We start from the raw sequence: 194830 nt of genomic DNA, 5'->3' as shown, positions 1-194830 counted from the left end.
TAAGATAGTGACTGTCCTTCAGACAGACGGGTTGTCCCATTCGGAAATCCTCGGATTAAGGGTTATTTGCACCTACCCGAGGCTTATCGCAGCTTATCACGTCCTTCATCGCCTCCGTGAGCCAAGGCATCCACCTTGCGCCCTTTTCTACTTTCTTCGAATCTTCCAAACAATTGCTTGCTTGGAAAACCGTAGCTCATACTTTCAGCTGTTGTTATTTTTTAACTTACAGTTTTGCTTGTATCAATATGTCAAAGATCGTTGTAAAGTAAAAAAGTAAAAGAGTAAAAAGAATTGGATTCTTCACTTTTAGTTCTTCACTTTTCACTTACTGTGTGGAGAATATCGGGGTCGAACCGATGACCTCTTGCATGCCATGCAAGCGCTCTAGCCAACTGAGCTAATCCCCCAGGGATTGAGTGGATAAAGCTTAGCTTCATCATTCTCTATTTATTAAGACAGTGCGCCAAGAAGCGTGGGAGAAGTCAACCAAACCATTTGAATGACAATCTTTTATTTGTTGTCCTGTGATTAGTAAAGCAATCGGATTTTTCACTTTTCACTTTTACCTTTTCACTTTCACGACTTGCTCGTACTCCAGAAAGGAGGTGTTCCAGCCGCACCTTCCGGTACGGCTACCTTGTTACGACTTAGCCCCAATCACCGGTTTCACCCTAGGCCGATCCTTGCGGTTACGGACTTCAGGCGCCCCCGGCTTTCATGGCTTGACGGGCGGTGTGTACAAGGCCCGGGAACGTATTCACCGCGCCATGGCTGATGCGCGATTACTAGCGAATCCAGCTTCGTGGGGTCGGGTTGCAGACCCCAGTCCGAACTGAGACATGTTTTAGGGATTAGACCGTATTTGCATACGGCCAGCTTTCTGTACATGCCATTGTAACACGTGTGTAGCCCCGGACGTAAGGGCCGTGCTGATTTGACGTCATCCCCACCTTCCTCACTCCTTGCGGAGGCAGTCCTCACAGAGTGCCCGGCTTTAACCGATGGCAACTGAGAGCAAGGGTTGCGCTCGTTATGGCACTTAAGCCGACACCTCACGGCACGAGCTGACGACAACCATGCAGCACCTCCACAGGCGCCCCGAAGGGCCTCATCATCTCTGAATCGTTCGCCTGCAGTTCAAGCCCGGGTAAGGTTCCTCGCGTATCATCGAATTAAACCACATGTTCCTCCGCTTGTGCGGGCCCCCGTCAATTCCTTTGAGTTTCACCGTTGCCGGCGTACTCCCCAGGTGGGATGCTTAACGCTTTCGCTTGGCCGCTTACGTCAGACGCAAACAGCGAGCATCCATCGTTTACCGCGTGGACTACCAGGGTATCTAATCCTGTTCGATACCCACGCTTTCGAGCTTCAGCGTCAGTTACGCTACAGCAGGCTGCCTTCGCAATCGGAGTTCTTCGTCATATCTAAGCATTTCACCGCTACACGACGAATTCCGCCTACTTCCCGCGCACTCAAGTCTGCCAGTTCGCGCTGCAATGCCCAGGTTGAGCCCCGACATTTCACAACACGCTTAACAAACGGCCTACGCTCCCTTTAAACCCAATAAATCCGGATAACGCCCGGACCTTCCGTATTACCGCGGCTGCTGGCACGGAATTAGCCGGTCCTTATTCATACGGTACCTGCAATAAGCCACACGTGGCTCACTTTATCCCCGTATAAAAGCAGTTTACAACCCATAGGGCCGTCTTCCTGCACGCTACTTGGCTGGTTCAGACTTCCGTCCATTGACCAATATTCCTCACTGCTGCCTCCCGTAGGAGTTTGGACCGTGTCTCAGTTCCAATGTGGGGGACCTTCCTCTCAGAACCCCTACTGATCGTCGCCTTGGTGGGCCGTTACCCCGCCAACAAGCTAATCAGACGCATCCCCATCCTTCTCCTTCACATTTCGTCCACGTTAGATGTCTGCTGTGGACTGCATACCGTGTTAGTCCGCCTTTCGACGGGTTATCCGATGGACAAGGGCAGGTTGGATACGCGTTACTCACCCGTGCGCCGGTCGCCATCAACAATAGCAAGCTATCGTCATGCTGCCCCTCGACTTGCATGTGTTAAGCCTGTAGCTAGCGTTCATCCTGAGCCAGGATCAAACTCTACATTGTAAAATATCTTTTACCAACTCTTGCCGAAGCAAGCGTTGCTTGTTTGTATCTGTTTCAGAACGAGCTTCCAAATTAGAGTCTAAAGTCAAACAAACTTGACGGTTCGTTTTTCTTCTACCCAAGAATGAGTGTTTCATCATTCTCGCTTCTTGTACTACTTTATCTGTCTTATGTAAATCTTTTCAAAGAACTCTTTCTATAAACTTGGCTGCGTCTCGGCAATTGAAGCAAGCTTCATTGCGCTCAACTTGCACAAGCTTTCTTTATCGCTTTCTCGAACACTTCTCTATCTCGTTTTGCTTGAGGTTTCGTTAGTTCTCGAAAGCGGATGCAAAGGTATGACTTTTTCTCGAGCCACCAAAACTTTCAACGGAAAATTGTAAGTAAATGTTTATATTTTAACAGATATTTACAACTTACATCGTGTTTTGTGAGCGTACACATTATAATATTATAAATAAACAGCCATTTATTACTATCGTTAACCTCTCGTCAAGTGTTATATCATCCTTCGTTGTTCCTCCACAGTCGCTCCCTACTACCACCACTCAATTATCGTTAATTCTTCGATTGTTCTTCGTTCGGCAAACGAAGGATGAACGAAGGATGAACGAAGCTCAATCGAAGAAACATCGAGAAGCGAACGAAGAACGAACGAGAAGCGAACAAGAACCTATCGAAGAAATTTATAGTATATTGCCTTACTTACACAAAAAAAAGCCCCAGCCACATACACCAAGTATGCAACTGAGGCCTCGTTATGAGAATTCAAATTTTTGCCGTTTTATTCTGCGCTCAAAATTACTCAGCGTTAACAAGCTTAATGCTCTTCATAACTGGAACAACTGCAGTACGCTTCTCGTTAGAATTGATGCGAGTAGCAACACCACCCTTGTTAGCCTTAACCTTTGCAGGAGCAACACCTGCAGGAGCTTCTACCTTAAAGAGTTCCTTTACCATAGGACCATACTCACCATTAGCGTTCTTAGCGATGGCAATACCATAGTACTCTTCACCTGCATTAACCTCGAATGTATATTTATCTACACCATACTGGTTGTAGTTAGGATCCTGAGGATCGCCATTAAGCAAATAATTCTTCCAGGTCTCTTCGCCTTTCTTATCAAATGCTTCCTTAGAAACAACTAAATCGTGATAAACTGCAGTCTGGTCATTAGGAGTGAAGATGATTGTGTATGTCAACTTATCTTCATATACATTAGCACCACCTGATGTGATAGCAACCTGAGCTACGCCTTCGCCACCCTGCTGCTTTGTTGTTACAGGAATTGTTACCATGTCAGCGAATGTACCAGCCTCGTCAACAGGAACTACACAAACCTCATAGTCTGTAGCAGGAGCCAAATCCTTCCAAGTGTTAGTGCTTACTCCATCGTATTCTCTGCCACTGAACTGAGCAATCATAGACTCAATATTCGGGAAGCCGAACATTGGTCCCCACTGCTCAAACTGAGCCTGTGCCTGACCCTTTTCAAACATACACCAATAGTAGCCTAAGCAATCCTTGTTTGCAGTCACAGTAAGAGTGAAGCTTGAACTTGTAGTCTCATCAATTGTATAAGAGATTGCTGGATTGCCAATCAAAGGAGCCTTCGGAGTAGTGAAATCTGCGCGCGAAGCCTCACAAGCTACACCGTACTCATCGTATGCTACAGTGAAAACTGTATATTTTGTATTTGGCTCAAGCTCCTGCTTAAAGCCTGTAAGTTCGGCATCAGTAAAGTCCTGATTGAACTTAGTAGTCTTCTGCTGATCGAAATACTGAGCGAGAACGTCATCCGAATATCTCTTGGCTGTATTTGCTGGCAATATGTCGATGCAATATGAGCTGTTAGGATCGGTACGTGTAACAGCTACGTGAAGAACATCACCCTTCTTGTCATCCTTTACATACTTAAGGAACTTAACATCAGCACGAACCTCACCCTCTTTCTTAGCGAAATAGATAGAGTCCACCTTGTCAAGAGCATAAGCCTTGTTTCCTGCCTGCGACATCACGATGAGTCGGTTAGGATTTTCTGTCTGTGCGTTTACGCCCATAGCCATAGCGAGGCCGAGCATTATAGAGAATATTTTTTTCATTTCTTGATAAATTTAAATGATTTGTTGTTTACTTTAAGGATATACACGCCGTTGGAAAGTGAGCCAACGTTTACTGGGCTTCCATTCCAAGACTTTAGGTCAACAACCTTCTCGCCACCAATGCTGTAGATAGCGGCATTTTCAGCCTTGGCAAGTCCAGCTACAGAGATAGTGTTTCCATCGTAAGCTACCTGCAGCTTAGAGGCATTGTTAGTAACACCAGCAATAGCTGTGGTTACATCCTCGAACTTAAGCACGAGATTGGTGTTGAGCGCAACCTCCTTAGTGGTCTTGTCAGAGAGTGTGACCATCATCTTGCCATCAGCAAAGCTGAGCTTGCTGATGTCGCTCAAGCTAAAGCTTGCAATAGTTGTCGCAGAGGGCGAGTCAACAGCCACAAGCTTACTGTCGGCATGAGCATTGCCTACTGCGAGCAGCGACAACAGAGCAAATGTCAGAGTAAATTTTTTATTCATAATAAATGTTTTAAGTTCTAAAACGTTTCAATATACATTCAAACGCTATTAAGGTTGCAAAATTAAACAAATAAATTTATTCTCCAAACTTTTTGCTATAAAATAATAATTTTAACACATCATTTTTCTATAATGCAGAAATAGGAGACTACAACAAGAAAGCCATAGTCTCCTACCAATATGTGTGCTCAGCGTTAGGTTCAATCCTCCAGGGAAGAACATCTGCGCCTTGGCAGAATAATTGATGCTGTTGGTCCAATAGTCCTTCTGGTTGGTGAGTCCCGATCCATTGGTTACTTTTGCAGATTATAACCAAATAACAATATACAATGAGCCTTTTTGTGGTTAATGAGGTTTTATAATGCTGTTATTAAGACTTTGTTGCAAGATAAATATAGAATAAATTTCCAGTAAATGCCATTTGTATTAGAAAAAATATGTAAGTTTGTAAACTAAAACATACTATTTGTAAATGTACATTCAATTAAGAACTAACAAACACAAGCAATAATATATGGAAACAAAAGGTTATAACAGCAAACAATACGCGCAACCTACAAAGCGGTATGTACAGACAATGGACCTCAACGACAATACAGAACTAATACGACGTTATCGCGAGGCTCACAACAAGGATCACTTTTGGAAGGATATTGGCAAAGGCATCAAACAGGTGGGCATACTCGAGATGGAGATATACATCCAGAACAACCGACTTGTGATGATTGTCGATACACCTGCCGACTTCGATTGGGATAAGGCGATGGCTAAACTTGCTACCCTACCCCGCCAGGCGGAATGGGAACAGTATGTATCTACCTTTCAGCAATGTGCAGCCAATGCTACAAGCGACGAGAAGTGGAATATGATGGAGAGAATGTTCTACCTGTACGAATAAACAAAACAATAACACAACATAAACACTCATCCTATAACATTCAACAAACACATATGAAGAAGCTATTATCCCTGCCCCCAAACCTTGTTGGCTGTTTTCACGACATAACAGGTCTTGATAAAGACAATTGGTTTTGCACCAACGACCCAGCAGAACACAAACTGGGCTCGGGCGGCGGAACCACTTGGCTCCTACAGTCAGCCTACGCTAACAGACATACAAAAGGCGAATCGTTTAACGAATGGCTTGCTAGCAACAAACGACTTATTCTGCATGCCGGCGGACAGAGCAGACGTCTGCCCTCGTACGCCCCGTCTGGAAAAATCCTTACACCACTGCCAGTGTTTCGTTGGGAACGTGGACAGAAGATCAACCAAGACCTGCTGTCGTTACAGATTCCTCTATACGAGCGCATCATGAACATTGCCCCGAAGGGCCTTAACACAATGATTGTAAGCGGCGACGTATATATTCGCGCCACTGAACAGCTGCAACCGATACCAAAAGACGCTGACATCGTGTGCTACGGATTATGGCTCGGTCCCGAGATAGCCAAAGACCACGGTGTATTTGTATCATCAACACAAACCCCCACCCAGCTAAAGTGCATGCTGCAAAAACCGTCAACCGATACCCTTGCATCTTTGTCAGCCAACCACTTCTACCTGACAGATATAGGTGTATGGATATTGTCCGATCGTGCCGTGCGCACATTAATGCAACGCTCAGTAACCGACGGCGACATCGAAAAAGGCCAAATTGACTATTATGACCTCTATGGAACATTTGGCTGTGCACTTGGCACCGATCCTGGTGTTAAAGACGAAGAGATTAGTAAACTTAAAGTGGCTATACTACCCTTGCCTGGTGGAGAATTCTACCATTTCGGAACATCGCACGAATTACTATCGTCAATGGTTGACATACAGAATATCGTGAACGACCAAAGAGATATAATGCACCATGACCGCAAGCCTCACCCATCGATCTTCGTACAAAATACGAAGTTAAACATAAAGTGGAACACAGAAAATAGAAATATATGGGTTGAGAACTCGTACATCGGAAAGAATTGGACCTTCAGCCAAAACAACATTGTAACAGGTGTGCCAGAAAACGAATGGATCATTAATCTCAAGCCTAACCAATGTGTCGACATTGTTCCTATCGGTGAGAAGGAATGGGCTGTAAGACCATACGGATTCTACGACAAATTTGCAGGCGACCAACAATTCGAGCCTATCTTTCCTGTTGTAGACAACATTGACGACATGGGGCGTGTGTTGCAATGGATGATTGACAATAATACCGACAACGGAGGGCGTGCCATATATGATAAAGCATATCGCCTAAGCGCCGACCAGATAAGTGCCCAAGCAAATCTTAAGCGACTTGTAGAGCAGCGCAGTTCACTGCGTGCAGAAAATCTACAAATGCTTGCAGACAATTGGCAGCATAGCGTGTTCTATCAGCTCGACCTTGAACATGCCGCCAGCGAATATGCCCACTTTAATATTCCTATGCCTAAGACATTACCTGAATCGGCTCCACTACTTACCCAGGCACATGACGCTATGTTCCGCTCTGAAGTTGCAAGATGCTCAAACACCATCGCCACACATGAGGAACGTGCATTCGAGCTACTGCGACAAGGTATAACAGAAAGTGTCAATATTCACAGACAAACACCCCACATGGCTGTATATAAGGACCAGATTGTATGGGGACGCTCACCTGTGCGCATCGACCTTGCTGGTGGATGGACCGACACTCCTCCATTCTGCCTAATGGAAGGCGGCAATGTTCTGAATATTGCCATCGAACTTAACGGTCAACCTCCATTACAAACTTACATTAAGCCATGCGCCGAACCACACATAGTAATGCGAAGCATTGACCTCGGAGCATCCGAAACTATAACAACGTTCGAGGAATTAGCACTATATAATAAGGTGGGATCGCCATTCTCTATACCAAAGGCTGCATTGGCTCTCGCTGGATTCTTGCCTCAATTCTGCAACGAACAGTTTGACACACTTACCGACCAGCTCCGTGCCTTTGGTTGTGGCATAGAGGTTACTCTACTTTCTGCTATACCTGCTGGTTCGGGATTAGGTACAAGTTCACTACTTGCATCCACTGTGCTCGGAGCACTGAACGACTTCTGCGGACTAGGATGGGACAAGACAGAGATTGGCCTACGCACACTCGTACTAGAACAATTACTTACCACAGGTGGCGGATGGCAAGATCAGTTTGGCGGATTATTACCTGGTGTTAAGTTATTACAAACCAATAAGGGATTCGCACAAAGCCCGGAGGTTCGTTATCTTCCTTCCGAGCTGTTCACATCGGCAGACTATCGTGCTTGCCATCTGCTCTACTACACCGGAATAACGCGCACAGCAAAGACAATATTGTCTGAAATAGTGCGTCGAATGTTCCTAAACCAGAACAATGAGGTACAACAACTGCGAGAGATGAAAGCCCATGCCCTCGATATGTTTGATGCCATACAACATATGGACTTCGACAGAATGGGCCGACTTGTACGCAAGACATGGACACAAAACCAGCTTATCGATTCCGGAACAAACCCAGCCTCGGTACTAGCTATAACTTCACTTATAGACGACTTATGCCTTGGCTACAAACTGCCTGGAGCTGGCGGAGGTGGTTATCTGTATATGATAGCCAAGGACGTTGATGCAGCCACACGCATACGTCACATCCTGTCGTGCCACCGCCCTAACGACAAAGCAAGATTTGTTGAAATGAATCTATGTACAAAAGGCTTGCAAATAAGTCGAAGCTAATAAACAGGAAACAAAAGCTAATGCGTCGAAAGCACAATATAAAAGCGCCTTAGCTAATGGCAAACATAGCAAAAAGCCAATTGGTGGATTCCAGCACTTATTTCAAGTGCTGGAATTCGCCATTTGTTATTATTGCAAGAGTATAGCTGTCAAACACCATGTCGTAGCCACCTTTTTGTTCTGATTCCTCATAGAATAAGGCTATGTTACCGTTAGCCATTTGCTCCATTGTTGAGTAAGCCGAATCGGTATTACTTACACGGTAAACCTTCCATCCCGACTTAAAGCATTCAGGCGAAGAATAATCATCTGCCGATGCCAACTCCTTGTAATAAATTCCCACATTCTCTCTCTTTCCACTCATCGGTACCGAGTAGAGCAACACGTGTGTACGCTTGCCGTCAGACATGCGACGGGCCTTAACAAGCAACACTTCACCATTACATCTTGCCGACGGATAGGTTTTATTGTCGAGATATACCGGCTTATCCCATTTGCCCTCGGCTTTTTTTGCATTAGTATAAGTATAAATATTGAAGATACGACCATTGCCCTTCTGTGAACGACTGCTCAACAATACACTTCCATTTGGTAGTTCCACAATCTTAGCCTCATCACCATCAAGTGTAGGACGAGCATCTGCACCTCCCAATGGTAGCCATGTTCTTCCAAAGTTGTCCGAATAGAGCACAACATTTCCAATATTTGTACACAACGCTGAATATATACGGTAGTGGCTACCTGCCTTTATCTTAGAACTTTGACAAATTCGGCCTGAAGAGAAAAATAGCTTATTTACGGCACCATTCATCAATTTGTAAATATCTGATGTTATCTCGCTACCAGTCCAGTTTTTTCCATCCTTACTATAATAGCGACCTACACGATTAGGATTTTCCAGTGTTGAACGCCAATACCAAACATTGCCCGATGCGCACATCATAAGCATCTCGCCTGTCTTACGGTCACACACTACAGCAGCGTCGCCATGGGCTATATCGAACGGCTTATTAGGACCGTCTCCTTTCACCAATGTCTTCTCTTCTCCCCAAGTTGCGCCATTATCGTCACTTGTCTTCGCCACAACATCAATAACACCACCACCTACATCTGTACGACATGGACGAAAATCACTAATAGCAATAATCTTGCCGTCATTGGTCTTAAGCAGAGCCGGAATGCGGTAACAGTTAGAAACGGTGTCACTCTTAAACACTACAGTCTGAGCACCAGCTGTGCTTGCCATAAAGGCTGTCGCCATAAACGCCGATATAACACAAAGAAATTTTTTCATACTTTATAATTCAGGTTTTAGTTAGTTTATCTTTAAGTTGTTTGACAATTACTTATATATTATGTTTATGCATGTAATACAACTTGTGTTGTACCACAATTTCGTTTTTAATCCCACTCTACAATAATGGCGACAGCAATCTTATCAACGATTCTGACAATCGCCTTACAAACGGTCGTTGTTGCAATTCGTCAACATAGTTAATGTCAACACTCTGAGCCTCATCCTCAATATAGATGTCCTTCATTCTCAATGCCAACTGTCTATCATAAAAGAATACATTTGCCTCAAAGTTATTCTCAAAACTACGGAAGTCGATGTTTGTCGAACCACAAGTACATAGTTCATCATCGCATACCAGTATCTTGCTATGATTAAACCCAGCCTTGTACAGGCGTATCTTTACACCCGACTGCACCGTCTGCATTACATACGACACACTTGCCCACTCTAACATGTGGGCATCGCTATGCCTTGGTATCATCAACCTAACGTCCACTCCTGCAAGTGCAGCTGTACGCATGGCAAATAGTATAGGTTCAGTAGGCAAGAAGTAAGGTGTTTCCATATATACATACTTTTTTGCCTCAAGCAGTATGCGCACATATCCTTGCATGATGTCGGGCCATGGAGCCACCGGACTGCTTGTAACCAGCTGTGCAATACAGTTGTTGTCTATACGCCATGGCATTGGTGGATAATAGCAGCGATTGGTTACAAGCGTGCGGTCTACAAAATACCAGTCTACCAAGAATGCACGCTGCAATGCATACACTATGCTACCACGCAGATGCATATGGGTGTCACGCCAAGGCAAGGAGCCACCTCGTATTCCTTTGACATAACGCATTGCTATGTTCATTCCACCCGTAAATCCCTCTACTCCATCAATGATACACAACTTGCGATGGTTGCGATAGTTTACCTTACTGGTGAATGCTGGAAACTTTACTGGCATAAACACACACACATCTATACCTGCACTTCGCATTCGCTCAAAAAACTTATGCGGCACACGCCAACAGCCTACATCATCGTATATGACGCGCACCTCAATTCCCTCACGTGCCTTCTGTATCAAAGCATCAGAGACAAGTCTACCCAAAGGGTCGTCTGCAAAGATATAAACATCTAGATGGATATGTTGCCGTGCCCTACCTATAGCCTGTAGCAAAGCAGGAAAGAACTGGTAACCATCAGTATAAAACTCCACCTCATTATCTTTGAAAGGCAATGCCAGGCTCTGGTTAGTAAACAGTTGTATAAGCGATCGATACCTTTCTGGCAGCCTCAGCTCACGCTGTTCTACAAATTCAAGCATCTGTCTCTTGGACAATTGGTCGAGCGAGCGCTGCGACATAAGTCGCATCTTGCGTGTGTTCTGTCCAAAGAAGATATAAATCACAATACCAAATACGGGCACAAACATAAGTACCATCACCCATGCCATAGTCTTGGCAGGCTGACGGTTGTCCAAAAGCACAGTGACAATGATGCTTATTATCACTATGGCATAGACCACTATGAATATCCAGTGAACGTATATCATACGAAGCCCTACTTATGTTTCTCCCGAATAGGCGGAAGTGCCGTATCATTTCTTATTTGAATCCCACCAACTTGTGTGTCTGCAACGAGAGTCTCCATTCCGGATGCTCCAGTATATAGTCGAAGCAGCGCTTAACTATTTGCGCATTGCGTTCTGCGTCCTGCACATCACATGGTTGCAGATACTTATAGTCGGCCTCTATGCCATGATCGTTTGGGGTCGTTGTCGATTCCTCGAAGATGCACTTCAGTTCGTTGCACTTCTTTATAACAGTCTGTCCCTTTGGCGAACATGTTATCCAGTCGATACCCTCAGCAATAGGATGCGTGCCGTTGGTTTCCATAGCCAGTTCGTATCCATTTGCATGAAGAAGGTCTATAAAGGCACTGTCTACCTGAAGCGAAGGTTCACCTCCTGTCAATACCACAAAGCGTGAGGGATACTTACTTATGCGGCGCAGAATTTTCTCGTCATCAAGCTGTTCGTAGCTTGCAAAGTCGGTATCGCAGAACGGGCACTTAAGGTTGCAACCCGAAAAGCGTACGAATATTGCCGCACGTCCCATGTTGCGCCCTTCGCCTTGCAACGAGTAGAATATCTCATTTATTCGTTTCATTCCCTTAGTCCTCCTCGTATATAGCTCTGTTGCCCTCGCTCTCCTGTACCATGCACTTATAGCACTGTGGTATCTGTTCGGTTATCCAACGTGCTATGTTCTCTGCTGTAGGGTTAAATGGCAGCACCTCGTTAAGGTTGGCATGGTCCAAACGTCCTTGCACCAACAGCTTTATATGTGTAAAGTCTACTACCATACCGTCCCTGTTCAGTTCCTTCGACTTGCAGTATACGGTTATTATCCAGTTGTGTCCATGCAGGTTCTGGCACTTGCTCTCGTAAGAGAGATTTAGGCTATGACATGCCGAAACCTCAAGAGTTTTTTCTATGTAATACATATATATGTAGTTTTTTTATTTCACGCTATTATATTATTTCCTAATAGTCGGGCCAACTTCGAACGCAATTCATGCGCTGTTTTATATTCTTCCATCAGCACCTTAAGCCTTTCGATGTCATTTGCCGACTGCGATATCTGCAGCTGCAAGTCCTTCAGATGCATCTCAAGATAGTCTATGCGGAAGTCGTTTAGCAGATGTTCCGTCTGTTGGCGCAACGCCTCTATGCGGTTAGCCTCTTCAGCCCTTATCTCATCCGCATTCTTTTGGGTGTTGTCTGTTGCCGTCTTCTGCTCGTCAAGCAATCGATATTTGTCAACGCACAGCTCTGTTGCCACATTGGCTATGTTGATATCTTCATGATGAATAAAGAACTGTTCGGCACAGAATTCCTCGTCGCCACTATGTGCCACAGCCTCGGCAAGGATTTTGGCAAATAGCGGATTGGCAAACTTCAGTCCGTCCACACCCAGATTATAGTCAATGTACTGCGCTATGTTTAGATTCATCGTCTCACCATCTTCTGTTTCCACATTATTATATATAATAGTGTCACCGTGGCGTATTATGAGTTCGGCAAGCATACGCTCCACCTTTGACGCCTGTTGCAATGGTGTAACTGGCTGCTGTACGGGATACTGTACATGCTTTGCCTGATGCTCTGCGCGTGTTTCCTCTGACGTGCGCTCCTCACGGTTATTCCGTATAAATCCGTTAAGGGTATTGATGAGCGTTGCCTCATTTATACCCATTCTTACCGAACAGTCGTGCAGATACGTATCGCGCAATATCGGGTTGTTTACAAACGATATGCTGCGTATTATTGAGTTGATAGCTTCCGAGCGTTTTAGCGGGTCGCGTTCGTTGCGCAACAGCAGGTCGGTCTTGAATTGTATGAAGTCGGTCTGATGTTCTTCTATATATTTGCGGAAGTCTGCTGCCGAGTGTTTTCTTGAGAAAGAGTCTGGATCGTCTCCATCAGGCAGCAACAATACCTTCAGATTCATTCCTTCCGACAGCAACATGTCTGTTCCTCGCATTGCCGCATGTATACCTGCAGCATCGCCATCATACAGCAATGTGATGTTCGAAGTGAATCGATGCAGTATATGTATCTGGTGTATACTTAATGCCGTTCCCGAGTTTGCCACCACATTCTCAATACCGCATTGGTGCATTGCCAGCACATCGGTATATCCCTCTACCATAAACACGCGGTCTTCCTTGGCTATAGCTTTCTTTGCCTGGTATATTCCGTACAGTTCGCGGTCTTTGTGGTATATCTCCGAGTCGGGCGAGTTCACATACTTTTGGTTTACTCCCTTTGTGCGCGAGTCAAGCAGTCGCCCACCAAATCCTACAACCTTTCCGCTAATGCCTATCCATGGAAATATCACGCGTCCAGCATATCTGTCTATCAGTTCGCCTCTGTCGTTCTTGTAGCAGATGCCTGTCTTCAGTATGAATTCTTCCTTGTATCCCTTTCGCAATGCCTCGGTTGCCAATGCGCGGCGGTCCATAAGGTCGTAGCCAAGTTGGAACTTCTTGATTATATCATCACGAAATCCACGACTACGGAAGTATTGCATACCTATGGCTATACCGTCAGGGTCGTTCTGCATCTTGTCCTGAAAGTATTTCATTGCCCACTCATTGACGATGAACATACTCTCGCGCTCGCTCTGCTCACGCTTCTCATTATCCGTCAACTCGCGTTCCTGTATCTCTATATGATACTTCTTGGCAAGCCAGCGCAGCGCTTCGGGATATGTCATCTGCTCGTGCTCCATGATGAATCCTACAGGATTGCCTCCCTTGCCACATCCAAAGCAGTGGCACATGCCACGACCTGGCGATACGTAGAAAGACGGTGTCTTCTCATCATGGAAAGGACACAGACCCTTATAGTTTGCACCACTGCGACGCAGCGTTACAAACTCCGACACTACCTCCACAATATTGGCGGCATCCTTTATCCTTTCTACAGTAGCGCTATCTATCATTGCTTATTCTTTAAGTATTCGGCAAAGATGCGTGCCGCACTTTCTACCTTTGCAGCGCATGGGCGCTTTTTATAGTATTCGGCCGTTCTTGCCGAAGCCACATACGACGACTGTGCCTTGTCGTGTCCCTTTAGTCCAAGTATCTCGGCACATATGAGCGAGCCGTTCTGCTCCTTCGACTTTGCAAGCAATTCCTGTACAACCTTATAACATGCCGACTTGCCCTCGCGGTCGCTTCCCTCTGTCTGTCCACAGTCAAGTCCTACAAGTGTTACAATGCCTGATACTGCGCCGCACATCATACGCATACGGCCTACACCTCCACCAAAGCCTGCACCAATACGCTTTGCAAGATTATCGTCCAAGCCATACAGGTCGGCAAAAGCAGCTACAACAGACTGGCAACAGCCGTAGCCTTGCATGAAGTTGTCGACGGCTCGCTGTACACGGGCTTCGAGAGAGGGGGGAAGGTTTGTATTTGTTGTTTCCATAAATTATATTTTCTTTATCACTTTTGCAGGCACACCACCTACTACAGTATGTGGTTCTACATCTTTAGTAACAACAGCACCTGCTGCCACAACAGCACCATTACCAATGGTAACACCACCAAGAATAGTTGCGTTAGCTCCTATCCAACAACCATCACCTATGATGATCGGACGGGCAAACGTACGCCAACGGTATTCGCCTGATGTAGGGTTCCAGTCTTTTGTAAGACGCTCTTCAAGATGTGTAGGGTGAGAGGCAGTATTTATCTGCACACCTGGTGCAATAAGCACATCATTGCCTATCACAATTGAATTGCAGTCTGTAAGTATGCAACGATAGTTTATGCTCACATTATTGCCTATATGAATATTGTCGCCAAATCCAATGATGATTCCATCACCTACAGACACATTAGTACCCACACTACCAAACTGCTCACAGATCATGGCATAGCGTTGTGAACGTTTTGCATAAGACAGAGAGTTATATTGCTGCATCCAGTCAGTAGCCTGTGATTTGCGGTTGATGAATATAGGACTGTGACAGTCATAAACTTCACCAGCCATACACTTGTCTTGTTCGGTCTTTACGTATGAGGCATCGTGACATCCTCCCTCTTGGGCTATTATCTCACGCAACTCGCGCTCGTATTGCACGGCATCATTAAACCAGATGCCATACATTCCGTATGCCCGGGCAGCCTCGATATTCTCTATCTTGTCGTCGGCAAAGACACACTCTTCTGGCTTCAAGCCGAGTTTGCGGCACGTCAGCTCGTATATCTCGCGCTCGGGCTTTACCACATGCTCCTCTGAAGACACTATTCTACCATCGAGCAACTGAAAGATGGGATATTGCTTCATGGTCTCATGCACACGGCTACACCAGTTGGTCAGACCGTAGAGCTTATATCCCTCTGCCTTCAACTTCACGAGCAAGGCACGCATTCCGGGTATCTCGCCAAGCACAAACTCAGTGTAGTGTTCGCCAAACTGTCTTATCTCTTCCTTCCATTGCGGCATTGCCTGCTGCATGTCGGATATTATCTGCTCAAAAGTGCGGTCTTCACGGTCAAGTCGCTCGTTCCACTTGTCGTCCATCAGATGATGATAGAAGTCTTCTGACACTTCATGACTCTCAAAGAATCTATCAACCACAACGAAGTAGTCGTAGTCGACCAACACCTTGCCAAAATCAAAAATAAGGTTCTTTATCATTTGTTTTTTACTACTGTGTTATACCCTCCTTGCGCACAAGCTCGTCAAACGTGCGGTCCATTTCGGATGTCATCACCGTGAAGTTGTGCTCGTTAATACATACCTTAAGGAACATTGCCGCGAGCTCGTCGTCATCGTCAAACTTCATTGCCTCGTCAAGAAGTAACACATTCATTGCGTCTATAAGCAAACGGAATAGCGAAGCCTGTCTTACCGACTTGCGTCCTTCTGTTCCTCGACGCAGTCCACGTGCGTACGCATACATCACAACTCGCACAGTCAACTCTATGGCACGATCGGTGTCAATGTCTTCAGCGCCCTCTCCCTTTGTATAGCTAAGTAGATGGTCGGCCGTACTTGCATAACGTCCTGCAAGTAGATTGGAGAAATTGCGCTTATACTCCGTCACCATTGCCTCGTACATTGCGTCCGATGCACATGCTGTCTTCACAAGCGCCATCATATCGTCACCCTTCTGTTGTGCCTCACGCACCACACGCTCAATGTCGGCATATTCAAAGTTCATTGCTGCCAACGGGAAGAACAATGTGTCTAAGAATACGGGGGCAATATGTTCGTAATGCTCAAGCATCAGTTTCTTCACGGTCTGCGCACTGTTGCGGTCTTCTGCCTTCTCCATATGGCTGTTGTCTATAATGCCCAACGAGAACGACTCGAAGAACGAGCGCACCAAGGCAGCAAGAAGCTTGTATTTATCTGTCTTCATAAGTGTCTGTATACTACTATTTGTTTGTTGCTACAAAATTACACAAAAAACAAACATCATCAAAGTTTAAGACATAAAAAAAAGGACAAGACCCATTTACAAGTCCTGTCCTTTACTATTTCTTTGAAGAGCCTCTTGTCGGATTCGAACCAACGACCCCGAGATTACAAATCACGTGCTCTGGCCAACTGAGCTAAAGAGGCGGGTGGGCAAGCTACTCATATCGCGCCGCTACAACCAACTACCTTTGCTACGTTCCCGTCCTGGAGGATTCGAAGGGAGCTGGCCGTATGAGACTTACCCATATCTTTTCAAAAGCGAGTGCAAAGGTAGCGTTTATTTTCTACACTACCAAATTTTCAACAAAGAATTATTTCTGTTTTAACATTTGTTTTAAAACTCCTAATAATCCTATACATTAATGTAGTTTATTGATATTTTAACATCAACATAACATATTATCTACATAAATACACTATCTTTGCAGCCAATTAACAACATAACTATAATATTAATGTATATGAACTTGAACAATATCAAGAAGATTGCGGCATGCATGTTTGCAGCAATCGCAACGTCAACTGCATCGGCACAAATCCCCGAGGGCTATTACGATAGCCTGAAAGGAAAGAAGGGTGCTGAGCTGAAGAACGCTGTACACGACATCATCAAGAAAGCCGAAGTGCTTGATTATGGTTCTGGCAATGGCTGCACATGGTATGGCTTCTGGATTACCGACCGTACATCTGACGGCAGATTTATCGACCGCTACTCGCCTGAAAGCAAATGGGTGATGAGCACTACTCAAGGTGCTGTTGGTACCGGCATGAATATCGAGCACTCGTTTCCTAAAAGCTGGTGGGGCGGAGCAAAGATACAAGCCTACATGGACCTGTATAACCTTATGCCATGTGAGTCGAAAATAAACAGCACAAAGAGCAACTACCCTATGGGCGTAGTTGTCGACGGCGACAAGGGTAATGGATGTACTAAGGTAGGTAAGGGAACAGACGGTCAATGGTACTGGGAACCTTCTAACGAATGGAAGGGCGACTTTGCACGTGGCTATATGTATATGGCTACAACATACCAGAACCTTTCATGGACAGGAACACAAGCTGCCCAAATATTGGAAAAAGGCGACTACCCCACCCTTAAGCGATGGGCCTACGAGCTATACATCAAATGGGCCAAGCAAGACCCTGTTACCCCACTTGAGGTTAAGCGCAACAATGATGTATACAAGATACAAGGCAACCGCAACCCATTTGTCGATTTCCCCAACCTTATGGAATATGTTTGGGGCGACAGCATCAACTATGCCTTCGACCCTGCAAAGACTATAACATCCGAGAAGTACATTGGCGGTGGCGGCAACCCTGTTAACCCCGACAATCCCGACAATCCTAATCCTGGTGTAAGCGAGGAGATTATATATACCGCCAACTTTAAGGCCACTGACGGCGACTGCACTTTCGACGTTACAACCAACCCTAAAGATGGCGTCAATCTATGGAACCGCAGCAAGGCATACGGATGGATGGCTACAGGCGCCGTTAAGGAAGGCACAAACAAGTATCCTACCAAGTTTGCCGCAGACGGATCTCTCCTACTTCCAGTGTTCGACCTCACAGACTTCGAGTCAATAGAGCTTAACTTCAACCATGCCGTAAACTACGACAAGTCTCCTAAGACACGTCTCTGTGTTGAGGTACGTTGCGATGGCGCTACTACAAAAATCAACAACATCAACTGGCCTGCAGGTGGCGATTGGGTATTTATCAACTCTGGCAATATCGACCTCAGCCAGTACGCTGGCAAGAAGATACAGCTTGCCTTCCATTACACCAGCAACACGTCTATTGCCGGAACATGGGAAATACGCGACATTGCCGTCAAGGGCAAGAAGAGTTCTACACCTACTGGTATCGGCTGCATCAGCAATCCAAGCCTCAACTCTTCTCTCGACATCAACAAACCCTACACCGCCTACGATCTGTCTGGCCGCAGCATCAGCAATATCAACAGCGCCAAGGGTGTTGTCATTGTCAAGCAGAATGGCATGACATTCAAGCTGATCAAGAAGTAATACAATGGTTTATTAAGAAGTTATAAAAGCATTATTAAGGAGGTGCGGCATCATGCCGTGCCTCCTTAATCGTTGAAAAAACCTAATAATTACACCATACCTATACGTATACCAGAAAAAAGTTGTAAGTTTGCATTCGTTTTATAAAACTTATACATTATTTAATGATTAGAATTGAGAATTTCATTCAGCTCAAGGCATTTGCCCGCCAAGACGCGCTCATACTCTCATTGCTTTGGATAGCAAGCTTTGCGTGTGTCGTTATGATTCCGGCAGGAGCATTGGGCAATTTGCTTGCGCTCACCACTCCATTTATTGTGGCATGGCGCCTCTCTAAGTTTCGCGACCAAGCTCTCAACGGCATCATCTCCTTCAGACGTGCCTTTGCCTATGGCATCTACATCTTCTTTTATGCCTCACTTGTGTTCGCACTTGCCCAGTTTGCTTACTTCCGCTTTCTTGACCATGGTTCGTTTGCACAGACTCTCACCGACAGCATGAACCTACTTATGCCTATGTACGAGCAAAACGGACTGTCAAAAGCCGACGTTACGCAAACTATCTCACAGATGACAATGCTCACCCCTATACAATGGTCGTTCATCTTTATGATGCAGAACATTATTGTTGGCTTTATCATTAGCCTGCCCATAGCTGCTATCTGCGCAAGACGACTGAAAAAACAGAACAATCAGAACTTTTAAACTATTCGATAATATGGATATAACAGTCATCGTACCATTATACAACGAGGAAGAATCGTTGCCCGAACTCTACGCTTGGATTGAGCGTGTTATGAAGAAAAACAACTTCTCTTTCGAAGTGATTTTCGTTAACGACGGTTCTACCGACCATTCTTGGGATGTTATCGAGGAGCTGTCTAAGAAGTCGCCATGTGTCAAGGGCATCAAGTTCCGCCGCAACTACGGCAAGAGTCCTGCTCTCTACTGCGGCTTCAAGGAGGCTCAAGGCGATGTTGTGATAACTATGGACGCCGACCTTCAGGACTCTCCCGACGAGATACCCGCTCTATATCACATGATTGTTGACGATGGCTACGACCTCGTTAGTGGCTACAAGCAGAACCGCAAGCAGGGCGACCCACTATCTAAGACAATTCCTACAAAGCTCTTCAATGCCACAGCACGCAAGGTTAGTGGCATTCACAACCTGCACGACTTCAACTGCGGCTTAAAGTCATATCGCCGCGATGTGGTTAAGAATATCGAGGTGTACGGCGAGATGCACCGATACATACCCTACCTTGCCAAGAATGCCGGCTTCGACAAGATTGGCGAGAAGCCTGTTCATCATCAGGCTCGCAAGTATGGTTCGTCTAAGTTCATGGGCTGGAACCGTTTCTTCAACGGCTATCTCGACCTCATCACATTGTGGTTTCTCTCAAGCTTTGGCAAGAAACCTATGCACGTGTTTGGTTTCCTTGGCACACTGATGTTCTTCATTGGCTTTGTTTCGGCTTTCGCTTTGGGTGTCGACAAGCTCTGGTGCTTGTCACAAGGCATACCACAGCGCCTTGTTACCGACTCGCCCTATTTCTACATCTCGCTTACAATGATGATGATTGGCACACAGTTCTTCCTCGCCGGATTCATTGGCGACCTTGTTAGTCGCTCGTCTCAAAACCGCAACGACTACCAAATTGAGAAGACTCTGAAGTGCGAAAATAATCTTGCCCACAACTAAATCATTACGCCTGTGATTACACATAAAGCAAAAACATTGGTTGTGGCAATGGTTGCGGTACTTGGTTTGTCGGCATGTTCGTCTATCGACTGTCCGCTCAACAACCGTGTATACGCCTCATTCCGACTTGCAGGTGATGTCAGTACGCTTACTGATACACTTACTGTCTCTACCCCACGCACTATAGACAATGCCGAGGAAGACACGGTGCTGATTAACCGTCTTACCCAAACCGACAGCCTGTCGCTGCCTATGAGCTATCAGCGTACCGAAGATATCTACTACTTTACGCTGGTACAAAAGGACACACAGCTTAAGACTATCGACACTCTGTGGGTTAGCAAGGAGAACTTGCCTCATTTTGAATCGGTTGACTGCAACCCTGTGATGTTCCACACCATTAACGGCGTGCGTTTTACACAGCATGCCATAGACGACATTCAAGTAAATAATAATAAGGTAACATACAATGACGCCAAAGCGCATTTCCTCATTTATCTCAAGAATCGCGACAATTAGTCTTTTCTTGCTCTTGCCTGCCACACACGTTGCGGCACAGAACAAACCCAAGACTCCTAACAAGCCTAAGACACAGACTGCCGTTGCCGAGAAGGATACCATTGCCTTCTTCCGTGGTATTGCTGTATCAGCCGACCTTGTTGGTGCTGCCGAAAGGGCTTTAAGCGACTATGGACAGTTCGAGGCTGCCCTGCGTATCAATCTGCGCGACAAATACTTCCCTGTCATTGAACTTGGTTATGGCTCTGCCGATGCCAACGATCCCTCTACCCATCTGGCTTACAAAACGTCGGCACCATATGGACGTATTGGCTTGGACATTAATATTGCCAAGAACAAGCACGACGACTATCGCATCTACGCTGGTGCACGTTATGCTCTTACTTATTATAAGTTCGACGTAATTGGCGAAGGCATAAAGGATCCTGTATGGGGCGACGACGTGCGCTTTGAGGCTCACGATGTCGAAGCTAATTGTCATTGGTTAGAAGCTGTATTCGGTGTAGATGCCAAGATTGCCGGACCTTTCCGCCTTGGATGGAGCGTGCGCTATCGCAGACGTCTATTCAGCGACAACGGCACTGTGGGCAATTCTTGGTACATACCAGGATTTGGCAAACAAGGCAACTCAAGATTTGGCGGTACGTTTAACGTTATATTCGAACTGTAAACCATCCGTAAATAGCAATTACTCCATATCTAACACCCCATTTAACTCCTTATTATATATATGAAAAAGAAACTCTACTGGCAGTTGCCCTTCCTCATCTTCCTTATAGTGGGAACCGTGTTCATAGTACGCCAACAACGTAGCACTCCCTATCAGCACGACGAGGGTCAGATATTCGGCACTTTCTATCACATCACCTATCAGAACGACTCATCTCTTAACAACGACATCCTTGCCGAACTTGATAAGGTAGACAATGCCTTGTCCATGTTCAACGACAAGTCTATTATCTCGCGCGTCAACCGTGGCGAGAATGTCGAAACCAACGATATGTTCAACGCCGTGTTCAATCTTGCCGAGCAGATTGCCGACAACACCAACGGTTCGTTTGATATTACCGTTGCTCCGCTTGTCAATACTTGGGGCTTTGGGTTCAAAACCGGCAATCCGCCATCAAAGATGACCATCGACTCATTGCGCTCTATTGTGGGATATAAAAAGGTATCGCTACACAACAATCGTATTACCAAGACCGACCCTCGTGTTATGCTCGACTGTTCTGCCATTGCTAAAGGATATGGTTGCGATGTGGTAGCTCGCTTGCTCCAACGACATGGCATAGAGAACTATATGGTTGAGATTGGTGGCGAGGTGGTTACTCACGGCATATCCGAGAAACGCCTGCCTTGGAAGATTGGTGTTACAAAGCCTACCGACGACTCGCTTGCCGTTGACAAGGAGTTACAAACCGTACTCAACGTCAAGAATATGGCTATGGCTACAAGTGGCAACTACCGCAACTTCTACTATAAGAATGGTAAAAAGTATGCCCATACCATCGACCCTAAAACTGGCTATCCCGTTCAGCATAATATCTTGTCTGCCACTGTACTTGCCAAGCATTGCGCTGAGGCCGACGCTTATGCCACATCGTTTATGGTTATGGGACTGGATGGGGCTAAGAAGGTGCTCAAAGAACATCCCGAGCTTATGGCATACCTAATATATGCCGACCACAAAGGCAATATGCAGGTGTGGTACTCGCCAAGTATGAAGGACAAAATACTGAAATAAGTATGAATTTTTACAACAAGCTCGCTGCCACGCCTTTGTTTCAAGGCTTAACCAACAGCGACCTGACACAAATTATAGGACAAACCAAGTTCTCGTTCTATAAGTTTGCATCAGACAAGACTATACGCAATGAGGGGGAGCCATGCAGAAGCATGGCTTTTCTTTTATCCGGCACGGCACGTGTCATTACCTATTCCGACGACCACGGTTTCTCGGTCGAGGAAACTATCGCGGCGCCTTATATCCTACAGCCCGAACGCCTCTTTGGACTAAACCAACGCTACACTCACAACTTCATTGCCAGCTCCGAATGCGACATTATGGAGATTGACAAGAACGACATTCTACGCCTTACCGACGAGTTTGTTATCCTTCGCATCAATCTGCTAAACATCATATCCACTCTATCCCAAAAAGCAACACGCCCTTTATGGCAACCTTCTCCCGATAACGACGAGGGGCGCATTATACGATTCCTGAAGAGCAGATGCTCATCGCCTGTTGGCAAAAAAACAATAAGGATTAAGATGACACGGCTGGCTCAAGAAACTGGCTTAGGACGATTGGCTGTGTCAAAGGAGCTAAACAGGCTGCAAGAACGCGGACTCCTGGTGTTTAGCCGTGGTATCATTACAATAACGAATATGGAAAAACTATAACGCTCCTAAGCTATACTAATAAAAGAATTAACGCTCATTACCCAACCAAAGCAGTGTCAAGTAATGAGCGTTAATGTTATTTTTACTTTTCATCAAACTCCGACAAGTCAACAAACTTGCCACGAGCCTTGCGGTCTGCAATAGCCTTAGCCAGACGCTTGCGACGTGTAGGAGCAATCCACTGACGTGCAAACACGTTAGGTATTGCCACACCAAGCGAGATACACATAATGGTGATAGCCGAAGCCATGCCAAACTTAACGGCATTTGTTAGCTCGCCTACAACACCATTCATCTCTATCAATGCCACAAGCGCGCGATACATCAACACACCTGGTACCATAGGAATGACACTTGGAATAGAGAGTACATGGTGAGGTACATGGAACTTGTGTACTGCCTTTACGCAAATAAGCGAGATAAGCGCACTGCCCGCAAGCGAACCTATTGCAAGACCCATATCCAGACCTATGTTGTTGTTCGACGGACCAAGGTTCACAAAGTTACGTGTACATACTGCAATAATACCACCTATAGCTACCACCCACAACAGTCTACGCTGTATGTTGAATATCATCGAGAAGCCCATAGCCGAGATGGCAGCTGCAGCAGCATACGACAGGTAGTTGTTGTGCGGAATCATTGGTATGGTGTAGAACTGTGTCAGGTCAAAATGCGATATCTTCAAGAAGAAGGCTATACCGAACGACATTGCCACAATCATAAGGAATGTGTTAATGGCTCGCGTTAGTCCCACCTGTATATAGTTGTCAAGCATATCGTCAACAAAGTTTATCAATGGCACACCCGGCACAATAAACAGTGCACATGCCAACAGCGGATGCAATGGAGTGCTGGTCCACGAAGAAGGCAACCACATTGTGAGGAAGGCAAGCAATGTAGATACGAAGGCGGCTACAGCTATGCCCATATAGTTGTTGAAGCCTTTGCGCAACAACCAGCCGCGAAGATACATACCAACGGCTGCGGCAAACGATGCATAGAAGAAAGCTGTCCAGTCGCAACCGAACTGAATACAGAATCCACCACAGGCAAAACCAGTACCTATAGCTACCTGCAACGGGGTATAGTTGCGCTTGCGTGTGGCTATACTCTCAAGTTCCTCGGCATACTGCTCTATGCTATAGTCTTCGGTAATGGCTTTCCACGAAAGCTTTGAGATGAGCGAGATACGTGTCATGTCGATACCATGCTTGGTGCAACGCTGAAACTTGGTAAACGAGTGTTCGCCGTCACTAAGATTTACCATCAGCATATTGAACTGTACATACACGTGCAGATGCTCTTCGGGCAAACCGAGGAAGGCTGCCACACGATTCATGTTGCTAATAATGCGGTTTGTGTCGGCGGCACTCTCTACAAGGAGTTGTCCAGTCTTCAATAGCAAGTCAAGTTTTCTTCTCAATAACTTTTCGTACTCGATTTTTTGGATCTGATCCATACTTTCTCTATTAATTGTAATTTGATTGAATAAAAAATAGATATATTATCCTTTAAAACGTGTGCAAAGGTACTGCTTTTTTGCGACATATAGAATAATATCAATAATTTATTGTATCTTTGCATACAACTAAAACACACTTTGTATGAAAGAATTCTTCAAGTACGTTGCCGCTACCGTTGTCGGCATCATTATTTTTCTGATTGTTGCCGGCATATTCGGTATGATGAGTATTGTTGGCATGATAGCTTCGGGACAGGCTACACAAACCGTTGAGGATGGGTCGGTGCTTGTGCTCAATCTTTCTGGCTCGATAAGCGAGCAAGGACAGGACGATATCTTTGGCAAGCTTACAGGCAACTACACCCCTACTGTTGGCATGAACGACATCATTGCCTCTATCAAGAAGGCTAAGACCAACAAGAATGTAAAGGGTATATACATGGAGGCTGGTGCCTTGAGCGCTGGCATGGCTACATTGCAGGAGATACGAAATACGCTTGAAGACTTCCGCAAGAGTGGCAAGTGGATTGTAGCTTATGGCGATACTTACTCGCAGGGTGCCTACTATCTTGCATCTGTTGCAAACAAGGTATACATCAACCCTAAGGGTATGCTCGACTGGCACGGTCTGGGAGCACAACCTATGTACTATAAGGACGTAATGGCTAAGTTTGGCGTTAAATACCAGGTGGTTAAGGTTGGCACATTCAAGAGTGCTACCGAAAACTATACCGAAGACCATATGAGCGATGCCAACCGCCTGCAAACCAAGCTCTACATAGATGGTGCTTGGAGCAATATCTGCCAGGCTGTTTCCAAGAGCCGTGGTATAAGCGTCGACTCGCTCAATGCATATGCCGACGAGTTTATGCTATTCTCGCCTACCGAGTCGCTTGTAAAGCGCAAGATGGTAGACGGCATGATGTACGCCGACAAAGTTAAGGACACTGTCAAGAAGATGCTTAAGCTCGACGACGATGATATGATTCCTCAAATCAGTGTTAGCGATATGCTCAACACCAAAGACGAGGATGTGGACGGCGACCAGATTGCTGTTTACTATGCTTTTGGCGATGTTGTGCAGAACGAGGTACAGTCTATAGCCATGGGTGCAAACCATTCTATTGCCTCGTCTACCGTGTGCAAGGACCTTGAGAGTCTTATGAACGACGACGATGTTAAGGCTGTTGTAATACGTGTCAACTCTGGTGGTGGCGACGCTTATGCTTCTGAGCAGATATGGCATTACGTAAGTATGCTCAAGGCCAAAAAGCCGGTAGTGGTGTCTATGGGCGATTATGCAGCATCGGGTGCCTACTATCTCTCGGCTCCTGCTTCTTGGATTGTGGCACAACCCAATACTCTTACAGGCAGCATTGGCATATTTGCCATGATTCCAGACCTTAGTGGTCTTGTTACACAAAAGCTTGGTGTCAAATTCGACGAGGTTAAGACCAACCGCAATTCCAACTTTGGCAACATCATGGCTCGTCCATTCAATGCCGACGAGACAGCTATGTTGCAGGCTTATGTCAACCGTGGCTATGCCCTCTTCCGCAAGCGTGTGGCTGATGGACGTCATTTGCCGGTGGAGAGTGTAGAAAAGATTGCTCAAGGTCGTGTATGGGTTGGCAACGACGCTCTTAAGATTAAACTTGTCGACCAGCTTGGCGGTCTTGACGATGCCATTAAGAAGGCTGCTCAACTTGCCAAGATTAAGGAGTACTATACAGCCGAGTATCCTGCCCCTGCATCATGGACCGACCAGCTCTTTAGATCTATGTCGGGTGGCAACTATCTCGACGATCAGTTGCGCGCTACACTTGGCGACCTTTACGAGCCTATTAGTCTGCTACGCAATATAGACAAGCATCAGGCTGTACAGGCACGATTGCCATACATACTGAATGTAAAGTAACTCAAGGTTTGCATAATTCTGAACTTGCGAAAGTTCAGCTAAATATTAAACGTAATATAAAGATGAGAACTGAAGGTGATTTTATAAAAATCAACGAGTGGCTGCTGCCACTCAGCTGGCTCTACGGCATCGGGGTGCGCCTGCGCAACTGGATGTTCGACATCGGTGTGCTTAAAAGCCAAAGCTACGACATTCCTATTATTGCTGTGGGGAATATTACGGTGGGTGGCTCGGGCAAAACTCCACATGTGGAATATCTTGTCAACCTGCTGCACAATAAACTTAAAGTGGGTGTTCTATCGCGTGGCTACAAGCGCAAAAGCCACGGATATCAGCTTGCCAATGCCGATACACCTATGCGCCTTATTGGCGACGAGCCTTATCAGATGCGCCATAAGTTCAACGACATTTATGTTGCCGTAGACAAGAACCGGCGCAACGGCATACACCGACTTACATCCGACGATGCCACAAAGGATGTTGACGTCATTTTGCTGGACGATGCCTACCAGCACAGATACGTTAAACCGGGCATTAACATCCTGCTTGTCGACTACCACCGACTCATTATCTACGACAAGCTGTTGCCTGCCGGACGTATGCGAGAACCGCAAGAGGGCAAGTCGAGAGCTGATATAGTTATCGTGACCAAATGTCCTAAGGACCTCAAGCCTATGGAATTTCGAGTGCTTAAGCGTGCCATGGATCTGTATCCATATCAGGAGCTATTCTTCACCACGCTGCAATACGAAAACCTCAAACCGGTATTCGGAGGCGACAGACGTGCCGTTAACGACTTGCCTAAAGGCATTAACATTCTGCTGTTGACGGGCATTGCCTCGCCACAGCAAATGATTATGGACCTCCAACCAGTGTCGAGCAACATCACACCACTAACGTTTGGCGACCATCATCAGTTTACTGCCGACGATATAGAACGTGTTAATTCCACATTTGCAGCGATGAAGGCTCCTAAGATTATCATAACAACAGAAAAAGACTCTACCCGTCTGACCAATGTAGAGGGTCTCTCGCAAGAAGCCAAAAACAGTATTTACGCCTTGCCGATACGAATTAAGTTTATGTTGGAAGGCGAAGAAGAATTTAATAATAAAATAACAAGCTATGTACGAAAAAATTCAAGAAACAGCATCCTGGTTAAAAGAAAGGATGACAACAAATCCTGAAACTGCTATCATTCTCGGTACTGGCCTCGGTCAGCTTGCCACTGAAATCACCGACTGCTATGAATTTGCATACACAGACATCCCCAACTTCCCTGTATCTACAGTAGAGGGCCACTCTGGCAAGCTTATCTTCGGCAAGCTCGGCGGTAAGGATATCATGGCTATGCAGGGCCGTTTCCATTACTATGAGGGTTATTCTATGAAGGAAGTTACCTTCCCTATCCGCGTAATGTACGAACTGGGCATCAAGACTCTATTCGTTAGCAACGCATCGGGTGGTATGAACCCTGAGTTCAAGATTGGCGACCTCATGATTATTAAAGACCATATCAACTTCTTCCCAGAGCATCCTTTGCGCGGCAAGAATTTCCCTACCGGTCCACGTTTCCCCGATATGCACGAGACATACGATCACGCGCTTATCAACCAGGCTAACGAGATTGCCAAGGAAAAGGGTATTCGTGTTGTTCATGGTGTATACGTAGGTGTGCAAGGTCCTACCTTCGAGACTCCTGCAGAATATAAGATGTACCACCGCTTGGGTGGCGATGCTGTTGGCATGAGTACCGTGCCAGAGGTTATCGTGGCTCACCACTGCGGCATACGCACATTCGGTATCTCTATCATCACCGACCTTGGCTTGGAAGACAATCCTGTTGAGGTTTCGCACGAGGAGGTTCAGGTTGCAGCCAACAATGCACAACCTCTGATGACCGAGATTATGCGCGAGATGATTCGCCGTGCTTAATATAATAATGTATGACAGACATATCTAAACTCGGTGAGTTTGGCCTTATACGCCATCTCACCGACAATATCAAAATCAAGAACGAGTCGACTATCAAGGGTGTAGGCGACGATTGTGCCGTGCTACACTACCCCGACTCTGAGGTGCTGGTTACTACCGACATGCTTATGGAGGGCGTTCACTTCGACCTTACATACATCGATATGCAGCATCTTGGCTATAAGTCGGCTATGGTAAACATTAGCGACATCTTTGCCATGAACGGCACACCACGCCAACTTACCGTTAGTCTTGCACTTAGCAAGCGCTTTAAGGTGGAAGATCTTAAGCAGTTCTATAGCGGTTTGCGCCTTGCATGCGACAAGTGGGGCGTAGATATTGTTGGTGGCGACACCACTTCTTCTTACACTGGTCTTGCCATAAGCATTACATGTATTGGCGAAGCACGTAAGGAGGACATTGTATATCGCAATGGTGCCAAGGATACCGACCTTATATGTGTCACTGGCGATCTTGGTGCTGCCTATATGGGCTTACAGCTTCTCGAACGCGAAAAGAGTGTTTATTATCAGCAGGTGGACGAGGCTCGCAAGAAGAATGACAAGCGTGCATTGGAGTCGTTAAAGGACTTCCAACCCGACTTTGCCGGTAAGGAATATCTATTGCAGCGACAGTTGCAGGCTGAAGCTCGTGGTGATATTATTGCACGATTCCGCGAACTCAACATCCATCCTACTGCTATGATGGATATCAGCGACGGCCTGTCAAGCGAACTGATGCATATATGCAAAGAGTCTAATTGCGGTTGCCGCGTATACGAAAAGAATATTCCTATCGACTACCAGACGGCTGTTATGGCCGAGGAGCTTAACATGAATGTAACAACATGTGCTCTTAACGGTGGCGAGGATTATGAGCTGCTATTTACTGTACCTATCGGCGATCACGAGAAGATTGAACAGATGGATGGCGTTAAGCTTATCGGTCATATCACTCGTCCTGAACTGGGACAGATGTTGGTTACACGCGACAACCAGGAGTTTGAGCTTAAGGCTCAAGGTTGGAACCCATTGGCAGATAAGTAATATCAGCATTGTCTCCAATTATCCAGACTTATCTATACGTTGTTTACAAGTACAGATATTGACGTCAATTATACGAGCCATACATAAATGGGCGTATAATTGACGTTTTTTGCAAAAAACTTTCGGAAATATTTGGCAGTACAAAATATTATTCGTACCTTTGCACCCGCAATTAAGCGATACAATGTTGGTGCCATAGCTCAGTTGGTAGAGCAAAGGACTGAAAATCCTTGTGTCCCCGGTTCGATTCCTGGTGGCACCACAAGAAAAAGGAGTTACTCATACAAGAGTGACTCTTTTTTTTGTATTTTACCGACATAGCTCAGTTCGTAGAGCAAAGGACTGACATTATTTATAAATTGGCCTTGTGTCCCCGGTTCGATTCCTGGTGGCACCACAAGAAAAAGGAGTTACTTATACAAGAGTGACTCCTTTTTTGTATTAATACCGCCATGACTCAGTTGATAGAAAAGTAGCGGAGGTCTCCGGCCTCCGCAGCACCAAGTCGAACACAAATCATCATTACTAAGTAACAGTTCAGAATAATCTTTACATATAGTAGGAGGGTATGGCATCCTTGCCATACCCACTAAATTGGCTGTACAATCATGGCAGAGTGGGTATGGCAGGGATGCCATACNACTAAATTGGCTGTACAATCATGGCAGAGTGGGTATGGCAGGGATGCCATACCCTCCTACTGATTGCCGCTCATATATAAAGATAAATATGAACACATACTTAATAATAGAGTTTGTATCATTGATTACTGCGGAGGCCGGAGACCTCCGCTACGATAAAAATATGTAATTTATTCCTTATTATTTTTGTCATTTTGTAATTATTTACTACCTTTGTCCGCCAGATAGTAATCTATATTAATAATCAACCATTACGTGACAGAAATAATAAAACCATTACACATGAGAAAGAATAACAGATTTGGGGCAATACTCATGGCAGTATTGCTGTTCGGTTTTGTAGCCAATGCGTTTGCCGATTCCAACGAACGCCTTATCTACTCGCTCGACCGTGGCTTCGGTATCACCGGAAACCGTGGCAACATAGGCACTCCACTCAAGCAAGACTACGATGTGGCTATACGTATCAACGACAAGCATTTTGTTGGTATGACCATTGCTGCCGTGCGTGTGCCTATCGACACCATGAAGAATCTTTCTGGACTTAAGGTATGGCTGTCGAAAGAACTTAAGCTCGAAGTGGTGGACGGCAAGAAGATTAACAAGCCTGATATCATGTCGCAGGACGTAGACATAGCGCAAGGATGGGTGGAAGTGCCATTGGCTAAGCCTTACACCATAACCGACGAGGGCGTGTATGTGGGATACTCGTTCAAGATGGACGAGATGGACAACTCCAACAAGCGCCCTGTGCGCATAACAACAGAGTTGCACGATGGCGGTCTATTCCTTCATACATCACGTAGCTACCGTAGTTGGACCGACGTTAGCGACCAGTGCAGCTCTACCATGCAGGTTCTGCTCGACGGAGCACCTAAGTATGCGGCCTCGGTACTCGCCGGCTCTACATCCTATTTCGGAGCTACCGGCATCACTAACCCTTTGACTTTCTATGTTGAAAACCACGGTGCCACTGGAGTGAAGTCGATTGACTATACCTACGAATACAATGGCAACACATACACTGGACAAGAGACTTTCAGCGATGAGCTGTCTTCGGTGTATGGCGTGCAGACATCATTCGAGATAGAACTGCCCGTTGTCGACAAGAAAGACTATTATCCCGTGCAACTTAAGATTACTAAGGTGAACGACAACACAAATGAGGATGCCGATAACCAACTGACACAACAGGTGTGCATATTCGACAAACTGCCTAAGCACCGTGCCCTGCTTGAGGAGTATACTGGCACATGGTGTGGATATTGTCCACGTGGATACGTGGGACTTGCTGCCATGAACCGACTCTATCCCGACGATTTCATTGCCCTATCCTATCACAACTCAGAGTCGGAGAAGAAACCCGACCCTATGGAAGTGATGCCCGGATCGGATTATCCCAGCAATATCACCGGTTTCCCGTCGGCTTGGCTCGACCGCACTTATCAGGTGGATGCCTATGGAGGATTTGATGCCTCGTCAAACCAATTGGGTATAGACAAGGCATGGAAGGCAGTAAGCGGTCTACTTGCCGAGGCTAACATCGATGTTAAGGCTGAGCTTAACGCCGACAAAACTGCTGTAGAGGCTAAGGCTTACGTCAACTTCCCACTCGAAATAAACAATGCACGCTATGGTGTGGAATTTGTTCTTGTGGCCGACGGACTTAAAGGAACCGCCGATGGTTGGACTCAGAAGAACTATTATGCTAAGGGCAAGAACGGTACCGACTTCTCTGAACCTGAGTTTGAGCAGTTTATCAAGGCCGATGGCAATATTAGTGGTCTGGTTTTCGACGATGTGGCTATTGCCACAACACGTCTTACGGGCGAAAACCAATATATGCCTGAGACTATTGAGGAAGACAAAGTGTACGAGTTGCCTGCTACTTTCAAGCTTGCAAAGGTTAAAAATACATCGGGCGAGAATATTGTGCAGAATGCCGACAACCTGCGTGTTGTAGCTGTGCTTATCGACTATAACGACGGCACTGTGGTTAACGCAGCCAAGACATTGCGTATGGGCGAGGCTACTGGCATAAAAGGTTTGGATGCCGATGAGGACAGCACGCCTGTTGCAATATACGATCTCTCGGGCCGCCGCCTAAACTCTTTGCAGCAAGGTCTGAACATCGTTAAGACTGCCAACGGACGTACATCAAAGATTATTGTAAAGTAACGAACATTCATCATTTAAAACATACCGCTTATGAAGACACTTTTACTAGCAGCTGCCACGTTAGTATCGGCAGCGTCATTCGCGCAAACCACAGCCTCTTCCCTAAAACAGCCTAAGAAGACGCAGCTTGTAATAGGCAAGACAACCGTTCCCGCCTCGTTGCTTAAGGCGGCAAGCAAGGCTCCAGAGATGATTACCAAGCAGCCTGAAGGAAAGCTATACAAGGACATGTATGGCTATTCGGAAGGTTTCGTATCACAATGGGGTGCTATCTATGAAGATGTAAGAGACGGTGTTGCACGCGACTTTGTTGTGGGCAACGACGGAAGCTACTACATGAAGAGTCCTATCAGTGCACAACCTACCGACTCGTGGATTAAGGGCGACAAGGCTGAGGGCGACACTATCGTGTTTAAATTGCCGCAGCAAATCTATACGCTCGACAATGGCGACGGCAATCCCATTAAGTATTATGCAAGCCGACTTGTATATCAGCAGGTTGACGGCGAGAACCAATATGTGCTCGACGAGAAGTCGCAGGATATTAAGTTTGTATGGCGTAACGACTCACTCATCAAATGCGACAAGGATGCCCTGCTGGGTATGACAAGCGAGGCTGGCGATTGGAACGGATTGGGCGACCTTGTAAGCGAGACTACTATCTGCCCGTTCAGCAACGAGGCTCCAAAAGACTTGTCTAAGGCCACAAAGTATATCTTTACATTCCACCCAAGCGAGCGCACTACTACACAGCGCATATCGCAGGTGGTGATAGAGGGAGACGACTTCTATGCCAACAATATTGACGCCAACATACCTGATGCATGGATTCATGGCAAGATAAATAATGGAAAAGTGGTGTTCAGCGGTGCGCAGTTCCTTGGACTCGACAAGAATGCGTCGCAGTTCCGATTCAACTTCCCAGCTAATGTATACTATGATGATGAGACCTACATGACCGAATACAAGACTATGGATGAGGTATCATTCGACTATGATGCTGCTACCGGCAACCTCTCCAACTGTCAGTATGGCTTTATGTCGAACTATGGCTATCGCCTTATAGCACTTGAGATGCAGGTTATGATGCAACCAACATTCGAGGCATGGGATGGTGTAATAGCTCGTCCGCAGAACCCTAATATATTGCAGTATTATCCAGCAGAGACAGCAAGTGGATGGGTTGTCTTCGACTTGCCACGCAATAATGTAGAGAATAGTTTTATGGATCAGAGCAATGTATACTACAACATCTACTTCGACGACGAGCTTGCAACATTCTATCCTGACCAGTATCTCGGTATAGAGAAGGAGATGACAGATGTACCTATTGACTTCAACGATACCCAGCGTTATGACTTCCAGACATATGGATCGCAGCATCGCGTTGTAATCTACGACTCTGGCATTAGCCGTGTAGGTGTAAGAGCTGTGTATGTAAATGGCGATGAACGTCTATATAGCGACATTGTATACAGCGATGGAACCGTAATATCTGGCATCAAGAACGCTTCTGCCGATGCCAAGACAAAGAGCATTAGCTACTACGACCTTAGCGGACGCATGATACAGAATCCTAAGCACGGTCTGTTTATTAAGAAGACTGTCATGAGCGACGGTTCTGTTAAGACAAGCAAGACAGTGGTAGAATAAAAGAAAGTCACTTCGCTACCCTATCGCTTTAGTGACATAACATAGCAATGCGCCATGTAAGGCATGGATCTTGAACAATCCACCTTACAGGGCGCATTTTATTTGGCTCATCCTACATTTGGAGCGATTTTTCAAAAAAGTATTTAGAGCCTTATAACTAATCATAACTTACTATGACCAACCAAACATAAAGTTTTGATTTTCAATACTCTTTAATTTTTAACACTTTCTGAGTAGTTTTTGTCAGTTCCCGATTTCCCACATATTTTTGCAGCGTATTTCTACCGTGGAGAATTTGCGGAGCTTTTATTTTGTCATATCGTGAACGTAGTTGACAAGGGTTTACGAGTGACTACAATGGATGACATATTTGAAGTTGATAAGCAAAAAGCGTTATATCGTGGACTGGGTTGACAAAGGTTGTCCTCAGCAGCCAACTACTGGTCACCCGACGACAAACCGAGCGCAATCAAACTTGTTTGAATTGCCGAGGTGCGAAGGAGAAAACCGAAAGGTAACTTTTCGTGCTTCAATCCCCACAGCCTATCGTGATCGGAAGATAAAGGAGAATCCAAATGGTTTCTTGGAGTACATAATAAACATACGACATGAGGCTGCTTTTATGGGCAACCTCATTATTTATGAGATTATAGTTTGATTGATTCAAGAATCATCTTAGCTTTGTTTTCGTCTATATAGATATAATTTCCTCCTATTGGAAATATATCAAAGAAATGTTTCGCAATATATGAATACACAACTTTGTTATCTTTGATAATTCCAACAGTCCACTCAAAATCTATAGAGCGAATGATAGGTTTCTTATCTCTTAGAAAGTTTTATGACCAACTATAAAATGGTTTTGTGTTAGTGTCGGCATAACAATCGCTCCAAACAACAAACCTAATTTTTGCATTACTATTTTGTTTACGCGTATCAACCAATATTTTGACCATGGAAACTTCATCAGATTTATTTTTTTCTCTCTTTTGTATAAACCCCATGGATATTCCTAACTTATATGATTCTCTACACACATTCCACAATTCAGCAACTAAACAGCCTCGTTTCTGATAGTGTTTAATTGCACTTTTGTGTAAGTATGTTGCTAATCCCAATCTCAAAAAGTTAGGATTAACGCAAACAGCACGAAAAGTTATTTTTATTCCATCTTTTGGTGGAGAAAATGTTAAAAATGCAACAGTTTTTTCTTTATGCCTAATTACAAATACAGTATGCTCTACAAAAGCATCATGTATGAAGCTATTTAGATTATGGTAAAGGGCATAACCTTTAAGTTCTTTATGGTTGTTATAAGCATCAGTCAACCACTCTGAAATATATTCAAAGTCATTCATTGTCGGCTTCTTTATTGAATGGAAGTGACTTAGTGGTATCTTTTTTATGTTCTTACTCATGTTTATATCAATATATAAATGTTAAAAATATATTTAGATTGGATGTTTTACTACAATTTCGTTGTTATTCAAATATATTACTGTAATTTTGTTCGCAAAATTATCAAATATTATTGGTGTGTCAAAGAAATAATGGAATAATCATCATAATAATAAAATAATGAGTCATAATTTTTGCTACAACTACAGTTTTCTATCTGATTGGATGAAAGCCAACCCACATATTAAACGCATGGATTTATTAAACACATTAGAAATGTGCGATTATGGGACATTGGCGAAATGGCTTAATGGTGTCACTATGATGCCATTGACTCAGATTATGAAATTTTGTAACCGATACAATGTGCCCATTACTGCATTTTTCTATGATGAACTCGCGGATGATAATTCTGTTTTTTCACCTCTACATATTGATGCTATGATAGAACCTGCAAATGGGTGGCCTGATTCAAATCGTAAAGCGGGTATAAAAGTGTGTGATCCACGCTCAACAGAACACATTGTTTCCAATTTGCCTAAATATGTACGATTAGCAGCCAACATACAATCAAAAAAAGAAGATACTACACAACAACATCCTGTGAATACAACAGCCTTTTGTCCTCTTTGTGGATCAAAAGTGAGAGTTGGAGTTGTGCTTATGGCAGAATAAAATGGTTTATACAATAAGTAAATAAAATATGGAATTACAAGATATTATCAACAAGATTGATATTTGGCAAGAGTGGCATGATAATTATTGCTACTTTGTGCCAAAATTCATAGAGAGTGCCAAGTCTTGCGAAAATTGGAAAGACTGGAACAAAGATTTGTTTCATGAGTTTTTTGAACGAGGAGGTGACCAATGTGTATCTTCCTTACAACAAGGTTATTTTACAAAAGAAGAACAGTTTAAGATAAAAGAAGATTGGAACGAATTGGCTCCAATGCTGAAAAATATAGCCGAAAGTCAAGATGAACCACTATGGGATATCTACGATAAGATAAAATCGTTTCTTAGAGAACGAACCAATCAGGATAGAAAAGCTGCGACCAACCGTCTGATTGCTTCATTACAACCAAACTTGCTTTGTACAATAGTACAAGAGAGCTGTTTAAAGGAAACCTTTAATCGTATGCGAGATGCGGGGTTAAAAGATGTTCCAGAATTTGATTCTTATAGTTGGTTCAAAAGCAGTTATCTTCTTTTGGCTTACTTCAAAGACAAATTAAAAAGCTATTCAGCCTATGACATTTGCACTTACCCATGGCAGGTTCGTGAATATCTTATATATTTATCAAAAAAACAAATACATTGTATGGAAAATATCCAATCATACATAAATCTTCTTAAGGCGAATAAAAACCTTGTTCTTACCGGTGCTCCAGGTACTGGCAAGACGTATCTCGCTAAAGAAATAGCAAAAGCTATGGATGCAGAAGTAGAATTCGTTCAATTTCATCCGTCTTATGACTATACTGATTTTGTGGAAGGATTGCGTCCAATAAAAGGCTCCAATAATCAAATATTTTTCGAACGTAAGGATGGTGAATTCAAAAAATTCTGCAAGGAAGCAATCATAAACAAACCAGTTGATAATGATGAATTTCAAAGCTATTGGATAGAATACTTATTAACTATACCATCACAAATTACGATTTCAGGTATCTTTAACATATATTTGAGCAGAAATAAAGAATTGACAAGGTTGGATATTAACGACATAAGGTATTTTGAATCAGAACACATCCATTCAAACTCATATACTTATAGTTGTGACGATTTAAAGAGAATTTACGATAAGAGTTATTCACCTGAAGATTTTGGTGGAAATGCTTACTTTATAAGATATGGTGAAATAATAATTTCCGACATGGAAAAAACTATTGGGCTTCCCTCAAAACACTCATGTTCAGGAGGGGCTTATGTGTTCATCATTGATGAAATCAATCGTGGCGAGCTGTCCAAGATATTTGGTGAACTTTTCTATGCTATCGACCCTGGCTACAGGGGCGAGAAAGGTAAAGTAAAGACACAATATCAAAATCTCATTAATAAGGATGATGTCTTTGTTGATGGATTCTTTGTACCAGAGAATGTATATATTCTTGCAACAATGAACGATATCGACAGAAGCGTAGAAAGTATGGACTTTGCCTTGCGCAGACGTTTCGCATGGAAGGAGATAAAGTCAGAAGACCGTTTAGAGATGCTCTCAGAAAAACTCGATCATGAAATTTGCGAAAAAGCAAAAAGAGTGATGAAAGCCTTGAATGAAGAAATATCAAAAACTCGTGGTCTTGGTTCCGCATATCAAATAGGACCAGCTTATTTCTTGAAGTTGGATAAAGAACACTATAATGGCGATTTTACCGCATTATGGGATATGCATATTGAAATTCTCCTCAAAGAATATCTTCGTGGTTATAGCAATACAGATGCAAAGGTAGAAGAATTTAAGAACGTATATTTCGAATCGCTGAACGGAATAACTGTAGATGTTGCTGACTAATGATAACAATTCCAGATAATAACTATAAAGGAAAGGTCTGCCCTCTTCATGAAGCAGCAGACCTACTTCCTATTGCCAACAAACCCATCAGACAACTATGTGAGGAAAATGAGCATCTGCTTATTTTCCCATTGAGCATAGACGATACTGATGACAGAATTGGCGATAGCACGATTGTTGACATCTATGCAGAAGACGAAAACTCTATCAGAATAAAGTCTGGAAATATAATGGGGTTTGTAGGACGCAAGAACCAGCAAATGAAGATATATTCACGTTTCGACAATCAGGAACACGATTACTTTCTTCACTATATGCTGCAGAAAGTCTTTTCATACAACATCTTTAATTTGGATTTTACATCATCAGAAGATAATGTTTTCGAATTCCTTGTGTACATGTTCCCAGCTATGTTGAAAAAAGCTATGCGTCAAGGTATATACAAAGAATACAGAAGATTCAGACACAACGACGCAAACGTACGTGGCACGATAGACATAAGTCGTCATATTAGGGAGAATATTCCTTTTCGAGGAACTGTTGCATACAACACAAGAGAATTCAGTTTTGACAATTCGGTAACAGAACTTATTCGTCATACAATAGAATACATAAAGACAATACCTTCTGGTGATATAATCTTATCGTCTGACAAGACTGTTGAAGACTGCATGAAGAAGATAGTTTCATATACTCATTCTTACAATCATTCAGAAAGAATAAAGATTATACAGGACAACCTACGCCCTCGCATTCATCCTTTTTATAAGGAATACACAGCTTTACAAAAACTATGTGTTCAGATCCTTCGTCAGGAAGAAATCAAGTACGGAACTGACGATGACAGGATTTACGGAATCTTATTTGATGGGGCATGGCTGTGGGAAGAATATCTAAACACTCTCTTGTGTGAAAAAGGATTTATACATCCCGAAAATAAGTTAGGAACAGGAGCTATCTATCTCTTTGAACATGGAGGACAAAGATTCCCAGATTTTTGGAAACAAGATATTGTCCTGGATGCAAAATACAAAAAACTTGCCATTAATGGGAACCGTCTTGATATTGAACGCGATGATGTCCATCAGATTATGGCATATATGTACAGATTAAAAGCATCTAAAGGCGGCATTGTATGTCCTTATGATGGTGAGAAGAATAAGATAATTTCTCAAAATATGCATAAGGATAGTTACTTAGGTTCTTTGTCGTTGTACGCTTTGGCAATACCAAAGAATTGTAGTTCGTATGAAGATTTTACAAAATGTATTATTGAGAATGAAAGGACCTTATTGGAAGAATTGTCATAATCATTCTCCATATATAATACGAAAACTCGGGGCTTGTCAGAAAACATCAGCCAATATGTCAAAACCATAGTGCATGATACAAGAAACCATGTCAACGATGGCATGAAATGTGTCGGTAAGGGATAGTGGTATGAAGATTGCATAATTCATTATCAGAAGACGGCAGAAACAGCGTGCACGGCTGATTCCATGAGAATTTTTATCGGAAACAACGTAGAGATGGCATAAACAATCTATTTAACGCAACAGAAAATGGAGTTTCCACAGTATTCATCTTAAAACTTTTATCAAACTACGAGCGAAATTTGAACTCTTAGCTTGGAGCGTCTAAACAACGGCGCACATTTTCTGTTCATTTCAAACGTGTAGACTCGTGCTGAGGCCGAGGCGAATGTAAAGAGTAAGCTCAGCGTACTGATTGTCTCGCTAAAGGCTGTTCATGGCTTCAGGAATCTGCCTGTGGAGAATATGGCAAAAGCAGCAAAGGTACTGACGCAACACATCAAGGACTATGCCATCGACCCAAAGATGCAACTTGACAAGGAAACGAGACACTAGTGATTATTAAATATGAATATGTCAAAGAAATCCACTTTACGTGGTGCATGGGTGAACCATCTTCTCTGCATGGCAAAGATGGGCAACACCAAGTATATGACTACTAATTGTTGCGCAGTTCTTCTTCTGTTGGCATATAAGTCATATACTTGGCTGCAAACAGCTGATTGTTGTCGTGAAGAACAGAATAACGCGCTATCGTATTGTCGGTATCAGTGCAGAGCAGCACTCCAATAGTAGGAGCGTCATCAGAACCTTTGATAAGGTCATCGTACATTCGTACATACATATCAAGCTGACCAATATCTTGGTGTGTGAGTTTATGTGTCTTAAGCCTGGCATTGGGGTCTGAAACAGAAAGTATGCGGCGTATATGCGACCAACTAAGATTGTGAACACACGTGTTCACAATCTGTATGTCAGGAAAAAGGAGATAGAAACGCTTGTAGTAGTCTAAATTGCGTTTATTATAGCTCGCACCATATTTACAGCAGACTTTCCTGCCGCAACATAGGCTTCCTTTCTGCCTGTTTCAATGATATTGCAAACATCATTTACAAGTGAAGCCATATCATTGTTCTGTGAATTTTTCTTTACTTTATAGTCCAGATTGTTTGTTTTCCTAATTGTTCCTCTTTTCCTCACTAACCGCCTTAATCTCGTCAGCAAGGACTTTCTGTAATTTCTCTTTCGGTACTATCAGCTGATAAATAGCAGATTGTGCGACCACGGCAAAAGTGCTACGCTCCGCAGCACTTTCTCATCATGCCCAGCGTAACGCTCATAAAATTTTTTCATGTTCCAAAGTTGACGTGGTGAAACGCCCATCTTTGGATAGCGTTCTTTCAGGTCTTCCGACAATCTTCTTACTACGCTGTCGCCGTATCCACTTTCAATCTTGCGTTCATGAAGCATTTAACCAATCTCCCAATAGGCAGTAGAGACATAGCCATTGACATGTCGGGCTATCTCCGTCCGTGCGTGCTCAATTACTGCGACAGCGCGTCGCAGTATCTCTGCATAATCACCACTCCCTATTAAGAGCTTGTTGTCTTTATTGTCTGTTGCCATTTTATCAGTCTATATTATCTTGTCTGAGAAGGTCTGTCACTTCCACTTCAAGCAGTTTGGCTATCTTCATAAGATTGCCCAAATCTGGCTGACAAGTATTAGTACACCATTTTGATATGGTTGTTTTATCCTTTCCCAGTTGTTCACCAAGCCATTTGTTCGTTTTCTTTTTTTCAGCAAGAACAACTTTTAGCCTGTTTAATTCTTTATTTGCCATATTCAGATGCAAATTTGAATACAAAGATAATTATAATACTTCACAATTCCTCATAAACGCAGTAATATTTACGCTTATTTAGCAACTTGATGAAAAATACTCACCACAAGTTAAGTCGAATACAAATAGTCACCAAAAGTATAACAAATAGTTACCAAAAGTAATATATATTACTTTGCCATTTAATATATATTACTTTGCCATTTAATATAATATACTTGGGCATTTAATATNTAGTTACCAAAAGTAATATATATTACTTTGCCATTTAATATATATTACTTTGCCATTTAATATAATATACTTGGGCATTTAATATAATATACTTTGCCATTTAATATAATATACCTTATAAGCGAGACAGAATTAATGGTATCCAATGATAGCTCCTTCATCACAGCACATTAAAAGTTAAAGGCTCTTCGACAGTGCGTGCCTTATAATCTTCGTATAGCATTTTGCGCATTTTCTCCACCAACTCCTTCTTTTGCGCCTTGGCTGAGCTCCAACGTCTTAATGCTTCTTCTCTTGTAATCTTTTCCATATTATATAGGTAATGATTTGACATGCGTTATCGCTGCAAACTTATTATAATCCATAAAAACAAATAAACGGTGCAGATTTTGTGTAAACATATTTAACGGCTGAACATTAGCTATCAAAGCATATAGCTCCACTCCCTATGGCGAAGGGGTTGGGGGTGGGGCTAAGTGGAACTAAAAAAAAGGCTTGCACCCTATTGAGCGCAAGCCTAATATATAATAATGTATAAGGGGAGTAGCATTAATAGTCAATGTTTGTCCTTGTGTAGTTGGTTGATTATTCTCCACTACATCGTCCGATGAGCACGCAGCCAACAGCGCGAGTGCTAATGGCGCATACATCAAACTTGAAAGTTTGTTTTTAATGTTCATGTTAGTAAAATGTTTTTAGTTTGGTTATTTATTTGTATTTAATTAGTAATCGGTAGTTTTGAAACAAATCTTTATATTTTTTTAGATTTTGCTTGTAAGATATAGGTTTATTTTGTATATTTGCGTAATACTTAGAAACAATCCATGTAAACGCACCGTTTATTCGGTTGCAAATTTAAAAAGACATTACCATAAAACAACAATAAATGCGTACAATTATATTCAAATTACGTACAAAGAATGAAGAAACATGCAGAAAACCGCTAAAAATGTTGACTATGTACACAATATGAACAATTATGTACATACATACACACGCACGAGGCAAAACATGTTTAATTTTGCAAGCACAATTGCCTATGCAAGCAGTTTGACATGAAAACAAATGATTAATTCATTAAAGAACAACAATAAAAATCTTTAAACCTATCAAGAAATGAAAATTAGATTCAAGACCGAAACAGTCAAGTCATGGGCTATTTTGCTTCTGATGTTGATTTCCGTGTCCGTAGCTAATGCGCAAGACAAGGTATCGGGAGTTGTTAAAGACGACACTGGCGAAACTATGCCTGGTGTTAGCGTCACAGTGAAAGGCAGCAAGAGCGTTGGTGCCGTTACCGATATTGACGGTAACTTTACCATCAGCGTAAGCCGCGGTGCTGTGCTTACTTTCTCTTTCCTTGGCTATAACCCACAAGAGGTTAAGGCTACTCCAGGAAAGCAGATGATTATCACCATGCAGGAAGACAATAAGACCCTTAACGAGGTTGTCGTTGTGGGTTATCAGCCAGTTCGCCAGCGCGACCTCACCGGTGCTGTATCTAAAGCCGACGTTAAAGGCTTGACCAGCACTCCAGTATCATCATTCGACCAGACTCTTGGTGGACGCCTTGCTGGTGTAAACGTATCTTCTAACGAAGGTATGCCTGGTGGTAAAATGAATATGGTGATTCGTGGTAACAACTCGCTTACTCAAGAGAACTCTCCTCTGTACGTTGTAGACGGTTTCCCAGTGGAAGACGCTTCTGTTGCATCAAGCATCAACCCGCTTGACATCCAGTCGGTAAACGTATTGAAGGATGCCTCGGCTACCGCTATTTATGGTGCACGTGGCGCTAATGGTGTTGTTATCATCACTACAAAGAGTGGCCAGGAAGGCAAGCCTAAGGTTACATACGATGGCAGCTACGGATGGCAGAAAATCTCTAACAACATCGATATGATGAATGCTTACCAGTTTGTTGAGCTTCAGAACGAGATGTATCCTAAGGAGATGCAGACAAAGTATCTTGCCAACTATGAGGGCAAGCAGTGGACATTGGACGATTACAAGAACATCGCTCAGTACAACTGGCAAGACATGATTTTCCAGACAGCTCCTATCCAGAACCACAGCATCGGCCTTACCGGTGGTAGCAAGGAGGTACGCTACAACGCTTCTATCTCTTACTTCGATCAGGACGGTATCGTTATCAACTCTAACTACAACCGTTTGCAGGGTCGTATGGGTAGCACATACAAGAAGGACAAGTTGAAGATTAACCTCAACGTTAACTACTCTCGTACAAACCAGGATGGCGCTTCGCCTTCGCAGCAGTCGTACACTGGTATGAACAACCTCTTCTATAGTGTATGGGGTTATCGTCCGGTAACACAGCCAGGTTTGCCTCTTACTTCATTGCTCGAGAATGCAACTGACGACGACGTAAATGGTACAAACGACTATCGTTTCAACCCATACATGGACCTCAACAACGCTTACAACCACACATTGAACCAGTACACACAGTTCAACGGATACTTGGAGTATGAGTTTATGAAGGGATTGAAGCTTAAGGTTTCGGGTGGTTTCACCGACAGCCGTTACAACAACGACAACTTCAACAACTCGAAGACTCGTTACGGTAGCCGCCTCTCTAATGATAAGGTAAACGCGCGCGTGGTACGCTCGTCTCGTGCTACATGGCTTAACGAGAACACCCTTACTTATCAGACAAACATCAAGAAGAAGCACTTCTTCAATACTCTCCTCGGATTCTCTTTGCAGAACTCTGACTACGACTACTATTCGTTCAAGACTATCCACATTCCTAACGAGAGCTTAGGTATGGCAGGTATGAGCCAGGGTACTCCTACTACAACAGTATCAACCAAGAGCTCATGGTCTATGATTTCGTACTTCGGACGTTTCAACTACAACTACTACTCAAAGTATTACGCAACATTTACAATGCGTGCCGATGGTTCTTCTAAGTTCCGCAAGGGCAACCGCTTCGGTTACTTCCCTTCAGGTTCTTTGGCATGGAATGTGGCTGAGGAGAACTTTATGAAGCCTCTTCGCATGTATATTGACAATGCCAAGATTCGTCTCTCTTGGGGTCTCACCGGTAACAACCGTGTAAGCGAGTATGCATCTTATGGTCTTATGGATGTACAGAAGTCTTGGAATGGTCAGGTAACTCTTGGCAGCATCCCAAGTGGTGTATATCCTTTGAACGGCAACCAGAGCAACGTAGGTATGGTACCTACTACAGTTCCTAACAAGGACCTTAAGTGGGAGACAACAGAGCAGTGGAACCTTGGTTTCGACCTTAGCTTCCTCCAGGAGCGTATTGGTTTGACAGTTGACCTCTATCGCAAGAACACCCGCGACCTATTGCTTAACTCTAACTTGCCATTGTCTTCGGGCTTCGTAAGCGCAATGAAGAACATCGGTAAGGTGCGCAACCAGGGTATCGAGCTTACACTTAACACTACAAACATCAAGACTAAGAAGTTTGAGTGGACCAGCAACTTCAACATCGCATTCAACCAGAACCGCGTAACCGAGCTTGCTGAGGGACAGAACGCATTGCTTACTGCAGCACAGTTCGACCAGAACTTCAACCAGCAGTCAAGCTATATCGCTATCAAGGGCAAGTCGATGGGTACTATGTACGGCTACATATACGACGGCACATACAAGCTGGACGACTTTGACAAGAGCGGCAATACATACACACTTAAGGCAAATGTGCCTCACTTCTCAGGCGAGAACAACACACAGCCAGGTATGCCTAAGTATCGTGACATCAACGGCGACGGTGTAGTTGACAGCAACGACTGCACAGTAATAGGTAACGGTCTGCCTACACATACAGGCGGTTTCACCAACAACTTTGCATATGCAGGCTTCGACTTGAGCATCTTCTTCCAGTGGTCGTATGGCAACGATATTCTCAACGCCAACCGCCTCTTCTTCGAGAGCTCATGGAACACATCACGCGACTTGAACCAGTTTGCAAGCTATGCCAACCGTTGGACATTCGAAAACCCAACAAGCGACATCCCACGTGCAATCAACTCAGCATCTAATAAGGTGTTCTCTTCACGTATCATCGAGGATGGCTCATTCTTGCGTCTCAAGACCTTGACATTGGGTTACACATTGCCTAAGGCAGTAGTTACACGTCTGCACATCGATAACCTCCGCGTTTACTTTGCAGCACAGAACCTCTTCACAATCACCGATTACAGTGGCTACGATCCTGAGGTTTCTATCCGTAACAACGCCCTTACACCGGGTCTCGACTTCTCTGCTTACCCACGTGCTCGCCAGTTCAGCTTCGGTTTGCACATAGGATTCTAATCTGAATAAAAACTGGTTAAGACAGAAGAAAGAATACTGAATACATATATATATAATGTATATACTAAACAAATTATGAAAGCATTAAAAACATCTATAATAGCTTGCGCAGCACTTCTCTCTCTCGGCAGCTGCGACTTCCTCGACAAGGAGCCAACCATCACCACGTCCGGAAGTTACTTTAACAACGAGTCAGAGGCTGAGTCGTTCCTCAGCGGCATCTATGCCACTTTAACACAGCCTACATTCTATGGCAACCAGTACTTCTACCTTGCAGGTGGCGACGATCTTGAAGCATATGGCGGTTCGGGTCGTGCTCCATCAAATGCAGGTATGATTTGTAACAACGCTACAACCAGTGACCCTTACGTAGCTGGCTTGTGGTACACACTCTACAACGGTATCGACCGCGCCAACACTATGTTGGAGAATCTGCCTAAGGTACCAGGTTTGAGCGAGGCAAAGAACAAGTTGTTTACTGCACAGACACGCTTCTTGCGCGCATTCTACTACTTCAACCTTGTACAGTGCTGGGGTGATGTGCCTTTCAAGACCACGTCTACACAGACAGTAGAAGGATTGCAGATAGCACGCACACCAAGAGCAGAGATATACGACTTTATCTGCAAGGAGATGGACGAGGCAGCTAACGACCTTCCAACAGCAGCAGAATTGAGCTATCTGCCAGGTAGCGTGTCGAAGTCGGCAGCATGGGGTATCCTTGCACGTGTATATATGTTCCGTGCAGGCGAGCACTTCCGCGAGAACAAGACAGCTAACGATGCCGAGATAAAGGGCTACTTTACAAAGGCCGACGAGTATGCCAAGAAGGTTATGGGCGAAGGTCATGGTCTTGCACCTAAATATTGGGACTTCTTTATCGACCAGTGCTCTGACAAGTATAATACTACTGGTAAGGAGAGCATTTGGGAAGCTGAGTTTGCAGGTAACTATACTACCGACATCATCAGCGAGGGTCGTACTGGCAACATCATCGGAATCCAGGCTCCAGACCTTTCTAAGGACGAGTCGCTTGTAGGCAAATCAGACCCAGGTTATGGATATGCCTTCTTCTGGAGCACACCTAAGCTCTACGAGTTGTACGAGGCAAACGGCGACATCGACCGTATGAACTGGAACATTGCTCCATTTACATACACTCAGTCGGTTAGCGGTAAGGGTGTTGATGGCCGTATGTTTGAGTTTGGCAAGCTTGCTGAGGTAAAGGGTCAGTATTGGGACAAGTCGTACCAGTATGGCGAAGGTGTTATTCTTGATGCAAAGAAAAACGTAACAAAGGGCGACTGCGAGAAGACAACAGCATCAGAGAATTACGACCGCTCATGTGCCAAGTGGCGTCGCGAGTACGAGTCGGAAGGCTTGAAGAAGAACAAGAACTTCACCTCAATCAACTTCCCTATCTTGCGCTACTCTGACGTATTGCTTATGGTAGCCGAGTGTGAGAACGAGATTAACGGTGCTCCAACACAGCTGGCTTACGACTGCATCAACGAGGTTCGCAAGCGTGCCAACATCACAACAATCCCTGACATGTCAATGAATACAGAGACATTCCGCAAGGCAGTTAAGGACGAGCGCGCTATGGAGCTTTGCTTCGAGATGACACGTCGTTGGGACCTTATACGTTGGGGCGAGTTTGTTCCTACAATGAACGCACTTGTATCACGTGCCAAGGCAGGTACCAACTGGAAGTTCGGTCCAAGCAACGTATTCAACTACTTCAATGTATCTGACGCTTACCTCTACTTCCCAATTCCTTCGAGCGAGATGGCTGTTAACAAGCTTATCACATCTAACAACCCAGGTTGGTAATAAACTTAAGCGGGCTACGGTATAAAAAGCCGTAGCCTGCGAAAGCAAAAATCATAATATCTAAACAATTTTAAAACAATGAAACGAATTAAATATTATATATTCCTCCTCTTGGGCATGGCGTCGCTGGCAAGCTGCAGCGACGAGCTTAAGGAAAACGTATCGATGAATGTCGGCGTTCAGACTGAGGAAGGCGTAACCGTTCAGGGCAATGAGGTTACTGTAAAGGCAGGTACACCAGTTGTATTCAACATCTCTGGCGATCCTGACAACATCTCATTCTGGAGTGGTGAGGAAGGTAGCGCATATGCCAACAAAGACCGTATTGTAGTAGACGCAAACGAAGTAGAGTCGTCAACACTCCACTTCAAGATATGGGCACGTTATGGAAATGGCGATTGCACAAAGGATGTTCTACATATGTATATGTCGGAAAACTTCCCTGGTATTGCAGGCAACGACTTTGAGGCAGATGCTAAGCTTATGAACGAATTCCAATGGACCGACTTTGCATCAAGACTTACCGACAAGGACGGAAAGAACATCACACTACCACAGGCTCCTGTAGGCAACATCAAACAGGCTCCAGAATACTCGGTAAACATCACCGACTTGCTTGGCAAGCGAATTGCTTTTGCATTCCACTACCAAGGCTTGAAGAATACAGCAGCACAGCCACGCTTTGAGTTCAGCCAGTTCTATATCGAGAACAAGATGAAGAACGGTACAACATCTAAGCTCTACGCTGGCGACTTAGGCTTTACTCCTATCAACATGCAGTGCAAGGAAAACCTTGAGGACCAGAGAGCAATGACAACAAACCGTGAGTATGGCTCGGTTACCAACAACGTGAGCGGTATATGGAACCTAACAGACATCAAGAATGGTAACTTCGCTATCCACAGCTCAGCTGCCAACAAGGCTTTGAAGAACTCATGGCTTGTATCTAACCTCTTTGTAGCCAACGCTTGCTCACCAGACAAGGGCTTGACAGTAAAGAACATGAGCCAGAGCACAGATTCGTACAAATATACTTACACAAAGCCGGGTAAGTATACTGCAACCTTCATCGGTACAAACAGCAACTACAAGCATGAGTCGCGTGTTATACGCGAATTGACTATCAATGTGTTGCCTAAAGAATAGGCAGATATAAACAATACGCCCCGAAGGGGCAGAAGCACATAGGAGGATGTGTCAAAATGGAAGTAAAAGGAAGTTGGGTACAGCCCGAAGTTATCAGAAGTTATCGGACATAAGCATAAATTGCTGAAAACAAAGCATTTGTCAGTTAACTTCCATCCATCGTAGATGGATTAACTTCTTCTTAACTTCCGATAACTCCTTTTTGACACACTCTCGATAGATATATCTCAGAGCGCAGCGCCCTGTAAGGGCAGAAGCGTTAAAGTATATAATGCTTTTGCCCTTACAGGGCGTTATGTTTAGTAAATGCTTTAACCAAGAGTGTTGCCCTGGGCTAAGCGCAGATTGGGTTTTCAGCCCGTTGTGCCGTCATTGACGGTACAGATATTAAATGTTATCTAAAAACCAATAATACTAATATGAATCAAAAAACTAAAAGTAGAATCTTAGCCGCTTTTGTTGGTATGGCAGGTCTATCTGTTTGCCAGAATGCAGCAGCTCAGATGTACGACGACCCTCGTATGTTCTCTTTTGAGAAACAAACAGAGTTGCAGTTCATCTCTGCTGAAAAGTCGGCTGTAGAGCTTAGCGGCACCCACTTTAAGAACGGCAACAAGTCGCTTCAGTGGACATTCCAGCCGGGAGCATCGCTCCATATAAAAAAGGACCTTCAATTTGAGCCAAAGATTCAAGGCGGTCGCGATAACTATCTCGCTGCTTTCATTGTTTGGATATACAACGAGACACCAGCACCTGGCAAGCAGATTCAGGTAAACTTCCTTAAAGACGGCAAGCAGTGTACTACATTCCCTATAAACATCAACTTCAAGGGTTGGCGTGGTGTTTGGGTGTGCTACGAGCGCGATATGAAGGGCAAACCACAGGTTGGCATGAACGAGATTCGTATCGATGCGCCCGACGTAAAGGGTAAGCTCTACTTCGACCACCTTATAACAGCAATCAAGGTTGACCCACGTCAGCAGACAGCCGACGAGCAAGTTCCTTTCGTAAACGTACGCTCAACCAACCACTGGTTGCAGGTTAGAAAGTTCTACAACATACAGCCTGATATCGAACTGATACCTCTTACCGACCAACATCGTGCAGAGATAAAGGTTATCGAACAGCGTTTCCGCGATATTATCTACACACCTGCCAAGCTTTATCCTAAGCAGATGAACGAGATTCGCGCAAAGTTTGCCAAGTATGGCATCAGCAAGAAGAAAGGCATTATCACCGGTAAGGCAATATGGTTTGTGCGTCATGCCGAGGCATACGAGCGTATGATATCACCTTGGGACAAGCACATCCTGACACGTACCGGATATGAGATGACCGACTACTTCACCCTTATGCAGCGTATAGCCATAGCTTATAACAACGCTGTAGAGGATGCCGACAAGGACGAGCTTAAGAAGATGTTCCTCCTTATGTACGAGCACATCACCGATCAGGGTGTTTGCTGGGGAAGCTGCTGGGGAAACATCCACCACTATGGCTACTCAGTGCGCAACATGTATGCTGCCTACTTCCTTATGAAGAATGTATTGAAAGAGGCAGGCAAGCTGGACGAGGCTGTACAGACAATGCTTTGGTACTCGCAGACCAACGAGCTATATACAAAGCCTGTTGAGAACGGTATCGACATGGATACATTCAATACTGCATCTATCGGTTGTATGAGTTCTATCCTTCTGATGGACGACTCGCCAGAGAAGGTACGCTACTTGCGCTCTTGCGGTCGTTGGCTTGATTGGGGTTGCCGTCCTGCAAAGGGATTGGACGACTCATTTAAGATTGACGGCTCTGGCTATCATCACTGTAATAACTATCCTGGCTACTCGGTAGGTGGTTTGAACGGTGCAACTCAGATGATATACATCCTCAGCGGAACAGAGTTTGGTGTAGGACAGCTTGCTCATCAAACTGTTAAGAACGCTCTTATGGCAATGCGCTTCTTTTGCAACAAGATTCACTTCCCATTAGCTCTATCTGGCCGTCACCCTAACGGCACTGGTAAGCTTACACCTATCCATTATGCTTTCATGACATTGGCAGGTACACCTGACGGTACACAGCAGTATGACAAGGAGATGGGTAATATGTACATGCGTTTGGCAGATGGAGCCAACTCAACTCTCGACAAGAAGATGAAGCTCAAGATACAGATGCTTGGCTGTGCACCAGAAGACGATCCTCAAGGAAATCTTGCACTAAGCTATGGATGTACATCAGTACAACGTCGCGACAACTGGTCGGCTGTTGTACGTGGAACAAGCCGTTATCTGTGGGGAGCAGAGCACTATGTAGGCGAGAACCTATATGGTCGTTACCTTGGTTACGGCAGTATGCAGATACTCACCGCTCCTAAGGGCGAGAATGTAACACCAAAGTCAAGCGGTTGGGTACAGAATGGTTTCGACTGGAACCACATTTCTGGCACAACAGCAATCGTATTGCCTTTGGAAGACTTGAAGGCAAAGATTCGCAACGTGGACATTTCATCAGGTGTTGAGGAGATGCTCTACTCGGACGAGGCTTTTGCTGGTGGTTTGTCACAGCGCGGTGTTAACGGCAACTTCGGTATGAAGCTGCACGAGCACGACAAATATAACGGTTCGATGCGCGCACGCAAGTCGTACCACTTCTTCGACAATACTATCGTTTGTCTTGGTACTGGCATTGAGAACATCGTTGACCAGCATCCTACAGAGACTACAGTATTCCAGGTTGCTGCTACCGACTCTAAGGCAGAGAACTACTGGAAGGATTATAAGGTAGGTGATGGAAAGTCATGGCTTGACAACCTTGGCACTGGCTACTATACACCACAGCCAGTAAAGTTCTCAGGTTTGGTTAAGCAGGAATCGCGTACAGAAGATACCGACAAGCCAACTGAGGGAATGTGGGCATCGCTCGTATTCGACCATGGCAAGGCACCTAAGAACGCTTCGTACGAGTATGCTGTTATACCTAACACAACTCGCGAGCAGATTGATGCCTTTGCAGCAGCACCTACGTATAAGGTATTGCGTGCCGACAACCAGGCTCACATCGTAAGCTCGGACGCTACTCACACTGTATCGTACGTTCTCTTCGAAACTCCTAAGGATATGCTTCCTGGAGGTCCGCTGTTGAAGACAGACACTACATGTTTGGCAATGGTACGTATGGTTAGCGCAAAGAAGATGCTTCTGACAGTAGCACAGCCAGACCTTGCATTGTATCGCGGTCCAAGCGACGACGTATACAAGGATGGCAAGCGTGTTGAGCGCAGTGTATACAGCCGCCCATGGCGTCATAACCCAAGCTTGGAGATTCCGGTTCGCGTAACATTGTTGGGCAAGTGGAACTTCGAAGGCAACGAGGCTATAAAGCTCGTTGAGCAGACAAACAAGACAACAACAATAGAGTTTGTATGTAAGGACGGACTTAGCTTCAATGTTGAGCTTGAGAAATAATAAATAATGTAGGAGGTACATCTTTTAGGCATACAGCTATATAAAGAAAACTTACGTGGAGGAGTGTCAGATAACTCCTATTCTGACACTCCCCCATCTATAAATAGAAATTTAATAAAAACTAATAACAAAACAAATGAATAACATTAACAAGACAATCGCTGCCCTATTCATGGCAGCAACATTCCTCCCGATGTCTGCACAGACAACAGCCAAGAAAGAGTGCTGCAAGCAGAAGACAGAATGCAGCAAGAAAAAATGCTGCAAGACTGGCTGCGAGAAGATGAAAGAGCGTATGGACAAGTTGGCAAGCGACGATGTAAACTTTGCCACTCGTCAGTATACATTGATGCTCGACCAGGTAGGTCGCAAGGGTAAGGTAAACAACCCACGTACTATCGACAAGATGGGTCGTTTGGTATGTGTTCCTATCGACGACTGGTGTTCAGGCTTCTTTGCAGGCGACCTCTGGGAAATGTACAAGCTTACAAACGACAAGCAGTGGGCAGAGCAGGCAAAACGCTTTACCGAGAACCTCGACTCTATACAGTACCTTACATGGCACCACGACGTAGGCTTCATGATTGGCAGCAGCTACCTTAACGGTTATCGCATCAACCCAACAAAGGCTTACAAGAAGGTTATCGTTCAGACAGCTAAGTCGCTCAGCACACGTTTCCGCAAGGGAGCTGGCGTTATTCAGTCATGGAACGTAGACCGCGGATGGCAGTCGAAGCGTGGATGGACATGTCCTGTTATCATCGACAACATGATGAACCTTGAGCTTTTGTTCGAGGCTACAAAGCTTAGCGGTGACTCTACATATTGGAAGGTTGCTACAAGCCATGCAGACGCAACCTTGAAGAATCACTTCCGTGAGGATGGCAGTTGCTACCACGTAATCGACTACAATCCAAATACTGGTGAGGTTTTACACAAGCACACAGCCCAGGGTTATGCTCATGAGAGTGTATGGGCACGCGGTCAGGCATGGGCTATCTATGGCTTCACAGTATGCTACCGCTATACCAAGGACAAGAAGTATCTCGACCAGGCTGTACGTACACTCAACATGATGTTGCGTCATCCGAACATGCCAAACGACCTTGTTCCTTACTGGGATCTCAACGCTCCTAATATTCCTAACGAGCCACGCGACGTTTCTACAGCAGCTTGTATCGCTTCAGCTCTGTACGAGATGGACAAGTACTTGCCAGAGAATGGCTATCATGCTCTTGCCGACCGCATCATGACATCTCTCTCATCACCAGCTTACCTTGCTGAGCTTGGAAAGAACGGTTGCTGGTTGCTTATGCACTCAGTAGGAAGTATTCCTCACGGTGCCGAGATTGACGTTCCTCTGAACTATGCTGACTACTACTTCTTGGAGGCATTGAACAGAAGATAATATCAAAACAAAGAGGGTGTGTCAAAATAGGAGTTAACGGAAGTTTGGGCTTCGCCCGAAGTTAACGGAAGTTAGCGGACATATGTATAAATTGCTAAAAATAAAGCATTTGTCTGTTCGCTCGGCTTTGCCGCTTGCCTTAGCAAGAACTACCATCCTTCGTAGATGGATTAACTTCTTCTTAACTTCCTCTAACTCCTATTTTGACACACCCTCTTTTCTCATTACTACTAATTATGAAAAGAATCTTTCCATTAATCATTGCGGCTCTATCCGCCACAACTTCTCTTAATGCACAGAACACTCCGGCATGGGACAAGTTTGTGAACAATGCTGATGACAATGTTTTGCTCGACTTCTCGTATGCAGGATACGACCACGGCAAGACATTGCCAGACTATGAAAGCGATGTGAATGTACTTGCCAATAAGCTTGGCTATAAAATATATAATGTAAAAGACTACGGTGCTATACCTGACGACGGCAAGTCGGACCGTGCTGCTGTAGAAGCTATCATTAATAAAATAGGTAGAGGTAAACCTAATGCCAAAGCCATTATCTACTTCCCAGAGGGCGAATATATCCTACATACAGAAGAGGATGATGTAAAGGATAGTAAGACAGGCAATATGAAGTCGGAGACTATCAACCTTGTTATGGGGCATGTAATCATAAAAGGTGCAGGACGCGACAAGACCTTCCTTACAATGGGAGCTCCAATGAAAACCCCAACTCCTAAAACTTTGTACAGTTCGCAGGTGATGCTATCCATCCGTCACAATGGTGGAGGCGACAAGACTTTTCTTGCCAATGTAAAGAGTTCGGCAAAGAAGGGCGATATGTCTATAGAGGTAGACGACGCATCGAAGCTTAAGGTAGGCGACTGGATAAAGCTGTATATGAAGAATGCAGACAATAAGGTTATCAATGAAGAACTTTGTGGCAAGAAACTTCAGGCTTCAATGTCAAACCTGAAATCGGGTGTTGAGGTGATAGACCGTCATCAGATAAAGTCGATCGATGACAATCGCATTACATTCGAGGAACCAATGCACCATGCAGTTAATCCGGATTATGGATGGACCATAATATCATACTCGCACTATGAGGAATCGGGTGTAGAAGACCTAACATTCAGAGGTAACTGCAAACCAAACTTTGTACACCATGGTTCATGGGAGGACGACGGTGGATATAAGCCTCTTAACTTTATGCGAATGGTAAACTCATGGGTTCGCCGTGTAGACTTTGAAAGTGTTAGCGAGGGTATGACGTTTGCCGAATGTTCCAACTGCTTTATGCTTGATTCTGAATTCAGCGGCAACCGCGGTCATTCATCTGTACGTATGCAGAACTCGGCACATGGATTAATTGGCATGGTTAGCGACCACACCGACGGATACCTTACATCAGACACTAAGTTTGAGAACTATATGGAGAATCTTGGACAGTTCCATGCCTGTGGTATCTCAAAACAAAGTATCGGCAATGTTATATGGCGCTGCACATGGGGTGACGATGGCTGCTTTGAAGCTCATGCCACTCAGCCACGTGCTTCACTAATAGACTATTGCACTGGCGGATTTATGCAGAACCGTATGGGTGGCGACATATCACAGTTGCCTAACCATCTTGACGACCTTATAGTATGGAACTTCAATTGTCTTGCCACAAGCCCTACAGATCCTAACCCGTACAACTGGTGGTCTACAAATGTATGGAATGGTTGGAACAAGATATTGCCTCCTACATTTGTTGGTTTCCATGGCAAGAGCATCAACTTCAAGGAAAGCGAGATGAAGCTTAACGAGAATCAGGGCAAGGAAGTGTTGCCAGGCTCACTCTATGAGGCTCAGTTGGCAAAACGTCTTGGTTATACTCCACAGTGGATTACCGATGCCAAGAATATTGCAAACGGTATCAACAACATCCTTATTGTAAAGGACAAAAAGACTTCGAAGACTTACGGCCTTGATGGTGTAGAAGTGGGAGAAGGATATAAGGGAGTTGTTGTGAAAAACGGAAAGAAGATTGTAAAATAATATAAGTTTCGCAAGCGAAAGTAGTTATTGGAAGTTATATGAAGATAACTCGCTTCGCTTGTGAATTTAACGGACAAATATTATGAAGAAATTAGTCTCTTTACTATTTGCGGCACTATCAGCTACCGCAACCATCCATGCCCAGGACACACCGGCATGGCAGAAGTTTGTAAACAAGGCAGACGACAATGTGCTGCTCGATTTCTCGTATGCAGGTTACAATCACGGATTGTCGTTGCCTGCTGACGGTGACGTGGAGACACTTGCCAAGAAGCTTGGATATAAAATATATAATGTGTGCGACTATGGAGCTGTGCCTGATGATGGTAAGTCGGATCGTGACGCTCTGTTGAAGGTTATAAAGGCTATAGGCAACTCTAATCCAAATGCCAATGCTATAATCTACTTCCCTGAAGGCGAATTTATACTACACTCGATAGACGACGATACCTATGAGGTACAGGAAAATGGTAGCAAGAAGCAGGTATCTAACCGTATAGACATCAGCATGGGACACCTCATTATCAAGGGAGCAGGACGCGACAAGACAACACTGACAATGACTGCAGAAATGCAGCCTACAGACCCTAAGGTAATGTACAGTTCGCCACACATGATGCAGATACGTCATAATGGTGGTGGCGATAATGTGATACTTGCCAAGGTTACTGGTTCGGCAAAGAAGAACGACATGTCAATTAAGGTGGACGATGCTTCGAAGTTGCACGTAGGCGATTGGGTAAAACTGCACATGCTTAATGCCGACCAGAAAGTGATTGACGAAGAACTGCTTGGACATAAGGCGCAAGAGTCGATGACCAACCTTTTGGCTGGTGTTGAGGTGATAGACCGCCATCAGATAAAGTCGATTGAGGGTAACGTGGTAACCTTTGAAGAACCTATAATGCACGCTGTAAATGCCGACTATGGTTGGACCATCAAGACATACTCACATTATGAGGAAGTGGGCATAGAAGACCTAAAGTTCCAAGGTTACAGCACAGAATTTTTCCATCATCATGCCTCATGGAGAGACGATGGTGCCTACAAACCACTGCAGTTTACACGTTGCGTAAACTCATGGATGCGCCGTGTAGACTTTGAGAGTATAAGCGAGTGTATGACATTTCAGGACTGCGCCAACTCTCTTTGTATAGACGTTGAGATAAGCGGCAACCGCGGTCACTCGTCAGTACGTATGGCAAACTCATCACGAGGACTTATCGCCTACGTGTACGACCATAGCGACGGTTACCTTAATGCCGACACAAAATTCTTGAAACCAAGAGAAAACCTCGGTCAATATCATGCATGCGGTATATCAAAGCATAGTATAGGCAATGTGATATGGCGCTGCAAGTGGGGCGATGACGCTTGCTTTGAGAGTCATGCCACACAACCACGTGCATCACTCTTTGACCAATGTTCAGGAGGATTTATGAGATTCCGTATGGGTGGTGACAAGGCACAGATACCAAACCACTTGGACGACCTTACAATATGGAACTTCAACTGTCTTGCCACAAGTGTTCAAGACAATCCATTCAACTGGTGGGTAGAGAACACAAACAATGGTTGGTATAAGGTACTGCCTCCAACAATGGTTGGTTTCCACGGCAAGGAAGTTAAATTCCTGGAAGACCAGATGAAGCTAAACGAGAATCAAGGCGAGGAGGTAACACCAGGCTCGCTATATGTGGCTCAGATGGAACATCGCCTTGGATATATACCAGAGTGGATTACAAATGTAATAAACAATAATGGTACAGGCATAGAGACAATAACCACCACTCGCCCTGAGAACAACAAGACATACAACCTACAGGGTATTGAAGTTGGCGACAACTACAAGGGTGTGGTGATAAAGAACGGAAAGAAAATTGTGAGATAATAAACAATATCCACTTTAATATCGTGAGATATTAATAAAATAAGGATAACTAATAGAAACCGTAATTGTTATAAAACGAGTGCGGCAGGAAACAAACAATGTTCTCCTGCCGCACCTTTTTATATATATAACAATATAAGCTTAAAAAGAAACCTTCAGTCCAGTAACCTTGCTCTTAAACTCGCCTGCCTTCTGAAGCGGGAATACAAGCGTGCGCTGATAGTACATCTTGGCAGAGGGATTATACATCACAGGTTGCCAAGCTGTAGGGTCGGTGCTTTGGAAAGAGGTTAGATCTTTCTGCTGCATAGCATAGATGGCAAGTGGACCAAGCTCCTCACGCAGTTTGCCGTCAACATACAGGCAGGTCTTCTTGTTGTCGCCAGTTATGGCGATAGACACCTTCTTGCCCTTTGCTATCTTATACTTAAACTTATTAAGATATCCCTCTCGCTCAAATGCGAGACATCCGTCTTGAGGGTCGGCAAGGTAGAATGTGGCATTATCAGATGTAAATAGAGGTGTGCCCTTAGCCTCATCAGCTCCATCAATAGTAAATTCAACACGATATCCATAGCCAACTTCCTTCTCACCAGTAGTCTGACCAGGACACAGATTATCTATTACAAGCATCTTGCCTTTAGGCCAACGAGCAGCCTCGTTTACAGCAGGAGCCTCGCTAAGATTTAAACGAAGGCTATCGAACTTATCGTAAGGCAGAGATGTTGCTGCTCCAGTCCAGCACTTGGTAGATAGAGTCTGCAAGGCAGGGAACAGACGGTCGTGTATATCCTTTACGGTAATGCCATTGCCTGCATGGTCGTTCCATACGGCAAACATTCCACCAAGAATAGAAGGGTCGCGCTCGTCAAACTTCTCGTCACCTATTTGAGCAGGAGTCCATGTATTGTATAACTCACGACAATTGAGGTAATCATAATAATAGCCTGCCGCAGGGACGATGTATACAAGACCGTCGGGCACACTCACCAACTTATATCCCAGACGCTTCATCTCCTTAGGATCGGCATATCCATTGTACCAGCAATGCATCATCACGTTCTGCGACTTAACCTTAGTATCGCCTTTGGCATGAGTAAGTGCTCCCCAAACAGCAGCCTGCTTGCCAAACGACTCTACATATTTAATATAGTGGTCGGTGAAGTAGCGGAACTTCTCAACCACATCCTTCTTTGCGTTAGAATATTCGTCGGTACCAATGTGAACCACCTTACCACGGAACACTGGATTCTTACCCTCAAGATACTCTTTGAACAAGCCATCAACAAACTTATAGGTCTCAGGATTGAAAAGGTCGAGGTGATCCATTCCATATTCCTTAGAGCCTATTTCTGGCTTGTAATGAGTAAAGGCAAGCGAGTGGGCAGGCACGTCAATTTCGGGAATAATATTGACGCCATACTGCTCGGCAAGCTTCTGGAGTTCAATAAACTCGGCCTTAGTATAATGTCCGTCCTTGGCTGTAAGTCCAGGATAAGTATCACATTCAAGACGGAAAGCAGCTTGCGTCTTATTCCAATCGCCATTAAAGAACTGGCGGAAACCATTATCGTTGAGATGAATCTGCAGAGTGTTCATTTTATAATAAGACATCATCTTGACAAGCGAGCGCAGATACGACATCGGGATAAACTTTCTGCCACAATCCATCATAAAGCCACGCAAGCCATATTCGGGCACATCAACAGCAACGCCTTTAGGTAAGGCTGCCGAATGGTTCTGCTCGCTAAGTTGAAGCACGGTGCGAGTTCCCCATACAAGTCCTTCTACCGTAGAAGCTGTTATGGTTGTAACATCGCTGATATCAAGACGATAGCCTTCAGTGCCCAATAGTTTGTCGGCCTTTAGCACTAAGACGATGTCGCCAGTAGATGGTTTTCCTGTCTTAGGCGTAAGAGAGTTGCCAACAAGACTGTGATAGTCGGCAGCAAAGACTTGTGCAACCTTCTCGGCTTGCTTGCCACCTTTGACAATATACTTGCCAGATGGTGCAAACATACCATCTGCCCCACTCCACTGCTTAAGTTCGGGCACGACAAAGGGTTTCTCGTTTATAGCTGCCCAACCAAGAGAGAGAGCAAAGCTGCAACAAGCAGTCAAGAACAGGCGCTTGACATTAATTAGATTTTTGATCATAGATAAAGTGTTTGTTAATAAATTGTTGTGGTGCAAAGGTACATGAAATATCGTGGTCAACACCACACCTCGTCATTAAATATCATTAATTAGGTGTATATCTGAAAACTTTTCCGTAACTTTGCACGGATATAGCTATATTTGATATGAACAAGAGATCCAATACATCGATTCAAATGATTGCCGACTATGAGGGTGACGTAACGAACATGTTAAACGTACACGTAGATGGCGAAATACCAATACTTGCTACCCGCAACATGGCTTTGTTCCCGGGAGTGATAGCGCCTGTTATCATAGGCAGAAAGCAGAGCCTTAGCTTGCTCCGCAAAATTCGCAAAAACCAAGATACCGCATTTGCCGTATTCTGTCAGAAAGACCAAGAAGTTGAACACCCTGGCGAGAACGACCTTTTCAGCTATGGCGTTTATGCCAAACTGGTGAAGGTGCTTGAGATGCCTGGACCTAGCAACAACCATACTGCTATAATACAGGCACTTGGACGCTGCAAACTTAAGCGCGTCACACGCACATCACCATTTATGTTGGCCGAGGTTACACAGGCAATGGAGGAAATGCCAAGCGCTAAGGATACTGAGTTTAAGACGGCCATGGAAGACCTTCGCTCTATAACACTCAACTACATACGTCAGAATGAGGACTTGCCTGACGAGTCGCAGTTTGCACTCAACAATATCTCTAACGACATTATTGCCGTTGACTTTGTGTGCACCAACCTGCCATTCGACATTAAAGACAAGGAGGAACTTATTGCCACAAATAGCTTTAAGGACCGTGTTATAGGCACACTGCGTGTACTGCACAAGGAACTACAGCTGCTTGAACTTAAACAGAACATCCGCTCGAAAACCAGAGAGGATCTCGACGAACAACAGCGTGAATACTTCCTACAACAACAAATAAAGAACATTAAAGAGGAACTTGGCAATGGCGATGGATCACCAGAGCGCAAGGAACTTGAGGAGAAAGCAAAGAACAAAAAATGGCCTGAGGAGATAGGCAAGGTATTTAAGAAGGAGCTTGACAAGCTGGATATGTTTAACCCACAGAGTCCGGAGTACAGCATCCAGTTTAACTATCTCCAGACAATGACCAATCTGCCTTGGGGCGAATATACAACTGACAACCTTGACCTAAAGCGTGCACAGCGCATACTGAACAACGACCACTACGGTATGGAGAAGGTCAAGGAACGTATCCTTGAATATATGGCTGTGCTTAAGCTTAGAGGCGACCTAAAATCGCCAATCATTTGTCTCTATGGTCCTCCGGGAGTTGGTAAGACTTCACTCGGCAAGAGCATAGCATCGGCAATGAAACGCAAGTATGTACGCATGTCATTAGGTGGTCTGCACGATGAGAGTGAGATTAGAGGTCATCGCCGCACATACGTAGGAGCTATGCCTGGACGTATAATAAAGAATATACAAAAGGCAGGTTCGTCTAACCCCGTGTTTATACTTGACGAGATAGACAAGGTAACACAGAACACCGTAAACGGCGACCCATCATCGGCTTTGCTCGAAGTGCTCGACCCAGAGCAGAACAACGCCTTCCACGACAACTATCTTGACGTAGACTATGACCTCTCTAAGGTGCTGTTCATAGCTACAGCCAACGACCTCGGTTCTATTCCACGTCCGTTGCTCGACCGTATGGAGCTGATTGAGGTTAGCGGATACATAACAGAGGAGAAAATAGAGATTGCCAAGCGTCACCTTATACCGCGCGAGATAGACAACTGCGGTTTGGACGAGAAGGGTGCAAAGCCTACATTCAACAAGGCCGCTATTGAAAAGATAGTTGAACAGTACACACGCGAGAGTGGTGTGCGCCAACTTGAGAAGCAGGTGAACAAAGCTCTACGCAAACTTGCCTATAAGAAGGCATTAGACAGAACATTGCCATATGAGAAGATAACACCTAACGAAATAGAGGACCTTCTTGGAAAGCCACCTTTCTATCGCGATATCTATCAGGGCAACGATTATGCAGGAGTGGTTACTGGCTTGGCATGGACAAGCGTTGGCGGAGAGATTCTATTTATAGAGACATCTCTGAGCAAGGGCAAGGCAGGCAAGCTTACACTGACAGGAAACCTTGGCGACGTAATGAAGGAGTCGGCTGTTATAGCCTTGGAATATGTTAAGGCTCACATTGATACGCTTGGTGTAGACTATCGCATCTTCGACAACTGGAACATCCATATCCACGTGCCCGAAGGAGCTACACCAAAGGATGGTCCATCGGCTGGCATTACAATAGCTACATCTATTGCCTCGGCAATAACACAACGCAAGGTGCGCAAGAACACAGCCATGACTGGCGAGATTACTCTGCGTGGAAAAGTTCTGCCTGTTGGAGGCATTAAGGAGAAGATTCTGGCTGCCAAGCGAGCCGGCATTACTGATATCGTAATGTGTCGCGACAATCGTAAGGACATTGAGGAAATTCCAGAGATCTACCGCAAAGGTGTAGAATTCCACTACGTTGAGAACGTACAGGACGTATGGCGCTTTGCCCTGACCGATGAGATTGTAGACAACCCCATTAGTTTTAAAATTGAAGAAGAAAAGAAATGACATTTGAACTGCAACACACCGACCCGTACAGCGACGCACGTACCGGACTGATAACCACTGACCATGGACAGATAAAGACACCTATCTTTATGCCCGTAGGCACAGTAGGTTCGGTCAAGGGTGTACACTTTCAGGAACTGCGCGAGCAAGTGAAGGCACAGATAATATTAGGCAACACCTATCACCTTTACTTACGTCCGGGTCTTGACACCCTACGCAAGGCTGGAGGTCTGCACAAGTTTAATACATGGGACCGTCCTATTCTTACCGACTCGGGTGGTTTCCAGGTATTCTCGCTTACTGGTATACGCAAACTTCGTGAAGAAGGTTGCGAGTTTCGTTCGCATATAGATGGCTCTAAGCACATCTTTACACCAGAGAACGTGATGGATACCGAGCGCATCATAGGTGCCGACATAATGATGGCATTCGACGAGTGTCCTCCAGGTGAGAGCGATTACGAATATGCCAAGAAGAGCCTTGGCATGACACAACGCTGGCTTGATCGTTGCATAAAACGCTTTAACGAGACAGAACCTCTATATGGACACAAGCAAAGCCTCTTCCCTATCGTACAGGGATGCAAGTATAAAGACCTACGCCGTGAGGCTGCAAAATATGTAGCTGACAAGGGAGCCGACGGCAATGCTATCGGCGGTCTTGCTGTAGGCGAGCCTACAGAGGTGATGTACGAGATGATTGAAGTAGTTAACGAGATTCTGCCTAAAGACAAACCACGCTATCTTATGGGTGTAGGTACACCACAGAACATCCTTGAAGCCATTGAGCGAGGAGTAGACATGTTCGACTGCGTTATGCCTACCCGCAACGGACGCAATGCTATGCTCTTTACCTACAACGGCACTATGAACATGCGCAACAAGAAGTGGGAGGACGACTTCTCGCCTATCGACCCAGACGGATGCGATGTAGACCGCATACATACTAAGGCATATCTGCACCACCTGTTTAAGGCACAAGAGCTACTCGCTATGCAGATAGCAAGCATACACAACCTTGCCTTCTACCTGCGACTGGTGACTGATGCCAGAAAGCACATCGAGCAAGGCGACTTTGTACAGTGGAAACGTAGCGTTATAGACAATCTCGGAAGGAGAATATAACAAATGAAAAGAAAGAACATAAGGCGACTGCGCCACCTTCTGCATATCTTGCGTTGGTGGCGCGAGCACACAATAGTATTGCGCCGCGCTATGGCTTGGATAGCTAAGAAACTGGGATTTCTCAGATTCCTTGGCTATATCAACCCGCTACGCTATATCAAAGTGCTCGACTGGTACATCATACGCAAATTTATCGGCACGTACATCTACTCAATCGCGCTGATTATTTCCATATCAATAGTGTTTGACGTAAACGAGAACCTTGCCAAGTTCTCGCAGTACCATGCCCCACTCAAGGCTGTGGTGTTCGACTACTATGCCAATTTCGTGCCCTACTTCGCCAACCTGTTCAGCCCGTTGTTCGTGTTTATCGCCGTGATATTCTTCACGTCCAAACTGGCTTCTAATTCGGAGATTATCTCCATGCTTGCAGCCGGCGTGTCGTTCAAGCGACTGATGCGTCCTTATATGATTTCGTGTGTGCTCATCTCCACACTATCGTTCTTCCTCAGTGCCTACATCATACCGCATGGTACTGTCATCCGACAGAACTTCGAAACAATGTACAAGAACAAGAAGAAGAACACATCTGCCGATAATGTTATGCTTCAGGTGGATCGTGGTGTAATAGCCTACATACAGCACTACGACAACAACATGAAGAAGGGTTATGGATTCTCGCTCGACAAGTTCGAGAACAAGAAACTCGTGAGCCACATGACGGCTATGGAGGCACAATACGACACCATAAGTGACTCGAAGTATCACTGGACTCTTGCCAACTGGAAGGTACGCGAACTACGCGGTCTGAAAGAACACATAACAAGTGGAGCCCAACGCGACACGGTTATAATGATGGAACCAACCGACCTTGTCTATTCTAAAGGTCAGCAAGAAACATTCACAAGTCCTGAGCTAAAAGAGTATATCTCCAAGCAAATGAACCGTGGTAGCAGCAATGTGGTGCAGTATCAAGTGGAATACCACAAGCGTATAGCCTCATCGTTTGCCTCGTTCATACTTACTACTATCGGCCTGTCGCTATCTTCGCGCAAGCGCAAGGGCGGTATGGGTATGTATCTAGGTATAGGCTTGGCACTAAGCTTTGGATATATAATGCTTCAGACGGTGTCGTCGACGTTTGCCATCAATGCAAACACGCCACCTATAATAGCAGCATGGATTCCTAACATCATTTTTGCCATTGTAGCTTATTTCTGCTACAAGAAGGCACCAAATTGACGCCTATGCGTCAATTTGGAATTTTTAAATTCAAAAATCGATAATGTATTTCGACGAAACACAACTCAACGACCACGTGCTCGACGCATTGTATGACATGCGTTTTGACAAATGCACGCCTATTCAGGAAAAATGTATACCGCCAATCCTCGAAGGTCGCGACCTTCTTGGTGTTGCACAAACAGGTACTGGCAAGACCGCTGCCTATCTACTCCCTATACTCTCTAAATTAGACGACGGTGGATATCCGTCTGACGCTATCAACTGCGTTATCATGAGTCCGACACGCGAGCTGGCACAACAGATAGACCAGGCAATGCAGGGCTTTGGCTATTACCTCTCTGGAGTGAGTAGTGTAGCTGTATATGGTGGCAATGATGGCAACCGATACGACCAAGAACTAAAGAGTTTTCAGATGGGTGCCGATGTGGTGATAGCCACACCAGGACGTCTGATAAGTCACATATCACTTGGTTCGGCCGACCTTAGCAAGGTATCATTCTTTGTACTCGACGAGGCCGACCGTATGCTTGATATGGGATTTGCCGAGGATATAAAGATGATAGCAAGCAAGCTGCCATCAACATGCCAAACCATTATGTTCTCGGCTACAATGCCAGACAAGATAGAAGAGTTGGCTAAAACTCTGCTTAAGAACCCTGTAGAGGTAAAGATTGCCGTAAGCAAGCCTGCCGAAAAAATAAAGCAAAGCGCATATGTGTGCTACGAGACACAAAAGATTGGCATCATCAAGGACCTATTCCGTAAGGGCGACCTCAACCGTGTGATTGTATTCTCTGGCAAAAAGCAGAAGGTAAAGGCTATCAACCGCACACTACAACAGATGAAGATTAACTCGGGAGAGATGCACTCGGACTTGGAACAGGCAGAGCGCGACGAGATACTGTACAAGTTTAAGTCGGGCCAAATTGACGTTCTCGTAGCTACCGATATCGTAGCCCGCGGTATCGACATCGACGACATTGCTATGGTTATCAACTTTGATGTGCCACACGACCCTGAGGATTATGTTCACCGCATAGGTCGTACTGCACGTGCTCAGCGCGATGGCATAGCCATCACATTCGTTGCAGAAGACGAGATATACAGTTTCAAGCAGATAGAGAAATTCCTTGGACGTGAGGTTGAGAAAGTTGCCCTACCCGATGGAATAGGCGAAGCCCCCGACTACAATGCAGCTCCAAGCAAGTCGAAGAATGGTCGTGCAAGACGTGGACGCGGCAACAATACCAAAGAGGGCAATGCCAAGACTAATGGACGTGGACGCGGTAGAGGTCGTAGCGATAAGAATAACGTGCCGACAACAGATACTGCTACTGTAGATACAACTGTCGACAACACCCAAACAACAGACGCTCCTAACAAGACTCGCAAGCGCAAGCCTCGCCGTAAGCCTGAGAATAGCGACAATACAGGCAATGAGCGTACAGAGAACAAGCCAAAACGCAGCGAAAACGCTAACAAGAAATATGAGAACGCTAACAAGCGTAGTGAAAACGCAAGCGAAAATGGCGAAAAACCTAAGCGCAACAACCAGCAGCGTCGTCGTCAGCAGCAACGTAAACCTGGCGAAGAGCATAAACAGGGCAATCGTCAGCGAACAGATCGCAAGGAGCAACAGAACAACAAGCCGATAGCATCGGTACCAGCTGTAAAGCAGTCGAGTGCTCTGACCAAAATACTCAAGAAACCATTGACCTGGCTAAAGTCGTTGGGAAAGAAAAAATAACAATAATATTATCATTTAAATACAAATGATGGTATTATTACGATTATAAGCAATTAAAAATTGTAAATATCAAATAAACAATTAACGTCAATTACACGGACCTAACGTATAAAGTTCGTATAATTGACGTTATTTTTGGTGGCTCATTTAGATTCTGTGGCTACATAAATCCATATACGTTATCATTTTTCTTCTTAAGTCAAGGACCAAATATTTACTTTAATTCAGTTATAAAGAAATTGGCTACCTGACGCAGCAAGTGGTTGCGAGTATTGGCACCATAGATACTGTGATTGCGGTTGGTATACAATAACTCGCGGAAGTCCTTATCGGCCTGAACAAGAGCCTCAGCATACTCGTATACGTTCTGCGGATGCACATTGTCATCGGCTGTGCCATGGCAAAGGAGCAACGCACCATGCAACTTGGCTACACGTTCTATAGGATTAGTGGCATAACCGTCAGGATTCTCCTTCGGAGTGCGCATATAGCGTTCGGTATATATAGTATCGTAGAACTTCCAGTTGGTAGGAGCGGCTATAGCCACACCGGCACGGAACACTGGACGGCCCTCACTCATACTCATAAGAGTGTTGAATCCTCCAAAGCTCCATCCCCAGATGCCAATGCGATCCTTGTCAACAAATGGCAGTGAGCCAAGATACAAGGCAGTCTCAACCTGGTCTTTCGACTCAAGATCGCCAATCTTCAAGTAAGTGCACTTCTCAAACTCGGCACCACGTCCGCCTGTACCACGTCCGTCAACACAAACAAGTATAAAGCCATGCTGAGCTAGATACGAGTCGAAGGCACCACCCTGCCCCATTGAACCTGCGCTCCAAGCGTTTGTAACCTGCTGGCTGCCTGGTCCGCTATATTGGTGCATAATGACAGGATACTTCTTTGAAGCGTCAAAGTTCTGTGGCTTCATCATCCATCCGTTAAGTGTAACACCCTCTGATGTTGTGAACGAGAAAGCCTCGCGCTTACAGAAACCATACTCGGCAATAGTCTTGCGTAGGTCGCTGTTGTCCTCAAGAGTCGACACTACCTTGCCGTCGCGAGTGCGTGTAGTAAATATATAAGGTGTATTGTAGTCGCTCCATGTATTGACAAAATACTGGTAATCGCCCGAGAAGACAGCCGTGTTCCATCCCTCCTTATCTGTTAGGCGAACAGTTTTACCATTCTTGTGCGACACATATATCTGTCTGTCTGTAGCTCCCAGAGCGGCAGCCTGATAATAAACATCACCCGTCTTAGCATCATAACCATATACAGCTGTAATGTCGAAGTTGCCACCGATAGTACGCTGAAGCTGACCGTTCATATTATATACATAAAGGTTCATATAGCCCGAACGATCGCTTGGCAAAAGAATATTGTTGCCAATAAAACGTATGTTCTCCATAGCCTCTTCCTTGACATACTTAGGCACCTCTTCCTTTATAATAAGTTGGGCTACCGTAGTGCGTGGATTGACAGAATAGAGACACAACTGGTCCTGATGACGATTCATTGTATAGATAATGATGCGTGTGGGATCATCGGTCATCTTGATGCGGGGCATATAACCATCTGCATCCATAGGCACCTGAAGGCGATTTATCTTGTGCGACTTTATGTCGTAGCTCCAAGCCGAAACCACACTGTTATCATGTCCTGCCTTAGGATACTTGTAAGAGTATTCACCAGGATAGTCGGCATACTCCTCATTCTCAGGAGCCAAACCTTTGTACATCTGCAGCGAGTAGGTCTTTACCTTCGACTCGTCGTAGCGCAACCAACACAACATAGTGCCGTCGGCATTGAAGGTAAGAGCCTTATTGAAGCCAAGTTCCTCCTCGTTAACCCAGTCGGGCAATCCGTTGATAACCTCGTTGAACTTGCCATCCTTTGTTACCTGAATTTCGGCATTGTCGTACAACAGTTTAACAAGGAATATGTTGTTGTCGCGAACGAAAGCCACCTGCTGTCCATCCTCCGACCATGTAGGAATCTGCTGCGGACCACCATCGCTCAGAGGGTCGAGACGGCGCGAAGCTATATTATAAATGTAGAATACAGCCTTGTAAGAGCGGCGGTATATGCGCTCTGTCTTGGTCTGTATAAGCATGCGCTTACCGTCAGGCGAAAACGAGTAACTGTCAAAACTGTCGATCTTCTTGCCAAGTGTGTTGTCGGCATCGAATAGCACGCCAACCTGCTTGCCAGTCTTGAACGAATAACTCACAATCTTTTTGCCCTCAATACGAGCATAGGTATCGGTTCCTGCAATAGGATTCATACCTTGCACCATTTTCGCTGAGAACTTAGAGCCGGTAATGTCGCGTACAGTGAGCTTGCCGCCAGCCGACATTGTTGTAGCAAACATAAGTAATGCTGTGAAAAAAACTAATAAGCGTTTCATTGTTATTATTTAATTAATTTGTTGTTCTGATTTCTCATATCATCCCTCGGCAGCCGACATCGTAACGTCAGTAAACTCTCTTAGGTATTCGATAATTCGATTATTGCTCGCCTCATCACGCTTCATCTTTAGCTGTATGTTGGCATCTATAAATTCGCCCTTTGATGTACGGCGATCGCGCAGCTCATACGACTGCACCTCTCCCCCATCATGCTTTATACGGTTAATGAAAATCCACACACTCTCCTTGGTAGGCGCCGAGAACGACAACTCCACAGTGGTTATACCGTGCTGTGGAATAAGAGCGTGCAACACCTCAAGTCCAAGCATCACCATGGCTGTAGCCACAGCTGCAGCAACATACATGCCTGTGCCACAAGCCAAACCTATGGCAGCCGTAACCCATAATCCGGCAGCTGTGGTAAGTCCACGCACCACATTCTTCTGGAAGATAATGGTGCCAGCTCCAAGGAATCCTATACCCGAGACCACCTGAGCCGCCACACGCGACGAGTCTTTAAGATCGATACCAAAACCATACTGTGACACGATGCAGAACAATGCACTGCCCAAAGCTACGAGGAAATGCGTGCGAAATCCAGCCTCCTTGGCTCTGTACTCACGCTCTATGCCTATAGCCCCTCCAAGAATGAGGGCAAGCGACAGACGAACTGTCAGTTCAAAATATGTTGCTTCCATAATATTATTATTAAAGTTGTAAATGTACGAAAAAAAAACAAATGCCACAATTATTTATATTAAAATTTTGCTGCATTTGCATTTATATGTATATTTTTTCGGCATAATATTTTGACGTTTTATCATTTTATATTACTTTTGCATGTCATAAAGACACAAAATTAATCTGAAAAGCACAGAAACAGATAGTTATTTTTTAAAGATTGTTGAATTTTAATGAGTTAGATTTATGTGTGGAATCGTTGGATACATTGGCGAAAAGCAAGCTTTTCCCATTCTTATCGAAGGTTTAAAAAAACTGGAGTATCGCGGCTACGATAGTGCCGGCGTGGCTTTAGTTAAAGATCAAGGCGAACTGAATGTATACAAGACAACTGGCAAAGTGGCCAACCTTGAAACCCTTGTCGATGGCAAGGATATAGAAGGTCATGTGGGTATAGCGCATACACGCTGGGCTACACACGGAGAGCCCTCAGTAAAAAACGCGCATCCCCATGTGTCAATGGACGGCAATATAGCCATAGTTCATAACGGCATTATCGAGAACTATCAGGTATTGAAGCAGCAACTAGTAGATCGTGGCTATATGTTTAACAGCACCACAGATACCGAGGTGCTGTGCCAGCTCATCGACTACTATTACAATAACAATGGCTCAAATCTTCTTAGTGCCGTTTGCTCAGCCCTTAACGACGTGATAGGTGCTTACGCCATTGTTGTGACAGAGAAGAAGAATCCGCATCATTTGGTAGCTGCACGCCAGTCTAGCCCACTTGTTGTAGGCGTAGGCAAGGACAAGAAAGAGTTTTTCATAGCAAGTGATGCCACACCTATAGTTGAGCATACCGACAAGGTGGTATATCTAGACGACGGACAGATAGCCGACATCAGCATCAACAACGGCTTACACATAGTTAATCATAGCAACAAGCAATGCCAGTTTGACATCAAGACAGTTGATATGGACATATCAAAACTGAGCAAAGGCGGATTCGACCACTTTATGCTTAAGGAAATATACGAACAGCCCAACTGCTTACGCGACGCTATGAGCGGTCGACTTATAGCCAACGCTGAGCATCCTGAGAACAATAGAATTGTGCTGTCAGCTTTACGCGACTATCGTGATCGACTTGTAAACGCACGCAACATCATAATCCTGGGATGCGGTACAAGCTGGCATGCCGGACTCATAGGCAAGCAACTCATCGAAAGCATGTGCCGCAAGAGAGTAAGTGTAGAGTATGCAAGCGAATTCAGATACAACAACCCTGTAGTAGACAAGGACGATGTAGTGATAGCTATATCACAAAGTGGCGAGACAGCAGACACTCTAGCCGCAATACAACTTGCCAAGCAGCACGGCGCCTTGATATTTGGTATTGTCAATGCAGTAGGCTCATCCATAGCTCGCGAAACTGATACTGGTATCTATCTGCACGTTGGCCCCGAGATTGGAGTAGCAAGTACCAAGGCGTTTACAGGTCAGGTTGCCATGCTCACACTATTTGCATTGGCATTGGGACACGAGACAGGCACACTTTCCGACAGCGAATACCACAAGATTATAGGCGAATTGGCACTTATTCCTACAAAGATGGAGAAAGAGCTTGAGGTAACGGAGAAAATAGCCAACCTTGCCAAAATGTTCACTTACGCACACAACTTCCTGTACCTTGGACGTGGCTTCAACTATCCTGTAGCTCTTGAGGGTGCTCTTAAACTTAAAGAGATAAGCTACATACATGCCGAGGGGTATCCAGCTGCCGAGATGAAACACGGCCCTATCGCTCTTGTCGACCAGGACATGCCTATCGTCTTTATTGCCACTCACCACAAGCTATACGAGAAGATTATATCGAATATGCAGGAGGTGAAGTCGCGCAAAGGCCGCATCTTGGCTATCGTGACAGAAGGCGATGAGCATGTTCGCGAGATTGCCGATAACGTTATCGAAATACCTAAAACCGAGAATTGCCTTGTACCGCTTCTCAGCGTTGTGCCGCTACAGATACTGGCCTACTACGTGGCAGTAGACAAAGGACTTAACGTAGATATGCCACGAAACTTGGCAAAGAGCGTTACTGTTGAATAAGTGGCAATAACTAAAAAAACACAAAAAGTTGGTTGTTTCGAGTTTTTAATGTAGCTTTGCAGTTATCCCCCAAAAAGTGACATTAAAAATCAATACAACTATGAAGAAAAATACATTAATGATACTATTGGCCTTGGCTTGTATGCTGATTTTTAGCACTACAGCCAAGGCTCAATACGACTTTCTTAGACCAGTAAAAGGTGAGATACCTGGCGGCTACGACTTTTGGGTATACACTCCAACCGACTATTATTACTCGCTTGAGTCAACACCCGTTGTAATGTTTCTGCATGGAGCAAGCCTATGTTCCAAGGATATGAATCGCTCACGCCGATATGGCCCGCTCGATGCAATTGTACGCGGACGTCAGATAGATGCACTTGTTATTGTGCCACAAAACCCAGGCGGAGCTTGGAATCCCGACAAACTTAATGACATCCTTGAATGGACCAAAAAGAACTATGCCATGGACTCTACACGTGTGTATGTGCTAGGAATGTCGCTTGGCGGTTATGGCACCATGGACTTTGCGGCAGCCTATCCTGACAAGATAGCGGCAGCAATGGCACTGTGCGGAGGATGCTCTGCCAAGGACAAAAGTGGACTGGGACGTCTGCCTCTATGGATAATACATGGAACAGGCGATAGGGCTGTATCGGTAAAGCAGTCGCAAGTTGTTGTAAAAGAATTACAAGATACCAACAACGACAAACGCTTACGTTTCGACTGGCTGCGTGGTGCATCCCACGGAGCCTTGGCTCGCATATTATACATGCGAAAAACATACGAATGGCTCTTCTCGCACTCAACCACCAACCCTGGACGACCAGTAAGACCAGACATTACAATAGACAACTCAGACCTGACAAAGGCGTATAAAGATATGAAGAGAGGGGTGCCAAGCCCAGAAATAATCTTCGAGAAGTCAATAAAAGACGATGACGAGTATTAGATAAAATTTATTTTTAGTACCTTTGCACTGAGTTATCTACTAATATTTTTATTTTTACAATGACAGACATCGAAATTGCTCGCAGCACCAAGCTCGAGGAAATTGAAACAGTAGCAACTAAGTATGGCATTCCGGCTAAGGAGCTAGAACATTACGGCCACTACATGGCAAAAGTCCCAACACGTCTTATAGATGAGGACAAAGTGAGGAAAAGCAACCTTATTCTCGTAACAGCAATCACCCCAACTAAAGCAGGAATAGGCAAGACAACCGTAACCATTGGTTTGGCACTCGGCTTGAACCGTATCGGAAAGAAAGCTATATGCGCACTACGCGAACCTTCTCTTGGTCCGGTATTCGGACTGAAGGGTGGCGCATGCGGAGGCGGCAGAACACAGGTGCTACCTATGGACAAGATAAACCTACACTTCACAGGCGACTTCCACGCCATAACTTCCGCACACAACACAATAACCGCACTTCTTGACAACTATATGTATCAGAATCGCGACAATGGATTCGCCTTGCGTGAAGTGTTATGGAACCGAGTGCTCGACGTTAACGACCGCGGTCTACGCGACATTGTAACTGGTATGGGAGGCAAAGCCAATGGCATCGTTCGCGAGTCTGGATTCGACATTACACCAGCTTCAGAGATTATGGCTATCCTATGTTTGTCAAAAGACGAGGACGATTTGCGTCGCCGCATAGAGAATATACTTCTTGGATATACCGTTGACGGCAAGCCATTCACCGTTAAAGACCTTGGCGTGGCAGGGGCAATAACTGTATTGTTGCGTGACGCTCTTTCGCCTAACTTAGTACAGACAACAGAGAATACAGCTGCCTTTGTACACGGAGGTCCGTTTGCCAACATTGCACACGGATGCAACTCAGTACTTGCTACAAAGATGGCCATGACCTACGGCGATTATGTTATAACAGAGGCTGGATTCGGTGCCGATTTGGGTGCAGAGAAGTTCTACGACATCAAGTGTCGTAAGAGTGGATTGCAGCCTAAGCTCACCATTATCGTGGCAACAGCACAGGGATTGAAGATGCATGGCGGTGTGGCTGTAGAGGATATCAAGAAGCCTAACCGCGAGGGACTGGTTAAGGGTCTTGCCAACCTCGACAAGCACATAAAGAATCTGCAGTCGTATGGTCAGACTGTACTAGTAGCATTCAACCGCTATGCTGGCGACGTATCAGAAGAGATACAAGCTGTTAAGGACTATTGTGCCGAAATAGGTGTTGGTTTTGCAGAAAACGACGCTTATGCAGAAGGCAGCGCAGGAGCTGTAGATCTTGCCAATCTCGTGGTAAACACCATAGAAAACAATCCTTCGAAGCCGTTGCAGTTTGTTTACGACGACGAGGACGCTACCGAGGAAAAGATAGAGAAGGTGGCAAAGAACATATACGGTGCTGCTTCTGTATCGTTTGCAGCCCCAGCAAAGAAGAAACTTCAGATGATTAAGGAGTTGGGCTACGACAAGTTTCCGATCTGCATAGCCAAGACACAGTATTCATTCTCTACCGACGCCAAGCAATACTGCGTGGCATCAGGATTCGATGTCAACGTGCGCGACATCGTTATCAACGCTGGTGCAGAGATGATTGTTGTAGTTGCCGGAAACATAATGCGTATGCCTGGATTGCCAAAGGTACCAGCAGCGATGCACATCGACATCGTGAACGGAGAGATAGAAGGACTCTCCTAAATACAAAAAACCAATAATAAATAATGTTTGGATACAGAATAAAAAAACAATATCGCACAAAGGTGAGGCTCTCATGCATGGGGTGCCTCACCTTTGTTGTACTTATAATAATGTGTATCTGTCGATGTACATGCGCGTCGTGCTCAAGCAAGGACAGTAAGGAGAACGACTCCATTAAGGAGGTTTCACACCGTGTGCATCTAAACGACACCCTTACCAATGCTATGTCGGCACAACCAGAGTTGCATCCTATGGACTCTATTATGCGCCGATACCTTAAAAGATGGGAGATTAATGGTGCACAGCTTGCCATAATGCGGCACGACTCGCTGATATATGCACGCGGATTTGGTTTTGCCGACAAGGACAAACAGATACCTATGGAACCATCCAACATACTGCGCATGGCATCTTGCTCAAAGCTGATAACGGCAGTGGGCATTATGAAGTTGCGCGATATGGGTAAGGTTAAGTTGTCTGACAAGGTGTTTGGACCGCAAGGCATTCTGAACGACACTTTCTACGTAAACTCTATCAGAGACAAACGCTACTTCGACATAACCGTTGAGCAATTGTTACGACACAAGGCAGGATTTACAAATTATGCCGGTGATGCAATATTCTCTACACGATACATAATGCAGCAGAATCATCTTACTACCCCACCCGACCACCGTACACTGCTGCGTATTGTTCTTAAAAGACACCTTGGCTACACACCTGGAACCGCACAACGCTACTGCAACATTGGCTACACACTGCTGTCGCTCATCATACAGAAGCGAACTGGCATGTCGTACGAACGATTTATGCAGAAGTTTGTACTAGAACCTGCTGGCTGTTACGACTTCCATATAGCTGGCAATTATCTTAAGGACCGCCGACATAACGAGTCGATATACTATATGCACTCAAGTTCGGAGCCTGCAGCTGAGTTTAACAACTCTGGTCGTATGGTGGTGAGATGCTACGGCGAGAACGACATCACAACGTCGCTTGGAGCTGGCGCATGGGTTGCTTCGGCTGCAGAGGTGTGCCGACTTGTAGCTGCCATAGATGGCGACCCTACTGTGCCAGACGTGCTTAGCCGACAGGCTGTGAGCATGATGACACAAGAAATGCCCAACCATCAGTTCTCATTGGGATGGAACTTCACACCTAAACGTGGTCCGTGGATTCGCACCGGCTCATTGGTTGGAACGGCTGCACTTATCCTTAAATATGCCGATGGCGAGTGCTGGGTATTCATTACAAACACAAGCACATGGAAAGGACACGAATTCTCTAAGGACACTATGGCGCTGTTTGAGAAGCTGCGCAAGAAGTTTGGCAGCAAAATGCCCAAGCGCAATATGTTTGTGAAATAAGAGGTAGGGCCTGATGCCTACCCCTTCTCCCTCATTTCCATAGGCGACATACCCGTATGCCGCTTGAAGAAACGACAGAAGAAAGACACATCAGAGAAATTAAACTCCCATGCTATCTGCTTTATACTAAACTCGCTATTGCGCAAGCGAAGACGCAACTGCAACACCGTGTAGTGGTCGATAATGCGCTTGGGTGTCTGCCCCGTTATCTGACGCACTATAACTGTGAGATACTTAGGAGTGATATTAAGTAGCGCGGCGTAATAGTTTACGTCGCGCGATTTTTTATAATCTCGTTCAACAAGCATCATAAACCTATTGAACAATTGTCGCACACGTGGCGAACAATTGTCTTGACGATGTACCGAAGGGGTTCGTTGCAAATACTCATGAAATCCGATGAAGAACGCCTTGAGCTGCAACAACACAAGCTGGGCAATGCAGACACAGCCCACCTGGTCGAAGTAGACGTGTAAAAGACGAAACATGGAGTTGATAATATCGGTAACAACGAGCGAATCCTGTCGGCAACGATCTTCCCGCAACTGCTCGTATACGGTTTGCTCAAGCTGCAAGCTCGCCTCACGCAACATAACAGCATCGTATTGAAGCATCTCTACCTCAAACTCGCAATGTTGCACTAAGCTTACAACGTCGCCTGGAAATAACGTCAACACAGCACCTTCGTACAGCTGCCACTCGTCAAAATTGACACGCACACATGCCTTGCCATGGCGACATATCATAATGGCACCAAAGTTTACAACCTGCGGGTCTAATACATACGATGCAAGGTCAGAAGTAAAGAGCCTTGGCTCTGTTGTTTTTGAAAAGTTTATATCTATTGGCATAATCGTCTGCAAATATCGCTATTTTATGTGAAATAAACGAACATATATTCCCTAATAGTCCATATACATGGAAAAATCTAAAACGCACAGATAACCGAAAAGTAATACCTTTGCACCCGAAAAAATAACAATTAAATATATTTCAGGTGACAAAGAACATTATTTTCCCTACCTTATTATTGCTTGCTGCCACACCAAATGTCTGCGCACAGACAGCAATGCCGATGACGCTAGAGCAACTGTTTGAACGTGTTGAGCAAGGCTCATGCACACTTGCCGCAGCCAAAACAAACGTCGATGCAGCTCAACACGGCATAGACGCAGCATTGTCACAACGCTTACCCGATTTGTCGGCAAATCTATCAGTAAGCTATATTGGCAATGCATTGCTAACCGACCGTGATTTCTCTAACGCTCACGGATTGCATTCCCCTCATTTAGGCAACTCGTTTGCACTCGAAGCACAGCAGGCGGTGTACACTGGAGGTGCGCTAAGCGCTGGCATAAAGCTTGCAGAATTAGGCAAAAAACAAGCCGAAACTGGCGTTGTACTTACACGTCAACAAGCACGCTTCTTAGCTCTCGGACAGTATCTCGACTTATATAAGGTGGACAACCGCATGCGCGTGTATCGTGAAAACATGAGTTTGACTCGACAACTGATAGCCGACATCAAGCAACGACAGCAGCAAGGTATGGCTCTAAAAAACGACATAACGCGTTACGAGCTACAGATGGAGCAACTTAGTCTTGGTCTTGAACAGCTGCAGAACACACGAAAGATACTGAACCATCAACTGTGCAACACACTTGCCTTGCCACAGCAAACAAACGTTCTGCCCGACACTACATTGGTATCGACATCTCTGCCACGCGACCCTGAGGCTGCATGGCAAAGCCGTTCGACCAATACATCGCCGCTGCTCGAACAGAGCCGACTGAACATTGGCATTGCACAACAGAAAGAACGCATAGCTAAGAGCGAGCTTCTGCCAAAGGTGGCAATAGTAGCTGCCAACAATTTTGACGGCCCGATAACCTTCGAGCTACCACCCATAGACAAGAATCTCAATATTTGGTACGTAGGCGTTGGCGTGAAATACAACATCGGAGCACTTTACAAAAAGAACAAACAGGTGCGACAAGCTGCTGCCCAAACACAGATAGCACAGCAACAATACAACGTGCAACGCGAAGCTATAGATAACCGCACTAACGCTGCATACATTAAATATATGCAGACATATACCGAGCTTGACACACAACGCAAGAGCGTGGAACTGGCAAGACAAAACTATAACGTGGTGAACGCACGCTACCTGGGACAGCTGGCACTGATAACCGATATGGTGGACGCATCAAACATAAGGCTCAACGCTGAGCTACAAGAGGTAGACGCAAGAATAAACATACTATACGCATACTATCAACTGAAGTATGCTGCCGGCGAAATTTAACAACAACGACATAAACAAACACATATAAACAGCAATGAACAAGAAACAGATAAAAAGAATTTACAACGTAGTAGTGGTGTGTATTGTAGCTGCATGCGCAGTTTGGGCGTTCAGCCATTTCTGGCATCCTATGGGTATGGAATATACAGACGATGCACAAGTGTGCCGCCACATTACTCCTATCAACACACGTGTACCCGGATTTATAAAGGAGATACGTTTCAACGACTTTCAGCATGTAAAGAAAGGCGATACACTCGTGATAATAGAAGATGCTGAATTCAGACTTGCCCTAGCACAGGCTGAGGCAGGACTAAAAGGACGTAAGTCGGGTTCATCGGCTGTATCGGCAAGCATGACCACAACAGCAAGCAACGTGTCGACAGCTTCGGCTGGCATAGAAGAGGCACGTGTGGATATGATAAATGCAAAAGCCGACTTCGACCGCTTTACTGTTTTGATAGCCAAAGATGCCGTAACACGCCAACAGTACGACAATGCTCACACGCGATATCTTGCAGCCAAAGCACGATACGAACAGGCAAAAGGCCGAAGAGAGTCGGCTGCTTCTGTAAAGAATGTGCAAAACCACGAACTAGACGGACAACATGCTGGTGAGAGTGTGGCAGAAGCACAAGTACACTTGGCACGACTCAACTTGTCGTATACAATAATAGTGGCTACTTGCGATGGTGTTATGAGTCGCAAGGACATACACGAGGGTCAGCTTGTGCAGCCCGGACAGATGCTTGCACGCATCGTGAGCGACAAAGAGGTATGGATAACAGCCAACTACCGCGAATCGCAAATGGATGGCATAAAGATAGGAAACAAGGTTGAGTTTACAACAGACGCATTGCCCGGTGCCAAGTTCAATGGCGTGGTTGAGTCGATATCGGCAGCTGCTGGCAGTGCCTACTCTATGATTCCGGTTGACAATGCCACTGGCAATTTTGTAAAGGTAGAACAGCGTGTGCCTGTACGTATAAAGATAACAACCAACAACGACCCCAAGTTGGTAACTATGTTGCGTGCCGGAGAGAACGCAGACGTTAACATAGAAAAATAGAAACAAACGTTAGGACAAACGTTGATATACGCTGAACCTAACAACAAAAAGACAACTCAAATGGCAGGACCTCCAACACTTCAGGGACCGTTTCGTGTTCCCTCATTCAATCCATATATACCACGACGCCTACAGCCGTGGATATACCTTGCATTTGCATTCATCTTTCTAATGTCGAGTGGCATATACGGTGGAGCCATGAGTCAGGTTATGGGCGAATACAGTCTTAAGCGCGAAGATGTGCTAATGATTGTGATGTGCAACGTGGTGGGTGTAAACATGCCCTTCCCTATGCTCTTCCGAATGAAGTTTCGCTTTACAAACAGACAATTGCTTATCAATGCAGCATTGATGATAGCCGTGTGCAACATTCTTATAATGTACACCCAGTCAGTGGTACTTATGTGCGTGCTTGCATATATTGCGGGATTCTTCAAGCTTTGTGGATGCTTTGAGTGCATGTCTACAATACAGTTGTGGATGACACCAAAGCGCGACTTCGCCATATTCTTCCCCTTGCTATACTGCTTGGTGCTCGGCAACATGTTCCTCTCGCCGTGGATTACCGAACACCTTATATATATATACCAAGACTGGCGCATCATTAACTGGCTTATGATTGGGCTGCTACTGACTGTTGCGCTGACGGTGATGATTACCACACACAACTTTCGCTTTATGAAGCCACTGCCCTTTGTTAGTATCGACTATTTGGGCTGTGTGCTGTGGTCGCTGGTAATGATTGAATTTATATGGTTTTTCAACTACGGCGAATACTACAACTGGCTCAATGCTCCCGAGATGCAGGCAGCAGCTATTATGTTTATATTGACACTATGCCTGTGCATCGGACGTATGCTCAACATACGCCATGCCTATATAGCCCCAGAGGCATGGAAGTATAAAAGGCTATGGCAGTTGCTTGTGCTCTTTGCCTTTGTAGAGTTTATGGGTTCTACACCTAAGGTTCTGCAGACTGCATTTACGAGCGGAGTATTACACTTTGGCACATTTACCACAAATGTCCTAAACTTTGTGGAATGGACAGCGGCACTGGCAGGATGTCTGTTCTGCTTGGTATGGATTAAGGTTTTTAAGCTTAAATACACGCAGTTACTGACAGTTGGCGTGGCATCACTCGCAGCCTATCCAGTGCTGATGTACTTGCTTATAATGCCTGGACTAAACATCGAAGCGTTGTATTTGCCAGTGTTTATGCGCTCGTTCGGCAATGCCATATTCTTTACAACACTTACCATATACCTTGAGGAAGCAATGCCATTTGCACATTTCTTTATGGGACTGACTATGGCAGGTATTATCCGAAACGGTCCGATAGCCACACTGTGCTCTGGACTTTACAGTTTTGCACTGCGTCATCAAATAGCCGACAACCTAGGACGAGGTCTGCCTTATGACATGACTGGCATTATGTCTATCAGCATAAGACAACTATATGGCTACACTTGCTTTGTGGCAATAGGCGTGTTGATTGTCTTCCTGCTATGGGATGTACAGCCTGTGCGCAGCACTCTAAAGAAAATGCCTACATGGAACTTTGTGGGACGTATGATGAAAAAGAAAGAAAAGAAGGTCGCCAACAGTTAATTGCTGTTGGCGTTCTTTTTTATTGTTACTTTGCTGCATTTTTATCCTAATTACAATAAAAACCAATCATTTCGTTATTTTTAATCAATAAATAGTTGCAAAATAAAATATAATTAGTACTTTTGTATCCGAAAAAGAAATAGAGAGATTTTTTAAGGATAAAACGGTAGCATTTATGAACAAGGAATATTTGATATACAAATTATCTGACGAGGTAAAAAACTCATGCAAGATAGACAACGCTTTGTTTCAAAAATACGGTGTCAAGCGTGGATTACGCAATGAAGACGGCAGCGGTGTACTTGTTGGACTTACCAATATAGGTAATGTTGTAGGCTACGAACGGGCCGAAGACGGACATCTTGAGCCTACAGAAGGAAAACTCTTCTATCGTGGCTACGAACTTGATGACCTTGTAACTCCTATCATAAATGAGCGCCGTTTCGGATTTGAGGAAATTGCCTACCTTCTACTCTCAGGCAATCTGCCCGACAAAGAGGACCTTGAAGCCTTTAAGGAACTTATCAACGACAATATGTCGCTCGATCATAAGACCATTGTGCATATCATCGACCTCGAAGGTTCGAACATCATGAACATACTTGCACGTAGTGTGTTGGAGATGTATACGTTCGACCCAAACCCAGACGACCTCTCAAGAGACAACCTTATGCGTCAGGCGGTGGAGCTTATAGCACGCTTTCCTACTATTATCGCATACGCGTACAATATCTACAGACACAGTGTACAGGGCAGATCGCTGCACATACGTCACCCAAGAGAGAATATGTCGATTGCCGAGAACTTCCTGTATATGCTCAAGCACGAGGACTTCACCGAGCTTGATGCACGTATGCTCGACCTCTTGCTTATAATTCAGGCAGAACACGGTGGCGGTAACAACTCTACATTCACGGTACGTGTAACGTCATCAAGCCGTACCGACACCTACTCAAGCATTGCTGCTGGCATCGGTTCGCTTAAGGGTCCGCTGCACGGAGGAGCCAATATCAAGGTGATAAATATGATTCATCACCTTAAGGAACAGATACAAGACTGGACCTCTGTAGACGAGATTGACACATATCTCAACCGTATTCTCAACAAAGAGGTGTACGACAAGACCGGACTTATATATGGCATCGGTCATGCAGTATACACACTAAGCGACCCACGAGCCAAGGAGCTTAAGCGTCTTGCAGGCGAACTGGCAAAGGAAAAAGGCCGCGAGAAAGAGTACGAGTTTCTGCGTCTGCTCGAGCAAGAAGGCATCAAGTGTGTAAAGGCTCATCGCAACACGAAGAAACCAATATGCGCCAACGTCGATTTCTATTCGGGATTCATATACGAGATGATTGGTTTGCCACAGGAAATATACACCCCAATATTCGCCATGGCACGTATCGTAGGCTGGATGGCACACCGTATAGAAGAGCTTAATATGGAGGGCAGACGAATCATACGCCCGGCTTACAAGAATGTGCTCGACGTTAAAGAATACTCATCACTTTTGGATAGGTAAAAAGATTTAAATAAAAACAACATTAAACACTAATAAAAGAATGAACGCATTAGAAACTGTAGAGCGCCTAAAGCAGCGCTTCCCTAACGAGCCTGAATATATACAGGCCGTTAGTCAGGTCCTCGGAACTATCGAGGAGGAGTACAACCGTCACCCTGAATTCGACCGCGCCAACCTTATTGAGCGCCTTTGCATTCCAGATCGTATTATATCGTTCCGTGTAACATGGGTAGACGACAAGGGCAATGTTCAGACCAACATGGGCTATCGTATTCAGCATAACAATGCCATTGGCCCGTACAAAGGCGGCATTCGTTTCCACGCTTCAGTAAACCCATCTATCTTGAAGTTCCTTGCCTTCGAGCAAACATTCAAGAATGCCCTTACAACATTGCCTATGGGTGGTGGCAAGGGTGGTTCCGACTTCTCGCCACGTGGCAAGAGCAATGCTGAGGTTATGCGTTTCTGCCAGGCGTTCATGAACGAACTTTACCGTCATATTGGTCCTGACGAGGACGTTCCTGCTGGCGATATCGGTGTAGGCGGACGTGAGGTTGGCTATATGTTCGGTCAGTACAAGAAGCTAACACACACATTTGTTGGTGTTCTTACCGGTAAGGGTCAGGAGTTTGGTGGCTCTCTCATTCGTCCTGAGGCTACTGGTTATGGCAATGTCTACTTCCTTGACAACATGCTCAAGACACGTGGCATTGACATCAAGGGCAAGCGCGTATTGGTTAGTGGTTCGGGCAATGTAGCACAGTATACAGTAGAGAAGCTTATACAGCTTGGTGCTATTCCAGTTACACTTTCCGATTCGGATGGCTATATCTACGATCCAGATGGCATCGACGCAGAGAAGCTTGCTTATGTAAAGGAGCTTAAGAATGTTGAGCGCGGACGTATTCGCGAGTATGCCGAAGAATATGGCGTTAAGTATGTTGCCGGTGCACGTCCTTGGGGCGAGAAGGCAGACATTGCTCTTCCTTCTGCTACACAGAATGAGATTGACGGTGATGATGCACGCACTCTTGTTGCCAACGGCATTATAGCCGTAAGCGAGGGCGCTAACATGCCTTCTACTCCTGAGGCTATCAAGGTATTCCAGGATGCTAAATTGCTTTATGCTCCAGGTAAGGCTGCCAATGCTGGCGGTGTTGCTGTATCAGGTCTTGAGATGACTCAGAACTCTGAACGTTTGCGTTGGAGCAGCGAAGAGGTCGACACTAAGTTGCACAATATCATGAACGAGATTCATGCCAACTGTGTCAAGTATGGCACACAGGCTGATGGCTACGTAAACTATGTACGCGGTGCTAACGTTACTGGCTTCCTTAAGGTTGCCAAGGCTATGATGGCACAGGGTATAGTATAATAAATATGTATTAAATCGAGTAGGAGGAAAACGAAGCAGTTTTCTTCCTACTTTCGTTTTCCGACCTCTCACACCACCGTACGTGCGGTTCCGCATACGGCGGTTCCTATTTTGGATACCATTCGAGATACGCCTCCATTAAAGTAGCATACCCTGCGGAGCGTAGTTTATTGTTATCTATCGCCCTTTTTAGAACAGGGCTGTCAGCTATTCGCCAATAGCCCTTGCGAGTGTTACCCCATTCGTATGCTTGGTATTTATTGATACCGCATCTAATGAGGTTTGCCACTTTTGTCTTGACTTTCTTCCAAGCTTTCCATATACACATGCGTATTCTACGTCTTAACCATTCGTCTGTTACAAGCAAGAGACGCTTCATATTGGCAAAGTGATAATAGCCGACCCAACCTCGTATGTATTCTTTCAGCTTCTGCTTTCTCTTGGCATATCCCCATCCATTGCTGCGGTTTGTCAGTTCTTTCAACCTTGACTTCATCTTGGCTTTGGACTTTGGGTGCACCGTGAGTTGGCATTCGCCTTTCATCACATAAAAGGAGTAGCCGAGGTATTTCACTCCGCGCACATACGACACTACGGTCTTTTCCTTGTTGACTTTGAGATATAGAGTATTCTCTATAAATCGGGTTATAGACTCCTTCACTCGCATTGCAGCCCTTTTGGACTTGCAGAATATCATCGAGTCATCGGCATAGCGCACAAAGGGGAGTTCTCTGCGTTCAAGTTCCTTGTCCAATTCGTTGAGCATTATGTTACTCAACAATGGACTTAGCGGACCGCCTTGGGGAGTTCCTTCCTCGCTCGCTTCAAACAAACCTTTGTTCATTACACCACTTCGGAGATATTTGTGTATAAGACTGACCACTCTGCCGTCTTTTATCGTACGGCTGAGGATTTCTATGAGTTTGCTATGGCTCACCGTGTCGAAGAAGCGTTCAAGGTCAAGGTCGACTACATATATGTAGCCTTCGTTGACTATCCTTCGCGCTCCTCGTAGTGCGTCATGGCATCCTCTTCTCGGACGGAAGCCGTAGCTCGTCTTGGAGAATTGGTTCTCATAGATGGGAGTCAATACTTGGTTGATGGCTTGTTGCACCAGACGGTCTACTACTGTAGGTATTCCCAACAGGCGCATCTTGCCATTGTCCTTGGGTATTTCTACCCTTTTTACTGGGTTCGGACGGTAAGAACCGTCCATCAAGGAACGGGTGAGTTCATCCTTATTGGTCAGGAGCCATGGGAACAATTGCTCGCACGACATCTTGTCGATACCACCACAGCCCTTGTTTCTCATAACTGCTTTGTATGCTCGATTGAGATTTGTGGGACTAAGAATTTGCTCGAAAAGGTGTTCCTTGTCGAATGGTACTTCCACGATGTTGTCTTCACACATCCACATGAAGGTCTGCACTCCCCCATACCATTCGGTTTCCGACCTATTTCTTTGGGGGCAGCCATTAACTTGGGATAATGTTTTCTGCATTCTTTCCTTCATAAGGTATGTTTCAATTACTATCGTTTAATTGTTAGGTTCAGCCCTTCGTGCAACGTTATCGATTGTTGCACTACTATGACGTCTGCTGACTTCTCACGGCAAGCTTTACTCCACTTCTTTCGTAAAAACAACTATTTGAAGCGTCCGTGAGACCTCCTCGGATAAGGGCGTTGTCTTTCCATCTTATACCTACTTCATTTACACCGACCGTTCCGAATAGCTATTGGGCTTTGGTTTGAATAGCAACCTCACCCACGGTCACATGCCTTATATGAAGTTTCTGTCCGTTAGGTCAGATGTTTGTCTTGGGCTTCCTTCAGATTTCATCTCGCGATGAACACCCTTGCCTTTGACTATGCAATTCCCGCTATTAGGGCTTGCTCGGGACTTTCACCCGTTAGACAATGCTCATGCCGAGCGTACTAATAAAAGGAGATACGGCTTTGTAGCTGTATCTCCTTTTATTTTTGCCTACTTCTGTTTCTTGCTTTAAGGCTATTGGCACAACAGAATGGCTATGCCTTAAGGCTATCGCGATACCATTCAAACAATCGCTCCACACCTTCTTCTATCTCTACCTTATGAGTCCAGCCAAGACTGTGAAGTTTCTCCACATCAATAAGCTTGCGTGGTGTTCCGTCTGGCTTGCTGGCATCAAACTCTATCTCACCCTCAAATCCAACGGTACGAGCCACAAGCTCAGAGAGTCGACGTATAGTGAGCTCCTTGCCTGTACCAACATTGATATGACAGTTGCGTATCTCGCCAAGCGAAGGAATAGCACCACCACGTCCCTCGCTGTTGTTGCGGTCTACAGCACCGCTTGCATCCACTCCATACATCACCGACGAATACTTCTCTATGCCGATAACGTCCTTAAAGTCTACATTAAGCAGCACATGCACACTGGCATCTGCCATATCCTCACTCCATAAGAACTCGCGCAGCGGACTGCCTGTACCCCACAACACTACCTTGTTATCAGTAATGCCATAATAGGCAAGTGCGGCAAGAATACGGTCGTGCGATGACGAACCGTCAACATTGCCCTCGCCTATTTTCTCGCGCAGATGTGCGTCGGGATTAATAGGACGCTTGTTCATATCCACCTCTATAGCCTTCCAATCGCCCTCATGTATCAGTCGAGCAAGATACACCTTGCGCATCATAGCTGGCATAACGTGCGAATTCTCCAAGTGGAAGTTGTCGTTAGGACCATACAGATTGGTTGGCATCACAGCTATATAGTTGGTGCCATACTGCAAATTGTAGCTCTCGCACATCTTCAGTCCGGCAATCTTGGCAATAGCATACTCTTCATTGGTATATTCAAGCGGCGATGTAAGCAGAGCATCCTCCTTCATAGGCTGCGGTGCATTCTTGGGATATATACATGTAGATCCAAGGAACAGCAGCTTCTTTACCCCATGACTATAAGCATTGCTTATAACATTGCACTGCATCTTCATGTTCTGCATGATAAAATCGGCACGATATAGCGAGTTTGCCATAATGCCACCCACAAAAGCGGCTGCAAGCACAACGGCATCAGGACGCTCCTCGTCGAAGAATCGTTCAACGGCATACTGGTCGGTAAGGTCGAGTTCGGCATGAGTTCGGCCTATAAGATTGGTATAGCCACGTGATTTTAGATTATTCCAAATAGCCGAACCCACAAGTCCACGGTGTCCGGCTATATATATTTTACTGTCTTTTGCTAACATTTCTTATTGTCTTTAGCAAACAATGCTTTAAATGTTTGACGTTTAATACTAATCGATTATATAAGGTTGATACTATTTCACAACACCCTTCTCAAGATACTCGGCCAAGTTGCAGCGCACCTTTATGCCAGCATCGTCGGCAGCCACCTTTGCCATGTCGCTCTCTACCATAATGCGAACAAGCTCCTCGAACGATGTCTTTTCTGGATTCCATCCAAGTTCGGCACGTGCCTTTGTTGGGTCGCCCCACAGATTTACAACGTCAGTAGGACGGAAGAAGTCGGGCGAAACCTCAACAAGCACCTTTCCAGTAGCCTTGTCAATGCCCTTCTCGTTGATGCCCTCGCCTGTAAATTCCAACTCAATACCGACATGCTTGAAGGCATAGTAGCAGAACTCACGCACCGTATGCTGTACGCCAGTAGCAATAACAAAGTCCTCTGGCTGTTTGTGTTGCAATATAAGCCACATGCACTCCACATAATCCTTGGCATATCCCCAGTCTCTCTTCGAGTCGAGATTGCCAAGATACAATCGCTCCTGCTTGCCTTGCTTGATACGGGCTGCAGCAAGAGTTATCTTGCGTGTAACGAATGTCTCGCCACGACGCTCACTCTCATGGTTAAAGAGAATGCCCGAACAGCAGAACATGCCATATGCCTCGCGATACTCGCGTATAATCCAATAGCCATAAAGCTTGGCTACAGCATATGGCGAATAAGGGTGGAACGGTGTGTTCTCGTTCTGCGGAACCTCCTCAACCTTGCCATAAAGCTCGGATGTAGAAGCCTGATATACACGGCATGTATTGGTAAGACCACACTGGCGTATAGCCTCCAGAATGCGCAACACACCTGTGGCATCAACATTTGCTGTATATTCTGGAGAGTCGAAGCTCACCTGAACATGGCTCTGGGCAGCAAGATTGTACACCTCAGTTGGGCGCACCTTATTCATTACCTGAATTATACTCATTGAATCGCCAAGGTCGGCATAATGCAAATGAAAATGATCGCGACCTTCAAGATGAGCTATACGCTCACGATAGTCAACCGACGAGCGGCGTATTGTTCCATGCACATCATAACCTTTCTCAAGCAAAAACTCGGCAAGATACGAACCGTCCTGTCCAGTTATACCCGTGATAAGGGCAACTTTTCTATTTTCCATATTCTTGATTGTTATATATATCTTAATAATATGTTATTTTTTACACACTTCAATTTTTTACATTTATATATATAACTAAACTTTCAACTTTTTATTGTCTTAACCTATAATAGATTATAACCACCAAACGACAATATGATTGCACAAACAATCCATAATCATGAAAAACATAGAGACAACTTACACAAATTGCAGTATGTGTGGGAACACGGAACTTTTTTTCAAAAATAATTGCCAAAAAAGTTTGGCATATATAAAAAATGTAATATCTTTGCATCAGTTATCCTGAAAACAATCTTTTTACCTTAAAGAAGAGACTAATACCTATTGAAGATTTGAAGCGGTTGCCTGGGAAGGTTATCGCTTTTTTTTGTACCTTTACACCCAAAAATTATTATATGCAAACAGAATTAAAACAACAAATAGCGCGTCTTGCCGCTAAATACGAAACAACCCAATTTCTTCCAGCCGATCCAAGCTCATTTATGCATCGTGTACATGGCGCTGCCAACCAAGAGTGTATGGCCTTTCTTGCATCATGTCTTAGCTACGGATCGCGCAAACAGTTTTTTCCTAAGATTGAGTTCCTGCTCAACTCATCACACAACGAAATACACAAATGGGTACGTTCGGGCGAATGGCGAAACTATATCCCCGACACTACAGCATGCTACTACCGTCTATACACATGCCACGATATGCACTGCCTTCTTGAAGCCTACGAAGATATGTTGGCTCAATATGGCAGTATGAAAGAATATATACGCCTCAACTCTAAAACGGGCATCGAGGCTGTAGCTGCCATATGCCAGTTCTTCGCCGAACGAGGAGCAAGCAAGATTATACCCAAGAACACCACCTCGGCATGCAAGCGTGTGTGCATGTTTCTTAGATGGATGGTGCGAGGAGAATCGGTTGTCGACCTTGGATTATGGTCAGATATCATCGACCGCCGTACATTGATTATGCCTCTCGACACACATGTTGTGCAAGAAGCATGCCGTATGGGATTGCTAAATAGTCGTACTGCCTCAATGTCTACAGCCCGTAGACTGACCAATGCCATGCTTGAGATTTTTCCAGACGACCCGCTTAAAGGCGACTTTGCACTCTTCGGACTTGGTGTAGACGACAACGCAAAGCCCTAACATTGTTCGTTTTATCTTGAATAATATTCCATTTTAGGAAACATTATTCATTTACAACAAACGTTATTTTGTGCTTTACGAATAATAAAGTAACTTTGCATCAGTTTAAACTAATTTTAAATAATTGATATATCAATAAAAACAACTATGGAAAAGAAAAAGCTCATTACTGGGATAGTAGCGGGTATAGTAGGTATTGCCCTTGTTGGGACAATAGCATACCTCTACGTTAATTTGGACAACCAAAAGAAGGAAAACAAGGCAATGCAAGAACTCGCCGACCTCGACAAAAAGGAAATGGAGAACGAGTATCAGCAGTTTGCACAGCAATACAGCGAGATGAAAACCCAAATAACCAACGACTCTATTGTGGCACAGCTTACTGCAGAGCAGGAAAAGACCGAGCGACTGCTTAAGGAGTTGAAGGAAACAAAAAGCAACGACGCTCGCGAGATTGCCCGACTTAAGAAGGAACTTGCAACCGTGCGTGCCGTATTGCGCAGCTATGTTATCGAGATTGACTCGCTTAACCGTCTCAACCAAAACCTTACAGCAGAGAACACACGCATAAAGGGACAATACAGCGAGGCCACACGACAAATTGAGGGTCTTAACACCGAACGTGCTTCTTTGTCTGAAAAGGTGGCTATTGCCGCTCAGCTCGATGCCACGGGTATCTCTATGCAGCTTAAGAACAAGAGAGGAAAGAACACCGACAAGACATCTAAGACAAAGACTGTTCAGGTGAACTTCACTATTGCCAAGAACGTTACAGCCCAAAATGGTCACAAGACATTCTATGTACGCATCACTTCGCCATCGGGAACAACTCTTGGTGGAGGCGGTTCTTTCAACTATCAGAACCGTACACTTTAGGCTACAATGAAGAAGACTGTTGAGTACGACGGCCAGGAAACAAGCATCAGCACTTTCTGGAATGTGTCGCAATCGTTGCTTGAAGGCACATATCATGTCAGCATCTTTGCCGACGGCAATATGATTGGCTCACGCAGCTTCACATTCAAGTAATCGATTATTCATAAAGATGAAACATAAGCTTTTAATATTGGCCTTGGCTTCATTAGCCATCGAGAGCCATGCTCAGCAAGTGTTGCCTCTTGACAGTTGTCGTGCAATGGCATTGCGCAACAACAAGACGCTATCGTCGTCAAGACTACAACTCGACATGGCTCGCTATACAACCAAGGCTGCAAAAACAAAGTATCTGCCGCATGTCAGTGCGGTAGGCGGCTACGAACTAACAAGTCGCCAAATATCATTGCTAAGCAAAGACCAGAAGTCGGCTCTATCACAGGCCGGAACCAATGCAACGGGAGCTTTGCATAACGATATAACCAATGCCCTATCCAACCTTGCCCAACAAGGAGTGCTTACACCTGAGCAGGCTACATCATTTGGCAACCTGTTTGGCCAGGTAGGAGGCAAGATTGGCGAAGCCGTAAACCACGTTGGACAAAAGTTTGTGGATGCTCTTAATACTGACACCCGACAGATGTATGCCATATCTGTGATGGTGACACAACCTATATATATGGGTGGAGCTATTACGGCAGCCAACAAAATGGCACAAATTGGCGAAGAACTTGCACAAAACAACATCGAGATGTCTACCCAGAAAACTCTGCACGACATCGACCAAGCCTATTGGACTGTTGTGTCTGTAAAGCATAAGAAACGTCTTGCCGAGAGCTATCTTGAGGTGGTTAAGAAGCTCGACGAAGATGTTAAGAAGATGATTAAGGAGGGTGTGGCCACCCGCGCAGACGGATTGAAGGTTGACGTAAAGGTGAATGAGGCAGAGATGGCTCTTACCCAAGCCGAGAACGGATTGGTATTATCAAAGATGCTTCTTTGCCAATTGTGCGGATTGAATGTCGACTCAGACATTACACTTGCCGATGAGGATGCCGAAAATCTTGCAGCTATGGGAAGCGACGAACCAGCCGACCGCCAGGTAGCTATGGAGAATCGTCCCGAACTGAAGATGCTTCAAAACTCATTAGACCTTAGTCGACAGTCTACAAAGGTTGTACGTGCCGCCTTTATGCCACAAGTATTAATGACGGGAGGCTACCTTGCAAGCAACCCTAATGTATACAACGGTTTTGAACGCAAATTGTCTGGCGTATGGAATGTAGGCGTTATGGTACGCGTGCCACTGTGGAACTGGATGGAAGGCACCTACAAGGTGCGTGCAAGCAAGATAGCATCGGCTATGATTGAGCTTGAGAAAGACGACATTGCCGAAAAGATTGAACTGCAAGTTAGCCAGAGCCAATTCAAGGTTAAGGAAGCCAACCGACGTCTTGCAATGGCAACAAAGAATGTTGAAAATGCGGATGAGAATCTGCGTTGTGCCAACCTTGGATTCAAGGAAGGCGTAATACAAACCACAGATGTCATGGCTGCGCAGACAGCATGGTTGCAGGCGCAGTCGCAGAAGATTGATGCCGAAATAGACGTCAAACTAAGTCAGGTAAACTTACGCAAGGCACTTGGTGTATTGCAATAACAACACACATTATATATATATTATGTCAGAAAAATCACAACATAAGAATATACTCATTACTGTCGCATGTTCAACGGCAGTAATAGCGGCAGTGGCTGCAATAGGAGCTTTATCGCTAAAGCAAGAACCCGAGACTATTCAGGGCCAGGTAGAAGTGTCAGAGTACCGAGTATCAAGCAAGGTACCCGGACGTATTCTTGAATTGCGTGTAAAAGAAGGCGACTATGTTAACGTAGGCGACACACTTGCTATCCTCGATGCTCCTGAGGTTCGTGCCAAGATGGCACAAGCTCAATCGGCCGAGAATGCTGCAAGCGCAATGGACGAAATGGCTAATAACGGAGCACGCAAAGAGCAGGTACGTGCCGCTTTTGCTGTACTTCAGCAGGCTAAGGCTGGCCTTGATATAGCACAGAAGTCGTACAATCGTGTACAACGTCTATTCGATGAGGGTGTGATGACAGCTCAGAAACGCGATGAGGCATTTGCCAATTACAAGGCTTTTGAGGCACAAGTAAAGGCTGCGCAAAGCCAGTACGACATGGCTGTAAACGGTGCACGCATGGAGGAGAAAAAGGCTGCCGCTGCACAGGTAGGCCGTGCCAAGGGTGCTGTAGCCGAGGTTAACAGCTATATCAACGAAACTATGCAGATAGCTCAGATGGCTGGCGAGGTGAGCGATGTTTATCCTAAGGTAGGCGAACTCGTGGGTACTGGCTCGCCTATCATGTCTGTATCGGTTATGAATGATATGTGGGGCACATTCAATGTACGCGAAGACCAGTTGGATGGAATGAAGATTGGCAGCATTATCACAGCCTTTGTTCCTGCATATAAGCGCGACATACGCATGAAGGTCTACTACATCAAGGACCAGGGATCATATGCCGTATGGAAGGCCACTAAGTCGAACGGACAATACGACTTGAAGACTTTTGAGGTAAAGGCTCGTCCTATAGACAAAATAGAAGGCTTGCGTCCGGGCATGTCGCTTGTACTTAAGAAGTAAAGACACGCCATCGGATGAGCTGACAAGTAAAACTAAGAAATGAACATCATCAAACGAATACAACAAATAGCCATACGTGAGTGTCACCGATTGAAGGCAAACCGCATATATCTTTTCTCCATGGTGGTTTTCCCGATATTTGTGACACTCTTCTTCACGTCGCTCATGGCAGAGGGACAGCCTCAAGACATGCCTGTTGGCGTTGTAGACCTCGACAATTCTACAACAACACGTAAGCTAACCCGTATGCTCGACTCGTTTCAATCGTCAAAGGTTGTTGCCCACTACCCTAACTTCGAGTCGGCAAGACTTGCCATGCAGCACAACGAGATTTATGGCTTTCTGTATTTTCCTAAAGGAACAACAGCCAACCTCCTTGCCTCACGCCAACCTACCGTTAGCTTCTACTACAGCTATGCGTCGCTTACGGCAGGCTCGCTTGTGTTCAAGGACCTAAAGACTGCTGCCACATTAGCCTCGGCAGGTGTAGGCAAGTCGGTTATGTCGGCAAAAGGCTATACCGACAAGCAGATAATGACATTCCTTCAACCCATAGCCATCGACCTGCACACCGTAGGCAATCCATGGGTTAACTACAACATATATCTGTCTACCATGCTTGTGCCTACGTGCCTGCTGTTGTTCATATTCCTCGTTACAGCCTACTCAATGGGCTCCGAACTTAAGCAAGACACCGCACGCGAGCTATATGCCAAGGCAGGCGGCAACCCATTCGTTGCCATTACAGGCAAGATGTTGCCACAAACCATATTATGGCTCGTCATAATGTTTGCCTACCTGTACTACACATTCGGCATTCTTCAGTTTCCACATCCAGGCGGTTGGTGGTCTATCATATGCCTTGGTACTCTAAGTGTTATTGCAGCTCAGGGATTCGGCGTGTTTATGTTCGGACTGTTCCCATCAATGCGTATGGCCATGAGTATGTGCTCACTATGGGGAGTATTGAGCTTCTCTATGGTTGGTACAGCCTATCCTACATTGGCTATGGACCCAGCATTGCAGACTCTTGCAGCGCTCTTCCCCATGCGCCACTTCTTTATAATTTACGAGATTGTGGTATTTGGCGGCAACCATTGGACAGATGTTGCCATTAACGTGGCAGCACTCACGTTCTTTGCATGCGCACCTGTGTTTGTAATGCTGCGTATAAGCAAGGCTCTGAAAGAATATGTATATTTGGAATAAACTATTATGAACAAGATAAGAACATTCTGGGAAGACACAGCCAAGGTATGGCTGCACGAGATGCGCGACATGTTCAAGGACGAGGGAGCATTGCTCTTCGTAATACTATTGCCGCTTGCCTACCCTCTGTTATACTCGTGGATTTACAATAACGAGGTGGTAAGAGAGGTGCCTGTGGCTGTTGTCGACAACTCGCATAGCCAAACAAGCCGCGAGTTTGTACGGCATGTCGATGCCTCATCAGATGTGCGCGTGGCTGCCATATGCAACAATCTTGAGCAGGCAAGCCGACTTGTTGGACAACAAGAGGTGTATGGCATCATATTGCTGCCCGAAGACTTTGACCGACGACTTGGTCGTATGGAGCAGGCTCACGTAAGTGTATACTGCAACATGGGACTGATGCTTACGTATAAGGCAATATTCCAGACGTGCACAGCTGTGGCTGCCGATATGAACGCTCATATACAGATAGCCTTGTCGGGCAATTATACCAACCGCGACGACCAAATAACGGCAAGTCCTATAAACGTTGCCGACGTTCCAATATTCAACAACACCGGAGGCTACGGCAACTTTATCTTGCCTGGTGTGCTGGTGCTTATCATACAGCAGGTGATGTTGCTTGGCATTGGCATTACCTACGGAACAAGCTACGAGAAACGTCGATTTGGCAGACTTACCGATATGTACGAGCGACGATTCGGACTGGCACGAATAATGGTAGGCAGAACAATGGGATTCCTTGTGCTATTCCTGCTCATTGCCACTTGGGTGCTGCTTGCCGTGCCACGACTGTTCCACTTCGTACAATTGCTGCACGCCTACGATTTTGCCCTGTTTGTATTGCCTTATCTGTTGGCTTGCATCTTCTTCTCTATTACGTTCTCATTCTTTGTACGTCAACGCGAGAATGTTATGTTGCTTGTGGTCTTCACGTCTGTACCCTTCCTCTTTATGTCGGGTGTGTCGTGGCCCAAGAGCAATATACCTGAGATGTGGCAGTGGTTCTCCTGCCTCTTCCCGTCAACATACGGCATACAGGGATTTATCAAGCTCAACACCCTCGGTGGAGTGTTTTGCGACATAACGTCAGAAGTTAGAGCCTTGTGGATGCAGGCAGCCGTGTATGGTGTGCTCGCCACACTGGTAACACGCTGGCAAGTAAGGCGCAAGGAAGAAAAACAATAATTGACATTTGTATATAGAGATATACCTAATGTGGCAAATGGTACGCCCCGAAGGGTATGGTGTTCAATATCCATTTGATGTTGAACAACCTACCCTTCGGGGCGCATTGCATTTGCCACCTCAAAGTATATTATATTAAATGGCAAAGTATATTATATTAAATGCCCAAGTATATTATATTAAATGGCAAAGTAATATATATTAAATGGGCAAGTAATATATATTACTTTTTTGAGGAGATTTATTTTGACTTTTCTCCCCCTTCTATCGCATTCTTTACCACCGCCAAAACCTCGTCGCCATACTTCTCTGCCTTGACTTTTCCACAGAACGGAATCTTGGCAAGAGCCTCCTTGTCCTGAGGCAACAAATTGGCAATGGCTATCAACGCTTTCTGCTGCAATATGCAATAAGTGGGCATGTGTGCTTTCATTGCGCGTTGGCGTCGCCATTCGGTTAATGCCTCAAGCACCTCGGGATGCAACACCTTAAGCTCTGGAACAGCCGAAACTGCCTTGTCCTTTGCCTCTATCTTTGTATTTGCAGCTGGCTTGTCTTTAGCCTCAACCATTGATTTTGCCGAAGACCTGTCCTTTGCCACCGTTTTTTGTTTTGCCGTATTCTTCTTTGTACCCTCATTAACCTTGCCCATCAACACCACAGCACGCTGATGCAGATATTCGTTAAGACTGAACCCATCGTCCTTGACATAGTTGAGCAAGGCACGTTTCTGCATAACAAGTTCCTTAAGCGTTGCCAGCAGTTCCGTCATCATCTTCTTAACCTCTGGCGTGTCGGTCTGTACATCAGTAATCTTCACAAGCGTCTCAATATCGGATATGGTTCGTGCAAAATAAGTTGCGCCCTTGGTAAGTCGCTCTTGCAGATGCACATCTTCCTGATAGTCGGGTGTAGATATCACAATCTGGTTGTACTGCATTTTAAAACGCTCAGCCACGTCATACAGCTGCGTCTTTATCACCTCCAGTCGTGCCTTATATTCGATAATGAGTTTAGGATACGAGCGACGGAAGTGGCCCATAAGCAAATCAAGCATACGATTGAACGCGCTCATTAAAGGACGGAAGTCGAACAATTCGCTAAGTACCGACAAATAATAGTCGCGTTGCAACAGGTCTATCTGTTCCTTGTTAGGAGTATGCTCTACTGCACGGCTTACATAATCGTCTACAGCCCCGTCGCGTATAATAGCCGACATAGGCAGAGGTGCGCTAAGCACCAATCCCTCAAGCGTGCGACATCTTGACAATGCCACATAAGTCTGTCCATGAGTAAAGGCTCGCTGAACGTCGATAATAGCACGGTCGAAGGTCAAACCTTGGCTCTTATGCACAGTTATAGCCCAAGCCGGCTTGACTGGAAACTGCTTAAAGGTTCCCTCAATCTCTTCTGTTATCTCGTTTGTCCGTTCATCTATTTCGTAGCGAGTATTCTCCCATTGTTCGGGTTCCACCTTTATCACCACACCAGTATCCTTTGTACGTACAAAGAAGTTCTTCTCGTTTATCTCCGTCACCGTACCAATCATACCATTGTAGAAAGCCTTGTCTGCCGACGAATCGTTCTTTACAAACATCACCTGTGCACCTTCCTTTAGCGTAAGTATTTGCTCTGTAGGGAAAAGCATCTCGGGATACTTGCCCGAAATGGATGCCTCGTAGGTGTAAGGCTTACCAGGCAAAAGCGCAAGCTGTCGTTCATTCTCCTGCTGAGCCTGATAGTTGTGCGTTGTCAGCCTGATATATCCCTCCTCCACTCTTGGCTGAAAGTTAGGAATATAACGCGAGTTGAGAGCGGCAAGCACCTTATCGTCGGCACGGTTGTCGCGCACACGGTTCAGCAATTCTACAAAATGTGAGTCGCTCTGTCTATATACTGTCTTAAGCTCCACAATAGCATAGCGTGTGCTTTTAAGTGCTATTGACGAGAAGAAATATGGCGTGTCGTAATAGCGCGACAGCATTTGCCACTCGTCGTCTTTAGCAACAGGCGCAAGCTGACCCAAATCGCCTATCATCACCATCTGCACACCACCAAACGGCAATTGGTTCTTGCGGAAACGCCGCAGCACGCTGTCAACAGCATCCAATAGGTCGGCACGCACCATGGATATCTCGTCTATCACAAGTGTGTCGATAGATTGTATTACACGTATCTTTTGCTTGGAGAAACGGTATTGCTGTTCCTTAAGTTTGTACTGGGCATCGGGAATGAATGGAGCAAACGACAACTGGAAGAACGAATGTATGGTTACACCTTCGGCATTTATGGCAGCAATACCAGTAGGTGCCACTACCACAATACGCTTAGACGATTCCTCCTTCAGTCGGCGCAAGAATGTTGTCTTACCAGTTCCAGCCTTACCCGTAAGAAAGAGGTTAGTGTTTGTAGTCTCTATTATGTCCCACGCAAGTTGCGCCTGTTCGTTTATGTCCATATATACCGATATGCTTGTTGTTTAAAGTGAATGAGTCGACTAAAAAAGTTGACTTAAATTAAATTCCTACAAAAGTACTAATTTAATTCCAACCCTCCTAACACAATCACACGATTTCTGCCTGTTTTAATTTTGTCTATTAAATAAATGGTTGTAATTTTGCATACGATAACGTGAGTACTATATATATGATTAAAGCACTATTCTTTGATGTTGACGGCACACTTGTAAGTTTCAACACACACAAAATTCCCACATCCACAGTTGAAGCACTTGAAGAGGCAAAAAAACGTGGCGTAAAGCTATTCATTGCCACTGGTCGACCTATACAATTGCTCAACAACATACCCGAGGTAGAACATCTTATGGACGGATATATCCTTGCCACTGGCGCCCTATGCACTTACAAAGGCGAGGTTGTGCGCGAGGATCTTATACCCAAAGCCGAAGTGGAAGCTCTTATAGACTTTTGCAAGCAACACGGCTTGCCGGCAGTAGTGGTAGGAAGAGAGGATATACAACTTATAAACCGTGATGAAAGGTTTGAGGATATCTTCCGTAATCTGCTCAACGTTACCTACAACAAGTTTGATGTGTCTATGGACGAGGTTATAAACCAGGGCGTACTGCAAATAACACCCTTCATAACCGAGGACGAAGAAGATATTATCAAGCCTCAGCTAAAGAGTTGCGCATCGGCACGATGGCACCCAGCTTTCTGCGATATCAACAATAGCAATGCCGATAAGGCTAACGGCATACGCGCCATAGCACAGAAGCTTGGTATAGACATTAGTGAGACAATGGCATTTGGCGATGGCGGCAACGACATTTCTATGCTGAAAGCTGCTGGCACAAGTGTGGCTATGGGCAATGCTTTGGACAAGGTAAAAGCCAATGCCAGCTACGTTACTACAAGCGTAGACGAGGATGGCATAGCCAATGCACTTAGACATTTCGGCATTATTTAGTTGATAATAAAAAGCCTACTATACTATATATACAGCAAATAGTGGCATATTAATAGCCGAATTACACGCTTTTTTACTAATTTTGCAAGGAATATCCAATTTATGGATCATAAGCAATAAAACAAAGAAAAAAAATAAATAATAAAAACACTTATGGAATTAGCAAGTAAGTACGACCCACAAGCAGTGGAGTCGAAATGGTATCAGTACTGGCTTGACAATAAGCTATTTAGCAGCAAGCCCGACGGACGCGAACCCTACACTATCGTTATACCGCCGCCAAACGTTACTGGCGTGCTGCATATGGGCCATATGCTTAACAATACTATTCAGGATATCCTTGTACGTAGAGCACGTATGGAGGGAAAGAATGCTTGTTGGGTACCTGGCACCGACCACGCATCTATCGCTACCGAGGCTAAGGTAGTAAACCGCCTTGCCGAACAGGGCATAAAGAAACGCGACCTTACACGCGAGCAGTTCCTTGAGCATGCTTGGAACTGGACTAACGAGCATGGAGGCATTATCCTAAAACAGCTACGTCGACTTGGCGCAAGTTGTGACTGGGATCGCACAGCTTTTACTATGGACGAAGAGCGTTCGGAGAGCGTGCTCAAGGTATTTGTCGACCTGTACAAGAAGGGTCTCATCTACCGTGGTCTGCGTATGGTAAACTGGGATCCTAAGGCTCAGACTGTGCTTTCTACCGAAGAGGTTATCTATCGTGACGAGAAGAGTCATCTGTTTAACTTGCGCTACTATGTAGCCGATACCGACACAAACCCTGTTGTACCTACAGGTTGCGAGGGCGAGGTTCTGCATCAGGATGCCGATGGTCGCTACTATGCTGTTGTTGCAACTACACGTCCAGAGACAATCATGGGCGATACAGCTATGTGTGTAAACCCTAAGGACCCGAAGAATCAGTGGTTGCGTGGTCATAAGGTTATTGTGCCTTTAGTAAACCGCGTTATTCCTGTTATCGAAGACCGTTATGTAGATATCGAGTTTGGTACAGGATGCTTGAAGGTTACTCCTGCACATGATGTCAACGACTACGCACTTGGCAAGACACATAATCTTGAGACAATCGACATCTTCAACCCAGATGGAACCATATCTGAGGCTGCTGGCATGTACGTAGGTATGGACCGTATGGATGTGCGCAAGCAGATTGCTGAGGACCTTAAGGCAGCTGGCCTTATGGAGAAGATTGAGGACTATGACAACAAGGTGGGCTATTCGGAGCGTAACCAGGATACGGCTGTTGAGCCACGTCTATGTAAGCAATGGTTCCTCTCAATGAAGCACTTTGCTGATATAGCTCTGCCTCCAGTACTTGAAGGCAAGATTAAGTTCCACCCAACTAAATACGTAACAACCTACCGCAACTGGTTGGAGAACATTCAGGACTGGTGTATCTCACGTCAGCTTTGGTGGGGTCATCGCATACCTGCCTACTTCCTCCCAACAGCTGAGGGCGAAGAGGAGAAGTATGTTGTAGCGCTTACTAAGGAAGAGGCTCTTGAGGAAGCCCGCAAGATTAAGGGTTACGAGAACATCACAGCCGATCAGCTTGTTCACGACGAGGACGCTCTCGACACATGGTTCTCTTCATGGCTTTGGCCTATATCTCTGTTCAACGGTATTAACAACCCTGGAAACGAGGAGATTAAGTACTATTACCCAACAAGCGACCTTGTAACTGGTCCAGACATCATCTTCTTCTGGGTAGCACGTATGATTATGGCTGGCGAGGAGTATATGAAGGATGTGCCTTTCCGCAATGTTTACTTCACAGGTATCGTGCGCGACAAACTTGGCCGTAAGATGTCTAAGAGTCTTGGCAACTCGCCCGACCCAATTGGTCTTATCGAGAAATACGGTGCCGACGGTGTGCGCATGGGTATGATGTTATCTGCTCCTGCCGGCAACGATATTCTATTTGACGAGAGCTTGTGTGAACAGGGACGCAACTTCAACAATAAAATATGGAATGCATTCCGCCTTGTTAAGGGATGGCAGGTAGCCGAAGGCGAACAGCCTGAAGCTAATGCTATTGCAGCCAAGTGGTTTGAGGCTAAGCTTAAGCAAACCAATGCCGAGGTTAACGACCTCTTCTCTAAGTATCGTATATCAGAGGCGCTGATGGCTGTATACAAGTTGTTCTGGGATGAGTTCTCAAGCTGGTATCTCGAAATGGTTAAGCCTGCATACGGATCACCTATCGATGCCACAACATACAATCAGACTCTCTCGTTCTTTGAGACTCTATTGAAGATGCTACACCCATTCATGCCATTCATCACAGAGGAGTTGTGGCAGCACATATATGACCGTAATGAGGGCGAATCAATTATGCGTGCCGAACTGAAACTTGATGTTCCTTCTGATGATGACAACGCTGTGGTAAACGATATCGAAAGCGTTAAGCAGATTGTTGGTGGCGTGCGCACCGTGCGCAATCAGAAGAATATTCCTAACAAGGATGCTCTTGTGCTTCAGGTTGTAGGTCAGAACAATTTCGAGGCTTACGCTTCTGTCATCAGCAAAATGGCTAATCTTTCTGCCATTAATGTAGTGGCCGAGAAGGACGCTACTGCTTCTGCCTTCATGGTAGGAACAGACGAGTTTGCTGTACCTCTTGGCGATATGATTGACGTTGAGGCTGAGATTGCCAAGCAGGAGGCTCAGCTCAAGCACCTTGAAGGATTCCTTGCAGGCGTTAAGAAGAAGCTGTCTAACGAGAAGTTTGTAGCTCATGCTCCTGAGGCTGTTGTAGCCATGGAGCGCAAAAAGCAGAGCGACTCTGAGGAGAAGATTGCAGCGCTGAAGGAATCGCTGGCAGCGTTGAGAAATAAATAATATAAAAGGGTGTATCAAAATAGGAGTTATAGGAAGTTGGGCTATGCCCAACTACCTTTAACTTCTCTTTTGACACCCTCTTCTTTTTAAAACCCTTTCTTTATATGCTTAAACATTTCTTCCTAATACTTTTCGCCATCATCGTCCTTGCATCGTGTGGCGGTAACGACGATCCAGTAAATCCGGTAAAACCATTTGTGCCTACCAAGACTAAGAACACCTTGTTTGTATTTATGCCATATACAGCCAACAACAATGGCGGCAATAGTCTGTACTATAGCTTGAAGGGAAACATTGAAGACATGGAGCGAGCTATTGAACAAGAGAAAGGACTTGGCAACTCGCAGCTTATTGTCTTCATATCTGAGAACATCAAGACAAGCCACCTTATATATATAGGCTATAACAAAAACAAAGGCAAATGCCAACGCGACACCCTAAAGACATACACCGACTACGACTATACAATACCCGACGGCATAACATCTTTGCTTACCAGCATTAAGCAAATGGCACCTGCCGACAACTACTCTATGATTATTGGTTGCCACGGAGAGGGATGGATGCCTAAACCTAAAAGCACTCAAACACGCTACTTTGGTGGTACAGCCATACCTATAGATATATCCAACTTTAACGAAGGTATAAAGAATGCTGGAATGAAGATGAACTTCATACTGTTCGACGACTGCTATATGTCGGGAATAGAAGTGGCTTACCAACTGAGAGAATCATCCAACTATCTCATTGCTTCCACAAGCGAGATGATGGGATATGGTATGCCATATCACCTTATATTGAAGTATATGCTTGCCGACAATCCCAACTACGAAGCGCTATGCGAAGACTTCACTAAATTCTATATCACATATAAAAGCGGAATCCAACCTATGCCATATGGCACTATTGCCGTGACCGATTTGAGCCAAACAGAAACGATGGCTACATTTATGAAAACGGTCAACAACACACACACCTTCGACATAGACAAGATAGACGATGTACAAGACCTCGATGTGGAACACTTCGACCCTACCGTTTACTTCGACTTCGGTAGTTATCTGCGTGTTTTGTGCGGCAATGATGCCAACACTTATGCAGAAGGTACAAAGTTGCTTGATAAGCTTGTGCCGTATAAAGGTACAACGGGCATGATATACTCAGGGGCAGGAAATAAATCACTGAAGCTTAAGGAATACTCTGGTCTTACCATATCCGACCCTTCGATTAATTCAAGTGCCATTAAGACAAAGAAGCAAACAGCTTGGTGGAACGCCACGCATTAAGCCTAAACGCGCCTCAACTTGGTTGAAATGTCTTAAGGATTGGTAAACAATTACGCTTTTAAGTAATTTAAACATAAAAGATGCGCTATGGATTTTTTTTGTCTAAAGTAAAGTCGTATCTTTGCATCGTAGTTTTTTCTCATTAATTAGCTATCTGGGTCTCAGCTCTTCGTGATGAAGGGTTGGGACATTTTTTTTAATTTAATTGCCAGTTAATATCTAATAATTCGAAACTAATATCTAACAACATACGTTAAAATCGATATTCCACAAACAGTTTTTGTGTGTATCCGCAACCAACAAATGGGCATTTAAAGTATCTTTGCCAATAGAAAATCTAAAACATTAGATAAACCCCTCAATCATATATAAACATGAAAGATTTCAATACATTAACACGTGCCGAGATGCAGATAATGAATATTCTGTGGGATAAAGGTTGTGGTATGACAACGCACGAGATAATAGACGTTTATCCCGAACCACGTCCCGCCTACTCCACTATCGCCACATTTATGAAAATTCTTACGCACAAGAAGTACGTAACATCTTATAAACGCGATGGTGGAGGCAAGACATACGTGTTTTCGCCTTTAATAACAAGAGCCGAATACACACGTCATGCTATGAAGGAAGTAAAGAAATCGTTCTTTGGCGGCAGTCTTCACTCGCTCATTTCGTTCTTTGTGAAAGAAGAGAATATCTCGGACGAGGAACTGGAGGAGATACTAAGTCTGATAGACAAAGGAACGGAGAAAAGAGACAATTCAAAAACAGAAGAACTATGATTCTACCTTATATTATAAAATCAGCCTTGGTATTGGCTATGCTATACGTTTGCATCATGCCATTGCTTGAGAAGGAGACATTTCATCGGCTCAACCGAATAATCATACTTGGATGTCTGATCCTTTCATTTTTTGTTCCGTTTATTCACTTCACGGGCGGCACAAATCCAACAGTAAATATGCTTCGCCAAGCAGTACAACTACCAGAAATAATGATAGACGGCAATGGAAGCGAACAGTCGATATGGAATTTGGCTGACATCATGATCTGTATATATATAATAGGTGTCGTGGCTATATTCACAATGACAGTGGTTCAAACAGCCTCTCTGATACTGCGTTTGCGCAAATGCGAGCAGATCGCCGACAATAGAGGCAACACCATAGTTCTTACCGATTATACAATAAGTCCGTTCTGCTTCTTCCACTACATAGTGATGAGCCGCGACGACTATGCCAACAACCGTGGGTTCATACTCACACATGAACAGGAGCACATACGCTTAAGGCACTACATTGACCTCATCATTCTTCAAGTAGCCACTATCATACAGTGGTTCAATCCTTTCGTGTGGCTGATAGGCAAGAATCTGAAAGCCATACACGAGTTTGAGGTGGATGAGGCAGTATTAAACAAAGGCATTGATGCAACACAATATCAACAATTTCTTGTAATAAAGGCGGTTGGCAATCGTCTGCAGCCCTTTGCCAACAACCTTAACAAAGAGTCACTAAAACGAAGAATCATTATGATGAACCAGAAAAAATCAAACAGATGGATGATGCTCAAGGCATTGTTCGTTATCCCAGTGGCAACACTGGCAGTAAGCGTATTTGCCAACACTTCAGACATGAGCAGTATGGCAAAAGCAGCAAACACCACAGCAAACAGCATATCAACAAACAATATGCAGACAAAACAGTCTGACATTAAATCCTCTGACAAAGTTGAGGTGATGCCAGAATTTAAGGGCGGAAACAAAGCAATGATGGAATTTCTTATGATGAATATGAAATATCCAGAGTCTGCTGTCAAAGCCAAGCAGCAAGGCAAAGCAGTTGTAGGATTTGTTGTTGGAAAAGACGGAACAGTTAGCGACGTCTACATTGAAAAGTCAACCGGATATGATGTGCTTGACAACGAGGCTATGCGTGTGGTTAAGTCTATGCCAGCATGGGAACCAGGCAAGCAAAAGGGCAAGCCCGTTGATGTGAAGTACTTTGTGCCGATAACCTTCAGACAAAAATAATTGAGAAAAGGGAATGTAAGAATACTGTTGCTGTATTTTTACATTCCCTTTTTTGTGTATTAACACTTAAACCTTTCTCAACTTCAAGTCAGCAAGCAGAACAGCCAATTCTTTTTCTTCTTTTGCTGCATTCTTTGATTTCCATGCCACAATAAAGCGTACGCTTGCCGATGCAACATTATAACCCTTAGTCTCCCATTTGGCAAGTTTGTCTATCATGCCTTGTGAGAGTCGGGCTATGGCTTTGCCTGTTGGAGCACAACACAGATATGGAGCTTTATAAGTAAGTTCGTCACCACTACGCAAGGCAAGAACTTCCTGTTTGCTATATTTGAAATAATCAAGATATACATCCTTGTGCGAGAGTTGCAGCACAATTTCCTCCGGCACAGCGTATTGATGAGAATCCATGATGCGCTGACAATTATGTATACTGTCGAATACGTCACCATTGGTATGGATATACAGATTATGCTTAGCTCGGGTTATTCCTACGTAATATCTACGCAGTAGATCGTCAGTGTGATTGAATTTATCGGATATCAGCATATACACATTGTCAAACTCACGACCTTTCGACTTATGGACTGTAGATACCACCACTTCGGCATCTGAAACATCACAGAAATCCTCCACCGACGACTCAAATACAAACTCTCGCAAGTCGCTATAGTATTTGGCACGGTTAGTCTGCTCGAACATCTCCACGCAGCGACGCACGTATTGCAGACTCTTGCTCATAGCATACTTGCTGAAAGTCTTCTGCTTCGCCTCCTCCCATGCCTCATCAGCGATGAGTGGTGACTGCTTTCTGCTGTCAACACACTTCATAAAATAACGCATCTCCATCAGATTGGAAAACCGCAATCCTTCCAACGACTGTATCAGCTTGGCTTTTACACCGCGACCGTTCAGCAACGCAAGCATAACAACCGCTTCCTCGTTGGTCTGCGTCAGTATGCACGTAGTTCCATTGCCACGCTTCATTATGTCGTCGGCAACGGGCAGAAACATGTATTTGGAGATATGACGTGTTATTCTTACCTCACCATCATCATCACTCATCGACAAAATCTGGGCTGTCTTAAGTCTATACCTTACCGACTTGACAAAATCGTTTGCTGCTCCAACAACAAGGCGTGAGCTGCGATAGTTCTCAGTCATCTCAATGAAACGTCCACCCGGTTCCTTACTCAACTGAAACATAAACTTCGAGTCTGAACCACGAAACTCATAAATATTCTGGTCGTCATCGCCAACCGCAATGACTCGCATATCCTCATTGACCGACATAAGAGCCGAAACCAAAGCATAGTCGTCACCGTCCATATCCTGTGCCTCGTCAATCACAAGCACCGTCTTGCCGATGTGGTTTTGCTCCACTTCACCATTGTTTATCATCTCGGCAGCCTTTGCCTCAACGCCACTCACATCATCAAGATTGCCTATACGCCCGAGCAAGTCGAAGCAATAAGAATGGAATGTCTTTATCTCAACAAAGTGGGCGGCATTGCCAATAAGCTGCATCAGTCTCTGCTTGAACTCAGTAGCAGCGGCACGCGAGAATGTAAGCATAAGCAGCTGCTCATGCTTCACATCTTCAAGCAAGAGCAACGACGCAAGCTTATGCACCAGAACGCGTGTCTTACCACTGCCTGGACCTGCCGCCACTACAATACAACGCGACTCACGGTCCTCTATAATCTCTTTCTGTCGAGCCGACAACTGTCCGAAAAGCTCGCGGTATTTGGCAGGAGTAACGTTGCGGTTGATTTCATTCACACGATTGCCCTTAAAATACTTGCCGATGAACTGGCGATAGTCCATCTGAAAATAGTCGTGCACATATTGTAGGGCAGCGTCATAGTCGCTGACCATCAGATTAGCATATTCGCCCACTATATGTATCTGCTGAATCTTCTGCTTGTAGAATTCATTGAGCGTACGATAGTCGTCCTGCTTATAGCGCAAGCGATTGTCCTTCAGTCTGCGAATGTCCATAGCATTATAGAGCACAAGAAATCCACCTTCGAGCTTCAACGCTCCTATCTTAGAAAGGTAGAGCAATGATTCCTCCACATCTTCCAACTGCAAATCTGTAGAATCGAAGAAGAGCAATTGTCCATCCGTCTTAATGTCATTAAGCAATTCTACTACCGAAAACTGTACAGCCCCACTCTTCTTTGTCTCATCGTCCATACTCTCAGCCATACGGTAGAGCCAGTCCACGACAAAACGGCAGATGTTCAGACGCTTTTCAAATCGCTTTAAGGTTGATTCCATATCCGACTGCCGTCTTACCACAATATTGCGCGACACATCTTCCTTCTTGCGAGTGTAACCTTTCACGGCAAGAAAGTAAAGCAACGTTCGGATGTTCTTCTCCGTAGACTTGTCCAATCCATCGCGCACAGCATTGTCGTTAAGCTGCTTATAAGATATGCGCAGCGATTCGTCAGGAATATGCTTTATTATGTATTCCTCAAGTTGAGCAAAATACTCAAGCAAGTTTTTAGCCTTGCGTTCCGAACCTACATCCTGCATATAAGCCGAAATGTCCTTACTGTCGGCAAGTATTCCCTCCTGACGCATACGCTCTACAGCAGATACAATCTCTCTCTTGTTCATTCCAAGAATATCTGCAAGATAGTCTATACGCGACTCTGCCTCAGAGTCCAGTGCCTTTGAGATATGCTTCTGCGAAATCAACGACTTTATTATGCGCACAGCCTTCTCCACCTCGTCCTTCTCGAACAGCGACGAAGCGGTGATGCGACGACGTGCCTCATCCATGTTCTTAACAGTAATACCCGTGGCATAAACATGCGGCACATTGTTGCCACGCTCTATATAACCGCTCTGCTCAAGCGCCGAAAGAGCAGTACGCACACGAGTCTCTATGTCCGATATAGAGTCGTCCCAACCTGCCTGTCGGGCAATTTCGAGCGCCGAACAACACACACGTTGACGCTGGCGTGTAAAGCTCTTTACGGCTTGCCACACCTGCTGTATCTCACTAAGACTGAGTTTCGTCTGATTGAGCAGAATGAAATGCTTGTCAAGGTCGTTATCGCTGTATAGCACAAAGCATTGTGCCGTGAGATTTGGGTCACGTCCAGCACGTCCAGCCTCCTGTACGTAGTTCTCAAGCGAGTCTGAAATGTCGTAGTGGACAACAAGACCTACATCGCTCTTGTCTACACCCATGCCGAAAGCCGATGTCGCCACGATAATATCCACCCTACCCGACATAAACTCATCCTGATTTTTTATCTTCTCGTCAGAATCCATCTTGCCGTTGAACGGCAGAGCCTTCATTCCGTCGCGAGTGAGCTTCGAAGCGAGTTCGTGTGTGCGCTTCGTGCGCGACACATATACAATAGTCGGGCATGATGCCATCCGCACAAGTTCTCGAAGTTGCGCATACTTGTCGTCATCAGTATCGACGTGTATCACCTTATAACGCAGATTCTTTCTTGAAGCCGACGAGGCAAACAATTGCAGGTCGATACCAAGCCAATGCTTGAAGTAATCACATATATCTTGAACCACTTTCTGCTTTGCCGTCGCCGTGAAACACGACACTGGTATGCGTATGTCGACACCTTTACGCTCTTGGTATTCCTTGATAAACTTGCCAATATACAGATAGTCAACACGAAAATCCTGTCCCCAAGCCGAGAAGCAATGTGCCTCGTCAATGACAAACCTCACCACATGACGAGCCATGAGTATCTTCTCTATGGTCTTCGAGCGAAGCATCTCGAGGGATATATACAACAACGAAGCATCACCGCTCTGCACACGCTCTATAGCAAGCGAGCGTGATATAGGGTCGAGCAATCCGTTGATGGTCACCGCGTCTGTTATGCCACGGTCGGCAAGATTGTCTACCTGGTCCTTCATGAGCGACTGCAATGGAGATATTACTACTGTCAATCCATGTACACTACCTCCTTCAATCAAAGCAGGCAATTGGAATGTAAGCGATTTGCCTCCACCTGTTGGAAATATCGCCAACAATGATTTGCCGTCAATAGCAGCACATGCGGCATTTTCCTGCAAAGGCTCGCCATCATAAGTACGAAACGAGTCGTATCCGAAGAAGCGCTTCAAGTTATAGCGGGCGTCAAGCTGTCGGTTACAGTATTCACATCCAACAGCACAACGTGTATGCCGAAGCTGGCGTATAACGTACTCCACCTCAGGATAATTGTACAACACCCAAGCAGGAGTTACCGATCGTTGGTCGGTAGTGTCAATTAAAGCTAAGGCGTATGCCAACGCACAAGGATATTTTACTGCTAATGTCTTAATATCGGCATTAGCACAAATCTTGCCGTAAAATTCAGCCTGTATCAGTTCTACTAAAGAATCATTGGCATTGCTCTCTGCCCCTACCATCTGCATAAAACCGTCAAACTCTTCTATTCCAATGAGCAATGAGGCATAGATATGCTGCCTCCTTTCAGACAAACTACGCCAATGGGCTATTTCATCAAATAGTAGTTCGCGTGCCTTCTCACAATCGTTGACAGGATTGTTTATCTCGTCGCTCATCAGTTTGTCGTCCTTCACAAGTCGATGATAGGGTCGTTCGGGAAATAACAAGGGCGACATATACAGAGTGTCAACAAGTGCCCATCGCTGCCTCTTATCGCCAAACAGAAATTTTGCGTCATGATGCACAATGTTATGACCACACACAAAATCTATATCAGACAAGAAATCTAGCAAGTCAGCCTTGGAATTCCTGTGAAAAGTAGCCTCATCATGGCGCAACGCTCCAATGTCTTGAATCTTATGATTCTTTACGCCAACCTCCACGTCCACAAAGGCATAGCTGTCGGCATCACGTGTAAAGGACGTGATGTCGTTGTCGGCAGAGTGTGAAGCAGCACCTATATTTATTGTATCTAAGATTCTATTCCAAAGTGACATAATAGTGGTAAAGGTTCATATTAATAGAATAATATATATGATACAAAATTAATAAATAATATTGAACATAATAACATTCTTGTAGAAAAGTCACAAAATATGTATACCTTTGTCTCCTGCAATGGACAAGATGACACGTGAGCAACGCCATCGCTGTATGGCGTCTATACACAGCAAGGATACAAAGCCGGAGTTGATAGTGCGGCACTACTTGTTCGGCCGAGGATTTCGCTATCGGCTGAACCATCCCCGCCTGCCCGGTCGTCCCGACATTGTAATGCGCAAGTATCGCACAGTGGTGTTTGTCAACGGCTGCTTCTGGCATGGACATGAGGGTTGCCAGTACTACCGATTGCCCAAGACCAACACCGACTTCTGGCATGCTAAGATAGAACGCAACCGCGAGCGTGACCGAAAGGAACAAAAACGGCTTGCCGAAATGGGATGGCACTGCATCACGATATGGGAGTGCCAACTAAAGCCTGCTATACGGCAGCAGACATTGGAGTCGCTGGCTTTCACACTCAACCATATATTCCTTAACGACCACACTACACACCGCTACCAACTGCCTGAGGAAGAGAGCAGCATGGCGGCGGAACCCCATAATATTCCTTGACAAAGAATAAACCTATAAAATGAAATGAAACAAGGAAGAAAACGATCCTATTACTTTTTGTGTGAGCATAATGGCTATGATAATAATGGCTATACCGATCCGAATGATCTGCCTACAGACGGATGCGGTAACAGCAAATGGTAAAAAACAACAGCTATATGGAAAACATCGAAGTAATGGTGATTCTATTCATCATTGTTGTGCTGGGCTATACCTTGTGCAAGCTTGGCTACATGGGCGACCGATTCGACCAGAAGTTATCATCAATAGTTATTGACATCACGTGTCCGGCATTGATTCTGTCGTCGGTAATGGGTAAGGAATTGCCCGACCGCACATTAATCTTACCTCTACTCGGAGTAGGTTTTCTTACCTAATTTCTGTCTAAGTGACATCCTAAAAAATAGGCACATGGTGTTAATATCGAAATATACATTACATAAATCCCAAACGAATGATACCAAACCCCAAAACACTGCCATTATCCCACATTTTTGTACTATATCCTGCATGGGAACCATGCAAACAAGATGGCAAACCTGTAGTTATGTTATAATATTAAGAAAAAAGCGAAGCCATTGCCAACGCTGAATACAGCATCGACATGACTTCGCTTATAACTAACTTATTTGTTAAAACTATCTACTTACAATATCATTTCCTCTTACTCTAATGTCAGCACGTGGCTTGTGCCATCCTGTGCTGTAAATACGTTCAATCCAACCTTCATCAAATAGTCGCCACTATACTGCTTGCCGTTGCACTCAAGTTCAGAAGCCTTGCCTGGCATAAGGTTGGTTTCCTTTATAGTATACATCTTGTTGGCGTCCAAGCCCTGAAGCTTCACGTTAAGCTGTGGTTCTTTGTAGCGAGGATGCAAGTCGTAGGCAAAGAGTACGGCACGCTGCTTGTCCTTGCTTACATAGTTGATGGCGCAGTGGCTACCCTCGTATGGAGAAACCAAGCGATACTGGTCGCCCTCAAGAATCATCGGCTTCATGTCGTTGTAGTTCTTTACAGCCTGCTGCACAAACTTATAATCGTCGGCCGAGAGCGACTTGAGGTCGATATCGAAGCCAAGCTTGCATGAGCTGCATACATCGGTGCGGAACTTAACTGATGTGTTCTTGTTCCAGTTGGTTACATGCGAGCCCATTGTCTTAGCCGGGAAGAACTTAGACAGACTCCACTGTATGTAGATGCGCTCGTATGGGTCGGTATCGTCAGAACACCAGAACTCGGTAAAGTACTTCAACATCTCATAGTCCATTCTGCCACCACCGCCTGAGCAAAGCATCATCGGGAGCTTAGGATACTTGTTGTGTATACGTGTGAGCACATTGTAGATGCCACGCACATGATCGATGTAGAAGTTGCCCTGATTCTGCTTGTGGTAAGGCGAGTAGATATTGGTAATGACGCTATTGCAGTCCCACTTGAAGTAAGCAACGTCCGGATTCTCGGTCATAATGCGGTCGACAATGCCAAACACATAATCCTGAACCTTAGGGTTAGAGATATCGAGCACCAACTGGTTGCGATAATAATATGTCTCGCGCTGTGGCTGCATAATAACCCAGTCGGGATGCTTCTCGAAGAGTTCGCTCTTTGGATTAACCATCTCCGGCTCAATCCAGATACCAAACTTCACTCCTGCCTTCTTGGCATCTCTTACCAATCCTGGTATACCCTCAGGCAACTTGCTCTTGGTGGCATCCCAATCGCCAAGACCAGCATGGTCGTCCTTACGAGGATACTTATTGGCAAACCATCCGTCATCGAGCAAGAACATATCCACACCAAGATCCTTTGCATCCTTCATCAATTCGGCAAGACTCTTCTGGTCGAAGTCGAAGCCAGTGTTCTCCCAGTTGTTCAAGAGAGTTAGTCGGTCGTCCATACCCATGTTCACCTGATACTGTCGAGCCCAGTTGTGCAGGTTGCGCGAAGCTTCGCCCATACCATTGTCGCTCATAGCGAATATAAACTCTGGAGTAGTGAATACCTCGCCAGCCTTAAGCTTATAGTCGGAAGCATAAGGATTGATGGCTGGTATAACGCGTAAGGCTCCCACGTTGTCCACCTCGAAAGTAAAGCGGAAATTGCCAGGCCATCCTATTGTGCCAAGCATCACCTTGCCTTCATTCTCCTTGGCAGGTTCGTCAAAGCCAAGCTCGAAGAAAGGCTCAGCCTGCATGGCTGCACGTGTTCCAAGCTTTGTATCTATAATCTTCTTGCCCGTGCTCAGCTGTGTGGTCTCTGGCTGTCCCTCCTTAGCCCAGTCGCTATGATAGTTGGTAAGGAAGTACTTGTTGGCCTTGAAGTAGAGCATTGTAGAGCTATAGCGCCATAGTGTGATGGGGGCCTTCTCCTTATGCGATATCTCGCTCCATGCCTTGATGACGTTCTCCTTGGCATAAGCTACATAATGAAGCTTCACTGTCAATGGATAAACCTTGTCCTTAAGCGTTATTATGGTCTCGGTGCCACCCTTCACAGCCTTCTGCTCAGATGACTGATAATATAAATAGGTGGTCATGTTGCCGTCGGCATGAGTTACGGCTACAGCAGGCTCAAAGAAATCCTCGGCTCCAGATGTGGCATACACTTCGTGTCCACGCTGGCAAACAGCTCCATCTGATGCCGCATAAACATCCCACTTCAGGTTGTTGTAATCGGCAGGATTCAAGAATTTGTCGCCAAGATAAACCTGGTAAAGGCGACCCTTAGGCGATACTTTCATCACAAGGTCGGTCTTATCGGTCGACACACGGATGATGTCTTGAGCGAATGTCATAACAGATGTCATACACATCGCCGCAATTAGAATAATAGACTTTTTCATAGTCATTTGGTTTTTAATATTGATTGTTAAATAATTATGTTATAAACCTTTATCTAAATTAGAACTTGATGCCTGCGCTGAACTCCACAGTGAACGGACGCATATAGCTGCCGCTCATATACTTGCCTGCATACTTGCCTGCCTCTTCCTTGGTGATAAGCTCCGAACCGCTGATTGTTCCCTTGGCACCCTTCTCGTTGAAGATATTAACTACACTCATGCCAAGGCTTAGCTTCTTGTTGACATTCCAGTTGATGCCGCCAAAGGTCTCCCAGTGGCCGTTGAAGTAGAGAGCCTCCTGAAGGTTGGCATAGGTCTTGCCAAAGTAGCGGAAGCTGAGCCATGCGTTGAGGTTCTTGGTGATGTCGTACTTAGGGTCAAGCTCGATGAGCACCTGCGGAATCTCCTTAACAATCATATTGTTGGCATTGACGCCCATTGTCTGGCCATCGCTGAACGTTACACTTGCGTTATAGTTCTTATACACCGGCTTCTGATAGGTAAAGAGGGCATGCATGTGGAAGTTCTTTATAGGATTAATCTCGGCAGAAGTTGTCCAACCCAAGGTCTGGATGTTGTAGATAAGCAATACTGTCTTGCCCTCCGATGTGCCAGGCTTGGTAAGGTTCTGCTGGTCGATATTGTTCGACTTCGAGATGTATGTCACCATAGACGAGAGGTCGAGCCAATTGTTCTTATAGAAGATACCGCCACGAACCAATGGTATGGTTACACGCTTGTACTGCTCTTCGGTAGGACCTGTTCCAGCATACTCGCTGATGCGTGGAAAGCGTGTGGCTATAGTGGCGTCGGCTGTAAGACCAAACTGTTTGGTAACGTTATACGTCATCTGCAAAGTGGCTGCATAGTTCAGCTTGTTCTTGGTTACATTTGCTGGTGCTATATTATGCTCAACAGCAACAATCGAGCCATCCTCTGCTCTTGAGTAGGTGTTGTAGTTGCCAAGATGGAAGCCGTTGAAGCGCGAGGCAGAAATTTGGTCGGCTGCCATGCGATAATACTCCAAACGTCCGCCGTAGAACACCTTAAACTTAGGCGACACTTTCCACTCGTCGGTAAAGTATACCGCAAGCTTATTCTCCGAACCCTTGGTATATTCAGGACTTAGCTCGTTATATCCAAATGTTTCCGAACGTTTGGCAGTAAGGGTAGGATCAAGCGGATTGACATACATCTGACTCAATGTACGTGGATAAGCCTCAACAGTGCCAGCCCACTGGAATGATGACGAATAGTAGTTAAGGTGGTAGTACCACTCGTTCAAGCCTATCATCAGCTTGTGGTTGCCCAGCTGCTTGCTAAGCTCTGTAGTCAAGAGAGCATTGCTAACCTTGCCTACATGCAACCATGTGCGTCTACCCTCAATCAGTCCGCTGTAAGCTGAGCCGTCTGAAAGTTGATAGCCGTCGGCCTCAGTAACCTCAGAGATTGTGCTACCTCCATAGTCTACATAGTTGGCACGAGGAGCGTTCATATATTTGGCATTAAGCTTCCACAACCAACCATTGTCAAACTGATACTGGCTGATAAGAGCCACCTCGTTGGCACGATTGTCGTTGCCATCGGTCATATTCCACGTCTCCATCTTGCCCGTCTTAGTATTGAGATACTTAAACGAGCCTTGACGCTGTACGTACGAGTCCAAGCCTGGGTCAAAGCCGGCAAGCTTCTTTATGCTGCCATCGCCGACATAGATAAACGGCGCCGCATTGGCAAAGTTGCCGGGATTCTTGCTGTTGGAATACTTGTATAATAAGGAGATGCGTCCCTTGCCATCACCAAGGATACGTGTCAAGCCGAGATGATAAATCTGTGTGCGGTCGGCATAATCGGTAAAACGCAGCTTGAAGCTACCCGGATCGAAGTTCTGATACATACCGGCGGTATACAACCATTTGTCGCCAATGCCGCCAGAAAGGTTCAGGTCGAAGTTCTGCATTCCAAAATGGTTTGCCTTATAGTTGAGCTTTCCGCTAAACTCCTTTTGTCCCAACTCGCTAAAAGCCGATACAGCATAAGCAATGTTACCAGTATTTATGGCACTCTCCGACGGTGTCATGAGGTCGGTACCCTTGAGCGAAGCATCACTACGCCAATGAGCAGAGAGCTTATGCACCGACGAAGAGTAAACCGCTGGTAGTCCATTCTCATATACGGTGACGTCTTCACTCGGTAGTCCTATCTGAATCTCGCGTGGCTTATTTGCATCAGCAGCATTGAGCATAACATTTCGCTCCTCTTTCTTGGGCTGCTCCGAATCATTTGTTGAATTGTTTTCTGTATGCGTTTGTGCATACATACCCGTAGAGGCAGAAGCCAAAAGGGCAAATGAAAAAGTTTTGAGTTTTAGGTTCATAATCGTTATGTTTTGTTTTCGGTTGCAAAGTTAGTTGCTATATCGGCAGAATGTATGTGTGCGTAAACTGGAAGTAAACGAAACAAAAGAAACAAAAGCGCATAAACCACTAAGTATCAGAGTCTTTTAAAGTTTATACTTTTTTATTAAAGTAGATGGTTTTATCTCAATAATAATTAGTAAATTTGCAGCATAAACCCTTAAACCAATCGTTATGCGGCTGATATTATACATACTTTTCATCCTTATGCCAATGCAAATGATGGCAAAATCGACCTTGGCTACAACAGATATTGTAGACGAGCAGCACCTTCTGAAGCTTCTCGACGAGTACATAGATAGACGCGAGCTATATACCGAACAAAAGGAAGAGAAGATTAAACAACTGAAGATAAAACTGCGAATGGCTCACAACAATGCCAAACGCTTATCTATTCTCGACGCTATATACCGCGAATACTATACCTATAATTACGATTCGGCCATGGTATATGCCAATCGCGGACTTGCTCTCGCTCTGACCGACAACAACACCTACTTTGCAACACTAAACCGTATAAACCGAGCAGCCGTACTATCTACCGGCGGACTCTATAGTCAAGCCGAAACCTTGCTAAGTGAAATTGGAGAGAAAAATGTACCACAACAACTCAAACAATACTATTACTATACCACAACTTGGCTATATAATTATTGGGAATCATTCTGCGACAAGTCAGAGTTTAAAAACCATTACCGCCAAAAGAAACTGCAATTTCTACGGCTAACGGTCAATACCACACACAGCAACTACGTTGGGCTGTATGCCTATCTTAGTGGTGAGCTCGCTTATCTCGAAAACCCATTAGGCAAGGACGTGCTGCGCCATTACACTATAGCCATCAACAATAGTCCGGTAAACAGCCGCGTACATGCATCTGCCGCTTACTGCATAGCACGCTACAACCGCGAACTGGGAAATATGCAACTCTACGAAAAATACATTGTAGAAGCTGCTATATCAGATATTGTTTGCCCACTGAAAGAGAATCTCGCCTTGCAAGAATTATCAACCTATCTATATAAGAAAAATCCTAAATATGCCAACTACGCAGCACGATACATATACATATCTATGGAAGATGCACAATTCTACAACAATCGCTTACGAATGCTCGAAATATCAAACATTCTGCCTATTATAGCTAATGCCAATCAAGAGGCATTGGCACATAAGGAGCGTATTGTGCGTGGTGTGCTTGCCGTGGTAAGTTTCCTATCGCTCGTGTTGTTTGCAATGGCAATATTCGGCTATAAGCAGAACAAATGGCTGGCACGAAGCCGACGCGAGGTTAAGAGCCAGAACCTTAAGCTTACCGAGTTGAACGAGAAACTGATAGCTACAAACCATCGCCGCGAGACATATATGCGATTGTTTATGGACATCAGTGCCGTGTATATACGCAAACTTATTGAATATCGCAAACTTGTAGGGCGCAAGATTAAAGCCAACCAAACTGCCGACTTGCTTAAAACCATCAACAGCTACAAGCTTGCCGAGGAAGAAGCCACAACATTCTATACACGTTTCGACCGAGCATTTATTGAACTATACCCAAGTTTTGTGGAAGAACTCAACAGCCTGCTTCTGCCTAATGTTCAAATCGAACAGCCTTCTCCTAACAGTCTGACTACCGAAGTGCGCATTTATGCTCTAATGCGACTCGGAGTGACCGACAGTCAGGAGATAGCCACGCTATTGTTCTATTCCACCCAAACCATTTACAATTATAAGTCGGCAATGCGTACACGCGCAATAAACCGCGAAACATTCGACGAAGACATAAATAGATTATGCCATGTAGGATGATAATCCAAAAATACTTGAAATTGCGAATATTCAAATGCAAAATACAGCACAAAAATTGATGTGTTATTACCGAAAAAAGCACCAAACAGTTGGGGACATTCAAAAATAATTGCTAAATTTGCAAATTATGGAAGATAGAGTATTGCGCGAATTGCCTCCGCTGCTCGACAGCGACTTCATGTATGTGGCGGACCGGCGAAAGAAAGAATTCACCTACCCAATACACAAGCATGAAGTCTTTGAGCTTAACTATGTGGAGGAAAGTATTCCAAGCACATTACTCTTCCGGCATTGGCCATAATGATGCTGTCAAGTATTGCTAATGCCGAAAATATCAGTATCGACAACTCTCCCCTCTCGTTCGAGGGCAAACCATTCTCGGGCGAATATCTCATGCAGAATGGCTTGGAGATACCTTATGGAAACAACGCACCATTGGGCAAGGCCAACGAATGGGCAAGCCGCGTACTGCTGATTGAAGTAGCAGTAGTAATTGGTCTATTAGTTGAAATTCTCAATATTTCTTATATTCTGCAAGTGCCTTTTCCATTGCCTTGCGTCCATATTCTATTATTTCGCTGCCACGCTCAAAGTCCATCAGTCCGAAGGCATCAGTAGGAATGTCTACGCAGATGTCGGGCGGCGTAAGGGCTATAGCCATCTGTGCATTGGTCTCCACAGCCACCTGAGCTACACGCATAGCCATATTCAGATAGTTCTCCGACAACTGGAAGTTGAGCTTCGGCACGCGCTGCCTTATCCACTTAGACACACGCCCCTGCGGCTTTTGTGGTTTCGGCCGCTGCTGCAAATAACCCGACTTCGTTCCACTGTCAGGTGCGCAGGCATTGACAGCCACAAGCATATCGCCCTTACGGCGTTCAACCCTATTGAGTGGAAGAGTGTTGTGCAGACTGCCATCAACAAGCACTTCGCTACCTATGCGCACTGGCGAGAACACTCCTGGAATGGATATCGACGCACGCACAGCCTCGCTGAGCGAACCTTCGCGAAACACATGCTCACGACCAGACACAAGATCGGATGCAACACAGCAGAATGGTAGCGGCAAGTCCTCAATACGCACACCCTGCGTCATACGGTCGAACAATTGACTGAGATTGTCGGCAGTGGCTATATGGTCGAGGCCAAGCGACACATCAAGCAGCGACAATATCTGGCGCCTATCTGCCGACAACACAGTCGACTTAAGCTCATCAAGCTTGCCCGCTGCAAACAGTCCGCCCACAAGCGCCCCCATCGACGTGCCGGCTACCGAAGTAATGTTGTAGCCCCGCTCCTGCAAAACCTCTATCACACCTATATGAGCAAAACCACGTGCTCCGCCACCACCCAGCACCAAGGCTATATCACGACTTTGGCGGCATGGCAAAAACTTATTTATATATTGCAAAAATCTTTTCATTTGTTGCAAATATAATAAATCAATGCCATACCGCCAAAAAAGATTTGTATTTTTATGGCTTTACGAGTATGCCTATTAGCGCGCCATAAAATACCTGAATCAGCAAACAGCGAACCTTGTATTACTACTGTTTTGTCCCAATTGTCAATGGCAACAGGGGTGTCGAGCGGTGTGGCTTAGGTAGTATAATAATTGATTGTAGTAGTTAGAAAAATCCCCGTCACTTGTGCAAGTGGCGGGGATTACATGTTTTTTCCCCCTTAGTTCTTTTTTTTACAAATCTTTGTCAAAAATTTAAAACGCTTAATCATTCTTTATACGTAAATTTGCAGCGTGATACTAATAACTAAGAATTATACAACTTAAACCTAAAGACAAATATCTCTATGACTACAGCTATTATCTTTTTACAATTGGCCATTGTAGTGGCCCTAATCTTTAAAGGTGCCCGAGTAGGTGGCATCGGACTCGGTATTTATGGTATGGTAGGCGTATTTATACTTGTCACCTACTTTGGTCCGCTTACGGCGTGGGCTATCTTATAATCCAATTCATGTAATACTAAAGATGAAAACTAATTACATTAAAATAGCATTGGCATTATTGACCGCAATGCCAATGCACACTATGGCACAAGGCACCAACAACGGACTTGGCGACGACGACATAGATATAAAGTCGCTATACGAGATGGTGACAAAACACGAACAGAAAAGCAAGGCCTTAAAGCTGTACTTCAACTATGGTATGAGCAACCAAACTATGTACGACTCGCGCAACGGAGAATGGAACTCGCATATGGTCAACCGTTACCTTAAGGTGGAGATGATAGGTTGGCTTACCGATAAGTTGTACTACCGTTTTCGCCAACGCCTTAACAAGTCGCACGAGGCACAAAGCGAGGACGGATTTGCCAAGGCTACCGACTATATGATGGTGGGATGGAAGTTTAACGACCATTGGTCTGTTCAGGGAGGCAAGAAGTGTCAGGCATTAGGATCATTCGAATTTGACGAGAATCCATTGTTTATATACCAATACTCAGACATTGAGGACAATGTGGACAGTTCGAAGGGGGCCGTCAACCTGCTATACAACGCTACGCCCAACCAGCAATTCTCCATAGAGGTGAGCAATACCTACAACGGCAAGCTTAAGGACGAGTTTGGCGAAAACGCCAAGGTTACCAACGGAAATATAATAGGTAACGACGAAAATGGTGCTGCAAAGATAAATACTGCATTGTTGGAAAAATCAAACATACCTCTTGCCTACAGCATAGGATGGAACGGCAAGATGCTGGACGGCAAATTGCAGACACGCTGGTCGTACACTATACGCACACAAGCAAAGCATAAGTACAGCCGATTCCTAAGATTGGGACAGAAGCTCAACCTAAACAACCTACAATGGTACATCGACTACAATATGACCTACGACGACTTGGACAGAATGAAAATTGCATCTAACGAGTTGGCGGATGTGTTAACCACTAACACAGAGGGCAAAATATATGTAGGAAAGATTAGATACCAAGGCTGGGTTACAAAAATGAACTGGCAGTTTGCTTCCGACTGGAACCTTATGCTTAAGGGTATGTACGAAACAACGAGCCTTACTAAATCAGAACAGTTCAACAACTATCGCAAGGCATTAGGCTATGTAGGAGCCGTGGAGTAATATCCAACAAGAAAGGAGAAACAAGACTTGCGCATTTTCCTGGCATATACGGGCCGAAAATACAAATATACCAAGCAGAGCCTGATGGCCAACTACAACACCAGCCGCATTGAATTGGGACTGATGTACAGAATGAAGGTTTTGTAAGATGACAACTTGGTTGCCACGGTATTAACAACTATCACATCTCGCGCAAGACCATGCGCGACTATCCCGACTTCATCATAGCAAATGCTTATGTCAAGTTGGCTGCCGCACAAACCAACCACTCTCTTGGTGTTATCAACGACGAGATTGCAGGCGCAATGTCCGAAGCTTGCCGTGAGATTATCGACGGCAAGTGGCACGAAAACTTCCCTATCGACATGATTCAGGGCGAAACCATTAACGACATGCTGAAGAATACGGCACAGATTGTACATTCGCGTCATAGGTCTGTGAACAACTTTGTCATGAACCTCATCTCAGCATTGGGAGCTTATTGTTTCTTTGACAACAAGCCCAAGGCTTTGCAGGGGTACTGCATCGAAAACACAAAGCAGCTCTCGTTGTTCTAAAGACAGAATAATCTATTTCGATTCTTTATATACAGCCCATGTCTGATGGCATGGGAAGAGAACTCGCGTATCTGTCTTCACATGCAACTAATCACTATTATATTCCGAACTGGGGTAATCAGTTATAAAATACGTATTTTTTGAGTGACGAAGTCAGGAAAAAATTCAGAATTAAAACAAGTATACGGCTATGATAAAGCATTGTCGTATGGGATAGATAGTATGCAGATGCAAGGTGCAATAGTCATTTTTGCAGCAAATATCAAGAGAATATTGCGATTAAGCTAAGAAGCTCTATTCGAATAGCCCAAGTACTGTGATATAGGCGTTTTATAGGCTCAGTGGAAAAGTACTGTGGATGTTTTTTTTGTTTCATAGTATTTTGTATCTTTGCATTATGAACATGCTTGAACAATTAGCCCGTATAGTTCTTCCCAAAGAAATACTGGACAATTTCGATATCGTCAAGATAGAAACAGATGAGTCTGATATTGACTCAATGAGTATGACCATCTATCTAGACGAGCGTATGAATGCTTATCTCCAAAAATCTGAGGACTACGAATCCAAAGGTTTTATGGATGCTGTACGCATAACTGATTTTCCGATTCGTGACCATAAAGTGATTCTTGTACTTCGTCGTCGTAGATGGAGAAACAAGGAAACAGGAGAGACATTTGTCGACCGTATTAGTGTTACCGAATCAGGAACCCGCTACTCGAAAGAGTTTGCGGCTTTTTTAAAAGAGACGTATGGACATATCCCCGACGACCTGCCGTACGCTTGAGCAATACTACCATGTAAACTCCAATACGTTGGATAAACAATACAAGGATGTCTTGAGTGACTATCGTACCTGGTCAGAACTAGAACATGCCGATGAATGGCTTGTCTTTCCTGACAACGTAGGTCGTAATTTGGCAATAGACGAGACCTCTATGTCTAACGGTGAATTGCGCACAATCGTCACCAACAGGGACAGACACGGAAAAGATCAATGTCTGGTTGCAATTGTCAAGGGTGTTAAGTCAGAGGACGTTATCAATGCCTTGAAGCATATACCGGAAGCACTTCTGAATATCGTTGAGGAGGTTACATTAGATTTGTCAGACTCCATGAGAAAGATTGTTCGCACATGCTTTCCAAAAGCAATGAGAGTAATTGATAGATTTCACATACAGAAGCTTGCTTGCGATGCTGTGCAAGAAATGCGCATTAAGCATCGTTGGGATGCTATACAAGAGGCCAATGACGACATGGAGAATGCAAAACTTGAAGGACGCGAATACGTGCCTTTTCGATATGAGAACGGAGATACGAGAAAGGAATTGCTAGCAAGGAGTAGGTATCTTCTTTTCAAATCAGGAGAGAAATGGACGCTGTCACAAAGCAAGAGAGCAGAGATCCTATTTAGAGAATATCCAGATTTGAAGACAGCTTATGGACTCTCGCATTCTTTGAGAATGATTTTCTCAAAAAATACTGTTAAGGATGCCGCAAGACTTTCTATGGCTAAATGGTACAACAAAGTGGAAGAAGCTGGCTTCCGTTCTTTCAATGTTATTGCTGCAACATTCTATGAACATTACGATGATATTCTTAACTTTTATAAAAATAGATCATCTAATGCTGCAGCTGAATCCTTTAATGCGAAAATCAAAGCCTTCAGAGCATCACTAAGGGGTATCGTTGATGAAAAGTTCTTTCTGTATCGACTTGCAAAGATTTATGCTTATCCCCACTAAATTTCCACTGACCCGTTTTATAGCCTATATAAGGCCCTATATAAAACTATATCAAGAAATAAAAAAGCAGATTGCAAAACCGACATAACGGCTAATGCAATCTGCTTTTGTGTCTTAAAACGTAGAATTTACTTCTAAAAGGCTACCTTTTTCAGTGCCCTCCATAGACCCTGTTCTACTATGGTTTGCAAGACTATACACACCCTCTCACACGAGGAGGGGGAAACCACGCGGGAAATGGAATTTACATCACATTCGATTATTATTTCTTCATCGGTACAATCACCTCTTCTTTTTTTACGATTACATGATCAAAGCCATCATTAGAGGGTATAAAATGTAACGGTACAATACGTGTAAGGCGAGGCGATACAGCATGGTTTGAATTATGTACATGATACACATAGAAGAGGTTGCCCTTCTTGTCGGCAAACACGTCGCCATGTCCTGATCCATTCTCGCCCACTATAGAGCGGTGAATGATACGGTTGTTAGCAGGCTTATGCCAAGGCCCCATTGGCGAGTCGGCCACAGCATATCCTACAGCATAATCGCGACTCATAAAATGGTTGGCCGAGTAAAATAAATAATATTTACCTTTATGTTTAATGACCGTAGGGCCCTCCATGATAGGCGCTGCGGGATAGTCGGGGGTATTCTCCCACGCCTCAGTGTTGCCGAGACATTGTTTCAGCGTGCTGGGATCGATGCTCATAGTGTTCTTATCATAGGCTGCCACCCATAAATAATTTCCATTATTGAAGCGCACGTGATAGAGATACGTCTTGCCATCATCATCGGTGAAGATGAATGGGTCGATATTTTTTTCTGATGCATCAACGGGCTTCACTTGCTTTTGCGTGAAAGGGCCAGTGAGCGATGACGACTCTGCTACAGCCACCTGCTCATTAGCCGTATAAGCCAGTTGCCAAGTCTTGCCGTTAAGATATAGTTGCGGCGCCCAAAATCCCTTGTCGCCATACACCTGGGGGCCTTCAGTAAGCAGAGGGCCTGTCGATGTCCAGTTTTTTAAATCTTTCGACACCAGCATTGAAAACCCTTGCGGTATAGTGTTGGTAGTACCCGTAAGATAATAGTTCGCACCCTGTCGTACAATAGTGGGATCAGCAAAGGCTATCTGTTCCTCTTTCGACACCGAGAACTGGTAGCGGCAGTGGCTGGTATATTTCTGTCCAGGCTCGAGCCACGGACTTGCCCACTGCGGTTTGTTAGGCGAGTCGGGGAAGTGTTGAGTTTCGAGGCATACCGAGGCATGACGCGGATAACGGAGGCCATGCTTAGCGGCGAACGACGCTTTGAGGAAGTTGCCCGTATATATTTGTATGCCTGGCTCATCGGTATAAACATCGAGACGTATGCCCGTGGTGGGACTATACAGAGCTGCTGCCACCACCTTATCGTTACCCTTTCCTTTGTGCCATGTGTTCAAGCACCAGTTGTGGTCGAAGCCGTGCGCATTGCGTGTCATATCAAACTGCTGGTTGTTAATATCTTTGCTGAGTGCAGTGAAGCGTCTGAAGTCCATCGGAGTGCCAGCCACGCTCAGTTCTTCGCCCGTCGTCATATAGGTAGTGTCGGCAGGTGTATAGCGGTCGGCATTGATATACAGCATTTGGTTTTCGCCATCGTGCGAGGGGTCGCCATTGAGGTTGAAGTAAGAGTGGTTAGTCATGTTAATCACCGTCTTCTTCGTAGTGGTAGCCTCGTAACGAATGTCGATAGCGTTGTCGTGTGTCAGCGTATAGGTAACGATAGCCGTTACCGCTCCAGGGAAGTTGTTATCGCCATCGGGCGAGAGGAGCGTCAGCTGCAAGGTAGAGTCGTTCAGCTGACGTCCGTCATACACCTGATATTGCCAACCTGTGGGGCCACCATGCAGACAGTGTCCGTAGTTGTTTTGTGGCAGCTGTATGGTTTTGCCATCCACCGTTATTTGTCCTTTGTTGATGCGGTTGGCATAGCGTCCGATGGCGGCACCAAAGTCGCTACTAAAGTTTACGCGGTCAGCATACTGAGCAATATTGTCGTAGCCCAGCACCACGTCGTGCATCACGCCCTTGCGGTCGGGCACCATGATTGATACGATGCGCGCGCCAAAGTTGGTGATGCACACCTCCATGCCCTTACTGTTGCGCATGGTGTAAAGGTGTGTGGCACGCCCCTCGATATTGCTTTCAAAGTGTGCGGGGTCAAGACCTGAAAGGGTCAGGTTATTCGAATTATTAGTCAGCTGGCTACCCATAACATTAGCCCGTACCGCCGTGGAAGTCAACGTTGCCAGTATTACCAGCAACGAAGCACATGAAGAATGTAGTTGTTTCATATCGTTATTTATTATTTATTATTTTTTTATCACCTTCTTAGTTTTTCCTTTGCTATCTTTCAATATGTAGATACCCTTATGCAGTTTATCGTACAGTTTGTAAGCGTCGCTGTCAGCACCCACCTTTTGGCCCATCAAGGTATAAGCTGTTATGGGTAACTGACTGTTAAATTCATCATCGAGTGTAGACGAAATATCGCCAAAGACGCTATCTATACCCGATATTGTTGTGATGGGAGCCCACTTAAAGTTGTCAAATAGCGCAATGCAGTTGTGCGAGCGCACGCCCGTGCGTCCTGAGATGAAGGGCAGCGGGTCAGTATAAGTAATGACGGGCGTGGCCTCATCGTTTAGATAACATTTTATGGTGGCGCCCTCAACCACCGCCTTCAAGTGGTAAGATTGGTTTACGTAGAAGGCGCGGTTTTTCGAGGCCAGCGTGGTCCAACCATAATTCTGCTTGCCCAGCACCACCGCGTTATTGCTGATGCCAAAGAAGTAACCTTGCTGGAAGTCGGTGCCCAGCGTAGTATTGTCGTTGGCACCGCCTATTGATGGGTTGTTGGTGCGGAAGATAAGGCCCGCGTTGATGCCATTTGTACAAGTGACGTCGCACTCTACGCTATAATCGGTCATGCCAATGTCGGTGAGTGCACCTGCAACATTTTTACCGAATAACGGACTGCACATCTGTCCATCAACAACCTTCCATACACCTTCGGTGTGCTTCCATATTTTTGAGATGCTGGTGTCGAAGGTGTCTTCATAGGTCTTAGGCGTGGCCGTGCCGCGCTTTATCAGCATTTCATACAGTGTAACGTCGCCATCTATCACCTCTATGCGCAAGGTGGTGCGGCCGTTGGGCAACTGTATGTCGTTGATAGGTGCCACGGCCCATGCACCACCTGTTGCGGGCAGCAGCACATTGTCTTTCACCACCTCATCGCCTGCCAGCAAGCGCACATGTGCTGGTGCGCTCGACTTATAGCGCAAGCCCATGTTATACAGTAGCTTCATGCGCACATTAATATTATATTGCAGCCAGTGGCTTTGCTTCAGGTGCATCACCTCGCACATGCCATAACTCAGGGCAAAGTTTTCGCGCTCGGCGCCAATGCTCTGCTCCTTACACAGGGTAGCGGGTATGATGCCTGGCACAGGAAGGTTTACATCTAAGATGCCCGAACCATCAACATAGGGGCTGAGGGCAATGTATGAGAAGTCGGCCTTACAGCCATGCGACACGTAACCCACCGAGCCACCTTTCTCGCCCGTAGTAGTAGTAGTGCGCAGCAGTCCATCGACAAACACTTTCAGGCGTGTACCCTTCTTTTCAAGGCGTATGCTGTGCCATGCCTGTGGGGTAAAGTCGCCCACCAGGTTATACGTTGCCTTCAGTGTTCTTACACCTTGGCTACAGCTGTATAGCTCCAGTTTGGCCTCGGCAGCGTTCAGCAGCGCCTCTTGATAATTGTTAGCATCGGCATAGGCGTATAGGGCGCCAAAGCATCCGCTGGTCTCGCCTTGGGCAAGCCTCATCGTAAATTCGGCCGTGAAGGTATCTTCGGCATAAGGCGTAAACACCGCCATAGCGTTTTCGGCCGACGATGTTTGAGCCAGATAGTCGCTGTTCACAATGCTCCATGTGCCACCGTTTGTGCTCCAGTCGGGGCCTATCTCGGCACGATCAAAATAGTCGCACGGCGCTATGATGGGGGCATCTTGCATCCAGGTGGTGTTGCCCAGCATCATCATCTTATCGCCATTCCATGCTATGCGGTCGAGGTCGAGTTGGCGCTGCGTGCGTCCGCTGGTACGCGTCATGTTGTGATAGCAGAAATAATACGAGTCGAGGTCGGGGCCCACGAAGGCCGAGCCGTGACCTAAACCATAATGGCTGTCAACACCATCGGCACTTATCAGGATGGGGTTTTGTTCGGCCTGAGGCGTATAGCGGGCTATCGGCCCTTGGGTGTTTACGGCATAGTCGATACGATAACCATTTGTGAGCACATGGTTGCCCGTATAGATAAGATAATATTTGCCATTGCGTTTAAACACGCCGGGGCCCTCAGTCCACTGGCCGTTCATACAGGCGTTAAGGTCGACATCGGTCCCAAACGAGGTGTGTGTAGGCATCTTGTTGCCTTTAATGCCCGTATGGTCGGCATGATAAAAATACCACTGGCCATCGTCGTCAATAAAGATGCTACCATCAATCTCCTGCTTCAGGTTATCGGTCACCACCTTGAAAGGGCCCGTGGGACTATCACTGGTCAACACATAGTGGCCCAGGCCGTTGGGCGAGGTCACCATATAGAAAGTACCATTCCAGTATTTCACCTCGGGTGCATAGCCATCAACGGCAATGGGGTCGTTGCTCACCACAATGGCATCAGACCAATTAATGAGGTCGCGCGATGTCCAGCACAGCAAGCTTTTTGTGGCCGAACTGCAATACAGATAATACACGCCACGATATTTTATCACTTGTGGGTCGCCCACATCATAACTCTGCTGCCCCGACATCACCACAGGATTTTTCCAACCTTGGGCTTTAGTGTTTACCGTGGGTATAAGCATTAAAAGGCTGGAGACAAAATATTTAAATACATTCATTTTTTACTATTTATATAAGTATTCAACAATTTCGAACATTTTATTTAAACCGTACCTTTTTCTTAAAAAGCTATTAATACTTTTCAACGTTGTCCATTATGGGGTTAAGCCAAAACGTAAACGTTTGTTTGTGCAACAACACGCGAGTGTCGGTTATCATCTCTGGATACTGGCCTACGTTCACCATCTCGTTCACACCCGACTGCTTAAGGTCGATGTGCAAATCGATAGCCGAGGGCAATGTTTTTGCAAGGTATGCGCTGGCACCGAACGTTATTGCCGACGACACCTCCAAGCCAAGGCCCAGCGCATTAGTTTGACGCCAATAACGCACGTCACAGTGGTTACCCCACGCTTGATAGGGTATATAAGGACACTGTGCGTGAGTAACATTATATTTATATTGCCCCACAAATTGCGATGCCTTACGGTCGGCATAGTTTTCCAATGGGCCACGTCCGAAATATTCGCTCTGGCACATATCCACTGGCATTTGAAGCGTCATACCATAGCGTAAAGCAAGGGGCACAGCCGTTTCATCGTTGGGCGTTACCGTTTGCTCAACCTTCATTACGCCTCCCTCATTAATAGTATAACAAATAGATAGGGCTACATTCTGTTCCTTCAACTCGTATTGCGCTGTTACACAAATATCGGTACGTTGGGTGCTGTTACTCTTCACCTTTTCGGTTTTCAGCGCAACAAGCGTATAGGTAGGTTTTTCCCATTGGGCAAACTGTTTTTCGCCATTTGCAGCACGGTCGTTGTTGGTCAGCGCTCGCCAAAACGTAGGCTTTAATGTGCCACCTTCGGCCAGCAGTTTTTGTCCATTTACATCGTAACGTGTGAGCCATCCTGTAGTCTTGTCAAACGCTACTGTGCAGCAAGTGTTTGAGATAACTATGCTTTGCCCGCGTTTCAGCTTTAGTGGGCGCTTGTCAACCATTGATGCTTGCAGGGGCTCAACGCTCGGTTTAAAGGGGCGCACCGTTATTTGCGCCTTTGCCTGTTCTTGATCTTTGGCAATCAGTTCTGTAGCAATTGCCTGATGATAGGAAACATCAAGGGTTAATTCGCCCTTCGGATAAGTTTTAAACAAATCGGTAAAGCCCAAGTTGATGTTTGTTGTTTTACGAGGTGCCACACTAAAGGGCTTTGTATATACACCATTTTTTATGGGCACACCATTGTGGCGCACCACCCACCTTATATATACATTGCTCAGCGTATCGTAAAAACTATCGTTGAAAACTTCAAGACGCCCTATGCGTGGGGCATGTGACAGCGTGCTGATGCTCTGCATCTGGTAGCGTATCTCTTGCATGGCAGGGGTAGCGGCCTGCATATTGGCTAATGTGCCCTCGCACAGAAAGCCCCCAGCATATTTAGGCTGTCGGTATCGTAACGACATATACTCATCAATAGCACCATAACTATTGCCGTTAGGCTGGGCATAGCTGGCCAAAAGTTGAGGCTTTTCAGCAACAGGATTGCCCATATTGCAGAAATCGTCGGCCACCTTGGCAGTGGGAGCAAAAGGCGCATACAGTTCACAGCGTTTATCAGTGAAAGGCATATCGACCCATATCACGGGGCGCTTTGTGTCTTCCTGCTTCAACGTTTCAAACAGTCTGCTTATCACAACATTGTCGGTCTCGGCTTTTCCTACGCTCCACATTATAATACTGGGGTGATTATATAACTGCTTGAAAGCAGCTATGTGTTGACTTCTTCCTAATTCAACACAGGCGTAAAAGCCATATTCGTCGCAGAGATCATACCATAATGGGTCAACCCGATCAGTGCACACGGCATTGATATTATGCGCTTTCAGTAGGCGAAGAATGTCTATCATGTCGGCACGACTCATGTTTGGCTGCAGATTGTGCAAGTTGATGCCTTTCAAAAACAAGGGGCAACCATTCAGAAAGAGTTTTGCATAGCGTATAGCTACCAAGCGGAAACCTACCTTTTGCTTCACCTGTTCTGCCAGCCCCCTACCTTTTATGGGTGTGGCGTTGAGATATAACGTATATTGGTATGGCGTTTCGGCCGTCCAGCGTTTTACCTTTTGTACGTCAATAGCAAACTGCTGGCGCGCTGGTTTTACTTGCTTTACAAGCTTGCCTTCGGCCACCACTTCTCCATCGGCATCCATCAGGCAGTATGTCACCATACTATTGCCCTGGTTCCAAAACGTAATATCTAACTTTCCGTTTTTAAAAGTTTGCTCGTCAATAGAGGGTGTAACGTGCAACGAGTCGATGAGGGCTGCATACACACGTCCTGTTGACAATACAAGTAATATCAAAAATAATAATTTCTTCATTCGAAAAGAATTTATTTCATACAGCAGTTCTTGTTCAATACCATGTTCCTTCTTTAGTTTACAACATAATAGAGCACATTGCCAACTGTTACCTTTGCAGCACCGTCAGACAAAAGTCCACAACGGGTAGGAACGTCATGAGCAAGAGTGACGACACCAAACGAACGATCGTTTACATACATATGTATGTCCTTGCCTCGGCGTTCCACACGCAACTGGTTCACAGTTTGACGCTCGCTGCCAACCTTTATTCGGTATATGTTACGATGCATATCAGTGGCTTCACGATTGATGAAACGCAATCCGCGAGTCTTGACCGTAGGGAACGTTATGCGTTGCCACGCAGGATTTGACGATGTAGCTAATTCTGTTGACAAAGGTCGCCAGGTGTCACCATCCAGCCATGCTATCTCTTGCGATGATGCTACATCAGCCTGATAATGCTCCTTGACAGCCGCCTCAATACCCAAATCGTGTGCATAGGGGTCGTTATCAGGAGTGTTGTGAGGAAAGAGCAGTGCGTTGACATAAGTGTCGCTGTCGAAACGATATTGCTTTTCAAAGCTGTCGGTGTATTTCACATCAGGATATACCACCTGTTCTGTGGCAAGAGGTTTCACTACCATCTTTGTTTTACCTTTTACACAATGGTCTATCACCACTTGCGCTTTTGCAGCATCAATCTTTACGCTTACATAGTTTTTATCATCAGTATAGGCCGCCATCACGCCATAAGTGCCTGATGTAGCATCATTATCGTCGGTCTGCACACTCAGTTCATAGTTATTAGCGGCAGCGCCCTTCAGCCACATGCCCTTGGCAAGTGCTAAGCCATGCGTTCCTGCGGTAAGCGTATCCCATCCACTGAAATACGATCCGTATTCGTCAAAGCCTTCATTATAAGCAGCGTGGTCAATGTGGTAATCATTGCTATCACCCAATAGTTCAACCTTATTATCACTAACATTCACACGCTGATGTTGGGTTACAAGAACTTTGTCTATCCACACCGTCAGCAGGTTGTGATTTTTCTCTATACGCCACTCGTGTGCAACGTTACGAGCCATGCTATCGGGTAGCAGAACGGTTTTATCGCCTATGACAATACCCTGCTCACGTTGGGCAGACGACATAGTAAGTTCGAGCAAATAGGTTGTTGAAGAGAAAGGTATATCAGCAATGCTGGTGCCCGCATACTGGGGTTTAGAGGGTGCTGGATGGAAGCCCGCAGTATTCGGCCCCGTGATGCCATCAACCACCATACGTCCATTACTGAAATGGATGCGATCAATATATTGGCTACGCTGCCAACCTTTATTAGCCATATAAACGAGCCACCATTCCCAGCCATTAGGGCCACGCACAATATTAGGCTGACCAGGCGTTACGAGCAGGTCGTCGGCTTTTTCATTTCCAAAATCGTAAAGGGCGATTGACGACAATGTTCCTTTCCCTTCCTTCGGCTGTTCAATAACAAGGGTGTTTACACCTTTTTTCAGCCAACTGTGGTTGATGGGATACAACTGATAGTCGGAGCTTTTACCAGCATTTATTGCATGGCCATTGATTTTCACACTTATACCACCGCGCTGAATAAGTTTCAGATACACATTACCTGCAGGCACTGACGCAAGGTCAAAACGCATGGTGCGGGCAGACGCATTGCCAGTATCACCACTATTATCTGTTGCCAATGGTTGCCATTGTCCTGATCCATAATGCAAAAGGTCGGCATGGGTATCGTCAATGCTCTCGGTGTTGGGACCTACCACAGGCCAGCTATACTTTCCTCCAGGACTAAAGGCAAGGGGACTGGTGGCCTCGCATACTCCGAGACGATAGTTGCCAAAGGATGGTGAAGTGTGATTAGCATTATACATCATATAATAACGTCCACGATATTTAATGACAAAGGGGCCTTCGGCCACGCGATTGTCGTATGTTTCCCAGGTGCCAGGCTGCGAACTAAACTGTTGCACAGCATCGCCACAGAACGTAAAGTCTTGGTTCATAGGACGGCCCCAGATGGTGTTGCCATCGGTAAACTTCACCATATATAGGTATAGGCGACCATCATCATCGCGAAACACCATGGGATCGATACGATTTTCAAACCACTGGTCATCACGCACCTCACGATACGGCCCAGTAACTGAGGACGACACGGCATGGGTAATGTGCACAATATGTTTGTCTTTACCCCAGTAGTTGGCACTGAAGAGGAGGTGAAACTGTCCGCCACTGTACGACATATCGTTGGCATGTATCTGGTTATTCTTAGCCCCCGTTCCCTTTGTCCATTGGTTATCAAGGTCGAACACATGCACACGTTCGCCCCAATTCATGAGATCAGAACTTACAAAAAGGTCGCCATAAGTGGCCACACCACCCAAATAATATTTGCCCGCATATTTTATACATCCTGCATCGGCAATGCCAGGAATAACAGGGTTAGTATATGATTGTGCCTCTGCCGTTTCCACATTTAATGAGAAGACCGCTGATACAAGGGGCAATGCTACCGAAGCAAACAACAGCAGACGTTTTTTTATACTGCAGGAATGTAGGTTTCTAAAATGAGTTTTCATAATTGTAGGTTTTGTATAAATCGGTTCTGTATAAGAGGGGTATTATCTATGCAACAGATGGCAGAGACTTGTAGCACAATGCAACTGCTGTTTACTTTACACTTATCTTTCGTGTTACCTCTTTGCCATTATTCAGCGCGAAGTTTAAAAGATATACACCTTTGGTGGTGGGCTTGATAAAAGAGGTGGTAGAAAAATCGCCCACCTTGCTGCCAGCGAGGGTGTAGACGGTGGTTTTAGCCACGTTACCACTAACCGAAATATTTGTATCGCCCACAACAACACTAACCTTTGGTGTAACTTTAACTACATTTACCTTGGTGGCGTTGGGGTTAGTGCCTAACACAAAGTCAATCCATGTCCATGAGGCATCACGCTTTGCATCAGGCATCATATCATAAACCACATTGTTACTGCCGTCGTGATTGTCGTGCAACATAACGTTAGTACGCATCAATTTCTCTATCGGAGGCGTGGTAAAGCCCAGCGCACTCCAAGGTATAGCGGCTTCTATGATATAATATTTGTTGGCTCGAGTTATCACACTACGCACGTTTTCAACCTTGTTTGCCATCCAACGACGCTTTTCATTGCTGCCCTTATAGGCCACCACGCCACCATCAAGGCGGAAGAACAGGCGGTGAATGTTGTCGACGGGCTGCTCGTCAGAGGCATAATCGGTATCGAGGAAGAGGGTTACACCATCGCCGTAGGATGAAGGAAGAGGGTGCTGTGTGTTGTCAGAAACGCGAGTGGTAAAATAGAGAGCATCCTCATCATAAGCAAAGTCGGCGGTAAAACGCACCTTATTAGAGCTATGTCCTAAGAGCAACTGCGTAGCGTTGGCCGTATAGTAGCCATCTCTTATTGTTTGTTTTCCATCAATGGTGGGATGGGCATAGGAGGCTTCGAGCTGTCGCACGGCTCTACCTTTTATCATATCAATACGTCCGTTCATGCCTCCTACAGCCACAACGGTACCTGTATCGATAACGGCAAGCGAGTTCCACAATGAGTTATCGCCACCAAAGGGTTCGCTCATGGCCTTAAAATCTTTGGCCTGCTCGTTACCTACATATACCCACATTTGCAGTTTCGACATGTCGGCGCCATTGCCATTCTCGCCTTGATGCGAGATAATGGTTTCGCCCCAAGGAAGCTTGCGAAGATAGGGAGCACCACCACGGTATAGCGGACTATAATCGTAGTTGACGGCTTGCCAACGATATTGGCTGGCAGCATCTACCCAATAGTTGTTCCAGTTGGTTTCAAGCGGACAGGTTACCACCGTGGGGATAAAATTGTTTACACCTGCCCAACCATTGTCTTCAAAGGCTAAAGCAATAGTTTTACCATCTTGTAAGATGATGGCCGACGGCATGCCATCGCGATAACCTGCACGGAAAGAAACTTTTTGAGCCGCTGTCCATGTTTGGCCTTTATCAAACGAGCGGCACATTGATATCTGTTGCTCGTTCGAGGCGGTATAGGGTCCTTCGTCGGCAAAATAAAGTTGTAGCTCGCCCGAAGGGAGCTCAAGGAATGACGGTTCCCAGCAACCATCGTTAAACGTATGTAATGCATCGTTCACAAATATCTCGTCGCTCCAGGTTTTGCCGTTGTCGGTACTGCGTTTACAGCGTATACCGAAGCGGCGGTCTTCAGTGTAAGGCGTACTGGGGCGAGGGTTGTAGCCCACAACAATGGTGCCATCAGACAGCTGAACAAGGTCGGGCACACAGTTGGGTACATTATTTGTATTGTTGACAATGGTTGTCGGCGACGACCATGTGCTACCCTTATCTGTACTGAAGGCTATCACTATGCCCTTGCTCTCGCATGTGGCCATGAGCCTACCATCTTTAAGCTGGATGATACGAGCATAACCACCACTTGAGAATACGGTTTTGCGAGTGGCATTGTCCCAAAATATGCGCGACCCTTTATAGGGTTCGTGACGTGCGGCCAACGTAGCGCTGGGCATACTAAGCAAGGTGAGAGAAGTAAGAGCGAGAAGTAAAGTGCGACGCATATAGATATGTTGTTTTTAGAGTTGTTAGGGTTGTTAACAGATAGATTAACGAGAAGGGCAACATGCTGGGCAAGCCTATGTCCATACATGTCGCCCTTTTCTTTATCCTAAATTTATAGATCAATTATTGAAACTTGAAGACAAACTCAACGTTCGACACAGCCTTTGCCTGTGCATTAGCATCAGAAGAACGTTCAATGCTGAGCTTATCAGCAGCAAGATTGGTAGTGGTACCCGAAACCACTTCGGTGCCATCTATCATAAAGGTGCCGGTGCCATCAAGTGTATATTCAATCTTTGCATTGGCCACATCGGTGCCAGCGGGCAACGTGAAGGTGTATATCTGATGGTCTTGGTTAAAGGCATCGCGTGTGAGCACGCCCTTCACACCATTCACCGTTACAGTCTTAAACTCAGGATATATCAAGCAATAGAGTGTATATTGCTTAATGGTTCCTGCATAAGAGCGCACTGTGATGACATGATCTTGTGAAAGATTGTAGCGCACCTTGTTGGTGGTTACCTTATTCTTCAGGGCTTTTTGCTCGGCAGAGCTGAGGGCTGAATAGTTCTGAAGAAGCTGATAATCGGCATCAGACATATCAACAAACACGAGGGTAGAGTCGGAAGGCATATCATAATAGATACGCTGGTTCTTTGGGTTTACCTTAATGTCTTTACCATTATACACCTGCTTTGTGGGCAAATTCAGCACCCATGCATCATCTCCCAGCTTGTTAGCATAGAAGGTGTTGGGGGTGATTGTTGTGTAGAGGTCCTTAAATTCGGTCTCATCGTCAACCACGGTAACATCAAACGAGCAAGTGGCCTGTTTCAGGTTGCCACCCATATAAGTGTCGAAGGTAGAGGCTACGCACACCACATGATAGGTGCCTGGCGCTTTATACGAATAGGTGAAATGGTTTTTGTTCACGGCAATACCCGTTTCCATCTCGTCACGTTTCTCATAGCGATGTCCATCATCGCCAGGATAGATAGCTACAAGGTCGGCTACGCCTGTGAAATCAATCACCAACGATTCGTTCACCTTCAGCGTTGTCTTGTTCGTATCATATTGTATTGAAGCCACTGGTGTGCGCGACTCTACGTTCTCGTCACTACATGCTGTATTGAGAAGCAGTGCACAAGCCATGAGGGCAAAACTAATTATCTTTTTCATAAAATGTAAAATGACTTTATTGTTTACAACCATTTTTCATAAAAGCCGAGACTTAATAGCCAGGGTTCTGCTCAACCTTTCCGTTTGACACGTCAACCTCTGTCTGGGGAATAGGCAGAAGGTTGTGTACACCCTCGCGGAAGTAAGCTCCACGACGATTGGCACGGCGTGCTCCAAAAGCGTGCATCACCTTGGCAGCCTGTCCCGAGCGTACCAGATCGAAATAGCGATCCCACTCGAAACACATCTCGGCACGACGTTCTTTCCATATCTGGTCGCGCATATAGCCATAGCCGCCTGCCTTATAAAGCACCGTGCTGGCATTGATGGTGTTTACTTGCGCTTTACACATGTTCAGCATCTGCAATGATTTCTCGCGGTCGCCCATCTCATTCAGCGCCTCAGCATAGGTGAGCACTACCTCTGGGAAACGCATCACACGACGGTTCTTACCGTTGTCGCCACCATACTTAGGCTTATCTTTCTTCGGTGTGTACCACTTTAGCGATACCACACGACCTTCGCCACCTTGCCAGTTTTACCTATTGAATTGGTACCAAGGTCTATTCCAAGTATTTTTTCTGTCATATTTAGGAGATTTAATTCGTTAGTATGAAAAATGTTTCTTATCTTTGCAGAAGATACACAAGTGAAAGACTTTTCACAACAAGGCTATAAGCCGTAGAGTCCAAAGTTTGGATACTTTGGAGTATCTTCCACCCGCGGACAACCGCGGGTTTTTTGTATATATTTGTTCCAAAATTAAAGAATATTTGTTGAATATCCAAAATTTATAACAAATTTTTCCGATATAATTAAAACTATATGATTGATATAAAAATAGTTGAGTATTGTAATAAATGTGACATAAGAACCATAGCCACACAAATAAATTAGTATCAATGTTTTAATCTATGGTACATTTCGTAATTAAATGTGATATCTAACAACAAAAAATAGGCGTACCCACGATGTAGCCTTGTACACATTTATTCATCATTATACCTTTGCTTATAAATTAAAATCATTAGTGTCCCGTTAAAATCGGGCCCAGTTAAACATTAATCAAATAACCACAGAAAGAGGGGACAATCGAGTTCTTTGACATTTTTAAATCAGTCCTTTCGAAGAAATCAACGAGTGGTGTCTTATCCATAAGAGAAATGCTTAGAATCATTTCTATCAATTGGGCTAAAACTTTTTTGGCTTTGTTCATCGTGCAGTATCGTTGATAACTGCACGATGAACATTAACTAATCTATATTCCACATATTCATCTCATCACCTTCGAAAGCATCAAGACACTTTACCACCTTGGCCCTTCCATTAGAAAATTTATAATATTTATCATTTCTACAGGACAAAGAATCATATTCAATAGGAATAATTATCTCTCCTTTTATGTTCATAAACCCAACTTTTCTATTTGTTTCTAAGGCAAATACATATTCAGAAAATTGGTATATATAATCATAAACTGGAGAACAAAATAATACGTTTCGTTATTCTATATTTCGATTATTCTTTGTACATTTGTCACATTAATATATATATTCATAATACACCTTAAAATAATAACCTATGCTATCTACACTCAAAAGATATTTTGGATATAATTCCTTTCGCCCTCTACAAGAGAACATTATACGCCATATACTTAGCAACAAAGACTGTTTGGTGTTGATGCCTACTGGCGGTGGAAAGAGTATCTGCTATCAGATACCAGCATTGATGATGTCTGGTACGGCTATTGTAGTTTCTTATCTTCACTAATTGTCCATGTACAACAGTTCAAAGCTCCGCCCCATTTCTCAATAATTTCTTTCATCTGAACTTGAAAAATCCTTCCTCTATAATCAGGATATAAAGCAATAAACTGACCCATTGCTTCATTATCAAGTTTTGTATTGCCAATTCCTGGAACAATAATAACATCACGTGTCTGAAGAGCGTTGATATATGCCCAACTTAATTCGTGATATTCAGAAAGTTTCAACTCTATAACATAAAAATATTCCATCAAGATATTACGCATTTGAGTAGCAATACCATCATCATATACTGAAAGATTAGTTAACACTACAGGTTTGCCATTTTTTTGTGCGCCGACAAATCTTAATATTCCATCCGTATGCCCACAAACATCCTTTTTATCCCATGGTAGCCATACTATAGTTTTATCATCATTATCCGAATTATATTCTTTGAGTTTGAAAGAATCCCGAATTTTAGATTCTATCTCCTTTTTAGATAATCCTTCGTTTTCTATCATCACCTTGTCTGTCATTACAATAAAGGATTTAGTGGTGTAAGTATTTGGTTGTTCTATTTCGCCAACAACAATATTTCCACCATCTATAACCAAAGAAGAATGATTGATTTCAAAATTCTTATCTTCAATCTTATTCATCACTTTATCTACATCAGTAATATATTTTTCCTTTCCTTTTAGATAGTCGGGATTGTATACAAATTGAGAGAAACGATTACATGCATATTGTATTGGCATATAGTCACGACACCAATAATCCTTAGTTAAAGGAAGCGTTTCATGCGCTACGTTATTAGCATCCAGAATTTCACAAACATCCTTATAGATATTGGGATAATCTGTACGTAGCAACTGTGAAAAAAACACTTTGTCTTTATATTGTTCTGTTATCATAGCTTTTCAACTCGTTTAAATCCCCATAATCTGTTGTCGTTTATTTTGATTCGCTTCATAGGTTCTGCATAGCCCAGCGTTTCATCAGACTCATCTATCCATTCTATACTAAACTTGCCATTGCTTAGCATATTTGCTCCACCATATAAATCATACCAAAAATCATGAGGAGCCCAATTTTTTCTTTTTTCATTATTCTCCCATTCTTTTTCCCCAGGCACAATAGCTTTATAGCCTCTAATCAAGAAAGACGCATGATATTTCTTCTGTGGATCATCAAACAAAACATCCACGCCTGATGGATTCGGACATACAGCACCTAAAGCATAGCCAAATTCATCTTTCCCTTTCAGATATTTTTTTTCATCTTTAATATTGCCATCATCCTCGTGGTAATAAAATTCGATGCAGGTCAACTTTAGTTTATACGCATCCTTACAACCGCCATTAATAAGAAAATAGCCAGAGAAGAATGCTGCTTCAGCAATTTTCTTAAACTCTTCAAACAGGTTTGCTTCGCAACCATCAGCGCCTTTGAAAGCTTTTAAGGCTTGAAATAATCTTGATTCCATACTTATTGAATTATTTTTATTTGTAAACTTCTATTGTTTTTTCCAACCATTTATATATCTTCTCCTGAAGACTTCTTGGTTCCAAAACTTTTATCATATTGCCGAAACTCATTAACTTCATATAAAAGTCGTAGGTTGGACGTAGGGTTAATTCAAAATCGGCATAATCATCACATGCATAGATTTCTCTTTGCGAATGATGCAACGGCAATGTGCGCATATAGTGCTGATGATATTTATCTGCCCTTAACACAATTCTTTGAAGCGGAGCTGATTCATCCAATACAATTCCAAAGTATTCTGCAAAATATTCTTTTGCACAAAATTCTTTTGGCAAAACAAAATTAGCATCTGTTAAGTTAACACCTTCTATTCTATCAAGAGAATACAAACGCAAGTAGTTATAGTCTACATTTCTTGCTAACATATACCAACGCTGTGCGGACATTTTCACACAGTACGGTTCAACAAGAAACGTCTTCGCCTCTTGCATCGAAAAAGAACGAAACGTCATCTGCAGCACAATATTTGACTTCATCGCTTCAAGTATTGTTGCAAGAAAGTCTTGGCTCGAAGGAATATCTTCTGTCAGTATTCTATCATGGATGGATATACAGCTTGATATTGTTTCTGCCGTGCCGTAGATGTCAAGAAGCCATGTACGCAACTCTCCTTCGCTTAAAACTTCGGGATTGGCTATATAATAATGGTATCTGCCATGTTGTTCACAATCAATCACAATGCCGAACATATCAAGAATACCACCTTTCCAACGATCAAAGGTCTGCCGTGGCAAGTTCTCACCACGGCTAAGGTCTATATTCTGACGCCACTTTTCATTGAGATCTTTCAATGTAATGCGGCCAGAACGATGAATGGTCTTGATAACCCAGATGTATTTTTGAATGAGTGACATAGGCTTAATCCTTCCAAATATTCTCCCAACAATCCTCACATGAAACCCCTTTCAACGGATTCACAAAAGCTTTATGTCTTTTCGTTTCAGGTTCATCTTCTCCCATAAGCCATTTGACATCTATTCCTGCTGGACTTTTTTCAGATATTTCTTTATCTCTATACCAATCATACTTGTACCAAACATGTGCAGAATGAAGTAGCTCAATAAACTGGCTACGTGAAAGAATAAAGTACCTAAACTTCCATTCTTCATTTACCATATTAACATAAACAAACACATACGGTCCCATTACTTTCTCCTCAAGCAAATCGCGCTTAAGACTATCCTCTATTGTAAATCCTGTTGGAATATTCTTTTGTACACTTGTCTTTACTTGAATAAGAGCCGACACTGGCTTCCATGGATAGTTAGGCGTTTCTTTTATTTCGCTATTAAGACAGACAATATCAATTGATTTGTAATTTTTTATTGTACAATTCGCATTGAAGGCATCCCATCCATTTTGCATAAGCATAGACACAACCATATTCTCTCCCACTGCCCCAAGACGTGCTTTTTCAGGTTGTGTCGACCTTGTACCAAGTGTATTATTTGTACTCATTTTGATTATATTATATAGTTATTATTTCCAATTAAACTCCTCGATTCCAAGTATCTCAAGTCCCAAGTATTTCCATACTTCATTATCAAAGTTTGGTGTATATTTTGCCATTGTGCGTAAGACGGATTCATCTTCTTTACCACGATAAGTATTGTTGAAGGTCAATGCTTTATCCCATATAGAAACTGGGTCTGCGCAAGGGTCTAACTGATAGAATATTGTTCCGATACGCTCTAAATTATATCCCCTTTCTTTACACATATCCAGCGTCAAACTGTGATTGTCCAAAGGGAAGCCATAGAATCCATCGCCAATCCTACCGCATAGTGAAGCAAGACATAAAGCTCCCATTTCGTATCCATTAGGTTCTTTTACCAGCACAACATCGCCAGTGAACATTCTACTACCGTTGCTGTCATCATACCCTGTGTCTATTCCTGCAAAGATAGAACGCAACGTATAGCCACGTCCTTCACACGGATGCCCGAAGTAGTCTTCTACTAAGTCTGGATTGTGATCTTCTTCAAATTCTTCACTCTGTTGCCAAACATACAGACCGCCATCTTCCCAAAAGAAGAAGTCACCAAAGTCGGCATAACCGAATCTGTTCTTGTCTATAACATAGCGTATACGGATACGAGGACAATCCTTCTTACTTCCAAGTCCTATTTCACCCTTATGCTTGATACAGAGAAATGACAAGATATCCTCGTTAAGCACTCTCGGAATAGACCCATAATAGAGTTTATTTGATTCTTCCATAATAGTAGTATTATTGAATCAAGTGCAAAGGTACGCATTAGGTGTCTCAATATGCGTTACAGGGTAATAAAAGATTGTATAACAAAGAAAAATAAAGCGATAAGCTAAACTACAATTTCTTCATCACTTGCCGCCATGCCGAGCGCAGTCCAGGCGATAGAGGCTCACAACTTATCATTTCAAGCGTTTGGCGCAGTTCATTAAGAAGTTCGGGCCAATAGCGCATTTGCTCGTAGGCAAGCTTGATGCATTGCGCTCTAACGGCATAAGGCGACTTGGGGTCAGTAAGTCGCATCAGACAGTAATCAATAAAATCGGTACGGATGTCTTCTTCGGTATAAGGCTGACGAAGAAGCAGATTGAGCATTAGGCGAAGCTTTGTAGCGTCCTTTTCATTCAAACAGCGGTCAATAAGCTGGTCGTGCTTGGCATATAGCCATTCATTATCAGCCAACGCGAAATGGGTGAATACCCACAACGCATTGGTTGCCACACGACGGTCGTTGTCAAGCGTAAGCTGATAAAGCTGTTCCTTTAAACTATGGTTTTGCTCGCCCTGAACAAGCAAGCAAATATCATTTATCCCGTCCATGGAAAGACGGTGAGAGAGGAGGGTTTTCATGAATCTATTTTACTATACCTGTTTCTATCTCGTTTTCTAAATACGAGAACACATACACCGAACCTTCGTAGTACAAACCACAATCTGGGTTGCACAAACGCTTATAGGTCTCTGAAGAATACAATTCATCAAGTGCCTTCTTCATATTCCACCCATATTTTTGCATCAGCATTTCGACTAACTCGGTAGAGAGACATTCTATTTGAAATTGGATATCTTCGCTCATAACAGCCAAAATCCTTGCCTTTTCATGAACGACATAAATCTATCTTGTCAATCACAACGTTGCTGCCATGATATAATTTCAGCATCCCAATCGTCCTCCATTCTTTTGGCATAACAACATTATATCCTCCACAGCATCCTCTATAGAAAGAGTATGCTCTGCAGCATAACTATCTATAAGGAAATCTATTCCTTTAAACCTGCGTAAATAGGCGTATGACTGCGCCAATGTCAAACTAAAACGATTGGCAAAAGCACCGACACAGCAGTTTATATATTCAATTATATTATGTGTAGAATCCATAAGCTTCTAAACGTTTATTCTATATAATTATCTTATCGCAAATCTACAACAATTAATCCATACGGCAAAATGTTTTCAAAAAAAATGGTTGACAACTCGCTTGGTGCGAATTGCCAACCATTCTTCTTTATTATTCGTTTATGCTATATTAACATTCTTGCTCTGGCAAGCGGCAAAGCCGAGCGCTACATCGCAGATGTAGCCGCTACCAGCCATCCGTAAACGCAGCTGCATACGCCGAAGAGGAGTACGCCCACTGTGCAGAGAGCAAGAGCTGTGCGTGTGGCGCAGTCGCTCTGGAATGTGGGGAGCGGAGTGTCTGTCTTGTTGATGTACATACACTTAACTATCTTCAAGTAGTAGTAGAGTGACGGTACGGTGTTGACCAATGCCAGAAACACTACTGCGTAGGCGATATTCGAGCCTTGCTGAGCTGCTGCCATGAACACGAAGAACTTGCAGAACATACCAGCGAAAGGAGGAATACCTGCCAATGAGAAGAGAGCGAGAGTGAGGAGGAACGAGAGCTTAGGGTTGGTGGTGTAGAAACCATCGAACACCGACATCTCTGTATTGCCCTTGCCACGTGTCTCAACAACGTTGATGACTGTGAACACTGCCATATTGGCTGCAACGTAGATAAGCACGTAGTACATCAAGGCTGTGAGGCCCATTGTCTCGTTGCCTACGGCTGCAAGCATGATGTAGCCTGCCTGCGAGATAGAACTGAACGCCATGAATCGCTTGAGCTCTGTCTGACGAAGAGCGAAGAGGTTGGCGATGGTGATGGTGAGCACGATGACGATGTACATCAAGGTCTCGTAGTATTCTACCATCGGACCGAACACCTTCAGCAAGATTGTCATCAAGGCGAAAGCAGCAGCACCCTTAGATACAACGCTCAGATAACCTGTCACGGCTGTAGGAGCGCCCTGATATGTATCAGCTGTCCAGAAGTGGAACGGTACAAGAGATATCTTGAAACCAAGTCCGCTGAAGAAGAACACAAGACCCATGATTGTCAATGGGCTTGCGCTGATCTTGGCAGCCATATCGTCGAAGTAGAGTGTGCCACATGCACCATAGAGGAACGAGATGCCATAGAGCATAACGCCGCTTGAGAATGTGGCGGTGAGGACAAAATTGGCAGCTCCCTCAGCCGACTCCTTCTTGTACTTTTCGAATGCCACGAGGCAAGCCATAGGTACAGAAGCCATTTCCAGACCGAGGAAGAACATGAGGAAATGTCCTGATGAAATCATCATATACATACCAAGCAATGTAGAGATAATGAGCTCGTAGAACTCACCCTCCTTGCGCAGCACATCCTCGCGCTCAATCCACGACTGAGCCATAACTACAACGATGAATGCTCCGGCTGTAAGGATAACCTTCATCACCTGGGCTGCTGCTGTTGCTGTATAGAGTCCTGCAAATGCCTCTGCAGGCTGGGCTGTGAAGCATAATACCACCTGAGCTACCAACAAAACGCATGTCAGCATGCTCAATGTAGCGTGTTTCTTCTCGCCCTTCAAGAAGAGATCGGCGAGGAATACTATCACGAGGATTGCCATAAGGCCAGCCTCGGGTATCATATTAAAAAACTGACTATAATCCATTTTTTACTGCTGAACTTGTTATTAAAGTGTTGGAATTACGCTAAGGATAGGTGCTACCGCGTCGTTGATGACATGGCTTGCCCAGATTGGGAACGAACCAAGACCTGCAACACAGAAGATGAGGCAGCATACTGCGAAACGCTCGTCCCATGTAGCATCGGTGAGCTCCTCGAAGTGCGGGTTCTTCACCTTGTTGAAGAGGATGAAGCCTACAGTACGGAGGATGTACACGGCGGTCACAACGATTGATGTGATGGCGATGATGGTGCAGCAACGGTGGAATGTGTCGGCATTCTCGAATGATCCGTTGAAGATTGTCATCTCGGCAATGAAGCCTGAGAAGCCCGGAAGACCAAGGTTGGCAAGACCGGCAATCACATAACCTACTGAGAGGAACGGCATAATCTTCATCAAACCGCCAAGCTCACGGATGTCACGGGTGTGTGTACGACCGTAAATCATACCGATGAGGGCGAAGAAGAGGGCTGTCATCAAACCGTGAGAGAGCATCTGGAGGATAGCACCTGTGCAAGATACGCGGGTCATCATCAACAGAGCGAAGAGCACCAAGCCACAGTGTGAAACTGAAGAGTAAGCGTTGATGAACTTCAAGTCGGTCTGAACACAAGCAGAGAATGCACCGTAGACTACTGAGATGGTGGTGAGGATGAGGAATATCCAAGCCAAATCGTGAGCAGCCTGTGGCAAGAGGAACATGGCGATGCGGAAGCAACCGTAGCCACCAAGCTTCATAAGCACACCTGCGTGGAGCATTGACACAGAAGTAGGAGCACAACCGTGACCGATAGGTGACCATGTGTGGAACGGGAACAGAGCACCAAGTACACCGAAACCGATAAACACAAATGGGAACAACACGTTCTGAACTGCTGCTGGGATGTGGTTGTTGTGGGCAATCTCAAGGATGCTCATTGTAGAGGCACCGTTGAAGAAGTAGATGCCTACCAAGCCGAGGATGATGAGGGCAGAACCGCCCATAAGCATCAACGTAAGCTTCATGGCTGCATACTCCTTGCGACCTGAACCCCAGAAACCAATCAAGAGGTACATAGGGATGAGGGCTACCTCATAGAACATGAACATGGTGAAGAGGTCGATCGAGATGAAGAAACCGTAAACACCAGTTGAGAGCAATGTGAACCACATGAAGAACTCCTTGGTAAGCGGCTTAAGCTTCCACGAAGCGAAAGTACCTGTGAACACGATGATGCTCGAAAGCAGAAGCATCACAACGGAAATGCCGTCAACACCCACCTCATAGTTGATGTGGAGTGCAGGGAACCATTCCGTAGTGGCGCGGAGAATCATCTCCTCGGTATTGCCTGCTGCGCGCTCGCCGATAAAGTGGAGTGTGAGCCATACGCTCAATGCCAAGAGGCAAGACGAACCGGCAACCATCACACCACGCACCTGATTGACGTTACGTGCGATCCAAAGACCGAGCAACATCAGGACAGGGATTACTACGAATAAACTTAATATATTCATATTTTAATTATAAGCAAAGTAATAATAATGTTAAAGCTACCGTACCAGTAAGGAACCAAACGGCATACTGGCGAACGTCGCCGCTCTGCCAAGGACGGATGGTCTCGCCTGCCTCGTTGGCACCCCAAGCAGAGAAGTCGATAAGACCGTTGATGATCTTCTCGTCAATCCACTGTGCCGTGCGGCTGACGTAGCGGAACAGAATCTTGTGTGTGACGTACTGATAAACCTCATCCATGTAGAAGCGCTTGTAAGCCCATCGATGCAGACGCGGGAATGTAGCGTACATCTTGTCGGCAATAGGCTGCTTCTCACCTTTATATATATAGGTAGCAAGGGCTATCGAAAGGATTGCAATCACGGTTGATGTGGCTGCTACCTGAGGGTCGAAGTGAACGGTGTAGGCTGTACCTGCCGCACTCACAATAGAGCCGAAGCTTGCCCAGCTCCAGTCGCAGAAGCCTCCGAGTGTGGTGAATACACCTACACCTACGGTGATGATGCTCAGGAATACGAGTGGGAAGGTCATGGCTGCAGGTGCCTCGTGAGGAGTGTGTTGGGCGTGAAGCTCCTTGTTCTCTGTACCCCAGAAGATGCCGTAGTAGAGACGGAACATATAGAATGCTGTCATGGCGGCAACTCCTGTCATCCACCAACCGCATACTGGAGAGTACTCGAAGCAAGCGGTGATAATCTCGTCCTTAGAGCTGAAGCCCGAGAAGAACGGAATACCCGCAATGGCGAGACATGAGATGAGGAATGTGATGTGGGTGATAGGCATGTACTTGCGCAAGCCACCCATTGTAGACATCTCGTTGGAGTGAACAGCGTGGATGATGCAACCTGCGCCGAGGAACAAGCAAGCCTTGAACATGGCGTGTGTGAACAAGTGGAACATTGAAGCCATGTAGCCAAGCTGGGCGTGGTTGTCGAGAGCAGCACCATGATGTCCTGGCAGACATACGCCGAGGGCTACCATCATGAAGGCAATCTGAGAGATTGTAGAGAAGGCAAGCACACGCTTGATGTCGCTCTGTGCACATGCTACAGCAGCAGCATAGAAGGCGGTGAATGCACCTACAATAACTACTACCTCAAGGGCCTGAGGAGCATACTCAATCCATACTGGGAAGAGACGTGCAATCTGGAACACACCGGCAACCACCATGGTGGCAGCGTGGATAAGAGCTGATACTGGAGTTGGACCCTCCATGGCATCTGGCAACCAGATGTGCAACGGGAACATGGCCGACTTACCAGCACCACCGATGAACATCAGCACAAGGGCTGTAGGCAGAATCATGCCGCCTGCTGCAAGAGCGCGAGCGTTGTCGGCAACGGTGAAGGCAGAAGCGCCAGCGCCGTAAGCTATCTCAGTACCGGTGAACGAGAAGTTATAGCTTCCTGTGTAGTAACCGAAGATGAGGATACCGATAAGGAAGAACATATCGGCAAAACGGGTCACGATGAACGCCTTCTTAGAAGCGTGTACGGCTGCACCAAGTGTGTAGTAGAAGCCAATGAGCAGGTAAGAGCTTACGCCCACAAGCTCCCAGAACATATACATCTGGAAGATGTTGGTGGCGAGCACCAGTCCGAGCATTGACATGGTGAAGAGAGAGAGGAAGGCATAGTAGCGCTGGAATCCCTTCTCACCGTGCATGTAGCCGAATGAGTAGATGTGAACCATGAGGCTGACCGTAGAGATGACGATGAGCATCATCACCGAGATTGGGTCGAGCAGGATGCCGAGGTCGAAGTGCAGATGGCCCAGTGGCAACCATGTCACGTTATAGGGGACGAAAGTTGCAAAGGTGCCGTCGGCAAGACGGTCGGCTGAGAAATACTTGAACGCTGTGAAGTAGCTCAACACAGTAACCAATCCAAGCGAACTGGTACCGATGAGTCCGGCTACCTTGTGCGACCAGGCATACTTCTTATTCACGAATTCTGGCAGACCGATAACCAGGAAGCTGATCAGCGGCAACAGAAGAATCCATATTGAATATGTAAAATCCATAATCTAAAATTAATATTTCATGTTTTCAATACTGTTCACCTGATCGCTGTGGAAATTGCGGTAAACGTTGATAATAATTGCGATAGCTACGGCACTCTCGGCAGCACTCACACCGATAGAGAAGAGGGTCATGAAGAATCCCTCGAACTCGCCCGGGAAGAGCAGGCGGTTGAATGCCGCAAAGTTCAAGTCGACAGCGTTGAGCACGAGCTCTATAGAGACGAGCATTGCTATCAGGTTGCGGCGGGTGATGAAACCAAACACGCCGATGAAGAACAGAAGTGCGCTAAGCACGAAATAACATTCTACTGGTATCATAATTACTTGTCCTCCTTTTCTTTACGTGCTACAACGATTGCGCCTACGATACATGCCAGCAAGAATACTGAGATGAACTCGAAGGGCAATACATACTGATACTTCTCTGAGCCGAGGAGAGCCTCGCCGATGGTCTGCATCGGAACTTCCTCGCCCTCAACAGCGAGAGTCAAGAAGCCGTTCTTGAGCTGGATGCCAGCTACAGTAAGCAAACCTACGATGCAGAGCAATGCGCCTGAGAGTGCGCGGCTGCCCTTAACATGCTCAACCAAGCCCTGAAGAGTGCGCTTGCTCACGAGCTGTACGGCGAAGATATACATCATCACCATACCACCGGCGTAAACGCTAATCTGGGCTGCACCAAGATAGGTGTAGTCGAGCAGGAAATAGAGACCTGCCACTCCAAGGAGCACGAAAAGCAGGAATGTGATAGAACGCATGATGCGCTTTGTCATCACGCACATGACAGCTGAGCCAAGGATGACCACTGCCAAGATGCAAAACATTACTAAACTTGCCATTGTTTTCTTACTCCTTATTTGGTTTTAGTGTTAAATGTTCCGATTTCGAAGTCGGCACCACCGTCGATGAGGTTGGGCAGTGAGCCTCCCTTGTAGTCCTCCTTGTCGAGGTGAAGCACAAGTGCCTCGCGGTCGAACACTGAGTTCTCGAAATCGTTGACAAACTTGATGGCACCGAAGTTACAAGCATTGACACAAAGCTCGCAGAACATGCAGTCGCCGAGGTCGTACTGGTAGTCGACAAGCTGCTTCTTCTTCTTGCCAGTCTCTGGGTTCTCCACCATCTGCGATACAATCTTGATGGTGCCGTTCGGGCAAGCCTTCTCGCAAAGCGTACAAGCAGTACACTTCACCGCTCCGTTCTCGTCGCGGTTCATCACAAGGCGTCCGCGGTGGCGGGCAGCAATGTGAAGCGTGGTCTTGCGGTTCTCGGGATACTGCTCAGTGCTCTTCGGTGTGAAGTACTCCTTCCAGGTGGTCTTCATACCTACAGCGAGAGTCTTCACAGCAGCTCCGATTTCTCCGAAATATGATTTTTTGTTTTCTTCCATTGTTTATTATTATTAAGAATTCAGAAGTGAGAAGTTATCGTTCCCTTTGGTCACTTGTAGTTAAGCCATAACCTTTTTTCCATATCAATCAGTACATTTGGCTTAACTCCTTAACTTCTTTACTCCTTAACTTCTAATTAAAAGTGCCAACCGAATGCCACAACTACTGTCATGAGAATCAAGTTGATGAGACACAAAGGCATGAGGTATTTCCACTCGAGCTTAAGAATCTGGTCGATACGCAGACGCGGGAATGTCCAACGCACCCACATGAGCAGCCATACAACAGCGAATGTCTTGCCGAGGAACCACACGATGCCAGGGATGAAGTTGAGGATACCGTCAACGGCCTCTACGCCAATGTTGAACGGAGCCCAACCGCCAAGGAATACTGTGGTGGCGATGCCTGAAACTACGAAGAGGTTGAGGTACTCGGCGAGGTAGTAGAAGCCGAATCCCATACCAGAATACTCGGTGTGATAGCCAGCGGTAAGCTCTGACTCAGCCTCAGCCAAGTCGAACGGGCCACGGTTAGCCTCGGCATTACCTGCCACTAGGAACACGAGGAAGGCGATGATAGCCGGAATGTGTCCCTTGAAGATGAGCCAGCCGAAAGCACCGGTCTGAGCCTCAACGATGCCGCTAACCTGCATTGTACCTGTCAAGACAACGGCTGTGATAAGGCAAAGTGCGAGAGACATCTCGTAAGAGATGAGCTGCACGGCACCACGCATAGCCGAAACTACTGAGTACTTGTTGTTAGAACCCCAACCAGCCATAAAGATACCTACAATACCGATACTTGAGATAGCCGACATGAGGAACACGCCAACATTAAAGTCGAGCACCTGAGCACCATTGTTCCAAGGCAGGAACGAGAATGTGCCTACAGAGGCTATAATCACGAGGAACGGAGCAACATAGTAGAGCACCTTGTCGGCACCGTCGACTGAGAAGATCTCCTTGATGAGCATCTTCAGTACGTCGGCGAACACCTGGAACACGCCCCAAGGACCTACACGCATCGGGCCAAGACGGCACTGGAAGTAGGCGCAGACCTTACGCTCCATGAAGATCAAGATGATGGCGAGGATGGCATAACCTGCGAGAATGCAGACACCAACCAGGATGCACTCGATCAGTATTGTCCAAAAATCTCCGAGTCCGCAGGTTACTGCGAGAAGATTGTGGAACCAGTTTGTTACTATACTAAAGTCAAACATTTTGTTTAAATTTTGATTTGTGAGTTTTGAGTTTTGAGTTGTGAATTGTGAGTTTTGAGTTTTGAGTTTTGAATTATTGTGGCAAGCCACAATTTTGAATTGTAAGTTGTGAATTATGAATTCAACATTCTAATTCAACATTCAAAATTCTTAACTCTTCATCGGCGAAGCCGACAATTCAAAATTCAACATTCAAAATTCAACATTCCTTTTATCGGTCGATGTCTGGAATTACGAAGTCAATAGCCGCACCAGTAGTAATCAAGTCGGCAATCTTCTGTCCGCGAAGCATCGGGTCGAGAGCACCTGTAAGGGTAAGACCCATCGGACGCATCTTCATACGGTAAGGACTCTTGTCGCCCTTAGAGTCGAGATAAACACCAAACTCGCCGCTGGCTCCCTCTACAGAGAAGTACCACTGTCCCTCCGGCACCTTGATGATAGGCTTCTGCTTGATGTAGAAGTCGCCCTCCGGGATATTGTCGATGAGCTGCTCGATAATGTTAAGGCTCTGATAAAGCTCCTTAATGTGGCAGTAGTAACGATCCATTGAGTCGCAACCGGTCATTGTTATCTCCTCCCACTGCACCTTGTCGTAGAGGTCGTATGGATGACGCTTACGGGTATCGTTCTTCCAACCGGCAGCACGTCCGGCAGGACCAGTCACGCCGTAGTTGATACAATCCTCAAGACCCATAGGACCAACGCCTACAAGACGATTGTGTGTAATGACGTTGTCGCCAAATACGTCGAGATACTCCTGAATCATCGGGCGCAGATACTTGCAGAGCTTCTTTGTGTTCTCTACAAACTTCGGGTCGATGTCGGCCTGGAGTCCGCCAATGCGGTAGTAGTTCTGGATAAGGCGTCCGCCTGTTGTCTCCTCCATAACGTTGAGCACGTGCTCACGGTCGCGCATACAGTAGAGGAATGCTGTCAAGGCACCCAAGTCCTGTGCGGTACAACCGAGGTAGAGCAAGTGGCTGTCGATACGCTGGAGCTCGTCCATGATGGTACGGATGTAGTGGATGCGGTCGCTGAGCTCAATGCCCATACCCTCCTCTATCACGCCTACAAGAGCATGGCGGTGCATCATAGCCGAGAGATAGTTCAAACGGTCGGTCAGGGCGAGAGTCTGCGGATAGGTCATGCCCTCCCACATCTTCTCAATACCGCGATGGATATAGCCGAGGTGAGGATAGATGCGCTTCACCTTCTCGCCGTCGAGCACAGTCTGCAAGCGGAGCACACCGTGGGTTGACGGGTGGTTAGGACCAATATTCACCACAAAGTCCTCATCGTCGAACAGACGCTTCTTGGTGGCAACCAAGTGTCCGTCGGCATCAAGTGAGTATTCTACGGTGAAGTCGCTCTCAGGCTCGTCGGTCAACGGGAACTGGTTTGCCTCAGGACTCATGTCGAAGTCCTTGCGCAAAGGATAACCGTTGAAGTCGGTGCGCAGGAAGAGGCGGCGCATATCGGGATGACCAAGGAACTTGATGCCTACGAAGTCGAACACCTCGCGCTCAAGCAATTCAGCCGACTTCCACAGATTAACGACAGTGGGGATAACGTCGCTGCCGTCAACCTTCTTGGCGATGGTCTTTACAGAGCAACGCTCGTTGTTGTCGGTATTCTCAAGGATGTAGATACATCCGTAGCCTTCCTCGCCAAAGTCCTCGCCGATGATGGTAACAAGGTAGTCGAAATGTTTCTGGTTCTTCAGCTTCGACATCTCACTCGCGAACTTGTCGAATGAGAGTTCAATGTTTTCAAGTTTCATATCTTATACCTTATTATATTAATCAGTTAGACCTTTCTTAGCGTCGAAGCCCTCGGGAACGTTGTTCACAACGATTGTCTCGCGCTTCTTCTCGCCAGCGAGAGCCTCGTTGCTGAGTCCGTGCAGACCGCCCTTCGACATTGAGAGTGCTTTCTCCTCACTGTTCATCTTGTGGTTGGCACCACCGAAGAACTTCTCTACCTTCACCTTGCGCTGAAGCTGCATCATACCATAGAGGATAGCCTCTGGACGTGGAGGACAGCCCGGAACGTAAACGTCTACCGGAACAATCTCCGAGATACCGCGCACCACATTGTAGGAATTCTTGAACGGACCGCCCGAGATGGCGCAACCGCCTACAGCTACAACATACTTAGGCTCAGCCATCTCGTCGTAGAGACGCTTGAAGACAGGAGCCATCTTGTTGGTGATAGTACCGGCGCACATGATGAGGTCGGCCTGGCGTGGAGAGTTACGTGTAACCTCAAAGCCAAAGCGTGAGAAGTCGTAGCGGGCGCAGCCCACTGCCATGAACTCAATACCGCAGCATGATGTACCGAATGTTAATGACCACAAAGAGTTGGAACGTCCCCAGTTGATAGCCTGGTCGAGCGAGCCAACAATAACATTGACGCCTCCCTCTTGGAGCTCGTCTACGATTTTCTCAAGGCTACCGTTGTCCTTGAACTCATCGTAAGGGATACTCTTGATGACAGGTTTTCTTACTTCCATTCCAACGCTCCTTTCCGCCATGCGTAAGCAAGGCCAAATACCAATACCAGCATGAAGAAGCCTACGCTCGCAAGCGCCATGGCTCCAAACTGCTTGACTACTACTGCCCATGGGTAGAGGAAGAGTGTCTCAATGTCGAACATCAGGAAAAGGATGGCAAAGAGGTAGTAGCCCACGTGCACTGGAATCCAAGATGTTCCGCGCGTAGGAATACCACACTCAAAAGGCTGACCCTTAACCGGGTTGTACGAACGGGGACCTACGAGTTTTGCAACTACGTATGCACCTACCACCAATACAACAGCCGTCAAGATGACTGTGATTAATAAGATAAAATCCATAAAATTTATTAAAACAATTTGTTTTCTTTCTACGTAGAATACCGCTAAGTATTCGAATTGCAATTTTCAGTTTGCAAAGTTAGCAATAAATATTGGAATGTTGTGGAAAATCAAGAAAAAATCATAATAAGAATGAAATAAAATGTAAACATATTTATCAATATAAAGCAGGCTATACAAGAGGTTATGACACACTATTCCCTTCACACGACACTATTTGTACGCAAATATTTGCCAAAACAGATAAAAATGATTAGATTTGCAGAATGTTTATAGTAATATTGTTTATATTCCTTGGTATAGCCGTGGGCTACACTCTACGCACAAGGAGCGTTTTCTTGGCCCGTCTAAAGACCATCAACATCTGGAACTCTAAAATCACAACATGGTTCATCTGGCTCCTACTCTTTATGCTTGGCATCGAGGTTGGCAGCAACAAGCAGCTCATTTCTGCTCTGCCCACCCTGGGCGTAGAAGCCATTGTATTGTCGGTATTCGCCACATTGGGTAGCTGTGCCTTAGCATGGGCATTGTGGAAAACTGCGAAGGGAGGAAACGAGCGATGAAAGGAAGCCTTATCGTAGTGGGATTTTTCGTACTTGGCGTGCTTGCCGGACGCAGCGGTAGCATGCCGGCATGGGTTCTCAGCAGCACCACCAGCTTCGTGGCCCTGTGTGCTCTGTTGCTTTGCGTAGGCATTGGCATTGGTCTCAACCCCGACATGAAGAACGACATCAAGAGCCTCAGCCCCCGCTTTGCCCTTCTGCCCGTAGCCACCATACTCGGCTCGTGGATGGGAGCCATGGCGGCCTATCTGCTCATGAGCAACGATGTTTGCTCCATTCTGCACCACCGCAGCCTTACCGACTGCCTTGCTATCGACAGCGGCTTTGCCTACTATTCGCTGTCGAGCATCTTCATAACCGAATATCGTGGAGCCGAGCTTGGCACCATAGCCTTGCTTGCCAACATCATACGCGAGATGATTACACTCTTGCTTGCCCCGCTTATTGCCAAGCGGTTCGGACCATTGGCCCCCATTTCGTCGGGTGGCGCCACAACCATGGACACCACCCTACCCATCATCACCCAGTCGGTAGGCCAGCGCTACGTGGCACTAAGCATCTACCACGGATTCGTAACCGACTTCACCGTGCCGTTCCTCGTCACTATGTGGTGCACAATTTAAAACAGGAAACATCCGTTTAGCTTAATAAATTCTCTTCCCTTTAAAACATGTTATGCTGAGCGAAATTGCAGCCAAGATTGCTCCCACCATGCACACACCCATCCATCCCTCATGCGTCCAAGCCAATCCGGCACAATAGGTGCCAAAGGAGCCGCCTATAAAATATGTGGTCATGAAGATGGTGTTGGCCCTGTTGGAGGCCTGAGGCATCTCCTGAATGCAGCCACTCTGATTGCTTAGTTGCAGACATTGCAAGCCTATGTCCACCAAGATGATAGCCACAACAAGCCCTATGAAGGTGTCGCCAAACAGATAGGCCGTAGCCCACGCCACAAGCTGCAAGCAGGCTCCATATATGCTCATCTTTCTTATGCCCCATTGGTTAACGAGCTTTCCCACACCGCTTGCCGCTATGGCTCCAGCAATGCCGCACAATCCTAACGTTCCTACCATCTCGCTACCCGAGAAGAATGGAGCCTGAGCCAACCGAAAGGCGAGGCACGACCAAATGGCCATCATGCTGCCAAAGCTGAAGGCGGCACGTACGGCATAAAGGCGAATACGCCCATTACTCTTCACAATATTAAACACGCTGGCCATCAAGCCCCCATACGTGCCCACATAGTCGCTCTTTATCTGTGGCATAATCTTGAGCGTAAGGGCCATGCACAGCACCATCACAAGAGCCGCTATGAAGAACATTTCGCGCCAGCCAAGCCATTCGCCAACATAACCGCTAACCACTCTCGAAGCAAGAATACCCGTAAGCAGTCCCGACAGAACCACGCCCATATTCCTGCTTTTGTTCTCCTTTTTGGAGTATTGTCCTGCTATAGGTATGAAAAACTGCGGTATTACGGAGCAGGCTCCCAATAGCAGGGAGGCTCCCCAAATCATCCACACCTTGCTGGCAACGGCAATAACTACGGCCATAATGGCTGCCACCGTCATGTTCACAACAATTATGCGTCGGTGCGAGTAGAGGTCGCCCATCGGAATAAGAAAGCACAAACCAAGCGCATAGCCTATCTGTGTGACAACGGTTATAAGGTTTGCCTCATGTTGGCTCACCCCCATATCGTGGCGTATCATCTCCAGAAGAGGCTGGTTGTAGTAGCAATTTGCCACGGTTAATCCCGCAATAACAGCCATTGTAAGCAACAAACCGCGCTCTAAGCCTTCATTTTCTTTCAGTTGTTTCATTTCTTTCTTATGCCAATTATCTTATTAATTTATCCATGTGGATTGTCCGCAATTGCAAAATTACGAAATAAAAAGATATAATCAAAAAAACATTTGAACAGTAACAACATAACGTCCCCTTGCTCCGCGAAATCGAGCAAGGGGACGTTATTATAAATCAAAATACATCACTATGAGAACCTGTATTTGTTAAAATCAACACAAGCTTATCATCATATTGTTCCCATACCAACAACCAATCAGCCATAATATGACATTCCCACTTTCCTACATATTTTCCAGAAAGTTTATGTGGTCTATATTCCGAAGACAACTGCCCTGTTTCTTCAAGTAATTCAATCACCTTTTTAAACCTTTCCATTGGAAGTCCACGTTTTATACAACGCTTAACATCCTTCTCAAAACGTTTAGTAGCAATAATTCGATATTTCATATACCCAACTTTTCAAACATTTCATCAGCATCTTTATATTCTGTCACTCTTCCATGGCGAATATCATCCATTGCTTCTTCCATGCCTGACTTCTTGTTTTTATGAGTAGGTAAAATAACGACACCATTCATGGACTTCAATACTTTTTTAAGTCCTGACATTACATTACGGTCTTCAACCTGTATTGTTATTGTATTCATAATCACCTCCTTTTTATTGAAATGCAACCTTGCTTATTTGCAAAGTTACATATTTTTTCCGAATACGCAATCCATTAGCTTACGAAATCATACTACCACAACATATTAGATCGAACTAAAATAATTAAATAACAAGCACAAACTCCTACAAAAAGGACCTCGTTTGTAGCGAGGCCCTTACACAAAAATCCTTAATGACTTTCATAACTTTCGTGACTGTAGTGACTTTAAATCGCCCCTTCTTCTGCTTCATTTTTAAGCAGACTTCTCAAATAAGTCTCTACGAGAGTTCTCAAGTCGGTCCCCTTGCTGCTCGCATATCTCTGAACCTCTTCATAAAGGGCCTTATCTATTTCCAATGTTTTTGTTTCCATAATGTGGGTAAATAATAATCTTGTTAACATTTCGCGTTTGTTTCTTTATAAGCCAGATATTCCTCACGACTTATCGGAGTTGCTGGGTCAACGACAAGCACTTCATCGTAAGTAAAGCCATGACTCGTTGATGATGGTAGTTTTCTGTCGTCCACCAAGGGAGTCGCAATTTGCGACGCCCTTATCCTTCTTGTCCACACGCTTATAAAGAGTGTTGAAAAGCTGTGTCACGTTTCGCAACGATGAACGAATCGTTCAGCGTTATGTTTAAGGAATCCTTAATGACCTTAATGACAAATGACCTTAATGACCACGAACAAGCGCGTATGACGGGAACGAGGCTATCTGCAGAGTGCAAGATACCGAAAAGAAGAACGATTTTGGATCGTATACCAATAACTGAGGATTAAATAATTATGGATTCTCTTGGAGGATACAAGGATAAATTGTATTTTTGTCAAAAGAAAAGCAACGATTATGAAATACTTAGACCCCAAGGCAGACCTCACGTTCAAGAAGATATTTGGCAATCATCCAGCGCGACTGATAAGTCTCCTTAACGCTCTCATGCCACTCAGCGACGACGAGCAGATACACGAGATAGAGTATCTGCCTACAGAACTTGTGCCCGAACTCGAAGGCCTACGACAAGTTTTGGGACTCTGTAAGTGTTGAAAGAACCCTATTGGATGACAGATTCCAAAAGGGCGTGAAACAAGGCAAGGAAGAAGGTATGGCTGAAGGCATGAAACAAGGAAAAGATAAACTGCAAGAGTACACATCTATTACTCCATATTCCTGATAAACCACAAGAATCCTTAATGACCTTAATGACTAATGACCTTAATGACTACGAGCAAAACACGGAACCAAGAATGCTGGCTTTAACGCAAAAAAATATATAATTTGACAGAAACAATTAATACAATCTATGGGTACAGAGAAAATTATAAACGCTGGAGACAAAACAAGAGCTTCGAATATCGAGATATTAAGGATTATAGCAATGTTCTTCATTTTGTTCATCCATGCCAATTTTTGGTCTTTAGGAGAGCCGACAATCGACGAAATGGCAGCCAATCCACTTGCCACCTGGTGTAGAACATTATTCGAATCAGCTGGTATAATAGCTGTCAATTGCTTTGTATTCATATCTGGTTGGTTTGGAATAAATTTCAAACTCAAAGGATTAGTAAGCTTCCTGTTTCAAAGTTCATTTTTCTATATAGGCACAACTGTTATATTAGTAATGGTTGGAATATGCGATTTAAATAAATTGGTATTAATAAGGATGACGTTTGCAGACAATTGGTATATAATGTCTTACGTGCTTCTCCTGATATTCTCTCCTGTACTCAACGCCTATATAAAGACAGCATCACGCAACAGCTACCGCTTATTACTTGTCCTGTTTTGGGGCTTTGCATTAACATATGGCTTCCGTCCTGTCAGCACATTCAACGAGGGATATTCCCCGATATTCTTCTTCGGATTGTATCTATTAGTAAGATATATTAGAATATACAAACCCAGACTTACAACTTTCCCTATATATGCTGATTTGTTGATATATGTTTTGTGTACGATATTAACGGCGCTTACGTGGTGTTGCTTTAGAATTAATTGCTTTATTTATCTCAATCCTGTTGTAATAATTTCTTCTATTTACTTCTGCTTGATATTCACCAAGTTTGAGTTCAAGAACAAGGTTGTCAATTGGTTTGCCGCAAGCTCTTTTGCTGCTTATTTACTACATACATCTCCATGTTTGCAAGACAGCTATCAGACCTTTTTCAAGACCCTGTGGTGTACAAATCCAACAGTATTGTTTTGGACAAAAGCTATCTTGGCTATTGTTGCAATCATGATTGTTGCTGTTGTTCTCGACCAATTGCGTATAAGAGTGTACAGATTGGCATGTTAATGGTCTTATTTTCAAAGGAGTAACATGCTAAGGAGCAATAAGACTCTACTTATTTAGTCATTTTCAGTCATTAGTCATTTTCGATTTTGAAAGTGTGAAATTATGCCTATATAATTATTATAATTATATAGAGATCGTGACATGATATTTTTTTTGAAAATGACTAAATGACTAATGACTGAAAATGACTAACTAAGGATTATGAAGAAATTTCTTGCCACATCATTTGTTGTTGCCATATTTTTTGTATCTTTGCAATTGATTTCAAGCAAGTGGAATCAGAAGATGAAAAGTGATGTTTTGAAAGTGAAGAATTTGAATAATCCGCTTGCTTCTTGATTAAATCATAACTCAACAAATGAATTTTTCACTTTTAAAAACTTTTAGTACATGGATTCTTCACTCTTAACACTTCACTTAATCATGCTGCTCATACTATGGCGAGGCGCCATAGCCCCCATTCGAAAGCACCAAAGCGAATATTCGAAATGCTCCACACGAATATTCGAAAATGCCCATGCGAATATTCGAAAATGCCCATGCGAATAATCGTCCCACAACGGCAGAAACGCGCTCTGACGAGCTTACTACTCCATATAACCGCCCAAACACAAAACGAGGGGACGCCTCGTAAATAAGACATCCCCTCTCGTTTTGTATAAGTTCATGGCTCAAGCCCATGTTTAGGCTGAGCCATGCAAGCATCAGAATTTATATCTTTTACTTGTTATTGAATTTCTTGCCATTCTGTATCACGATGCCCTTGTAAGAAGCGTCTACCTTCTGACCAGCCACGTTGTACATCGGAGCCTTGGTGTCGAGAGTGGCAGCAGCGTTGATACCACGCAAACCTGTAGCCTTGTCGAGGTAGATGTAATCCTTGTCTGAAGCTACAGACAGATAAGCCGAACCAGCCTCTACTACAGAACCAACAACAGATGTGAAGCAAGCCTGACCCTTGTCGTCGGTAGCCAACGACCAGATGTTCTGAACGTCGGAAGCTGCAATGGTGTAATCCTCGTCAACGGCTACAAGCAAGTTCTTCTGAACAGCCTCAGCCTCGGGAACCGGAGCAAGCTTGTAGTTGCCAGCCTTAGCCTTGAGCAGCACACCCGTGCCAGCCGGAACGGCTGTAACCTGAGCAAGCTCGGTGTAGTTGCCCTTAACGTCAGTTACAACATAAGCCTCAACCTCAGGAGTGAGCGAGAAGTCGATGGCGCATGTAGCAGAGAACATGGCGTTGCCGCCCTCGCCTACTGTTACAGCAACAGGCTCTACCTCGAGCACGATGTTTTTGTTAAGGCTCTTGCTAAGGTCTACGTCGTTCTCTGTGTAGTCGATGTAGCCAGGAGCCGAAACTGTGAGGTTGTACTTCTTGTCGTTCTGTATAACGTCGATAGAATAAGCACCCTTGTCGTCAGAAGCGCCTGTGTAGATAACGTCGCCGCTTGTGAGTGTTACGGTAGCACCAGCCACAGCCTTGTTCTTCCATGTAACCTTGCCCGACATTACTGAAGGCTCGGTCTGAATGCCAAACTCGGCTACGGCAGTAGGCTTAGCCGAAAGACTTGAAGCCTCGCCCGGAGCGCCAGAGCCATAATATGAGTTATTGTCAGAATCGTCGGCGTTGAACTTAACGTTTACATATTTGTCGGCCTTAACATAAGTAAGCACGCGGATTGCCGATGTGCCATCCCAAATGATAGGTTCGGGCAGCGTGATAGTTGTTGTATAGGTCTTACCGTCTACAAAGTCGATAGTAGACTTGCCTGTGTAAACGTCCACCTTCTGCAGCGACTCATAGTTCTTGCCAGCCTCGAATTTGGCAGTATCAACAGCGCCTACGTATGCTGTAAGGAGGATGTCGCTTACGGTCTTATCGTTAAAGCTTGTTCCGGTATAAGATACGGATGTAATCTTGGCACCCTTCTTAAGACCGTACTTCTCGAGCATCTCGGGTTTGTAGAGGTTGTCCATGTGGGCACCTGAGCCGTTGGCATCGTACCAGTCGATAGCGGTCTTGTTTGAAGTAGTGTTGCCATTGCCTACGGTTACGGTACCGGTAGCCTGCTCTTCCTTAACGTCAACCGAAACCTTCTCTGAAGCTACGGTATAGTTGTCAGCGGCATTCTTAAACTCGATGTAAGCCTCGGCAACACCAGCCTTGTGCGGAGTATAGCTGAACGAGAACTCGGCCTTCTCGCCACTTGCAATAGCCTTGGCAGGAGCTGTAGCCACTACCTCGCCGTCTACGTAGAGCGAAGCTGTATATGAGTCGGCAGCCTCGTCCTTGGCATTAACGTTGAGCAAGGTGGCTGTAGCTGTATAGGCGTTGTTTACAACAGCTGTAGCAGGCAGCTTAGAGGCTGTGAGCATAAGGTCGTGAGCCACGTCTACCTTCTCGAAGCCATAGATGTTGTCGATGCTGGTGTAGCCAGCACCAAAGCCAATGTAGTAGTTGCCGGCAGGAATGTTGTCGATAACGAATGTCTTGAGCTTGCTATAGTAATAGGTATAGTTTACTGCACGGTCTTCAGACAGCTCATTGGCTGTAATCTTGCGAGCCAGAGTCCAGTTGGTGCGGTCTGTAGAATAGTAAACGTTGAGGTAGACGCCTTCGCCACCAGTATAGTAGTTGGTACGGGCTACGTCAACCGACATCTTCTCGCCCTCTGCCACCTTAAGCAGCGGTGTAACAAACTTGTTGTCCTTGTCCTGGCTGCCGTTAGACAAGAGGTATGGGTTGTCGCTGCTGGCAGCATCGCGCTGAGCTACGCTCCATCCATCCTCGGCATAGGCACCCGCCGGAATCTGGTCGTCGTTGAAGTTGGCGTAATACTTGGCTGGGTCGAGCACGGTGCCCGACACGTTAAAGCTGAAGTCGTCAACACCCTCTCCAGACACCTTAAACTCGCCCGAGTAGATGCCCGATTTTTCAGCCGTCATAGTTACGGTGAAATCTTTAGTTTCGTGAGCCGCAATTGTGAGCGGAGCTGCAAGCGAGGTGGTGAATCCGTCGGGCACAACAACCTTTGTTATGTTGAGCGGAGCTGCACCATCGTTGCTTATCTTGAATGTCTTGTCGGTGCTGGCATTGACCATTCCCCATGCAAATGTTTCCTTGCCGTTGTCTATCTTGCCATCATCGTTGCGCATTGTGAGCACAGGCTTGTAGGGCACAGGCTCTATCCACGCACCAGCCTTAGAGGTGTTGGTAAGGTCCTCATACACATCATAGCGGTTGCGATCAGGATAAGTGTTGCAGTTGGCGGTGCCAGATACTATAACTGTAGTAGATGCGCCTACCGCAAGGTTGCCCTTAAGCGGCTGTGTGAATACCACCGCTTTGTTCTTGCTATAGTTTCTTACAGATAGGCTGTAGCCTTCGGTACCCTCGGTAAGGTCGAGGTCGCCATTGTTGGTAATTGTAACCTCATATTCTACCGGGAACTTGCCATCGGCATCACAGTCTACCTTGTCCTTACCCTTGTAGCTTACCTTGCTTACGAGCAACGACTTCTGCAACTCGATGTCGGCATTGTCGGCGGCAAAGTCGTCGATATAGAGGTTCTCGGCACGAATACCAATGTACTGGTTGTTCTGCTCGGGCAGATTGACCTGAACCCAATCGGTGCTAAGCTTAGGAATCTCCACCTCAATCTGGTCGCCCATCTTGTATTTGCCGTTCTCAAGGGTTACGGCATAAAACTTAATTGTAGACGAGCTCCACGAAGAAGTCTTCTTTACCCAGATGCTTGCCTTGCCTGTGATGGCTGGCGTAACGAGCAGGTCGTTTACAGGGCCAACGTCGTAATTGTAGTCGTCACCAATGGTCTGGCTTCCAACCTTTATCGCACCCGAACCGTTGCGTCCGTCTGTCGAGCTGTAGGTGTAACTCACGTAATAATCTTCGCTACTCCAACCCTCGGTTGTGTACTTGCCTACGATGTGGCCCCATCCTGAGCCCACCTTAAAATCGTGGGCAGTAGTAGAGATAGACTTGTTGAAGTCCATCGTGTAGTTTTGCACGATGTCGGCCCTTGCCTGTCCTGCCCACAGCGTGGAGGCGGCGATGAGAGCTAACGAACAATAAAAATTTCTCATAAGCTAATAAATTTTTAAGTTGTTAATATCTGTGTTGTTATTTTCGCTATCTGTGTCTCAGTTATTTTTTATCACCACCTTGCGTGCCACGCCTCCCTTGCGCACGATGTAGAGGCCCTTGGATGGGTTGGACACGCGTGTGCCGTCAAGGGTGTAGATGCCGTCGGCAGGTGAGGCTACGTTGGCAGTATTTACAGCGCTTATGCCACTTGTGCCGCCTGTGAGCTTAACTGTACAAGCATTGGTTATGTCGGCATCCAGCACGTTAGAATCGTCGATTGTCGGCATGTACTTGCCGGCTAATGCCACAACCTGCATGTTGTCGGCGTTCCAGGCAGCAGGCAAGGTGTAGGTGTAGCGGGCCGAGTATTTGCCGTCGGCAATATCCATGCGGTCGCCCTTAGGACTTGTTACGTAGGCGCGCAGCACGTGGTTGTGCACGTATTTGTTGTCGGTGGTTGTGCCATAGCCCAGGGTGCCAACAACCTTCTGTGGCGACACAACTCCATTCTCTACAAGCATAAGCGTAAGGCCAATGTCGCCATAAATAGACTTAGCCTCGTCGGTAACGTCGCCCGTAACGTCGAGCGTAAGCTGGCGTGTGGCAGATGTGTAGGTCGACGACAGATTGACTGTGGCGAACGACGGGTTGCCGGCGCGGTTCTCGTTGACCAACTGCTCAACCGCCTCAGACACCAATTGAGGCATAAAGGTGGCGTAGTCGATTAGGTCGAAGGCAATGTTGTTCTCGCCAAAGAAGTAGAAGCGGTCTACTGTGAAGCACGGGTAGGTGTAGGCATAGAGATTCTCGAGATAGCTTGAACCTTCGGGAGCAAGTGGCTCGCCATGCTTGTAGACATTTACCAGACACACATCCTTGTTCTGGGCAGCCTCGTCCATGCCAGGGTTTATGTAGTAGGCCATACTCTCGTCCTGGCTGCAATACTGCTCCACGTAGGTTTGCTGGCGTTCAAGACTCTTGGTGTAGACCACGAACGAGTTGGCAATCTCGTCGCCATCGGGTTTGGTAGGTGTGCTGCCCTCTATATTGTCTACAAAGACAGTCAGCTTGTGGGCTCCGGGCGTAATGTCCTTAGGCAATGGCAGCAGTAGGCTTACGCCGCTTAAGCCGTCGGCCTTAACCTCCTCGTCGTAATCCTTATAGGTGGCCTTGCCGTCGTCGAAACGATAGCCCAGACGCATAGACGAGATGTCCTCCAGACCAACATTCTGCAACTGCACATAAGTGTCGAGCGTGGCGCCTGTCTTCTGATACTTGCCGCCAGCCAAGAGGTGGGTCAGCTGCACGTCCTTCTTGGGCAACGAGCTAACGTCAACTATCAGCTGCACGCAAAGGTTGCCAACACCCTCCATATAGTAGAAACCATCGCCATTCATAATGAGCGACGCCTTGGGAGTGGAGGTCTTTGGGGTGTAGAAGCACATGGCACCCTCCTCGGCTGTGGCCATTGCCTCAGACTCGTTGTAGTCGTAACCAATTATCAGCTCGTCGTTGTCCTGTATGGTGTACTCTTGGGCGCTGTTGAAGCGCACCTCGTTCCAGCCCTCGCTGGTACGGCGCACGGTAGCGTTGACAAGACTAGAGGCATTCTGGCCACTAACCTTATATATAAATACCTTTGACTTGCCTATGCTCTGAGACAGGGCAAAGCGAATGCCCACTACCTTGCAGCCCTTGTACGAGCTGAGTACAGAGGATGATAGGTCGGCTGCCACGCTGTAGGTTCCGGCTTTGCCAAAGCACATGCCCTTGGTGGTGATGCTATCGCCGCTGCAATAGCCTACCCCACGCTCAGTAGAGGCAAGCACACGACGAACGGGCACCTTGGCCTGTGGTGCAGCCGACTCTACCGGAACGTTGACAGTTATTGTAGACGTTTTGGGCAACTTAGCACAAACGCCACCCACGTGCACCTGTTGGGCGCAGAGCACAAGGCTCTGCGACATCAACATGGCGGTAATATATGTTTTTTTCATTTTTACTCTTCTTTTGCTTTTTTGAATTAATTGAATTCTTTATTACTTGAATTCTTTAATTGTTTAGATTACTTGCGAACCTTTCTTACTCCGTTGGCGTCCTTAACGATGTAGACGCCTTGTGGCAGGGCGTGCAGACGAGCGTTGAGCTTCTGTCCGGCAAGGTTGTACACCTGGGCATTGGCGTCGGTATCGGCTCTAACCACATCGATACCGCTAACAACAATCTGATAGGTAGCCATCTCAGACACGGCGTTCTTGTAGACAGCCTCGATGCCGATGGTGTAGCTGCCCTCTGGCAGGTTGTCGATGGTGAACGACGGTGTGGTAGACTCGCCATACTTAGAGCCGTCGATGTAGATGTTGTAGTGGAGCACGTTGCCGTAATCCTGCTGCACATTGCTGCCATCGGCAGGCTCAGCCTTGAAGAGGTCGAGCTGGGCAAAGAAGGCGTCGGTAGACGTGTAGTGAACAGCAAGGCGAACCTTCTTGCCGGCATAAGGCGCAAGGTCGGTAGAATAGACGGTCCACTGGTCGCTCGGAATGTTCTGGGCGTTGCTCAGCACTACGAAGTCGTCGGGATTGTCGCTGCCCGTCTCTGACACGGCAAACTCCATCTTCTCGTTGTACATGTCGGTATAGCTCTTGGCTGTAACCTTAAGCTCGTAGCCGTCGTAGATGTCGATAAGCGGCGAGATAAGCCACTTGTCGGCCTGAGCGCCCTGGGGCGAGAAGAACACCACGTACTTGTTGCCATCGGGAGCCTGCATAGCCATATCGGTAGGAAGCATGGCAGGAACCGTGTTCCAAGGGTTGAACACAATTGGGGCAATGGCCTTAGGATTAGAGGCGTCGCCCGAGCCAGGGAAAGTTACGATGTTGCTGGTCGAGCCAAGACCGATAGGATAAACCGGGGTTTGGTCGAGGTCTACCGACTTCCAGTCGCCAAACTGTCCTGTGGCAAAGTCGTCGTAGGTCTCGAAGCTGTCGCTAAAGCCAAGAATCTGGTTCCAATTCAACTTTACACTTATACCGTCGGCACTTTCGTTCATGTCGGCAGTAATATTGTAAGGAGTTATTACGTCGTCCTCAAGATTGATGTCGAGAGTCTGGTCGGCCTGCAGGTCTATTTCCTTAGAGTAGGCCTTGAAGGCACCCTTCTCCACATTTACAGTATACTTGCCCTTAGGCAGCATCAATATCTTTGCCACGCCATTGGCAACTGTAGCCTGGTAGGCAGTTCCGTTATCGGTAGAAAGGAGGTTGACCACGGTTCCGTCGGCTGAGAGCTTGCTGTCAGCGGCAACCTTCATTGTAAGGCTGGCGTAGGCCGACTTGCTAACCTCGATGGTAGTGGTAACGAGCTGGCTCTGGGCAGCAATGTAGTTGGCCTTTACGCCAATGGTGTGGGTGCCTTCGGCAACATCGCTCAGCACATAGCTGTAGGTGCCGGTCTTGCCCACCTTCTGATTGTCGAGATAGATGTCGAAGGTCTCGTTGGGGTTGGCAGGCGACTTGTGGTTGCGTGCCACACGATTGGCCTTAGGAGCGAGAGCATACGAGACAGCTGTAGACTGACCTACATAAAAGTCGTCGAGCTTGAGCATGAAGGCTCCCTCGCTGGCAGCATCGCCAATATAGCGAATGGCAATCTTTACCTTCTGCTGAGCGTACTCGGCAAGGTCGTACTGCATAAGCTGCCAATTCTTCTTGTAGTCGGCAGTCTCGTAATTGCCCTTGGTAAGCTGTACAAAGTCGTCGGCAGTAGGATTGTTGGTCTGGGTTGTGATGTAGACAACAAACTTCTCGATGTACTTGTCGGCAGCCATAGCGTAGAACGAGAGGATGTTGTCGGTACCAACAGTAATCTCAGGCGAGATGAGCCAGTCGTCGTTAGGCTCGCCCGAATTGGTGCGTACAAAACCCACATACTGCTTGCCGCTGTATGCGCGCATTGTAGGATAGTCGTAGTACCACATAGGGTCTACCTTCAGGGGATTCATTATCTGTGCATACTGGAAGACACCACGGTTGGGATAGTCGCCAGTAAGAGGAGCTGTCATTAGATGGTCGGCATCGATTCCAGTCCAATCGCCAAAATTGATAGAGAATGGATCGTAGCTCTCGAAGTCGTCGAAGAATGCAGGCTTCTCGGTATTCCAAGTAACCTTGACCTGATTCTTGCCAGTATAGGCGTCGTATGTGCAAACGGCGTTAAGCGCAAAGGGGTCGCGCGTAAGCTCTACGAGCTGCAACTTTACGTCCTTGCCAGTCTCGTTGGCGGCAATATTGACTGTTGCAGTAGCTGTGTTGAATCCGTCGCGCTTTACCGTAACCTTATTGTTACCGGCATAAACCTTGAGCGAGCACTTGCCGTCGGCATCGAGTGTGGTTTCTGGATATTGCAGCTGATAATCGGTCTGCTCTACGTCAACCAGCTGTCCGGCAAGCGAAATGCCGGCATTGGTGGTGACCTCGATATTTAGCATCTTATCGCGCTTCTGTGCAAACGAAGCTGTAGACGTGAGCAAGAGGAAGAGGAGCAGCGTAAATGAGTAGAATTTTGATTTCATTTTTTACTTAGCTTTTTTATAGAATGATGAAAACAGGAAAAAGGTAACGGATGCGCACAACCCGCAAGGAGCATGCGCACCACATTACCTTTAAAAGCATTAATCCAAAGATGATATTTTACTTGCGGGCCACCTTCATGGTCTTAACACCATCGGCGGTCTGCACCTTTACTACGTAAACACCCTTTGCCAAGCCGTTAAGGGTAGCCATGCCGTTGCCCTGTGCCACCTTCATGCCATTAAGATTGTATACAGCCACAGCGTCGGCAGCCGAAACAGCGTTCTGAACCGACTTGATGCCAGTGGCAACATTGTCGAAATGAGAGAAGGTGAAGTCGTCGTAGAACGCAGCCAGAGCATATCTCTCTGTGTAGTCGCGTACGGCAACATAGATGTCCTTGCCAGCATAAGCCGAGAGGTTAACTGTGTAATGCTTCCAGTCTTCGTGGTCGAGCAATGGTATCTCCTGCTGGTTGAGCACAGTCTTGAACGAGTTGCGGTCGGTGTTGCTGGTCTCGCTAACAAGCACCTCTACCCTGTGTAGACCTGAAGGCAGGATGCTCTGTTTGCTCTCCCAGTTGCGAGCGTAGAAGTCGAACTCCGACTCGGCTGTAGCTGTGAGCTTCTTAGACACAATCCAGTTGTCGCCCTTGGTTGTCTCGTTGAGCGGAGAGCCAGGGATAATGAATGCGTCGCCAGAGATAGGAGCCACGTTCTTGTGGTCGGGACGCTCGTAAGCCACTGCAAATGCGTAAACGCCATTATTTGACGGGAACTCGGTGCCATAGCAATTGAATGGAACTGTGGCTGAACGGTCAACATCAATAAGGTTGAAGTCGGTTGTCCAGTTGTAGTCGAGGTCGTTGTCCTCGAACGAGTAGTAGAGCACGTCGCTTGCAAGAGCTGTACCCTCAACAGGGAACTGTACAGAGTAGCCGCTCTCGAATGTAACGGTCATGTTGTCGTTTACGGTAGACTGCACGTCCTTGGCATAGAACTGGAGCGAGAATGTGAGCGACTCGCCCTTTGCAATCTCTGTGCCCGGAGTTATAGAAGAGGCGAAGTTGTCGGTAGCGAAGCTTACGCTCTTAACCTTCAACGCCTGCTCGCCCTTGTTCTGGATAGTGAAAATGTCGCCAGAGTTGGTGCCCTTGTTATAGTTCGCCTTGCCAGCGTTCCAGCCTTCCTTGTTGAATACGGCCTTGTCGCTTACGTTCTCCTCGATAACCACGTTGTCGAGACCGCAACCGTTGTCGTTGCCATTGTTGGCTGTGTGAGTCCAGCGGAACTGTACTGTCTTGCCGGCATAAGCCGAGAGGTCTATCTTCTCGTTAATCCAATAGATAGGATCAACATCCTCGTCGAGACCCTGTGAGATATAAGAGAGCTGCTTCCAAGCGCCGTCTACCAACACTTCGAATGTAACGGTTGTAGGAGCACCCTCTGTGTTCTGCTTCTTGGCGTTGCCCAGCTGGTCGAATTTGGCGTTTACCGGATGGCAGTCAACCCAATCGAACGAGATAGACATATTCTTGTCGGTAGGAAGCTTGAACTCTGGAGTGGTTACAAATGCCTGGTTGCCCTTGTCGAGCCACATGTTGAAGAGGCAAGGAGCAGGTGTGCCCTTGTCCTTGAGCACGCTCCAGCTACGGTTGGCGTATTGTGTGGTGTTGGTAGAAATCCAGCCTGTTGGCAGATCGGTACTAACACCGCTGAAGTCCTGAGTATATGGGAATTCGGATGTAGAAGCGTCCTTCTGTGTGGTGAAGTGCCATACTGTAGCCTGTGTCGAGGCACCCTTCTCGTTGTAAGGAACAACCTTCCAGTAGTACATTGTCTCGTACTCGGCTGTAGCCAATGTATAAGACAGGGCGTCCTTGAGGTCGAGACCATCTACAACGTTGTACACATTCTCTGATGTACCTACATAGAGCTTGTAGCCTTCGGCAAAGAGGGCCGGTCCCCACTTAAGTTCGATGTTCTGGTTGTATACATTTGTAAGACTGTCGGCAGGAGCCACAAGAATAGCTGCAAACGGAGTGCCTTCCTGTCCATATAGTGCAGGGAGGAACACACGGTCGAGATAGAACGAAGAGTAAGGATCTACATCACCGTCGTTAGATTTAATGGCTGTATTGTGCCAGCGCACGTACGAGTTGTCGGTAGCTGTGCCAAGATCTACTGTAGTAGTCTCGCCGTAAGTGCCCTTCTTGTAGTCGAATGTCCAAACGGCCTTCCATGTCTTGCCGCCATCGGTAGAAAGGTCGAGTGTGATGTCGTTGCTCTGTGCTACACCATTGCCATCTTCATCGGTCTCTTCGGTATCATACTGATTATAGTAAGAGAACTGCACCTTTCCGCCCTTGGTAAGGTCGAGACGTGGCGATGTGATGTACTGGTCGCGATATGAACCTGAGGCATAAACCGACACGTCGCCCTCAAGACCGCCATTCGACTTAGACCATCCGTCGTTCTGCCAACCAGCTGGCGGGAAGGCTACCTCGAATGTCTCCTCGGTAAGTCCGTCGGGAGCCATCTTCTTGTTTGCCTTAAGGTTGATGGTAAGGTCGCCACCATTGGTGTGGAGCACAACCTTAGGTGTGGCAGATGATGTAATCGAGGCAGTATAAGAGACATTAAACTTAACCGACTGGGCCTTGTCGAGATTTACAGCAGATGGGTCGATAGTAAGACCTACGCCCTCAGGCAGGTCCACACTTGTAATCTGCAGACCCTTCAAACCGGTATTGGTAAGGGTGAAGGCATCCGAGTAGAACTTCTCGCCGATGTAAACATCGCCATAGCTGTAAGTGGTTTTGTTGAGCTTGGCCACAGGCGATGTGGCAGGAGTAAACTTCTTTACCTTAACATTGTCAAGATAAACAATGTTGGCAATAGTAGTATACATCTTGTAAACGAAAGCAAGTTTAATCTTCTTGCCCTTCCAGTCGCTTAGGTCGAGCTTGCTAGTGTGTGTGTCCCATGTAGAAAGAGGCCACTCGCTAACGCCGCTCTCCTTAAGGTCTTCCTTGTTCTGGATAGAGAATATTGTCTCGGCATTGGCAACATCGCCGTCTACCACAACTCTAACCTGAAGGTCGTACATGCTCTTGGCTGTGGCTGCCATTGGCGAAACCTTCCAGTCGAAGCTCAACTGATAGGTGTTGTTGAGGTCGAGTTCTGGCGAAAGCAGAATCTCCTCACGTGGCTTGGCAGCTTCTGGAGCAAAGTCGGCGCTTATAGGACCGTCGCACATAGCAACATGCTTGCCGCCAATTGTGCCTTTGTCAGAATAATAGTTAGACCAATTGTAACGCAACTCGCTTCCTGAATAGGAGTCGATTGTGGTCCAACCTTCTTCAACCGCCACTGGACGGGTGATGTTGTTTTCGGCATCTGTATTCTCAGTTTCAAAATCCTCGTCGAGGATGGTCTGTGCCTTGACACCAACCGAACCGAAAAAGAAGAACGCCGAAGCCAACGCTAAGATGTAGTTGTTCTTCATAAAAGATAATAATTAAAAAATGTTATAAACTATGTATTGAGCAATTTGTAGCAACAAAGTTGTATTGAGCAATTTGTATTTACAATTAATATTTTAGCTAATCTGGGGGTATAAACAAACTAAATTTGTCCTACTCTCACTTATTACAGCGCAAAGATAAAATAAAATCGTTAATAATTAGTAGTTTTTATTGTATTTTTTCGATAAATAATAAAAGATATTACATTTATATCTACAATATAACATAAAACGGCTTTTTTTTGTATATATACATTATATAATATAAAAAGGAGAAGGGATGCCGTTAATCCCCTCTCCTTAAGAAATGCTTTATTTGTATTTGCCACTATTTATGGCCCCTACCCTATCGTATAGGGTCTGCAATATTGCCTTGCCCTTAGCCACACGCTGGCTGTTGCCCGATGGCTGCTCGTTGTAGAACACGCGGTTTGCCACATTGTCGTATACGCTTACGCCGGTGCTGTCGAGATAGCAGAATCCATTGACAAAGGTGTAGAAAGCAAACGGACGTGTGTAAGAGGCGTCGAGCACATTGCGGCTGAACTCAAAGTCGTTGTGCCTTATGCCGAGCTGTGCAAGAAGCGTGGCTGCCAAGTCGGTTTGGCTGGCTATCTTGTCCACCACCATTGGCTTGGCCACAGCTCCTCCGGTCCAAATCATCGGTATACGGAAGAAGTGCGGGGCAAATCGCTCGCCTTGCTTTGGATATGGAATGCCGTGGTCGGGCAGCAATACAATGAGGGTGTTGGCCCATTGCGGTGTTTTGCTGAATCGCTCTATAAAGCGTCCTATGCAGTGGTCGGTATAGGCGAAGGCATTGAAATGGTCGTCCTCGAACTTACTGAACGGCACCTCAAACGGCTCATGACTGCTTAGTGTAAGGAACGACGTGAACCACGGTTGCTTGCTGCCCTCACGCTCCTTCAGCATATTGAATAGGCGGTCGAAGGTAAGGTTGTCGGGCACACCCCACTTGCCATAGTTGCGTTCCTCCATCGTAAAGTCGTCTTGCGACGTTAGCTTCTGGAATCCTCCAGCAAGCAGATAGCCACGCATATTGGTGAAATTGATGTCGCCACCATAAAGAAAGTCGGTCTGATAGCCAGCCTCGGCAAGCGAATGGGCAATGTTGGGCATACTGTTGGCTATGCGCGGAACCTTCATTATCGACAATGTTGGCAGCCCTGGATAGCCGCTAAAGGTGCAAACCGTGCCTCGGTCGGTACGGAAGCTACTTGCATACAGATTGCTGAAGAACACTCCCTGTCGCGACAGGCGGTCGAGATTGGGCGCCACTCCCTTGGCTCCGCCAAGACGCTCAATCATTGTGGCGCCAAAACTTTCCATAAATATCACAAGGATGTTGGGGCGCTTGGTGTTGAGTACAGCTGTTGTGGCTGTGTCGGCTACAAGGTATTGGCCTTGCATTAGCTGGGCGCGGCGCTCGTCGGGATAGAAGCGGAACTCGTCCTCATACTTCTTCTGAAACTCCATGCTGGCAAACATGTTGAACACGGGGTTGATGGCAGACAGATTGAGGTACTGGTCGCTGCTGAAATACACGGTTCCCACATTCTGTGTAGACACTCTGATGCCTCCCCTGATAACCAAGAACAGCAAACCGCCTACGGGCAGGGCACACACCGTGGCAAGCATACGCCTACCCCAACCCAACACGGCTTGCAGCTTGCAGGGCGTAAGACGCCATAGCAACCACGACATCAGGGCCGTTAGAACCACGATGTAAAGCACGCGCAGCACTATATACAATGTGGAAACGCTGGCTGCCGCATTCTTGGGCGAGTCGAGATACACAAACACAGTTGCGTCGAGCTTGCTCTCCCAAAAGGCAAAGAGCGACGTGTCGGCAACAAAGATTGTCGACACAAGCAACATTACCACTATATAATAAGGTGTAAGTATCTTGCGCAAGGGCAACTTGTTCCACCACACCGACACCAACAGCAGCAGGAAAGGTATGGCCGTAAGATAGCCGGCTGTGGTGGCGTCAAGCCAGGCTCCATGCCATGCTACGCTCAGATAATCGGCAAGGGCATAGGGCTTTGACGCGTTGCACATCATAAACACGGGTTTCTGCAGCACAAAATATGCCCACACCACAACAAATTCAGACAATAGATATTTCAGTCTTTGCCACATAATAATGTTTTTTTTCTTCTTCTGTTTGTTTTTTATTTAATTGTTATTCACTCATCGTTACTTCTGATTGAACTGCCGCAGCACGTCGCATCGACGTGTGTAGTCGTCGATTGCCTCTGGATGAGCCAAGGCAAACATGCCAAGTTCGTTTAGTGCCTGGTATTGTGCCGCCTGTGGATGTAGCACAAGAATCTCATTGTAGCCGTTGCTCGCGTCGTATTCGGTTGTTGCCCACGGCTCTACTGGCACAAACGCCAAGGCATAAAGCGAATTGTAGCGCAAGCGCATGTCGTTGCTCTGCTTTGCCACATTGAGATACTTAACGGTTTCGGCTGCAAAATCCTTCTCCCACGAGCGTGCCGAATCCATAACGCTACGATAGTAGTGGGTAAGATACCAGCAGTCACCATAGCACGAGGCCTGATAGTAGCGCACGGCAAGGTCGTAAGCCATTTGTTGCTTGTCGTTGCCCTCGCGTGCCAGACTGTATTGGCTTAGGCGCGAGGTCATGTCAATACAGAAGTCGAGCTTGGCGTTGCGACTAACCTTTACCGGCTCGTAACCGTCGTCAACATATTGCTTGCCAAACCATCGTGGCGTGTCGAAATGGCGTTTTGAAGCAAACACGCTTATCAGCTGTTTCGAGAGCAGCGATGTTGGCACCTTTCTTAGATAGGGTATGGCGTCGGCAAAGCGTCCCTCGGCTATTAGCTTGGTACCTATCAGGTCGTTAAAGTAGTCGGCGTCATGATAGGTGTTCTGTACGCAGTATGTCTCAAAGGCATTGCTGTGCGCTGTTGTTAGATACTTGTAGTAGTTGGCAAGGCGGTCGGCTGTCAGACTGTCCATCTTGCAGAAATACTCGTCCCACGGACCATACACCATATTATAGTTCTCGTCGAACGAATCTTCTGCGTTCCTTTGTTCAACCATTAAGAGGTCTTTGTTCTCGGCGCTCATCATGGCGCATAGGGCAAGCGCCGCATTGTCCATGCCCACGCCACGGAACAGAGGCTCCAGACCCATGTGCACCACACGGTCCTTAACGTCGGTATAATGGTTGAAGTATTCGCCGTCACTCGCACGCTCCTCCTTTATCTTATTGTCGAGCCACCCGAACTCGGCAAGCAGAAAGCTAGTATATTCGTCATTGGGCTTGTTGCAGCATGTGGACACAAGTAGGCGTATGGCACGTGCATTATCGCGCATGCGCTGTGTGCCTTCGGCATTTACAGCCCTCTCGGCTTCAACAAAGGCATGCTCGTAGTTGCCCATAAGATAATTGGTCATGCTTGCGGCAGCGAGCCACAAGCTGGGCCACTTAACCCTCTTGTTGTCGGCAGCGTTAATGGCAAACTGCACAAAGGCCAATGCGTCCTTGCGCAACACCCGCTTGGCGTCGATCAGACTAAACCATTCGTCGCTAGCAAGCTCTTCGGGCTTTTGGTCGAGTGTTTCCTGAAAATTATTCACAAAGTCTTGTACAAGATATACAAGTGTGGGAGCGTTGGGGTTCTTGGCAAATACCGACTTGATTCCTGCCAGACTGCGATAGTTCTTCATTACAGCCTTAATCGACCGTACATCGCCTTGCTCGGCATAGATGTCGCAAGCACGTGTGCGCTGTCCGCTCTTAAGCAAGGCACGGGCATAAATGTTGCGCATGGCGTCGCGCCACTGGCTTTGATCCATTTTGCATGCCGTAGCGTTCCATAGGGCTATGTTGGCACTGTGGTTACCCAGCATCATATTGGCACGCATCTGCAGCAGCACGTACTGTGCACGCAGCCTTGCGCCCCTGTAGGCCTTGGATGCGGCAATGATGCCAGAAAGCGTGCTGCGTCTGCTTGCCATCTCTTGCTTTGTGGGATAATCCCAAGCGTCGGTGGCATAGGCTTCGCTGATGTTAAGATAGCGGTTTAACAGCGTGAGATATGCCATCATCTCGCGGTCGCCCTTGCTGCTTGCTGTCTTCATTATCTCCTCTCTGTTCCACTTGTAGTATGTAGTACCACTTGGGCCGTCGTTGCCAGTATAGCTTTGCCAATAGCGGTCAATGGAGTATAGATAGGCAGGGCCATAGGTCAGGGCATTGCGGTGGAATACCGAGAACATATAGCTGTTGTGCAAGTGGCCTTCGGATATGCACGCCTTGACATGGGCAAGGGGCAGCAGGGCAAGGAGGCTATAAATTAAGAATCGTCTCATAATCCTTGTGGTTTAAATGGTTGATGTTATTGTTGCTTAAGTCGAAGAGTATTGTCTCGCTATTGGCGTCGGGGCGTCGGCTCTGTATTGCCTTTACGGCTTCCATGATGTCCGCGGCTGAGGGTTTCCGTATGGCAATGGAGTCGTCGGGAAGCATGGGATATTCGCCATCGTAATGCACAAAGCCAACAAAACGGCCTCCACGGAACAGTATGCGCCAAGCAAATATGGGATAGGCTGTTGACAAGGGCAACCGATACTGGGCAAGATACTGAAGGTATGGAGCCGCGTCGCGCATGTCGAGTATTGGCTTGTGGCACTTAATGTTGGTTGCGTCGCCCGTGTTGTACATCATAAGCACGCCTCTATCGGCTGGCGGAGGCAATTGAGACAGCTGATGCAGACGGATGGTTGACGACAGTTGCAGACCTCGGCTATGACACTCGTTGAGCATGGCTTGCATAAAGTCGTCGTACAACTGGCGTGTAGACTGGGTCCAGTCGCAGTCTATCTGTATTTCCCTTACATTGTGCACATCGTTTGTCTGGCTCATCTGCAGCACACGCCTTACAATAAGCCGTGCCAAATGGTGGCGGTCGTGCCTGAGACATTCGGGCATGACAAACACGGTTGGCACAATGTCGATGCCCTGAGGCACCTTAGTGGCAAAACTTAGTGTGGCGTTGGGCATGGCTCTTCCTGCCTCGTCGTCCACCACATCGAAGTAGCGCAGGTACATCCGCGAAATGGAGTATTTCTTTATGAATGCCGTCTTCGTGGAGTCCATGTTGAGGGTTGTGCTCCAGTAGTAGACCGAGCGCATGGAAGTCTTGGCCTCGTCCTTGCGGCACGAGACAAGCAATAATGCCATCGACAATATGCCGAGACCTATTATGGCAGTTCTCTTTCCAAAACCCATTCCGTTCCTTTCTGCTTGTTTGCTTTATTATGTTGCGAATTTACGTAAAATAAGGGAGAATGCAAAGAAAACTATTCATTTTTGCAACTTTCGGTTATCTATATACGTCAATAATTATAAACCCCGACTATTTTTTGGGAAAAACAAAAAAATAACAATCAAAAAAAGAAAGGACTAATATGATTTTTTCAACAACTCCTACTCTTGAAGGACATCCAATACGCGAGTATCGCGGAGTGGTAACTGGCGAGACCATTATCGGCGCCAATGTGTTTAAGGATTTTATGGCTGGCATACGCGACTTCTTTGGCGGCCGCAGCGGCACCTACGAGAAAGTGTTGCGCCAGGCTAAGGACTCGGCTATGCAAGAGATGGCACAGCGAGCCGAACAAATGGGCTGCAACGCCATCGTAGGCATAGACCTCGACTACGAAACGGTAGGCGAGAGCGGATCGATGCTTATGGTTACGTGCAGCGGAACGGCTGTGGTTATATAAAAAAGTGGAACGGCTGTGGTTATATAAAAAAGTGGAGAGGGTGTGCCAAAAGTCAAAATAATGCGGGGAGTGTTGCTTGACGCAATAATATATATTAAATGGCTAAAGATTATATATTAAATATACAAGTAATATATATTGCTTTTACAAGCCAGTAATCTTGACCATTTTGGCATTATACAATGACTTTTGACACACATCGTCTATTTTTCTTCTGTTTTTATTTTTCGTTTCTTAGGTTGTCGTCCATTCTTGCGCAGAGCCTCAGCAATGATCCATTGCAATTGTCCGTTGATGCTGCGAAACTCGTCGGCAGCCCACGCCTCAATAGCATCCATTGTCTCGGCATCCACACGCAGAACAAAACTCTTTGTACTTGTTTCTTTATTTGACATATTGGTTTAATGGTTTAGGGTTCCAGTGTTGACAACGGGCTGAGCCGAATCGTCTCCACAAAGCACTACCAGCAGGTTGCTTACCATAGCCGCCTTCTTGTCGTCGTCGAGCTCTACAATATCCTCGCTACTTAGTTTGTCGAGAGCCATCTTAACCATCGACACAGCACCCTCGACTATCTTTTCGCGAGCAGAGATTATGGCGTCTGCCTGCTGTCGACGTAGCATCACGGCAGCTATCTCTGGGGCATAAGCCAGGTAGTTGATACGTGCCTCTACCACTTCTATTCCGGCCATGCTAAGACGCTCGTCCAATTTCTCCTCAAGTTGCTTGTTTATCTCGTCGGCACCGTCGCGCAGGGTAAGCTCCTTGTTGCCCGACCCATTATTGTCGTAAGCATACAGTCCTGCCACCTGACGAAGGGCTGCGTCGCTCTGTGTCTTGACAAAATTCTCGAAAGCAAGCATAACATTAGACACGCTTGTGCCTATCTGCACTCCGTTCTGTTGTGCCGCTCCGCTCTGTGCCATTGTCTGCGAGTCGATTTCAAACATTGCTTTATAGGTATCTTTAAGTTTCCAAACAAGCACCAAGCCTATCATCACCGGGTTGCCTGTCTTGTCGTTCACCTTAATAGGCTGGGCATCAAGGTTGCGCGCACGCAACGACAACTTCTTAGTATTGATAAATGGATTGACCCATGAGTAGCCCACCTTGGTGAACGTGCCTTTATATTTTCCGAAGAACATCATTACACGTGCCTCGCCTGGCTCGAGCATCACAAAGCCACCCCATATAAAAAATGTAGACACAAGCACTACTGCACCTATACCTATAAGCAGCCACATCAACACCTCATTAGACTCTTGAAGTATACCCAATACTATCAATGCTATACTTAACAACGTCAACAGAATGTTGGCAAAAAGCATTGGGAAGCCACCAAGCGTAGCACCTTTAAACTGAAATTCCCTGTTCTCCATAATTGTAACTTTTTTAATTAGATATTGAATAATTGATAAATGATATCATTTTGATATTGCAAATATAGAGAGAATAAATGGATAAAGCCATGGATTGTCGTTATTTTTTTAGAACATTTAATACAAATTACAGACTAAACGTCTTCTTAAAACATCTGTAACCGTATTGCAATAAACCATATCTACCTTTGCATCGTGAAAGATAACAAAACAGGTATAACAATATTATAAAAGTATTACACAATGAATTTATTAAAGACCATCGGTAGAAGCACAACTACCGTTCTCGCAGCAACCTTTATGTTGCTTGGTTGCTTGCATTTGCAAGCTCAAACCCCAAAAGAATGGAAACAACTTAAAGGCGACGTAACGCTGTACATGGCTAACGACCTTGGACGCAATGGCTATTACGACCAGAAGCCTATTGCCGAACTTATGGGACATATGGCTGAGACTACGGGCATGGAATGTGTGCTTGCCGTTGGCGATATTCATCATTTCAACGGTGTAGCTTCGGTCAACGACCCACTGTGGACTACCAACTACGAGCAGGTATATTCGCATCCCGAACTGATGCTCGACTGGTTTCCGGTACTTGGCAACCACGAGTATAGAGGCAACACACAGGCTGTATTAGACTATGGTAAGGTAAGCCGCCGCTGGATGATGCCGGCTCGATACTATACTAAGGTGTTTGAGAGCAAGGGCACAACTATTCGTATCGTCTTCCTCGACACTACTCCACTTATCGACCGTTATCGTGAGAACAACACTAAATATCCTGATGCTTGCAAGCAAGACCCACAAGCTCAGCTCGATTGGCTCGACCGCACATTGAAATTGGCTAATGAGGATTGGGTAGTTGTGGTAGGACACCATCCTATCTATGCCTACACTACAAAGGCCGAATACGAACGTACCGACATGCAGAAGAATGTGATGCCTATCCTGCATAAATATAACAATGTGGCTATATATGCTTGCGGACACATCCACAACTTCCAGCACATACGTATGCCCAACGACAATATCGACTACGTTGTAAACTCGTCGGCCTCATTGGCCCGACCAGTTAAGCAGACCGATGGAACTGTATTCTGCTCTTCAGCAGACGGATTCTCTATCATCTCTGCCACAAAGCAGAAGTTGAGAATGTCGATGATCGACAAGGACGGAAAGGTGATACATACAATTGAAAAGCTTAAGAAGTAAAAGCCTCAACTACTTCATAATACATTAACATATATGAAACAGTTTCTGCTAAGTGTAGCCCTTATTGCAGTTTCTACTACAGTAGCCACAGCACACACCCTCGACGGCATTGTCAAGGACAATCGTACGGGTGAGCCTCTTATTGGCTCGGTGATAGAAGTGAAGGAGTTGCCAAGCGTCAAGACAACAACTGGTCTTGACGGATCATTTACCTTGCACGAGTTGCCCAACAAGGGTCGATACACACTCGTCGTAAGATACATATCGTACAAGACACGTGAGATTCCGGTTGATGTTTCGGATAAAGGCATTGTCAACATTACGCTCGACGAGGACCTACGCGAACTTGGCGAGGTGGTGATCAAAGGACATAAAGAATATCATTCCGACCGCAGCGCAATAGACATGGAGAAGACAGCCGGCAACGTGCTTAATGTGATGAGCCAGCAAAGCATACAACTGTCACCCGACGTGAATGTGGCAACCGTACTGCAACGTGTGTCGGGCGTCACTATGGAGCGTGATGCCTCGGGCGAAGCTTCGTACGCCATACTACGAGGCATGGACAAGCGCTACAACTATACGCTTGTAAATGGAGTTAAGATACCAAGCCCTGACGACAAGAACCGCTATATTCCCCTTAATATTTTCCCGTCCGACCTTATGGACCGACTTGTGGTGTCCAAATCGTTGACCGCTGATATGGAGGGCGATGCAGCTGGTGGCGTGGTGGATATGGTGATGAAGGACGCACCATCTCACTTCCAAATTCAGGCCAATGCTGCTGTAGGCGCAAGCGACTACTTTTGGAAAGACAGCCGCGACTATCTAACGTCCAACCGAAGCGACTATACACATAAAGCTCCATACGAAGTAAATGGTCCTGAATATAAGGCTACTACATCCGACTTTGCAAGCGGACCTACACAGATAAGCCGCCACTCGATGCCGGCACCCAACTTCGTAGGCGGTCTGTCAATAGGTAACCGCTTCTGGAAGGATCGCATTGGCGTGATGCTTGCGGGCAGTATACAGAACACGTTCCGCGGAACTGAGCGCACTTACAATTCGGTAAAGATGGCTTCGGGCGAACAAGCAATGTACATATACTCGCTTCAGCACCGATATTATTCAATACACGACCTTACAGCGGGCGTTCATGCCAAGGTAGACTTGCAGCTGGAGAACAACAAATTTGAGTGGTACAACATGTACGTGCGCACCAACTCGAAGGGAGTACGCTACAACAACACTGTTAATACTGAATATATCTCCAGCGACAGCTACACACAGGACGACGAGACACGCTCGCTATCGCAGACACAGAGCATCTTTGCCACACATATCAAGGGCACTCATCATCTTACGAAAGACTTCACGGTTGACTGGGCAGGAATATTCTCGCAAGCTAAATCAGAAGACCCAGACCGCGTGTATCTTAGTCTGACCAATACCATTCAGTCGGCAGATGGTGTAGACGGTTCGCTTTGGAGCGGCAATAAGAACATCCTGAAGACGATGCCTAAGAATATGGAGCGACGTTTTCAGCACAACACCGACAAGGACTGGGCTGGATACATCAACCTCGCTTACAACTCACAGCTTGGCAACGACATAAACGCTTTGTGGAAAGCTGGAGCGCAGTATCGCCGTAAGGAACGTGGCAACAGATACTACTCGTACAATTTCACTCCTACCGACATATCGCAGAAACTCGACGGCAACGGCTTTGACCAGTTTGCAGCTATCGACTGGACTTGCAAGACACCATACTCGCAGGCATCACAGCTCAACTACGACTCGAAGGAACACATTGGCGCTGCCTACATCATGACAACTCTTAAGAGCAGATGGGGCGAACTGAACGCTGGCTTGCGTGCCGAGCATACCAACCAGATATACACTATGCTGCAGAAGTTCCGCAACATGGGACAGGTAGGCGAGCAAAGCTATTGGGACTGGTTGCCATCGGCATCGCTCAAGTGGACACCGACAAAGAAGATGAACGTGCGCCTTTCGTACTATCGCTCTATCAACCGTCCGGGCTTCTACGAGATTGTGCCTTACCAGATTATGGGCGAGGAGTATCAGGAGAAGGGTAACCCTAACCTTAAGCGAGCACGCATCGACAATATAGACTTGCGTTGGGAGTGGTTCCCATCGGCTACCGAGCAAGTGTTGGCAGGCGTGTTTTATAAGTATCTGCAAGATCCTATTGAGCAGGTGTTCGTGGCTGCCGACGGCAAGTTGGGCAGCGGAGCCGATGCTTACTATATGCCCGACAACCTTGGCAATGCCAAGAACTATGGTTTCGAGATTGACGTGGTGAAGTACATACGCCACTTCGGCATTAAGGCCAATTATACCTACACCCACTCAAGAATAACAACCAGCAAGCGCGAGTATAAGGAAGGCAGCGCCGAGTATAAGACAGGTGTTACACAAAGCCGTCCGCTCGTAAATCAGGCCCCGCACACAGCCAACCTCTCCTTGCTGTACAAGGACACCAACTACGGATGGAACGCTCAGCTTGCTGCATCCTACACAGGTACTAAGCTTGCCCTTGTGTCGCCGTTTAAGGATGCCGACCAGTGGGATAAGGCAATGTTCGGACTCGACTTCAGTATGGAGAAGAAGTTTCCTTGCGGCGTGTCGGTATTCCTGAAAGCAAACAATCTGCTTGACGCAAAGCGCGAGCGTTATCTCAAAACTGTAAACCAGAGCAACCTCGAATATGAGGGACAAAGCTCGGACAAGACTATTGTAGGAACATATAAATATGGTAGAACGTATCTTGTCGGAGTTAGAGTGAAAATATAATTAGACAAAAACGATATGAAAAGAAATAACAAAAACATTGCTGCAATGCTTCTTATGGCAGCAGCTGCCTTTGTAGGCTCGTCGTGCGAGAACGACAACATCAACCCTTATGAGTTTAACAACAATGGCAGCAACCAGAACCAAGGTTCTACCGAAGTTCTTAAGACCAAGATTGCCGAATACCCAATTGGCTCAGTTGTATGGACCAAGGACACTACGCTTACAGAAAGTGTGGAGATACCTGTAGGCACATCGCTCTATATAGAGCCAGGTGTAACCGTAACATGCAAGTCGGATGTGCAGGTGCCTATCGAGATTGTGGTGCTTGGCAATCTATATTGCATGGGAACAACCGAGCATCCCGTAACCTTTACATCAGACACAAAGAAGACTGAGGATTGGGGTGGCATCATCTGTGGATACAACAGCCAGGAGGTTGTGCTCAACCACGTGGATTTGGCTTATGCCGGAGCAACACCTACCGAATCATCGGCATCATTCCAAAACCACCTTTTCAAGAGCACTATCGATGGTGGCGTGCCTGCATTCCACTTCTGCAACGTGAATGGCAAATTTGTAATGGCAAACAGTTTCTTGCACGACAACTACAACGACCAAACCTATTTCACAGGAGGCCAAGGTGTGATATACAACTGTATATTTGCCGACAACGGCAATGCCACAGACGGTGGCGAGGCTATCAACGTTAAAGCGGGTTGCAAGCTCGATATTGCCAACAACATCATATACAATGCTTGCACCAATGCTTTCAAGCTGTCTAACAGCGGCAACAGCGAGCTTATCCCGCTTACACAGCTCACTGCCTACAACAACACTATAGTAAACTGCGGTTGGCGTCGCGCCAAGAACAAGAAGGGTGGAAGCGTCTGGCTTGAGAAGGCTATTGCACCGACATTTGTCAACAACCTTGTATACGACTGCCGCTATGGCTTGAAACAGCCTAAGAAGGACGGTGCCGACCTCGAACACTCTACAGTAGCCCCCAACTACTATTTCGCTTCAACCGAAACTGGTGTGAAGCAAATGTCGAAGAATGCCGACATGATTATCTGGAACGACAACGACATAAAGAGCAGCGTGGCAGGACAGCTCAATCCGCTGTTAAAGAACTTCAAGCAGAGCGATAAGATGAACATCAACTGCGAGATTGACAACGTGCAGCAGGGCGCTCCGCTTGCCTTCGACCGCTCATGGAATTTCAATCTTCAGCAGGGTAGTCCTGCTCTGTCGGGTGGTTTTACTGGTATACAGCGCATCTTCCCTACCGGACTTGCATTCTTTGGTATGAAGAAAGTTATGTTCCTTGACAACTGCAACGACCAAAACTACTACTTCGCAGCGCCAATACCAACAACACAGTTTGGTGCCGCACTATAGTTAATGTATGAACCTAAAAAACGACAATTACACGAGTACCTTCCCAATCTCGTGTAATTGTCGTTTTTTTTTTATTCTTATTATTCCGTTCTTTTTATCTCTTTAGCACAGGTTCGCAAGTGATGTCAACACCAAGCTTCTTAAATATCTTCTGGTCGACATCGCTCAGTATAACGGTGCAATGCACCTGGCATCCACGTAGTTTTGGCAGCTGCTCAAGGGCACGGCGACAGTTGTCGTCCTTCTCCGACAATACCGACAATGCCACAAGAACCTCATCGGTATGGAGGCGCGGATTGCGACCGCCCAGATAGCTAATCTTGGTATGCTGTATAGGCTCAATCATCGACTGCGGTATAAGTTTTACGTCGTGATGGATGCCGGCAAGATGCTTCATTACATTGAGCAGTAGGGCAGCCGAACATCCCAGCAGCTCGCTCGACTTAGCCGTAATTATGGTGCCGTCCTCAAGTTCTATGGCCGACGATGTATGGCCCGTCTCCTTCTTAAAGTTCTTGGCGGCAACGGTGCATCGACGGAAGTCGGTTGTTATCTTAGCCTGATTGAAAAGCATCCGTATCTTCTGTATCTCCGGCTCGTTGCAAGCTCCACATGCAAGTTTGTTGGTGGCTGCATAGTAGCGGCGTACAATCTCGTTCTTTGAGGCCTCGCAGCAAGCGTCGTCGTCGCTTATGCAGAAGCCCACCATATTGACCCCCATATCCGTAGGCGACTTGTATGGATTGCTGCCGTAGATACCCTCGAACAGGGCGTTGAGCACGGGGAATATCTCGATGTCGCGATTGTAGTTTACAGCTATCTTGTTGTAAGCCTCAAGGTGGAAGGGGTCAATCATGTTGACGTCGTTCAGGTCGGCAGTGGCAGCCTCGTATGCAATGTTTACTGGGTGCTTCAAGGGCAGATTCCATACAGGGAAAGTCTCAAACTTGGCATATCCTGCACGCACGCCACGCTTGTGCTCGTTGTACAACTGGCTAAGGCATACAGCCATCTTGCCGCTGCCAGGGCCCGGAGCCGTAACAATAACCAAGGGGCGACGGGTTTCAACATAGTCATTCTTGCCAAATCCCTCGTCCGACGCTATGAGGTCCACGTTGTGAGGATAGCCCTCAATAAGGTAATGGCAATAGGTGTTGATGCCGTCGCGCTCCAACCGCTGGCGAAAGGCAATGGCGGCGGGCTGCCCGTTGTAGTGGGTTATAACAACCGAACCAACCATAAAGCCACGGTTCTGAAACTCGCCACGCAAACGCAGCACGTCCTCGTCATAGGTTATGCCAAGGTCGGCACGCTTCTTGTTCTTCTCGATGTCGGTGGCACTGATAACGATAACAATCTCGATGCTGTCGCTAATTTTCTGAAACATGCGCAATTTGCTGTCGGGCATAAAGCCCGGAAGCACACGGCTAGCATGATGGTCGTCGAAAAGCTTGCCCCCAAGTTCGAGGTACAATTTTCCGTCAAACTGTGAAATACGTTCCTTAATGTGTTCAGACTGAATCTTCTGATACTTCTCGTTGTCGAATCCTATTTTCATACTGATACAAATTACAGCTTGCAAAATTACAAAAAAATACTTTAAAACCTTAGCATTCTTACATTGTTACGTAATATTTTTGTAACTTTACACGCGGTTTGCCCATATAACAGGCAAGCACACCGCCACCCCACACACCGAAAAAGAAAAAACAAATACTATATATAATGTTATTCAAATGGAATTACAAGCCACCTACGACAGAGGAGAAACAGGCGGCCGACGAACTGGGGGCGAAGCTGAATATCAGCCCAATACTCGCCTGGCTGCTCATCAGACGCGGCATAACAACAGAGTCGGCTGCCAAAAGATTCTTCCACCCGCAGCTGGCCGACCTTATCAACCCGTTCCTCATGAAGGACATGGACCTTGCCGTAGACCGTCTGAACGACGCTATGGGGCGCAAGGAGCGCATACTGGTTTATGGCGACTACGACGTGGACGGATGCACGGCAGTGGCACTGGTGTACAAATTCATACAACAGTTCTACTCGAATATTGAATACTACATACCCGACCGCTACGACGAGGGCTACGGCGTGAGCAAGAAGGGTATTGACTATGCCAAGGAGGCTGGCGTGAAGCTTGTCATTATACTGGACTGCGGCATAAAGGCAGTGGAGGAAATAGCCTATGCCAAGTCGCTTGGCATCGACTTCATCATTTGCGACCACCACATGCCCGATGAGGAACTGCCGCCTGCTGTGGCTATACTTAACCCCAAACGCCCTGACGACAGCTATCCGTTCAAGCATCTTTGCGGATGTGGTGTTGGGTTTAAGCTAATGCAAGCCTTTGCCAAGAACAACGGCATTCCGTTTGCACGACTCATACCATTGCTCGACCTTTGCGCCGTGAGTATTGCCGCCGACATTGTTCCTGTGACAGACGAGAACCGCATTCTTGCCTTACACGGTCTGAAGACACTTAACCAAAACCCAAGCATTGGACTGAAGGCTATTATCGACATATGCGGACTGGGGGGCAGAGACATATCCATGAGCGACATAATCTTCAAGATTGGGCCGCGCATCAACGCATCGGGACGTATGGAGAATGGACGCGAGAGTGTGGACTTGCTTGTGGAGAAAGACTTTGCGGGCGCTCTGGAAAAGGCTAAGCACATCGACTGTTACAACGAACAGCGCAAGGACATAGACAAGCAGATGACGGAGGAGGCCAATCATATTGTGTCGCGACTGGAGAGCCAATGCCACAGATCGTCTATTGTGCTGTACGATGAAAACTGGAAGAAGGGTGTTATAGGTATTGTGGCATCCAGACTTACCGAAATTTACTTCCGGCCTACGGTAGTGCTGACTCGTGATGGCGACTTTGCTACGGGGTCGGCACGTAGCGTTACTGGTTTTGATGTATACTCGGCTATAAAGAGTTGCCGCGACTTGCTGGTAAACTTTGGCGGACATACATATGCTGCCGGACTGACTTTGCGGTGGAACGACATTCAGCAGTTCCGCAAACGGTTCCAGCAATATGTTGATGAGCACATACAGCCCGAACAAACCGAGGCTATGCTGAATATTGATGCCGAGATTGACTTTAGAGACATTACCAAGAAGTTGCACTCGGATCTTAAGCGCTTTGCCCCCTTCGGACCATGCAACCCCAAGCCACTGTTCTGCACCACAGGTGTTTACGACTACGGCACAAGCAAGGTTGTGGGCAGAGAACAAGAGCACATAAAGCTTGAGCTGGTAGACTCAAAATCGAGCAACGTGGTCAACGGCATTGCTTTCGGACAGAGCGCTTCGGCAAGATACATCAAGTCGAAACGTAGCTTTGACATTGCCTACACCATCGAGGACAACGTGTTTAAGCGCAATATGGTGCAGCTGCAGATTGAAGATATCAGACCGGCCGAAGAAGACGACTGAGATATATGGACGAGAAGAAGTATCTGGATATATTGCACAGGGTGTGGGGTTATCCCGCATTCCGTGGTATCCAGAGCGACATAATACACAGCATTGCCCAGGGCAAAGACACCCTGGGACTGATGCCTACTGGTGGAGGCAAGTCGCTTACATTCCAAGTGCCGGCTCTTGCACAAGAGGGCGTGTGCATTGTCATCACTCCTCTTATCGCCTTGATGAAGGACCAGGTGGAGAATCTGAGAAGGCGAGGGGTAATAGCGGCTGCCATATACTCGGGTATGTCGCGTCATGAGATTATGTCGGTGCTCGACAACTGCATACTGGGCAACACCAAGTTGTTGTATGTATCGCCCGAGCGTATTGGCACAGATGTGTTCAGACAGAAGCTTGAGCGCATAAAAGTGAGCTTTATAACGGTGGACGAGGCACATTGCATATCGCAATGGGGCTACGACTTCCGTCCCTCGTATCTGCATATTGCCGACATACGACGGCTTAAGCCTAATGTTCCGGTACTGGCACTTACGGCTACGGCTACACCACAAGTGGTGGACGATATACAAAGGCAGTTGGGATTCAAGGCTGACAATGTGTTCAAGATGAGCTTCGAGCGCAAAAACCTTGCCTATGTTGTAAGGCAAACGCTTGACAAGGAGGCCGAAATGATACATATACTTAAGTCGGTAAAGGGCAGCGCCATTGTGTATGTGCGCAGCAGGCAACGCACCAAGGAGATAAGCCAACTGATTGAACAGAACGGCATAAGCTCCACATTCTACCATGCCGGACTGGAACCTGGCACTAAAGACGAAAGGCAGAAACAATGGCACGATGATGCAAAGCGTGTTATGGTGGCAACCAACGCCTTTGGCATGGGTATTGACAAGCCTGACGTTAGGGTTGTTATACACTACGACTGCACAAATTCCATAGAAGCCTACTTTCAGGAAGCAGGACGAGCAGGACGCGACGGCAACAAGGCTTACGCTGTGTTGCTGTACAATGCAAGCGACAACAACCGACTGCTTAAACGCATTGCCGAAGAATATCCCGACAAAGAGACAATAATAAAGATATACGAGCACCTTGCCTACTTCTTGCAGATAGCAGCAAACACGGGATATGGACACACGTTCCAATTGGATGTAGACAAGTTTGCACGCACTTTCAAGCATTTTCCTACTATCGTCAACTCGGCTTTACGTATTCTGTCGCGTGCCGGATATATTCACTATGAAACCGACCCTGACTCGAGAACACGACTAAGATTTCTGCTTGAGCGCGACCAGCTGTACGTACTCAACAACTCTTCGCCAGAAGAGGAGGCGGTGATAAGCGTGGCGCTAAGAGAGTATAGCGGCATGTTTACCGACTACCGATATATTGACGAGAGCCGCATAGCACAACTCTCGGGATTACCTATTAATAAGGTATACCTTATACTCAAGAGTCTGAACCAAAGGCGTATTGTGCACTTTATTCCACAACGCACAGTTCCACTGGTGACATACACACGCGACCGGGAATTGCCCGAGAATGTTGTAATACCAAAATCGGTTTACGAAGACCGCAAGAAACTATTCGAATGGCACATCAAGAAAATGCTGCAGTATGCCATGAACAATAATGTATGCCGAAGCAGACAACTGCTAGACTACTTTGGCGAGGAGGAATCGACCGACTGTGGCAAATGCGATGTGTGCTTGGTCCGAAAGAACGAACAACAAACAGAGACTGACGCCAAGGACGCAAGGCAAAAAATAATGGCATTACTCGCCGATGGCGAATGGCACAACAAAACCGAACTGCTGAACGTTGACGCCTCGAAAGACGCTGTGGACAATGCTGTAAGACAGCTCGTATCAGAGGAGCTGATATGCATAGAACATGCAAGGGTTCGTGCCAAATAGCAGCATTTTTTGTACCACTATATAAATAGGTACAGAGGCTGTGTGCACAAACTATATACATGTGCGCATTTTTGGCGAAAACTGTTTTAAAATAAATTAAATACATACAGACTTTTCCCGTTTGTCATTATTTTTTGTTTACTTTTGCAGTATACTGATAACAGATAATAGAAATAATAAAAATAAGAAACATATATGTTCGAAAATTTAAGCGACAGACTTGAACGCAGCTTCAAGATTCTAAAAGGCGAAGGCAAAATTACAGATATTAACGTTGCTGAAACCCTAAAGGATGTAAGACGTGCGTTACTTGATGCCGACGTAAACTACAAGGTGGCAAAGTCGTTCACCGACACCGTTAAGAAGAAAGCCCTCGGTATGAACGTGCTTACAGCTGTGAAGCCGAGCCAACTTATGGTCAAGATTGTACACGACGAGCTTGCCGAACTTATGGGAGGCGAGGCAGCAGAATTGCACCTCAACAAGAAACCTGCTATCATATTGATGAGCGGTCTGCAAGGTTCGGGTAAGACTACATTCTCTGGCAAGCTTGCCAATATGCTCAAGACCAAACAGCACAAGAAGCCTTTGCTCGTGGCATGCGACGTATACCGTCCTGCTGCCATTGAACAGTTGAAGGTGGTTGGCGAACAAGTAGGTGTACCTGTTTACTCCGAAATAGACAACAAGGATGTTGTGGCTATTGCCAACAATGCCATAAAGGAGGCTAAAGCCAAAGGCAACGATGTTGTTATTGTCGATACAGCGGGTCGTCTGGCTGTTGACGAGGAGATGATGAATGAGATTTCTAATCTCAAGAACGCTATAAACCCTGACGAGACTTTGTTCGTTGTCGACTCAATGACAGGTCAGGATGCTGTAAATACAGCCAAGGAATTCAACGACCGTCTCGACTTCGACGGTGTTGTTCTGACCAAGCTCGATGGTGATACACGCGGTGGTGCTGCTTTGTCTATCCGCACTGTAGTTACAAAGCCTATCAAGTTTGTTGGTACTGGCGAGAAGATGGAAGCTATCGATGTGTTCCATCCATCACGTATGGCAGACCGTATACTTGGCATGGGCGATATAGTAAGCCTTGTAGAGCGTGCCCAAGAACAGTTTGACGAAGAAGAAGCACGTCGCTTGCAGAAGAAGATTCAGAAGAACAAGTTCGACTTCAACGACTTCCTTGGACAGATTGAACAGATTAAGAAGATGGGTAACCTAAAGGATCTTGCATCCATGATTCCTGGTGTGGGCAAAGCCATTAAGGATGTAGACATCGACGACAATGCATTCAAGGGTATCGAGGCTATAATCAAGAGTATGACTCCGAAGGAGCGTACCAACCCCGAAATACTCAACCAGAGTCGCCGTATGCGCATTGCCAAGGGTAGCGGAACTAATATTCAGGATGTTAATCGCCTGATTAAGCAGTTTGACCAAACCCGCAAGATGATGAAGCTTGTTACTGGCACTAACATGGCTAAGATGGCTGGAATGATGGGCAAGATGAAAGGTATGCCTGGAATGCCGAAATTTTAAATAACAATAGAATATGCAACTGATAGACGGAAAAGCAACTGCCGAAACCATTAAGGCTGAAATAGCCAAAGAGGTGAAGGACATTATTGCAGCAGGCGGCAAACAGCCCCACTTGGCTGCTGTACTCGTTGGTCATGACGGAGGTTCGGAAACATACGTCAAGAACAAGGTATTGGCATGCGAGAAGTGTGGCTTTAAGTCGACACTTATACGATACGAAGCCGATGTTACCGAGGAGGAACTTCTGTCTTGTGTAGACCGTCTTAACCAGGACGAGGATGTTGACGGATTCATCGTACAGCTGCCATTGCCTAAGCATATCGACGAACAAAAGATAATTGAGGCTATCGACTACCGCAAGGATGTCGATGGCTTCCATCCTATCAATGTCGGACGCATGGCTATAGGTCTGCCTTGCTTCGTATCGGCAACTCCATTGGGTATTATAACATTGCTTAAGCGCTATAAAATAGAGACATCAGGCAAGAAATGCGTGGTACTCGGACGAAGCAACATCGTTGGCAAACCAATGGCACAGCTTATGATGCAGAAACAATATGGCGACTCAACAGTGGTTGTATGCCACTCGCACACCAAGGACATCAAAAAGGAATGTCTTGATGCCGACATCATTATTGCTGCTATAGGCAAACCCAACTTTGTTACAGCCGATATGGTAAAGGAAGGTGCAGTGGTAATAGACGTAGGTACAACACGTGTGCCCGACGCTTCAAGAAAGAGCGGTTTCCGACTGAACGGTGACGTTAAGTTTGACGAGGTTGCACCTAAGTGCTCCTTCATAACACCAGTTCCTGGTGGTGTCGGACCTATGACAATATGCTCGCTTATGAAGAACACACTGGCAGCAGGCAAGAAAGAATATTACAAATAAAAGCAAGAATATAAATACTAAAACAAGTATGACAGCAGACGAATTCTACAAGCTTGGCAATGAATACAGACGCAAGGGCGACTGGCAACATGCTCTCGACAACTATCTCGAGGCTATAGCTCTTGACCCGCAGTCGCCGGCTGTTGAGGCTAAACGTATGCTCGACGACATTCTTGCTTATCGTTGTAAAGATATGTACAATCCTTAAAAATAAAGGTTAGTAAAAAAGACGCCTATAAAACAACTTAAAAACCCTTATTTCTAAATACAATCATTATGGGAAAAATTAAAGGTGCCATCGTGGTCAACACCGACCGCTGCAAGGGTTGCTCCTTATGTGTGGTGGCGTGCCCTAAACAAGTAATTGCTCTGACAGCGAAAACTGTCAACGTGCATGGCTATCGCTATGCAGAGGCGGTAAATCCTGACGACTGCATCGGTTGCGCTTCGTGCGGAATTGTATGCCCCGATGGATGTATCACTGTTTATCGTAAAAAAATGGAGGACTAATCACTATGGCAGAACAAGAAGTTAAACTTATGAAAGGCAACGAGGCTCTTGCCCACGCTGCTATTCGCTGTGGTGTAGACGGATACTTTGGCTATCCTATCACTCCACAAACCGAAGTCATCGAAACACTTGCTGAACTTAAACCTTGGGAAACTACCGGTATGGTTGTGGTTCAAGCAGAGAGCGAGGTGGCATCTATTAACATGGTATATGGCGGTGGAGGTGCCGGCAAGAAGGTTATGACATCTTCTTCAAGTCCTGGCGTATCGCTTATGCAGGAAGGTATCAGCTATATGGCTGGAGCCGAGGTTCCTGGACTTATCGTAAATGTACAACGTGGCGGTCCTGGTCTTGGTACTATACAACCTTCACAGAGCGACTACTTCCAGGCAACACGTGGTGGTGGCAATGGCGACTACTATGTCATTGTACTTGCGCCAAACTCGGTACAGGAGATGGCCGACTTTGTAGACCTTGCCTTTACACTTGCCTTTAAGTATCGCACACCGGCTATGATTCTTAGCGACGGTGTAATCGGACAGATGATGGAGAAGGTAGTGTTGCCTCCTTTCAAGCCACGTCGTACTGAGGAAGAAATTCTGAAAGAATGTCCTTGGGCTTCTACAGGATGCGATGGTAGCCGCAAACGCAACGTTATAACATCTCTTGAACTGAAGTCGGAGGTTATGGAGGAGCGCAACATCCACCTTCAGGAGAAGTATAAGACTATACGTGAGAACGAGGTGCGCTACGAGACAAAGTTTATGGACGACGCCGACTATATGATTGTAGCATTTGGTAGTGCTGCACGTATAGCAGAGAAAGCTATCGAGATGGCTCGCAAAAAAGGCATCAAGGTTGGTTTGTTGCGACCTATTACATTGTGGCCTTTCCCATCAAAAGAGATTGAGGCAGCTGCAAAGAATGTCAAGGGCATATTGGTAGCCGAGATTAACGCAGGTCAAATGGTTGACGACGTTAAGCTTGCTGTTAGCGGTAGCGTGCCAGTAGTGCATTATGGTCGACTCGGTGGCATCGTGCCAGAGCCGGAAGAAATGGTTAACGTTTTAAAGGAGAAATTGGTATGAACGATATAATATCACCAGAGAATCTGGTCTATAAGAAACCGGATCTTCTCAATGACACCCACATGCACTATTGTGCTGGATGCTCACATGGTATGGTTCACAAACTCGTGGCAGAGGTTATCGAGGAAATGGGCATGCAGAAAAAGGCTGTTGGCGTTAGCCCTGTTGGCTGTGCTGTTTTTGCCTACAATTATATAGATATAGATTGGCAAGAGGCTGCACACGGACGTGCACCAGCTTGCGCTACAGCTATAAAGCGATTGTGGCCAGACCGACTTGTATTTACATATCAAGGTGACGGCGATATGGCTTGTATCGGTACTGCCGAGAGTATACATGCCCTGAACCGTGGCGAGAACATCACACTAATCTTCATCAACAATGCCATTTATGGTATGACTGGTGGACAGATGGCGCCAACTACTCTTATTGGTCAGAAGACTTCTACTTGCCCTTACGGACGTGACCCAAAACTGCATGGATGGCCACTTAATCTATCTGAGATAGCTGTCACACTGCCAGGTACATGCTATGTATCAAGACAGAGTGTAGAGAATGTAGCATCTATCCGCAAGGCTAAGGCTGCTATCAAGAAGGCATTTACCGCTTCTATGGAAGGCAAGGGCTCGTCATTAGTCGAGATTGTTGCTACATGCAACAGCGGCTGGAAGATGTCGCCAGTTAATGCCAATAAGTGGATGGAAGAAAACATGTTTAAACAGTACCCCAAAGGTGACTTAAAAGACACGACAAACCTATGAAAGCAGAAATAATCATTGCAGGCTTCGGAGGACAGGGTGTACTCTCTATGGGCAAGATTCTTGCCTACTCCGGACTAATGGAAGATAAAGAGGTAACATGGATGCCAGCTTACGGACCAGAACAACGTGGCGGTACAGCCAACGTTACTGTTATTGTAAGCGACGAACGCATTTCGTCACCTATCCTTAGCCACTACGATGTGGCTATCGTGCTGAACCAACCATCGCTCGACAAGTTTGAGCATAAAATCAAACCCGGCGGTATTCTTATATACGACGGATTCGGTATTATTAACGCTCCTACACGTAAGGACATCAATGTATATCGTATCGACGCTATGGACAAGGCTGCCGAACTGAAGAACTCTAAGGTGTTTAATATGATTGTGCTTGGTGGACTGCTTAAAGTTTGCCCTATCGTTAGCACCGAAGGTCTGAACAAGGCTCTATTCAAGACTCTGCCTGAGCGTCACCATAACCTTATTCCGCTCAACATGCAAGCTGTGGATGAGGGTATGAAAATTATTGAGCAGCTTCAGGCTGCAGAGTAAAATGAGAAAATTAATAAGAACTTAATTTTTTATAACTCTCTAATTATTTTAGGGGTGGGCTGCAGCGATGCACCCCACCCTTTTTCTTTATAGTATACATATTGCTTATAGTATCTAAGATTTATATTAGATACTTATCTAACTTAACGTGAGTTCGACGAATTAGAATAACGTTAATTGTCTATCTACTGTCCTTTGAACTGCAATTGTTGGTTTCTTAGGAAAGAAACAATAAGCAGCCAAAGATCCAAGAGTGTTGACAATGAAGTTATCGAATGATCTGTGTCTGGAATGTTCCACTTGTGCAATATTCTTAAGTTCGTCGTTAATGGTCTCTATGATCGCCCTCTTTCTAAGCAAGAGCCTGTCTGATATTTTCATAATAGAACCCTTCATGTTGCTTTTTAGTTTCGTGATGAGTTGTATTCCATCAACGAAAAGTCGATTGAACAGGTTCTTGCTTATATATCCTTTATCTCCTACAAGCTTGCCGTATATGAAATTCACAAACGCTTTGTATTCTAATGGTTTACGGTCGTCAATATCGCCAGGAGTTATCATGAAGTTAAGCAATTCTCCCTTTTCGTTACATATAAGGTGGAGCTTAAAGCCGAAAAACCATCCCATAGAACATTTGCCTTTTTGTGCGATGCCTTTAAATGTCTTGTGAATATGGATTCTTTGGGTTCTACATACACGAAGAGGTGTGCTGTCTACGAAACTTATTCCGGTACATTTTCCCAAAAGAACCTTCTTTATAAAGATAGCCAACAGAATGGCAATGGTCTTCTGAAGTTCCACAAAACGGTTATATGATACTACAT

General features: G+C 45.7%; 142 protein-coding genes, 4 tRNA genes, 2 rRNA genes, 1 other RNA gene and 9 pseudogenes (2 of these 158 only partly in view). 80 read left to right on the top strand and 78 right to left on the bottom strand.

Annotated elements, in window-relative coordinates; all coding sequences use genetic code 11:
- The 6 genes and pseudogenes from C9991_RS07665 to C9991_RS17035 all read right to left on the bottom strand — a co-directional run.
- A 23S ribosomal RNA gene (locus C9991_RS07665) occupies positions 1-157 on the bottom strand (it extends 2735 nt beyond the left edge of the window).
- Positions 158-336: 179 nt separating this feature from the next.
- Positions 337-410 (bottom strand) — tRNA-Ala (locus C9991_RS07660).
- A gap of 191 nt (positions 411-601) precedes the next feature.
- Positions 602-2128 (bottom strand): 16S ribosomal RNA (locus tag C9991_RS07655).
- Together the 16S and 23S rRNA genes with 1 tRNA gene alongside form the textbook arrangement of a ribosomal RNA operon.
- 801 nt (positions 2129-2929) lie before the next feature.
- Positions 2930-4231: a hypothetical protein gene (locus C9991_RS07650; RefSeq protein ID WP_106811988.1), complete on the bottom strand. Its 1302-nt coding sequence runs from the start codon at positions 4229-4231 to the stop codon at positions 2930-2932.
- Positions 4228-4707: a T9SS type A sorting domain-containing protein gene (locus C9991_RS07645; RefSeq protein ID WP_106811987.1), complete on the bottom strand. Its 480-nt coding sequence runs from the start codon at positions 4705-4707 to the stop codon at positions 4228-4230. The genes C9991_RS07650 and C9991_RS07645 overlap by 4 nt, the downstream gene beginning before the upstream one ends.
- A gap of 186 nt (positions 4708-4893) precedes the next feature.
- Positions 4894-5004, bottom strand: a pseudogene (locus C9991_RS17035) (porin); the annotation flags it as partial.
- A 217-nt stretch (positions 5005-5221) separates the two neighbouring features.
- On the opposite strand from C9991_RS17035, the gene C9991_RS07635 reads away from it, so the two are divergent.
- The gene (locus C9991_RS07635; protein ID WP_106811986.1) at positions 5222-5605 is read left to right on the top strand and encodes an L-rhamnose mutarotase; all 384 of its coding nucleotides are present in this window, start codon (positions 5222-5224) and stop codon (positions 5603-5605) included.
- 53 nt (positions 5606-5658) lie between these two features.
- A complete protein-coding gene (locus C9991_RS07630; RefSeq protein WP_106811985.1) occupies positions 5659-8421 on the top strand; it encodes a bifunctional fucokinase/fucose-1-phosphate guanylyltransferase in 2763 nt (920 codons plus the stop codon).
- Between the two features lie 97 nt (positions 8422-8518).
- Here C9991_RS07630 and C9991_RS07625 read toward each other — a convergent pair whose 3' ends face one another.
- From C9991_RS07625 to ffs, 11 genes and pseudogenes are all read right to left on the bottom strand, one after another.
- Positions 8519-9715: a sialidase family protein gene (locus C9991_RS07625; protein WP_106811984.1), complete on the bottom strand. Its 1197-nt coding sequence runs from the start codon at positions 9713-9715 to the stop codon at positions 8519-8521.
- A gap of 118 nt (positions 9716-9833) precedes the next feature.
- Positions 9834-11264, bottom strand: a complete 1431-nt coding sequence (cls, locus tag C9991_RS07620; protein WP_106811983.1) for a cardiolipin synthase — start codon at positions 11262-11264, stop codon at positions 9834-9836.
- A gap of 52 nt (positions 11265-11316) precedes the next feature.
- Complete coding sequence (locus C9991_RS07615) at positions 11317-11880, bottom strand: 7-carboxy-7-deazaguanine synthase QueE (RefSeq protein WP_106811982.1); 564 nt, start codon at positions 11878-11880, stop codon at positions 11317-11319.
- A gap of 4 nt (positions 11881-11884) precedes the next feature.
- Positions 11885-12217 (bottom strand): 6-pyruvoyl trahydropterin synthase family protein, encoded by a 333-nt coding sequence (locus C9991_RS07610; protein WP_106811981.1) that lies wholly within the window; start codon positions 12215-12217, stop codon positions 11885-11887.
- A gap of 20 nt (positions 12218-12237) precedes the next feature.
- Positions 12238-14220, bottom strand: coding sequence for a DNA primase (dnaG, locus tag C9991_RS07605; protein ID WP_106811980.1), 1983 nt, complete (start codon positions 14218-14220; stop codon positions 12238-12240).
- On the bottom strand, positions 14217-14711 hold the full coding sequence (locus C9991_RS07600; protein WP_106811979.1) for a C-GCAxxG-C-C family protein: 495 nt from the start codon (positions 14709-14711) through the stop codon (positions 14217-14219). Before C9991_RS07600 ends, dnaG begins: the two co-directional genes overlap by 4 nt.
- A 3-nt stretch (positions 14712-14714) precedes the next feature.
- A complete protein-coding gene (locus C9991_RS17030; protein ID WP_232823334.1) occupies positions 14715-15278 on the bottom strand; it encodes a DapH/DapD/GlmU-related protein in 564 nt (187 codons plus the stop codon).
- A 114-nt stretch (positions 15279-15392) separates the two neighbouring features.
- Positions 15393-15929: pseudogene (locus C9991_RS17025) on the bottom strand (HAD family hydrolase); the annotation flags it as partial.
- A gap of 10 nt (positions 15930-15939) precedes the next feature.
- Positions 15940-16656 carry a hypothetical protein gene (locus tag C9991_RS07590; protein ID WP_106811977.1) on the bottom strand — a complete coding sequence of 239 codons (717 nt, stop codon included), beginning with the start codon at positions 16654-16656 and terminating at the stop codon, positions 15940-15942.
- Positions 16657-16785: 129 nt separating this feature from the next.
- Positions 16786-16859 (bottom strand) — tRNA-Thr (locus tag C9991_RS07585).
- 1 nt (position 16860) lies between these two features.
- Positions 16861-16959, bottom strand: an RNA gene (ffs, locus tag C9991_RS07580) — signal recognition particle sRNA small type.
- Between the two features lie 217 nt (positions 16960-17176).
- Here ffs and C9991_RS07575 point away from each other — a divergent pair.
- The 7 genes from C9991_RS07575 (at position 17177) to C9991_RS07545 (ending at position 23371) form a co-directional block, all read left to right on the top strand.
- Positions 17177-18745 carry an endonuclease gene (locus tag C9991_RS07575; RefSeq protein WP_157949400.1) on the top strand — a complete coding sequence of 523 codons (1569 nt, stop codon included), beginning with the start codon at positions 17177-17179 and terminating at the stop codon, positions 18743-18745.
- Positions 18746-18909: 164 nt separating this feature from the next.
- Positions 18910-19449, top strand: a complete 540-nt coding sequence (locus C9991_RS07570) for a DUF4199 domain-containing protein (protein WP_106811975.1) — start codon at positions 18910-18912, stop codon at positions 19447-19449.
- Positions 19450-19462: 13 nt separating this feature from the next.
- Positions 19463-20449: a glycosyltransferase family 2 protein gene (locus C9991_RS07565; RefSeq protein WP_106811974.1), complete on the top strand. Its 987-nt coding sequence runs from the start codon at positions 19463-19465 to the stop codon at positions 20447-20449.
- Between the two features lie 12 nt (positions 20450-20461).
- The gene (locus C9991_RS07560; protein ID WP_232823281.1) at positions 20462-20968 is read left to right on the top strand and encodes a DUF6452 family protein; all 507 of its coding nucleotides are present in this window, start codon (positions 20462-20464) and stop codon (positions 20966-20968) included.
- A complete protein-coding gene (locus C9991_RS07555; protein WP_106811972.1) occupies positions 20919-21638 on the top strand; it encodes a DUF6048 family protein in 720 nt (239 codons plus the stop codon). Before C9991_RS07560 ends, C9991_RS07555 begins: the two co-directional genes overlap by 50 nt.
- A 60-nt stretch (positions 21639-21698) precedes the next feature.
- A complete protein-coding gene (locus C9991_RS07550; RefSeq protein ID WP_106811971.1) occupies positions 21699-22712 on the top strand; it encodes an FAD:protein FMN transferase in 1014 nt (337 codons plus the stop codon).
- A 2-nt stretch (positions 22713-22714) separates the two neighbouring features.
- Positions 22715-23371, top strand: a complete 657-nt coding sequence (locus tag C9991_RS07545) for a Crp/Fnr family transcriptional regulator (protein ID WP_106811970.1) — start codon at positions 22715-22717, stop codon at positions 23369-23371.
- 82 nt (positions 23372-23453) lie between these two features.
- On the opposite strand, the gene C9991_RS07540 is transcribed toward C9991_RS07545, so the two are convergent.
- The gene (locus C9991_RS07540; protein WP_106811969.1) at positions 23454-24833 is read right to left on the bottom strand and encodes a threonine/serine exporter family protein; all 1380 of its coding nucleotides are present in this window, start codon (positions 24831-24833) and stop codon (positions 23454-23456) included.
- A 145-nt stretch (positions 24834-24978) separates the two neighbouring features.
- Here C9991_RS07540 and sppA point away from each other — a divergent pair, with 145 nt between their 5' ends.
- From sppA to C9991_RS17340, 9 genes and pseudogenes are all read left to right on the top strand, one after another.
- A complete protein-coding gene (sppA, locus tag C9991_RS07535; protein WP_106811968.1) occupies positions 24979-26754 on the top strand; it encodes a signal peptide peptidase SppA in 1776 nt (591 codons plus the stop codon).
- 62 nt (positions 26755-26816) lie between these two features.
- Positions 26817-27941 (top strand): tetraacyldisaccharide 4'-kinase, encoded by a 1125-nt coding sequence (lpxK, locus tag C9991_RS07530; protein WP_106811967.1) that lies wholly within the window; start codon positions 26817-26819, stop codon positions 27939-27941.
- Positions 27880-28689 (top strand): purine-nucleoside phosphorylase, encoded by an 810-nt coding sequence (locus tag C9991_RS07525; protein ID WP_106811966.1) that lies wholly within the window; start codon positions 27880-27882, stop codon positions 28687-28689. The genes lpxK and C9991_RS07525 overlap by 62 nt, the downstream gene beginning before the upstream one ends.
- Before the next feature lie 11 nt (positions 28690-28700).
- Positions 28701-29774, top strand: a complete 1074-nt coding sequence (gene thiL, locus C9991_RS07520) for a thiamine-phosphate kinase (RefSeq protein WP_106811965.1) — start codon at positions 28701-28703, stop codon at positions 29772-29774.
- A 189-nt stretch (positions 29775-29963) separates the two neighbouring features.
- A tRNA-Phe gene (locus tag C9991_RS07515) sits at positions 29964-30036 on the top strand.
- Positions 30037-30091: 55 nt separating this feature from the next.
- Positions 30092-30171, top strand: a tRNA-OTHER gene (locus C9991_RS07510).
- A gap of 526 nt (positions 30172-30697) precedes the next feature.
- Positions 30698-32593, top strand: a complete 1896-nt coding sequence (locus C9991_RS07505; RefSeq protein WP_157949399.1) for a hypothetical protein — start codon at positions 30698-30700, stop codon at positions 32591-32593.
- Positions 32594-32623: 30 nt separating this feature from the next.
- Positions 32624-34246: a hypothetical protein gene (locus C9991_RS07500; protein ID WP_106811963.1), complete on the top strand. Its 1623-nt coding sequence runs from the start codon at positions 32624-32626 to the stop codon at positions 34244-34246.
- A 520-nt stretch (positions 34247-34766) separates the two neighbouring features.
- A pseudogene (locus C9991_RS17340) lies at positions 34767-34850 on the top strand (site-specific integrase); the annotation flags it as partial.
- Between the two features lie 235 nt (positions 34851-35085).
- On the opposite strand, the gene C9991_RS07490 reads toward C9991_RS17340, so the two are convergent.
- The gene (locus C9991_RS07490; protein WP_157949397.1) at positions 35086-35604 is read right to left on the bottom strand and encodes a GNAT family N-acetyltransferase; all 519 of its coding nucleotides are present in this window, start codon (positions 35602-35604) and stop codon (positions 35086-35088) included.
- 220 nt (positions 35605-35824) lie between these two features.
- Between C9991_RS07490 and C9991_RS07485 the strand changes: the two genes are divergently transcribed.
- From C9991_RS07485 to C9991_RS17160, 4 genes are all read left to right on the top strand, one after another.
- On the top strand, positions 35825-36319 hold the full coding sequence (locus C9991_RS07485) for a hypothetical protein (protein WP_157949396.1): 495 nt from the start codon (positions 35825-35827) through the stop codon (positions 36317-36319).
- Positions 36320-36347: 28 nt separating this feature from the next.
- Positions 36348-38159, top strand: coding sequence for an McrB family protein (locus C9991_RS07480; RefSeq protein WP_232823280.1), 1812 nt, complete (start codon positions 36348-36350; stop codon positions 38157-38159).
- On the top strand, positions 38159-39469 hold the full coding sequence (locus C9991_RS07475) for a 5-methylcytosine restriction system specificity protein McrC (protein ID WP_106811959.1): 1311 nt from the start codon (positions 38159-38161) through the stop codon (positions 39467-39469). Before C9991_RS07480 ends, C9991_RS07475 begins: the two co-directional genes overlap by 1 nt.
- Before the next feature lie 414 nt (positions 39470-39883).
- Complete coding sequence (locus tag C9991_RS17160) at positions 39884-40027, top strand: DUF6261 family protein (RefSeq protein WP_368356637.1); 144 nt, start codon at positions 39884-39886, stop codon at positions 40025-40027.
- Between the two features lie 103 nt (positions 40028-40130).
- On the opposite strand, the pseudogene C9991_RS17290 reads toward C9991_RS17160, so the two are convergent.
- The 5 genes and pseudogenes from C9991_RS17290 to C9991_RS07455 form a co-directional block, all read right to left on the bottom strand.
- Positions 40131-40361, bottom strand: a pseudogene (locus C9991_RS17290) (PDDEXK nuclease domain-containing protein); the annotation flags it as partial.
- A 365-nt stretch (positions 40362-40726) separates the two neighbouring features.
- Positions 40727-40942, bottom strand: a complete 216-nt coding sequence (locus tag C9991_RS17000) for a DUF1016 N-terminal domain-containing protein (RefSeq protein ID WP_232823278.1) — start codon at positions 40940-40942, stop codon at positions 40727-40729.
- On the bottom strand, positions 40943-41098 hold the full coding sequence (locus C9991_RS16995; RefSeq protein ID WP_232823277.1) for a hypothetical protein: 156 nt from the start codon (positions 41096-41098) through the stop codon (positions 40943-40945).
- A gap of 4 nt (positions 41099-41102) precedes the next feature.
- Complete coding sequence (locus C9991_RS07460) at positions 41103-41315, bottom strand: helix-turn-helix transcriptional regulator (RefSeq protein WP_106811958.1); 213 nt, start codon at positions 41313-41315, stop codon at positions 41103-41105.
- 394 nt (positions 41316-41709) lie between these two features.
- Positions 41710-41859 (bottom strand): protein tyrosine phosphatase, encoded by a 150-nt coding sequence (locus tag C9991_RS07455; protein ID WP_106811957.1) that lies wholly within the window; start codon positions 41857-41859, stop codon positions 41710-41712.
- Positions 41860-42665: 806 nt separating this feature from the next.
- Here C9991_RS07455 and C9991_RS07450 point away from each other — a divergent pair.
- From C9991_RS07450 to C9991_RS07420, 7 genes are all read left to right on the top strand, one after another.
- Entirely contained in the window at positions 42666-45857 is a 3192-nt protein-coding gene (locus C9991_RS07450) for a SusC/RagA family TonB-linked outer membrane protein (protein ID WP_106811956.1), read from the top strand.
- Positions 45858-45932: 75 nt separating this feature from the next.
- Entirely contained in the window at positions 45933-47690 is a 1758-nt protein-coding gene (locus tag C9991_RS07445; protein WP_106811955.1) for a RagB/SusD family nutrient uptake outer membrane protein, read from the top strand.
- A 78-nt stretch (positions 47691-47768) separates the two neighbouring features.
- Positions 47769-48836, top strand: coding sequence for a DUF5017 domain-containing protein (locus tag C9991_RS07440; protein WP_106811954.1), 1068 nt, complete (start codon positions 47769-47771; stop codon positions 48834-48836).
- Positions 48837-49300: 464 nt separating this feature from the next.
- Entirely contained in the window at positions 49301-52297 is a 2997-nt protein-coding gene (locus C9991_RS07435; RefSeq protein ID WP_232823332.1) for a chondroitinase family polysaccharide lyase, read from the top strand.
- A gap of 283 nt (positions 52298-52580) precedes the next feature.
- Positions 52581-53705 carry a glycoside hydrolase family 88 protein gene (locus C9991_RS07430; protein ID WP_106812774.1) on the top strand — a complete coding sequence of 375 codons (1125 nt, stop codon included), beginning with the start codon at positions 52581-52583 and terminating at the stop codon, positions 53703-53705.
- A gap of 236 nt (positions 53706-53941) precedes the next feature.
- On the top strand, positions 53942-55747 hold the full coding sequence (locus C9991_RS07425) for a DUF4955 domain-containing protein (protein WP_106811953.1): 1806 nt from the start codon (positions 53942-53944) through the stop codon (positions 55745-55747).
- Between the two features lie 82 nt (positions 55748-55829).
- Positions 55830-57638, top strand: a complete 1809-nt coding sequence (locus tag C9991_RS07420) for a DUF4955 domain-containing protein (RefSeq protein WP_106811952.1) — start codon at positions 55830-55832, stop codon at positions 57636-57638.
- 141 nt (positions 57639-57779) lie between these two features.
- On the opposite strand, the gene C9991_RS07415 is transcribed toward C9991_RS07420, so the two are convergent.
- A complete protein-coding gene (locus C9991_RS07415; protein WP_106811951.1) occupies positions 57780-59795 on the bottom strand; it encodes a beta-N-acetylhexosaminidase in 2016 nt (671 codons plus the stop codon).
- 146 nt (positions 59796-59941) lie between these two features.
- On the opposite strand from C9991_RS07415, the gene lon reads away from it, so the two are divergent.
- Genes lon through C9991_RS07395 form a run of 4 tightly spaced genes read left to right on the top strand, consistent with a single transcriptional unit; the run spans position 59942 to position 66514 of the window.
- Positions 59942-62398: an endopeptidase La gene (gene lon, locus C9991_RS07410; protein WP_106811950.1), complete on the top strand. Its 2457-nt coding sequence runs from the start codon at positions 59942-59944 to the stop codon at positions 62396-62398.
- Positions 62395-63522 (top strand): tRNA guanosine(34) transglycosylase Tgt, encoded by a 1128-nt coding sequence (gene tgt / locus C9991_RS07405; protein ID WP_106811949.1) that lies wholly within the window; start codon positions 62395-62397, stop codon positions 63520-63522. Before lon ends, tgt begins: the two co-directional genes overlap by 4 nt.
- Positions 63523-63525: 3 nt before the next feature.
- Positions 63526-64764: an LptF/LptG family permease gene (locus tag C9991_RS07400; RefSeq protein WP_106811948.1), complete on the top strand. Its 1239-nt coding sequence runs from the start codon at positions 63526-63528 to the stop codon at positions 64762-64764.
- 43 nt (positions 64765-64807) lie between these two features.
- A complete protein-coding gene (locus tag C9991_RS07395) occupies positions 64808-66514 on the top strand; it encodes a DEAD/DEAH box helicase (protein ID WP_106811947.1) in 1707 nt (568 codons plus the stop codon).
- 214 nt (positions 66515-66728) lie between these two features.
- On the opposite strand, the gene C9991_RS07390 is transcribed toward C9991_RS07395, so the two are convergent.
- Both C9991_RS07390 and C9991_RS07385 read right to left on the bottom strand, forming a co-directional pair.
- A complete protein-coding gene (locus C9991_RS07390) occupies positions 66729-68924 on the bottom strand; it encodes a S9 family peptidase (RefSeq protein ID WP_106811946.1) in 2196 nt (731 codons plus the stop codon).
- 39 nt (positions 68925-68963) lie between these two features.
- A complete protein-coding gene (locus C9991_RS07385; RefSeq protein WP_106811945.1) occupies positions 68964-69623 on the bottom strand; it encodes an MgtC/SapB family protein in 660 nt (219 codons plus the stop codon).
- 229 nt (positions 69624-69852) lie between these two features.
- On the opposite strand from C9991_RS07385, the gene glmS reads away from it, so the two are divergent.
- The 4 genes from glmS to C9991_RS07365 all read left to right on the top strand — a co-directional run bounded on the left by glmS (position 69853) and on the right by C9991_RS07365 (position 75761).
- The gene (gene glmS, locus C9991_RS07380) at positions 69853-71718 is read left to right on the top strand and encodes a glutamine--fructose-6-phosphate transaminase (isomerizing) (protein ID WP_106811944.1); all 1866 of its coding nucleotides are present in this window, start codon (positions 69853-69855) and stop codon (positions 71716-71718) included.
- Between the two features lie 100 nt (positions 71719-71818).
- A complete protein-coding gene (locus C9991_RS07375; RefSeq protein ID WP_106812773.1) occupies positions 71819-72670 on the top strand; it encodes a carboxylesterase family protein in 852 nt (283 codons plus the stop codon).
- 59 nt (positions 72671-72729) lie between these two features.
- Complete coding sequence (locus C9991_RS07370) at positions 72730-74394, top strand: formate--tetrahydrofolate ligase (protein ID WP_106811943.1); 1665 nt, start codon at positions 72730-72732, stop codon at positions 74392-74394.
- A 23-nt stretch (positions 74395-74417) separates the two neighbouring features.
- Positions 74418-75761 (top strand): serine hydrolase domain-containing protein, encoded by a 1344-nt coding sequence (locus tag C9991_RS07365; RefSeq protein ID WP_232823276.1) that lies wholly within the window; start codon positions 74418-74420, stop codon positions 75759-75761.
- Between the two features lie 17 nt (positions 75762-75778).
- Here the strand turns inward: C9991_RS07365 and C9991_RS07360 are convergent, their stop codons facing one another.
- The gene (locus tag C9991_RS07360; protein WP_106811942.1) at positions 75779-76612 is read right to left on the bottom strand and encodes a helix-turn-helix domain-containing protein; all 834 of its coding nucleotides are present in this window, start codon (positions 76610-76612) and stop codon (positions 75779-75781) included.
- Positions 76613-76758: 146 nt separating this feature from the next.
- Here C9991_RS07360 and C9991_RS07355 point away from each other — a divergent pair, with 146 nt between their 5' ends.
- The 5 genes from C9991_RS07355 (at position 76759) to C9991_RS07335 (ending at position 83643) form a co-directional block, all read left to right on the top strand.
- Positions 76759-78069, top strand: a complete 1311-nt coding sequence (locus C9991_RS07355; RefSeq protein ID WP_232823275.1) for a TolC family protein — start codon at positions 76759-76761, stop codon at positions 78067-78069.
- A gap of 34 nt (positions 78070-78103) precedes the next feature.
- Complete coding sequence (locus C9991_RS07350) at positions 78104-79138, top strand: HlyD family secretion protein (RefSeq protein ID WP_106811941.1); 1035 nt, start codon at positions 78104-78106, stop codon at positions 79136-79138.
- Between the two features lie 60 nt (positions 79139-79198).
- A complete protein-coding gene (locus C9991_RS07345) occupies positions 79199-80746 on the top strand; it encodes a hypothetical protein (RefSeq protein WP_106812770.1) in 1548 nt (515 codons plus the stop codon).
- 175 nt (positions 80747-80921) lie between these two features.
- Entirely contained in the window at positions 80922-82268 is a 1347-nt protein-coding gene (locus C9991_RS07340) for a citrate/2-methylcitrate synthase (RefSeq protein ID WP_106811940.1), read from the top strand.
- A 40-nt stretch (positions 82269-82308) separates the two neighbouring features.
- Positions 82309-83643 (top strand): NADP-specific glutamate dehydrogenase, encoded by a 1335-nt coding sequence (locus tag C9991_RS07335; protein WP_106811939.1) that lies wholly within the window; start codon positions 82309-82311, stop codon positions 83641-83643.
- Positions 83644-83749: 106 nt separating this feature from the next.
- Here C9991_RS07335 and ltrA read toward each other — a convergent pair whose 3' ends face one another.
- From ltrA to gmd, 3 genes are all read right to left on the bottom strand, one after another.
- A complete protein-coding gene (ltrA, locus tag C9991_RS07330) occupies positions 83750-85156 on the bottom strand; it encodes a group II intron reverse transcriptase/maturase (RefSeq protein ID WP_106810824.1) in 1407 nt (468 codons plus the stop codon).
- A gap of 515 nt (positions 85157-85671) precedes the next feature.
- Positions 85672-86880, bottom strand: a complete 1209-nt coding sequence (locus tag C9991_RS07325; RefSeq protein WP_106811938.1) for a GDP-L-fucose synthase family protein — start codon at positions 86878-86880, stop codon at positions 85672-85674.
- A 72-nt stretch (positions 86881-86952) separates the two neighbouring features.
- Positions 86953-88050 (bottom strand): GDP-mannose 4,6-dehydratase, encoded by a 1098-nt coding sequence (gmd, locus tag C9991_RS07320; RefSeq protein WP_106811937.1) that lies wholly within the window; start codon positions 88048-88050, stop codon positions 86953-86955.
- A 398-nt stretch (positions 88051-88448) separates the two neighbouring features.
- Here gmd and C9991_RS07315 point away from each other — a divergent pair, with 398 nt between their 5' ends.
- The 6 genes and pseudogenes from C9991_RS07315 (at position 88449) to C9991_RS07290 (ending at position 95140) form a co-directional block, all read left to right on the top strand.
- Positions 88449-89198 (top strand): TIGR02757 family protein, encoded by a 750-nt coding sequence (locus C9991_RS07315; protein WP_106811936.1) that lies wholly within the window; start codon positions 88449-88451, stop codon positions 89196-89198.
- A gap of 147 nt (positions 89199-89345) precedes the next feature.
- Positions 89346-90227, top strand: a pseudogene (locus C9991_RS07310) (DUF8429 coiled-coil domain-containing protein).
- Between the two features lie 16 nt (positions 90228-90243).
- Complete coding sequence (locus C9991_RS07305; protein WP_106811935.1) at positions 90244-91731, top strand: TolC family protein; 1488 nt, start codon at positions 90244-90246, stop codon at positions 91729-91731.
- 22 nt (positions 91732-91753) lie between these two features.
- A complete protein-coding gene (locus tag C9991_RS07300) occupies positions 91754-92740 on the top strand; it encodes an HlyD family secretion protein (RefSeq protein WP_106811934.1) in 987 nt (328 codons plus the stop codon).
- A 39-nt stretch (positions 92741-92779) separates the two neighbouring features.
- Entirely contained in the window at positions 92780-93949 is a 1170-nt protein-coding gene (locus C9991_RS07295; protein WP_106811933.1) for an ABC transporter permease, read from the top strand.
- 6 nt (positions 93950-93955) lie between these two features.
- Positions 93956-95140 carry an ABC transporter permease gene (locus C9991_RS07290; RefSeq protein WP_106811932.1) on the top strand — a complete coding sequence of 395 codons (1185 nt, stop codon included), beginning with the start codon at positions 93956-93958 and terminating at the stop codon, positions 95138-95140.
- A 241-nt stretch (positions 95141-95381) separates the two neighbouring features.
- Here the strand turns inward: C9991_RS07290 and C9991_RS07285 are convergent, their stop codons facing one another.
- On the bottom strand, positions 95382-97598 hold the full coding sequence (locus tag C9991_RS07285; RefSeq protein WP_106811931.1) for an HRDC domain-containing protein: 2217 nt from the start codon (positions 97596-97598) through the stop codon (positions 95382-95384).
- Between the two features lie 188 nt (positions 97599-97786).
- On the opposite strand from C9991_RS07285, the gene C9991_RS07280 reads away from it, so the two are divergent.
- From C9991_RS07280 to C9991_RS07260, 5 genes are all read left to right on the top strand, one after another.
- A complete protein-coding gene (locus C9991_RS07280) occupies positions 97787-98569 on the top strand; it encodes a Cof-type HAD-IIB family hydrolase (RefSeq protein ID WP_106811930.1) in 783 nt (260 codons plus the stop codon).
- 153 nt (positions 98570-98722) lie between these two features.
- Complete coding sequence (locus C9991_RS07275; RefSeq protein ID WP_106811929.1) at positions 98723-101434, top strand: valine--tRNA ligase; 2712 nt, start codon at positions 98723-98725, stop codon at positions 101432-101434.
- Positions 101435-101538: 104 nt separating this feature from the next.
- Entirely contained in the window at positions 101539-102720 is a 1182-nt protein-coding gene (locus C9991_RS07270) for a clostripain-related cysteine peptidase (RefSeq protein WP_106811928.1), read from the top strand.
- A gap of 374 nt (positions 102721-103094) precedes the next feature.
- Complete coding sequence (locus tag C9991_RS07265) at positions 103095-103508, top strand: BlaI/MecI/CopY family transcriptional regulator (RefSeq protein WP_106811927.1); 414 nt, start codon at positions 103095-103097, stop codon at positions 103506-103508.
- A complete protein-coding gene (locus C9991_RS07260; RefSeq protein ID WP_106811926.1) occupies positions 103505-104758 on the top strand; it encodes a M56 family metallopeptidase in 1254 nt (417 codons plus the stop codon). Before C9991_RS07265 ends, C9991_RS07260 begins: the two co-directional genes overlap by 4 nt.
- Before the next feature lie 66 nt (positions 104759-104824).
- On the opposite strand, the gene C9991_RS07255 is transcribed toward C9991_RS07260, so the two are convergent.
- Positions 104825-109699 carry a RecQ family ATP-dependent DNA helicase gene (locus C9991_RS07255; RefSeq protein ID WP_106811925.1) on the bottom strand — a complete coding sequence of 1625 codons (4875 nt, stop codon included), beginning with the start codon at positions 109697-109699 and terminating at the stop codon, positions 104825-104827.
- A 121-nt stretch (positions 109700-109820) separates the two neighbouring features.
- On the opposite strand from C9991_RS07255, the gene C9991_RS07250 reads away from it, so the two are divergent.
- Together C9991_RS07250 and C9991_RS07245 are read left to right on the top strand one after the other, a co-directional pair.
- Positions 109821-110318: a very short patch repair endonuclease gene (locus C9991_RS07250; RefSeq protein WP_106811924.1), complete on the top strand. Its 498-nt coding sequence runs from the start codon at positions 109821-109823 to the stop codon at positions 110316-110318.
- Positions 110319-110476: 158 nt separating this feature from the next.
- Entirely contained in the window at positions 110477-110695 is a 219-nt protein-coding gene (locus tag C9991_RS07245; protein WP_198643765.1) for an AEC family transporter, read from the top strand.
- A 287-nt stretch (positions 110696-110982) separates the two neighbouring features.
- On the opposite strand, the gene C9991_RS07240 is transcribed toward C9991_RS07245, so the two are convergent.
- Positions 110983-113163, bottom strand: coding sequence for an alpha-galactosidase (locus C9991_RS07240; RefSeq protein ID WP_106812769.1), 2181 nt, complete (start codon positions 113161-113163; stop codon positions 110983-110985).
- Positions 113164-113221: 58 nt separating this feature from the next.
- Complete coding sequence (locus C9991_RS07235; RefSeq protein WP_106811923.1) at positions 113222-115540, bottom strand: TonB-dependent receptor; 2319 nt, start codon at positions 115538-115540, stop codon at positions 113222-113224.
- Positions 115541-115754: 214 nt separating this feature from the next.
- Between C9991_RS07235 and C9991_RS07230 the strand changes: the two genes are divergently transcribed.
- Both C9991_RS07230 and C9991_RS16685 read left to right on the top strand, forming a co-directional pair.
- Positions 115755-117389: a SusR-related protein gene (locus tag C9991_RS07230; protein WP_106811922.1), complete on the top strand. Its 1635-nt coding sequence runs from the start codon at positions 115755-115757 to the stop codon at positions 117387-117389.
- Positions 117390-117516: 127 nt separating this feature from the next.
- Positions 117517-117690 carry a hypothetical protein gene (locus C9991_RS16685; RefSeq protein WP_157949395.1) on the top strand — a complete coding sequence of 58 codons (174 nt, stop codon included), beginning with the start codon at positions 117517-117519 and terminating at the stop codon, positions 117688-117690.
- A 213-nt stretch (positions 117691-117903) separates the two neighbouring features.
- Here C9991_RS16685 and C9991_RS07225 read toward each other — a convergent pair whose 3' ends face one another.
- Positions 117904-118815, bottom strand: coding sequence for a patatin-like phospholipase family protein (locus tag C9991_RS07225; RefSeq protein WP_106811921.1), 912 nt, complete (start codon positions 118813-118815; stop codon positions 117904-117906).
- 386 nt (positions 118816-119201) lie between these two features.
- Here C9991_RS07225 and C9991_RS07220 point away from each other — a divergent pair, with 386 nt between their 5' ends.
- From C9991_RS07220 to C9991_RS07195, 5 genes and pseudogenes are all read left to right on the top strand, one after another.
- The gene (locus C9991_RS07220; RefSeq protein ID WP_106811920.1) at positions 119202-119360 is read left to right on the top strand and encodes an anaerobic C4-dicarboxylate transporter family protein; all 159 of its coding nucleotides are present in this window, start codon (positions 119202-119204) and stop codon (positions 119358-119360) included.
- A gap of 22 nt (positions 119361-119382) precedes the next feature.
- Complete coding sequence (locus tag C9991_RS07215) at positions 119383-120495, top strand: porin (RefSeq protein ID WP_232823274.1); 1113 nt, start codon at positions 119383-119385, stop codon at positions 120493-120495.
- Between the two features lie 377 nt (positions 120496-120872).
- Positions 120873-121052, top strand: a pseudogene (locus tag C9991_RS17280) (IS982 family transposase); the annotation flags it as partial.
- A gap of 397 nt (positions 121053-121449) precedes the next feature.
- Positions 121450-121839: an ISAon1 family transposase N-terminal region protein gene (locus C9991_RS07200; RefSeq protein WP_106810743.1), complete on the top strand. Its 390-nt coding sequence runs from the start codon at positions 121450-121452 to the stop codon at positions 121837-121839.
- Positions 121805-122797 (top strand): ISAon1 family transposase, encoded by a 993-nt coding sequence (locus C9991_RS07195; RefSeq protein WP_106810744.1) that lies wholly within the window; start codon positions 121805-121807, stop codon positions 122795-122797. The genes C9991_RS07200 and C9991_RS07195 overlap by 35 nt, the downstream gene beginning before the upstream one ends.
- 262 nt (positions 122798-123059) lie before the next feature.
- Here C9991_RS07195 and C9991_RS17275 read toward each other — a convergent pair whose 3' ends face one another.
- The 9 genes and pseudogenes from C9991_RS17275 to C9991_RS07155 form a co-directional block, all read right to left on the bottom strand.
- Complete coding sequence (locus C9991_RS17275) at positions 123060-123953, bottom strand: glycoside hydrolase family 43 protein (RefSeq protein WP_308225070.1); 894 nt, start codon at positions 123951-123953, stop codon at positions 123060-123062.
- Positions 123951-125024 (bottom strand): annotated as a pseudogene (locus tag C9991_RS17270) (aldose epimerase family protein); the annotation flags it as partial. The gene C9991_RS17275 and the pseudogene C9991_RS17270, both read right to left, overlap by 3 nt.
- Before the next feature lie 135 nt (positions 125025-125159).
- On the bottom strand, positions 125160-127760 hold the full coding sequence (locus tag C9991_RS07185) for a family 43 glycosylhydrolase (protein ID WP_106811919.1): 2601 nt from the start codon (positions 127758-127760) through the stop codon (positions 125160-125162).
- Positions 127761-127833: 73 nt separating this feature from the next.
- The gene (locus C9991_RS07180) at positions 127834-130089 is read right to left on the bottom strand and encodes a beta-galactosidase small subunit-related protein (RefSeq protein ID WP_106811918.1); all 2256 of its coding nucleotides are present in this window, start codon (positions 130087-130089) and stop codon (positions 127834-127836) included.
- 53 nt (positions 130090-130142) lie between these two features.
- A complete protein-coding gene (locus C9991_RS07175; protein ID WP_106811917.1) occupies positions 130143-132677 on the bottom strand; it encodes a family 43 glycosylhydrolase in 2535 nt (844 codons plus the stop codon).
- 91 nt (positions 132678-132768) lie between these two features.
- Complete coding sequence (locus tag C9991_RS07170; RefSeq protein WP_106811916.1) at positions 132769-134709, bottom strand: exo-alpha-sialidase; 1941 nt, start codon at positions 134707-134709, stop codon at positions 132769-132771.
- A 124-nt stretch (positions 134710-134833) separates the two neighbouring features.
- Positions 134834-135889: a DUF5017 domain-containing protein gene (locus tag C9991_RS07165; protein ID WP_106811915.1), complete on the bottom strand. Its 1056-nt coding sequence runs from the start codon at positions 135887-135889 to the stop codon at positions 134834-134836.
- A gap of 52 nt (positions 135890-135941) precedes the next feature.
- Complete coding sequence (locus C9991_RS07160) at positions 135942-136403, bottom strand: RagB/SusD family nutrient uptake outer membrane protein (RefSeq protein WP_106811914.1); 462 nt, start codon at positions 136401-136403, stop codon at positions 135942-135944.
- A 739-nt stretch (positions 136404-137142) separates the two neighbouring features.
- On the bottom strand, positions 137143-137298 hold the full coding sequence (locus tag C9991_RS07155) for a hypothetical protein (protein WP_106811913.1): 156 nt from the start codon (positions 137296-137298) through the stop codon (positions 137143-137145).
- A 172-nt stretch (positions 137299-137470) separates the two neighbouring features.
- Here C9991_RS07155 and C9991_RS07150 point away from each other — a divergent pair.
- Positions 137471-137656 (top strand): annotated as a pseudogene (locus C9991_RS07150) (DEAD/DEAH box helicase); the annotation flags it as partial.
- On the opposite strand, the gene C9991_RS07145 reads toward C9991_RS07150, so the two are convergent.
- The 18 genes from C9991_RS07145 to C9991_RS07060 form a co-directional block, all read right to left on the bottom strand.
- A complete protein-coding gene (locus C9991_RS07145; protein WP_106811911.1) occupies positions 137637-138554 on the bottom strand; it encodes an agmatine deiminase family protein in 918 nt (305 codons plus the stop codon). The pseudogene C9991_RS07150 and the gene C9991_RS07145 sit on opposite strands and share 20 nt — an antisense overlap.
- Positions 138551-139126, bottom strand: coding sequence for a hypothetical protein (locus tag C9991_RS07140; RefSeq protein WP_106811910.1), 576 nt, complete (start codon positions 139124-139126; stop codon positions 138551-138553). Before C9991_RS07140 ends, C9991_RS07145 begins: the two co-directional genes overlap by 4 nt.
- A 16-nt stretch (positions 139127-139142) precedes the next feature.
- Positions 139143-140042 (bottom strand): helix-turn-helix transcriptional regulator, encoded by a 900-nt coding sequence (locus C9991_RS07135; protein WP_106811909.1) that lies wholly within the window; start codon positions 140040-140042, stop codon positions 139143-139145.
- A 4-nt stretch (positions 140043-140046) separates the two neighbouring features.
- Positions 140047-140646 carry a hypothetical protein gene (locus C9991_RS07130; protein ID WP_106811908.1) on the bottom strand — a complete coding sequence of 200 codons (600 nt, stop codon included), beginning with the start codon at positions 140644-140646 and terminating at the stop codon, positions 140047-140049.
- A 21-nt stretch (positions 140647-140667) separates the two neighbouring features.
- The gene (locus C9991_RS07125) at positions 140668-141408 is read right to left on the bottom strand and encodes a hypothetical protein (protein ID WP_106811907.1); all 741 of its coding nucleotides are present in this window, start codon (positions 141406-141408) and stop codon (positions 140668-140670) included.
- Between the two features lie 109 nt (positions 141409-141517).
- Positions 141518-142030 carry a HEAT-like fold family protein gene (locus C9991_RS07120; RefSeq protein ID WP_106811906.1) on the bottom strand — a complete coding sequence of 171 codons (513 nt, stop codon included), beginning with the start codon at positions 142028-142030 and terminating at the stop codon, positions 141518-141520.
- A gap of 4 nt (positions 142031-142034) precedes the next feature.
- Positions 142035-142175 (bottom strand): hypothetical protein, encoded by a 141-nt coding sequence (locus C9991_RS16985; RefSeq protein ID WP_232823272.1) that lies wholly within the window; start codon positions 142173-142175, stop codon positions 142035-142037.
- Positions 142176-142334: 159 nt separating this feature from the next.
- Positions 142335-142559: a DUF3791 domain-containing protein gene (locus C9991_RS07110; protein WP_106811905.1), complete on the bottom strand. Its 225-nt coding sequence runs from the start codon at positions 142557-142559 to the stop codon at positions 142335-142337.
- Between the two features lie 185 nt (positions 142560-142744).
- On the bottom strand, positions 142745-144178 hold the full coding sequence (locus C9991_RS07105; protein ID WP_106811904.1) for an NADH-quinone oxidoreductase subunit N: 1434 nt from the start codon (positions 144176-144178) through the stop codon (positions 142745-142747).
- 21 nt (positions 144179-144199) lie between these two features.
- Positions 144200-145687 carry a complex I subunit 4 family protein gene (locus C9991_RS07100; protein ID WP_106811903.1) on the bottom strand — a complete coding sequence of 496 codons (1488 nt, stop codon included), beginning with the start codon at positions 145685-145687 and terminating at the stop codon, positions 144200-144202.
- A gap of 7 nt (positions 145688-145694) precedes the next feature.
- Positions 145695-147707, bottom strand: a complete 2013-nt coding sequence (gene nuoL / locus C9991_RS07095; protein WP_106811902.1) for an NADH-quinone oxidoreductase subunit L — start codon at positions 147705-147707, stop codon at positions 145695-145697.
- A gap of 9 nt (positions 147708-147716) precedes the next feature.
- Positions 147717-148025 carry an NADH-quinone oxidoreductase subunit NuoK gene (gene nuoK / locus C9991_RS07090; RefSeq protein WP_106811901.1) on the bottom strand — a complete coding sequence of 103 codons (309 nt, stop codon included), beginning with the start codon at positions 148023-148025 and terminating at the stop codon, positions 147717-147719.
- A 2-nt stretch (positions 148026-148027) separates the two neighbouring features.
- Positions 148028-148546: an NADH-quinone oxidoreductase subunit J family protein gene (locus C9991_RS07085; RefSeq protein WP_106811900.1), complete on the bottom strand. Its 519-nt coding sequence runs from the start codon at positions 148544-148546 to the stop codon at positions 148028-148030.
- Positions 148547-148560: 14 nt separating this feature from the next.
- Positions 148561-149097, bottom strand: a complete 537-nt coding sequence (locus C9991_RS07080) for a NuoI/complex I 23 kDa subunit family protein (protein ID WP_106811899.1) — start codon at positions 149095-149097, stop codon at positions 148561-148563.
- Positions 149098-149234: 137 nt separating this feature from the next.
- Positions 149235-150320 (bottom strand): NADH-quinone oxidoreductase subunit NuoH, encoded by a 1086-nt coding sequence (nuoH, locus tag C9991_RS07075; RefSeq protein ID WP_106811898.1) that lies wholly within the window; start codon positions 150318-150320, stop codon positions 149235-149237.
- Positions 150321-150531: 211 nt separating this feature from the next.
- The gene (locus C9991_RS07070) at positions 150532-152103 is read right to left on the bottom strand and encodes an NADH-quinone oxidoreductase subunit D-related protein (RefSeq protein ID WP_106811897.1); all 1572 of its coding nucleotides are present in this window, start codon (positions 152101-152103) and stop codon (positions 150532-150534) included.
- A gap of 18 nt (positions 152104-152121) precedes the next feature.
- Entirely contained in the window at positions 152122-152835 is a 714-nt protein-coding gene (locus tag C9991_RS07065) for an NADH-quinone oxidoreductase subunit B (protein ID WP_106811896.1), read from the bottom strand.
- Positions 152826-153176, bottom strand: coding sequence for an NADH-quinone oxidoreductase subunit A (locus C9991_RS07060; RefSeq protein ID WP_106812768.1), 351 nt, complete (start codon positions 153174-153176; stop codon positions 152826-152828). Before C9991_RS07060 ends, C9991_RS07065 begins: the two co-directional genes overlap by 10 nt.
- Before the next feature lie 266 nt (positions 153177-153442).
- Here C9991_RS07060 and C9991_RS07055 point away from each other — a divergent pair, with 266 nt between their 5' ends.
- Together C9991_RS07055 and C9991_RS07050 are read left to right on the top strand one after the other, a co-directional pair.
- Entirely contained in the window at positions 153443-153742 is a 300-nt protein-coding gene (locus C9991_RS07055) for a LysO family transporter (RefSeq protein WP_106811895.1), read from the top strand.
- Positions 153739-154365, top strand: a complete 627-nt coding sequence (locus C9991_RS07050; RefSeq protein WP_106811894.1) for a LysO family transporter — start codon at positions 153739-153741, stop codon at positions 154363-154365. The genes C9991_RS07055 and C9991_RS07050 overlap by 4 nt, the downstream gene beginning before the upstream one ends.
- Positions 154366-154386: 21 nt before the next feature.
- On the opposite strand, the gene C9991_RS07045 is transcribed toward C9991_RS07050, so the two are convergent.
- The 4 genes from C9991_RS07045 to C9991_RS16675 form a co-directional block, all read right to left on the bottom strand.
- A complete protein-coding gene (locus C9991_RS07045) occupies positions 154387-155568 on the bottom strand; it encodes an MFS transporter (RefSeq protein ID WP_106811893.1) in 1182 nt (393 codons plus the stop codon).
- A 157-nt stretch (positions 155569-155725) separates the two neighbouring features.
- A complete protein-coding gene (locus tag C9991_RS07040; protein ID WP_106811892.1) occupies positions 155726-156001 on the bottom strand; it encodes a type II toxin-antitoxin system RelE/ParE family toxin in 276 nt (91 codons plus the stop codon).
- A complete protein-coding gene (locus C9991_RS07035) occupies positions 155998-156201 on the bottom strand; it encodes a hypothetical protein (protein ID WP_157949393.1) in 204 nt (67 codons plus the stop codon). Before C9991_RS07035 ends, C9991_RS07040 begins: the two co-directional genes overlap by 4 nt.
- A gap of 227 nt (positions 156202-156428) precedes the next feature.
- Positions 156429-156575 (bottom strand): DUF6364 family protein, encoded by a 147-nt coding sequence (locus tag C9991_RS16675; protein ID WP_157949392.1) that lies wholly within the window; start codon positions 156573-156575, stop codon positions 156429-156431.
- Between the two features lie 477 nt (positions 156576-157052).
- Here C9991_RS16675 and C9991_RS07025 point away from each other — a divergent pair.
- Together C9991_RS07025 and C9991_RS17265 are read left to right on the top strand one after the other, a co-directional pair.
- Positions 157053-157208 (top strand): annotated as a pseudogene (locus tag C9991_RS07025) (PD-(D/E)XK nuclease family transposase); the annotation flags it as partial.
- A 298-nt stretch (positions 157209-157506) separates the two neighbouring features.
- On the top strand, positions 157507-158499 hold the full coding sequence (locus C9991_RS17265; protein WP_308269356.1) for an acyltransferase family protein: 993 nt from the start codon (positions 157507-157509) through the stop codon (positions 158497-158499).
- Between the two features lie 720 nt (positions 158500-159219).
- On the opposite strand, the gene C9991_RS07010 is transcribed toward C9991_RS17265, so the two are convergent.
- The 7 genes from C9991_RS07010 to C9991_RS06980 form a co-directional block, all read right to left on the bottom strand.
- Positions 159220-162603, bottom strand: coding sequence for a carboxypeptidase regulatory-like domain-containing protein (locus C9991_RS07010; RefSeq protein WP_106811888.1), 3384 nt, complete (start codon positions 162601-162603; stop codon positions 159220-159222).
- Between the two features lie 57 nt (positions 162604-162660).
- On the bottom strand, positions 162661-164601 hold the full coding sequence (locus tag C9991_RS07005) for an Omp28-related outer membrane protein (RefSeq protein WP_106811887.1): 1941 nt from the start codon (positions 164599-164601) through the stop codon (positions 162661-162663).
- Positions 164602-164669: 68 nt separating this feature from the next.
- On the bottom strand, positions 164670-167174 hold the full coding sequence (locus C9991_RS07000) for a choice-of-anchor J domain-containing protein (protein WP_106811886.1): 2505 nt from the start codon (positions 167172-167174) through the stop codon (positions 164670-164672).
- A gap of 118 nt (positions 167175-167292) precedes the next feature.
- Positions 167293-170679 (bottom strand): T9SS-dependent choice-of-anchor J family protein, encoded by a 3387-nt coding sequence (locus C9991_RS06995; protein WP_106811885.1) that lies wholly within the window; start codon positions 170677-170679, stop codon positions 167293-167295.
- Between the two features lie 330 nt (positions 170680-171009).
- Positions 171010-172860, bottom strand: a complete 1851-nt coding sequence (locus tag C9991_RS06990; protein WP_106811884.1) for an LTA synthase family protein — start codon at positions 172858-172860, stop codon at positions 171010-171012.
- Positions 172861-172917: 57 nt separating this feature from the next.
- A complete protein-coding gene (locus tag C9991_RS06985; protein ID WP_106811883.1) occupies positions 172918-175068 on the bottom strand; it encodes a hypothetical protein in 2151 nt (716 codons plus the stop codon).
- Positions 175046-175987: a hypothetical protein gene (locus C9991_RS06980; RefSeq protein WP_106811882.1), complete on the bottom strand. Its 942-nt coding sequence runs from the start codon at positions 175985-175987 to the stop codon at positions 175046-175048. The genes C9991_RS06985 and C9991_RS06980 overlap by 23 nt, the downstream gene beginning before the upstream one ends.
- A 179-nt stretch (positions 175988-176166) precedes the next feature.
- On the opposite strand from C9991_RS06980, the gene C9991_RS06975 reads away from it, so the two are divergent.
- Positions 176167-176484, top strand: coding sequence for a heavy metal-binding domain-containing protein (locus tag C9991_RS06975; RefSeq protein WP_106811881.1), 318 nt, complete (start codon positions 176167-176169; stop codon positions 176482-176484).
- A 203-nt stretch (positions 176485-176687) separates the two neighbouring features.
- On the opposite strand, the gene C9991_RS06970 is transcribed toward C9991_RS06975, so the two are convergent.
- Both C9991_RS06970 and C9991_RS06965 read right to left on the bottom strand, forming a co-directional pair.
- Positions 176688-176879 carry a type II toxin-antitoxin system antitoxin gene (locus tag C9991_RS06970; protein ID WP_106811880.1) on the bottom strand — a complete coding sequence of 64 codons (192 nt, stop codon included), beginning with the start codon at positions 176877-176879 and terminating at the stop codon, positions 176688-176690.
- A 6-nt stretch (positions 176880-176885) separates the two neighbouring features.
- Positions 176886-177863, bottom strand: coding sequence for an SPFH domain-containing protein (locus C9991_RS06965; protein WP_106811879.1), 978 nt, complete (start codon positions 177861-177863; stop codon positions 176886-176888).
- Positions 177864-178106: 243 nt separating this feature from the next.
- Between C9991_RS06965 and C9991_RS06960 the strand changes: the two genes are divergently transcribed.
- From C9991_RS06960 to C9991_RS06950, 3 genes are read left to right on the top strand one after another with little or no spacing between them, the layout of a single operon-like run.
- Positions 178107-179075 (top strand): metallophosphoesterase, encoded by a 969-nt coding sequence (locus C9991_RS06960; protein WP_106811878.1) that lies wholly within the window; start codon positions 178107-178109, stop codon positions 179073-179075.
- Positions 179076-179108: 33 nt separating this feature from the next.
- Positions 179109-181895, top strand: coding sequence for a TonB-dependent receptor (locus tag C9991_RS06955; RefSeq protein ID WP_106811877.1), 2787 nt, complete (start codon positions 179109-179111; stop codon positions 181893-181895).
- 15 nt (positions 181896-181910) lie between these two features.
- The gene (locus C9991_RS06950) at positions 181911-183293 is read left to right on the top strand and encodes a hypothetical protein (RefSeq protein ID WP_106811876.1); all 1383 of its coding nucleotides are present in this window, start codon (positions 181911-181913) and stop codon (positions 183291-183293) included.
- 94 nt (positions 183294-183387) lie between these two features.
- Here the strand turns inward: C9991_RS06950 and C9991_RS06945 are convergent, their stop codons facing one another.
- Positions 183388-184851, bottom strand: a complete 1464-nt coding sequence (locus tag C9991_RS06945; protein ID WP_106811875.1) for a DUF1846 domain-containing protein — start codon at positions 184849-184851, stop codon at positions 183388-183390.
- A gap of 167 nt (positions 184852-185018) precedes the next feature.
- On the opposite strand from C9991_RS06945, the gene recJ reads away from it, so the two are divergent.
- The 9 genes from recJ (at position 185019) to C9991_RS06900 (ending at position 194006) form a co-directional block, all read left to right on the top strand.
- A complete protein-coding gene (recJ, locus tag C9991_RS06940) occupies positions 185019-186746 on the top strand; it encodes a single-stranded-DNA-specific exonuclease RecJ (RefSeq protein ID WP_106811874.1) in 1728 nt (575 codons plus the stop codon).
- Positions 186747-186751: 5 nt separating this feature from the next.
- Entirely contained in the window at positions 186752-188656 is a 1905-nt protein-coding gene (locus tag C9991_RS06935; protein WP_106811873.1) for a RecQ family ATP-dependent DNA helicase, read from the top strand.
- Positions 188657-188851: 195 nt separating this feature from the next.
- A complete protein-coding gene (ffh, locus tag C9991_RS06930; RefSeq protein ID WP_106811872.1) occupies positions 188852-190204 on the top strand; it encodes a signal recognition particle protein in 1353 nt (450 codons plus the stop codon).
- A gap of 13 nt (positions 190205-190217) precedes the next feature.
- Positions 190218-191096, top strand: coding sequence for a bifunctional methylenetetrahydrofolate dehydrogenase/methenyltetrahydrofolate cyclohydrolase FolD (gene folD, locus C9991_RS06925; RefSeq protein ID WP_106811871.1), 879 nt, complete (start codon positions 190218-190220; stop codon positions 191094-191096).
- A gap of 28 nt (positions 191097-191124) precedes the next feature.
- Positions 191125-191304 (top strand): tetratricopeptide repeat protein, encoded by a 180-nt coding sequence (locus C9991_RS06920; RefSeq protein ID WP_106811870.1) that lies wholly within the window; start codon positions 191125-191127, stop codon positions 191302-191304.
- 68 nt (positions 191305-191372) lie between these two features.
- The gene (locus C9991_RS06915) at positions 191373-191606 is read left to right on the top strand and encodes a 4Fe-4S dicluster-binding protein (protein WP_106811869.1); all 234 of its coding nucleotides are present in this window, start codon (positions 191373-191375) and stop codon (positions 191604-191606) included.
- A gap of 5 nt (positions 191607-191611) precedes the next feature.
- Entirely contained in the window at positions 191612-192694 is a 1083-nt protein-coding gene (locus C9991_RS06910; RefSeq protein WP_106811868.1) for a 3-methyl-2-oxobutanoate dehydrogenase subunit VorB, read from the top strand.
- Entirely contained in the window at positions 192691-193455 is a 765-nt protein-coding gene (locus tag C9991_RS06905) for a thiamine pyrophosphate-dependent enzyme (protein ID WP_106811867.1), read from the top strand. The genes C9991_RS06910 and C9991_RS06905 overlap by 4 nt, the downstream gene beginning before the upstream one ends.
- On the top strand, positions 193452-194006 hold the full coding sequence (locus tag C9991_RS06900; RefSeq protein ID WP_106811866.1) for a 2-oxoacid:ferredoxin oxidoreductase subunit gamma family protein: 555 nt from the start codon (positions 193452-193454) through the stop codon (positions 194004-194006). Before C9991_RS06905 ends, C9991_RS06900 begins: the two co-directional genes overlap by 4 nt.
- Positions 194007-194168: 162 nt before the next feature.
- Here the strand turns inward: C9991_RS06900 and C9991_RS06895 are convergent, their stop codons facing one another.
- Positions 194169-194830, bottom strand: partial view of an IS982 family transposase gene (locus C9991_RS06895; RefSeq protein ID WP_106810622.1) — the 3' portion only. 244 nt of this gene lie beyond the right edge of the window; only the last 662 of its 906 coding nucleotides appear in the window; the start codon falls outside the window, past its right edge; the stop codon is at positions 194169-194171.

The organism is Prevotella merdae, from assembly GCF_900290275.1.
GTDB classification, from domain to species: domain Bacteria; phylum Bacteroidota; class Bacteroidia; order Bacteroidales; family Bacteroidaceae; genus Prevotella; species Prevotella merdae.
Note: the sequence above shows the minus strand (reverse complement) of the source record. Positions and strands in the feature narration are given on the sequence as shown.

Bases quoted from the DNA above. Each gene is read 5' to 3' on its own strand.
- C9991_RS07650 (WP_106811988.1), bottom strand. From the start codon at position 4,231: ATGAAAAAAATATTCTCTATAATGCTCGGCCTCGCTATGGCTATGGGC.
- C9991_RS07645 (WP_106811987.1), bottom strand. From the start codon at position 4,707: ATGAATAAAAAATTTACTCTGACATTTGCTCTGTTGTCGCTGCTCGCA.
- C9991_RS07635 (WP_106811986.1), top strand. From the start codon at position 5,222: ATGGAAACAAAAGGTTATAACAGCAAACAATACGCGCAACCTACAAAG.
- C9991_RS07630 (WP_106811985.1), top strand. From the start codon at position 5,659: ATGAAGAAGCTATTATCCCTGCCCCCAAACCTTGTTGGCTGTTTTCAC.
- C9991_RS07625 (WP_106811984.1), bottom strand. From the start codon at position 9,715: ATGAAAAAATTTCTTTGTGTTATATCGGCGTTTATGGCGACAGCCTTT.
- cls (WP_106811983.1), bottom strand. From the start codon at position 11,264: ATGATATACGTTCACTGGATATTCATAGTGGTCTATGCCATAGTGATA.
- C9991_RS07615 (WP_106811982.1), bottom strand. From the start codon at position 11,880: ATGAAACGAATAAATGAGATATTCTACTCGTTGCAAGGCGAAGGGCGC.
- C9991_RS07610 (WP_106811981.1), bottom strand. From the start codon at position 12,217: ATGTATTACATAGAAAAAACTCTTGAGGTTTCGGCATGTCATAGCCTA.
- dnaG (WP_106811980.1), bottom strand. From the start codon at position 14,220: ATGATAGATAGCGCTACTGTAGAAAGGATAAAGGATGCCGCCAATATT.
- C9991_RS07600 (WP_106811979.1), bottom strand. From the start codon at position 14,711: ATGGAAACAACAAATACAAACCTTCCCCCCTCTCTCGAAGCCCGTGTA.
- C9991_RS17030 (WP_232823334.1), bottom strand. From the start codon at position 15,278: ATGGCTGGTGAAGTTTATGACTGTCACAGTCCTATATTCATCAACCGC.
- C9991_RS07590 (WP_106811977.1), bottom strand. From the start codon at position 16,656: ATGAAGACAGATAAATACAAGCTTCTTGCTGCCTTGGTGCGCTCGTTC.
- C9991_RS07575 (WP_157949400.1), top strand. From the start codon at position 17,177: ATGAACTTGAACAATATCAAGAAGATTGCGGCATGCATGTTTGCAGCA.
- C9991_RS07570 (WP_106811975.1), top strand. From the start codon at position 18,910: ATGATTAGAATTGAGAATTTCATTCAGCTCAAGGCATTTGCCCGCCAA.
- C9991_RS07565 (WP_106811974.1), top strand. From the start codon at position 19,463: ATGGATATAACAGTCATCGTACCATTATACAACGAGGAAGAATCGTTG.
- C9991_RS07555 (WP_106811972.1), top strand. From the start codon at position 20,919: ATGACGCCAAAGCGCATTTCCTCATTTATCTCAAGAATCGCGACAATT.
- C9991_RS07550 (WP_106811971.1), top strand. From the start codon at position 21,699: ATGAAAAAGAAACTCTACTGGCAGTTGCCCTTCCTCATCTTCCTTATA.
- C9991_RS07545 (WP_106811970.1), top strand. From the start codon at position 22,715: ATGAATTTTTACAACAAGCTCGCTGCCACGCCTTTGTTTCAAGGCTTA.
- C9991_RS07540 (WP_106811969.1), bottom strand. From the start codon at position 24,833: ATGGATCAGATCCAAAAAATCGAGTACGAAAAGTTATTGAGAAGAAAA.
- sppA (WP_106811968.1), top strand. From the start codon at position 24,979: ATGAAAGAATTCTTCAAGTACGTTGCCGCTACCGTTGTCGGCATCATT.
- lpxK (WP_106811967.1), top strand. From the start codon at position 26,817: ATGAGAACTGAAGGTGATTTTATAAAAATCAACGAGTGGCTGCTGCCA.
- C9991_RS07525 (WP_106811966.1), top strand. From the start codon at position 27,880: ATGTACGAAAAAATTCAAGAAACAGCATCCTGGTTAAAAGAAAGGATG.
- thiL (WP_106811965.1), top strand. From the start codon at position 28,701: ATGACAGACATATCTAAACTCGGTGAGTTTGGCCTTATACGCCATCTC.
- C9991_RS07505 (WP_157949399.1), top strand. From the start codon at position 30,698: ATGAGAAAGAATAACAGATTTGGGGCAATACTCATGGCAGTATTGCTG.
- C9991_RS07500 (WP_106811963.1), top strand. From the start codon at position 32,624: ATGAAGACACTTTTACTAGCAGCTGCCACGTTAGTATCGGCAGCGTCA.
- C9991_RS07490 (WP_157949397.1), bottom strand. From the start codon at position 35,604: ATGAATGACTTTGAATATATTTCAGAGTGGTTGACTGATGCTTATAAC.
- C9991_RS07485 (WP_157949396.1), top strand. From the start codon at position 35,825: ATGAGTCATAATTTTTGCTACAACTACAGTTTTCTATCTGATTGGATG.
- C9991_RS07480 (WP_232823280.1), top strand. From the start codon at position 36,348: ATGGAATTACAAGATATTATCAACAAGATTGATATTTGGCAAGAGTGG.
- C9991_RS07475 (WP_106811959.1), top strand. From the start codon at position 38,159: ATGATAACAATTCCAGATAATAACTATAAAGGAAAGGTCTGCCCTCTT.
- C9991_RS17000 (WP_232823278.1), bottom strand. From the start codon at position 40,942: ATGCTTCATGAACGCAAGATTGAAAGTGGATACGGCGACAGCGTAGTA.
- C9991_RS16995 (WP_232823277.1), bottom strand. From the start codon at position 41,098: ATGGCAACAGACAATAAAGACAACAAGCTCTTAATAGGGAGTGGTGAT.
- C9991_RS07460 (WP_106811958.1), bottom strand. From the start codon at position 41,315: ATGGCAAATAAAGAATTAAACAGGCTAAAAGTTGTTCTTGCTGAAAAA.
- C9991_RS07455 (WP_106811957.1), bottom strand. From the start codon at position 41,859: ATGGAAAAGATTACAAGAGAAGAAGCATTAAGACGTTGGAGCTCAGCC.
- C9991_RS07450 (WP_106811956.1), top strand. From the start codon at position 42,666: ATGAAAATTAGATTCAAGACCGAAACAGTCAAGTCATGGGCTATTTTG.
- C9991_RS07445 (WP_106811955.1), top strand. From the start codon at position 45,933: ATGAAAGCATTAAAAACATCTATAATAGCTTGCGCAGCACTTCTCTCT.
- C9991_RS07440 (WP_106811954.1), top strand. From the start codon at position 47,769: ATGAAACGAATTAAATATTATATATTCCTCCTCTTGGGCATGGCGTCG.
- C9991_RS07435 (WP_232823332.1), top strand. From the start codon at position 49,301: ATGGCAGGTCTATCTGTTTGCCAGAATGCAGCAGCTCAGATGTACGAC.
- C9991_RS07430 (WP_106812774.1), top strand. From the start codon at position 52,581: ATGAAAGAGCGTATGGACAAGTTGGCAAGCGACGATGTAAACTTTGCC.
- C9991_RS07425 (WP_106811953.1), top strand. From the start codon at position 53,942: ATGAAAAGAATCTTTCCATTAATCATTGCGGCTCTATCCGCCACAACT.
- C9991_RS07420 (WP_106811952.1), top strand. From the start codon at position 55,830: ATGAAGAAATTAGTCTCTTTACTATTTGCGGCACTATCAGCTACCGCA.
- C9991_RS07415 (WP_106811951.1), bottom strand. From the start codon at position 59,795: ATGATCAAAAATCTAATTAATGTCAAGCGCCTGTTCTTGACTGCTTGT.
- lon (WP_106811950.1), top strand. From the start codon at position 59,942: ATGAACAAGAGATCCAATACATCGATTCAAATGATTGCCGACTATGAG.
- tgt (WP_106811949.1), top strand. From the start codon at position 62,395: ATGACATTTGAACTGCAACACACCGACCCGTACAGCGACGCACGTACC.
- C9991_RS07400 (WP_106811948.1), top strand. From the start codon at position 63,526: ATGAAAAGAAAGAACATAAGGCGACTGCGCCACCTTCTGCATATCTTG.
- C9991_RS07395 (WP_106811947.1), top strand. From the start codon at position 64,808: ATGTATTTCGACGAAACACAACTCAACGACCACGTGCTCGACGCATTG.
- C9991_RS07390 (WP_106811946.1), bottom strand. From the start codon at position 68,924: ATGAAACGCTTATTAGTTTTTTTCACAGCATTACTTATGTTTGCTACA.
- C9991_RS07385 (WP_106811945.1), bottom strand. From the start codon at position 69,623: ATGGAAGCAACATATTTTGAACTGACAGTTCGTCTGTCGCTTGCCCTC.
- glmS (WP_106811944.1), top strand. From the start codon at position 69,853: ATGTGTGGAATCGTTGGATACATTGGCGAAAAGCAAGCTTTTCCCATT.
- C9991_RS07375 (WP_106812773.1), top strand. From the start codon at position 71,819: ATGAAGAAAAATACATTAATGATACTATTGGCCTTGGCTTGTATGCTG.
- C9991_RS07370 (WP_106811943.1), top strand. From the start codon at position 72,730: ATGACAGACATCGAAATTGCTCGCAGCACCAAGCTCGAGGAAATTGAA.
- C9991_RS07365 (WP_232823276.1), top strand. From the start codon at position 74,418: ATGTTTGGATACAGAATAAAAAAACAATATCGCACAAAGGTGAGGCTC.
- C9991_RS07360 (WP_106811942.1), bottom strand. From the start codon at position 76,612: ATGCCAATAGATATAAACTTTTCAAAAACAACAGAGCCAAGGCTCTTT.
- C9991_RS07350 (WP_106811941.1), top strand. From the start codon at position 78,104: ATGAACAAGAAACAGATAAAAAGAATTTACAACGTAGTAGTGGTGTGT.
- C9991_RS07345 (WP_106812770.1), top strand. From the start codon at position 79,199: ATGGCAGGACCTCCAACACTTCAGGGACCGTTTCGTGTTCCCTCATTC.
- C9991_RS07340 (WP_106811940.1), top strand. From the start codon at position 80,922: ATGAACAAGGAATATTTGATATACAAATTATCTGACGAGGTAAAAAAC.
- C9991_RS07335 (WP_106811939.1), top strand. From the start codon at position 82,309: ATGAACGCATTAGAAACTGTAGAGCGCCTAAAGCAGCGCTTCCCTAAC.
- ltrA (WP_106810824.1), bottom strand. From the start codon at position 85,156: ATGAAGGAAAGAATGCAGAAAACATTATCCCAAGTTAATGGCTGCCCC.
- C9991_RS07325 (WP_106811938.1), bottom strand. From the start codon at position 86,880: ATGTTAGCAAAAGACAGTAAAATATATATAGCCGGACACCGTGGACTT.
- gmd (WP_106811937.1), bottom strand. From the start codon at position 88,050: ATGGAAAATAGAAAAGTTGCCCTTATCACGGGTATAACTGGACAGGAC.
- C9991_RS07315 (WP_106811936.1), top strand. From the start codon at position 88,449: ATGCAAACAGAATTAAAACAACAAATAGCGCGTCTTGCCGCTAAATAC.
- C9991_RS07305 (WP_106811935.1), top strand. From the start codon at position 90,244: ATGAAACATAAGCTTTTAATATTGGCCTTGGCTTCATTAGCCATCGAG.
- C9991_RS07300 (WP_106811934.1), top strand. From the start codon at position 91,754: ATGTCAGAAAAATCACAACATAAGAATATACTCATTACTGTCGCATGT.
- C9991_RS07295 (WP_106811933.1), top strand. From the start codon at position 92,780: ATGAACATCATCAAACGAATACAACAAATAGCCATACGTGAGTGTCAC.
- C9991_RS07290 (WP_106811932.1), top strand. From the start codon at position 93,956: ATGAACAAGATAAGAACATTCTGGGAAGACACAGCCAAGGTATGGCTG.
- C9991_RS07285 (WP_106811931.1), bottom strand. From the start codon at position 97,598: ATGGACATAAACGAACAGGCGCAACTTGCGTGGGACATAATAGAGACT.
- C9991_RS07280 (WP_106811930.1), top strand. From the start codon at position 97,787: ATGATTAAAGCACTATTCTTTGATGTTGACGGCACACTTGTAAGTTTC.
- C9991_RS07275 (WP_106811929.1), top strand. From the start codon at position 98,723: ATGGAATTAGCAAGTAAGTACGACCCACAAGCAGTGGAGTCGAAATGG.
- C9991_RS07270 (WP_106811928.1), top strand. From the start codon at position 101,539: ATGCTTAAACATTTCTTCCTAATACTTTTCGCCATCATCGTCCTTGCA.
- C9991_RS07265 (WP_106811927.1), top strand. From the start codon at position 103,095: ATGAAAGATTTCAATACATTAACACGTGCCGAGATGCAGATAATGAAT.
- C9991_RS07260 (WP_106811926.1), top strand. From the start codon at position 103,505: ATGATTCTACCTTATATTATAAAATCAGCCTTGGTATTGGCTATGCTA.
- C9991_RS07255 (WP_106811925.1), bottom strand. From the start codon at position 109,699: ATGTCACTTTGGAATAGAATCTTAGATACAATAAATATAGGTGCTGCT.
- C9991_RS07250 (WP_106811924.1), top strand. From the start codon at position 109,821: ATGGACAAGATGACACGTGAGCAACGCCATCGCTGTATGGCGTCTATA.
- C9991_RS07245 (WP_198643765.1), top strand. From the start codon at position 110,477: ATGGAAAACATCGAAGTAATGGTGATTCTATTCATCATTGTTGTGCTG.
- C9991_RS07240 (WP_106812769.1), bottom strand. From the start codon at position 113,163: ATGAAAAAGTCTATTATTCTAATTGCGGCGATGTGTATGACATCTGTT.
- C9991_RS07235 (WP_106811923.1), bottom strand. From the start codon at position 115,540: ATGAACCTAAAACTCAAAACTTTTTCATTTGCCCTTTTGGCTTCTGCC.
- C9991_RS07230 (WP_106811922.1), top strand. From the start codon at position 115,755: ATGCGGCTGATATTATACATACTTTTCATCCTTATGCCAATGCAAATG.
- C9991_RS16685 (WP_157949395.1), top strand. From the start codon at position 117,517: ATGGAAGATAGAGTATTGCGCGAATTGCCTCCGCTGCTCGACAGCGAC.
- C9991_RS07225 (WP_106811921.1), bottom strand. From the start codon at position 118,815: ATGAAAAGATTTTTGCAATATATAAATAAGTTTTTGCCATGCCGCCAA.
- C9991_RS07220 (WP_106811920.1), top strand. From the start codon at position 119,202: ATGACTACAGCTATTATCTTTTTACAATTGGCCATTGTAGTGGCCCTA.
- C9991_RS07215 (WP_232823274.1), top strand. From the start codon at position 119,383: ATGAAAACTAATTACATTAAAATAGCATTGGCATTATTGACCGCAATG.
- C9991_RS07200 (WP_106810743.1), top strand. From the start codon at position 121,450: ATGAACATGCTTGAACAATTAGCCCGTATAGTTCTTCCCAAAGAAATA.
- C9991_RS07195 (WP_106810744.1), top strand. From the start codon at position 121,805: ATGGACATATCCCCGACGACCTGCCGTACGCTTGAGCAATACTACCAT.
- C9991_RS07185 (WP_106811919.1), bottom strand. From the start codon at position 127,760: ATGAATGTATTTAAATATTTTGTCTCCAGCCTTTTAATGCTTATACCC.
- C9991_RS07180 (WP_106811918.1), bottom strand. From the start codon at position 130,089: ATGAAGAAATTATTATTTTTGATATTACTTGTATTGTCAACAGGACGT.
- C9991_RS07175 (WP_106811917.1), bottom strand. From the start codon at position 132,677: ATGAAAACTCATTTTAGAAACCTACATTCCTGCAGTATAAAAAAACGT.
- C9991_RS07170 (WP_106811916.1), bottom strand. From the start codon at position 134,709: ATGCGTCGCACTTTACTTCTCGCTCTTACTTCTCTCACCTTGCTTAGT.
- C9991_RS07165 (WP_106811915.1), bottom strand. From the start codon at position 135,889: ATGAAAAAGATAATTAGTTTTGCCCTCATGGCTTGTGCACTGCTTCTC.
- C9991_RS07155 (WP_106811913.1), bottom strand. From the start codon at position 137,298: ATGAACATAAAAGGAGAGATAATTATTCCTATTGAATATGATTCTTTG.
- C9991_RS07145 (WP_106811911.1), bottom strand. From the start codon at position 138,554: ATGATAACAGAACAATATAAAGACAAAGTGTTTTTTTCACAGTTGCTA.
- C9991_RS07140 (WP_106811910.1), bottom strand. From the start codon at position 139,126: ATGGAATCAAGATTATTTCAAGCCTTAAAAGCTTTCAAAGGCGCTGAT.
- C9991_RS07135 (WP_106811909.1), bottom strand. From the start codon at position 140,042: ATGTCACTCATTCAAAAATACATCTGGGTTATCAAGACCATTCATCGT.
- C9991_RS07130 (WP_106811908.1), bottom strand. From the start codon at position 140,646: ATGAGTACAAATAATACACTTGGTACAAGGTCGACACAACCTGAAAAA.
- C9991_RS07125 (WP_106811907.1), bottom strand. From the start codon at position 141,408: ATGGAAGAATCAAATAAACTCTATTATGGGTCTATTCCGAGAGTGCTT.
- C9991_RS07120 (WP_106811906.1), bottom strand. From the start codon at position 142,030: ATGAAAACCCTCCTCTCTCACCGTCTTTCCATGGACGGGATAAATGAT.
- C9991_RS16985 (WP_232823272.1), bottom strand. From the start codon at position 142,175: ATGAAGAAGGCACTTGATGAATTGTATTCTTCAGAGACCTATAAGCGT.
- C9991_RS07110 (WP_106811905.1), bottom strand. From the start codon at position 142,559: ATGGATTCTACACATAATATAATTGAATATATAAACTGCTGTGTCGGT.
- C9991_RS07105 (WP_106811904.1), bottom strand. From the start codon at position 144,178: ATGGATTATAGTCAGTTTTTTAATATGATACCCGAGGCTGGCCTTATG.
- C9991_RS07100 (WP_106811903.1), bottom strand. From the start codon at position 145,687: ATGAATATATTAAGTTTATTCGTAGTAATCCCTGTCCTGATGTTGCTC.
- nuoL (WP_106811902.1), bottom strand. From the start codon at position 147,707: ATGGATTTTACATATTCAATATGGATTCTTCTGTTGCCGCTGATCAGC.
- nuoK (WP_106811901.1), bottom strand. From the start codon at position 148,025: ATGATACCAGTAGAATGTTATTTCGTGCTTAGCGCACTTCTGTTCTTC.
- C9991_RS07085 (WP_106811900.1), bottom strand. From the start codon at position 148,546: ATGGCAAGTTTAGTAATGTTTTGCATCTTGGCAGTGGTCATCCTTGGC.
- C9991_RS07080 (WP_106811899.1), bottom strand. From the start codon at position 149,097: ATGGAAGAAAACAAAAAATCATATTTCGGAGAAATCGGAGCTGCTGTG.
- nuoH (WP_106811898.1), bottom strand. From the start codon at position 150,320: ATGTTTGACTTTAGTATAGTAACAAACTGGTTCCACAATCTTCTCGCA.
- C9991_RS07070 (WP_106811897.1), bottom strand. From the start codon at position 152,103: ATGAAACTTGAAAACATTGAACTCTCATTCGACAAGTTCGCGAGTGAG.
- C9991_RS07065 (WP_106811896.1), bottom strand. From the start codon at position 152,835: ATGGAAGTAAGAAAACCTGTCATCAAGAGTATCCCTTACGATGAGTTC.
- C9991_RS07060 (WP_106812768.1), bottom strand. From the start codon at position 153,176: ATGGATTTTATCTTATTAATCACAGTCATCTTGACGGCTGTTGTATTG.
- C9991_RS07055 (WP_106811895.1), top strand. From the start codon at position 153,443: ATGTTTATAGTAATATTGTTTATATTCCTTGGTATAGCCGTGGGCTAC.
- C9991_RS07050 (WP_106811894.1), top strand. From the start codon at position 153,739: ATGAAAGGAAGCCTTATCGTAGTGGGATTTTTCGTACTTGGCGTGCTT.
- C9991_RS07045 (WP_106811893.1), bottom strand. From the start codon at position 155,568: ATGAAACAACTGAAAGAAAATGAAGGCTTAGAGCGCGGTTTGTTGCTT.
- C9991_RS07040 (WP_106811892.1), bottom strand. From the start codon at position 156,001: ATGAAATATCGAATTATTGCTACTAAACGTTTTGAGAAGGATGTTAAG.
- C9991_RS07035 (WP_157949393.1), bottom strand. From the start codon at position 156,201: ATGAATACAATAACAATACAGGTTGAAGACCGTAATGTAATGTCAGGA.
- C9991_RS16675 (WP_157949392.1), bottom strand. From the start codon at position 156,575: ATGGAAACAAAAACATTGGAAATAGATAAGGCCCTTTATGAAGAGGTT.
- C9991_RS17265 (WP_308269356.1), top strand. From the start codon at position 157,507: ATGGGTACAGAGAAAATTATAAACGCTGGAGACAAAACAAGAGCTTCG.
- C9991_RS07010 (WP_106811888.1), bottom strand. From the start codon at position 162,603: ATGAGAAATTTTTATTGTTCGTTAGCTCTCATCGCCGCCTCCACGCTG.
- C9991_RS07005 (WP_106811887.1), bottom strand. From the start codon at position 164,601: ATGAAAAAAACATATATTACCGCCATGTTGATGTCGCAGAGCCTTGTG.
- C9991_RS07000 (WP_106811886.1), bottom strand. From the start codon at position 167,174: ATGAAATCAAAATTCTACTCATTTACGCTGCTCCTCTTCCTCTTGCTC.
- C9991_RS06995 (WP_106811885.1), bottom strand. From the start codon at position 170,679: ATGAAGAACAACTACATCTTAGCGTTGGCTTCGGCGTTCTTCTTTTTC.
- C9991_RS06990 (WP_106811884.1), bottom strand. From the start codon at position 172,860: ATGTGGCAAAGACTGAAATATCTATTGTCTGAATTTGTTGTGGTGTGG.
- C9991_RS06985 (WP_106811883.1), bottom strand. From the start codon at position 175,068: ATGAGACGATTCTTAATTTATAGCCTCCTTGCCCTGCTGCCCCTTGCC.
- C9991_RS06980 (WP_106811882.1), bottom strand. From the start codon at position 175,987: ATGGGTTTTGGAAAGAGAACTGCCATAATAGGTCTCGGCATATTGTCG.
- C9991_RS06975 (WP_106811881.1), top strand. From the start codon at position 176,167: ATGATTTTTTCAACAACTCCTACTCTTGAAGGACATCCAATACGCGAG.
- C9991_RS06970 (WP_106811880.1), bottom strand. From the start codon at position 176,879: ATGTCAAATAAAGAAACAAGTACAAAGAGTTTTGTTCTGCGTGTGGAT.
- C9991_RS06965 (WP_106811879.1), bottom strand. From the start codon at position 177,863: ATGGAGAACAGGGAATTTCAGTTTAAAGGTGCTACGCTTGGTGGCTTC.
- C9991_RS06960 (WP_106811878.1), top strand. From the start codon at position 178,107: ATGAATTTATTAAAGACCATCGGTAGAAGCACAACTACCGTTCTCGCA.
- C9991_RS06955 (WP_106811877.1), top strand. From the start codon at position 179,109: ATGAAACAGTTTCTGCTAAGTGTAGCCCTTATTGCAGTTTCTACTACA.
- C9991_RS06950 (WP_106811876.1), top strand. From the start codon at position 181,911: ATGAAAAGAAATAACAAAAACATTGCTGCAATGCTTCTTATGGCAGCA.
- C9991_RS06945 (WP_106811875.1), bottom strand. From the start codon at position 184,851: ATGAAAATAGGATTCGACAACGAGAAGTATCAGAAGATTCAGTCTGAA.
- recJ (WP_106811874.1), top strand. From the start codon at position 185,019: ATGTTATTCAAATGGAATTACAAGCCACCTACGACAGAGGAGAAACAG.
- C9991_RS06935 (WP_106811873.1), top strand. From the start codon at position 186,752: ATGGACGAGAAGAAGTATCTGGATATATTGCACAGGGTGTGGGGTTAT.
- ffh (WP_106811872.1), top strand. From the start codon at position 188,852: ATGTTCGAAAATTTAAGCGACAGACTTGAACGCAGCTTCAAGATTCTA.
- folD (WP_106811871.1), top strand. From the start codon at position 190,218: ATGCAACTGATAGACGGAAAAGCAACTGCCGAAACCATTAAGGCTGAA.
- C9991_RS06920 (WP_106811870.1), top strand. From the start codon at position 191,125: ATGACAGCAGACGAATTCTACAAGCTTGGCAATGAATACAGACGCAAG.
- C9991_RS06915 (WP_106811869.1), top strand. From the start codon at position 191,373: ATGGGAAAAATTAAAGGTGCCATCGTGGTCAACACCGACCGCTGCAAG.
- C9991_RS06910 (WP_106811868.1), top strand. From the start codon at position 191,612: ATGGCAGAACAAGAAGTTAAACTTATGAAAGGCAACGAGGCTCTTGCC.
- C9991_RS06905 (WP_106811867.1), top strand. From the start codon at position 192,691: ATGAACGATATAATATCACCAGAGAATCTGGTCTATAAGAAACCGGAT.
- C9991_RS06900 (WP_106811866.1), top strand. From the start codon at position 193,452: ATGAAAGCAGAAATAATCATTGCAGGCTTCGGAGGACAGGGTGTACTC.